The organism is Streptomyces tubbatahanensis, assembly GCF_022699385.1.
Lineage (GTDB): Bacteria > Actinomycetota > Actinomycetes > Streptomycetales > Streptomycetaceae > Streptomyces > Streptomyces diacarni.
On sequence record NZ_CP093846.1, the window covers coordinates 4380001 to 4606996 of the forward strand.

Sequence of the window (226996 nt, forward strand, 5' to 3'; positions counted from 1 at the left end):
GTTTGAGTAGCGTGTTCAAGACCCGAAGCGGAGTGATCTAGCCATGGGCAGGGTGAAGCGGAGGTAAGACTTCGTGGAGGCCCGAACCCACCAGGGTTGAAAACCTGGGGGATGACCTGTGGTTAGGGGTGAAAGGCCAATCAAACTCCGTGATAGCTGGTTCTCCCCGAAATGCATTTAGGTGCAGCGTCGTGTGTTTCTTGCCGGAGGTAGAGCACTGGATAGGCGATGGGCCTTACCGGGTTACTGACCTTAGCCAAACTCCGAATGCCGGTAAGTGAGAGCGCGGCAGTGAGACTGTGGGGGATAAGCTCCATGGTCGAGAGGGAAACAGCCCAGAGCATCGACTAAGGCCCCTAAGCGTGTGCTAAGTGGGAAAGGATGTGGAGTCGCAGAGACAACCAGGAGGTTGGCTTAGAAGCAGCCATCCTTGAAAGAGTGCGTAATAGCTCACTGGTCAAGTGATTCCGCGCCGACAATGTAGCGGGGCTCAAGTACACCGCCGAAGTCGTGTCACTCCAACGTGAGGGCTAACGCCTGTTGGGGTGGGTAGGGGAGCGTCGTGTGCCGGGTGAAGCAGCCGTGGAAGCGAGTTGTGGATGGTTCACGAGTGAGAATGCAGGCATGAGTAGCGATACATGCGTGAGAAACGTGTGCGCCGATTGACTAAGGGTTCCTGGGTCAAGCTGATCTGCCCAGGGTAAGTCGGGACCTAAGGCGAGGCCGACAGGCGTAGTCGATGGAGAACCGGTTGATATTCCGGTACCCGCTATGCAGCGATCAACATCGAATCAGGTGATGCTAAGTCCGTGAAACCGTCCGTGCCGGCTTTGCTGGTTTCGGGAGTGGTGGAGCCGACGGTCCAAGTCTGTAGTAGGTGAGTGATGGGGTGACGCAGTGAGGTAGTCCATCCCGGGCGGTGGTTGTCCCGGGGTAAGGGTGTAGCCCGAGGAGTAGGTAAATCCGTTCCTCGTTACAGGGGTGAGACCTGATGCCGAGCCGTTTGTGGTGAAGTGGATGATCCTGTGCTGTCGAGAAAAGCCTCTAGCGAGGTGTGTGGCGGCCCGTACCCTAAACCGACTCAGGTGGTCTGGTAGAGAATACCGAGGCGTTCGGGTGAACTATGGTTAAGGAACTCGGCAAAATGCCCCCGTAACTTCGGGAGAAGGGGGGCCACACCTGGTGAGGGAGTTTTCCTCCTGAGCTGGGGGTGGCCGCAGAGACCAGCGAGAAGCGACTGTTTACTAAAAACACAGGTCCGTGCGAAGCCGTAAGGCGAGGTATACGGACTGACGCCTGCCCGGTGCTGGAACGTTAAGGGGACCGGTTAGTCACATTTCGGTGTGGTGAAGCTGAGAACTTAAGCGCCAGTAAACGGCGGTGGTAACTATAACCATCCTAAGGTAGCGAAATTCCTTGTCGGGTAAGTTCCGACCTGCACGAATGGCGTAACGACTTCTTGACTGTCTCAACCATAGACCCGGTGAAATTGCACTACGAGTAAAGATGCTCGTTTCGCGCAGCAGGACGGAAAGACCCCGGGACCTTTACTATAGCTTGATATTGGTGTTCGGTTCGGCTTGTGTAGGATAGGTGGGAGACTGTGATGCGGGCACGCCAGTGTTCGTGGAGTCGTTGTTGAAATACCACTCTGGTCGTGCTGGATGTCTAACCTGGGTCCGTGATCCGGATCGGGGACAGTGTCTGGTGGGTAGTTTAACTGGGGCGGTTGCCTCCTAAATGGTAACGGAGGCGCCCAAAGGTTCCCTCAGCCTGGTTGGTCATCAGGTGGTGAGTGTAAGTGCACAAGGGAGCTTGACTGTGAGACTGACGGGTCGAGCAGGGACGAAAGTCGGGACTAGTGATCCGGCGGTGGCTTGTGGAAGCGCCGTCGCTCAACGGATAAAAGGTACCCCGGGGATAACAGGCTGATCTTCCCCAAGAGTCCATATCGACGGGATGGTTTGGCACCTCGATGTCGGCTCGTCGCATCCTGGGGCTGGAGTCGGTCCCAAGGGTTGGGCTGTTCGCCCATTAAAGCGGTACGCGAGCTGGGTTTAGAACGTCGTGAGACAGTTCGGTCCCTATCCGCTGCGCGCGTTGGAGTCTTGAGAAGGGCTGTCCCTAGTACGAGAGGACCGGGACGGACGGACCTCTGGTGTGCCAGTTGTTCTGCCAAGGGCATGGCTGGTTGGCTACGTTCGGGAAGGATAACCGCTGAAAGCATCTAAGCGGGAAGCCTGCTTCGAGATGAGGACTCCTGCCTCCTTTGAGAGGGTAAGGCTCCCTGGAGATGACGGGGTTGATAGGCCGGATCTGGAAGCCCAGTAATGGGTGGAGGTGACCGGTACTAATAGGCCGAGGGCTTGTCCATAGAGGCTCGCGTCCACTGTGTGGGTTCTGAGACAACAACCCGAGCACCCCCACGTGTTGTGTGGGGTTGTGCCGGTTGTGTTTCGTAGTGTTTCGGTGGTCATAGCGTGAGGGAAACGCCCGGTTACATTCCGAACCCGGAAGCTAAGCCTTTCAGCGCCGATGGTACTGCATGCGGGAGCGTGTGGGAGAGTAGGACGCCGCCGAACTACATGTGAGAGAAAGCCCCGTTGGCACACGCCAACGGGGCTTTCTTTTTTGCGTTCTACACCTACCCACGCGTAGCGGGGAGTTCTAGGCTCTGCGCCCATGACGCAGGCTCAGACGCGGCGCTCGCGTGGGCGGTTGGCGCTGGCCGCCGCCTTCTTCGTGCAGGGTGCGGTGTTCGCGCTGCTCGTGACGCGCATCCCCGCGATCCAGGACCGTTACGGGGTGTCCGACGCGCTGCTTCCCGTCTTCCTCGCGGCCGTCCCCGTCGTGGCGGGGGTGGGCAGCGTCCTCGCCGAGCGCCTGGTGCGCGGCGTGCGGCCGAGCAGGGTGCTGCGGTGGTCGCAGGCCGCGACGTGCCTGGCCCTGGTGTGGGTGGGCGGCGGTCAGGGGCTCGCGCAACTGGCGTCGGCGCTGGTGGCGTTCGGGCTGGCCGTGGGGATGCTGGACGCGGCGATGAACATGCTCGGCGTCAGCCTGGAGAGGGCGTACGGGCGCAGCATCATGCTGGGCTTCCATGCCGCCTACAGTCTGGGCGGCATCGTCGGGGCGTCGCTCGCCTGGCTGGGGGCGCACCAGGACCTGTCCTTGCTGGTGCTGTACGGGCCCGTGGTGGCCGCGTTGCTGCCGGTGACGCTGGTGGCGAGCCGGTGGTACGTGGATGCCGGGAGGCTTCGGGAAGGGGAGACGCCTCCGGACCGGGAGGCGTACCCGGACGGGGCGGAGCCGCCCACCGGCGAGGGGCGTGCGGGTGCGGGTGTTGCCGGCGGCTCGGCCGGGGGTGCCGTGTCCTGGAGGCTGCTGTTGCCGCTCTGCCTCGTGATGGCCTTCGCCTACATCGGGGACTCGACCGTCTCCAACTGGAGCGCGAAGTATCTGCAGGACGTGCTCGGCAGCTCGGAGCAGCTGGCCACGGTGCCGTACAACGTCTACATGGTGACCACCCTGGTGGGCCGGACGGTCGGTGACCTGGTGGTGCGGCGGCTCGGAGCCGCGTTCGTGGTGCGGGCGGGGTCGGTGGTGGCGGCGCTCGGGTTCGCGGTGGTGACGGTGGCGCCGGGGGCGTGGAGCGGGATCGCCGGGTTCGCCGTGCTGGGGTTCGGGCTGTGTGTGATCGTGCCGCAGACGTTCGTGGCCGCGGGGCGGCTGTTCCCTGCGGCGTCCGAGGCGGCCGTGGCCCGGCTGAACGTCTTCAACTATGTCGGCTTCCTGGTGGGTTCGCCGCTCGTCGGAGCGCTGGGGGGCGCCTGGGACTACCGGGGCGCGATGCTCGTCCCGATGGTGTTGGTACTGGTGACACTGGCCTGCGCCGGCTCGTTCGCAGGGCGTGACCGATACGGTGGCGGGCATGAGCGGCCGCGCGCAGTTGATGTGGGATGAGGGCGTCACCGGCTACGACTTCGGTCGTGGGCATCCGATGGACCCCGTACGGCTCGCGCTCACGAAGCGCCTGATCGAGTCGCTGGGGGTGGAGAGCTGTCCGGAGCTGCGGGTGGTCGCGGCCAAGCCGGTCGGGGAGTCGACGTTGCGGCTCGTCCACAGGCCGGACTACATCGAGGCCGTACGGCAGGCGTCCGCTGATCCGGCGTCGGCGGACGAGCGGTTCGGTCTGGGTACCGTCGACGATCCGGCGTTCGCCCGCATGCACGACGTCTCCGCGCTGATCGCCGGACAGTCGGTGGGCGGGGCCGAGGCCGTCTGGCAGGGAAAGGCGCTGCACGCCGTGAACTTCGCCGGCGGGCTGCATCACGCCATGCCGGCGAGCGCGTCCGGTTTCTGCGTCTACAACGATCCGGCGCTCGCCATCGCCCGGCTTCTGGAGCTGGGTGCGGAGCGGGTCGCGTACGTCGACCTGGACGTGCACCACGGTGACGGGGTCCAGGCGGCGTTCTGGGACGATCCGCGGGTGCTGACGATCTCCCTGCACGAGCACCCCGGCACGCTGTTCCCCGGCACGGGCTGGCCGGAGGAGTGCGGCGGTGCGGACGCCGAGGGGAGCGCGGTGAACGTGGCGCTGCCGCCCGGCACGACCGACGAGGGGTGGCTGCGGGCCGTCCACGCGGTGGTGCCCGAGCTGCTGGAGGCCTTCCAGCCGCAGTTCCTGGTCTCGCAGCACGGCGCCGACACCCACATCGAGGACCCACTGGCGCACTTGGCGGTGAGCGTCGACGCGCAGCGGCTGGCCGCCGAGGCCGCGCACGAGTGGGCGCACACGTACGCGGAGGGCCGGTGGCTGGCGCTCGGCGGCGGGGGCTACGCGGTGGTGGACGTGGTGCCGCGGACGTGGACGCACCTGGTGGCGATCGCGGCGGGCGTGCCGGTGCCGCGGGAGGCCGAGGTGCCGGCCGAGTGGCGGCAGGAGGTCTTCGCGCGGACGGGCGGCGGAGGAGCCCCGCAGCGGATGACGGACGGGCTCGAGCCGCGCTGGCGGGGCTGGGAGGAGGCCGGGTACGACCCGGCGGACCGGTTGGACCAGGCGGTCCGCGCCACGCGCCGCGCGGTGTTCCCGGCCCACGGGCTGCTGCCGTGAGCCGCGCGTCGCGAGGCTGGTTGAGGGGTGCCGGATGCGGGGTATCGGCAGGTGCGGAGTGCGTGCCGAGGCGCGTGGGCCCCGCGAAGCCGGACCGCCCCCGTCAGCCGTCCCTGCCCCCTGGCCGACTCCTGGACAACTACGTCACATTGGCCCCACGCCTGTCGGCGTCTGGACGGCCCGCCTAGCACCGGCGTAGGGGGGACCTGTCGACATAGCGATGCGATTCGGGGTACGTCAGTGCGGCCTCTCCTACGTACGGGGAGTCGCGTCGCCTCGCGTCACCAGCGTGCGGGGAAGCGCCCGCGAGCGGGGCGCACGCTCGCGCGCCCCGCGCGGTCCCGGCCGTGCGGGAGGGGAGAGCGGCGCTGCCGTCCGGCGGTGACGAGCGGTGGGAAACGGGGGCACGGCTGAGGCGTCGGCGCAGGTCAGTGGCGCGGCGGGGGCGGCGGGCCGAGGGGGGCCGACGGGGAGGCGCGCGAGGGCGCGGACCGGTCGACGAAGCCCGGAGGAAGGCCCGCAGGGGCGCTCTGGTGTGACGGTGCGCAGTCCGATTACTACCGCGCGCTTACTCGCTATGTACTCAATCGAGCGTGTCTGTCACGGTAGGCGAGCGAGAGCTACTCCTCTTCATCACTTGCATCACGCGCCCCTGATCCGGGGTAGAGCGCACATGCGAGCAGGAGACACCGGAGGGGAAGCCGGTGCCCGACATGTGCGGAAGGTTCAGGTGTGACATGGCTGCTGACGAACGCCCTCTGAACGAGGTCGTGTTCCTGACCGTGGCGGAGGTCGCCGCGGTGATGCGAGTCTCCAAGATGACCGTGTACCGCCTGGTGCACAGCGGTCATCTGCCGGCGATCCGGGTGGGCAGGTCCTTCCGGGTCCCGGAGAAGGCCGTCCACGAATACCTCGAGGAGTCCTACGTGGGGGTGGAGAGCGCTTAGGCCGAGGCCCGGCGCGGCCGTCACCGCGGACGGTGGCGGGCGGCACCCCTCGATTCACATCCACTGTCCGGTGCCGGGTAGGGTGGCCCCATGTAGGTCGTGTGGGCTCGGACGCCCCGCACCGAGTATCGAAATGAGTTCGCCCCCACCTTGTGGGGGATGATCCGTGAGCGAGGGTAGTCGTGGGCTCTGTCATCAAGAAGCGGCGTAAGCGGATGGCGAAGAAGAAGCACCGCAAGCTGCTGAAGCGGACGCGTGTGCAGCGTCGCAACAAGAAGTGAGCGAGCGCACCGCACGCCACTGACCGCCGCCTTTCTCCCCGCGCGGGGAGAAAGGCGGCGGTTCTGCTTTGGGCACGCGTCGGAGCCGAAGTCGGAGCCGACGCCGGAGTTCACGTCGTCACGCACGTCGTCACGCACGTCGTCACGCACGTCGTCACGCACGTCGTCACGCACGTCGCGGCGCACGTCGCCGCTCGCGTCGGGGCTCACGTCGTGCGGGAGGTCGTACCGGGAGCGGCGCAGGGAGGGATCGTGGGCAAGGTCGTACTCGTCACCGGCGTGGGCAGGCCGCTCGGTGCCCGGTTCGTCCGCCGCGTGCGGCGGGAGCCGGGGGTGAGCCGGGTCATCGGGGTGGACACCCACCCGCCGGCCGACCCGCTGGGTGACGCGGAGTTCGTGCGGGCCGACATCCGGCAGCCCGCCATCGGCAAGGTGCTGGCCGAGCACGCGGTGCACACCGTCGTGCACATGGATCTGCACGGCACCGGGCTGACCCCCGGCGGCGGGGGGCGCGGCGCGGTCAAGGAGACCAACGTCATAGGGGCCATGCAGCTGCTCGGTGCCTGCCAGCAGACGCCCACCGTCAGCCGGCTGGTGATCAAGTCGACGACGAGCGTGTACGGTTCCGCGCCCCGCGACCCGGCCGTCTTCGACGAGGCGACCCCGGCGCGCTCCCTGCCCGGCGGTGGCTTCGCCAAGGACGCGGTGGAGGTGGAGGGCTACGTGCGCGGATTCGCGCGGCGGCGTCCGGACGTCGCCGTGACCGTGCTGCGCTTCGCCCACATCCTCGGTCCCGCCGCCGAGTCACCGCTCGCCGCCTACTTCTCGCTGCCCGTCCTGCCGACCGTGCTCGGCTACGACCCCCGGCTGCAGTTCGTGCACGACGACGACGTGATCGAGGCGCTGCGCCTGGCGGCGGCCGAGCCCGGCGCCGGAACTCTTCGCGCGGGCACCTTCAACATCGCCGGGGAGGGGGTGCTGCCGCTCTCCCAGTGCGCCAGGCGGCTGGGGCGGCCGACGGTGCCGACGCTGCTGCCCGCCATCCGCTGGGGCGGCGGAGCGCTGCGCGCGGTCGGCCTCGCGGACTTCTCCCCCGAGCAGTTGCGGCTGCTCACGCACGGGCGGGTGGTGGCGACCGGGCACGCCCGCGACGTGCTGGGCTTCACGCCGCGCCGTACGAGCGGGCAGACGCTGGAGGCCTTCGCGGGCAACCACCGTCCTGGACTGCTGCCGCCCGCGACCCTGGCGCGGGCCGTCGACAGGGTCGCTCAGTTGTTGCCGGGGAAACCCGTCCCGCCGGTACAGGACGCCGGTGCGGGCAGCGAGGAGGAGGTGCGCCGGGATGGGTGACGCCAAGGTCATACCCTTCGACGACGACAGGGGCCGCCCGCGCGGCGCGTCCGCCGCCGGTTCGCCCGGCGGGCAGGGCCGGCGGGCGAAGGGCGCTGACCGGTCGTCCGCTGACCGTCCGCCCCGGCGCCCGCCGCTGACGACCGTGCCGGACCAGGGACCGGAAGAGGACGCGGAAACCGTGCCGGACCAGGGGCCGGGGACCGTGCCGGACCAGGGACCGGAAGCCGTGCCGGACCAAGGGCGGGGAGAGGCTGCGGGGGCCGGGTCGGAGCCGGGCCCGGCGGGCGGGGACGGCGGTGGGCTGCTCCAGCGGGTGCTGGGGGCCGGCTGGGAGGAGCAGGCGGCGCGGGGGCTGGCGTTCCTGCGGCGCCGGGTCACCGGAGAGTACGAGGTCGACGACTTCGGCTACGACGAGGAACTGACCGACCAGGTCCTGATGTCGCTGCTGCGCCCCGTGTTCGAGAAGTACTTCCGCGTCGAGGTGCGGGGCGTGGAGAACATACCGGCCGACGGGGCCGCGCTGGTGGTCGCCAACCACTCGGGGACGCTGCCGCTCGACGGGCTGATGCTCCAGGTCGCCGTCCACGACCACCACCCCGCCGGCCGCCACCTGCGGCTGCTCGGCGCCGACCTGGTGTTCGTGCTGCCCGTCGTCAACGAGCTGGCCCGCAAGGCCGGACACACGCTCGCCTGTGCGGAGGACGCGCAGACGCTGCTGGAGCGCGGCGAGGTCGTCGGCGTGATGCCGGAGGGCTTCAAGGGGCTCGGCAAGCCGTTCGCCGACCGCTACAAGCTCCAGCGGTTCGGGCGGGGCGGCTTCGTCTCGACGGCGCTGCGGGCGGGCGCGCCCATCGTGCCGTGCTCGATCGTGGGGGCCGAGGAGATCTACCCGATGATCGGCAACTCGCGCACGCTGGCGCGCCTGTTGGGCTTCCCGTACTTCCCCCTGACGCCCACCTTCCCCTGGCTCGGGCCGCTGGGCGCCCTACCGCTGCCGACGAAGTGGACCATCCAGTTCGGCGAGCCGCTGCCCACCGACGGCCACCCGCCCGAGGCGGCGGAGGACCCGATGCTGATGTTCAACCTGACCGACCAGGTACGGGAGACGATCCAGCACACCCTCTACAAGCTGCTCGTGCGGCGCCGCTCGGTCTTCTTCTGACGGGCCGCGGGGCGCAAGCTCCCCGGTGCGGGCGGCGAACCCTGACGGGTGACAGGTGTGGACGTGCGCGGCGCGCTGGTTGCGTGGGGAACGTCGGCCGGCGAGCAGAACCGGCTGGGACGACGTCCATCGCTGAACGAGGGAGATGACCATGAAGCGCGTGCTCGCGGCGACCCTGATGGCCGGTGCGGCGACGGTGGTTCCGCTCGCCGGCACGGCGTCGGCTGCGGACGCCCCGCCCGTTTCCGCCGACAACGTGCTGGACTGCAACACCAAGACCACGGGGCGGCAGGGCTGGGCGGCCTGCCGCAACAACACCAGCCAGTCCGTCGCCTTCCGCGTCACCGTGGTGTGCGGGCGGGCCTTCGACGGAGCGGGCAACTGGGTCACGCTGAACCCCGGCGCCACCGGCACCTCGGGCTTCGAGTGCGGCCCGGCCAGCACCGGCGCGGGCAGCGCGAGCTGGGAAGAGGGCTGAGCGGGGCGCGGCATCCGCGAGGGGGGCACCGACGGCTCGTCGGTGCCCCCCTCGTCGTGCGCCCGGCGCACGCCTCACTTCTCGCGGTCGTCCAGGCCCAGGCCCGGCAGCACCTCCGGCACGATGGGCGGGAGAGTGATCTCGGGCTCGCCGTCCGGCGTGGCGGAGTTCCCCGAGGCGGAACCCGAGCGGGAGCCCGTGGGCTCGTCGCCGCGCTCGGGCTTCTCGGTGGGACCGAGCAGGCCGCCGCCGAGCAGACCCTCACCGTCGCGCCGCTGGGAGTCGGTGGGCGACGGCTCCTCGCTGCGGCGCTCCCGCTGCCCGTGCGTACCGTCCGAGGACGGCGTCGAGGGCTCCGTGGACGGCGACTCCTCGCCCGTACGGTCGCTCGTGCCCCGCTCGCGCTCCTGCGCCCCGTCCTGGGGCCCGCGCGGGAGGAGCGACCGCAGAGGGGTGACGTCCTCGTCCATGGCGTCGAAGACGGAGGTGACCTTCTCGCCCACGTCGCGCAGCTGCACCGGCAGCCGGTCGCGCAACCGGCTCCAGCCGTCCCTGTGCTCCTTGGTGAAGCTGGACAGCGACCGGATCGGTGCCAGGTCGCCGTCCTGCCGGTAGGCCGCGCTCAGCAGGCGGTGCCCCTCCGAGGCGTCGTGCTGCATGCCCGAGAGTGCCCTGCGGACCTCGGCCAGCGACTCGTGGTCGAGCGCGCCCGCGCGGTCCCGCTCCATGAGACGGCGGGCCTCCTTCATGCGGGTGGAGGCGTGGTCCAGCAGGAGACTGCCGCGGTCGGCGTCGTCGCCGGCCAGGTCGAGCCTGAGGTCCTCCATGCCGCGCTTGAGGCCGTAGAGGTTGTCGCCAGGGAGAGCGTCGGTGCTGGCCGCCGCGGCGCCGCCCAGGGCTCCTGCCGCCACTCCGACGCTCAGGCCGCCGGCCGCCAGCCCCTTGCCCAGCCGGGATGTGGGGCGCAGCTTGCTCAGGGGGTTCGGTGCGCGGTGCGCGCCGCCCCTCCCGGCCCGGGAGGCGGCCCGGCCGTCGCGCTGTTCGGGAAGCCGCGCGTCCGGCGCGGCCGATCCGCCCTCGGCGAAGGCCGTCTCCATGGCGGCGATCAGCTGCGCCCGCTGCACCGTCTTGACCTCGGGGTCCAGCTGCGGCCTGGGCAGCGCGGCCAGTTCACCCGCCAGCGGCAGCAGTGGCCGGTCGGTGCCGCTCGCCCGGTGGCTGTGCGGGGGCGGGGGCGACCCGGAGGGTGAGGGCGGCGACGGGGGAGAGGCCGACGACCGGGACGGCGCGTGCCGTGCCCGTGTCCGCGGCGAGGCCCCCGGTGGGGCCGCTCCGCTTCTCCCCGGGTCCGCGGAGCCCTCGGACCCTGTGTCGGCCGCCGCGCCCGCGTCGCGCTCCTGCTCGTCCAGGGCCTGGGCGAAGGCGATGGCCCGTCGGCTGGTCGGCACGGATCCGATCACCGGCGGCACCTCCTCTCGTCAGCACGGTCGACTCCCCGCCGCACAGGAAGGGGTGCGTGACCGACCGCGCCCGCTCGAGCGTGAACGGGCCCCGGCCGGTCACGGCTGGGGGAGTCTGCAACCCCCACAACGAGCGCAAGCCAGTCGGGTTACGGAGTCCGATGTCACGATGATGTGACCGGTGTTCCGGTGCGCGACGCCCGCGGGAGTGCCGGGCGCCCCGCGGGACTGCCGGGCGCACGCCGGGGTGCCGGGCGCACGCCGGGTCAGCGCGCGTCGTCGGGGAGGAGTCTGGCGAGGGTGCGCACGGCGCGGTACTGGAGGGTTTTGATCGCCCCCTCGTTCTTGCCCATGACCCGCGCCGTCTCGGCCACCGAGAGCCCCTGCAGAAATCGGAGCGTGACGCACTCCTGCTGTTGGGGGTTGAGCTTACGTACGGCCTCCAGCAGGGCGGCGTTGGAGAGGGACTCCAGGACCGACTCCTCGGGGGAGCGTTCCACCTCGTTGGCGTCGAGCATCTCGCCGGTGGTCACTTCGAGGCGGAAGCGGCTCGACTTGAAGTGGTCGGCGACGAGGTTCCGGGCGATGGTCACCAGCCAGGCCCCGAAGTCGCGGCCCTGCCAGGTGAAGGTTCCGATGCGGCGGAGGGCGCGCAGGAAGGTCTCACTGGTCAGGTCCTCGGCGGTCGCCCGGCCGCCGACCCGGTAGTAGATGTAGCGGTAGACGGTGTCGCTGTACTGGTCGTAGAGCCGGCCGAACGCCTCGGCCTCACCGGCCTGGGCCGCTTCGACCAGGTCCATCATCCGGCGGCTGTCGGTGTCCGAGGCGGCGGGGCGCCGGGCGGTGGCGCCCGCCCCCCGGGCGCGTCGGCCACCGGCCGTGGTGGTGCGGGTCGTGGTGGTGCGGGTCGTGGCGCCGGCGGCGCGGTGCGCGAGGGCGTGGCAGGGGCCTGCGGGGACAGGTGCGGCTCCTGCGGGGACAGTTACGGCTGTTGCGGCGAGGGCAGGGACGGCGTACGCGGTGGGGACGAACGCACGCAGTTGGTCGAAGACTGTCGTGCGCAGCGTAGCCAGGCCCGAGGCGTCAACCCCGACGTGTGGGTACACGGGACTCCCAGAGGCAGAGCTTCCATCACGTGCAGTGCGGGACCATTCACCCGGCGTAGGGACGGATGGGTACCGAATTGCGTCTGAGGAGAATAACGCTTCGTACAGGCGGCACTACACGTAGTTGCCAAAATCGTCGGTTCGGTTCGCTCTGTTACGGAATGACGCCGCTTTCAGGCGTGTTTCACCCGCCAGGATTGATCACTTGGCTGGCTGGAAATGTCGCCTAGGCGATCATTTTTGACCGACTGAGGGCTGCGGGACTGGCGGGCGACAACGCCGGGTAACACTGCTGGATCGGGTCCAGGCAGGGGCGCACGGGCACTTCCGCGCGCCGGAACGCGCCGGGCACGCGCCGGCCGTGTACCGCAACGCACGGACGGCCGCCCTCGTGACAGGCCTGCCGGCCCTTGTGGCGGGCCTACCGGCGCCGGCGCTGGACCGCGACGGCGGCCGCCGCACCGCCCGCCAGCGCACCCACACCGGCAGCCGCCGGAAGGCCCACCTTGGCCGCCTTCCGGCCCGTGCGGTAGTCGCGCAGCCGCCAGCCCATTTCCCGCGCGTGCGCCCGCAGTCGGCTGTCAGGATTGATCGCATACGGATGGCCGACCAGTGACAGCATCGGAATGTCGTTCGCCGAATCGCTGTACGCGGCACACCGCTCCAGCTCGAGACCCTCCGCCGCGGCCAGCGCCCGCACCGCCTCCGCCTTCGCGGGTCCGTGCAGCGGCTCGCCGACCAGCCGCCCCGTGTAGATGCCGCCCACCGACTCGGCGACCGTCCCCAGCGCGCCGGTCAGGCCCAGGCGCCGCGCGATGATCGTGGCCGTCTCCACCGGCGCCGCCGTCACCAGCCACACCTTCTGGCCCGCGTCCAGGTGCGCCTGCGCCAGCGCGCGCGTCCCCGGCCAGATGCGGCCCGCCATGTACTCGTCGTAGATCTCCTCGCCGATCGCCATCAACTCGTGGACACGGTGGCCCTTGACGATCGACAGGGCGCTCTCGCGGGCGTCCTGCATGTGGTCGGCGTTCTCGGAGCCCGCGAGCCTGAAGTACGCCTGCTGCCAGGCGAAACGGGTCAGTTCGCGCTTGCGGAAGAACTTGCGCTTGTACAGGCCGCGGCCGAAGTGGAAGAGGGCCGCCCCCTGCATGACGGTGTTGTCCAGGTCGAAGAACGCCGCCGCGCGGACGTCCCCCACGACGGGGAACTCGGCCTCCTCGGCGCCCTCGTGCCCCTCGCGCTCGGCTGCCCTGGCCGCCGATTCCTGCTCCTGCTTGCGCGCCGCCTCCGCGGCGGCCTCGCCGGCGAGCACGCTCCGCGCGGTCGCGGAGCGCTTGCGAGAGGTGAGCCATGCGGGAAGGGCCATGCCGCGAGCATAGCCAGTTTGTTCGGTGGGTCCGTTACGTGCGGAGAATGGGGCATGAAGACTGTGACCCTCATCGGGAAGCCCGGGTGTCATCTGTGTGACGTGGCGCGCGACGTGATCGTGCGGGTGTGCGACGAGGTGGGCGCGGCCTGGGAGGAGAAGGACATCAACCAGGACCAGGAGCTCTACCGCGCCTACTGGGAACAGATCCCCGTCGTCCTCGTCGACGGACACCAGCACGACTTCTGGCGCGTGGACCCCGAGCGCCTCCGCCGCGCGCTCACGGAGTGACCCGGGCGTACGGGCAAACCGGTCGTCCGGCCCGCCCGTACGCCCGGGCCGCCCGCGTGCCGGACCGCCCGTACGCCCCGGACCGGCCGCTTACCCGGCCCGTCCGCTGCGACGCAGGACCGGAGCCTGGCCTGTTCCCGCCGTTCCGGCCGGGCCCTCGCGGTGCCTTCGGGCGGGACACCCGGGCCGGGGCCGGCCCCGGCGACTGTTCCGGCCGGGCCACGCCACCCGGGCGAAAGGGGCGGCCCCGGGCGGCCCCGGGTGGCCCCGGGCGGCCCCGGGCCGGGTGTCGGCTGGCCGTACCGGGCACCGGTCGAAAACCGCGCAAAACCCGCCGTAAGCGGTCTCGGCGAGTGGGAATGTGGTCGGGGTTCGAGTTGCTTTCGATTAGTATCGAGGGCGTTTTGCCGTCCGGGGGCGTATTGGTGAGGAGTGTGACCGGTGTCCCCGTTGATGCCTGTGGCGCCGGTCACGTTGACCGGACAAAGCGGACACCATCTTTGTGCACGCGTTCACAAAGGCATAGCCTGGTCGGGACGGAGCGGTCCGCGAGGGCACCTCACGTTCGACCGCTCACCGCTTCGCGCAACCGGCAGGAGCACCGTGGCAACTGGCCGAAACCATCGTCCGGCGACGAGTCGGAGCCGAGGAATCCCCGAGGCTACCGTCGCCCGTCTTCCGCTGTACCTGCGGGCACTCACGGCGCTCTCCGAGCGCTCGGTGCCGACCGTATCGTCGGAGGAGCTGGCCTCGGCGGCCGGCGTCAACTCGGCCAAGCTCCGCAAGGACTTCTCCTACCTCGGCTCCTACGGCACCCGCGGTGTCGGCTACGACGTCGAGTACCTCGTCTACCAGATCTCACGCGAGCTCGGCCTCACGCAGGACTGGCCCGTCGTGATCGTCGGTATCGGCAACCTCGGTGCCGCCCTCGCCAACTACGGTGGTTTCGCCTCGCGCGGCTTCCGCGTCGCGGCGCTGATCGACGCCGACCCGGGGCTGTCGGGCAAGCCCGTCGCCGGGATCCCGGTCCAGCACACCGACGAGCTGGAGAAGATCATCGACGACAACGGGGTGTCCATCGGCGTGATCGCCACCCCGGCGGGCGCCGCCCAGCAGGTGTGCGACCGGCTGGTGGCCGCCGGGATCACCTCGATCCTCAACTTCGCGCCGACCGTGCTGTCCGTGCCCGAGGGCGTGGACGTGCGCAAGGTGGATCTGTCCATAGAGCTGCAGATCCTCGCCTTCCACGAGCAGCGCAAGGCGGGCGAGGAGCCCGCCTCGGCCCCCGAGGTGGACACGGCGCCGCCCGCCGCACCGCCCGCCGTGGCCGTCACCAAGCGGCCGCCCGAGTCCGGACCTGACGGGGACCTGCCCGCCGTGATGCCGGCATGAGTCTGCTGGTCGTCGGCCTGAGCCACCGCAGCGCGCCGGTCAGCGTGCTGGAGCGCGCGGCGCTGGAGCCCGGGGAGCGGGGCAAGCTGTTGCAGGACACGGTGGGTGCCGAGCCCGCCGCCGAGGCGGCCGTGCTCTCCACCTGCAACCGGATCGAACTGTACGCGGACGTCGACAAGTTCCACGCCGGTGTCGCCGAGCTGTCGACGCTGCTGGCGCAGCACAGCGGTGTGAGCCTGGACGAGCTCACCCCTTATCTGTACGTGCACTACGAGGACCGTGCCGTGCACCACCTGTTCTCGGTGGCGTGCGGGCTGGACTCGATGGTGGTCGGCGAGGGCCAGATCCTCGGGCAGATCAAGGACGCGCTGGCCGTCGCGCAGGAGCAGCACACGGCGGGCCGGCTGCTGAACGACCTGTTCCAGCAGGCGCTGCGGGTGGGCAAGCGCGCGCACTCCGAGACGGGCATCGACAAGGCCGGGCAGTCCCTGGTGACGTTCGGCCTGGAGCAGCTCGCGGCCGGAGCGTCCGTGGCGGAATGGGCGTACGGGAAGCGGGCGCTGGTGATCGGCGCAGGGTCCATGTCCTCGCTCGCCGCGGTGACGCTCGCGCGGGCCGGTGTGGGCGAACTGGTGATCGCCAACCGGACGCTGGCCAGGGCGGAGCGGCTGGCCGAGAGCCTTCAGGGGCGTGCCGTGCCGATGGCGGCGGTCGCCGGTGAACTGGCGGCGGCCGACGTGGTGGTCTCGTGCACGGGTGCGACGGGGCTCGTCCTGTCGGCCTCCGGCATCGAGGCCGCCGCCGGTGGCCGCCGGCGGGAGGCGGCGCTGGCGGTGCTCGACCTCGCCATGCCCCGTGACGTCGACGTGGCCGCGCACCGGATCGACGGGGTGCGGCTCGTGGACATCGAGTCGCTCGCCGACGCCGAGGCGGACGCGCCGATGGCCGGTGACGTGGAGGCCGTGCGTGCCCTCGTCGCCGAGGAGGTGGCCGCGTTCGGCGCCGCCCAGCGGGCCGCGACGATCACGCCGACCGTGGTCGCGCTGCGCACGATGGCCGCCGATGTCGTCGCCGGGGAGCTGGCCCGCCTGGAGGGACGGCTGCACGGCATGGACGACAAGCTGCGCGCGGAGGTCACGCAGACCGTGCGCCGTGTCGTGGACAAGCTGCTGCACGCGCCGACGGTGCGGGTCAAGCAGCTCGCGGGCGAGCCCGGCGGCGCCGGGTACGCCGACGCGTTGCGTGAACTCTTCGACCTCGACCCGCAGGCGGTCGCCGCTGTCAGCAATCCGGAACAGGAGCGGCAATGAACACCCATGCCACAGCCACCACCCCACTCAGGCTGGGCACCCGCCGCAGCAAACTGGCGATGGCGCAGTCCGGGCTGGTCGCCGAGGAGGTCCGCAGGGTCACCGGGCGCCCTGTCGAGCTGGTGGAGATCACCACGTACGGCGACGTCAGCAAGGAGCAGCTGGCGCAGATCGGCGGCACCGGGGTGTTCGTCAACGCGCTGCGGGACGCGTTGCTCAGCGGTGAGATCGACTTCGCCGTGCACTCGCTCAAGGACCTGCCGACGACGCAGCCCGAGCAGTTCGCGCTGGCCGCCGTGCCGGTGCGGGCGGACGCGCGGGACGTGCTGGTCGGCAGGGACGGGCTGGGTTTCGAGGCGCTGGCGCGCGCCGCCGCGCCGGGCACGGCGCGGATCGGTACGGGCTCGCCTCGCCGGATGGCGCAGGTGCACGCCTGGGCGCGCGCGCTGGGTCTGGAGATCGAGACCGTTCCGATCCGGGGGAATATCGACACCCGGATCGGGTACGTGCGCTCCGGTGAGCTCGACGCGGTCGTCCTCGCCGCCGCCGGGCTCCAGCGCGTGGGCCGCCTCGATGAGGAGGCCACCGAACTGATCAGCCCGGACCAGGTACTTCCCGCCCCCGGTCAGGGGGCACTGGCCGTCGAGTGCGCGGCATCCAACGCGCACCTGGCCGCACAGCTCGCGGAGCTGGACGACCCGCACACGCGGGCGGCCGTCACCGCCGAGCGAACCCTGCTCGCCGCCTTGGAGGCCGGCTGCAGCGCACCCGTGGGTGCGCTTGCCGACCTGCTTGTCGAGGGGCAGGTTGTCACCGAAATGCGCCTGCGCGGCGTCGTCGGCACCACCGACGGACGCACGCTGGTGCAGTTGTCCACCACCGGTCCCGTACCGGCGTCCGACGGTGAGATCGTCGACCATGCAGCCTTTGCCCGCATGGGTCAGGAGCTCGCCGACGAGATGCTCGCCAAGGGTGCGGCCGGTCTGATGGGGGAGCGAGCACTTTGAGCCCCACCGCCGCCGACAAGTCGAGCACCGCACGCACGACGGCATTCGCGAAGAGAGCGCACCTGCACGGTGCACAGGGACGCGTCACCTTCCTGGGCGCCGGGCCCGGAGATCCGGGTCTGCTGACGTTGCGCGCCGTCGAGGCGCTGGGGCAGGCCGACGTGCTCGTCGCCGACTCCCGCGTGCACGACGTCGTGCGCGTCCACACCCGCCCGGGTGTGGACACACCACTCCAGCCGGTCACTGACGAGGCGTCAACTGCCTCCGCACCGGCGGGCGATGTGGCCATCGATGCGGGCGAGTCTGCCATAGCCGCCGCGCGCGCCGGCAAGCGGGTCGTCCGTGCGGTCGCGGGTGACCCGGGGATGGATTCGGACGCCGCCAGGGAGATGCTCGCGCTGGCGGGCGAGGGCATTCCGTTCGAGGTCGTGCCGGGCATCGCCGCGGCCGTGGGCGTGCCGGCCTACGCCGGGGTGCCGCTGCGCGACGGGCAGGGCACGGACGTGCGGTTCGTCGACGCGGCCACGGCCGACGACCGCTGCTGGACCGAGCTGGGCGTCAGCGACGCGACCGTCGTCGTCTCCACGACGCTCCAGGAGGTCTCCGCGGCGGCGGGCGAGCTGGTGGCCGCGGGCCGCAAGCCGGACACCCCCATGACCGTCACGCTGGCGGGCACCACGACCCGGCAGCGCACCTTCGCCGCGACGCTCGGGGGGATCACGCAGGCCCTCAAGCAGGCCAAGGTGCTGCCCTCGCCCGACGGCGGGCAGTCCGTCATAGCCGTGGTCGGCGAGCGCAGTGCCCCGGCCCAGCGCGACCAGCTGGCCTGGTTCGAGTCCAAGCCGCTGTTCGGCTGGCAGGTCCTGGTGCCGCGCACCAAGGAGCAGGCGGCCTCCCTCTCCGACCAGCTGCGCTCCTACGGCGCCGTGCCGGCCGAGGTGCCGACGATCGCCGTGGAGCCGCCGCGTACTCCGCAGCAGATGGAGCGCGCGGTCAAGGGCCTGGTCACGGGCCGCTACGAGTGGATCGCCTTCACCTCGGTCAACGCCGTCAAGGCGGTGCGCGAGAAGTTCGAGGAGTACGGGCTCGACGCCCGCGCCTTCGCCGGGATCAAGGTCGCTGCGGTGGGCGAGCAGACCGCGAAGGCGCTGGTCGAGTTCGGTGTGAAGCCGGACCTGGTGCCCAGCGGCGAGCAGTCGGCCGCCGGGCTGCTGGAGGACTGGCCGCCCTACGACCCGGTCTTCGACCCGATCGACCGGGTGTTCCTGCCGCGCGCCGACATCGCCACCGAGACGCTGGTGGCCGGGCTGATCGAGCTGGGCTGGGAGGTGGACGACGTGACGGCGTACCGCACCGTGCGCGCCTCGCCGCCGCCCGCCGAGACCCGGGAGGCCATCAAGGGCGGCGGGTTCGACGCGGTGCTGTTCACCTCGTCGTCCACCGTGCGCAACCTGGTCGGTATCGCGGGCAAGCCGCACAACGTCACCGTCATCGCCTGTATCGGCCCTGCCACGGCCAAGACGGCGGAGGAGCACGGGCTGCGGGTGGACGTGATGGCTCCCGAGCCGTCCGTGCACAAGCTGGCCGAGGCGCTCGCCGACTTCGGCGCCCAGCGCCGCGCCGCCGCGCTGGAGGCGGGCGAGCAGGTGAAGCGGCCGAGCGAGAAGCGCCCGGCCAGGAGGAGGGCACGCACATCATGAGCACCTACGGCAGCTTCCCGGCTGCCAGGCCGCGGCGGCTGCGCGGCATCCCGGCCATGCGCCGGCTGGTCGCCGAGCACCACACCAGGCCGTCCGACCTGATCCTGCCCGCCTTCGTGCGGGAGGGCATCGGCGAGCCCGTGCCGGTGGGCTCCATGCCGGGCGTCGTGCAGCACACCAGGGACACGCTGCGGAAGGCCGCCGTGGAGGCGGCCGAGGCGGGCGTCGGCGGGCTGATGCTCTACGGCGTGCCCGAGGACGCGAAGAAGGACGCGGTGGGCACCGCTGGCACCGACCCGGAGGGCATCCTCCAGGTGGCGCTGCGGGACGTGCGGGCCGAGGTCGGTGACGCGCTGGTGCTGATGTCCGACCTGTGCCTGGACGAGTACACCGATCACGGCCACTGCGGGGTGCTCACCGGCGACGGCCGCGTGGACAACGACGCGACGCTTGAGCGGTACGCCGAGATGGCCCGCGTCCAGGCCGACGCCGGCGCCCATGTGCTGGGCCCCAGCGGGATGATGGACGGCCAGATCGCGTACGTCCGCGCGGCGTTGGAGGAGGCGGGGCACCAGGATGTGGCGCTCTTCGCCTACACGGCGAAGTACTCCTCCGCGTTCTACGGCCCCTTCCGTGAGGCCGTCGGCTCCTCCCTCCAGGGCGACCGCAAGACGTATCAGCAGGACCCGGCCAACGCGCGTGAGGCGCTGCGCGAGCTCTCGCTCGACCTGGCCGAGGGCGCGGACATGGTGATGGTCAAGCCGGGCCTGCCCTACCTGGACGTCCTGCGGGACTTCGCCGAGCGGACGGAGGTGCCGGTCGGCGTCTACCAGGTCTCGGGCGAGTACGCGATGGTCGAGGCGGCGGCGGAGAAGGGCTGGATCGACCGCGAGGCGGCCGTCCTGGAGTCGCTGACCAGCTTCACCCGGGCCGGCGCCAACATGATCCTCACCTACTGGGCGACGGAGGCCGCCGGGCTGCTGCGCGCGCGGTACTGAACCAGTCGGCACCAGGTCGAGGGCCCCATCCGGCAGGGATGGGGCCCTTGTCGTTGTCCGCTCAATTAACGCCCGTTTCCGTTGTAAGAGCCGGAAGGATCACTTACGCTCTTCGGGCCTTGTTCGAATGGCGCGGCGGCGGGTGAAATCCCGCCGCCGCCGAGGCAGTTGACGTCATGTCATCGCACTGTGCTGGGCGGCTTGACCCCGCGCGACTTCGACGGCGCACCTCTCCCGTCTCGCGAAGTCCCCTTTGTCGCAGCGCCACCGCAGAGAAAGAGGAGCACACCGTGACGACTTCCGCGCGCCCCGACTTCCATGTGGTCGACGCCCAGGCGCTGGAGGGCATCGACCCGATCGAGCTGTACCCCGGGGTGAGCGCCCGGGTGGTCAGCTGGACCCGCCCCGCGGACGGCTCGGACCCGTTGCCGCGCGAGGCGTACGTACGGTTCGCCCCGGGATCCGGCTACACCGAGCCCGACCACCACGGCGACAGCAGCGAGATCCTGGTCGTCGTCGAGGGAGAGCTCAGGGACGAGGGCGGCCGCTACCCGGCGGGCAGCCGGGTGCGGGGGGCCAAGGGCTCCACCCACCAGCCGCACAGCGAACAGGGCTGCCTGCTGTACGCGTTCTTCCCCGAGCGCTGAGGCCCGGGACGTCCGGCCGATCCCGGTGACCGGGGTCGGCCGATTCCCGCTCGTATTCGTTCGTTTTCGTACACCTCGCTGTCGAACTCGCCCCAGTTGTGTGGCAGTTGTGACGGGGTCCCGCATCGCGCCCCGCGCCGTAGCACCATGGCTGGACCCACGCCGCCCGGCGGGAGAAGGCCCGTTCTCCCGCCGTGCGGGGACGCTCCTTGTTCGCAGCGGAATCACCGAGGGAATCGATGCCTCAACCTCCAGCGGACGCGGCGGTACGCCGCCGTCTGATACGGCTGGCGACGGCGCCCGCCGCCGTCGTCGCACTCGCCGGCGCGGGAGCCGTGGCCTACCTGTGGAACGCGTGGGAACCCGCCGGGACGACGGCCCCGAGGACCGGTTTCGACGACGCCGGCGCCGTGGGCGTGCTCGCCGGGGCGTTACTCGTCGCGGCCGCAGCGCTCGTCACCGGCCTGCGGACCGCCACCACCCAGGCGCGCACGCGTCAGGCGCGCTACGCCGCACTGCGCAGCGCGGCCGAGCGCGGCCGCGCCGAGACGGCGGCGCAACTGCGCAGGCTCCAGGCGGGCGAACCGCTCGCCGCGCCCCCGCCCCCGCCCGCACCCCGGCCCGGCGGCGACCCCCTGGAGTCGCTCGCCCACGAACTCGCCCTCGCGCGGCACGCCGCGCACAGCGCGATGGCACAGGCGGCCCACCTGGCCGCGCGCGGCGCCACCGGCCACGCGGCGGGCAGCGGGGAGGAAGAGCGGCGGCAGGGGCTCGACGCCGACGACCGGGTCGCCGTCTTCGTCAACCTCGCCCGCCGGCTCCAGTCGCTGCTGCACCGCGAGATCAAGGTCCTGGACACCTTGGAGAACCAGGTCGAGGACCCCGACCTCCTCAAGGGCGTCTTCCAGGTCGACCACCTGGCCACCCGCGTGCGCCGCTACGCCGAGAACCTGGCGGTCCTCGGCGGCGCCGTCTCCCGGCGCCAGTGGACCCGGCCCGTACCGCTCACCGAGATCCTCCGCTCGGCCACCGCCGAGGTCGAGCACTACCAGCGCGTCAAACTGGTGCCGCCCCTGGAGGGCACCGTGCGCGGCGGCGCCGTCGCCGACGTCATCCACCTGCTGTCCGAACTGGTGGAGAACGCGACCGTCTACTCCGCGCCGCAGACACAGGTGCTGCTGCGCGCCTCCCACGTGACCGCGGGACTCGCCGTGGAGGTGGAGGACCGCGGGCTGGGCATGACCGGGGCCGAACAGCGCCGCATGAACGCGCTGCTGGCCGACCCCGACAGCGTCGACGTCGCCGCGCTGCTGTCCGACGGGCGCATCGGCATGTACGTCGTCGGCACCCTCGCCAGGCGGCACGACATCGCCGTCCAGCTCCGCACCAACATCTACGGCGGCATCCAGGCCGTCCTCGTCCTGCCCCACGCCATGCTGGGCGCCCGCGAGGAGGGCCCCAAGACGGCGGCCGCGCCCCGGCGTCCGGACGCCGGGCACCGTCCGGGAGCGGCGCCCGCGGGCGGGGGCCCGGCCCCTGCGGCCCCGCGGGACAGGGCGTCGGAGCGCACCCTCCCGGTGCGGGCAGGCCGGCACCGCGCCCCCGAGGCGCCGCCCGTATCGCGGCCGGCGCCCACCCCCGAGTCGCCGGCGCCCGGGCCGCAGCACGCGCCGGTGCCGCAGCCCCCACCCGGGCCGCCGCCCCCGCAGCCGTCCGCAGGTCGCGGGCCCGGTCCTGGGTCTGGGCCCGGGGGCGACGAGCGGCCCCGGTTGCCTCGGCGGCGCCGTCAGGAGCACCTCGTTCCCGAACTGCGGGACGCGCCGCCGCGCGCGGCCTCCTCCGGTGTCCCCGCCGACGAACCTGTGCACGATCCGGGGCTGATGGCGGCGTTCCAGCGCGGCACCGTCCGGGCCGAGACAGAGTCCGAGGCCGAGACAGAGACCGGGGCCGAAACAGAGACCGAGGCAGAGACGGAAACCGAGGTCGGCGCCCGGTCCGGCACGGGGGCCGAGGAGCGCCGCACGGGCCCGCCCCGGCTCCGCCGCACGGCGACAGGCCGGCCCCTTGAGGCGGCGATCAGGCCCACCGACTCCAGGCAACAGCCCGGCCCACCGAGAGGAAGACGCGATCGTGATGAGTGAAGCACCCCTGCGGCAGCAGACGGTGGACCTGTCCTGGCTGCTGACAGGACTGGTCGAGCGCGTACCGCACGCGCGCAGCGCCCTGTTGCTGTCCTCGGACGGGCTGGTGAAGGCGGCGCACGGGCTGGAGACCGACACGGCGGACCACATGGCGGCCCTCGCCTCGGGCCTGTACTCGCTGGGCCGCAGCGCCGGGGTGCGCTTCGCGGGCGGCGACGACGTGCGCCAGGTGGTGGTCGAGCTGGACAGCTCGCTCCTGTTCGTCAGTACCGCGGGCCAGGGCGCCTGCCTGGCCGTGTTCGCGGGGAGCGAGGCGGACGCGGGCGTGCTGGGCTACGAGATGGCCATGCTGGTCAAGAGCGTCCGCCCGTACCTGGCGACACCGGCCCGGCAGCCCCGCGGCGCCTGACGCCATGCCAGGAGCCCCCGACGAGCCCTGGCTCGACGACGACGCGGGCCGGCTGGTCCGCCCGTACACCGTCAGCGAGGGCCGCACCAGGCCTTCGGCCGATCTGGATCTGCTGACGCTGGTGCTGGCGACCGGTGTCCGCCCGGACGGCTACCTGGGTCCCGAGCACAGCCAGGTGCTCGGACTGTGCGGCGGGCCCGTGTCCGTCGCCGAGATCGCCGCGACCGTCCACCTGCCCGCCACCGTCACCAAGGTGGTGCTGTCGGACCTGGTGGAGCGCGGCGCCGTCACCACGCGTGGCCCCGTACACCTGCAGGGCCCCGCCACGAACGACCGAGAACTGTTGGAGGCGGTGCTGGATGGGCTCCGTAGAAGACTCTGACCCCTTCCCGACCGCGCTGAAGATCATCGTCGCGGGCGGGTTCGGGGTCGGCAAGACGACCTTCGTGGGGGCCGTCAGCGAGATCGACCCGCTGAGCACCGAGGAGCTTTTGACGCAGGTCGGCGCGGCCACCGACAGCCTGGAGGGGGTGGAGGAGAAGACCACGACCACCGTGGCCATGGACTTCGGACGCCTCACCTTCGAGGCGGGGTACGTCCTGTACCTGTTCGGCACGCCGGGCCAGGACCGCTTCTGGTTCATGTGGGACGAGCTGTCCGCCGGGGCGCTGGGCGCCGTCGTGCTGGCGGACACCCGGCGGTTGGAACACTGCTTCCCCGCCGTGGACTACTTCGAGCGGCGCGGCATCCGCTTCGTGCTGGCCGTCAACGAGTTCGACGGCTCCCACCGCTACAACCCCGACGAGGTGCGAGCGGCGATCGACCTCGACCCGGGCGTCCCCGTCGTCCTGTGCGACGCCCGCGCCCCCGACTCCGCCACCGGGGTCCTCATCTCCCTCATCCAGCACCTGATCGACCCGAGGAGCGCGCATGCCGTTCACACCGCTTGACCTCACGGCCCGCCTGCTGGTGACCCCGCAGGACACCGAGGCGCCCGCGCGGGTGGCCCGGCTCAGGGAGCTGGGCATCGGCGAGCGGCCCATACCCGAGTTCGACGCCTTCGCGCGGGAGCTGGCCCGGGTCACGGACGCGCCCTTCGCGATGGTCAACTTCATCGACGAGCGGCGGCAGTACTTCTCGGGCCTGTACGACGCGGCCATGGACCCGGAGAAGGGCCCGGTCGACCCGGACGGCGGGATGGGCCGGGTGATGGAGCGCGACCACGGCTTCTGCGTGCACGTCGTGGCCCGGCGTACCGCGCTGGTGCTGGAGGACGTGCGCGACTTCGCCCGGTTCGCCGTCAACCCCGTCGTGGACGGCGGCATCAGGTCCTACATCGGCGCGCCGCTGCTCGACCCCTCGGGCATGGCGCTGGGCACGATCTGCGCCGTCGACCAGCGGCCGCGCCCGTGGGGCAGGCAGGGGCTGCGGACCATCAAGACGATGGCCGCCGAGCTGCGGGAGGAGATCCTGCGCGGGGTCCACCCGTCGTGACCGCGCGACCCCGCCGGCCGTCGCGGCCTGGCGGGGTGCGCGAGGTCCGCGCCGGAAGGCGGCTCAGAGCCGCTCGGGCGTGCGGATGCCGAGCAGCGCCAGGCCCTGGTGGAGGACCTTCGCGGTCATCTCGCACAGGAACAGGCGGTTCTCGGACTGCTCGGGCTCCGCCGGGTCGAGAACCAGGCAGTTCTCGAAGAACCGGCTGTAGAGCGTGGCCAGTTCGTACAGGTACGCCGTCAGCTTGTGCGGCGCGTACTCGTCGGCCGCCGTCACCAGCGTGTCCGCGAAGCCGTCCAGGTGCAGGGCCAGCGCCCGCTCGGCCGGGGCCAGCTCCCGCTCCGGGTGCGGCACCGGCTGAAGGTCCTTCGCCTTGCGGAAGATGGAGCGGACCCGCGCGTACGCGTACTGGAGGTAGACGCTGGTGTCGCCCTGGAGGGAGACCATGCGGTCCAGGTCGAAGACGTAGTCGCGCGTCATCGAGTTGGACAGGTCCGCGTACTTGACCGCGCCGATACCGACCTGCTGGGCGCGCCGCTGGATCTCCTCCTCGGTCACGCTCGCGTCGGCCTTCTCGCGGACGACGGCCGCCGCGCGCTCCACCGCCTCGTCCAGCAGGTCGACCAGGCGCACCGTCTCGCCCTCGCGGGTCTTGAACGGCTTGCCGTCCTTGCCCAGCACGGTGCCGAACGGGAGCTGCCTGGCGGCGCCCTCGGGCAGCCAGCCGGCGCGCTGCGCCGTCTCGAACACCATGCGGAAGTGCAGCGCCTGGCGGGCGTCGACCACGTACAGCAGGGTGTCGGCCTTCAGGTCGCCGACGCGGTTGCGGATGGCGGCCAGGTCGGTGGCCGCGTAGCCGAAGCCGCCGTTGGACTTCTGGACGATCAGCGGGGTGGGCGTGCCGTCGGGGCCCTTGACGTCCTCGAAGAAGACGCACAGCGCGCCCTCGGAGCGCACGGCGACCCCGGACTCCTCCAGGTCCTTGACGACCTGCTGGAGGTCGTCGTTGTAGGCGCTCTCGCCGACGATGTCCGCGTCGCGGATCTCGACGTCCAGCTCGTCGTAGACGCCCTGGAAGTACGTCTTGGACTCGTCCACGATCTTGTGCCAGAGGGCCAGCGTCTCCGCGTCGCCGCTCTGTAGAGCCGGCACCCGGTCGCGGGCGCGGGCCTTGAAGTCCTCGTCGGAGTCGAAGAGGGCGCGGGAGGACTTGTAGAGCCGGTTGAGCCGGGCCATGGCGGCCTCGCCCGCGTCCTTGGCGCCCGCCGTGTCCGAGGCGTGGTCCAGCTCGTGCGGGTGCTCGATCAGATACTGGATGAGCATGCCGAAGTTGGTGCCCCAGTCGCCGATGTGGTGGCGCCGGATCACCGTCTCGCCCCGGTGTTCGAGCAGGTGCACGACGGCGTCGCCGATCACCGTCGAGCGCAGGTGCCCGACGTGCATCTCCTTGGCGACGTTCGGCTGCGAGTAGTCGATCACCGTCGTGCCGGGGTCGTCCGCGTACGGCACGCCCAGGCGCTCGTCCTGCCGGCGGGCGGCCAGGTTCTCCACGATCGCCCTGTCGGCGACGGTGATGTTGAGGAAGCCGGGGCCCGAGACCTCGATCCCGGCGATCGTCCCGTCTTCGTCGTGAGCGGGCACCGCCTCGGTGACCTTCGCCGCCAGCTCCCGCGGATTGCCCTTCAGCTGCTTGGCGAGCGCCAGCATGCCGTTGGCCTGGAAGTCCGCCCGGTCGCTACGTCGCAGCAGCGGGTCGGCGGAGGCGGCCTCCGGCAGAGCAGCCGAGAGGGCGTCCGAGACGCGCAGGCGGACCGTAGCGGCGAGAGAGGGGACCGTAGCCATGGAGTGCTGACCGTTCCGTCGGGGTGGCTGGATGCGCCGTCCAGTATCCCACGCGCGAAGTGGGGGGCGCCGCCGCATTCCGGGGTGGGACAATGGCGGCGCAGGTTTGAAGAGCGCGACGAGAAGGAAGTGCCGGACGTGGCTTTGACCACCCATGAGGCCGACTGGGTCTCCCGTATCGCCGATGACGTCATCGCCGAAGCGGAGCGGCGCGGCCTCAAAAAGATCGTCTGCGCGTCAGGCCTGAGCCCCTCGGGCCCCATCCACCTGGGCAACCTGCGCGAGGTCATGGTGCCGCACCTGGTCGCCGACGAGATCAAGCGCCGCGGTCTGGACTGCGAGCACCTGCTGTCCTGGGACGACTACGACCGGTTCCGCAAGGTCCCCGCAGGCGTCGAGGGCGTCGACGCCTCCTGGGACGAGCACATCGGCCGCCCCCTGACCGCCGTGCCCGCACCCGCCGGCAGCCCGTACGGCAGCTGGGCCGAGCACTTCAGGGCCGCCATGGAGGCGTCGCTGCTGGAGCTCGGCGTGGAGTACCGCGGCATCAGCCAGACCGCGCAGTACACCTCGGGCACCTACACCGAGCAGATCCTCTTCGCCATGCGCGAGCGCGAGCGCATCGACGCCGTGCTGGACCGCTACCGCACCCTGGAGAAGGAAGCCAAGGGCGGCAAGAAGCCCCAGCAGAAGCAGCAGAAGCAGCAGAAGCCCGACGAGGCAGAGGTCGAGGCCGCCCAGGGCTCGGGCGCGGCGGCCGAGGACGACGGCTCGGGCGCGGGCGCCGGCTCCGCCTACTACCCGTACAAGCCCTACTGCACCGCCTGCGGCCGCGACCTGACCACGGTCACCGCCTACGACGACGCGACCACCGAGCTGACCTACACCTGCCGGTGCGGCCACGGCGAGACCGTCGAGCTGCGCACCTTCCACCACGGCAAGCTGGTGTGGAAGGTCGACTGGCCGATGCGCTGGGCGTACGAGGGCGTCGTCTTCGAACCCTCCGGCGTGGACCACCAGTCCCCGGGATCCTCGTTCGTCGTCGGCGGCCAGCTCGTCAAGGAGATCTTCGGCGGGCAGCAGCCCCTCGGCCCGATGTACGCCTTCGTCGGCATCAGCGGCATGGCCAAGATGTCCTCCTCCAAGGGCGGCGTGCCCACCCCCGCCGACGCCCTCCAGATCATGGAGGCCCCGCTGCTGCGCTGGCTGTACGCGCGGCGCAAGCCCAACCAGTCCTTCAAGGTCGCCTTCGACCAGGAGATCCAGCGCACCTACGACGAGTGGGACGCGCTCGGCCGCAAGATCGCCGACGGCAGCGCCCAGCCCGCCGACATCGCGGCGCACACCCGCGCCTCGACCACGGCCCTGGGCCCGCTCACGCTCACCGAGCGCCCGCTGCCCTACCGCACCCTCGCCTCGGTCGCCGACATCACCGGCGGCCAGCAGGAGCAGACCCTGCGCATCCTCAGCGAGCTCGACCCCGCCCACCCGGTGCACAACCTGGACGAGGTCCGCCCCCGCCTCGACCGCGCCCACCGGTGGATCACCACCCAGGTCCCCGCCGACCAGCGCACCCGGGTACGCGACGAGCCCGACGCCGAACTCCTCGCCTCGCTGGACGAGCAGCAGCGCGAGTCGCTGCGGCTGCTCCTGGAAGGCCTGGAGGCGAACTGGTCGCTGGAGGGCCTCACCTCCCTGGTGTACGGCGTGCCGAAGGTCCAGGCCGGGCTCGCCCCCGACGCGAAGCCCACCCCGGAGCTGAAGGTCTCCCAGCGCGGCTTCTTCGCCCTGCTCTACCGGCTCCTCGTCAGCCGCGAGACCGGCCCCCGCCTGCCCACGCTGCTGCTCGCGGTGGGCGCCGAGCGGGTCCGCAAGCTGCTGGGGGCGTGAGACCGGCCGAGGCCGCGGACCGCTACCCCGCGAGCCCCATCTCGGTGTTGTAGCGGTCCTTGAACTCGCGCATGTACGTGCCCAGGTAGGTCTCGCTCAGCAGCCTGCCGTCCACCGTGGTGACCCCGAAACCGTCGTGCAGGGTGCGGGAGAGGTGCCGCGCGGTGGGGAAGGCGCCGTGCGAGGCGACGTAGTGGCGGTACGCCTCGAAGTAGACCTCCTCGCGGGGGATGCCGTCGGGGATGCCGACGGGCTCGTCACCGCCGTACGGGTCCTCGTCCTCGTCCTCCGCCTCGAACGCGTCCGGGCCCGGACGCGGGTCCGGGGCCGGGTACGCCTCCGGGTCCGCGTACGTCCTCGGGTCCGTGTCCGCGAGGGCGGGCGCGCCGGGCTGCTCCGGCTCCTCGTGGGGGGTGGGCTCGGGAAGCGTGGGCTCGACGAACAGCTCCTCGACGGGTGCCGGGGCCGCCGGTGCCGGGGCTTCCGGCGCGGCCGCCGCCGGCTCCCCCATGCGCCGGTAGCGGCCGGGCCCCACCGGCACGGGGAACCCGGCCGCCGGGCGCTCGGCCGCGGGCCCCGAGGCGGCCTGCGCGCCCTGCCCGCCGGCGGGCCCGGCCTCCGGGGGCGGCGCGTACCCGGCCTCCGTCGACGGGGCGATTTCGGCTTCGGGTTCGTTCTCAGGTACGGGAGGGGGAACGGGGGCGACGGAGGCGGCGGGTTCGGGCGCGGTCTCGTGCTGCGGGGCCGGCTCCCACGCGGCCCGCGCGTCGTGCGGGACCTGCGCGTCGTGCGGGACCTGTGCGGGCAACAGGCCGTCGTCCGCCCCCACCCCTGTCCCGACCGCGGCCGCCGCGGGCGCCCGCTCGGGCAGCGCGGTCGCCTCGGGCGCCGTCTCGGGGAGCCTGGTCGCCTCGGGCGCCGTCTCGCGCAGCGGCACCCCGTAGCGGACCAGCTTCAACGGCATCAGCGCCTCCACGGGCGCCCGGCGCCGCCAGGCGCGTCCGTACCGGGCGCGCAGCCGGGTCTCGTAGATGAGCCGGTCCTGCTCCATCCGGATCACCTGGTCGTAGCTGCGCAGCTCCCACAGCTTCATCCGCCGCCACAGCAGGAAGGTGGAGGGGAAGGCCAGCAACCAGCGGGAGAGGCGCACGCCCTCCATGTGCTTGTCCGCGGTGATGGCGGCGACGCGTCCGGTGGCGTGCCGCGCCGCTTCCACGGTGACGACGAAGAGCACCGGGATGACCGCGTGCATGCCCACACCGAGCGGGTCGGGCCAGGCGGCGGCGCCGTTGAAGGCGATGGTGGCGGCGGTCAGCAGCCAGGCGGTCTGCCGCAGCAGCGGAAACGGAATGCGGATCCACGTCAGCAGCAGGTCCAGGGCGAGCAGGACAACGATGCCGGCGTCGACCCCTACGGGGAAGAACGGGGCGAAGGCGCCGAAGCCCTTGCGTTCCGCGAGGTCGCGGACGGCCGCGTAGGAGCCCGCGAAGCCGATCGCGGCGATCACCATGGCGCCGGCGATGACGACGGCGATCAGTATGCGGTGTATTCGGGTCAGTTGTACGCCCTGCACTGGAGTTGTCCCCACCCTCTGGAACCCGCCCTCGGAAACTGGCGCGCCCACCTTGGCACACTCCGGGCCCCCGGCACGCGCGGAGCCCGGCCTCCGTGCGGAAGGGCCGGGCTCCGGGGCGCGGTGGGCGACCTGGCGGTCACTTGATCTGCTTGACCGCTTCCTTGGCCGCCTTCTCGGCGTTCTTCTTCACCTCGTCGGCGTCCGGCTTCTTGGCGTCCTCGAAGCCGGCGCCCTCGTAGTCGACGGTGACCACGACGTTGGCGACGCGGGTGACCAGGCGCTCGGCCCGGTACTCGGAGGTCTTGCCCTTGGTGTCTTCCTTCTTGGTCTCGTAGGCGACGGCCGAGGCCTCGTCGCCGACGCCGGAGACCTTGAACTCCTTGAGGTCGCGGTTGCTCTTGTTGGCGGTCTTCTCGTCGACCTGCTGCTTGGCGTGTTCCGCGGCGCGCTTGGCGCCCGAACCGATGGCCGGGTCGGAGTCGAAGCGCTTGAAGGAGAGGGTCAGCTGGCGGTAGTCGTACTTGTCGAGTCCGCTCCACAGGCAGCTGTTGGAGTCGTCGGCGTCACCGGAGCCGACCTTCTTGCCCGACTTGTCGTCGGTGCCGGGCACGACGTCCTTGACGGCGTCCTTGCCGAGGCTCTTGCACGCGTCGGGCAGCTTCTTGAACTTGGCGGGCGCCACGGTGGGCTTCTTGCTCGCCGAGGCCGAGGGGGAGTCCGATTCTTTGCCCTGGTCGGAGTCCGAGGAGCAGCCGGCGACCAGCAGGACGGGGAGCGCCACTGCCGCACAGGCGAGCGTGTTCCTGACGGTTTTGCTCCGTCGAGGGGCGTTGCGCGGGGCGTTTCGGTGCATGGTTCCTTCGCTTCCGGGGTCTTCACCAGTTGTGCCGAGCCGGGGGGTGGCAGCGGTGCTGTCGGAACGGTACGCAACCTGTGGGCTCATGTGGGTGTTTCGCGGCACCTTCCGGGGCGTGGGACTGCCCACAGGGTGGGGTCGGCCACAGCGGAGGGCGGGAAAAAGGGGCGAAAGTGCCCATAGGGTCAGTCTGGTCGGTCCGGTGGGTGCGGTCAGTCCTCGAACTGCTCCGCGAGGTGGCCGGCGAGCTTCCGCGCCTTCTCCTGGAGCTCCTCGCTGTCCGGGATGCGGTGTTTGTCGGTCACCCACTGGTCGTACTCGACGGTGGCGATCACGTTGGCGGTGCGGAAGACGAGGGTGACGTCCCGGTGGATGCCGGAGTCCGCGGTGTGCAGCTCGTCGTCGATGTAGGCGGCGTCCGCCAGGTCGTCCAGGGAGCGGGGGGCCAGATCCTCGTCCGGGGTGGGCGTGTCGGACCCGGGGGAGTCCGACGCCCCGTCCTCGCCGCCGTCCTCACCCGAGCCGCCCTTGCCGCCGTCGTCACCTGAGCCGCCCTTGCCGTGCTCGTCGGCCCCGCCGGTCCCGCCTGCCCCGTCGCTCTCGTGGCCCTTGCCGGGCTCCTCGGTCGGTGAGGCGTGGCCTTCGGGCGTCTTGCCGCCGCTCTTCTCCGGCTCGCCCGAGGCGTCCGGGTCCTTGCCGGAGTCGGAGTCGGAGCCGGCGCCCGCGTCGGAGTCGGCGCCCGCGCCGGAGTCCGTGCTGCCGTCGCCCGGCGCGAGGGGGATGTGCGCCTTGCGGGCCTTCTTGACGTACAGCTGTGCGGCCTGTTCGTCGTCGCTGACGGACGGGTCGTAGGAGACCACCCGCTCGAAGTCGATGTTCAGGTGGCGGGTGCTGAGGGTGGTGGCGTTCTTCCAGCCGCAGCCGACCCTGCGGTCGGTGTCGTAGGTGGCGCTCGGCTCACCCTCGTAGGGGTCGGCGCTCGGGCTGGGGGCCGCCGTGCCGTCTTCCTCGGCCGCCGCGGCGCCGGGCAGCAGGTCGCGCAGGGTGCCCGTGCCGACGGCGTCGCACGGCTCGGGCAGGGTGCTGTACTTGCCGGGCTCGGCCGCGCTCGGTGAGGCGGAGGAGCCTCCCGGCTTGCCGTCGTTGCCGTCCTCGGAGTCGGAGGAGCCCGTGCAGGCGGTGAGGGCGCCGGCGAGTACGAGGGCGAGTGCGGCCTTGGTCGCGTACGACGCGCGCACGGCGTCCCTCTTTGCCCTCCGCGGCACGGTTGGCCTCCTCGCTGGGTCGTCGTCGGGGGCGTCGCCGTCCGCGCACGCCCGTGAGGCGTTCCGCCGACGCGGCGACGGCACCATGTCTACCGCACCCGCTGCTCAGGCGTCCGGTCGCCTGGTACCTATGTTGCGCAAAGTCAGTCTTTTCCCTTTCGCCGCTCTCCTGGCCTTGTGGGGGCCCCGCGGTGCGGCCGCGCCATGTTCCGGATTGGCAACGACCCCCTGGGCGACGCCTCCGCGGGGGTTCCCGGCGGTGACAGGGGCCCTAGGCTTACCGGGTTCCACTGGTCACGCAGCGTGGTGGCGGGTTGTCGAGGTGCGGACAACGTCCCCGTCGCTGTGGGCAGTTGAGCGGAAAATCAGGCTTCGGAGGGCGCTGATCAGCCGGATTACTTTCATCCGCGCCGGGTAGCGGCCCTGCGAATCCATGTCAGAGACCGCGCGCTTACGAGGACGCGTGTCCTCCGGAGGAAGGGCAATAGTCAAACGTGAAACCTGAGACAGAGGAGGCTCATGCCTCCAGCGGGGGGCTGACCCGGGGCCCCCAGACCGATCGCATCGTGTTCGGTGTCACGGCACTGCTCACGCTCATCTTCGTCGTATGGGGCGCGGTCGCGACGGACTCGCTGGGCGACGTCTCCAAGACGATGCTCGACTGGACGATGCACAACGGCGGCTGGGCCTTCGTGCTCGCCGCGACCGGCTTCGTGATCTTCTCGCTGTGGCTGGCCTTCAGCCGCTACGGCAAGATCACCCTCGGCAAGGAGGGGGAGCAGCCGGAGTTCAAGACCGTCTCGTGGATCGCGATGATGTTCAGCGCCGGCATGGGCATCGGGCTGATGTTCTACGGCGTGAGCGAGCCGCTGAGCCACTTCAACGACGCCCCGCCCGGCACCGACCCGGCCAACGACGCGGACCGGATGCAGACGTCGCTGGCCACCACGCTCTTCCACTGGACGCTCCACCCGTGGGCGATCTACGCGGTCGTCGGCCTCGCCATCGCCTACAGCTGCTTCCGCCGGGGCAGGCGGCAGACGATCAGCGCGGTCTTCACCCCGCTGATCGGTGAGCGCGCCGCCAACGGCGGTGTCGGCAAGGTCATCGACATCCTCGCCATCTTCGCCACGCTGTTCGGCTCCGCCGCGTCGCTGGGTCTGGGCGCGCTCCAGATCGGCAGCGGCATAGAGGAGGCCGGCTGGGCGAGCAAGGTCAGCACCGGCGTGCTGGTCACCATCATCGTCGTGCTGACGGCGGCGTTCGTCTTCTCCGCCGTCTCCGGCGTGGAGAGGGGCGTCCAGTGGCTGTCCAACATCAACATGGTGCTGGCAGGACTCCTGGTGGTCTTCCTCTTCATCGTCGGCCCGACGATCCTCATGCTCAACATGGTGCCGACCTCACTCGGCAGCTACCTCGGCGACCTGCCGCAGCTGATCGGGCGAACGGACTCCTCGAGCGGTAAGGGCGTGGCCGAGTGGCTGTCCGGCTGGACGGTCTTCTACTGGGCCTGGTGGATCTCCTGGACGCCGTTCGTGGGCATGTTCATCGCCCGCATCAGCCGGGGCCGCACCATCCGCCAGTTCGTCGGCGGCGTGATCCTGGTCCCCAGCGTCGTGAGCCTCATCTGGTTCGCCATCTTCGGCGGCACCGCCATGAAGCTCCAGTCCGACGGCACGAACCTGGGCGACACCCAGGAGGCGCAGCTCTTCAACGTGCTCAACGAGTACCCGATCGCCAGCGTCACCGGGTTCATCGTGATGCTCCTGGTCGGCATCTTCTTCGTCTCCGGAGCGGACGCCGCCTCGATCGTGATGGGCACGCTCTCGCAGCGGGGCACGCTGGAGCCCAGCCGCGGCGTCGTCATCATCTGGGGTGTCCTCACCGGCGCCGTCGGCGCGGTCATGCTGATGATCGGTGGTGGTGGGGACGAAGCGCTGGAAGGCCTGAAGAACCTCACCATCCTGGTGGCGGTGCCCTTCACGGTCGTGATGATCGGCTTGTGCATCGCCCTGTCCAAGGACCTGCGCAGGGACCCGCTGATCATCCGTACCGAGCGGGGCGAGGAGGCCGTGGGCAGCGCGGTGGTCGCCGGACACGAGCAGTACGGCGGCGACTTCGAGTTCCAGATCGCGCCGGTCGACCCGGACGCGCCCAAGCTGGACGCGGAGATCCTGGACGCCGAGGTGGCCCAGGCCGTGGCCGACGCCGTGGTGGCCGACGACTCCGGTCAGGCGGGCGGTGCGTCGAACGGCAAGGCCTCGGGCGACTCGGCCGCCTCGGGCCGGGCGAGCACCGACAAGGGCGAGGACTGAGAGGTAAGTCCCCACCCGACGACGACGGGCGCCCCGCCACCGTGCCAACGGTGGCGGGGCGCCCGTCGTCGTGGGCGGTCGTGCCGCGCCCGCGCTCCTGGCGGGCCGTCAGTTCGCCCGGCACCGCCGCTCGTAGCCCAGGGGCCGGCGGGCGCGGTGAGCCGCGGGCGCGGTATGGCGGGACGGCGTAACGGGCGCGCCCGCGCGGTGGTGGGGGGGAGTTGGCGGGGTCTACGGCCACACCAGGCAGTAGGCCTGGTGGCCCGCCTCGTGGAGGCGGTCGGAGAAGTCCTGCCAGCGGTGCAGAAGCTGGTAGACGTTGAAGGCGTCCTGCGGTCCCGCCCGGTCGGGAACGGTGGACCAGATGAACGCCGCCGCGCCCACCGTCTCGTCACCGACACCGCGCAGCGGGTCGACGACCGTCATGGGGAGCTTCACCACGGCGTAGTCCGGGTGCAGGACGACGAGTTCGAGCGGCGGGACCCGGTGCAGCGGTATGCCCTCGATCCCCGTCAGCACCATCGCCGCCATCGTCTCGGGCTTGATCTTGGTGAACATGCCCTGGCCCAACTCGTCCCCGCCCAGCTCCTCGGGGCGCATCGAGATGGGAACGCGCGCGGCCGTGGCACCGTCCGGTGCCCCGAAGTACTTGTAGGTCACCCCCACTCGGCCGCCACCCCTGCTGCTCCTGATCTTCGCCGTGCTGCCGATACCCGCGAGCCCCGCGCCCTGACCGAGGCCGCCGCCCCGCACGAGTCCGCTGCCGCTCGTCGTCCCGTCCTCCGCCACCGGGCCGTTCGGCCCGGCGCCGCCGTGTTGCATGCCGTCCTGTGCCGTGCCGCCGTGCTGCCCGGCACCGCCCTCCGGCCTGCCGCTGTGCCCCGTACCGCTGTGTGATCTCCCCGCCGTGGTCCCGCTCTCGGTCTCCGCCGCAGTGCGCCTGTGGCGCCCCTGCGCACGCTCCGGGCCAGTCTCCGAGGGGCCGGGCCCCTCTCCCAGTCCGCCACCGCGATGCATGTCACCACCCGACTGCTCATCCGGGCCGCACTGCCGTCCCCGTGCGGCCCGATCATCGTGTCAGAGACCTCCCCGTCCCACGGAGCGTGAAACGCCCCGAAGGCCCCGCACACGGGCCTGATGACACCATGGCTTTCGTGACTTACTCGTACAGTGCACCAGTATCGCAGTCGCTCTTCGACCGCGCCGCCGCCGTGACACCAGGAGGCGTGAACTCGCCCGTCCGCGCCTTCCGCGGGGTGGGCGGAACGCCCCGGTTCATGGTGTCGGGCTCCGGCCCCTACCTCACGGACGCGGACGGGAGGGAGTACGTCGACCTCGTCTGCTCCTGGGGCCCGACGATCCTCGGCCACGCGCACCCCGAGGTCACGGCGGCCGTGCGGCAGGCCGTGGAGCGCGGCACGTCCTTCGGCACCCCCGTCGAGGACGAGGTGGCGCTCGCCGAGGAGATCGTGCACCGGATCGACCCCGTCGAGCAGGTGCGCCTGGTCTCCTCCGGCACCGAGGCGACCATGTCGGCGATCCGGCTGGCGCGCGGGTTCACCGGCCGCCCCAAGGTCGTCAAGTTCGCCGGGTGCTACCACGGGCACGTCGACGCGCTGCTCGCCTCGGCCGGGTCCGGCATCGCCACGCTGGGCCTGCCGGACACGCCGGGGGTCACCGGGGCGCAGGCCGGCGACACGATCGTGCTGCCGTACAACGACCTGGACGCGGTCCGCGAGGCGTTCGCCGCGCACCCCCGCGAGATCGCCTGCGTGATCACCGAGGCCGCGCCGGGCAACATGGGCATCGTCCCGCCACGCGACGGCTTCAACCAGGGGCTCAAGGACCTGTGCGCCGCCGACGGCGCGCTCTTCATCTCCGACGAGGTCATGACCGGCTTCCGGGCGGGACCGCGCGGCTGGTACGGCATCGACGGCGTCGCACCCGATCTGATGACCTTCGGCAAGGTGATGGGCGGCGGCTTCCCCACCGCCGCGTTCGGCGGCCGCAAGGACGTCATGGACCACCTCGCCCCGGCGGGCCCCGTCTACCAGGCCGGCACCCTGTCGGGGAACCCGGTCGCCACCGCCGCGGGCCTCGCCCAGCTGCGGCTGCTGGCCGCGAACGACTTCGCCGCGCACGCCGTGGTCGACTCCGCGGCCCGCCAGGTGCGCGAGCTGGCCACCGAGGCGCTGACCAAGGCGGGCGTGGCGCACACCGTCCAGACGGCGGGCACCATGTTCTCCGTCTTCTTCGGCGACTACGGCGACGCGGGGGTCCGCACGTACGACGACGCCAGGAAGCAGGAGTCCTTCCGCTTCACCGCGTTCTTCCACTCGATGCTCTCCCAGGGCGTCTACCTGCCGCCGTCCGGCTTCGAGATCTGGTTCGTCTCCGCCGCGCACGACGAGCGCGCCATCGAACGGATCGCCGCCGCGCTGCCGGCCGCCGCCCGCGCCGCCGCCGAGGCGGTGCCGGCATGAGCCAGGGCGAGGACGTGAGCGAGAACACCGGCAGCCAGGCGCTCGACGGCGGGGAGACCGGGGCCCGCAAGGACGACAAGACCGTCACCGTCGTCCACGTGATGCGGCACGGCGAGGTCCACAACCCCGAGGGCGTCCTGTACGGACGCAAACCCGGCTACCACCTCTCCGACCTCGGCCGCCGCATGGCCGACCGCGTCGCCGAACACCTGGAAGGCCGCGACATCACCCACGTCGTCGCCTCGCCGCTGGAGCGCGCCCAGGAGACCGCGACCCCCGTCGCCAAGGCGCACGGGCTCGACCTGGCCACCGACGCGCGGCTGATCGAGGCCGGCAACGTCTTCGAGGGCAAGACCTTCGGCGTCGGCGACGGCGCGCTGCGCCGCCCGGAGAACTGGCGCCACCTGCGCAACCCCTTCCGCCCCTCCTGGGGCGAGCCGTACCTCGAACAGGTCGTACGGATGCGCGCCGCGATCGAGACCGCGAAGGACGCGGCGCGCGGCCACGAGGCGGTGTGCGTCAGCCACCAGCTGCCGATCTGGATTCTGCGCAGCTTCGTCGAGCACCGCAGGCTGTGGCACGACCCGCGCCGCCGCCAGTGCACGCTCGCCTCGCTGACGAGCTTCACCTTCCTCGGCGACCGCATCGTCTCCGTCGGCTACACCGAACCGGCCCGCGACCTGGTTCCGGAGCACCTGCGCGGTGGGGCGAAGCGGGGCCGTGGCGGCAAGGGTGCCCAGGGGCGCAGCGCGGGAGCCTAAGGTTGTGGGCAGGCGTTCCGCAGGGCTGGGGGTACCTCCCGGCCGGAGGCTGGGGGAGGGTGGGCACAACCGCCTCCGCACTCGCGCGACGGTCGTGCCCGTCCCCCGTGGTGGGCGCCCTTCGAGTGCAGCCCGGTGGTGGGTGCTGCGCTTGCCCACCCTGCGCCCCTGGGGGCACCTCCCGGCCGGAGGCTGGGGGAGCAGACTGCCCAAGCGCAGCGGGGTACGCATGCGGTGGGGGGCGCGAAAGATCGCGGAGGCGCGCATGCGAAACTTTTCACATGAGCCAGACCCGCGCCTCCCGCCGCCGCACCACCCTGCTGGCCGCCGGGGTCGCCGCCGGTGCGCTGCTGCTGTCCGCGTGCAGCGGCGAGCAGCCCGGCTCGTCCTCCGGCGACACGAAGTTCGTGAAGGGCACCGGTGAGATCACCAAGGTGCCCGAGGGCAAGCGCACCGAGGCGCCGGATCTGGCGGGCACCTCGGTGGACGGGAAGAAGCTGAAGCTCTCCGACTACGAGGGCAAGGTCGTCGTGCTCAACGTGTGGGGCTCGTGGTGCAGCCCCTGCCGCGCGGAGGCCCCCAACCTGTCCAAGGTCGCCCACGACACCGAGGACAAGGGCGTCCAGTTCCTCGGCATCAACACCCGCGACCTGGACAAGGCGAACGCGCAGGCGTTCGAGCGCAGCTACGACGTCGACTACCCGAGCTTCTACGACCCCAGCGGCAAGCTCATCCTGAAGTTCCCCAAGAACACCCTCTCGCCGCAGGCGATCCCCTCCACCCTCGTCCTCGACCGGGACGGCAAGGTCGCGGTGCGGGCACTGAAGTCGCTGAGCGAGAAGGAGCTGCGCTCGGCGCTCGACCCTCTGATCGACGCGAAGTGACCGCCCCATGACCTCTCTCGCGGCCGGCCCCGTCGTCTCCCTCGCGGCCTCGGGCATGAACGACACCGTCCTCGGCGGCGCCCTGCTGCTCGCGCTGCCCATCGCGCTGCTGGGCGGACTGGTCTCCTTCTTCTCGCCGTGCGTGCTGCCGCTGGTGCCCGGTTACCTCTCCTACGTCACGGGGGTCAGCGGCACCGATCTGGCCGAGGCGCGGCGCGGCCGGATGTTCCTGGGCGCCGGCCTGTTCGTGCTCGGCTTCACCGCCGTCTTCGTCTCCGGCGGCGCTCTGTTCGGCGGCTTCGGTGCCACTCTCCAGGAGCACCGGGACGTCATCTCCAAGGTGCTGGGCGGGCTGACGATCCTGCTGGGGCTCGCCTTCATGGGTGTGCTGGGTCCGCTGGCGCGCTTCACCCAGCGGGAGGTGCGCATCCACAAGCGGCCCGCGATAGGGCTGGCGGGCGCCCCCATGCTGGGGGTGCTGTTCGGTATCGGCTGGACGCCCTGCATCGGGCCGACCCTCGCCGCCGTCCTCACGCTCTCCTCGGACCAGGGGAGCGCGGGTCGCGGCGCGCTGCTGACGGTGGCCTACTGTCTGGGGCTGGGTGTCCCGTTCGTCCTCGCCGCCCTCGCCTTCCGCCGCGCGCTGGGCGCCTTCGGCTGGGTGAAGCGGCACTACGCGTGGGTCATGCGGCTCGGCGGCGGGATGCTCGTCGCCGTCGGTGTCCTGCTCGTCACAGGCATCTGGGACCGGATCGTCTACGAGATCACGGTCTGGTCGTCCGACTTCACTGTGGGGATCTGATCCATGAGCACGACCGATACCGGTAAGGACGTCGGTACCGAGACCGGGGGCGCGGGCGCCGCGGGCGAGTCCGAGGCGGCCAAGGAGCGGGAGGCCGCGGCGCAGCTGTCGACGGCGCCCAGCGAGGAGAAGCTGAACGTTCCCTCGCTCGGCCCGCTGGGCTGGGCGCGGTGGTTCTGGCGGCAGCTGACGTCCATGCGGGTGGCGCTGATCCTGCTCTTCCTGCTGTCGCTGGGCGCGATCCCCGGTTCGGTCATCCCGCAGACCCCGGTGGACGCGCTCAAGGTGGAGAAGTTCCGCGAGGACCACACCACGCTGGCGCCGCTCTACGACAAGCTCCAACTGTTCGACGTCTACACCTCGGTGTGGTTCTCGGCGATCTACATTCTGCTGTTCATCTCGCTGATCGGCTGCATCGTCCCGCGGACCTGGCAGTTCGTCGGCCAGCTGCGGTCGCGCCCGCCCCGCGCCCCGCGCCGTCTCGACCGAATGCCCGTCTACACCACCTGGCGCACCGAGGCCGCGCCCGACCAGGTGCTGGGCGCCGCCAGGACGCTGCTGCGGCGCAGGCGGTTCCGCACCCATCAGGAGCAGGATGACGGCGGACCGTCGAAGGGCGCCGTCGCCTCGGAGAAGGGCTATCTGCGGGAGGCCGGCAACCTGGCCTTCCACATCGCGCTGATCGTGCTGCTGCTGGCGTTCGCCTCCGGGCAGCTGTTCAAGTCCGAGGGCCGCAAGCTGATCGTCCAGGGCGACAGCTTCTCCAACGTGCTGACCCAGTACGACGACTTCCAGTCGGGCTCGCTGTTCACCTCCGACATGCTCGACCCCTTCTCCTTCCGGCTGAAGGACTTCCACGCCACGTACGAGACGAGCGGTCCCAACAAGGGCACCGCGCGCGACTACCGCGCCGACATCTCCTACACCGAGGACGGGAGGACCGAGGGGACCGAGAGCACGATCAAGGTGAACCACCCGCTCCAGGTCGGTTCCTCCAAGGTCTACCTGATCGCGAACGGCTACGCGCCCGTCGTCTCCGTCAAGGACGGCAAGGGCAACCTCGCCTACCGCGGCCCCGTGCCCTTCCTCCAGCAGGACAACAACCAGACCTCCAGCGGCGTCGTCAAGGTCCCCGACTACGTGGACGGCAAGGGCCGCAAGGACCAGCTCGGCTTCCAGGGCTTCTTCGTCCCGGACTTCCAGCCGGACAGCGGCACCATGTTCTCCCAGTCGCCCCTGCTGAAGAACCCGGCGATGTTCCTGACCGCCTACCACGGCAACCTCGGCGTCGACGGCGGTCCCGCGCAGAACGTCTACCAGCTCGACACCGACAACATGGAGAAGTTCAAGGAGAAGGACGGCAGCCCCTTCGCCAAGAAGCTCACCCCCGGCGACACCATGACCCTGCCGAACGGCGCGGGTTCCCTCGAGTTCGAGGGCGTCAAGGAGTGGGCGAACTTCCAGGTCTCCCACCAGGTGGGCAACGGCTGGGCCCTCGGCGGTGCGCTGGCGGCCATCGCCGGGCTCGCCGGTTCGCTGTTCATCCAGCGCCGCCGCGTGTGGGTGCGGGCGTACGCGGGCGACGACGGCCGCACCGTCGTCGAGATGGCCGCACTGGGCCGCAGCGAGTCCGCGCGGCTGCCCGACGAACTCGCCTCCCTCGCCACCGATATGCAGGACGCGGCACCCGTCGCGTCCGAGACGCGTGCCGACGCCGCCGACGAGGCCGCCACCGATGAGGCGGACGCGTCGAAGACACCGGCCGATCCTGCCCAAGCCCCCGAAGGAGCAGGCAAGTGAACCTCCTGGCAGCCGAGCCCAACGAGCAGCTCGCTCAGATCAGCAACTATCTGATCTATTCGGCGATGGCCGTCTACGTGCTGGCCTTCTGCGCGTACATCGCCGAGTGGACGTTCGGCTCGCGCAGCAAGGTGGCCCGCACCGCCGCCGCGCTGACCAAGAAGCCCGGCGCCGACGACGCCGTGCCCGCCCAGTCCGGCGGCGTGTCCGTACAGGCCAAGGCGGCCGAGGGCGGTACGGCCGTGCTGGAGAAGCCCGCTCCGCCGAAGACCCCGAAGATCGTCACCCGCTCCGGCAACGGCAAGCGCGGCGACCTGCCCGACGGCCCCGGCGCCGCGGCGGGCGACCAGCAGGGCGACATGTACGGGCGCATCGCCGTCTCGATGACGGTGCTCGCCTTCCTGCTGCACTTCGCCGGAGTGCTGACCCGCTCCCTGTCGGTGCAGCGCGCCCCCTGGGGCAACATGTACGAGTTCTCGACGGCCTTCTCGATGGTCGCCGTGGCCGGGTACCTGGGCTTCCTGATCGCCAAGAAGAACGTCCGCTGGATGGGGCTGCCGCTGGTCACCACCGTGCTGCTGGACCTCGGCCTGGCCGTCACCGTCCTGTACACCGACAGCGACCAGCTGGTGCCCGCGCTGCACTCCTACTGGCTGTGGATCCACGTCTCGCTGGCCATCATCTGCGGTGCGCTGCTCTACCTCGGCGCCGTCGGCTCGCTCCTCTACCTCTTCCGGGACTCCTACGAGACGAAGCTGCTGAGCGGCGGCAAGCCTGGCACCGTGGGCAGCTCGATCCTGGAGCGGCTGCCCTCGGCGGCCTCCCTCGACAAGTTCGCCTACCGGATCAACGCCACCGTCTTCCCGTTCTGGACCTTCACCATCGTCGCGGGCGCCATCTGGGCGGGCGACGCCTGGGGCCGCTACTGGGGCTGGGACCCGAAGGAGGTCTGGTCGTTCATCACCTGGGTCGCCTACGCTTGCTACCTGCACGCACGCGCCACGGCGGGCTGGAAGGGGCGCAAGGCGGCCTACCTCGCGCTCCTCGCGTTCGCCTGCTTCCTGTTCAACTACTACGGCGTGAACATCTTCTTCAACGGCAAGCACTCCTACGCGGGCATCTGAGCGCCCGCCCCTTCGCACAGCACAGGGTCACGCGCGGGACGAAGGTGAAGGTGGAGCCATGAGCACCGACAGCGCGCAGGCGGCACCCGGCGGGGTCCCCTACGGAAGCGCACGCAGCAGCGTCGACGGCGCCGCCCACACCGTCGGCTTCGAGCTGTCCTTTCCGCACCCGCCCGAGAGCGTCTGGGCCGCGGTCGCCACCCCCGCGGGACTGCGGGGGTGGCTGGCCGCGGCCGACCCCTTCGAGCCGGGCCCCGGCGGAGCGGTGACGCTGCGCTGGCTGGACGGGGGAGCGGACGCCGACCCGCGCCCGGCGTCGCCCGGCCGGATCACCGCCTGGTCCAGGCGGCGACTCGCCGAGTACACGGTCGATACGCGCGGCTCCTTCGGCTTCACCCTGCGCGGCGCGCTCGACGAGGAGGGCACCCGCGTCCGCTTCCGCAACGACTTCACCGGCGACTCGGGCCGGCTGCTGGACACCCTCGCCGGCTGGCACCAGCACTTCGAGCTGCTGGGCGAGGAGCTGCGGGGGCGCCCGGCGGACTGGGACGCCTGGACGCCGGCCCGCTTCGCCGCGCTGCGCGCGGAGTACGCCGACCGGGTGTGAGCCCCCTGGCCCCTTCCCCGCGAGAAGACGGTGGGGGAATGCCGGGCGGGAAGGCGGGGCGGGAGGTCTCCCCGGTGGGGTGGGTCAGGACTCGTCCTGGTTGCGGTCCGGGCGCTTGTCGCGCAGCTCCTCGTCCGGGTGCCGCGGCTCGGGCGCGGAATCGCCGCTTCGGCCCCTCTCCTCGTCCCCCTCGGGCGGCCGGCCGCCGCCCTCCAGGGACTTGAGGAAGTCCGGGTTGTCGTCGGGGGCGACCCAGCGGCGTTCGTCGGCACGGACCGCGCCGTAGGGCGTGTTGCGGCGGGGACGGCCCACCAGGAACCAGGCGACGGGCCCCAGCAGCACCTGCCCGAACAGCAGGATGAGGATGACCCACACCACCTTGGGCAGCTTGCGCACCTCGTTCTCGGGGGTGTTCAGACAGTCGATGAACGCGTAGATCCACAGGGCCAGGATCACGAGGACGGGCAGGAGCCTGATGATCACGCGGAACGCCCCCTGGGTGCGAGATGCCGCCGGACGGATGCGGTGCGGGGCCCGGCGTCCGGGTCCCACGGTGCCAGCGTAATGGGCCGCGCGGAGGCCCCGGCGCTCAGGGCGCGGGCCGCGAGGGAGATACTGAGGGGTATGGCATACGACGATCTCCGCTCGCTCCTGCGGGCGCTGGAGCGTGACCGTGACCTCGTCCGGGTCAAGGCCGAGGTCGACCCGCACCTGGAGGTCGGGGAGCTCGTCGACCGGGTGAACAAGGCGGGCGGCCCGGCGCTGCTGTTCGAGAACGTCAGGGGCTCGGACATGCCGCTGGCCATGAACGTCTACGGCACGGACCGCCGGCTGCTCAAGGCGCTCGGCCTGTCCTCCTACGACGAGATCAGCGACAAGATCGGCGGCCTGCTCAAGCCCGAGCTGCCGCAGGGCTTCGTCGGCTTCCGTGAGGCCTTCGGGAAGCTCGGCGCCATGACGCACGTGCCGCCGAAGAAGGTGAAGGAGGCGCCCGTCCAGGAGGTCGTGCGGCAGGGTGACGAGGTCGATCTGGACCGGCTGCCCGCGCTGTTCACCTGGCCCGGCGACGGCGGCTCCTTCTTCAACCTGGGCCTCACCCACACCAAGGACCCCGAAAGCGGCGTGCGCAACCTGGGCCTCTACCGGCTCCAGCGGCACGACCGGCGCACCATCGGGATGCACTGGCAGATCCACAAGGACAGCCGCAACCACTACCAGGTCGCCGCGCGGCGCGGCGAGAAACTCCCCGTCGCCATCGCCTTCGGCTGCCCGCCCGCCGTCACCTACGCCTCCACCGCGCCGCTGCCCGCCGACATCGACGAGTACCTGCTGGCCGGCTTCCTCCAGGGCAAGCGCGTGGAGATGGTCGACTGCAAGACCGTCCCGCTCCAGGTCCCCGCGGACGCCGAGGTCGTGCTGGAGGGCTGGCTGGAGCCGGGCGAGATGCTGCCCGAGGGCCCCTTCGGGGACCACACCGGCTTCTACACCCCGCAGGAGCCCTTCCCCGCGCTGCGGATCGACTGCGTGACGACGCGGAAGCGGCCGCTGCTCCAGTCGATCGTCGTCGGCCGGCCCCCGACCGAGGACGGGCCGCTGGGCCGGGCCACCGAGCGGTTCTTCCTGCCGCTGCTGAAGATCGTCGTGCCCGACATCGTCGACTACCACCTGCCCGAGGCGGGCGGCTTCCACAACTGCGCGATCGTCGCCATCGACAAGAAGTACCCCAAGCACGCCCAGAAGGTGATGCACGCCATCTGGGGCGCTCACATGATGTCGCTGACCAAGCTCATCGTCATCGTCGACGCCGACTGCGACGTGCGGAACCTGCACGAGGTCGCCTGGCGGGCCCTGGGCAACGTGGACTACGCGCGCGACCTCACCGTGGCCGAAGGCCCCGTCGACCACCTCGACCACGCCTCCTACCAGCAGTTCTGGGGCGGCAAGGCCGGCATCGACGCCACCCGCAAAACCCCCGAGGAGGGCTACACGCGGGACGGCGGCTGGCCGGAGATGATCGAGTCCGACGCGAAGGTGGCCGACCTGGTGACGCGCCGGTGGAAGGAGTACGGCCTGTGAGCAGCACCGCCGAGGGCATCGTCGGCCCGGGTCCTGGCGCCGACGTCGGACGTGTCCGCGCCTTCCTGCGCCTGGTGGTCATCGAGCACTCCGTCTTCGCGCTCCCCTTCGCCTACATCGCCGCGCTCACCGCCATGTACCGCGACAGCCGCAGTGTCCACTGGTGGCAGCTGCTGCTGGTGACGGTCGCCATGGTGGGGATGCGGACCTTCGCGATGGCCGCGAACCGGATCATCGACCGCGAGATCGACGCCCGCAACCCGCGCACCGCGGGCCGCGAACTGGTCACAGGCGCGGTCTCCGTGCGCACGGCGTGGACCGGCGCCGCCGTCGCCCTCGTCGTCTTCCTCGGCACCTGCGCCCTGCTCAACCCGCTCTGCCTGGCTCTGGCACCCGTCGCGGCGCTGCCGATGGTCGTCTATCCGTACGGGAAGCGCTTCACCCACTTCCCGCACGCCATTCTCGGGCTCGCCCAGGCCATCGGCCCCCTCGGCGCGTGGCTCGCCGTCACCGGCTCCTGGTCCTGGCACGGCGCCGTCCTCGGCCTGGCCGTCGGCATCTGGATCGGCGGCTTCGACCTGATCTACGCCTGCCAGGACGTCGAGGCCGACCGTGACAACGGGGTGAAGTCCCTCCCGGCCCGCTTCGGCACCGCCGCCGCCATCCACACCACGCGCGCCGCCCACCTGGTCACCGTGGCCCTGCTGGTCACCTTCGGCCTGCTGACGGACGCGGGCGTCTTCTACTGGCTGGGCCTCGTCATCGTCACCGCCGCCTTCGTCTACGAGCACACCCTCGTGCGCCCCCACGACCTGACCCGCCTCAACCGCGCCTTCTTCCAGGTCAACAGCTTCATCGGCATTGCACTGTTCGTGTGCGCCCTGCTGGATCTCGCGGTGCGCGGGCTGAGTGTGTGAGTAGCCTTTCCCTCTACCATCGAGAGCAGGGAAGGGAGAGCGCCGTGACCGTCTCGGAGACCGACCGCCTGCACTCACAGCTCAGCCGTCTGGAAGACCAGTTCCCTGGCTACCGGATGGAGATCGTGGGGGGCAATATCATGATGAGTCCGGTCAAGCCGTTTCATGGCAGGACGATCAGGCTCCTGGAAAACGCCTTCGAGGCCCAGCTCGGGCCCGAGTGGGGCTGCATGTCCGACGTCATCTTCCGCTTCACCGACCTGGACGAGCTCTGCCCGGACTCGGCTCTCCTGCCGATGGCCGAGGTCGACCGTAACCTCAGCGTCTACTCGCCCGACCTGATCGAGCTCGCCATCGAGGTGGTCTCGCCGAGCAGCGTGCACCACGACTACGTCACCAAGGACAAGCTGTACGCGCAGCGCGGCATCGCGCATTACCTGATCTTCGACCCCTACCGCGCCGAGTGCACCGTGCACTGGAACCCGGGGGCGGACGGTTACCGGGGCCGGGACGTCATCCCGTACGGCAAGCCGGTCGAGGTCACCCTGGACATCGGCGCGGTGACCATCGAGACCGACGCACTGCCCGTCGACCGGGAGACCCGCACCCAGCCTCTCGACAGGTGAGGCCCCCGCACCAGGCGGCTCAGACGCCATTTCGTTTGGTGTGATCTTGCTGCAGTCTGGGAGGTGACTGCATCGCTTGTAGAGCGGATGACGCCGGACGACCTGTGGGAGTTGTTCGAGCGGGTGGTTCCGCCGGCTCCGGAACGCCCGCAAGGCGGGGGCCGGCGGCGGCACGGTGACCGGGAGGTGCTGGCCGCGATCATCTTCGTGGCCACCTCGGGGTGCACATGGAACCAGCTGCCGCCGGGCTTCGGGCCCTCGGGAGTGACCGCGTTCCGCCGGTTCACCGAGTGGACCGAAGCTCGGGTGTGGGCCAAGCTCCACCGCCTGGTCCTCGACGAGCTCGGCGCCCAGGGTGAGCTGGACTGGTCGCGGTGCGCGATCGACTCGGTCAGTGTCCGCGCCCTCAAAGGGGGCGGCTGACGGGACCGAATCCGACCGACCGCGGCAAGAACGGATCGAAAATCCACCTCATCGTCGACCGCAACGGCCTGCCCCTCTCCCTGGGCGTCTCCGCGGCCAACTCCACGACAGCCAGGCCCTCATCCCGCTGGTCCGTGGTATCCCGCCCATCCGCTCCCGCCATGGCCCGAGACGCCGCAGGCCGGACAAGCTCCACGGAGACAAGGGCACGACTACCCCCACCTGCGGAGCTGGCTCTCCCTGCGACAGATCGGCCATCGCATCGCCCGCGGAGGCACCGAGTCCTCCCAGCGCCTGGGCCGACACCGTTGGGTCGTGGAACGAACGGTGTCCTGGCTGTCGGGATGCCGACGCCTCCACCGCCGCTATGAAAGCAACCCCGAGCACTTCCTCGCCTTCACGGCCATCGCAGCAACCCTCATATGCCACCGCCGCATCACGAGTTGAAATAGCGTCCAGAGAGGTGCGGCGGGCCGCACCTCCTGATCCTGCTCGTGTTCGCTGACGTACGGTTCCTGGATGAGTGATGCCCGTGCAGAAATCCAGGACCTCAACAGCCGCTACGCGATCGCCTTCGACTCCGGGCAGCTCGATGAGTCCGTCGGCTGCTGGGTCGAGGACGGCGTTTTGGACGAGTCCGAAACCGGCTTCGGACTGTTCGAAGGCCGCGAGGCGATTCGCGCCTTCTTCCGCGACACGCTCATGGCGAACTCCACGCACGTCGTCCACATGATGTTCAACCACCTGATCACCAGCATCGAGGGCGACCACGGTGAAGGCCGGGTCAACTGCCTCGTGGAGATTGTGAAGACCGACGGCAGCCGCTCCCGCGCTCACGTCACATACAACGATCGCTACATCCGGGCCGAAGGCGAGTGGAAGTTCGCCAGTCGCGTCATCACCTCGGCCTTCCCACACACGGTACTCACGGGCTGACGCGCGGGCAGTCGCTGCGGACCTCCCCGGCATCCCGGGGCAATCCGTGACGTCGGGGGCGGCGTTGATCACGACACGCTCGTACGTCTGCTCCTCTCCCTGCCCCAGTGGTCCCGCGGGTGTCAGTTGGTGCCAGGTGTGGCCCGAGGTGGCCACGAAGATGGTCGCGGCCGGCACCTCGCGGTCCCCTGCCGCGGCTGGCCGCCGCCCTGCGGGCGTTCCAGGGCCGGTGGGGCCACCCGCTGGCGCAACTCCCACGGGCCAACCGGCCCCATCCGGCCGCGGGGAACATCGGTACAGCGATTGGCGCTGAGAACGATCATGGCCCGGGTGTGAGCGTGCTGACCCGGTTCTCGTACTCGCGGCGGGCCTTGCGCCGGGCCGGGATCGTGGGGAGGCCGTGGCCGCCGTCGAGCGGCTGGCAGCGAACGAGGAGTCGGCGGTGTAGGGCGGGGGAGTCGGTGACGCGCAGGGTGTAGCCCTGGCCGCGCCGTACGGTCGCCCCTTGATCGAGCACAGCCCGCTCGACATCGTCCAGCTCGGCGGCGCGGAGGAAGTCGGCGACCTTGCCCGGCATGTCTGGGGTGACCGGCGATTCCGGGGCCCGAATGTCCTGGTCAGCGGCCGTTTGCTCGGGCAGAAGGTCGGCGACGGCCGTGCGGATGGCGCCGCGACTGACACTGTGCTCACGGGCGAGAGCGGCGATGGACTGGCCGCCCAGGTACGCGGTGCGCACGTCGGCGATCGTGTCGACCGCGACGGCGGGGCGGCGTCCGCCCCTGTTGCCGGCCTCGGGACTGGTGGGCTCGCATGTTGAGGTGTCGCGTATTCCTCGTTGAGGCTGTGCCTGGCGTCACTGTGTGTGGTCGCCGGAGGCGTACCGGTTCCAGGAGCCTCCGGCTTCAGTGACCAGGTGGGTGGCTGTCTGTCTTGCCGTGGTAACCGAGGGCGCTGCCTGGAAGGTACGAGTTGGCAGATCGCGGAGGGGCCTGCCGCGCTGCGGCGGGACGCTCCTGCCATACCTCCGTCCCCTCCCTGGCTGAACGCCCGCTCCGGCGCCGACGCGGTCGCCCAGGCACGTCACCCAGCGCGACTCCGCAGCCCGACGCAAGCGCTGGCGCCTCAAGATCATCACGCTCCCGGGCGTGTCTGTGCCCGTCACGGCGTCATCCACCGGACGGGGCAGGGCTCGACGCGCCGCGAGTCGCACTGACACTGATTGTCAACTGATTGATTCTCACGGGTCTGGTCGCTGTCCCGGTCCTGCGAAAGGGTTCCAAGAAGGCGGCAGTGCGGCATCTGCGCACTCGATCTGCTGCCGCGCCGAGTGTTCAGGCGTACCCACGAGAGAAGGAAACACACCCCTGATGCGCGCCCTTGTGGTCGATCACAGTGAGGCCGGCCCCGTCCGGTTCGCCGATGTCGATGAGCCCGTACCGTCCGCCGGTGAGGCGTTGGTGGAGATACGGCACATCGGTCTCAACTTCGGAGAGCTGAATTACGTGCACCAGTGGCCGGCCGGCGCTGTGCACGGTCACGACGCAGCCGGCATCGTGGTGCGCGCCGCGTCCGACGGCTCGGGGCCGCCCGCAGGTACGCGCGTCGCAGTGGGAATGGCCCCCCACGCGTGGGCGGAGCGGGTGGCAGTCAGCCCCGCCTCGCTCGGCACCGTCCCCGAGGGGGTCGATCTGGCCCACGCCGCGGCGCTGGGGATCGCCGGAGTCACCCCTCTGCGAGTGCTGCGCAAGCGTTCCCTGCTGGCGCGCAACGTTCTGGTCACCGGCGCTAGCGGGGGCGTGGGGCACTTCGCCGTCCAGCTGGCGGCCCTGGCGGGCGCCCGGGTGACGGCACTCGTCGGTTCGCCGGAGCGGGCCGACGGACTCCGTGAACTCGGCGCCGACAAGGTCCTGACCGACCTGGCCGAGACCGGGGACCGGTTCGACCTCGTCCTGGACACGGTCGGCGGACCACTGGTGGCCCGGGCGTGGAGTTCCCTCGCCGAGGGGGGCACCATCCACCTGGTCGGCTACTCCTCGGGGCAGGAAACCACCTTCCCGGCAGAGGTCTTGTTCGGCTTCGGCGAACCCCGCAGCATCGCCACCTACGGGGACATGACGCCGACCGGCGGGGAGCTGACGGACCTGTTGGGCCTCATGGCCGCCGGGAGGCTCTCGGCGCCAGTCGGACTGCGAGGCGACTGGCAGGACGTGGACAACGCCGTCCGGGCGCTGTTCGCGCGGAAGGTGCACGGAAAGGTCGTTCTTGACGTGGTCTGACGCTGCAGGCGAGGACACATGCGCCTCGCCCGCCGGCGGGCGGTTCGCGGCGGTGGACGAGAATGGACCCATGGATGTGCTGGCGGAGGTCTTGCGCGTTTCGGGTGCGCGTGGAGGGCTCGGGGTCGTGCTGAAGGCCGGCGGAACCTGGGGCCTGTGGCTGGACTCCTACCCAGGGGCGGCGCTGCACGTGGTGTCCCGCGGCACCATGTGGCTCCATGTCACGGGCGAGGAACCTCTTGAGGTGCGGGCCGGAGACGCCGTCCTGGTGTCGCCGGGCACCGCACACGGGATAGCCGGCGGAGCCAGTGTGACGATGGGCTCCTGCGACCGTGAGGCAGCGGCCCGGTCCTTTGCCGATGGCCGGGCCCTGCGGCTGGGATCGGCGCCGGTGCAGACGGAAGTAATCGTCCTGCACTACGAGCAGGACCCGGAGGTGCGCACACCGGTGCTCACCTCCCTCGCCCGGCCGATTCATGTCGCAGCCCGAGAGAACGCGCAGCTCGCAAGGACCGTCGGACTTCTCGCTGCTGAGCTCGCACAGCCGCAGATCGGCACCACCGCCGCCGTCAACAGCGTCGTCGACCTGCTGCTCGTCCAGTTCGTACGTGCCTGGCTGGCCCGCCACCCGCAGGAGCGGTCCGGCTCATGGCTGGGAGCGATGCGTGATCCGGTCGTGCGCGACGCTCTGGCGTGTGTCCACGCCCAACCGGAGCACCCCTGGACCACGGAGGCCCTGGCCGCCGCGACGAACGTCTCCCGGGCGACGCTGTCCAGGCGCTTCCGGTCCGCCCTCGGACAGACGCCGGGCGCATACGTGACGCAGTGGCGCATCGACCTGGCGTCCGTCCGGCTCCGCGATACCGATGAGCCCGTCGAATCGATCTCCGGCGCGGTCGGATACGGCTCTCCGCACGCTTTCAGCCGTGCCTTCAGACGTGCCCGAGGCACGGCCCCGGGCGAATATCGTTCTCGACTTCGCAGGTGATCTGGCCTCGACTGGTAGGAACATCGGTACAGCGATTGGCGCTGAGAACGATCATGGTCCGGGTGTGAGCGTGCTGACCCGGTTCTCGTACTCGCAGCGGGCCTTGCGCCGGGCCGGGATCGTGGGGAGGCCGTGGCCGCCGTCGAGCGGCTGGCAGCGGTCGAGGAGTCGGCGGTGTAGGGCGGGGGAGTCGGTGACGCGCAGGGTGTAGCCCTGGCCGCGCCGCACGGTCGCCCCTTGATCGAGCACAGCCCGCTCGACATCGTCCAGCTCGGCGGGCCGCGCCCGCGACCGTGGCGTGCAGCCGCTTCTCCGTGACCTTCCGGGCCTCCGACACCTGCCGGGCCAGCACGCTCACCCCCCGGCAGCAGCACCCGGTGACGGCGCAGCCAGCCCACCGCCTGATTGAACAGCGCCACCGGCCCCTCGGCGTGTGTCCACGCCCGCCCGTGCAGGAACGTGCGGAACCGGCGGGACCACTCCGCATCGTCGTACTCGCGGTACTCGTAGGCGTCCCGGATCTCCCACGCGTGCTTGTACGCCGTCTTGGGCCGCTCGGTGTACCGCCTCATTACCGACGCGTCCTCGATGCCGAGCTGCGCGGCCAGATGCTCGACCACCGGCCATGGCGCATCGAGCGGATCGTCCGGGAGGAACCGGCCGATGTAGCGCACCGTGCACATCTGGAGCGCGAAGCCGAGCCGGTGATGCGCGGAGCGGCGCCGCGCGATCAGATCCCGATCGACGTCGTCCAGGAAGAAGAACCACTCCAGCTCAGGGCGGTCGGCTCCTCGGCGAACTTCCCGTACGCCTCGGCCTGCTCATCAGTCAGAAACTCCACCGGCACAGCCCGACCGTAGCCAGCACCGCTACCCGCCCGGCAGCCTTTCCCGGAAGCCCAGCGGCACCATCGACCAGTGTGCTAGCCGACCATGATTGTTCTCAGCACCAACCGCTGTACCAATGCTCCCCGAGGCCGCCATCCGCTCAACAAACGAGGCAGTCACCGTGCCAGGCTGGCGCAAGATCACACCAAACGAAATGGCGGCTCAGTGCCAGGCCGGTTTGCCCTCGCCCGCCGGGCGGGGCTCGGCGGTCAGGCGGGCGGCGACGACGCCGCCGATGAGGCCGAAGAGGTGGCCCTGCCAGGAGATGCCCGTGTCGGTGGGCAGGACGCCCCACAGGATGGAGCCGTAGAAGACGGCGACGACGCTGCCGAGGGCGACGTCGGTGATCCTGCGGTCCACGAAGCCGCGGGCCAGCAGATAGCCGAACAGCCCGAAGATCAGCCCCGAGGCGCCCGCGGTGTTGCTGCCGTCCGGGGCGATGAGCCACACGCCGAGGCCGCTGACCACGATGATCGTCGCGGCGACGGCCAGGAATCTGCCCACCCCGCGCAGGGCCGCCAGGAAGCCGAGGATCAGCAGCGGCAGCGTGTTCGCGATCAGGTGCTCGAAGCCGAAGTGCATGAAGGCGCTCGGGACCACGTCCACCAGCTCGTCCACGCGGCGGGGCTCGACGCCGAAGGTGTCCAGCGCGTTGTCCGTGGCCTGGTCGACGGCCTCCAGCAGCCACAGCAGCGCCACCCAGCCGACGATCAGCTTTCCCGCAGCCATCGCCCTGGTGCCCGAGCCCCCCGAGCCGTTCGCCATGCTCGCCTCCCTCGCGAGGAGCGGTCCCCGCCGTCCCGATGCCCCCAGGACCGACACGCGTCCCGTTGCCCCTACAACGCCGGGCGGGGCCTTTCCGGTTCCCCCGCCTCTCCGGCGGCGTTCCGCCCGCTTCCGGCGGCGGCCCGGGGCCGGCTCCCCGGGCCGGACGCCCCGGTGCCGCTCTCCAGGATGGCCCTAGGGTCTTTCGTTTGGATATGGCTGGATCAGGGAGCGGGGTCCGGTGCGTGCTCTCGCAAGGCGGAGGATGGGGGTCCCCCCGGCCGAAGGCTGGGGGAGAGTCCCTGCGTGGGGGCACCTCCCGGGGCGAGCGAAGCCGAGCCCTGGGGGAAGCGGCGACTGACGACAACGCCGCGAGAGTGCGTGCCGGGGCCCGCGAGCCCAGCAAGATCCAAACGGGAGGCCCTACAGTCCGCCCGTGCCCAGGGCGCCGAACGCCACGGCCGCCAGCAGGTCCTGCGGTTTCAGCTCGCGGACCCCGTCCGGGGCCTCCACCGAGACGGCGTGACCGCCGCCGAAGTCCAGCCGCAGCGGCAGGTGCACCTTCTCCGCGTCCTTGCCTTCGAGGAACTGCTCCAGGTCCACCGTGAGGCCGGTGAGCTGGCCGCGCCTGATCTGGAGGTCCGCGCTGACCTTCTTGTCCGGGACCTTGGCCGGGTTCAGCCGTGCGCCCAGGGCCTCCAGCGCCCGCGAGAGGTCCGGCGCCGCCTCGCGTGCCGGCATGGAGACCGTGACGTGCTCGGCGCCGCCCCACTCGCCGGCCTTGTGGAACTCGGCGTGCTCCCCGAGCGTCTTCTCCAGGCCCTCGAGGAACTCCCGCTCGGACTCGCCGTTGAGCGCGCGGCCCGCCGCGGTCGCCCGGCTCAGGCGCTTGCTCGTCTCGTCGCTCTGCTCGGAGACCGCGGGCCCGTGCCGTCCGAAGGCGCCCTTCTTCTCGTCCTCGGCGATCTCCTGGGCCGCGCGCGCGAAGTCGTCGAAGGACTCGGGGTCGATCTCCACCCACTTGCCCTTGAGCGCGTCCCTGGCCGAGCCGAGCGTCGTCGGCAGGTCCTTGGCGAGCGAGACGATCGTGCGGGCGCGCCGCTTGTCCGCGGTGGTTCCGCCTGTCTGCGTCACCAGCGAGCGCAGGTTGACCCGCATGTACAGCTTCTCCTCCACCGACTTGGCCGCCAGCACGTCCTTGCCGCCGAAGTTGATCGCCGCCGCGAAGCGGAGCCGCTCCGAGCGGCTCAGTTCCTTCAGCGGGGTCTCCTCCTTGTCGGAGCCCACCGCGAAGGTGAGTTCGCCCCGGGTGAGGAGTTTCGCGGTGTGCCGGGTGCTGTCCGTGTCGGGGGCGCCCGCCGCGCGCAGGAACTTCTCGGCCTCGCTCGTGCTTCCGTCCACGGACATCAGCACCGAGGCCGTCGGCTGCTCGCCGAGTTTCTCGAAGGAGTGTTTCACCTTCAGTCCCGTGGTGAGCCGCTCCGCCACCGAGCATCCGGTGAGGGCGGCGACGAGCGTCGTCGCGCACGTGGCTGTGGCCGTCAGGCGGAGCGGGGTGACACGCATGGCGTCGAGGGTACGCGGGCGCCCCCGTGCCCGCCCCGAGCCTGCCCGGTTTCCCGGCCCCTGGGCTGACCCGCCCGTGGGTGGGAGGGCACAAGTAGGGTCGGGTGCGTGAGTGACACAGGACGGGTGCCGTGGATCGTGGGCGTCTCGGGGGCCTCGGGAACGCCGTACGCGGCCGCGGTCGTCCGCGGTCTGCTGAGCGCCGGTGAGGACGTCGATCTGGTCGTGAGCCGCGCCTCCCGCCTCACGATCCTGGACGAGACGGGCCATCCGTTCCGCGACGCGCACGCGGAGGCGGACCTGCGCCGCTGGCTGGCCCGGGGCGCGGACGGCAGCCCGGACGCGTTCAAGGCCGAGCCGGGCGCCGACCCGGCCCGGGTGCGCCACTGGCCGCCGGGGGACCTGGCGGCGGGGCCGTCCTCCGGGTCGTATCCGGTCAAGGGCATGGTGATCGTTCCGGCGAGCACGGCGTGCGTGGCCGGTGTGGCGCTCGGACTCTCGAAAGACCTGTTGCAGCGCGCGGCGAGTGTGACGCTCAAGGAGCGCCGTCCCCTCGTCGTCGCCGTCCGGGAGACCCCGCTGAGCGGGCAGACGCTGCGGCATCTGGTGACGCTGGACGAGGCGGGCGCCGTCGTGCTGCCCGCCTCGCCCGCCTTCTACGCGGGCGCCCGGCACATCCAGGACCTGGTGGACTTCGTGGCGGGGCGGGTGCTGGACGCGGCGGGTGTGCCGCACCAGTTGTACCGGCGCTGGGAGGGGGAGCTTGGGCGGGGCGGTGTCGGGCCCATGCCTTAGATTCGTGGTCCGGACGTCTACAACGGGAGGCAGCGGCACCATGGACGCGGTGGACAGGCAGCTCATCCAGGCGCTGCGGGAGAACGGGAGGGCCTCCTACGCGGAACTGGGGCGGCTGGTGGGGCTGTCGGGGCCGAGCGTCACCGACCGGATCAACCGGCTGGAGGCGGCCGGGGTGATCACCGGCTACCGCGCCACTGTCGACGCCCCCTCGCTGGGGCTCGGGGTGACGGCCCTCATCGGCATCCAGCTGACCGACGCGACGGACCACGAGGACGTGGCGGGGCGGCTGCGCTCCCTGCACGAGATCGAGGACTGCTGGTTCATCGCCGGTGACGACTCGTACATGCTCAAAGTGCGGGCGGGGGATGTGGACGGGCTGGAGCGCACCATCCGCCGGCTGTCGGGCACCGAGGGCGTCTCCCGCACGCGCACCACGATCGTGCTGTCCACCAAGTGGGAGAACCGGGTGGGCGAGCTGCCCGAGGAGTGAGGCCCCGGCGGCCTGGCGTAGTGTCGTCGGGACGCGCGGAGGCGCCCGGAAGGCCCTCCGGAACGTGAGGGACGCGGAAGGTCGGCACACCGCGAGAAGCACCAACGAGGCAGGCAGGTGGCGCGAGGAATGGACGCGGAGCTGCGGCGACGGCTGGCGGACGTCGAGAGGAAGGTCCGCTCCGGTGAGCGGCTGGGGCACGAGGACGGGGTCGCGCTCTTCGCGTCCGACGACCTGGCCTGGCTCGGCGGTCTGGCGCACGAGGCGCGGGCGCTGAAGAACGGTGACGTGGCGTACTTCGCCGAGCACCGCCGCCTGGAACTTCCCGCCGAAGCGGACGCCGTGAACGACACGGACGCCGTGAACGACATGGTCGAGGCCGCCACCCGTCTCACGGCCGACGGCGCCACCGAGCTGCACCTGGGCGCGGCCGGGGACACGAGCTGGGAGCAGTGGGTGCGGGCGCTGCGGGCGCTGCGCGCCGCCCTGCCCGAGGCGGTGGCGCTGCGCGCGTTCACGGCCGCCGACGTCAGCCGTTTCGCCGCCGCCTCGCAGGTGAGCGAGAGCGAGGTGCTCGACGAGCTGCTGGCCGCCGCACCGGCTTCCCTGGGCGAGGGCTTCGAGGGGCCCGGCGCGGAGGCCGCGGACGCCGAGGACGCCGAGGGCGTGGCGCGGGAGGCGGAGGGCGCGGGCTGGCAGGAGTGGGCCAGGGTGCACAGGATGGCGCACCACAAGGGCCTCACCACCGTCTGCACGCTGCGGTTCGGCTACGGAGAGGACATCGCCGAGCGCGTCGGCCACCTGTTGCGGCTGCGTGAACTCCAGGACGAGACCGGCGGTTTCCGCGCCGTGGTCCCGCTGCGCCACGAGGGGCCGCAGGGCGCGACCGGCGCCGAGGTCCTGGCGACGTTCGCCGTGTGCCGGCTGCTGCTGGACAACGTGGCGCACGTGACGGCCCGCTGGGCGGTGCACGGCGCGCAGACGTCCCAGCTGGCGCTCCAGCACGGCGCCGACGAGATGGCGGGTCCGCTGGCCGCTGAGGCCTCGCGGGACGCGGACGTCCTCACCCGGGACGACCTGGTCGAGCTCATCCGTGACACCGGCTTCCGCCCCGTCGAGCGCGACGCCCACCACGGTGTCCTGCGCTCCTTCGACGGGCCGGACCCGGACCGCCGCGAGGCGCCCCAGCCCATGCGGGTGTAGACCGCAGGCGGTCTGTGAGAGCTGCCGGGATGCGGGGTACCGCGAGCCGTATGGCAGCTGACAAGGGCGCGGAACGCAAGACCGGTGCGGACAGGCCCGAGGAGGCGTACGACGCGTCGCCGTTCCTGCCGGAGCGGCCGGGGCGGGGCAACGCGGGGTTGCGCAGGCTGCGGGACGCGGCGGCGGACTGCCGTGGGTGTCCGCTGCACGAGGACGCGACGCAGACGGTTTTCGGCAGTGGCGACGCCCGGGCCCGTGTCCTGCTCGTGGGGGAGCAGCCCGGGGATCAGGAGGACCGCCGGGGCGAGCCGTTCGTGGGCCCCGCGGGCCGGATGCTGGAGCGGGCGCTGGATGAGGCGGGGATCGATCCCGCGCAGTCGTATGTCACCAACGCGGTCAAGCACTTCAAGTGGGCGCACGAGGAGGGGCGGGGGAAGCGGCGCATCCACAAGCCGCCGACGCTGCGGGAGACGGCGGCGTGCGGCCCGTGGCTGGCCGCCGAGCTGGCGCTGACGGAGCCCGAGGTGCTGGTGGTGCTGGGCGCCACGGCGGGCAAGGCGCTGTTCGGTTCGTCGTTCCGCGTCACCAAGGAGCGCGGCACCTGCACGGAGCGTGAGGTGCGGGGCCGCTCCGAGCGGGTGGTGCCGACGATCCATCCGTCCGCGATCCTGCGCGCCGAGAACCGGGACGAGGTGTACGCGGGCTTCCTGGCCGACCTGCGGGTGGCGGCGCGGGTGCTGGAGTGAGACCGGCGCACCTGAGCCCGGCCGCTCCCCGGGGCCGGGGGCGGCGAAGATCGCCGCGGGGCCTGTGCTTGACTGGGAGAATCCGCGAAACGCCCCAAACGTCCACACGCCCAAGAGCAGGGAGAGGGTCCCGTGAGCAGCAGCAGCAGGTCGCACGCCACGCTCCGCTACACCACCATGCGGCTTGGCATCTTCGTCGGCTGCCTGGTCGTCGTCGGGCTGCTGGCGCAGTTCGGCGTCATCCCCTCGGGTATCGGCAAGTCGAACCCGATCTGGGTGGTGCTGCTGGCGCTGGTCCTCTCGGCCCCGCTGAGCTATGTGCTGCTGCGCGGGCAGCGGGAGGCGATGTCGGAGCAGATCGTGGGCGGCGTGGGCCGGGCCAAGGAGCGGCTCGCGGCCAACCAGGCCCAGGAGGACGGCGCCCAGCCGCAGGGCGAGTCGCGCACGGTGTAGCCGTGCGGCTCCCGTAGCCGTGTAACCCTCGTCACACCCTCATCGACGCCCCGTCGGGAATGTGCTTCTCCCGGCGGGGCGTTGAGCTGTTCCGTACCTGCCCCCCAAAGCAATGCTTTGGGTAAGCCAAAGACGGAGTGTTAGCGTGACGGCCATGACGAACGCAGTCCCCACTTCCGACGCGCACCCGGGACGGCCCGGCCTGGCGCTCGTGGCACGGCTGCACGTCGATCTGTGCCGCTGCATGTCGGCGACCTGTCGCTGACAGCGCGGCCGGACTACCCTCCGGCGCGAATCGACCGCACCGTCCTGCGATCCCTGCTCGCGACGCCCCTTCCAGCCCAAGAGCGCGCTTTTTCCGACGCGCTCGATGACGCCTCCGGAGTAGGTCCGTGTCCTCGTCACCGTCCGATACCGCCACGCCCGCGAAGGGCTTCCGCATACCCAAGGTCCCGTTCTGGGCGCAGATCCTGGCAGGCCTCGTCCTCGGCGTGGTCCTCGGCTGGGTCGCCAACACCTGGGACGTCGCCTGGCTGGGCACCGCGCTCACCAAGGTCGGTGAGATCTTCGTCCAGCTGCTGAAGCTGGCCGTCGCCCCGCTGGTCTTCTTCGCGATCACCATTTCGATCACCAACCTGCGCAACGTGCACAACGCGGCGCGGCTCGCCACCCGCACCCTGTTGTGGTTCATGGCGACCTCGCTGATCGCCGTGGCGCTCGGGCTGCTCATCGGCCTGGTCACCAACCCGGGCTCCGGTACGGGGCTGTCCGCCAAGGACGCCGCCGAGCCGGACACCCAGGGCTCCTGGCTGGACTTCCTCACCGGGATCATCCCGAAGGACGTCATCACGCCGTTCACCGAACTCCAGGTGCTCCAGATCGTCTTCATGGCGGTCGTCGTCGGCATCGCCGCGCTGAAGTTGGGGGAGAAGGCCGAACCCATCCTGAAGCTGGGCGAGTCCGTCCTGGCGCTGCTCCAGAAGGCGCTGTGGTGGATCATCCGGCTGGCCCCCGTGGGCACCATCGGCCTGATCGGCACCGCCATCAAGGACTACGGCTGGGACCTGATCGGCAGCTACGCCACCTTCACCGCCGACATCTACGTCGGCTGCGCGCTGGTCCTCTTCGGCGTCTACCCGCTGCTGCTGGGCACGGTCGCCAAGGTCAACCCGCTCCAGTTCTTCAAGGGCGCCTGGCCCGCGATCCAGCTGGCGTTCGTCTCCCGCTCCTCGGTCGGCACCATGCCGCTGACGCAGAAGGTCACCGAGCGGCTCGGGGTGCCCAAGGAGTACGCGTCGTTCGCGGTGCCGTTCGGCTCGACGACGAAGATGGACGGCTGCGCCTCCATCTACCCGGCGATCGCGGCCATCTTCGTGGGCGAGTTCTTCCACGTGGACATGGGGCTCAAGGAATACCTGCTGATCGTCTTCGTCTCGGTCATCGGCTCGGCCGCCACGGCGGGGCTCACGGGCGCGACGGTGATGCTCACCCTGACCCTGTCGACCCTCGGCCTGCCCCTGGAGGGCGTGGGCCTGCTGCTGGCCATCGACCCGATCCTGGACATGATGCGCACGGCGACGAACGTCGCCGGGCAGGTCGTCATCCCGGTCCTGGTCTCCGCCAAGGAGAAGATCCTGGACCGCGAGATGTTCGCCCACGCCCGCAGCTTCAGCATCGAGGACGCCGACGCGCCCGTCGGGCCCCGCCCGGCCGTCACGCAGGAGCCGGTCACCACCGGCTGACCTGCCCGCCCGCTCCGTCCGCGCGCCCCCGGCCCCCCGGCCGGGGGCGCGTACGCTTGCGGTGGAGCGGAGTTGACGCGGTACGGGGCAGACGGGGCGACGGGGAAGAGGAGTTGGGCAGCGTGGGGCAGAAGCGGATGCCGCGCGAGGTGCGGGAGCGGCAGATGCTGGACGCCGCCGTGACCGCCTTCGCGCGCCACGGCTACCAGGCCGCCTCCATGGACGACATCGCGGAGGCCGCCGGGGTCTCCAAGCCGCTGGTGTACCTCTACCTCAAGTCCAAGGAGGACCTGTTCACGGCCTGCGTGCGGCGGGAGATCGGCGCGCTGGTGGCGGCGGTGCGCCGGGGCACGCGGGAGCGCGGCGTCTCGGCCGACCAGCAGTTGTGGAACGGGCTGACGGCGTTTTTCGCGCACACCGCGGCACGCCCCGACGGGGTCGCCGTGCTGCACCGTGCCCGCACCCAGGGCGAGCCGTTCGCGCGGGAGGTCGCCGCGATGCGCGTCGAGGTGCTCACCCTGGTGACGGAGCTGCTGGCGCAGGCGGCGCAGGACGCCGGGTGCGACGGCGCGCTGGCCGAACGTGAGGTCTCAGGGCTGGCGCATGCGCTGGTCGGCGCGGCGGAGTCGCTGGCCGAGTGGGCCAACACGCGCACGGCGCAGCGGGCCGACGCCGCCCCCTCCGCGAAGGAGACGGCGGCGACGCTGATGAACTTCTGCTGGGCCGGTCTGGAGAACCTCACCAAGGGCGCCCGGTGGGTGCCCGCGCCGAGGTGAGCGGCTACTTCTTCCAGCGGGAGAGCCCCCCGCCCCCGTTCTCGTACTGGGAGAGGGCCAGGCCCAGGCCGAAGAACGTGGGCGCCCACTCGCCGATGAAGATGCCCCACCGGTCGGCCCTGTCCGTGCCGGCCTTCTCCGCCTTGACGGATGCGGCCCAGCTCAGGAAGGAGATGCCGACCGAGGCCAGGGCCGCGCAGTAGGCGTGTTCGGCCCGCAGGCCGGCTTCGTGCAGTTTCGCGACGACCATTACCCGGTCTCCCGTCATAGAGGATCGCTACTCCAGCCACGCAACCACCGGGCCTGTGCCCCCGCCCCTCCTGTTACGCCGAACGGGTGGCGGTCTCGCCGCGGCTGCCCGTGCAGGGGCTGACGTGTCCGGTGAGGTGGATCCTGGGCCGCTCGCCCGTCCCGCGCAGCTCGAACGCGCCGGTGTCCTGGTCGGCGGCGTGCACGACCCGGGCCGGGAGGAACACGGGCGCCCTGAAGTCCGCCTCCGCGAAGCCGATGCCCTCGGCCCGGCCGCCGCTGTCCGCCTCGTGGGCCGCCAGGCAGCGGGCGAAGGTCCACATGCCGTGGGCGAGGGCACGGGGGAAGCCGAAGGCGCGGGCGGTGAGCGCGTGGAGGTGGATGGGGTTGCGGTCGCCCGAGGCCGCGGCGTAGCGGCGGCCCAGCCCTGCGGGCAGGCTCCACGTCTCACCGGAGGGCAGGGGCTCGAGCTCCTGTGGTCGTGCGTCCTGGCGACGTGCGCCCGCGCGGGGCGCGTCCTGGGGCGGTGCGCTCTGGCGGGGCTCGGCGTCCGGGGTGGAGCCGGAGTGCCGGCACAGGTACGTGCTGCGGGAGTGCCACACGACCTCGCCGTCGCTTTCCGCGCGCGTGACCACGTCGAAGGTGGTCCCCCTGCGGTGCGCGGCCGGGTTCTCGGTGTGGACGCTCAGCCCGATCCTCTCCGTGCGGGCGAGCGGCCGCTGCTGTGTCAGCTCGATGCGGGTGTGGACCAGCCCGAGGAGCGGGAAGGGGAAGTCCCGGCGCGCCATCAACCGTGTGGCCAGGGGAAACGCCATGACGTGCGGGTATGCGGGCGGGAGCGTGTCCGCGCGCGGGTCGTGGCCGCACACTCGCGCGTAGCGGCGCACGTGTTCGGGGCCGGGGGCTGCGGCCGGGAGGGTGAGCGTGTCCTGCGGCAGGCGGGCGCCGGCGTAGGGGCCCCGCTTGGTGGGCGAGGTGAGCGCTCCCTTGAGCAGGTGCAGCGCCAGTGGTGTCGTCATCGGGGCTCCGTGGAGGTCGCGGGCGGCTCAGGCGCCGAGGAGGGACTGGCCGCAGACGCGGACCGTCTGGCCGTTGACCGCGTGGCTGGCGGGTTCGGCGAGCCAGGCCACGGTCTCGGCGACGTCGAGGGGCTGCCCGCCCTGGGAGAGGGAGTTCATGCGGCGCCCCGCCTCGCGGATGACGAACGGCACGGCGGCCGTCATCTTCGTCTCGATGAAGCCGGGCGCCACGGCGTTGACCGTCGTGGCGTGCTCCGCTCTCGCCCGCGGGGCGAGCGCCCGTACGAAGCCGATGACGCCCGCCTTGCTGGCCGCGTAGTTGGTCTGGCCGACGTTGCCCGCGATGCCCGCGATCGAGGCGGTGGCGACGACGCGTGAGCCGCGCAGCGCGCCCGCGGCCAGCAGGTGGTCGGTGGTGCGCAGCACGCTCGCCAGGTTGACGTCCAGCACGCCGGCCCACCGGTCGGCGGGCATGTTGACGAGCCTGCGGTCGCGGGTGATGCCCGCGTTGTGGACGAGGACGTCGAGCCGGCCGTCCGGCAGCGCCTCGACGATGCGGGCTCCCGCGTCGCCGGCGGTGATGTCCAGGGGCAGCGCCGTGCCGCCGAGGCGGTCCGCGACGCGGGTGAGGTCGTCCGCGGCCTGCTCCACGTCGAGGCAGAGGACGTGGGCGCCCTCGCGCGCCAGCCGTCCCGCGATCTGCTCGCCGATACCGCGGGCGGCGCCGGTCACCAGGGCGAGGCGCCGCCCCTCGCCGCTTCCGCTTCCGTCGCCGTTTTTGGTGGTGCCGCCGTCCGCGGTGCCCGGCGCGTGGCCTTCCGCCGTCACCTCGATCACCTGGCCGCTGACGAAGGCCGATCTGGGGGAGAGGAGGAAGCGCAGGGTGGAGGCCGCGGAGTCCACGCGCGCCGGCGGTGCCAGGCGGACCAGGTTCGCGGTGCGGCCCCGTCCCAGCTCCTTGCCGAGCGAGCGGACGAAGCCCTCCAACGCCTGCTGTGCGGCGGCCTGATGGTGGTCGTCCGGCGCGGGGCGGGCTCCGAGCAGCACCACGCGCCCGCACGGCGCGAGCCGGCGCAGCAGCGGGTGCAGGGACGCGTGCACGCCCGACAGTTCCGCGACCGTGCCGAGGGCCGTAGCGTCGACGAGCACGGCGGCGACGCGTCCTTCCCCGTCCGTACGACCGTGTACGACGTCCGTACGGCCGTCTACGACGGGCAGGCCGCAGCCGTCCAGCGCCTCTCGCAGCTCTTTTCGGCCGCAGCCTTCCGTGGCGGTGGCCGTCAGGTGCAGCAGCGGGCCGCCCTCCAGCGTGGGACGCTCCGCGGTCCAGCGGTGCAGTACTTCGGGACGGGGGAGGCCGAGCCGGCGTGTGAGGAAACGGCCCGGTCCTGTGTGCGTCCAACGAAGATAGCGGTCGGCCATTCCCCAACTCCTCCGGCTCGCGTAAATTTACTTCCGAGTAAGGTTACTTTCAGGTCAGGAGTTTGGTCGAGGATGAGTTCCACCGGCCTCATCAGCGCGGACCGTCCGCGCCGCGTCGCCGTCATCGGCGGCAGCCGTATCCCCTTCGCACGCTCGGACGGCCCCTACGCCACCTGTTCGAACCAGGACATGCTCACCGCGGCCCTCGACGGTTTGGTGGAGCGCCACGGGCTGCACGGCGCGCATGCGGTCGACGAGTTCGTCGCGGGCGCCGTCCTCAAGCACAGCCGCGACTTCAACCTCGCCCGCGAGACCGTCCTCGGCTCCGCGCTCGACTCGCGCACCCCCGCTTACGACATCCAACAGGCCTGCGGCACCGGCCTCCAGGCCGTCGTCGCCGTCGCCAACAAGATCGCCCTCGGCCAGACCGAGGCGGGCATCGCAGGCGGCGCCGACACCGCCAGCGACGCCCCGCTCGGCGTGAACGACCAGCTGCGGCGCCTCCTGCTCGCCACGCGGCGCGCGAAGACGCTCAAGGAGCGGGCCCGCGTACTCGCCCGGATCCGGTCCCGCCACCTGGTGCCGGACATCCCGCGCAACGCCGAGCCGCGCACAGGACTGTCCATGGGCGAGCACGCCGCCCGTACCGCGCGCGCGTGGGGCATCGGCCGCCACGAGCAGGACGTCCTCGCCGCCACCAGCCACCAGCGGCTGGCCACCGCCTACGACACCGGTCTGCTCCACGACCTCGTCGTGCCCTACAACGGGCTCGCCAGGGACCAGAACCTGCGCCCCGGCACGACGCCGGAGAAACTCGCCGCGCTGGCACCCGTGTTCGGGCGGGACGCAGGGCAGGACACGGCGAGCGGCGCGGCCGAGGCGACCATGACGGCGGGCAACTCCACGCCGCTGACCGACGGCGCCGCCACCGTGCTCCTGGCGAGCGAGGAGTGGGCGGCCGAGCGCGGACTGCGCCCGCTCGCCTACCTGTCCGCCTACGAGACGGCCGCCGTCGACTTCGTCGACGGCCAAGACGCCTGCGACGGACTGCTGATGGCGCCCGCCGTCGCCGTCCCCCGCATGCTGGAGCGGCTCGGCCTCGGCATCGAGGACTTCGAACTGGTCGAGATGCACGAGGCGTTCGCCTCCCAGGTCCTGGCCACCCTCGCCGCCTGGGAGAAGGCCGGGCTGGCGCCCGTCGACCGGGAACGGCTCAACGTCGCCGGCTCCTCGCTGGCCACCGGGCACCCGTTCGCGGCGACCGGGGCGCGGCTCGTGGCGACCGGCGCCGCGCTGCTCGCCCAGCGGGACGCCCCCGCCGGGGCGAAAGGGCTCATCTCCGTGTGTGCGGCCGGAGGGATGGGGGTGACCGCCGTACTGGAGCGCGCGTAGGCACTTTTCCCCGATCCCGCCCTTTCACCGTTTCCTCGGGGCCCCCCACGCTCCGGGAGTCGCTTCGCTCGTCCTCAAGCTTCCCCGGACCTCGTCCGGGAGGTGCCCCCAGACGGCTGAGGGGAGCCCTCCCTCAGCCTTCGGCCCGGAGGTGCCCCCAGGGGCTCGCGGACCGAGAGTCGGGCGGAGAGCCCTAGAGACAGTGACAGGGCGGGGCCGGGGATCTCACCCACCGACCACCAAGGAGCCGCACCATGCCGCAGCCGCCCACCCTCACGCCGCCGCGCACCACCGTGGAGGCCGACCGTGTCCGCGAGGTCTCGGTGCCGCCGCTGGCACCGCGGGTGACCACCGGCTCCCTCGCCGACATCCCGTTCACCAACGCCGCCGAGGCGCCCGAGCAGCCGGCGTTCAGCCGCAAGACCCCCGACGGATCCTGGCAGGCCACCTCGGCCCGCGACTTCGCCGCCGAGGTCCTGGCGATGGCCAAGGGGCTGATCGCGCTGGGCCTCCAGCCGGGCGAGCGGGTCGCCATCATGGCCCGTACGACCTACGAGTGGACGCTGACGGACTTCGCCGCGTGGGCTGCGGGCCTGATCACGGTGCCCGTGTACCCGACGTCGTCGGCCTCGCAGGCCCGGCACATCCTGCAGGACGCGCGGGCCCGCGCCTGCTTCGTGGAGGACGTGGAGCAGACGCGCCTGCTGAGCGCCGAACGCGGCAACCTGCCCGCGCTGGAGCACCTGTGGCAGTTCAGCTCGGGCGCGGTCTCCCACGTGGTGGACGCGGGGCGCCAGGTGCCCGACGCGCTGGTGGCCGAGCGCCGCGCCGACATGACCCCGCAGTCGGTGGCCACGCTGATCTACACCTCGGGCACCACGGGGCCCCCGAAGGGCTGTGTGCTCACGCACGGGAACTTCTTCGCCGAGGTGGACAACGCGATCGAGCTGCTGCATCCGGTCTTCAAATCGGTGACGTCGCAGGAGCCCTCGACGCTGCTGTTCCTGCCGCTGTCGCACGTGTTCGGCAGGATGGTGGCGATCGGCTGCCTGCGTGCGCGGGTGCGGCTCGGGCACGCGCCGAGCATCAAGACGGACGACCTGCTGGCCGACCTGGCCGGGTTCCGCCCGACGTTCCTGCTGGGCATCCCGTACGTGCTGGAGAAGGTCTACAACACCGGGCGGGCGACGGCGGAGAAGATGGGCCGGGCCTCCTCCTTCGACCGGGGGGCGCGGATCGCGCAGCGGTACGGGGAGGCGGTCGAGGCGCAGGAGCACGGGTTCGGCGGCGGTCCCGGGGTCGGGCTGCGGGCGGCGCGCGGGCTGTACGACGCGCTGATCTACCGGCGGATACGGGCCGCGCTCGGCGGGCGCTGCCGCTACGTCATCTGCGGCGGCTCCCCGCTGGGCCACCGGCTGGCCGCGTTCTTCGAGGGCGCGGGCGTGACGATCTACGAGGGCTACGGGCTGACCGAGACGACGGCGGCGACGACGGCCACACCACCGCTCAAACCGCGCCTCGGCACGGTCGGCTGGCCCGTACCCGGCACGTCGCTGCGGATCGCGGACGACGGTGAGGTGCTCATCAAGGGGGAGCACGTCTTCCGCGGCTACTGGGACGCGGAGTCCGAGAGCGCCGCCCCGCACGCGGACGCCGACGGCTGGATGCCCACCGGCGACCTGGGAGCGCTGGACTCGGAGGGGTACCTGAGCATCACGGGGCGGAAGAAGGACCTCATCATCACCTCGGGCGGCAAGAACGTGGCGCCCGCGCCGCTGGAGGACTGGCTGCGCGCCCACCCGCTGGTCAGCCAGTGCCTGGTGGTCGGCGACAACCGCCCGTACGTGGCGGCGCTGGTGACGCTGGAGCCCGACGGGCTCGCGCACTGGCAGCGGATGCACAAGAAGGAACACCTGTCGATGGCGGACCTGGTGGCCGACGAGGACCTGCTGCGCAACCTCCAGCAGGCGGTCGACGAGGCCAACTCGCAGGTCTCGCGCGCCGAGTCGATCCGCAGGTTCGTCGTGCTGCCGCGGGACTTCACGGAGGAGGGCGGACACCTGACGCCGTCGATGAAGCTGCGCCGGGCGGCCATCGTGCGGGACTACGCGCAGCGGATCGATCAGCTGTACGGCGGCTGAGGGGGCCGCGCCGGGTGCCGGAGGGCCGTGAGACGGGCCACCCGTCGGTCACCTGCCGGCGGGACGGCGGTACCGTGGCAGGAGTACCAGGGAGAACGAGTCGGGGGATCGGCTTGGTACGCGCCTCCCTCGTGTCGGGAGGAACGGGATGACGACCCCTCCGCAGCCGCCGAGCCAGCCCCCCGGCCCGCAGCCGCAGCAGCCGCAGCAACCCTCGCCCCCAGGCGGTTTCGGCCCGCCGCAGGGCGAGGGCTTCGGAGCGCCCCAAGGCGGCTACGGCCAGTCCGGTGGCGGCTTCGGCCAGTCCGGTGGTGACTTCGGCCAGTCCGCCGGCGGTTTCGGGCAGCCCGGATACCCGGGCTCCGCGGGGCCTGGGGGTCCTGGGGGCCCGGGTCCGCTCGGCCCGTACGGCGGTCCGCCGCCCGGGCCGCCGCCGAACCGCAGCAACAAGGTGGTCGCCCTCGTGGTGGGCGCTGTGCTCGTCGTGGCGCTCGCGGTCGCCGGGACGCTGCTGTTCGTCTCCGGCGATGACGGCGACAAGGGGGACAAGGCGAAGTCGGAGCACTCCGAGGCGCCCGCCGACGACACCGAACCGTCGAAGGACTCCGAGGAGCCGACGCCGAGCCCGACCGCATCGGAGACCGAGTACGAACTGGCGTTCCCCAAGACGCTGGACGGCGGTTCGTACAAGCTCAAGGACGACCTGAGCGACTCGGTCGACACCGGAAACCCGGGGGAGGAGGCCCACCTGGGCTCCTACGCCGACGCCGCCGGCACCTCGCGCCTGCTCTACGGCGCCGCCAGCGGCGAGGACTACGGCAACCCGGAGATGTCGAAGAACCAGATGATGGACGGCATGGAGTCCGGCTCGGCCATGGACGTGGCCGTCAAGCGCCGCGACTACACCCCCACGGGCTCCGACGACCCGCTGACCTGCGAGGTCCTGGTCAAGACGCAGCAGGGACGGAAGCTGACGATACCCGTGTGCGCCTGGAGCGACCCGGGAACCGCCGCCTACGTCGCCAAGGACAGCCTCGACACCTACTCGGTCGACCCCAAGGACGTGGACCTGCAGAAGTGGGCGGACCGCGTCGACGGCATCCGCGACGAGGTGCGGACACCGGCGGCCGATTGACCTGAACCTCGGTTGAGGTTGAAGACTTCTTCCCGTTCGGCCCCTCGCGAGGCAACCCGCGAGGGGCGCGGCCGCGATGCGCGGAGCGCGAGCATCCGCGAGCAACAGGGGAGTGGTCACGATGCGCGGTATCCAGCTGGAGCGGTTCGGCGGACCCGACGTCCTCCGAGCCGTCGACCTGCCCGAGCCGGTGGCAGGACCAGGCCAGGTCGTCATCGGCGTGGCCTACGCCGACGTGCTCTTCCTGGAGACCCAGGTGCGGCGCGGCGAGGCCTTCTTCACCCCGCCGCTGCCGTATGTGCCCGGCGGCGCGGTCGGCGGACGGATCACCGCCGTCGGCCAGGACGTGGAACCTGCCTGGCTGGGCAGGCAGGTCGTCGCCAAGACCGTCCCGCCCGCCGGCGCGGGGGCCGGCGGCGGATACGCCCAGCGCGCGCTCGCCCGCGTCGAGACGGTGAGCACCCTGCCGAACGGCGTGAGCCTGCGGGACGCCACGGCGCTGACCCACGACGGACCCACCGCCGTGCGCCTCTTCGACAACGCCGTCAGCGAGGGCGCCCTGCGGCCCGGCGCCTGGGTGCTCGTGCCGGCGGCCGCCGGTGGCCTCGGCTCCCTGCTGGTGCAGCTGGCACGGGCGGCGGGCGCGCGCGTGGTGGCCGCGGCGCGTGGCGAGCGGAAACTGGCGCTCGCCCGCGAGGAACTGGGCGCCCACGCGGCGGTCGACTACACAAAGGCCGGATGGACGGAGAAGGTGCGCGCCGTGGTCGGTGAGCGCGGCGTCGACGTCGTCTTCGACGGCGCGGGCGGCACCCTGGGCGGCGAGGCCTTCGAGCTGACCGCGCGCGGCGCCCTCTTCTCCGCGCACGGCGCACCCGGTGGCGGCTTCGCACAGCTCCCCCGGGAGGCGGCCGCCGCGCGCGGGGTGGCTCTCGCCGGTATCGAACAGGTCCAGCTCTCCGCCGGGCAGGCGAAACCGCTGCTGGACCGGGCGCTGTTCGAGACCGCCGGGGGGCGCCTCGCGCCCGTCGTCGGCCAGACGTTCCCGCTGGCGGACGCGGCGGGGGCGCACGCGGCGATCGAGGCCCGCGCGACCTTGGGCAAGACGCTGCTGACGGTGGAGTGAGCGGAGGTCGGGCCTGCGGCCGGGCCGCCGGGCGGCCTACGCGGGGCAGTCGTCCGGTGCGGGCTCGCCCGCGAAGCGGTCACCGAGCCAGGCGAGCGCCGGGGCGTTGCCCGCGACGGCCGTGCCCACGTGGTCGGAGCCGGGGAACGACCGGAAACCGACGGCGTTGCCCCTGGCGCACCAGCGGGCGCGCAGCCCCTGGCCCTGGGCGTACGGCACGACCTCGTCGGCCTCGCCGTGGTAGACGAAGGTGGGCGCGGCCGGGGCCCGCTTGCCGAGCGTGTCGGCGGCGAGCCTGACGCGCCAGTCCGGGCGCCGGAGCGGGTTCGTCACGGTCAGCTCGTCCATGCGGGTGCCGGCGGCCGCCTCGAGGATCTCGCTCGCGCAGGCGTCGCGGGCCCTCGCGGTCAGCCGCCGGCCCTTGTCGTTGAGGTACGTGCCCAGGTGCAGCCCGGGGAAGGCAGCGTCGTGGCCGATCGCCGACATCAGGACGAACCCGGCGTTGTCCCCGCCGTCACTGGCCTCGGCCACCTGAGTCAGATCGGCCGGCACGCCACCGCTGGCCGTGCCCCGCACGTCGAGCTCCGGCGCGTACCAGGCGGCGATCTCGGCGGCCTTCGCGCTGGCCTGCCCGCCCTGCGAGTAACCCATGATGCCGACAGGTGAGCGCGGGCCGACGCCGAGTCCCCGCGCCCCGGGCAGCCGCTGGGCGGCCCGCGCGGCGTCCAGTACGGCGGTGGCCTCGGCGCGGGCCACCGTGTAGGTGTGGTCCCCGGGGGTGCCGAGCCCCTCGTAGTCGGTGACGGCCACCGCGTAACCGCGCACGAGCGCCGCGTTGATGAGCGGCGCCTCGGTGGTCGTCCCGTCGGGGAAGCCGGACGAGGGCGCGCACTGGTCGCCCATGCCGACGGTCCCCACGGCGTACGTGACGAGGGGGCGTGTGCCGTCCCTGCCGTCGTGCGGCACGAGGACCGTGCCGGAGACCGCGTTGGGCCGGCCGTCCGCGCTGGTGGAGCGGTAGGTGATCTTCCAGGCGAAGGTGTCGGTGGGGACACCGGGCCAGGACTGGAAGCTGGTCGGCTCCGCGCTCAGCACGGAGCCGGGGCCGCCACCGCGCCCGGGCGAATCCGCCGCCCGGAACGCGGTCGCGGCGCCCTTCTCGGCTGTCCGTCCCGCCGTCTGTCCGGTTTCCGTCGCCGGTGCGGCGCCCGTCAGCGCCAGCGCGGCCAGCGCGCAGACCACCGCGCCCGCCGCGGTACGGCCACGACGCCGTGTCCCGCGCCGCGCGCCCCGCCCACCAGCCGACCCCGTACGGAACGACTCCATGGCCCACTCCCAACTCCGCGGTGCGCCGGAGTGTGAAGCCGGCTGACTCGACGGTACTGACGCGTCGGGAGTCCGCGCCACGGGGCGAAGGATGGATCGTCCGGAAATCGGCGGTGGAAGGGGCGCGCCGCCAGGAGACCGTCTCGGACGTGCGGTCCGCTCAGAAGGGGCGGTCGCCGACGACGGCGACGCGCTCCGCGACGCGGCGGTGCCCCATGTAGTCGAACAGCGCGTAGTGCTGGGTGGCGCGGTTGTCCCAGAAGGCGATGTCGCCGGGCTGCCAGGCGAACCGCACCTGGTACTCGGGCACGTGCGCCTGGCGCACCAGCTCGGCCAGCAGGCGGTCGCTCTCCGCGCGGTCCATGCCCACGATGTGCGTGGTGAACGAGGTGTTCACGAACAGCATCTTTCGCCCCGTCTCCGGGTGCGTGCGCACCACCGGGTGCTCGACCGGCGGGAACTCGTCCTGGAGCTCGGCCAGCCGCTCGGCGGAGGTGAAGCGCGCGAATCCCGGGATGAAGTCGTGCATCGCCGTCGCGCCGTCGATCCGCTCCTTCACCCGCGGCGACAGGTTGTCGTACGCGGCGGCCATGTCCGCCCACATGGTGTGGCCGCCGATCGGCGGCACCTCCCGCAGCTGGAGCACCGCGCCCATGGCGGGACGCTCGCGGAAGGTGACGTCCGTGTGCCAGACGTTCTCGTACGTCGGACGCGTCCCCGCGGTGTCGGCGGCCTTCTCGAAGCGGACGATCTCGTCGCTGGAGCCGCGCGCCAGCAGCGGGTTGGTCTCCAGCTCGCCCCAGTGGCGGGCGAAGGCGGCCTGCTGCTCGGGCGCCAGGTTCGCGCCGCGGAAGAAGATGACCTTCCACTCCAGCAGCGCCCGGTTCAGCTCCTCGCGCAGCGCCGGGCTCAGCGGCCGCGTCAGGTCGGCGCCGCGGATCTCCGCGCCGATGACCCGCGTCTGCGGAACGACCTCGATCAGCTCGTACGGGCGCTCCTGCCAGCCCTCGGGGTAGGGCCGCAGGGTGCGCACGCCCTCGTAGAGGCCGCCCTCGGGAACGCGGGCGTCACGCAGAGTAGTGGGAGTGGACGGAGCAGTGCCGGGCGTGGTGATGCTCATGAAAGGGTCCTCCAGAAGGATCCGGTCGGGGTGAAAGCGCCGCGGGCGGACATCGCCGCGTGGGCGGACATCGCCGCGCGGGCGGGCTGGTGCCGTGGCTCCGTGACTCACTCACGGAGTCGCGCTCCAGCTAGAGACCGGATCGCTCGCACCCACGCCGCCACGGGACGCCGAGGCGTCCGAGCGGGGAAGAGGAGTGCGCGACCATGGAGGTCATTCTGGGAGTGGCGCCCCCGGAACGTCAACACGGCCTCTCGCCCGTCACCTTCCAGGGGCCCTGGTCGGAGGGGGCGGAAGGGGCGGGAGGGGGACGGCGGGGAGCTGTCGCGTCCCCTCCGACCCCCTCCGGCGCGGCAGTCGCCGCTCCGACGCGTCAGGCGGCGCGCGGTACCGGGCCGATGGCGCGCCCCGCCCACGCGGGGGGCTCCTCCAGCAGAGCGGTGAGCCGCTCGCGCACCGGCTCGGGGAACGGAGCGCTGCCCTGAGCGCCGACGTGCAGCGCGAACAGCTCGATGGTGGCGACCGCTTCTGCGCCTTCGTCCTGCCCCGCCGGGTCCTGCCCTTCCTCCCGGCCGTCGGCCGCCTCACCCGCGTACATCTCGTGGGCGAAGCGCAGCTTCTTGCCGTCCACGCCGAGGATCCGCGTCCGCACGGCGAGCGGGGTGCCCTCCGGTACCTCCTTCAGGTACCGCACGTGCGCCTCGACCGTGTAGAGCGAACAACCGGAACTCTCCCGGTACGCCGGGTCCAGGCCGACGGCGTCCATCATCGTGTCCGTCGCGTGACCGAACACCAGGACGTAGAAGGCCTCGCTCATGTGGCCGTTGTAGTCGATCCACTCCGCGCGTACCGTCTGGCGGAACAGCGGCAGCGACCCGCCCGTCATTCCGCTCCGCCCTTTCCGGCCTTCGGCAGCCGGCCGGTCGCGCGCAGCACGTCGATGACACCCTGGTCCCGCTCGGCGACCAGGTCCGCGATCGTGCGGCCTTCCGCCGCCTCGTCGCAGCCGTCCACCATCGCGTCCCGCAGCGCCCCATCCAGCTCCGGCGCCTCCAGGCGGGTCCACGGCGACTTCAGGGAAGGCCCGAAGTGGTCGAGCATGTGGCCCATTCCGCCCTCGCCGCCCGCGAGCGCGAAGGTCAGGCAGGGCCCCATGAACGCCCAGCGCAGCCCGGGCCCCTCGGTGATGGAGTCGTCGATCTCCTTCACCGTGGCCTCGCCGTTGGCCACCATGTGCAGCGCCTCCCGCCACAGCGCCTCCTGGAGGCGGTTGGCGATGAAGCCGGGGACCTCGCGGTCCATCGTGATCACCGACTTGCCCGCCACCTCGTAGAACCGCGAGGCCCACGCGACGGCCTCGCCCGCGGTGCGCTCGCCGCCCACCACCTCCACCAGCGGGATCAGGTACGGCGGGTTGAACGGGTGCCCGACCAGCAGCCGGCTCGGGTCGGCCGCCTCGGTCTGCATGTCCGTCATGGGGTAGCCCGACGTCGAGGAGGCGATGACGACGCCCGAGGGGGTCGCCGCGTCGAGCTGGGCGAGCAGGTCGCGCTTGAGGTCCAGCTTCTCCGGTGCGCTCTCCTGGACGAACTGCGCCTCGGCGCACGCCTCTTCGAGCGTGCCGGCGATCGTCAGCCGGTCGCGGGACGCGCCCTCGGCCAGCCCGAGCTGGGTCAGTGCGGGCCAGGCGGCGTCCACCAGGCGGCGCAGCTTCTCCGGCGCGTCGGGCGCCGGGTCCCACGCGGTCACGTCGTAGCCGCGCGCCAGGAAGTGGGCGACCCAGCCGCCGCCGATGACACCCGCGCCGATGCAGGTGACCTTGGTGACGTCGGTGGGCTCCGTGGGAGGAATGGTCATGGGGTGGTGCTCCTGAGGTGGGAGGGGTGGGGGAGAGGGCGAGTCGGCGTCACGCGCGGGGCTTGAGCCTGAGCTGCTCGCGCGCCTCGTCGGGCGAGGCCACCCGCGCCCCGAGCGACTCGGTGATCTGCACGGCACGCTCGACGAGCTGCGCGTTCGTCGCCTTCACGCCCCGCGACAGGTACAGGTTGTCCTCCAGGCCGACCCGCACGTTGCCGCCGAGCAGAATCGACTGCGCCACCCACGGCATCTGCATGCGGCCCAGCGCGAAGGACGCCCACTGCGCGCCGGACGGCAGGAAGTTGACCATCGACTGGAGCACGCCCGGGTCCGCGGGCGCGCCCCACGGGATGCCCATGCACAGCTGGAAGAGGGTCGGCTCATCGAGCAGCCCCTCGTCGAGCAGCTGCTTGGCGAACCACAGCTGCCCGGTGTCGAAGATCTCCAATTCGGGCCGTACGCCCAGCTCCTGGATGCGGCGCGCGCCCTTGCGCAGCATCTCGGTGGTCGAGATGTAGAGCTGGTCGCCGAAGTTGAGAGAGCCGCAGTCCAGGGTGCAGATGTCGGGCAGCAGGTCCTCGACGTGGGGCAGCCGGTCGAGACCGCCCACCAGGTCGGTGCCGTCCAGCGCGCCCTTCTCCAGCGGCTGGTCGGCGTCGAGCACGAGGTCGCCGCCCATGCCGGCCGTCAGGTTGATGACGACGTCCGTACCCGTCTCCTTGATCCGCTCCAGCACCTCGCGGTAGAGGTGCCGCTCCCGGGAGGGCTTGCCCGTCTCGGGGTCGCGGACGTGGATGTGCACGACGGCCGCGCCGGCCTCGGCCGCCTCCACGGCCGAGGTGGCTATCTGCTCCGGGGTGACCGGCACGTGCGGGCTGCGCCCGACGGTGTCACCGGCGCCGGTGAGCGCCGCGGTGATGATGACGTTCTCGGTGATGGACATGGCGATACCTCCGTAGGGACGGTTGAGGACCGTATGGACGGTTCGGGACCGTGTGGACGGTTGGGGGTGGGGGCGAATGTGTCGAAAGGGGTGCCGACAGGCGCGTCTCAGAGCGCGGCGGGACTCTCGTCGGCCTCGGGCCCGGCCTCAGGCTCGGCCTCGGACAGCAGCTCGGTGCGGACGTGGGCGAGCAGCGCCGCGTACATGTCGTCGGGGCCGGTGTCGGGGCGGGCGCCCGCACCCGCGGTGTCCTCCGCGCCTGCGGTGTCCTCCGCGCCCGCGGTGTCCTCCGCGCCTGCGGCGCTGGCCAGGACCTGCGAGGCGAGGCCGTCGATGAGCGCGGTCAGGCGCAGGGCGCTGAACTCGGGATCCACGTCCCGGAAGACGCCCTGGGCGATGCCGCGCCGGATGACGTCGGCGACGGTGGTGCGCCACTGGCGGTAGTAGTCCACGTGCAGCCGGCCGATCGCGGTCGACCGCGCCGCCTCCGCCCACAGGTCCAGCCACACCAGCCACTGCCTGCGCTGCTGAGCGCTGCGCGGCGTCTGCAACGCGAGGAGTTCGCGCAACTCGACCGCGGCGTTTCCCGCACCCGCGTTCCCGGCCCCCGCTTCGGCGATGCGCGTCGCACGGCTGGCGGTGTCCTCGTCCATGCACCACCGCACGGCCGCCTCCAGCAGCTCCGCGCGGCCGGGAAAGTGGTAGTGGATCGCGGCGGTGCTCGCGCCGCAGGCCGCCGCGATGTCGGCCACCCGCACGGCGTGGAACCCGTGCTCGGCGATCAACCGCACCGTCTCCCGCACGATCTGCAACGGGCGCCCCGCGGAGGGGAGTAGGGGCTCCCTCGACGTGACGGAAGACGGTGCGGTGGCTGGAGCGGTGGTGACCGCCTCCGGTGAGGCGGTCACCGTGCCGGTGGAGGCCGCCGCCTCGCTGGGGGAGGCTGCCGCCGCGCCTGCGGAGGCCGCCTCCCCTCCGACGGAGGTCGCGTTCGCGCCCGCGGAGCCGAGCAGCCACCCGGCGTCCACCTCACCCGCGTCGGCGATACGGGCGAGCTCCGCGACGGTGAACCGGCGCGTGCCACTGAGCGCGCGCGACAGCTTGGACGGGTCCATGACGACCCGCCGGGCGAACTCCCGCTGGGTGCACCCGGCAGCCTCGACGACCTTCCGGACCCGCTCGGCGACCTCGCCCGCGCTGTCCTCGATCCTGTCGCCCGCTGTGTGCCGCATGCCGACCACCGTAGGGATGCATTGAGATAACCGCAACGGTGGAGGGTGTGCTATGCCCCGTTATGGCAGACTAGGCACCAGTAAATCCGAGGCGTTGCGCTCCTGACTGATGCGTTAGTCAGTTGCCGCAACGCCTGTGTGGCGAGCACGGGAGCCGGTCTCAGGCGCGCGCTCGTGAGGCCGTGCGAGGGCTCACGGAACCCGCACGGGCACCGGATTGTCCGGATGATCGAGCCATACCCGTTGACCGAGCGGCGTGACGGTCAGCCCGAACCGCTCGAACCGCGGACCGCCATGCTCGCGCCACCAGGCCATGACCTCCTCGGCCTCGTCCCACAGCCTGCGTGGGCCGTGTTGCACGACGTCGTACGCGCTTCGGCCGTGCTCGTAGTCGGCGGTCGCCCACGACGTGACGCCCATGTCCAACAGCCATAGCCGGTAGGCGCCACGAGACCCCCACGACACCCGGCAGAACACGTCAGGCAGCTGGATGCCGAGCGTGAACATGTGGTGCCAGCCACCCAGGGCGTCGGGGGACAGGAACGAGGTGCGCCGCACCCCGCCGGCCGGCCACTGGCCGGTGTCCGGATACGCACTCGTCGGCGGGAAGGCGTTGCGCTGGTCGCGTAGGCGCATGAAAGCGGACGCTCTCACGAAGGTCCCGGACGCGGCACCGTCCTCGCCGACCCTCAGCCGTGCGACAGCCTGCCCGCCGTACGCCGGTCCCCACGGAGCGACGACGAGCCCACCCGGTCGGCACTGCTCGATCCACGAGCGGGGGACATGGCTGACCCCGCACGTCGCGATGACCCGGTCGTACGGGGCCCCGGGCTCGTGGCCTTCGACACCGTCGCCGACGACGGACAGCGGTGTGAGACCCAGGTCACCGAAGCGGCGCTGTGCCTCCGCTGCGACGGCTGGGTCGACCTCGACGGTCACCACGTTCTCGGCCCCCAGTCGGTGCGCGAGCAGCGCGGCGTTCCAGCCCGTGCCTGTGCCGACCTCCAGTACCCGGTTTCCGGGCTCCACAGCCAGGGCGTCGAGCATCGCGAACACCATTGTCGGCATGGAGTTGGACGAGGTCGGGGAACGGCCCTTCTCGGCACGCGCGTGCGCGCCATCGTCCCAATGCGTCGTGAGAGGAATGTCGCTGTACACCTTCTCCCACCACTGCTCCGGGGCCGTATCCCGGTCGACCAACGCACCTTGGCGGTTACCGCCTGCTGTCCCCGGCCACAGCAGGCCGGGGACGAAGACGTGCCGGGGGACCGCCCTGTACGCGGGCAGCCAATCAGGTGTCAGCGCACCTTTTCCCAGCAGCTCGGAGGCCAGCCCTTCAGGTCCGGGCTCCTGCGGGTTCCGCGCGACCACGTCAGTCACTCGCCGTCCGCAGGGCCCTGCCCGTCCGAGGTGTTGCCGCCCTCGTCCGAGCCGCCGCCACCGTGCTTGTTTCCCGAGTCGCTGTCGTCTTGCGGGTTGCCACCACCCTGAGCCCGCAAGGGCCTGAGTACGGATTCCATCGCCTGCCTCCTGGACGATTGCCGGGCTCCACCTCGCATACGACTCAACACCCGCACGAGGCAGCGATACCAGCGACTTGCACGGTCTTGCACGGCGTTTCCCGAGCAGGCGTAAGCGACTACATCGACAGACGAAAGGGGATGCATGTGCAGGCGGAGGGACGTGGTTCGGCCCAGGGAGAGCGAGATGACGCTACGGTTCGTAGGGATCGACCCGGACACAGACGAAGACCACTGCCCCACGATCTGGGTGGACGGTGACTGTGGAGAGATGGTCATTCAGGGATGGAAGGCAGGCACGGAGCTGAGAACCGCCTGTGAGTCGAACACTCCGGCTCGTGGGCCGATCCCTGGAAGCGAGGAAGTCGTCAGGATCCCGGCCCGTATGGTGCCGGTGCTCAGGAAAGCGTGCGATGCAATCGAGAATTCCGCCGTTCGATGAGCTGCTGGGGAGGTGCCGTAGCTCCGCTGTACACCTCGAAATGCGCGACAGCTACGGAACCAACCCGCGCCTGGAGTCCTGGAAGAGAGGCCGGCGGACGAACTGGGGGGACCGGTCGTCATGGTGGCGTCCTTTCCATGACGCGATCGCGGATGCCGTGGGCCGTGGTGTCTCCGTCAGGCGGGCGCGAGTCGTCTCGGAACCAGTGAGCGACTACATACGGTGGGAGCACTACGCCACCGAGGGCAACGTGATCGCCGGGGAAGAAGTGCGCTGGCTGCCCCGCAGCCGCTCTACGGACCTGTTGCTGCCAGGAAACGATTTCTGGCTCTTCGACGGAGGTCTCCTGCGCATCCATCACTTCGCGGGGGACGGAAGTCTCGTCGAGGACGAGATGCGGCAGGAAGGTGCGCTGGTCAGGCAGTGCGCATCGGCTTTCGAGGCCGTATGGCAACGTGCGGTACCGCACGAACAGTACGCGATCTGACCGTCTCACCCGGGTACCTGTCCATGCCTTCGTCGCCCTCCTCCCGCGCTCAAGCCGCGAGAGAAGCCGTGGCCGCTCGTTTGCGGCAAGTGCGCCTGGAGGCCGGTCTGACCGGCCGCGAGCTGGCGCGGCGCTGCCGCTGGAGTGAATCCAAGTCCTCCCGGTCGAGGAGAGTGTTCTTCGCTACCGCGTGGGCAGCTCCGAGGTGATGGCTGCCCAGCTCGGTCACCTGCTCTCCGTCATGAGCCTTCCGTCTGTCTCGCTGGGAGTCATCCCCTTCGGCGCGCCTCGTCTCGTTTGGCCCCTCGAAACGTTCACGGTCTTCGACTGTGAACGTGTGCATGTCGAAACGCTCTCGGCAGCGATCAAGGAGACGCAGCCCAGCGACGTGGCCCTGTATCTCAGAGCGTTCCGTGCACTCAGAAGCACAGCGGTCCACGGCGCACGGGCTCGCGACCTCATCACCTCTGCGGTCGACTTGCTGAGCGCGGAGTCGACCTGAGTCGTAGACCGCTTCGGCGTCGGTCGCGGAGGCTCGGTCGGGCGCCCCCGACCGAGCCGTTCGCTCAGCTACTGGCCGCAGCGCGGGAAGGAACGGGGGTGCCCAAACCCTCGTCGCGCAGGGCCGCGACAAAGGAGCCCCACGTGGTGGGCTCGAAGGTGAGGCAAGGGTCGTCCGGTGTTTTGCTGTCGCGGACGGGGATGAGGGTGGGGGGGGGTTGTCGGCCACCTCTACGCACTGGCCGCCGTCCTGGTTGCTGTACGAACTCTTGCGCCATGTGGCGGTGCTCAGGTCGGTCATGCGGGTTCTCCGTGCCGGAGGGCGCTGATGAACGAGGTCCAGGTGGCCGGTGGGAACGTGAGGACGGGCCCGTGCGGCGTCTTGCTGTCGCGGACGGGGACGAGGGTGGCCACGTTGTCGGCCACCTCGATGCAGGCGCCGCCGTCCTGGTTGCTGTACGAACTCTTGCGCCACGCTGCGGTGCTCAGGTCGGTTATGCGCACTGCGCTTCCTCCAGCATTCGCTCGATGAACTCCCGGGACTCGGCGGGGGACATGGCGCGGTCACGCACGGCGTCGTAACCGAGCTGCAGTCGCTCCACGGCGGCTGTTGCCTCCACGAGATCACCGGAGTAACCGGTCTCAACCCAGGCAACCGTACGGCCGTCCGTCGTGCGGAGGAACATGGTGTCCGTGTTGGTCAGTGCGTGCAGGCCGTCGCTGTCTCGTACCACGTGCAGTACGACGTTGCGCCGTTCGCCCATCTCTACCAGGTGCCGGAGCTGTTGGTGCCAGGCCTGGGGCTCCTCCAGCGGGGTGCGTAGTGCTGCCTCCGAGAGGATCGCGCGGAATCTCGGCGCGCCTTCCCGGTCCAGCAGTGTTTGTCGCCCCATGCGCGCCTCCACTTGCCGGGTCAGCTCGGTGCCGGTCAGGCCGCCTGCGGCCAGCAAGGTCCGTGCGTACGCGGGCGTCTGCAACAGGCCGTGAAAGTTGCTCACCGCGTAGTGCCACAGGCTGATGGCCTCGGCCTCCAAGCTCATGTAGCGGCGATAGCGTTCGCGGAACTGCGAAGGGTCCGCGAGGGCGAGTTCCCAGAGGGTGAGGAGGAGGTCGGAGGTTCCGTAGTGCTGGTCGAGGGCTTCGACCACTTCGGGGCCGCCGAGGGTCTCCCCGCTCTCCATCTTGCCGAACAGCGACCAGTCCCAGCCGAGGACTTCGCCGAGCCGGCGCAGGCTCTCACCGCTGCCTGCCCGCAGTAACCGCAGCTCCTCCGCGAATCGTTTCCTGGGCTCCTGGCTCCTGCCCGTGACCACTCTTCTCTGCGGCATGCCGCGCTCCTTCGTGGAAGGTGTGGAACTACCGGCCCGCGGGCGGGAAAGACAGCGCGGCGGCGGCTTATGTCCTCTGTCCCCGTTCCATGCTCGCCCTGGCGGGAGCTTCGACGTTAGTGCAATCCCACTCAAGAAGGGCGAAGTTGGCGGAATTCCTCATACCGCATAGTGCGCGGACAACGCCGTGACGGCCTCGGTCATCGCGGCGCGTAGGGCGGGTGGGCCCAGGACCTCGGCTTCGGGGCCCAGGCTGAGGAGGTCGGAGACGGCGACGGGCTGGGACTCGACGTCGAGGTCGGTCTCGATCCAGCCGGCCGCGTCGGGTGGGCCCGCTTGGTAGAGGGCGCGGACGCCCGCCGTGCCGAACTTGGCGGGGAGCAGCCGCTGGGCCCGCGGGGAGAGGCGGACGCGGGCGACGTCCTGGCGCAGCAGGGATTCCAGGCGGCGGGCGGAGTCGGCCCAGTAGGCGGGCAGGTCGAAGCCGGTGGGGCGGTCGAACGTCTCGTCGCCGGGGACGATGTCGGCGAAGCGGGAGATCCGGTAGGTGCGCACGGCACCGTCGGCCTCGGCGACGGCGTACCAGATGCCACCCTTCAGCACGACGCCCAGCGGCCGCAGCTCGCGCCGCACCTCGCCGCGCCAGCGCTGGTAGCGCACCCGCAGCACCCGCTGTTCCCACACCGCGCGGGCGACCTGCGGCAGGTACGGCACCGGGTCGGCGTCCCGGAACCAGCCGGGTGCGTCGAGGTGGAAGCGGTCCTGGATGCGCCGGGAGTGCTCGGCGAGCGCGGTGGGCAGTGCGGCCCGGACCTTGAGCTGGGCGGTGGTCAGAACGGCGCCGATGCCCAGTTCCTCGGCGGCCCCTGGAAGTCCTGACAGGAACAGGGAGCCCGCTTCGGTGTCGGTCAGTCCGGTCAGCCGGGTGCGGTAGCCGTCCATGAGGCGGTAGCCGCCGGCCGGGCCGCGGTCGGCGTAGACGGGGATGCCGGCGGCGCTGAGCGCGTCGACGTCGCGGTAGACGGTGCGGACGGAGACGTCGAGTTCGGTGGCGAGTTCGGGTGCCGTCATCCGGCCGCGGTTCTGGAGGAGCAGGAGCAGCGAGAGGAGCCGGTCGGCGCGCATGGCGCCATTGTCTCCGGTACCTGACATGAGGTGTCAGGTACCGGCGACAGGATGCGGTCAGGCCGTAGGTCCTTCAGGCCGTTCAGGCCGCCACCGCACTGCGAAAGGGCATCTCATGGGTTCGCGTACCACCTCCGCCACGTTCACCCCCGTCTCCTGGGACGAGAAGGAGGTGCGGGCCACGGGGGGACCCCGGCTGGCCCGCGCCTCCGTCGTCAACGACTACGCGGGGGGTATCGAGGCCGGCGGCAGCGCCTGCGAGTACGCGCTGGTGTACGTGACGGAGAAGACCGGTGTCTTCTCCGGGATGGAGCTGCTGACGGGGGCGGTCGACGGCCGGGAGGGCACGTTCGTCATCCGGCAGTCCGGCACCTTCGACGAGGACGGCACCATCCGCTGCACCTTCGACGTCGCCCCCGGCTCAGCCACCGGCGCGCTCACCGGTTTGACCGGTGACGGTTCCTACGAGGTCCGCCACGGCGAGGAGAAGGTCGCGGTGACCTTCACCTACACCGTGGACTGACCTCTCTCACACAAGACCGGGTCCCGCCGCGACGCGGCGGGGCCCGGTCTCCACGTCACACCGCCGTGGTCGCCTGCGGTTGCGGCGACGCGGCCGGCGCCTCCTTCGTGCCGCCCTGTTCCTCCGGCATCTTGAGGAACAGGGTCAGCACGAGGGCGACCAGGTAGAGGGCGAGGAAGACGATGGTCACGCCGCCGGCGCCGACGAGGGGGAGGAAGAGGGAGGCGATGGCGGGGCCGACGAAGGTGGCGCCGCCCGCGCCCAGGTTGAGGAGGGCCATGGCGCCGCCCTTGTTCTCGGGGGCCATGTTGGGGATGAGCGCGGAGATCGGCACGAAGCCGGCCAGCGTGGCGCCGTAGAGCATGCCGGCCAGGACGGCGACCCAGTAGTAGTCGGGGCCGAGCCAGGTGGGCACGAAGTAGAGGACGGTGACGCTGATGGCGCAGCCGAGCGCGCCGAATCCGGCGATGGTGGTCCGCCAGCCGATCTTGTCGGAGAGGGCGCCGAAGATGAGGTTGAAGAAGATGTTGGTGCCGTAGATGATCGCCAGCAGCTGGAGCCACTTGTCGGTGCCGAAGCCGACGTCGTCGGAGAAGATGCGCGGCAGGTAGACGAGCATGCCGAACTCGGGTGCGGTGTTGATGACCCGCACCAGGCAGCCGACCAGGACGCGCGGGTGCGTCCACACGATGGAGACGCTGTTGTAGAGGGACTGGCCCGTGGTGACGCCGGGCTCGGCCAGCCGTTCGCCGCCGCCCCGCTTCTTGGCGCCGACCAGCGCGATCGCGCCGCCGATCAGGATGAGGCCGAGCGCGGTCCACAGGGTGCCCATCTCGCCGATCTGCGGGATGGTGAAGCTGGACCACAGGGAGCCGAGGGTGGGCAGGCCGCCGGTGAAGGCGAAGTAGAACCAGCCGACGGCGGTGCCCAGCCGGGCCTTGGGTGCGCTGCCGGTGATCCACACCAGGAAGCCGAAGGCGAACAGCGGGTAGCCGAAGCCGCGGATGCCGTAGAAGAGCAGCATCAGCGGGAAGTTCTCGGTGCCGAGCGCGAAGAGCAGGTAGAGGGCGTCGAAGACGGCCCAGATGCCCAGGCCGACCCACATGACCTTGCGCGGGCCCCACACCTGGGAGAGCGCGCCGGAGAACCAGGACGCCAGCATCACGGCGACGCCGTAGACGGTGATGACGTAGCCGGCCTTCACGTCGGTGCCGGCGCCGTGGTCGGCCATGTACGGGGCGATGAAGCCGCTCTCGACGCCGTCGCCGATCATGAACAGCAGGACGCCGATGTACCCGAGTACCAGGGGTTTGGGCAGCCCTATGCGATCGAGCAGCCCCCTGTCGGGCACACGCGTCGCTGCATCCGTCATCGGGGGCCTCCGCTCTGAGGTAACCAGTTGGTGCACCGCAGATCCTCAGCCCGACCGCGAGAAATATCAAGAGGAGTGTTAAAGGTAACGGAATCTTTTGTTACCTCGTTGCCTTCGTTACGTCGTCTACGTCGTTACCACGCGTACGTCGGTCAGCTTCCGCATCTCGGCCACCGGCTCGTCGTCGACGGGGCCCGTCAGTACGACGTGGTCGAAGGTGTCCACCGGGTCGAGCCGGTGCAGCGCGCTCCGGCCGACCTTGCTGTGGTCCATCAGCAGCACGCTCACCGAGCCCGCGAGGCGCATCGCCCGCTTGAGCGCGACGATCTCCTGTTCCTGGTGGTAGGTCATCGTGCCGGTCATGGCTGAGGTGGAGACCAGGGTCAGGTCGACGGAGAAGCTCTTGATCATCTCCAGTGCGGAGAGCCCGATCCAGGAGTCGTGGGTGCGCGAGTACTCGCCGCCGATGCCGATCAGCCTGATGTCGTCGGCGGCCCGCAGCTCCTCGGTGATCAGCCGGTAGTTGGTGACCACCGTCAGCGGCCCGACCTGCGGCAGCAGCTTGGCCAGCGCCAGCGCGGTGGTCGAGTCGTCCAGCATCAGCGACATGCCGGGGGTGACCAGGTCGAGCGCGGCCTGGGCCAGCGCGTCCTTCTCGCCGGTGTGCGCGTGCAGCCGAAAGTCGGAGCTGGACTCGAAGACGGTGGAGGGCTGGGCCGAGACGCCGCCGTGGTACTTGCGCAGGATGCCGCGGTCGGCGAGCTCGGCGATATCGCGGTGCACCGTCATCACGCTGACGCCGGTCAGCTCGGTCAGCTCCGCCACCGAGGCGTCGCCCTTGGCCAGCACGTGGTCGACGATCTGCTGCTGACGCTGTTGGCGCGAGGCGCGCGCTGCTCCGTGGGCGGTCATACGGACCATCCTGCACCCGGCCCCGCGCCCGTCGGCCTCCGGACCGCTCCGCGCCTCACATCCGCTCTGGGACGCGTATCAGGTCACAAGTGACAGATAACAAAACCGGTGTTAATTTGCTGGGAGCCGAATGTGAGGAGTTCCGGCCGTGGCCGATGCAGTGGTATTTGACATGGACGGAGTGCTCGTCGAGAGCGAGCATCTCTGGGAGCGGCTGTGGAGCGCGTTCGCCGCCGAACGCGGCAGGCAGTGGGGCCCGGAGCAGACCAAGAGCTGCCAGGGCATGAGCGCCCCCGAGTGGGCCGCCTTCCTCACCGACTTCGCCGGCGGGGGCGACAGCGTCGCCGAAACCGAGCGCTCCGTCGTGGACGGCATGATCAAGGCGCTGGAGGACGGCGAGATCGAGCTGCTGACCGGCGCCCGCGAAATGATCACCGACGCCGCGGCCCTCGGCCCCATCGCGCTCGCCTCGTCCGCGCCGCGCCGTGTCATCGACGCCGTGCTGACCCACCACGGGGTCGACCACCACTTCAAGGCGACCGTCTCCAGCGCCGAGGTCCCGCGCGGCAAGCCCAGCCCTGACGTCTACCTCGCGGCAGCCGACAAGCTCGGCGTCCCCGCCACCGACTGCCTGGCGGTCGAGGACTCCAGCAACGGGCTGCGCGCCGCCGCCGCTGCCGGCATGACCGTCGTCGCCATCCCCAACCCCGGCTACCCACCGGCCGAGGACGCGCTGGCGGGCGCCGCCTACTGTGCGACAGACCACGACGCCGTACGCCGCTACCTGCTGGGCAAGCTCAAGGAAAAGGAAGGTGACCGGGCATGACGGACCCCAAGCCCGCCGCGGGCGCGACCGCCGCCGGCGCGACGACGGTTCTCGCCTCCGGCGACCACTTCATCGCCCCGCAGCTGTTCGTCGACGCGCTCAGGGCCGCGGCACCCGGCGCTGAGCTGGCCTTCCGCACCCAGACCACCCCGTGGCCGCACACGCCCTTCGGGCCCGTCGGCAACGTCAAGGAGGCGTCCGGCACCGAGGACGAACTGCTCGAAGCCCTCGGCGACGCCGAGATCGCCCTCGTGCAGATGGCGCCCTTCACCGACCGCGTCATCCGCGAGGCGGCGAACCTGAAGCTGATCGCGGTCGCCCGCGGCGGCCCCGTCAACGTCGACGTCGAGGCCGCCACCCGCGCCGGCATCCCCGTCACCTTCACCCCGGGCCGCAACGCCGCCGCCGCGGCCGAGTTCGCCCTCGGCCTGATGCTGGCCGCGCTGCGCCGCATCCCCGCCTCCGACGCCGAGCTGAAGAAGGGCACCTGGCGCGGCGACTACTACGCCATCGAGAACGCCGGCATCGAACTCGACGGCACCACCGTCGGCCTCGTCGGCTACGGCGCCATCGGGTCCATCGTCGCCCGCGTGCTGCGCGCCTTCGGCTCCCGCGTCCTGGTCGCCGACCCCTACACCGACCCGGCCAAGGCGGCCGCCGACGGCGTCGAACTGGTCGCCCTCGACGACCTGCTGCGCCGCAGCTCCGTCGTCAGCCTGCACGCCCGCGTCACCCCCGAGACGCGGCACATGCTGCACGCCGACAACCTCAAGCTGCTGCCCAAGGGCGCCGTGCTCGTCAACTCCGCACGCGGCGAACTCATGGACTACGCGCCGCTGCCCGCGCTGCTGGAGTCGGGACACCTGGGCGCGCTCGCGCTCGACGTGTACGACGTCGAACCGCCGCCCGCGAACTGGCCGCTGCACGCGGCGCCGAACGTCATCACCACCCCGCACCTGGCCGGCGCCACCCGGCAGACCGCCGACCGCGCCGCCGCCATCACCGCGGCACAGGCCGCCGCCCACCTGCGCGGCGAACGCCCCGAGTACGTCGTCAACCCGCAGACCCTCGACGGAGGACGGTAGCCATGATCGTCGGGGTCGACGTCGGTACCTCGGTCACCAAGGCCCAGCTCGTCGCGCGCGACGGGCGCACAGGCCCCGCGCACGAGGCCCGCAGCACCCTCTACACGCTGCCGGGCAACCGCGTCGAGCAGGACATGGACGAGGTCATCGGCACGGTCGTCACCGTCGTGCGGGCCGCCGTCGCCGACGCCGCACAGTTCGCCCCCGACGAGCCGGTCGAAGCCCTCGCCCTCACCGGCCAGGGCGACGGCCTGTGGCTGCGCGACGCGCGCGGCCGCCCCGTCGGCCGCGCGCTGTCCTGGATGGACGGCCGCGCCGCTCCCGTGCTGGAGGGGTGGAGCGCCGACGGCACCACGGACGCGGTCTTCCGCCGCACGGGAGCCGGCATGTTCCCCGGCGCGGCGGGCCCCCTCCTGGCCCACCTCGCCGCGCACGAACCCGAGCGGCTGGCGGCCGCCGAGACCGCGGGCTACTGCGTGGACGCCCTCACCCAGCGCTTCACCGGCGAACGCACCGTCGACGCCTCGGACGCCTCCGTCCCCTTCCTCGACGTCTCCACCCGCACCTACGACGACGAGGCACTCGGCCTGTGCGGCCTCAGCGACTGGCGCGGACTCCTGGCAGACCCCGCACCACCCGGCACCCTGTTCGGGCTGCTGCCCAAGGTCGCCGCCGAACTCGGCCTGCCCGCGGGGCTGCCCGTCAGCGCAGGACCCTTCGACATCCCCGCCTGCGGATTCGGCTCGGGCCTGGAGAAGACCGGCCAGGGCAACCTCATCATCGGCACCACCCTCGCCTGCCAGGTTCTGGCCGCCGACCCCGCACCGGGCTCGGGCGAACCGGCCGGCATGGTCCTGGCCACCCCCTACGCCGACCGCTACCTGCGCGTCATGCCCGCCATGATCGGCACGGCCGGACTCGACTGGCTGCTGGGCATGCTCGGCGTCCGCATCGAGGAACTGGACGCCCTGCTCGCCCAGTCCCCCTACGGCGCAGGCGGCGTCACCGCCCTGCCCTTCCTGTCCACCAGCGGCGAACGCGCCCCCTTCGTCGACGCCCGCGCCCGCGGCCGCCTCGACGGGCTCTCCCCGCTCACGGGCCGCGCCGACCTGGTCCGCGCCCTGTGCGAGGCGGTCGCCTACTCCGCCCGCCACTGCCTGGAAACCCTCGGCGTGGCAGGCGAGATCACCGCCTGCGGCGGCGGGGCGCGCTCCGGCGAGTGGGGACGCATCTTCGCCGGAGTCCTCGGCCGCGACGTCCACGTCCGCGAGGACGCGGTCGGCATCCGCGGAGCGGCCCGCGTCGCCTGGGACGCGCTCGGCACCGCGCCCGAGACCCCCGCCTCCTCCTTCGCCCGCGTCTCCCGCGCCGACCCCGAAGCGGTCAGTTACTACGAAGACGGCTACCACCGCTACCTCGACACCCTCGAAAAGGCCCGCCAGTCCTGGTGACCACCGGCGGGGCCCGCGCCGGGACGCGGCCGGTGCGGCCACGGGTGGGGACAGGGCACGTAGGACGAGCTGGAGCACACACATGACCCGGATATTCAACGACCCGTCCCGCTTCACCGACGACATGGTGAAGGGCTTCACGGCGGCGCACCCCGAGCACGTCAGGGCCGCGCCCGGCGGCGGCGGTGTGGTCAGGGCGGCCCGCCCCGCCACGCCCAAGGTCGCCGTCCTGACCGGCGGCGGCTCGGGGCACTACCCCGCCTTCTGCGGCGTGGTCGGCGAGGGCTTCGCCGACGGCTCCGTCATCGGCAACGTCTTCACCTCACCGTCCGCCGCCCAGGCCCACTCCGTGGCGACCGAGGCCGAATCCGGCGCCGGCGTCCTGTTCCTGTTCGGCAACTACGCGGGCGACGTCATGAACTTCGGCCAGGCCGCCCAGCGCCTGACCGACGAGGGCATACCGGCCCGGTGCTTCGCCGTCACCGACGACGTGGCGAGCGCCCCCGCCGCCGACGCCGCCAAGCGGCGCGGCATCGCAGGCGGCTTCACCGTCTACAAGACGGCCTCCGCCGCGGCCGAGGAGGGCGCCTCGCTGGACGACGTCGTCCGCGTCGCCGAACGCACCAACGCGCGCACCCGCTCCCTGGGCGTCGCCTTCGCCGGCTGCACGCTGCCAGGCCAGCACGCACCGCTGTTCACCGTTCCGGAGGGCAAGCTGGGCCTGGGCCTGGGCATCCACGGCGAACCCGGCGTCAGCGAGAGCGCGCTGGCGACGGCCGACGAGCTGGCCGGCACGCTCGTGGAGGGCCTGCTGGCCGAGCGGCCCGCCGAGGCGGCGGACGACAACCGGGTGGCGGTCCTGCTCAACGGCCTGGGCTCCACCAAGTACGAGGAGCTGTACGTCCTGTGGGCCTCGGTGGCCGAGCGGCTCGCCGACGCCGGACTCGACCTGGTGCGGCCCGAGGTGGGCGAGCTGGTCACCTCGCTGGACATGGCCGGCTGCTCCCTCACCCTCACCTGGCTGGACGAGGAGCTGGAACGCCTCTGGCTGGCCCCCGCCGACACCCCCGCGTTCCGCCGGGGCCGGATGGCCGCCCCCCAGACGGCGCAGACGGCACAGCCGGCACAGACCCGGGAGGCCGCCCCCGCGCAGCGGACCGCCCGCACGAGCGGCACCACCCCCTCGTCCGACGCGGCGCGCGGCAGCGGGACCGCGACAGGGGCGGCGCTCACCACCCTGACCGCCGCCGTGGAGGCGTTCCGCGCGGCCCACACCCTCCTGCACGACCAGGAAGAAGCCCTCGGCAGACTCGACGCGGTCGCGGGCGACGGCGACCACGGGCGCGGGATGTGCAAGGGCGTGGACGCGGCCCTCGCCGCCGCCGAGCAGCAGCGCGAACGCGAAGCGGCCCCGGCCGCCCTGCTGGGCGCGGCCGGTGACGCGTGGGCCGCCGAGGCGGGCGGCACGTCGGGGGCGCTGTGGGGCGCGGGCCTGCGTGCCTTCGGCTCGGCGCTGCCCGCAGACCGCGCGCCCGAGCCCGCCGAACTGGTGGCCGGAGCCCGGGCGGCACTGGAGGCGGTCACCTCGCTCGGCAAGGCGGAACCCGGCGACAAGACGCTGGTCGACGCGCTCGCCCCGTTCGTGACCGCGTTCGCCGAGCGGACCGACGCCGGAGCCTCGTCCGCCGAGTCCTTCGCCGCGGCCGCGGAGACGGCACGCGCCGCCGCCGAAGCCACCGCCGAGCTGCGCCCGAAGCTGGGCCGGGCCCGGCCGCTGGCCGAACGCAGCCTCGGCACCCCGGACCCGGGCGCCACCTCCCTGGCCATGGTCCTGACCGAAGTCTCGGCGACCGCCCCTCTTCCCGACTGACACGGACCGGCACCTACCGGCGCGGGGAGGCGGGGGCAGTTCGCCGCCCCCGCCTCCCCGGGTCGCCCGACGGACCGCACCGGGCGACGTACCAGACGCTCTTTCCTGGAGGAACGCACCATGAGCACCAACCCCGCAGCGCCCCGGCCGTTCCGCGTCGTCGTCGGCTGCGACGACGCGGGACTCGACTACAAGGAAGCCCTCAAGAAGGACCTGGAGGGCGACGCCCGCGTCGCGGAGGTGACCGACGTCGGCGTCGGCAGCGACGAGCACACCGCCTACCCGCACGTCGCCGTCGAGGCCGCCCGCCGCGTCGCCGAGGGCGAGGCCGACCGGGCGCTGCTCGTGTGCGGCACCGGTCTCGGCGTCGCCATCAGCGCCAACAAGGTGCCGGGCATCCGCGCGGTGACGGCACACGACAGCTACTCCGTCCAGCGCTCCGTGCTCAGCAACAACGCGCAGGTCCTCTGCTTCGGGCAGCGCGTCATCGGCCTGGAGCTGGCCAGGACGCTGGCGGCCGAGTGGCTCGACCACCGCTTCGACCAGAGCTCCGCCTCCGCCGAGAAGGTCGCCGCGATCACGAGCTACGAGCAGGGCGGCTGCTGAGCGAGCCGGCACCGCGTGCACGAGGGCACCGGCCCCCGCGCACACGCAGGCAGCAGGTACACACAAGGCAGGAGCCCCCGCCGTCGGCGGGGGCTCCTTGGGGTGCTGCGTACGTCGCAGGGACCTACTGCGCGGTGACGTTCTCAGCCTGCGGGCCCTTGGGCCCCTGCGTCACGTCGAACGTCACCATCTGGTTCTCCTCGAGCGAGCGGAACCCGGATGCGTTGATAGCGGAGTAGTGGACGAAGACATCGGGACCGTCACCGTCCTGGGCGATGAAGCCATAGCCCTTTTCGGCGTTGAACCACTTCACGGTTCCGGTAGCCATAAGCCCTCCTTGGGCCTATAAGGGTGTCCCTGCTCCCAGAACCCACTAAGAAGCCTGAAAACGACGAGAGCCCGCGGTCACATGCTCCGCAGGCTCTGTACTGCAAGGGAAACCAAACTGCAACTTGCAGCGAGACTAGCACGGGGGCGCCGACGGTGGAAGGGTCGAAGATCACTCGCTTGCCTCCCCGTTTCTCCCCGCCGGATTTCTCGCCGGATTTCTCGTCGGCTCCCTCGTCGGGTCCCCGGCGGATCCCCCGGCGGATCCCTCGGCAGATCCCCTCGTCGGGTCCCCGGCGAGGACGTCACGCTTACGCTTGGGCACCCAGAGCCGCGAGGGGGGCGGGGACGTGGTCGCGCAGGACCGGCGTGCTGTCGGGCGGGTCAGTTCCGAGAGCGTCAGCAACCAGATCAGTGGCGGCATCTTCTTCAACTGCGTGATCCAGGGGAACAACATCTCCGTGCGGCTACCGCCGGTGATCACCCCGGCGATGGCGGGGCTGCCGGCCCGGGTGGGGGCGTTCGCAGGGCGCGAGGAGATCCTCGAAGCCCTCGTCTCCTCCCTGGCGCCCGACGCCGTCGGCACCGGTGCGGCGAGCGTGTCCGCGCTCGCCGGGCTGCCCGGGGTGGGCAAGACGGAGCTGGCGCTTCAGGTGGCCGCCCGGGCGCTGAGCACACCAGGCTGGTTCCCCGGCGGGGTCCTCTTCGTCGATCTGCTGGGACACACCCCCGGCGCCCGCGGACCCATGGCGCCCGAGAAGGCCCTGCGGTCCCTGCTGGAGGCCCTCGGTATCGCCAGGGAACGGCTGCCGGACGAGCTCCAGGACCTGGCCCGGCTCTACAACTCGGCCCTGAGCGCGTACGCGGACGAGGGCCGCCGGGTCCTCGTCGTCCTCGACGACGCCGCCCACAGCGACCAGGTCAGACCCCTGCTGCCGGGCGACACGCGCACCCCGGCGCTCGTCACGTCACGGCACACCCTCTCCGACCTGGCCAACGTCGCCCTCCACGACCTGGAGGTCCTGAGTGCGCAGGGGGCGGTTCAGCTCCTGCACGGCGCGTTGCGCCAGAAGCGGGGGGAGAGGGACCGCCGGATCGACGAGGACCCCGACGCCGCCGCCCGCATCGCCGAGCAGTGCGGGCGCCTGCCACTGGCCCTGGCCATCGTCGCCTCGCTCCTCGCGGACGTGCCCGGGCGCTCCCCGGCCGCGATGGCCGCCGAACTTCGTCAGGCGAGCCGGCCCCTGGACCGCCTCAGCCGCGACACGCGTGCCGTGCGCGCCGCCTTCGACCTCTCCCACGCCGCACTCCCCGCGGAACAGGCCCGCCTGTTCCGGCTGCTGCCGATGACGCTCTATCCGGACATCTCCGCGGCGGCGGTCGCGGCCCTCATCGACAGCGACGTCGCACACGCCGAGCAGCTGCTCAGGGCGCTGGCACGGGCGAACCTGCTCGGTACCGACGCGACCGGCGAGCGCTGGTACATGCACGACCTCCTCGCCGTCTACGCCGAGGAGCGCAGCGCCGACCACGCGGAGGAGGACGGCGGGCAGGACGCTTTCCCCCGGCTGGTGCTCCACTACGCCGAGCGGGCCGCAGCCGCGGCCTCCCATCTCCGCCCTTCCGAGACACCCGCCACCGATCTGTTCGCCGACCGGGGGGAGGCGCTGAGGTGGCTGACGCAAGAGCACGACAACCTCGTCGTCACCGTGCTGGTGGCCGAGCTCGCGGAGGCCGATGTCCTGTGCTGCGAGCTGGCGCTCCATCTGATGCCGTACCTGTCGGGGCAGCACTACCCGTACGAGTGGGTCACGGTCGGCACGGCGGCCTCCCAGGCCGCCGCCAGGGCGGGCGACCCGGGCCTGCGCGCGACGGTACTGGAGGGGTTCGGCGCGGCACTGGACGCGGCCCGGCGGTACGAGGAGGCCGTCGCCGCTTACGGCACGGCGATCGAGCAGTTCCGCGCGGCCGGGGACCCGGAGGGTGAGGCGGGTGCGCTCAGCCGGCTGGGCAGCGCGCTGGCCTCGCTGCGGCAGCTGGAGGAGGCCCTCGAGGCGCACGCGGCGGCCGAAGCCCTCCACCCCAGACGCGAAGCACTCGGCCCGAACGCGGTCTTGAGTTCGCGCCGTGGCTCCACCCTGCGGGCCGTGGGGCGGTACGGCGCGGCCATCGCCTCCCACACCGAGGCTCTCGCCGCGCACCGGGAGGCGGGAGACCGCGGTGGCGAGGCGGTCGCGCTGAACAACCTGGGCAACGCGCTGTCGGCCGCGGGGGAGTACGAGCGGGCCAGAGCCGCCCATAGCGAGGCACTGTCCCTGTTCCGGCTGACCGGACAGCGGCACGGCGAGGCCGGCTGTCTCAACGGCCTGGGCTCCGCCCTGGTGGACCTGGGGGAGTACGCGCGGGCGCTCGCCGTCCTGGACGAGGCGCTCGACCTCTACGGCGCCCTGGCCGACCCGCACGGCCGGCAGACGGTCCTGAACAACACGGCCGTCGCCCACCTGAGAGCCGGCCGCACCAACGAGGCGCTGGCCGCCCGTCTGTCGGCGCTCGACGCGGCGCGGGAGGCGGGCGACCCCTGCGAGCTGGGTGAGACCCTGACCGCCGTCGGCGGCCTGTTCAACGAGAGTGGACGGTACGAGGAGGCGGTGACGCTCGCGGACGAGGCGGTGAGCCTGCTCAAGGTCGCGGAGCACCACGCACTGCTGGCCGGAGCGTTGCACGTGCTGGCCAACGCGCTGCACGGCGCCGGCCGGCCGGCGCAGGCGATCGAGGCGCGTGCCGCCGCCGTCGCCGCGCACGACGGGGCCGGGGACGAGAGCGCCACGGCGGACGGCCTCGAACACCTCGGACTCGACCTGATGGTCGCGGAGCGGTGGGGTGAGGCCGCGGAGTGCTTCTCCCGGGTGGTGGCCTTCTGGCGGGCACGAGGCGGCCGGGCGGAACTCGCCCGCGCGCTGACGGACCACGGCCGGGCGCTGTTCGAAGCGGGGCGGGCTCCGGAGGCCACCGCCGCGTTCGACGAGGTCCGGTGGGTTCACCGGGCCGCAGGCGACTCCGCACAGGAGGCCGACGCCCTCCTGTGGACGGGCCACGCGCTGCGTGAGGAGGGGCGCGACGACGCGGCCTCGACCGCGTACGCGAAGGCCGCGCTGCTCTCCCGCGCGAGGGGCGACAGGCGCGGTACGCGGCTCGCGTACTCCTGCCTCTTCCTGGCCAGGACCGCGGCGGGCACGGCCGGCTGGCGCGGCTGGTGGGGCTACCTCGGGCTGCGGATGCGGCCGGGCGCGCCCCGGATGTCGAAGGAGCGGGCCGAGAGCCTGCGCCACCGCGCGGTCTTCGACCGCCGGGCGCTCGTCGAGCCCCTCGCCCTCGGCTGCGTCCTGCTGGTGGCGAACGTGCTGGCCTTCCCCGAGCTGTCGGTGGCCGGCCTGTCCGTCGTCGTCTCGGGCGGACTGTGCACCGTCTCGCTCACCCGGTCGCTGATGAGGCGACGCGAGGGACGCAGCCGGCCGACACGAAACCGGCATGGCGCGCATACCGAACGCTGAGTGCTCACCTGCCGGAGGGCATGGCCGGCGCCGGTACCGACCGCGGCCGCGCAGGCCACCGCGCCCCTCATGCGAAACGCGGAATTCCGGGGCGTACTCTCCGAAGAGTGACTGCTAAACCGGCTGATTCGAGGGATGTGCGCACCCGCCCCCGCGTCGCGCACATCCAGTTCCTCAACTGTCTCCCGCTGTACTGGGGCCTGGTCCACACGCACTCCCTGCTGGACCTGGACCTCACTCGGGACACCCCCGAGAAGCTCAGCGAAATGATCATCGACGGGCGGCTCGACATGGGGCCCGTCACCCTCGTGGAGTTCCTGCGCAACGCCGACGACCTGGTGGCGCTCCCCGACATCGCGGTCGGCTGCGACGGCGACGTCATGTCGTGCGAGATCGTCTCCCGCGTGCCGCTGGACCAGCTCGACGGCGCCAGGGTGGCCCTCGGCTCGACCTCGCGCACGTCCGTGCGGCTCGCCCAGCTGCTGCTGTCCGAGCGCTACGGCGTCCAGCCGGACTACTACACCAGCGAACCCGACCTCGAGCGGATGATGAAGGAGGCGGACGCGGCCGTCGTCATCGGCGACGTGGGCCTGCGCGCCTACCTGCACAGGCTGCCGGAGGAGGGTCTCCAGGTGCACGACCTGGGCCGGCTGTGGAAGGAGTGGACGGGCCTCCCGTTCGTCTTCGCCGTCTGGGCGGTGCGCCGCGACTTCCTCGCGCGCTCTCCCGAGACGGTGCGCGAGACCCACCGCGCCTTCCTCGACTCGCGCGACCTGGCCATGGAGCAGGTCGACCAGGTGGCCGAGCACGCCGCGCGGTACGAGGTCTTCGACCCGAAGGTGCTGGAGAAGTACTTCACCACGCTCGACTTCCGCTTCGGCGAGCGGCAGTTGGAGGGCGTGTCCGAGTTCGCCCGCCGCACCGGTGCGACGACCGGCTTCCCGCCCGACGTCCGGGTCGAGATGCTGCGGCCCTGAACCGGGTAGCCCGCGCCCGGACCGCGGGGGCCTCTGGCCGCATGAGCCTCTGGTCGCACGGGCCCGCGCCCCGGGCCGCCCGCGCCCGGGCCGGCTCCCCGGGCTGCGCCTAAGCTGGTGGCGCCCGAGGGGACCCGGAGGGAAGGTGTCCGAGGGGAGGGTGCGGGGCAGCGACCGAGGGGGGCACGATGCAGCCGCTGGAGCCGGAGGATCCGCAGTCACTGGGCGAGTACCGCCTGCTGCGCAGGCTGGGCGTGGGCGGGATGGGCAGGGTCTACCTCGCCCGTTCGACCAGTGGCCGCACCGTCGCGGTGAAGGTCGTCCACCCGCACCACGCGGTGGACGAGGAGTTCAGGCACCGCTTCCGGCGCGAGGTGGCCTCCGCGCGCAGGGTCGGCGGCGCGTGGACGGCACCGGTGCTGGACGCCGACACCGACGGGCCCACCCCGTGGGTGGCCACCGGCTACGTGGCGGGCCCCTCGCTGGCGCAGGCCGTCACCGAGCACGGGCCGCTGCCCGAGCCGACGGTACGGGCGGTGGGAGCGGGGCTCGCCGAGGCGCTGGACCACGTGCACGGGCTCGGCCTGGTGCACCGCGACGTGAAGCCCTCCAACGTGCTGCTCACCCTGGACGGTCCCCGTCTGATCGACTTCGGCATCGCACGTGCCAAGGACGGGACGGCCTCGCTCACCTCCAGCGGCGTCTCGGTCGGTTCGCCCGGCTACATGGCGCCCGAGCAGATCCTCGGCGAGCAGGTCGCCGGGTCCACGGACGTCTTCGCGCTGGGCGCGGTGCTGGTCTACGCGGCGACGGGCGAGGCGCCCTTCCCCGGGGACAGTTCCGCCGCGCTGCTCTACCACGTCGTGCACGGCGAGGCGCGGCTCGACGGCCTGCCGGACGGGCTGCGCGAGACCGTGACCCGGGCCCTGTCGAAGGACCCGGGCGTACGGCCCTCCACCGGTGCCCTCGCCGGGGAGCTGGCGGGCACGGCGGGCGGCGCGGCCGGGCTGGTGCGCAGCGGCTGGCTGCCCGGGCCGATCGTGGAGCAGGTGAGCAGGCGTGCCGTCGAACTGCTGGAGCTGGAGCCGCAGGCCCCGCAGGGTTCGGGTCCTGTGCCGTTCACGACTCCCGCGTACGGGCCTGCCGCGGGTCTCGTGCCGCCGGCCCCCGTGTCGCCGCCGAGCACCCCGCCGCCGGCCGCGCCCGGGGCCGGGTTCGGCCCGCCGGACCCCTCGTTCGGCGAGGCCGTCGCCCACCCCGCCACCGAAGCCGGACCGTCGGGTTCAGCGCCCCCGTCCGCCCCCACCGACCCCGCCGGTCCTCCCTCCGGCCGTCTCGGCCGGGGCGGCCTCGTCATCGAGCGCGGCGCGGGCGCCCCGGCGCCGGAGGAGGACGGGCCGGGAGCGCGGCGCGGGCGGCGGGTCAGCTGCACGCTGGTGCTCTCGCTCGCCTGCGTGGCCGCGGCGGCGCTGTTCGGCACCTACTTCGCGGGCATCCTGCCCGGAACGGGCGGCTCCGGGCACGACAACTCCGCCGAACCGCCCCCGAAGGACGACCCGCCGGGGAAGGGATCGGACGGCGGCGGATCGAGCGGGGGCTCGGACAAGGACCCGCCGGCCGGCGGAGGCGGCCCCGCCACCGTGCCCAAGGGCTTCCTCGGCAAGTGGCGCGGTGACCTCTACTCCGAGCGCGGCATCCCCGTGGGCACGCTGACCGTCACCATCAAGCAGGGCGGCAAGGGCGACACGGTGGCCACCGGGACCGCCGAGCTGGGCGGGACCGAGTGCTCCTCGGAGTGGACCCTCGTCTCGGCGTCGGGCAAGCGCATGGTGGCCGACGCCTCCGGCAGCGAGCCCACCTCCCCGCTGTGCGCACCGGGCAGCCCCGACGAGGAGTTCACGCTGCGCGAGAACGACCGGCTGCGGCTCCAGACGCACGGTGACGGCAACGGGGACGCCTCGGGGACACTCCGCAAGATCGGCTGAGAACCCCTGGCGTACGCTGGTCGGGCGCCGCTGTGCTGTGGTAAGCGGCGAGGTGTATCGAAATGTGCGAAAAGCGCGACCTTTGGAGGGACGCCACGGTGACAGCGCACGCGTCGGAAGCCGACCTGCTCTCCGCCCTCGACCGCGCCGCCACCGGCGGACGCGTCACCCCGCAGGAGGCGCTCGACCTCTACCGCCGTGCGCCCCTGCACGCCCTGGGCGCCGCCGCCGACAAGGCGCGACGGCGCAGGTACGCGGGCACCGAACACATCGCCACGTACATCATCGAGCGGAACATCAACTACACGAACTCGTGCGTGACCGCGTGCAAGTTCTGCGCCTTCTACGCCTCGCCCAAGAGCGACAAGGTGTGGATCCGCGACCTGGACGACATCCTGCGCCGCTGCGCCGAGACGGTGGAGCTGGGCGGCACCCAGATCATGTTCCAGGGCGGCCACCACCCCGACTTCGGCGTCGAGTACTACGAGGAGCACTTCGCCGCCATCAAGAAGGCGTTCCCGCAGCTGGTCATCCACTCCCTGGGGGCCAGTGAGGTGGAGCACATGGCGCGGATCTCGGGCGTGAGCCCGAAGGAGGCGATCGAGCGCATCCACGCCGCGGGCCTGGACTCCTTCGCCGGCGCCGGTGCCGAACTGCTGCCCGCGCGGCCCCGGAAGGCCATCGCGCCGCTCAAGGAGTCGGGCGAGCGCTGGCTGGAGATCATGGAGATCGCCCACGGGCTGGGCGTGGAGTCCACCTCCACGATGCTGATGGGCACGGGCGAGACCAACGCCGAGCGGATCGAGCACCTGCGGATGATCCGTGACGTGCAGGACCGCACGGGCGGCTTCCGCGCGTTCATCCCGTACACCTACCAGCCCGAGAACAACCACCTGAAGGGTCGGACGCAGGCGACGGTCCTGGAGTACCTGCGCATGATCGCCATCGCGCGGATCTTCCTCGACAACGTCGCCCACATCCAGGGCTCCTGGCTGACCACGGGCAAGGACATCGGGCAGCTGTCGCTGCACTACGGCGCCGACGACCTGGGCTCGGTGATGCTGGAGGAGAACGTCGTCTCCTCGGCGGGCGCCCGGCACCGCTCCAACCGGATGGAACTGATCGACCTCATCCGCAAGGCGGGCCGCGTCCCGGCGCAGCGTGCCACCACCTACGAACACCTGGTGGTGCACGACGACCCGGCGAAGGACCCGGTGGACGACAAGGTCGTCTCCCACCTGTCCTCCACCGCCATCGACGGGGGAACCGCGCACCCCGAGCTGGCCCTCATCGACGCGAACTGACAGGCGGACGAGACGACAGTGACCCGGGCAACCCTGGACAAGAAGCCGCACGAGGTCGCCGCCATGTTCGACGACGTGGCGGCCAGGTACGACCTCACCAACGACGTGCTCTCGCTCGGCCAGGCGCGGCTGTGGCGCAGGGCCGTCGCCGACGCGGTGGACGCGCGCCCCGGCGAGCGGGTGCTCGACCTGGCCGCCGGTACGGCCACCTCCTCGCTGCCGTTCGTGGAGGCGGGCGCCTTCACGGTGCCCTGCGACTTCTCCCTCGGGATGCTGCGCGAGGGCAAGCAGCGCCACCCCTGGATGCCGTTCACGGCCGGGGACGCGACCCGGCTCCCGTTCGCCGACGGCGCGTTCGACGCGGTGACGCTCTCGTTCGGGCTGCGCAACGTCAGCGACGTCGACGCGGCACTGGCCGAACTGCACCGGGTCACCAAGCCGGGCGGCCGGGTGCTCGTCTGCGAGTTCAGCCACCCGACGTGGACGCCGCTGCGCACGGTCTACAGCGAGTACCTGATGCGGGCGCTGCCGCCGATCGCCCGGCGGGTCAGCAGCAGCCCGGACGCCTACGTCTACCTCGCCGAGTCCATCCGCGAGTGGCCCGACCAGCCAGGCCTGGCCGCCCGGTTGCAGGACGCGGGCTGGGCCCGGGTCGCCTGGCGCAACCTGACGGGCGGCATCGTGGCGCTGCACCGGGGGTTCAGGCCCCGCTCCTGACACCCCGTCGACGGCGGCCGTTCCCCCACGCGGTCGTTCCCTACGGGTTGCGCTTGGATAAATTCGCTTCCGGCTGAGGCGCGCGCGGGCAACCATGGGTGTGCACCGTGTATCCGTACGTACACGCGCGGTGCACTCTCGCGCCGTCCCTCCCCGGAACGCATCGGAGCGCCATGTCGTCGCCGCCGTCCTCCTGCCCGCGCTGCGGGGCCGCTTCGCCCGCCGAGGCCAGGTTCTGCATGTCCTGCGGAGCCCCGGCGGCCCCCACGGCCCTTTCCGCCCCCGCGGATCCTCCGGCTACCCCGACGTCGGCTCCGTCCGCCCCCTCGTCGGCCCCGCCTGCTCCTTCGGATCCTCCGCCTGCTCCTCCAGAGGCTCCGTCCGCCTCTTCGGGGGCTCCGCCCGTCCCCTCGTCGGCTCCGCCTCCGCCACCCGCGTCTGCCACGCCGCCGCCAGGACCGCCGTCCACGGCTCCGGCGGCGCCGACGGGGGCTCCCGCGCCGCCGTCCGGGGCGCCCGCAGCGCCGCCCGGCGCCCCCGCGACACCGCCCGGGGTTCCGCCGGTGCCCCCGCCGTTCGTCCCCCGGCAACAGGCCGCGCCCGCTGCGGGCGCGGCGCCCGCAGCGCCCGCCCAGCCGACGCCGTTCGGGCTGTTCATGGTGCGCACCGTCAAGGGGGACTGGCTCGGCGCGCTGCGGGTCGCCGCCTGGCCGCTGGTGCTGGTGTTCGTCGCGGCCTGCGCCCTCGGCATCTGGTCCAACGAGGACATCGACGACCTCGACATCGGCTGGGGCACCCGCATGCGGGTCGCGCTGGCCGCCCTGTTGCAGGGCGTCGGCGGCGGCTTCGGCGTCTCCTCCGACGGCACGTCCGACCTCGGCGGTGCGGCCGTCGTCGGCGAGGCCGAGGTGTCGGGACTGCCGCTGCTGGCCACCGCCGTGTGGATCGGCGCCCTGCTGCTCGCGGCCCGCTCCGAGCGGCGGCGCCTGCCGCGGGCCACACTCTCGGCGGGCTTCGAGGCCGCCCTGCGGATCGGCGCGGTCTGCGGGCTCGGCGGACTGGCGCTCGGCCTGTACGCGAGCCCCTCCTACGAGGGTCTTGAACTCGACTCGGCGCCCGGACTCACCCTGCTGTTCTCGTTCCTGCTCTCCACGTTCGTGGCCGCGCTCGTCCTCACCCGCGGCGAGACCGACGCGTGGCTGGCGGGACGGTCCGCTTCCGGCCTCCGTGTCGCCACCGGCGCCCTGCGCACGGCGGCGCTCGCGCTGGTGAGCGTGGTGGCGCTGGCGTCCGTGGTGGCGTGCGTCGTCCTGCTGGCCGCCGAGGACGAGATCAGCGCGGGCGAGGTGGGGAGTCTGCTGGCGCTGCTGCCCAACGTCGGCGCGCTCGCCCTCGCGTTCGCCTGGGGCGCCCCGCTCGACGCGAAGTGGAACATCAGCGACTGGGACGCGGGACGCGAGTCGGCCGGGTACGGGGAGCTCGCGGACGCGGCGGGCGGCTGGGCCGTCGTCGGTACGCTCGCCGGAGGGCTGGCCTGTGCGCTGCTGCTGGGGGTGCTGGTGGCCCGCCGCAGCACCAGCCGCGCCGAACAGCTGTGGGCCGCGGGCTTCTTCGTGCTCGGCGTGCTGCTGCTGGCGGCGGTGGCGGGCGCGGGCTTCGAGGCGCGCTTCCACGAGGCCTCGAACTCCCTGGAGGACCCCGGCTACTCCACGGGGCCAGGACTCACCGGTGAGAGCTTCACCTCCAGCGCCGAGGTCGCGGCGGGCTCGGCCGAGCTGCTGCTCTTCGCCCTGCTGTGGTCGTTCGGAGGCGCGCTGCTGGTGCCGCTGCTGCGCGCGCGGTTCGGCAAGGGCGGCCCGGGGCGTACGGGCCTGGGCCCCACGGGGACGTACGGACAGCCCGGGTACGGGCAGCCGTACTCCCCGGGGTACGGCCCGCAGGGTTACGGGCAGCCCGGATACCCGGGCGGGCACCCGGGCCACGAGCAGCCGACAGCTTGGGGCCACGGGCAACCCGGGTACGGGCAGCAGGGCTACGGACAACCGGGCTACAAGCAGCCGCGATACCCGGGCCATGGACAACCGCCGCACGGGCAGCCCGCACCCGGGCAAGCGGGCCAGGGCCAAGTGGGCCAGGGGCAGGCGGGACAGGGCCAGAACGGGCCGGGGCAAGGGCCGGACGCGTCCGGAGACGGGGCGCCCGGTCCGCACCCGTTCCACCCGACGGGCGGCGGCGACGGCACCGCGCCTCCGCCGCCGTAGTGCGGGCGGGGGCCGGGCCGGGGGGCGGTCCGGGGGGTGCCCCGAATGCCCGCATAGACTGGCCCGGTCAGCCGACCCAGCCAGCATCGCGGGAGTCCTCGTGGCCGATCCCCAGCACAAGGCCGATCCCAGGCCGACACCAGCCTCCGAGCGGTCCGCGGATGTGATCGTCGTCGGGGCGGGTCCCGCGGGTTCGACGACGGCCTACCACCTGGCCCGCAGCGGTATGGACGTGCTGCTGCTGGAGAAGACGGCCTTCCCGCGCGAGAAGGTGTGCGGCGACGGTCTCACCCCACGCGCCACCAAGCAGTTGGTGGCCATGGGCATCGACATCTCCGAGGAAGCGGGCTGGCTGCGCAACAAGGGCCTGCGCATCATCGGTGGCGGCCAGCGTCTCCAGCTGGACTGGCCCGAGCTGGCCAGCTACCCCGACTACGGACTGGTCCGCAAGCGGGACGACTTCGACGAGCAGCTCGCCCGCCAGGCCGAGAAGGCGGGCGCACGGCTGTACGAGCGCTGCACCGTCGGCGACCCGGTCGTGGACGAGCGCACGGGCCACATCACCGGCGTGCACGCCAAGCTGGGCGAGGAGAAGACTCCGGTCACCTTCCACGCCCCGATCGTCGTCGCCGCGGACGGCAACTCGACGCGCCTGTCGCTGAAGATGGGCCTGCACCGCCGCGAGGACCGCCCGATGGGCGTCGCGGTGCGCACGTACTTCACCTCGCCGCGGCACGACGACGACTACCTGGAGTCGTGGCTGGAGCTGTGGGACAGGCGCGGCGAGCAGGAGAGGCTGCTGCCCGGCTACGGCTGGATCTTCGGCATGGGCGACGGCACCTCCAACGTGGGGCTGGGCGTGCTCAACACCTCCTCCTCGTTCAAGGAGCTGGACTGGCGCGAGATCCTCAAGGCCTGGTGCGCCTCCATGCCCGCCGAGTGGGGCTACACCCCCGAGAACATGACGGGCCCGATCCGCGGCGCGGCGCTGCCGATGGCCTTCAACCGGCAGCCGCACTACACGCGCGGGCTGCTGCTGGTGGGTGACGCGGGCGGACTGGTCAACCCGTTCAACGGCGAGGGCATCGCGTACGCGATGGAGTCCGGTGTCATCGCGGCCGAGACGATCGTGCAGGCGCACGCGCGTGCGACGCCGGCGCAGCGCCAGCTGGCCCTGCGCCGGTATCCGAAGGTCCTCAAGGACACCTACGGCGGCTACTACACGATGGGCCGCGCCTTCGTGAAGCTCATCGGCAACCCGAAGGTCATGAAGCTGGCCACCGAACGCGGCCTCTCGCACCCTCTCCTGATGCGCTTCACCCTCAAGATGCTCGCCAACCTCACCGACCCCACGGGCGGCGACGCGATGGACCGCATCATCAACGGCCTGGCCAAGGTCGCCCCCAGGGCCTGAGCCACCCCCCCGGGCTCCGGAGACCGGGGGGGTGCACACACGCCGAAGGGTCCACCGCCGCGAGCGGTGGACCCTTCACCGTGTGAGGTGACGTACCGGGAGCGGTACGCGGTACGTCAGAGCACGCGGACCGCGCCGGTGGGCTGGTCGTAGCTCAGGGGACGCTCCACGACGCCCGTGGAGGAGTTCTGGGCGCCGATGAACTTGCCGCCGCCCACGTAGACGCCCACGTGGTAGGCGCTGCCCGCGCTGCCCCAGTAGAGCAGGTCGCCGGGCTGGAGGTTGTCGAGGGAGACGGAGGTGCCGGCGGTCGACTGCGGCTGCGAGGTCCGCGGCAGGTTGACGCCGACCTGCTTGTAGGCCGCCTGGGTCAGGCCCGAGCAGTCGTACGCGGAGGGCCCGGTGGCGCCCATGACGTAGGACTTGCCGACCTGGGCACGCAGGAAGTTGATGAGGGTGGCCGCGTTGCCGCCCTGCGGCGCGGGGGCGGACGCCGTCGTCAGGGAGTCGCGGTCGGCCGAGCGGGAGGCGGGGGCCTCGTTCTGCTGGGCGGCCTCACGGGCCTTGCGGGCGGCCTCGGCCTTGCGCTTGGCCTCGGCCTTCGCCTTGGCCTTCTCCTTGTTCTCCTTGGCCTGTTCCTTGGCCTCGGAGGCGGCGCTGTCCTGCGCCTGCTGGAGCTGGAACTGCTGCGCCGAGTTCTGGATGGACTCGGCGGCGAGTGCGTTGGAGTCGGCCGTGGAGAGGGTGGGCATCTCGACGGTCTGGTCCGGTGCGTTCTTGTCGGCCGCGAAGGCCGGCGCCGCCGCCGCGGTGAGGGCCATGGTGCCCATGACGCCGCCCGTCACACCCGCACGCAGCGCCGTATTCATCTTGCTGTTGCGGGGCTTCCGGTGGCTGGGTATCTGAGCTTTCGGGGACATGAGGGAATGCCTAGCAGGCGATAAACCCTCCGCTCAACAATCGTGCGATGCGCCACAGTCGTCGCGTACACGGTCAGTTGAGCTCGCCCGGGGCGGGGTGCGGGCAGTTGCGCGACGTGATCATTGCCCAACTACGGGGCTGTGACCATGCAGTTGTCCGCATTGCCGGAATCTCTCGGGCGCATATACCACGGGGGAAATGGGAGCGCAAAGAAGGCAGCGACTGCCGGAAACCGCGCGTGACGCAGCTCACTTCCGCCGACTCAACTTCTCGTGCGAAAAGAACATTGAGGCCCAATCACCCATCTCGCTCGGTCACGGCGCGGACTCGGCCGGATCGCGGGGCGGTCTCGGGTCGGGCGCGGGGTCGTTCCGGTGGATCGCCGAGGGCCGGTTTCGAAGATCCCTCCGGGGGGCCGTCCGAAGTCGCGCGGCTTGTGCCGGGCTTCACGAGCGCACGAGGTCAACTGGTTCGCATATACCAGGTGAAACCGTCCAGCGCTAATTTGCCCCTGCATGCAGATGGCTGGTACAGCCACCCGCTCCCAACGGTTGTGAGCATGGACGAATGTCACCTCGGGTGATCACTTAGAGGCTTTGCGTGTGAAGATCAACGCTCATCAGACGGGATGATTGGCCGTCAGGTGGTGGAGATCACAAAGCAGTTGCCGCCCCCCGTGTCGCAGATCACAGAGGGCCGGGCTTAAGATGCCTGCGAACAGGGCTTGTGAACTGCCTCACATAAGAGCGATCTTCGTGGGATCGGTCTTCCCGGGTCGGGGCAGCGGCCCAGCGGTCTGCCGGCAGTCGGAGTCGACGCCTGGAAGGAGACGGGAGCGGTGAACGTCTACACACCAATCCTCGTACTGGGAGCCATCGCGGCGGCGTTCACGGTCTTCTCCGTGGTCGCGGCCTCGGTCATCGGCCCCAAGCGCTACAACCGGGCCAAGCTGGAGGCGTACGAGTGCGGCATCGAGCCCACGCCGCAGCCGGCCGGAGGCGGGCGCTTCCCGGTGAAGTACTACCTGACGGCGATGCTCTTCATCATCTTCGACATCGAAATCGTCTTCCTCTACCCGTGGGCCGTCCATTTCGACTCCCTCGGGATGTTCGGACTCGTCGAAATGCTGGTCTTCGTCGCCCTCATCGGTATCGCGTACGCCTACGACTGGCGGCGCGGCGGCCTGGAATGGGACTAGGGGCAGGGGTTAAGCAATGGGACTTGAAGAGAAACTGCCGAGCGGCTTTCTGCTCACCACCGTGGAGAAAGCGGCCGGGCTCGCACGCAAATCGTCCATGTTCCCGGCGACGTTCGGGCTGGCGTGCTGCGCCATCGAGATGATGACGACCGGCGCGGGCCGCTACGACCTCGCCAGGTTCGGCATGGAGGTCTTCCGCGGCTCGCCGCGCCAGGCCGACCTGATGATCGTGGCGGGCCGGGTCAGCCAGAAGATGGCCCCGGTGCTGCGCCAGGTCTACGACCAGATGCCCAACCCCAAATGGGTCATCTCCATGGGGGTGTGCGCCTCCTCGGGCGGCATGTTCAACAACTACGCCATCGTGCAGGGCGTCGACCACGTGGTTCCCGTCGACATCTACCTGCCCGGCTGCCCCCCGCGCCCCGAAATGCTGCTCGACGCCATTCTGAAGCTGCACGAGAAGGTCAAGAACACCAAGCTCGGCGTCAATCAGAAGGAAGCGGCCCGCGAGGCGGAAGAGGCGGCGATGAAGGCGCTGCCCACCATCGAGATGAAGGGGCTGCTGCGGTGAGCGCACAGGCGAACGGCAACGGGCCCGACGAGCCCGAAGAGGGCAGCTCGGTCCCCGTCCAGCGGGGCAACAACGGCGAGGTCATCGACGTACGCCACGGCATGTTCGGCGCCCGCAACGGCGGCGACACCTCCGGGTACGGCGGCCTCGTGCGGACCGTACGCATGCCGGGCGCCGCGGTGCGCCCCTACGGCGGATGGTTCGACGAGGTCGCCGACGAACTCGAAGGCGCACTGGAGGAACAGGGGCTCGTCCCCGAACACGCCATCGTCAGCACGGTCGTCGACCGCGGCGAGCTGACCTTCCACGTCGCCCGCGAGCACCTGCCGCAGGTCGCCCGCACCCTGCGCGACGACCCGGCGCTCCGCTTCGAGCTGTGCACCGGGGTGAGCGGCGTCCACTACCCGGGTGAGACGGGCCGCGAGCTGCACGCCGTCTACCACCTGCGCTCGCTCACCCACAACCGGCTGATCCGGCTGGAGGTCACCGCGCCCGACGCGGACCCGCACGTGCCCTCGATCGTGGACGTCTACCCGACCAACGACTGGCACGAGCGGGAGACCTACGACTTCTTCGGTCTGGTCTTCGACGGCCACCCGGCGCTGACCCGGATCCTGATGCCGGACGACTGGCAGGGGTTCCCGCAGCGCAAGGACTACCCGCTCGGCGGCATCCCCGTCGAGTACAAGGGCGCCCAGATTCCCGCCCCCGACCAGCGGAGGTCCTACACCTGATGGCGACCACACACGCACCCGCCGGGGTCCGCGAGACCACCGAGGGCACCGTCTACGACGTCACCGGCGGGGACTGGGACGAGATGGCCGCGCACGCCGCCAAAAGCGACGACGAGCGGATCATCGTCAACATGGGCCCCCAGCACCCCTCCACGCACGGGGTGCTGCGGCTCATCCTGGAGATCGACGGCGAGACGGTGACCGAGGCCCGCGCGGGCATCGGCTACCTGCACACCGGCATCGAGAAGAACCTCGAATACCGCACCTGGACCCAGGGCACCACGTTCGTCACCCGGATGGACTACCTGACGCCGTTCTTCAACGAGGCGGCGTACTGCCTGGGCGTCGAGCGGCTGCTGGGCATCGAGGACGACGTCCCGGACCGCGCCAACGTCATCCGCGTCCTGCTGATGGAGCTCAACCGGATCTCCTCGCACCTGGTCGCCATCGCCACCGGCGGCATGGAGCTGGGCGCCACCACGGTGATGATCTTCGGCTTCCGCGACCGCGAACACGTCCTGGACCTGTACGAGCTGATCACCGGGCTGCGGATGAACCACGCCTACATCCGGCCCGGCGGACTCTCCCAGGACCTGCCGCCCGGCACCGTCGACGCGCTGCGCGAGTTCGTGAAGAAGATGCGCAAGAACCTGCCGGAGTACGACGCGCTGTGCACCGGCAACCCCGTCTTCAAGGCCCGGCTGAAAGACATCGGCTACCTCGACCTGGCCGGCTGCATGGCGCTGGGCGCCACGGGACCGATCCTGCGCTCGGCGGGCCTGCCGCACGACCTGCGCAAGGCCCAGCCCTACTGCGGCTACGAGACCTACGACTTCGAGGTCCCCACCGTCGACACCTGCGACTCCTACGGCCGGTTCCTGCTGCGCCTGGAGGAGATGCGCCAGTCACTGCACATCATCGAGCAGTGCATCGACCGGCTGGAGCCCGGCCCCGTCATGGTCGGGGACAAGAAGATCGCCTGGCCCGCGCAGCTGGCCCTGGGCCCCGACGGGCTCGGCAACTCCCTCGACCACATCAAGAACATCATGGGCACCTCCATGGAGGCCCTCATCCACCACTTCAAGCTGGTGACCGAGGGTTTCCGGGTGCCACCCGGCGAGTCGTACACGGCCGTCGAGTCGGCCAAGGGCGAGCTGGGGGTGCACGTCGTCAGCGACGGCGGCACCCGCCCCTACCGGGTGCACTTCCGCGACCCCTCCTTCACCAACCTGCAGTCCATGGCGGCGATGTGCGAGGGCGGCCAGGTCGCCGACGTCATCGTCGCCGTCGCGTCCATCGACCCCGTGATGGGAGGCGTCGACCGGTGAGCAACGTCGATATGGGCATCCCCGCGATGCCCGCACCCGACTACCCGGCCGAGGTGCGCCGGCGGCTGGAGTCCGACGCGCGCGAGGTCATCGCCCGCTATCCGGACAGCCGCTCCGCGCTGCTGCCGCTGCTGCACCTGGTGCAGTCGGAGGAGGGGCACGTCACCCGCACAGGGCAGCGGTTCTGCGCCGAGATGCTGGAGCTGACCACCGCGGAGGTCAACGCGGTGGCCACCTTCTACTCCATGTACCGCCGCAAGCCCTCCGGGGACTACCAGGTCGGCGTGTGCACCAACACGCTGTGCGCGGTGATGGGCGGCGACGCCATCTACGCCTCGCTCCGCGAACACCTGGCCGTGGGCGACGGGGAGACCACCGAGGACGGCAAGGTCACCCTCGAACACATCGAGTGCAACGCGGCCTGCGACTTCGCGCCCGTCGTGATGGTCAACTGGGAGTTCTTCGACAACCAGACCCCCGCCTCGGCCCGCGCCCTCGTCGACGACCTGATCGCCGGGCGCGAGGTCGCCCCCACCCGGGGCGCCCCGCTGTGCACCTTCCAGCAGACCGCGCGGGTCCTGGCCGGCTTCCCCGACGAGCGCGAGGGCGCCACCGACGCGTCCGGCAGCGCGGGGCCCGCCTCGCTGGCCGGACTGCGGCTCGCCAAGGGCGAGAGCACACCCGGCGTGGTGGCACCGCGCGGCGCCGCTGCCGACGAGGAGGGGAAGTGATGACGGTGGCAGCACACGACGGCGGCCAGGACGAGGCCTCGCAGCCCAGCGCCCACGGCGACGCCGACCCGCAGAAGCTCCTCTCTCCCGTCCTGTCCGCGCACTGGGACGAGCCCGACTCCTACACGCTGGCCGGCTACCGGCGGCACGGCGGCTACCAGGCGCTGCCCAAGGCGCTGGCGATGGACCCGGACGACCTGATCGCCTACGTCAAGGAAGCGGGCCTGCGCGGCCGCGGCGGCGCGGGCTTCCCCACGGGCATGAAGTGGCAGTTCATCCCGCAGGGCGACGGCAAACCGCACTACCTCGTCGTCAACGCCGACGAGTCCGAGCCGGGGACCTGCAAGGACATCCCCCTGCTGTTCGCCAACCCGCACTCCCTCATCGAGGGCATGGCCATCGCCTGCCACGCGATCCGCTCCAGCCACGCCTTCATCTACCTGCGCGGCGAGGTCGTCCCCGTGCTGCGCCGCCTCCAGCTGGCCGTCAAGGAGGCGCAGGAGGCCGGCTACCTGGGCACCGACGCGCTCGGCCCCGGCAAGGACCTCACCCTCACCGTGCACGCGGGCGCGGGCGCCTACATCTGCGGCGAGGAGACGGCGCTGCTCGACTCTCTGGAAGGCCGCCGCGGTCAGCCAAGGCTGCGTCCCCCCTTCCCGGCCGTCGCCGGCCTGTACGCGTGCCCCACCGTGGTGAACAACGTCGAGTCCATCGCCTCGGTTCCCGCCCTCATCGACCGCGGCAAGGACTGGTTCCGCTCGATGGGCAGCGAGAAGTCCCCCGGGTTCACGCTCTACTCGCTCAGCGGCCACGTCGCCCGCCCCGGCCAGTACGAGGCACCGCTGGGCATCACCCTGCGCCAGCTCCTCGACATGAGCGGCGGCATGCGCCCTGGGCACCGGCTGAAGTTCTGGACCCCGGGCGGCTCCTCCACGCCGCTGCTGACCGACGAACACCTCGACGTGGCCCTCGACTACGAGGGTGTCGGCGGCGCGGGCTCCATGCTCGGCACCAAGGCGCTCCAGTGCTTCGACGAGACGACCTGCGTGGTGCGGGCCGTCACCCGCTGGACCGAGTTCTACGCGCACGAGTCCTGCGGCAAGTGCACCCCCTGCCGCGAGGGCACCTACTGGCTCGTCCAGCTGCTCCGCGATATCGAGGCCGGCAAGGCGCAGGCCGCCGACCTGGAGAAGATCGCCGACATCGCCGACAACATCAACGGCAAGTCGTTCTGCGCGCTGGGCGACGGCGCGGCGTCCCCCATCTTCTCCTCGCTGAAGTTCTTCCGCGAGGAGTACGAGGCCCATCTCGGCGGCCGTGGCTGCCCCTTCGACCCCGCCAAGTCCACCGCCTGGGCCGCGAACCCCCACTCCGCTCACCTGGAGGTGAACGCGTGACCGTCACCGCTACTGGCACCTCCACCGGCGGCGGGGAGGCAGCCCCGCCGCCCGAGGAGACGGTGTCGCTGACCGTCGACGGCGCCCAGATCACCGTCCCCAAGGGCACGCTGGTCATCCGTGCCGCCGAGCAGCTCGGCATCGACATCCCCCGCTTCTGCGACCACCCCCTGCTCGACCCGGCCGGCGCCTGCCGCCAGTGCATCGTCGAGGTGGAGGGCCAGCGCAAGCCGATGGCGTCCTGCACCATCCAGTGCACCGACGGCATGGTCGTCAAAACGCACCTGACCTCGGACGTGGCGAGCAAGGCGCAGCGCGGCGTGATGGAGCTGCTGCTGATCAACCACCCGCTGGACTGCCCCGTCTGCGACAAGGGCGGCGAGTGCCCGCTGCAGAACCAGGCCATGTCGCACGGGGACGCCGACTCCCGCTTCGAGGGCAGGAAGCGCACCTACGACAAGCCCGTCGCCATCTCCACGCAGGTGCTGCTGGACCGGGAGCGGTGCGTGCTGTGCGCGCGCTGCACCCGCTTCTCCAACCAGATCGCGGGCGACCCGATGATCGAGCTGATCGAGCGGGGTGCGCTCCAGCAGGTCGGCACCGGGGAGGACACCCCCTTCCAGTCCTACTTCTCCGGCAACACCATCCAGATCTGCCCCGTCGGCGCGCTGACCTCGGCGGCCTACAGGTTCCGCTCCCGCCCCTTCGACCTCACCTCCTCGCCGGGCGTGTGCGAGCACTGCTCCGGCGGCTGCGCGATCCGCACCGACCACCGGCGCGGCAAGATGATGCGCCGCCTCGCCGAGAACGACCCCGAGGTCAACGAGGAGTGGATGTGCGACAAGGGGCGCTTCGCGTTCCGCTACGCACAGCGCCCCGACCGGCTGCACACCCCGCTGGTCCGCGGTGAGGACGGCACGCTGGCCCCGGCCGGCTGGCCGGAGGCGCTGGAGGCCGCCGCGCGCGGACTCGCCGGCAAGCAGGAGCGCACCGGCGTGCTGACCGGCGGACGGCTCACCGTCGAGGACGCCTACGCCTACGCCAAGTTCGCCCGCGTGGCGCTGCGCACCAACGACATCGACTTCCGCGCACGGGCGCACTCCGCCGAGGAGGCCGACTTCCTCGCCTCCCACGTGGCAGGGCACGGCCGGGACCTGGACGCGGCGGGCCTGACCTACTCCGCGCTGGAGGCCGCGCCCGCCGTGCTCCTGCTCGGCCTGGAGGCCGAGGAGGAGGCGCCCGGCATCTTCCTGCGGCTGCGCAAGGCCTGGCGCACCCGCGGCCAGCGCACCTGGGCACTGGCCACGCACGCCACCCGCGGCCTGCACAAGGCGGGCGGCACGCTGCTGCCCGCGGCCCCCGGCACCGAGACGGAGTGGCTGGACGCGCTCGCGGGCGGCGTCGGCCTGGACGAGGAGGGCGCGGCGGCCGCCGAGGCGCTGCGCGGCGACGGCGCGGTCATGCTGGTCGGCGAGCGGCTGGCCACCGTGCCGGGCGCGCTCACCGCGGCGCTGCGCACGGCGGTCGCCACCGGCGCCACCCTGGTGTGGGTGCCGCGCCGCGCGGGCGAGCGCGGCGCCCTGGAGGCCGGGTGCCTGCCAGGACTGCTGCCGGGGGCCAGGGCCGTGGCCGACGCCGGGGCGCGCGCCGAGGTGGCCCGCGCCTGGGGCGTCGCCGAACTGCCCACCGCGCCGGGGCGCGACACCTCCCAGATCGTCGAGGCCGCCGCCACGGGCGAGCTGTCCGCGCTGGTCGTCGGGGGCGTCGGCGTCGAGGACCTGCCCGACCCGGCCCGCGCCCGCGAGGCGCTGGAGGCGGTGGACTTCCTGGTCAGCCTGGAGCTGCGGCCCAGCGCCGTGACCGATCTCGCCGACGTCGTCCTGCCCGTCTCGGCGGCCCCGGAGAAGTCCGGCACCTTCCTCAACTGGGAGGGCCGCCTGCGGACGTTCGACGCGGCGCTCAAGCCCGACCAGATGACCCGCCGCCACGTCCAGCCCGACGCCCGGGTCCTGAACATGCTCGCCGACGCGCTGGACGTCCACCTGGGGCTGCCGGACGTGCGCATGGTGCGCGGCGAACTCGACCGCCTCGGCCACCGCACGGGCACGGCCCGGCTGGAAGCCCCGATCCCCGGGGCCCGTACCGCGCCGCAGCCCGCCGCCGGAGAGGCCGTGCTGGCCGGGCACCGGATGCTGCTCGACCGGGGCCGCCTCCAGGAGGGGGACGAGGCACTGGCCGGCACCCGGCACGCGGCGTACGCGCGGCTGTCGGCCGCCACCGCCGCCGAGATCGGCGCCGCGGACGGCGAGACGCTGGCCGTCGCGGGACCGCGCGGCGAGGTGCGGCTGCCGCTGTGCGTCACCGAGATGCCCGACCGGGTGGTGTGGCTGCCGCTCAACACGGTCGGCGGCGGCGTCGCCGCCGACACCGGGGCGCTTCCCGGCGCGCTGGTGCGGATCGCGCCCGGCAGCGCCGGCGTCAACCAGACCCCGCAGGAGGTGGGCGCATGAACGGGCCGGTGCAGCACCTCGCCCAGGAGGACCTGTCGATGTTCGGCACGGATCCGTTCTGGCTCGTGCTGATCAAGGGCGTCTTCTGTTTCGCGTTCCTGATGGTGACGGTGCTGCTCTCCATCGTCTTCGAGCGCAAGATCGTGGGCTGGATGCAGCTGCGCGTCGGCCCCAACCGGCACGGGCCCTGGGGCATGCTCCAGTCGCTGGCCGACGGCGTGAAGCTGATGTTCAAGGAAGACATCATCGTCAAGGGCAGCGACAAGCTGGTCTACCTGCTGGCTCCGGTCATCGGCGCGGTGCCGGCCTTCATGGCGATCGCGGTCATCCCGTTCGGTCCCGCGGACAACCAGATCTCGGTCTTCGGGCACCGGACGGCGATGCAGCTGACGGACATGCCCGTCGCCGTCCTCTACATCCTGGCCACCGCCTCCATCGCCTCCTACGGCGTGGTGCTGGCCGGCTGGTCGTCCGGGTCGACGTATCCGCTGCTGGGCGGCGTGCGCGCCACGGCGCAGATCATCAGCTACGAGATCGCGATGGGCCTGAGCTTCGCCGCGGTCTTCCTCTACTCGGGCTCGATGTCCACCTCGGCGATCGTCGGCGAACAGGCGGACGGCTGGTTCGCCTACCTGCTGCCGGTCTCCTTCCTGATCTACCTGATCTCGATGGTCGGCGAGGCCCACCGGGCGCCGTTCGACATGCCGGAGTCCGAGGGCGACCTGGTCGCGGGCTTCCAGACCGAGTACAGCTCGATCAAGTTCGCGATGTTCATGCTGACCGAGTACATCCACGTGGTGACGGTCTCCGCGCTGGCGGTCACGCTCTTCCTGGGCGGCTGGCGCGCCCCGGCGCCGATCTCCACCTGGTGGGAGGGCGCCAACCACGGCTGGTGGCCCCTCCTGTGGTTCACCGCCAAGCTCCTCGTGCTGATCTTCTTCTTCATCTGGATCCGCGGCACGCTGCCCCGCGTGCGCTACGACCAGTTCATGAAGCTGGGCTGGAAGGTGCTCATCCCCATCGCCCTGGTGTGGCTGATGCTGGTGGCCACCGTCCGCGCGATGCGCAACGAGGGCTGGGACTACAGCTCGGTCGTCTACTGGGTCGCGGGCACGGCGCTGGCGCTGCTGCTGATCTCCTTCGTCGTCGACTTCTTCCGCCCCGGCCCCGAGGAGGAGGAAGTGCCCGAGCGGGACAAGCCCTTCGACCCGATGGCCGGCGGGTTCCCCGTACCGCCGCTGCCGGGGCAACAGGTGCCGCCGGTGCCGCGGCGGCCCTCGCGCGCGCCGCGTGAGCGGGAGCGCGAGCCGGTCGGTGCGGGTGCGGGCGGGCCCGGCACTCCTGGCGACGCAACTGACGCAACCACCGAGAGCAAGGGGGCTGACGGTGCCTGAAAACCCCGTGGCCGGCTTCGGCGTGACCTTCAAGGACATGTTCAAGAAGCGGCTGACCGAGCAGTACCCCGAGTACAAGAAGCCGACGGCTCCCCGCTTCCACGGCCGCCACCAGCTCAACCGGCACCCGGACGGGCTGGAGAAGTGCGTGGGCTGCGAGCTGTGCGCCTGGGCCTGCCCCGCCGACGCCATCTACGTCGAGGGGGCCGACAACACCGAGGAGGAGCGGTACTCGCCCGGCGAGCGCTACGGCCGCGTCTACCAGATCAACTACCTGCGCTGCATCCTGTGCGGCCTGTGCGTCGAAGCCTGCCCCACCCGGGCGCTGACCATGACGAACGAGTACGAACTGGCCGACTCCTCCCGCGAGTCCCTCATCTACACCAAGGAGGAGCTGCTCGCGGGCCTGGAGGAGGGCATGGTCGACTCCCCGCACGCCATCTTCCCCGGCATGACGGAGAAGGACTACTACCGGGGCCTGGTCAGCGAGGCCGCGCCCGGCACCGTGCGGCAGACGCCCACCGACACCGGGGCTCCCCAGGAGTCCGCCGACACCTACGGCGCGGACGAACCCGCCGCGGGTGAGGCCACCACGGGCGAGGCCGCGGCGTACGGGCCCATGACGCACGGCGTCGTCACGGCCGGCGGGGAGGGGGAGCGATGAACGCACTCGCCGTCGGCGCCACCTCCACGGGCGAGGCCGTCCAGTTCTGGGTGCTGGGCACCGTCGCCGTCCTCGGCGGGCTCGGTACGGTGCTGCTGCGCCGCGCCGTACACAGCGCGCTCTGCCTGGCCGGGACAATGATCATCCTGGCGCTCTTCTACCTCGCCAACGGCGCCTACTTCCTGGGCGTCGTGCAGATCGTCGTCTACACCGGCGCGGTCATGATGCTCTTCCTGTTCGTGCTGATGCTCGTCGGCGTCTCCCACGCCGACTCGCTGCGCGAGACGTTGAAGGGGCAGCGCTGGCTCGCCGCGGCCTGCGCACTGGGCGTCGGCATCCTGCTGATCACCGGCATCGGGCAGGTCTCGGTGGGCGGCTTCAACGGGCTCGGGGCCGCCAACGCCGAGGGCAACGTCCCGGCGCTGGCCTCCCTGCTGTTCACCAAGTACGTCGTCGCCTTCGAGGTGGTCGGCGCCCTGCTGACCGTCGCCGCGGTCGGCGCCACGCTGCTCACCCACCGCGAGCGCGTCGAGAAGAACAAGTCGCAGCGCGAGCAGGCCGAGGAGCGGGTGCGCGAGGGCAAGCAGGTCACCCCGCTGCCGGCGCCCGGCGTCTACGCCCGCCACAACGCCAACGACCGTCCCGCGCTGCTGCCCGACGGCACGCCCTCCGAGCTCAGCGTCAGCCGCACGCTGCGCGACCGCGGCCAGATCCGCGAGGTCAACGCCGAGCAGCTGGCGCAGCTGGCCGCGATCGAGCAGCGCACCGCCGAGTACCAGGGCCGCGCCACCTACCCGGGCCCCAAGGACCCGGGCGAACGGGCCGCCGACCGGGCCGAGGACGCGGCCGACCGTGCCGAGGACGACGGCCAGGGCCGGCCCGCCGGTCTGGGCAGCGAGCGTGAGGAGGCCACCAAGTGAGCCCGGTCAACTACGTCTATCTGGCAGCGCTGCTGTTCACCATCGGCGCCGCCGGAGTCCTCATCCGGCGCAACGCCATCGTGGTGTTCATGTGCATCGAGCTGATGCTGAACGCCGCCAACCTGACGCTGGTCGCCTTCTCGCGGATGCACGGCAACCTCGACGGCCAGATCATGGCGTTCTTCGTCATGGTCGTCGCCGCCGCCGAGGTCGTGGTGGGTCTGGCGATCATCGTCATGCTCTACCGCTCCCGCCACTCGGCCTCGGTCGACGACGCCAGCCTGATGAAGCTGTAAGGGGTACGTACCAGTGGAGTCAATGATCGGACTGCTCGTCGGAGTGCCCCTGCTCGGCGCCGCCGTGCTGCTGTTGGGCGGGCGGCGCCTGGATCGGAGCGGGCACTGGCTGGCGACACTGCTGGCCGCGGCGTCCTTCGTGATCGGGGCCGTGCTGTTCGCCTCGATGCTGGGCGAGGACGCCGAGAGCCGGGCCATGCACAGCAAGCTGTTCTCCTGGGTGCCGGTGGAGGGCTTCCAGGCGGACGTGGCCTTCCAGCTCGACCAGTTGTCGATGACGTTCGTCCTGCTGATCACCGGCGTGGGCACGCTCATCCACCTGTACTCGGTCGGCTACATGGAGCACGACCCGAAGAGGCGCCGCTTCTTCGCCTACCTGAACCTCTTCCTCGCGGCGATGCTGCTGCTCGTCCTGGCCGACAACTTCCTGCTGCTGTACGTCGGCTGGGAGGGCGTGGGCCTCGCCTCGTACCTGCTGATCGGGTTCTGGCAGCACAAGCCGAGCGCGGCGACGGCGGCGAAGAAGGCGTTCCTGGTCAACCGCGTCGGTGACGCGGGCCTGGCCATCGCCATCTTCCTGATGTTCACCACCTTCGGCACCTTCGCCTTCGCGCCGGTCCTCTCCGCCGCCGGCGAGGCGGGCGAGGGCAAGCTGACGGCGATCGGCCTGATGCTGCTGCTGGCGGCCTGCGGCAAGTCGGCGCAGGTGCCGCTCCAGTCCTGGCTCGGGGACGCCATGGAGGGCCCCACCCCGGTCTCCGCGCTCATCCACGCGGCGACGATGGTGACCGCGGGCGTCTACCTGATCACCCGCTCCGGCGCGATCTTCAACGGGGCGCCGGACGCGCAGCTGGTCGTGGTGATCGTCGGCGCCGTCACGCTGCTGTTCGGTGCGATCGTCGGTTGCGCGAAGGACGACATCAAGAAGGCGCTGGCCGGCTCGACCATGTCGCAGATCGGCTACATGATCCTGGCCGCGGGGCTCGGCCCGATCGGCTACGCGTTCGCCATCATGCACCTGGTCACCCACGGCTTCTTCAAGGCCGGGCTGTTCCTCGGCGCCGGGTCCGTGATGCACGGCATGAACGACGAGGTCGACATGCGCCGCTACGGCGGACTGCGCAAGCACATGCCGGTCACCTTCGTCACCTTCGGCCTCGGCTACCTCGCCATCATCGGCTTCCCGGGACTGTCCGGGTTCTTCTCCAAGGACCAGATCATCGAGGCCGCCTTCGGCAAGGGCGGCACCGAGGGCTGGATCCTGGGCGCGGTCACCCTGCTGGGCGCGGCCATCACCGCGTACTACATGACGCGGGTGATGCTGATGACCTTCTTCGGTGAGGAGCGCTGGCGCAAGGCGCCCACGCCCTCACCGGCGGAGTCGGATGTGGAGCCGGCCGCCGAGACGCGGGGCGAACACGCCGAGCCGCACCCCCACGAGTCCCCGAAGAGCATGACGATCCCGATGATCTTGCTCGCCTTCGGGTCCGTCTTCGCGGGCGGCCTCTTCAAGGCGGGCGAGTCCTTCGTGGGCTGGCTGGAGCCGGTCACCCAGTTCGAGCACGGGCACTCCCCGGTCTCGGCGACCGCGGTGACGGCCGCCACGATCGTGGCGCTCGTCCTCGGCGTGGGCGCCGCGTACCTCCAGTACGGGCGCAAGCCGGTGCCCGCGCTCGCCCCGCGCGGCAGCCTGCTCACCCGCGCCGCCCGCCGCGACCTGCTCCAGGACGACTTCAACCACGTGGTGCTGGTCAGCGGCGGAACGCACCTGACCCGCAGCCTGGTCTACGTCGACAACAAGGTCGTCGACGGCGCCGTCAACGGCACGGCCGCCTCCTTCGGCGGTCTGTCGGGGCGGCTGCGGCGGATCCAGAACGGTTTCGCCCGCTCCTACGCGGTCTCGATGTTCGGCGGCGCGGCGGTGCTGATCGCCGCGACCCTGCTGATGAGGGCGGTCTGAGTCATGTCATTTCCTCTGCTGACGGTCACGGCGGCGCTGCCTGCCGTCGGGGCCGTCGCCACCGCCGCCGTCCCGGCGGCCCGGCGCACCGCGGCCAAGTGGCTGGCGCTGCTGGTCTCGTTGGCCACTCTCGTGCTGGCCGCCGTGGTGCTGGTCCGCTTCGACCCGGACGGCGCCCGCTACCAGCTGACGGAGTCGCACGCCTGGATCTCCGACTTCGGGGTCCGCTACGAACTCGGTGTCGACGGCATCGGCGCCGCCCTGATGGCGCTGACGGCGCTGCTCATCCCGTTCGTCATCGGCGCGGGCTGGCACGACGCCGACGACCGCGCGGGCGAGCAGGCCAACCGCCGCTGGCGGCCCACCCAGGGCTTCTTCGCCCTCATCCTCGCCGTCGAGGCGATGGTGCTGGTCTCCTTCGCCGCCACCGACGTCTTCCTCTTCTACATCTTCTTCGAAGCGATGCTCATCCCGATGTACTTCCTCATCGGCGGCTTCGGGGACCGGGCGCACGCGGCCGGTGAGGAGGAGGGCGCCAAGCAGCGCTCCTACGCCGCCGTGAAGTTCCTGCTCTACAACCTGGCCGGCGGGCTGGTCATGCTGGCCGCCGTCATCGGGCTGTACGTCGTCAGCGCCGACTCCCTGGGCCAGGGCACCTTCTCGCTGCCCGAGCTGCTCAAGGCGCGGGCGAGCGGCGACCTGACGATGGCGACGTCCACCGAGCGGTGGCTCTTCCTCGGCTTCTTCGTCGCCTTCGCCATCAAGGCGCCGCTGTGGCCGCTGCACACCTGGCTGCCCAACGCCATGGGCGAGTCCACGGCGCCGGTCGCGGTGCTCATCACGGCCGTCGTCGACAAGGTCGGCACCTTCGCGATGCTCCGCTTCTGCCTGGGCCTCTTCCCCGAGGCCAGTTCCTGGGCCACCCCGGTGGTGCTCGGACTGGCGCTGGTCAGCGTCCTGTACGGGGCGCTGCTCGCGGTGGGGCAGCGGGACATCAAGCGGCTGGTGGCCTACGCGTCCATCTCGCACTTCGGCTTCATCATCCTGGGCGTCTTCGCGATGACCAGCCAGGGCCAGGGCGGCGCGACGCTCTACATGGTCTTCCACGGCATCTCGACGGCCGCGCTGATGCTGGTGGCGGGCTTCCTCATCTCGCGCCGCGGCTCGCGTCTGATCGCGGACTACGGCGGGGTGCAGAAGGTGGCGCCCGTGCTGGCCGGCACGTTCCTGATCGGCGGCCTGGCCACGCTCTCGCTGCCGGGGCTGGCGCCGTTCGTCAGCGAGTTCCTCGTCCTGGTCGGCACGTTCGAGCGCTACCCGGTCGCCGGGATCATCGCCACCGCCGGCATCATCCTCGCCGCGCTGTACGTGCTGGTGCTCTACCAGCGCACGATGACCGGGCCGATCCGTGGGCCCCAGATCGAGGGTATGCCCGATCTGAAGGTGCGCGAGGTCGCGGTGGTGGCGCCGCTGGTGGCGCTGCTGCTCTTCCTCGGCGTCTTCCCCAAGCCGCTCACCGAGATCGTGAACCCCGCCGTGGAGCACACCCTCTCGGACGTACAGAAGAAGGACCCGAAGCCGCAGCATCCCGTCGCGGAGCACGCGGGGTCCGACGACAAGCCGGCCGGGCACGGCGGAGGTGACCACGAGTGACTGGCATGATCGACGTCGCGTCGGCGGGAGGTACTCCCGGCGTCCACAGCCTGTGGACGGTCGCGGCCGGCGCGGGCGACAAGCTCCAGGCGCCCAGCATCGAGTACGGGAAGCTCTCCCCGACGCTGATCGTCCTCGGTGCCGCGGCCCTCGGTGTCCTCATCGACGCCTTCGCGCCCCGCAGGGCCCGCTACGGCGCCCAACTGTTCGTGGCGCTGGTGGGCCTGGCCGCCGCGTTCGCCGCCGTCATCGGACTGGCGGCCTCCGGCGCGGGCACCACCAAGGCGCAGATCGCCGGAATGGGCGCGCTGGCCGTGGACGGACCCGCGCTCTTCCTCCAGGGCACCCTGCTGCTGGTCGGCATCGTGGGCGTCTTCACCTTCGCCGAGCGGAAGCTGGAACCCTCCGCGCACGGCTCCAGGATCGACTCGTTCGCCGCGCAGCCCGCCTCGGTGCCCGGCGGCGAGGGCGAGACGCAGGCCGTCAAGGCGGGCTGGACCACCACCGAGGTCTTCCCGCTGCTGATGTTCGCGGTCGGCGGCATGCTGCTCTTCCCGGCAGCCAACGACCTGCTGACCCTCTTCATCGCGCTGGAGGTCTTCTCCCTCCCGCTGTACCTGCTGTGCGCGCTCGCCCGCCGCAGGCGGCTGCTCTCCCAGGAGGCGGCCGTCAAGTACTTCCTGCTGGGCGCGTTCTCCTCCGCCTTCCTGCTGTTCGGCACCGCGCTGCTGTACGGCTACGCGGGCACCGTCAGCTACTCGGGCATCGCCCGCGTCGTCTCCGGCTCCGACGCCATCAGCGACCCGGTGCTGGCCCAGACGGCCGGCAACGACGCGCTCCTGCTCATCGGCGGCGCGCTCGTCGTCATGGGGCTGCTCTTCAAGGTCGGTGCCGTCCCCTTCCACATGTGGACCCCGGACGTGTACCAGGGCGCGCCGACGCCGGTGACCGGCTTCATGGCGGCCGCGACCAAGGTCGCCGCCTTCGGCGCGCTGCTGCGGCTGCTGTACGTGGTGCTGCCCGGGCTGCGCTGGGACTGGCGGCCCGTCATGTGGGGCGTGGCCATCCTGACGATGCTCGCCGGCGCCATCGTGGCCATCACCCAGACCGACATCAAGCGGCTGCTGGCCTACTCCTCCATCGCCCACGCGGGCTTCCTGCTGGCGGGCGTCATCGCCACCTCCAAGGACGGCATCTCCTCGGTGCTGTTCTACCTGGGCGCCTACTCGTTCGTGACGCTGGGCGCGTTCGCCGTCGTCACCCTGGTACGGGACGCGGGCGGCGAGGCGACGCACCTGTCCAAGTGGGCCGGGCTCGGGCGGCGTTCGCCCCTGCTGGCGGCGGTCTTCGCCGTCTTCCTGCTGGCCTTCGCCGGCATCCCGCTCACCTCGGGCTTCGCCGGCAAGTTCGCCGTGTTCAAGGCGGCGGCCGAGGGCGGCGCCGGCGTACTGGTCGTCATCGGCGTCCTCGCCTCGGCCATCGCCGCCTTCTTCTACCTGCGCGTCATCGTGCTGATGTTCTTCAGCGAACCGCAGGCCGACGGGCCGAGCGTGGCCGTACCCAGCGTCATGACGACCTCGGCCATCGCGATCGGCGTCGTGGTGACCGTCGTCCTCGGCGTGGCACCGCAGTACTTCCTCGATCTGGCGGGCCAGGCCGGAGTGTTCGTCCGGTGAACCACATACCGCTCCTCGACCCCCCGCCCTAGCTGTACGAAGCGCCGCCAGAGGCCCCAACGGGACGCCTCTGGCGGCGCTTTGTAATGAGCACTGTCCGATGCACCCGTGACAAGACGTGTGCGGAAACGGTAGGAACTCGAAGCATGGGTTGTGTAATTCTCCGCCAGGAAAAAGGCGGATACCAAGGAAAACAGGGCGGAATCTTCACAGAAGGGGTCTCCGCCGAATCGGTGGGCGCCAAGGGGCTGTGTCTGCACGTCCTGCACATCCCGGCGAACTCGAAGGGGGAACCACACCTGCACGCGGGCCACGAATCGGCCATCTACGTCGTCAACGGGGTGCACGAGATGTGGCACGGGGAGGATCTGGAGAACCGCGACACCCTCCACCCCGGCGACATGGTCTACGTCCCCGCGAACATGCCGCACATGCCGGTCACCGGCGAAGAGCCCGTCACCGTCGTGGTGGCGCGCACCGACCCACGCGAACAGGAGTCCGTCCACCTGCTCTCGCCGCGCGACCCCTGAGGGGCCCCGCCGGGCGCCGGCGGGCCCAGGGCCCGCCGCGGCGAGAGCGGGGCGCCCGCGCGCGGTGACACGGACCGCGGGCCGGGCCCGGACCCCGAAAGGGCCGGGCCCGTGGTCCCCGGCTGCCCGGACCAGCCGTGCGCAACGGGCGGCTCAGCCCCCGGGATACTCGCGGACCTTGCGGTCGCTGCCCGAGCCCTCCGTCTTCTCGTGCGGCTGCTCGGTGACGTCGTCCAGCTTGTCGGGGAGGTTCTCGGGCAGCTTGTCGGGCAGATCACCGAGCTCGTCGGGGTCCTTGGGCAGCTTCGCCGGAGCGTTCGCCGCCCTGGCGTAGGTGTCGGTGGCCCCGCCGTTCCAGGTGACCTTCAGCGAGTCCGCCGTCACCGAGGAGACCTTGCCCGTGGCGCGCTCCTCACCGACGCCCGCCGGGCACTTGAGAACCAGCGACTTCTCGGCGCCCGCCGCCATGACGCGGCCCGTGCACACCTTCTTGTCCTTGCCCCGCAGCAGGGACGCGGCGTCGTCGACGACGGTGAGCGTCAGCTTCTGGCCCTCCGCGTCCGCCGTCCAGACGCCCGGCAGCCGCCCCTCGCCCGCCGGCTTCTCACTCTTGTCCGGCGCGGGCGCGGCGGACTTCTTCTCGTCGCCCTTGGCCTTGCCGCCGTCGTCGCCCTTGCCGTCGTCGCCGCTTCCGCAGCCACCCACCAGCAGCGCGGCGGCCGCCGCCGCGGCCACCGCCCCCGTCCTCCGCGCTGACGTGCGCACTGTCCCTCCTCGGTCGTCCCGCCCTGGTCGTTTGCAGGGTCACGACAACCTAGCAGGGGCCCTGTCCGCCCCCTCCCGCCTCCCGACGCCTCAGAACGGGTCCTCGGCCGACGGGAAGTCCGTGGGCAGGTCCGGTGGCGGAGAGGCCAGTTCCGGATCGGAGGACTTGCCCAGCTCGACCGTCCGGCCCGACTTCCACTTCACGGTCATGCTCTTGTCCGAGACGCTGGTCACGGTGCCGCTGGTGTAGTCGGTACCGCCGCCCTCGCAGGTCAGATCCAGCGCGGTGCCGTTGGCCTTGCCGTCGCAGCGGTCGGGCAAGATCATGAACACCCGCTTGTCCGGCGAGATGCTGAACACGACCGACTTGCCGTCGGCCGCGGGGTGGGTCGCCCAGGCGCCGACCATCGCCGACGGGTCGACGGAGCCGTCCCCGCCGCCCTCCCCGTTCTCGTCGCCGTTGTCGCCGGAGCCGTCGGCTGCTTCCCCCGGCGGCCCCGAGCCACCGGGCTCCTCGCTGAGGTCGGGGTGCTTGTCGCCGGGGTCCGCGATGCTCGTGCCACCCCCGTCGCCTCCACAGCCACCCACCAGAAACGCGAGGGCCGCTGCCGCGGCGACCGCCCCCGAAATCCGCGCTGACCTGCGCACGTCCGTCCCCCTCCGTCGGTTCCTCACACCCCGCCACGTACGCCTGGGCGGCGGGGCCATGTCAACCTAGCAAGACCCCCACCCCCAAACCGCCCCGAACCCACCGATACCGCCCCCACCTTGGCGCTGAGTGCCAAGCCCTCCCACCCCCCTACCCTCGCCGCAACGGCGACGCCCCGCCCCACGCGAGGGTCCGGCGACTGTGGAGGCCGGCCCCCTCCTCTCGCCGCAACGCCGGCGCTCCCCTCACGCGAGGGTCGGGTGGGTGTGGGGCGGGCCTCTTGTTCTTGCCGCGACGGTGGCGGGGTGTGGGGGCGGGGCCCCTCTTCTCGCCGCGACGGCGGTGAGCCCCGGCGTTGAGGGGCCGGCGGAATGGCCGGCGGCCGGTGGGCTGGCCGTGCGGGACCCGGGGGCTTCGGGTGCGGCACCTGGAATGGGGGGGGCGGGGCCCCCTCTTCTCGCCGCGGCGGCGGTGAGCCCCGGCGGTGAGGGTCCGGCGGAATGGCCGGCGGCCGGTGGGCTGGCCGTGCCGGACCCCGGGGGTTCGGGCGCGGCACCTGGAATGGGGGGGCGTGCCCCCGCTCTCTCGCCGCGACGGCGGCGAGCCCCGGCGGTGAGGGTCCGGCGGAATGGCCGGTGGCCGGTGGGCTGGCCGTGCCGGACCCCGGGGGTTCGGGCGGGGCACCTGGAATGGGGGGGCGTGCCCCCTCTCTCTCGCCGCGGCGGCGGTGAGCCCCGGCGGTGAGGGTCCGGCGGAATGGCCGGTGGCCGGTGGGCTGGCCGTGCCGGACCCCGGGGGTTCGGGCGGGGCACCTGGAATGGGGGGGCGTGCCCCCTCTCTCTCGCCGCGGCGGCGGTGAGCCCCGGCGGTGAGGGTCCGGCGGAATGGCCGGCGGCCGGTGGGCTGGCCGTGCGGGACCCGGGGGCTTCGGGTGCGGCACCTGGGGGCGGGCCCCCTCTTCTCGCCGCGGCGGCGGTGAGCCCCGGCGGTGAGGGGCCGGCGGAATGGCCGGCGGCCGGTGGGCTGGCCGTGCCGGACCCAGGGGCTTCGGGTGCGGCACCTGGAATGGGGGGCGCGCCCCCCACGGCGGAGAGCACCGGTGGGGGACTTATCCACAGGCGGGGCCGCACATGTCACCGGCCCCGCCTATCGTGGCGGGCATGCTTCAGGAGAGTGCCGAGGGATCCGGCGGGGCGTCCGAGACGGCCGCGCTGCGAGTGCTGCGCAAGGTTTTCGGATACGACGCCTTCCGCGGCCGGCAGGAGGCCGTCATCGAGCACGTCACGCACGGTGGTGACGCGGTCGTGCTGATGCCGACCGGTGGCGGCAAGTCGCTGTGCTACCAGATTCCGGCGCTGGTGAGACCGGGCACGGGTGTGGTGATCTCGCCCCTGATCGCGCTGATGCAGGACCAGGTGGACGCGTTGCGCGCGCTGGGCGTGCGTGCGGGGTTCATCAACTCGACGCTCGATTTCGATCAGCGGCGCGTGGTGGAGGCCGAGTTCCTGGCGGGGGAGCTCGATCTGCTCTATCTGGCGCCTGAGCGGCTGCGTCTGGAGGCGACGACGGCGTTGCTGGAGCGCGGCAAGGTGTCGCTCTTCGCGATCGACGAGGCGCACTGTGTCGCGCAGTGGGGCCACGACTTCCGCCCCGACTACCTCTCGCTCTCGATGCTGGGCGAGCGCTGGCCCGAGGTGCCGCGGGTCGCGTTGACGGCGACCGCGACCCGCGCCACCCATCAGGAGATCGTGCAGCGGCTGGGTCTGGAGCAGGCGCGGGATTTCGTCGCGAGCTTCGACCGTCCCAACATCCAGTACCGGATCGTTCCGAAGCGGGATCCGAAGAAGCAGTTGCTGCGTTTCCTCAAGGAGGAGCACGCGGGCGACGCGGGCATCGTCTACTGCCTGTCGCGCAACTCGGTCGAGCGGACCGCCGAGTTCCTGTGCCGTAGCGGTGTGGAGGCCGTGCCGTATCACGCGGGCCTGGACGCGGGCACGCGCGCCGCGCATCAGGCGCGGTTCCTGCGGGAGGACGGCCTGGTCGTGGTGGCGACCATCGCTTTCGGCATGGGGATCGACAAGCCGGACGTGCGCTTCGTCGCCCACCTCGACCTGCCGAAGTCCGTGGAGGGCTATTACCAGGAGACGGGCCGCGCGGGCCGGGACGGGGAGCCGTCGACCGCCTGGCTGGCCTACGGCCTCCAGGACGTCGTGCAGCAGCGCAAGCTGATCGAGAACGGCGAGGGCGACGTGGCCTTTCAGCGGCGGGCGCGCAGCCATCTGGACGCGATGCTGTCCCTGTGCGAGACGGTCCGCTGCCGACGGGCCCAGCTGTTGGAGTATTTCGGTCAGGAGCCGGCGGCGGGCGCGGCGGAGGCGGCCTGCGGCAACTGCGACACGTGTCTGACGCCGCCGGAGTCGTGGGATGGCACGGTCCCGGCCCAGAAGGCCATGTCGACCGTGGTGCGGCTCAAGCGGGAGCGGGGGCAGAAGTTCGGTTCGGGCCAGATCGTCGACATCCTGCTGGGCCGGAAGACGGCGAAGGTCATCCAGTTCGACCATGACGCGCTGTCGGTGTTCGGGGTCGGCGCGGAGCTGGGGGAGGGCGAGTGGCGGGGTGTCGTCCGCCAGCTGATCGCCCAGGGGCTGCTGGAGATCGAGGGGGAGCACGGCACGCTGGTGCTGACGGACGCGAGTGCGACGGTGCTGCGCGGGGAGCGGGAGGTGCGGCTGCGCAAGGATCCGGTGCCGGACCGGGCGTCGGGCTCCCGGTCGGGTTCGGGCGCGGGTTCCCGGGGCGGCGGGGCGAAGCGCCAGGCCCCTGCCGACCTCCCCGAGGAGGCCCAGCCGCTCTTCGAGGCGCTGCGTGCCTGGCGCACCGAGCAGGCGCGGGAGCAGGGCGTGCCGCCGTACATCGTCTTCCATGACGCCACGCTGCGGGAGATCGCCGTGCAGCGTCCCGGCTCGCTGGGTGAGCTGGGCGGTGTGGCCGGGGTGGGCGAGAAGAAGCTCGCGACGTACGGCGAGGGCCTGCTGGCCGCGCTGGCGGCGGCGGGGGAGGCCTCCGCGGGGGTGGAAGGGGGCTCAGGGGCCTCCGCGGCACCGGAGGGGCCGGCAGGAGACGGTGCGGGACCGGCGGGAGACGGGGCGGCAGACGGTGCGGGACCGGCGGACGACGGTGCGGGACCGGCGGCCGGGACCCTTGCCGACTCCGCGGCTGCGCCGGACGAACCGGAGGCGGAAGCCGACCCCGGTTCCCTGTGGGCGGGAATCGATGCTTCGCCGCAGCCTTGACGCACGGTGGTCGCCGTCACCTGCGGTCGCCACCGGAGCGGGATGACGGCCGCCGGGCGTCACCCGGCGGCCGCCGTCCGGGGGGCGGGGGCGTCACTCGGCGGGTGTCACCCGGCCCGTCACGTCGCCCAGGCCGATGCGGGTTCCGTCCGGTCCCGGTGCCCATGCGGTGAGGGTCACCTCGTCGCCGTCCTCCAGGAACGCGCGCTTGCCGTCGGGGAGTTCCAGGGGTTCGCGGCCGCCCCAGGTCAGCTCCAGCAGCGAGCCGCGCTGGGCGGGTTCGGCTCCGCTGACGGTGCCGGAGGCGTACAGGTCGCCGGTGCGCAGTGAGGCGCCGTTGACCGTCATGTGGGCGAGCTGCTGGGCGGCTGTCCAGTACATGGTGGAGAAGGGTGGTTCGGCGAGGGTGTGGCCGTTCAGCCGCACCGTCATGCGCAGGTCGTAGCCGCCGGGGTCGATGCCGTCGGCGGAGTCGTCGAGGTAGGGGAGGAGGGGGAAGTCGCGCGGGGGCGGGGCCACTCGTGCGGCGTCGAGGGCGTCGAGGGGGGTGATCCAGGGGGAGATCGTGGTGGCGAAGGACTTGCCGAGGAAGGGGCCCAGCGGGACGTATTCCCAGGCCTGGATGTCCCGCGCCGACCAGTCGTTGAGCAGGGTCATCCCGAAGACGTGCTCGCGGAAGCCGGCCAGCTCGACGGGGGTGCCCATGGCGCTGGGGGTGCCGACGACGAACCCGACCTCCGCCTCGATGTCCAGCCGCTGCGAGGGGCCGAAGGCCGGGACCGGCTCGTTCGGGGGTTTGCGCTGTCCTCGCGGGCGGGGGATGGGCGTGCCGGAGACGACGACGGTGCCGGCCCGCCCGTGGTAGCCGATGGGCAGGTGTTTCCAGTTGGGGGTGAGCGCGTCGCCGTCGGGGCGGAAGATGCGGCCGACGTTGGTGGCGTGGTGTTCGCTGGCGTAGAAGTCGACGTAGTCGGCGACCTCGAACGGCAGGTGGAGGCGCACCTGGTGGAGGGGCAGCAGGTGGCGCGCGGTGGTCTGGCGGTGCGTCTCGTCGGTCAGCCAGGCGCGGACCTCGGCGCGTACGGCCTGCCAGACGGGGCGTCCGGCAGCCATCAGCGCGTTGAGCGACGGCGCCCGCAGCACCTCGGTGTGGGGGGAACCGAAGGCGGCGGCGGCCGCGCCCAGGTCGAGCACGTCGTCGCCGAACCGGACGCCGAGTCGGCGGTGGCCTGGCGCGTCCGGTGTGCTGAAGAGGCCGTACGGAAGGTTGTCCGGGCCGAAGAGAGTGTCACTCATGGAGGTCACACTATGAGGGAGGGCGACGCGGGAACACCGGTGCGCATGCTCGTCGGGCGGTCCCTGCCCCGTGCCTGGCGCGACCCGCCGCCTAGGATGCTCGCGAAGGTGTGAGGGGGGCTGCCGTGCGACGCGTCATCCTGGCCGCGGCCGCCCTGTCGCTGGGCGTGGTGCTCGGTCCCGGGCCAAGCGCCGCGACCGCCGCAGCCGCCGGGGGCTCCGCTGCACCCGAAGGCGCGGCAACCACCGCTGGCTCACCCGCAGGCGCGGCAACACTCGCTGGCCCGCCCGCAGGTGCGGCAACACCCGCAGGCACGGCAGGCGCGGCAGCACCCGCACGCACGGCAGGCACCGGCGCGTCGGGGGAAGGGCACGCGCCGGCGGACCGGCAGGCCGCCTGGTTCGCGCGGCGGCTTCGCGCGGACCCGGTGCACGTCTCGGACCAGATCCCGTTCGCCCACCCCCGCTCGGCCGCGTCCCGCTTCGCCGCGCAGGCCGCGCGCACCGGCGTTCCGACCTACGTCCTCGTGGTCCCCTTCCACACCGCTCTCGACGCGCGCGAGCTCCTTGACGCCGTCCACCGGGAGTTGGACCGCAGGGGCCTCTACGTCATGGTGGACGGCACGTCCGGCGACGAGGTGGAGGCCGCTGCCCACGGGGTGTCCGTCCCGGCCGAGGACGCGGCGCGGGCGGCGGAGTGGGAGATGCCCTCGGACGCGACGGCGCTCGACGTCTTCACCCGGTTCGTGGACATCGTGGGGCTGAGCGGGGCGAAGGCCGCCGCGCGCGCGTCGGAGGCGGAGGAGAGACGCCTCGTCGACGAGAAGCGTCCCGAGCCGTTCTACACCGCGCGCGAGACCCGGTCCGTCAACTCCGGTGTGGCGGGGGCCCTGGCGGGCGGGGTGCCGCTCCTCGTCCTCGCCGTCGGCTGCACGGTCTACCGGCGCCGCCACCGCGGTCACGGCCGCGGCATTCTGGGCTACGGAGTGCCGCTCGGGTGCGCGGTCGGCGCCGCCGTGCTCGTGCACGCGGGCGCGGTGGCCTTCGCGCAGGGGGAGAAGGCCGTTCCGTCGGCCCGGCCGACCGCGCACGATCTGCAACTGCGCGCTGACCGGGTCGCGGAGGGGCTGCGCCGGGGGCCGGTCTACCAGGATCCCGAGTCGCCCGCCGCGCTCGACGGCAGCCACCTGACCGCCGTGCGGGAGCGGTTGTCCGCGCTGGAGGTGCCCGCCCGGCTGGTGGTCCTTCCGGCGCTGGCGAAGGAGGACGAGTCGGGCGGTGACGCGGACCTCTTCCTGCAGCGGCTGCACAAGAGCTTCGGTGAGGACGGTCTCTACATCCTCGCGGGAGGCGACGGTTTCGACGGGTACGAGGTCACCGTCGCCAACTGGGGCGTGAAGCTCGCCGCCAAGGAGCTGGACGACTACGGCGAGTGGATCCGTTACGGCCCCGAGGACAGCGACGAGGAGCCGGCGCTGGGACGCCGGATCACCGCACTGGCCCGGCATATCGAGGGCGTGCCCCAGGGCCCGCCCGGTCATCCCGAGGACGCGGGGCGGGTGGACGAGCCCGCGGACACGTCACTGCCACCGATCGACTCCGGTGCCTACCGCCCCGCGGCCGGCGGCGCGGCCGGGCTGGTACTGGCCGGGTGGGGTGCGCTCGCCGCGCGGCGGCGGATACGCCAGGGCGGACGTCTCACCGCGTCACTGCCGTGGGTCCCGGCTGCTCGGGCCGCCCCCGAGGCGGGAGGGCGGGACGCGCCCTCCCGTCCGCGCCGCCGGTGGCTTCGCCGGACCGCGGGGCGGGAACTGGAAGAACTCGCCGCCGCGTTCGACGCCGCCGAGGGGCGCCTCGACAAGGCCGCCAGGGGCCATGTGTGGGCCTGTCTGGACGCAGCGGTGCTCCTGCTCGACCGGCAGGGCGACGGACGGATCGACGCGGACGCGGACACCGGCGACCTGGCGGCCGCGCTCGCGCTCGTCCGGGCGGGCCGCGCGGCGCTCGGTGTGGGCGGTCGGCACGCGGTGCGGCGCCGGCTGTGCTCCGTCAACCCGCTGCACGGTACGCACGAGCCCGCCAAAGGTGCGGGAGGGTGTGCGGCCTGCCGCACGGCGGCCACCGGGTCCGAACGGGCGCGCGGCCTGCTGCTGCCGGGGACCGACGGCGCCCCGGTGCCGTACCGCGAGTCGCCGGGCCCACTCGGCCGCGCCGCCACCAGTGAGGTCCGGCACCTCATCCACCACGTCAGGGAGCGCTTCCATGTGTCCGACGTCTCCGGCTGACCGCGGCCGCCGGGCGGGCGCCGGCGTGGCGGCGCTGTCCGTGGCGGCGCTGTCCGCCACGGCCCTCGGCTCGCCCGCACACGCGTGGGCCGCTTCGCCACAGGGCGCGTCGGGCGACCGGATCGCGGCTGCCCTGCGCTCCTCCCCGGTGCACGTCGCCGACTCCTACAGGGCGCGGATGCCGCGGGCCCAGGAGCGCGCCCTGGAGAGGCGGATCGCCGGGACCGGGCTGCCCCTCAAGGTCGTCCTGATGCCCTTCACGGACAAGGGCGGAACGGGGCCGGATGCCTGGAGCGGCTCGGCCGAGCAGTTCGCCGCCGTCATGCACGAGGAACTGGCGCGCGGCGGCGAGGAGTTCATCCTGCTCACCAACTCCGGCTGGGACGACGACCGGTCACTGGAAGGCCACGAGTGGCCCGATGAGGAGCGGTACCAGGCCCGGTACGCGGCCTGGGCCGTCGGCGAACTCGACTCCATGCGGGCGAAGGGCTTCGCCGCGCGCTTCTCCCGCGCCGTCGACCTCACGGCCGAGGGCAACGGCATGCGCGTCTACGAGAAGGCGCGCGAGAAGGAGGCGGCCCGGGACGGGGGGCAGGACGAAGGTCCGGGTGCGGCGCAGGACGGGAGTGGGGACGCGGCGCCGTCCGGGAAGCCGGCGCCGGCGGACGGCGGGGACCCGGGGGTCCCCGCTTCCGCGGCCTTCCTCGCGGGAGGGGCGAGCGCACTGGTGCTCGGCGTGGTCGCTGTGCTGTGGCGGCGGGCCCGGCGGGCTGCCGTGCTCCCCGCGGCGGGGGCGCGGTCGGTGTTCGCCACCGCTCGGGGCGAGCAGGTCGGCGCCCTGCGCGAACGGGCGCGCGAGGAGGTCGTTGGCCTGGGAGAGGACGTGTCCGGGCGGGAAGCCGCGGACGGTGGCGCTGACGGGGTGCGCCGCGCCCTGGACGCGTACGAGGCGGCCACAACGGTGCTGGACGCCGCCGAGGGCCTCGCCGACCTGGCGGGGGCGCTCGCGCTGGTCGAGGAGGGGCGGGCCGCGCTGCGGGCCCCCGCCAAGCGGGGCGCGCGGGCGGGCGGGAACCGCGAGCCGTTGCCGCTGTGCTTCTTCCACCCGCTGCACGGGCGTGGCGTGCGGCGGATCCGCTGGCGTCCGCTCGGGCAGCGCGATCCGCTGCGCGTGGCGGCGTGCCGGGAGTGCGCCGAGGCGGTCCGGGCGCGCCGCCCGCCCGAGGTGCTGAGGGCACGGGACGGCGACAGTGAGGTGCCCTACTTCGAGATTCCGCCGGAGCGGAGCCTGTGGGCCGCCACCGGGTACGGCTCGTTGACGGCCGACCCGCTGGCCGTCCGCGTCCAGCGGGGCGACTTCACCCGCGCGGCGGCGAACCGGGCCCGTGCCTAGACGTGCCCCTGGGGCGAGGCCGTCGGCCGTGCTCCGCGTCGGGTGGACGCGGAGCACGGCCGACTGAGCCGCGCAGTGCGCCGCGAGGTGTGCCGCGGCGTGTGCGGCGGTGTCATCCGCTGTAGTACGGGGTGTCAGTCGTTGTAGTACGGGGTGACCGAGACGGTGCCGCCGTCATTGACCATGCAGGCGTAGCCGACGATCTTGCCCTGCGCCTGGAGTTCGTCGCCGTGGGCCTGGCAGTCCTCGATGGTGGTGCCGGGGAAGACGATGTCCTCGCCCTGGTGGACGGCGGGGGCGGCCTGAGCCGCTCCGGCGGCGATCCCGGAGAAAGCCAGCAGACCGATTCCGGCAACTGCTGCACGCTTGAACTTGCGCATGCGATTCCTTCCGTACGTGACCGTCCTCCATGTGCGCGGGACGGCCGGTGTCCCGTACCGGGTGCCGTGGGCAGCCGGTACGGGGCCTTACACGCTGTTCGACGTCACGCGCGGCGGGACGGTTCACCGGGCGCGACGAGTTTTTCGCACGGATGGGCCGGCCGTCGCCGTCGCCGTCGCCGTCGCCGTCGCCGTCGCCGGCGTCGGCGGAGGCGTCGGCGCAGGCGTCCGCCCCGGCCGGTGGCCGGGGCGGACGGCAGAGGGTCAGCCGGCTGTACGCCTGATCCGTCGCTCCCACGTCCGGGAGAACACCTCGGTCTCCCCGTCCCAGCAGGTGACCTCGTTCACGGCGATGAAGTCACCCTCCTCGGCGCGGAGTTCGGAGCGGGTGTGCAGGTGCGCGTGCCAGCCCAGGGCTGGGCGGCGCAGTCCGACCTCCCACTCGGAGACGGCGCGGGCGCTGAGCGGGTCGCCTTCGTCGATGACGTAGGTCTCCAGGGCGTTCTCGGTGAACTCCAGCCCGTCCGGGTAGACGCGGGTGCCGCCGTAGCGGGGGTCGACCTCCAGCCGCCACCTGCCGGCGGCGACGTCGCGCACCACGCGCCTCTCGGGCCACTGGGTGCCGCTCTCGGCGTCCGGGTAGCGCACGCCGAGGGGTTCGGCCTGCTCGGGTTCCTCGAACCGGATCGCGGGGGCGCCCTCGTCGGCCGCCGGGTTGCGTACGGGCAGTTCCAGGGTGCTGCTGGAGGGGTCGAGCACCCAGCCCGCCTCGCTGCCGGGCTGGGGCCAGATCCAGGGCCAGTAGGCCGAGGAGAGCGCGATCCTGATGCGGTGTCCCGCGGGGAACGCGTGGCCGATGCCGTTGAGTTCGAAGCTGACGTCCTCCGTCGCTCCGGGCTCCCACTCCACCACGCGGTCGCGTCCGTGCCGGGCCGAGAGGTTGAGTACGCCCCGGGTCACCAGGGTGGAAGAGCCGTCGGGCGCCACGTCGCACACGCGCGCGATGACCTGGCCGCGGGGGACCTGGCAGGTGAGGCGCAGCCGCACCCGCGGCCGTCCCAGCACCTCCACGCGCCCGTCCAGCACCGCGGAGTCGAAGCAGACGGACCGCCCGTCCTCCTCGCGCTGGTCGGGCGGCAGGTCGGCCTCGTTCCCGAACGGGAAGAAGCGCCCCGCGTCCACCCCGGTGTGCTGCGGCGAGCGCACCACGAACGGGCCGCTGCCCGGCAGCTCGTACGGCGTCATGGTGACGGCGGGGGAGGGCCACTCCCGGTCGCCCACCCAGCGCCCTTCCAGCTGTTCGTAGACCGTCGCGGGCGGGTGCGACTCGCTGATCCACGAGCGCAGCAGCGGCTCGTCCATGACGCCGGTGTCCTCGTCCTTGAGCCACCGGTCCCACCAGCGCAGCGTCTCCTGGAGGAAGCCGATGGCGGGTCCTGGCGGCAGGCCGCGGTCCGGGTACTGGTGCGACCAGGGGCCGATCAGCCCGCGCACCGGAGCCCCGCTCTGCCTGGGCAGGTGCTCGACCAGCCGCAGCACGGTGTCGCGGTAGGGGTCGTGCCAGCCGCCGACCGCGAGGACGGCCGCGTCGACGGCGGCGTAGTTCTCGCAGGCGCTGCCGTGCCGCCAGTAGTCGTCGCGGGTCTGGTGGTCGAGCCAGGTGTGGATGAACGGGTCGAGCGCCTCCAGGCGGCGCTGCCACATGTCCCGCCAGCCGTCGCCGACCTGTGCGGGGTCCGGCGGGCGTGAGGCGAACGCGAGCATGGTGGAGGCCCAGGCGTGCATGTCCACGGCCAGCACGGAGCCGCCCATGTAGTGCACGTCGTTGTCGTAGCGGTCGTCCGAGGAGCAGACGGTGACGATCGCCTTGAGGGCCTCGGGGGCGCGCGCGGCCAGCTGGAGGCTGTTGAAGCCGCCCCAGGAGATGCCGAACATGCCGACCCGGCCGCTGGACCAGGGCTGGGCGGCCAGCCAGGCGATGACGGCCTCGCCGTCGGCGAGCTCGCGCTCGTCGTACTCGTCGCCGGGCAGCCCCTCGGCGTTGCCGTGGCCGCGTACGTCGACGCGGACGGAGGCGTAGCCGTGCCCCGCGTACCAGGGGTGGCGCTGGGCGTCGCGCGGGGCCGTCCAGTCGCTCAGCCGGTAGGGGAGGTACTCCAGGAGTACGGGCACGGGCTCCTCGGTGACGGGCCGCCACACGCGCGCGTACAGGTGTTCGCCGGTCGGTGTGGGGATCCACAGGTCCTCACGGACGACGCGGTACGGGAACTGTTCAGGGGTGCGGATGTGCATAGCTGTAAATCTTCGGACATGTGCGGAAGGTTTCCGGGCACCGGGGGTCCGCCGGGCGACACGCTCGGCGGATCGGGTGCCGTGCGCGCTCAGCGGATCGGGTGCCGTGCGCGCTCAGTGGATCGGGTGCATGGTGCGGCGCAGCCACGGGGCCACGGCGAGGACGGCGAGCCCGACGACGACGGCGACAGCACCGTTGAGCGTGAAGTAGAGGTTGTCCGCGATCCGGCCGTAGAACTTCACCGTCTGCGCCTGGACGCCGGTGGCCAGGGCGAGTGAGAGGAACCACAGGGCGAGCGCCTGGCTGCTGAAGGCGGCCGGTGCCAGCTTGCTCGTCGCCGACAGCCCGGTGGACTCCAGCAGCACGTCACCGACGCCGATGAACAGCACCGCCAGCACGATCCACACCAGGCTGATCTGCCAGCCGTCCCCCGACTTGCCCAGCAGGACGGGGACGAGCACGAGGAAGCCGAGGCCGCCCAGCAGCACGCCGAACGCCAGCTTGTTCGAGGCCTGCGGCTGCCGCGGCCCCATCCGCTGCCAGGCGCCCGCGATGAACGGCGCGGAGAGCACCGAGACGGCACCCAGCGCCGAGCTGATCCAGCTGGAGGGCGCGTGGTAGCCGAAGACGCTGGTGTTCACGTGGTTGTCCGTGAGCAGCACCAGGACCGTGTACGACTGGAAGAGCACGAAGTTGAACGCCACGGAGGCCAGCCACAGCACGAGGAAGGGGCGCAGCCTGCCCCGCTCCTGCGGCGTCACCCGGGGGCTGCGCCACATGACGGCGAAGTAGGCGACGGGCGCCGCCATCGACACGTACGTCAGCGCGTCCACGAAGCCCGACAGCGTCAGCGCGCCCCCGAGCGACAGCGCCACGCACACCACGGCCACCACCACGAGACCCGCCGCGATCAGCCACACCGCGCGGCGCATGGCCGCGGGCGGCAGCGCGAACTCGGCGCCCTCCTTACGTCCCGCCAGGTGCCGGCGTCCTGCGACGTACTGGATGATGCCGAACGTCATGCCGACCGCCGCCGCGGAGAAGCCCCAGTGCCAGTCGACGTCCTCGCCCAGCAGCCCCGTGACGATCGGGCCGAGGAAGGCGCCGATGTTGATGCTCATGTAGTAGAGCGAGAAGCCGGCGTCCCTGCGCTCGTCGGTGGCCGAGTAGAGCTTGCCGACCATGGCGGCGACGTTCGGCTTGAGCATGCCCGTGCCGGCGCTGATCAGCCCCAGGCCGATCCAGGTGGAGGCGGCGGCCGGGATCGCCATCGCGTAGTGGCCGCAGGCGATGAGCAGGGCGCCGTAGAGGACCGAGCGGTAGGAGCCGAGCATCCGGTCGGCGATCCACCCGCCCGCCACCGACAGCAGGTAGACCAGGGTGCTGTAGCCGGCCGCGACGGAGGCGGCGGCGCCGGGCTCCATGCCCAGGCCCCCGTCGGCCGCGGTGGCGGAGAAGAAGAGGACCAGGATGGCCTGCATGCCCAGGAACGAGAAGCGTTCCCAGACCTCCAGGCCCGACAGGGGGAGCAGCCCGCGGGGGTGCCCCAGAAAGTCACGCCCGGTGGGCCCCGCGGTGTCCGCGGGCCCGTCGGGGGACGTAGGGTTTGCGCCTCCGTCCTGTCCGTGTGGCGTCGGGTCCTGGCTGGATCTGGGGGACACGGGTGGTGCTCCTGACACGTTCGGCGATTCGAGTGCCTCTGCTGTCCCGGACGCTCGGTTGCAAACCGCACCTAACGGGTGACGTGCAACATATCCCGTATATCCCCGCATTGCGCGCCAAGAACGTTCTGCTGGGCAGGCGCCGACCGTGATCGTTATGTGACCGGTTACGCTGCCAGGGAAGAGCGGAGGGTGGCCCTCGGCCCACGCGTGCCACCCGCGGTCCGCAAGCGCAACAGCAGTCGAGCAGCAGTAGGCCATCCGTACCCGTTCGTTCCACGTACGCAGACAGGAGTACCCCTCGTGACCGTCGTCGGGCCCTTCGGGCTGAGCGTGCGGGACCAGGCTCTCGAAGCCGATACCTTGTCGGGGCTGGCGGCCGTCGAGGAGGGCCTCATCGAGGCCACCAAGAGCGACGTGCCGTTCATAACGGGAGCCGCCCAGCACCTGGTGCGGGCCGGAGGGAAAAGGTTCCGGCCGCTGCTGGTGATGCTCGGGGCGCAGTTCGGCGATCCGCACGCGCCCGGTGTCGTCCCCTCCGCGGTCGTCGTCGAGCTGACCCACCTCGCGACGCTCTACCACGACGACGTCATGGACGAGGCCGACGTGCGGCGCGGGGTGCCCAGCGCCAACGCCAACTGGGACAACTCGGTCGCCGTCCTCACCGGTGACTTCCTCTTCTCCCGTGCCTCCCACATACTGGCCGACCTCGGTCCCGAGGCCGTCCGCATCCAGGCCGAGGCGTTCGAACGCCTGGTCACCGGGCAGATCCTGGAGACGGCGGGCCCCGCCGAGGGCCACGACGCCATCGACCACTACCTCGAGGTCATCGCCGGCAAGACCGGCTCCCTGATCGCCGTCGCGGGCCGCTTCGGCGCCATGATGTCGGGCGCCGACGAGCGGACCGTCTCGGTGCTCACGCAGTACGGCGAGCGCATCGGTGTCGCCTTCCAGCTCGCCGACGACGTGCTCGACATCGCCAGCGACGAGCACGAGTCGGGCAAGACCCCCGGCACCGACCTGCGCGAGGGGATCGCCACGCTGCCTGTCCTCTACGTCAGGGCCCGCGCCGCGCACCCCGAGGCGAGTCGCGAGGACCGCGAGCTGTGCGCCCTGCTCGACGGGGACCTTTCCGACGACGCCCGGCTCGCCGACGCGCTGGCCAGGCTGCGCGCCCACCCGGCGCTGGAGCAGGCCAGACGCACGACCGTGCGCTACGCCGACGAGGCCCGCGAGATGCTGGCGCCGCTGCCGGACAACGCCGCCAAGGAGGCCCTGGCGGCGCTGTGCACCGCCGTGGTGGACCGGGCGGGCTGACGGCTTCTCACCTGTCTGGTGCCCCTTCCGCGGGCCGAACTGCGCCGTGCCGACCCTGAGAAGACTCGTGCGGGCGGCAACCGAAAGGCGGAGGGCGCGTCATCCCGGGGGAGTAGCGGGATCTGCCTCCGGCGGTTGACGCGGTGGAGCGGGGGATTTGTTGCCATAGGAGCAGCCCACCCCGCACCGATTCGGGTGAGAATGGCGGCGAGGGGTGGACGAGTGCGACCTTTTCAGCCGCCGCCGATCACGGAGGTAGGACAGACAGATGGCACAGATCCAACCGAGGAGTTCCCGGCGCAGGGCGGTGCGCTACGGCGTGCCGGTCGCGGTCGCCGGGGTGGCCGCCGCGACCGTGGGCCTGGTGCCCGCGCTCGCCAGCTCTGGCGATCCCGACCTGCCGAAGATCAGCGCGGAGGAGCTGGTCGCCAAGATGGCCAAGGCCAACGTCGAACACCTGTCCGGAACGGTGAAGGTCAGCACCGATCTGGGTCTGCCCTCGCTGCCGGGCGGCTCTGACGGCGGCTCCGGCGGCTTCGGCGGTCCGCACGGCTCGGGCGACGGCGCCCAGAATGACAAGAGCGAGAAGCCCGACGTCTCCCCGGGCTCCGAACTGACGAAGCTCGCCTCCGGGGAGCACACCCTCCGCTTCGCCGCAGCGGGACCCGACAAGCAGCGCGTCTCCGTCCTGGAGTCCACCGGCGAGTACAGCCTCATCCACAACGGGCGCCAGCTGTGGGCGTACGACAGCGCGGCCAACGCCGCCTGGCACTCCACGGCGCCGAAGGGCGCGCACGGCAAGAAGGGGAAGGGCGACGACGCGGCCGGCCCGGCCTCCGGTGTGACGCCCGGGTCGCTCACCCCGCAGCAGGCCGCGAAGCAGGCGCTCAAGGCCGTCGGCACGTCCACCTCCGTGACGGTCGAGGGCACCGCGAAGGTCGCGGGGCGCGACGCCTACCAGCTCGTCATCAAGCCCAAGGGGGCGCCGGAGTCCACGGTCGAGTCCGTCCGGATAGCCGTCGACGCCGACAAGGGGCTGCCGCTGAAGTTCACCCTCACCCCCAAGGAGGGCGACAAGCCGGCCGTCGAGATGGCCTACACCAAAATCGACTTCGGCGAGCCCGACCCGGACGACTTCACCTTCACTCCGCCCAAGGGCGCCGACGTCACCGAGGCGAAGCCGCACCAGGGCTCCGCCCCGAAGGCACCCGAGGGGCTGGCCGGGCTCTCCGGAGCGAAGATCGTCAACGAGGGCGCCGGCGACTGGTCCAAGGTCGCCAGGATCGACACCGGGATGCCGGGCGGTCTCGGCCCCGCGGCGGGCGGGAAGTCCGGCGGCGGGAGCGGTGAGCAGGCCCAGAAGCTCCTGGACGGCTTCACGAAGGAGGTCAAGGGCGACTTCGGCACCGGCAGGGTCATCAGCACCCGCCTGGTCAACGCCCTGCTGACCGACGACGGCGACCTCTACGTCGGAGCCGTCACCAAGGAAGGTCTCGTGAAGGCCGCCAACCAGGCGGCCCGGTAACCGGACCCGAGGGCCGACGGCCGGCCGCGAAGCGAAGGCACCAGCGAAGGGGGCACATGAGCGAGCCGACCGCCGCACACGAGGAGCAGGGCGCCGTGATCTCCACCCAGGGGCTCACCAAGCGCTACCGCGGCGGTCAGCTCGCCGTCGAAGGCCTCGACCTGTCCGTGCCGCGCGGCAGCGTCTTCGGCTTCCTGGGCCCCAACGGCTCGGGCAAGACGACGACCATCCGGATGCTGCTCGGCCTGATCGAACCCACCGACGGCGCCGCCCACGTCCTCGGCGCGCCGATGCCGGGCTCGGCCCGGCGCGTGCTGCCCCACGTGGGCGCCCTCATCGAGGGGCCGGCGCTCTACGGCTTCCTGACCGGACGGGAGAACCTGCTGCGCTACGACGCGGCCGACCCCACCGCCGACCCGCGCACCCGCGCCGCACGCGCCGACCGGGCGCTGGAGCGGGTGGGCCTGGCGGCCGCGGCCGCCAAGAAGGCGCGCGCCTACTCGCTCGGCATGAAACAGCGGCTGGGGCTGGCCGCCGCGCTGCTCCAGCCGCGCGAGCTGCTCGTCCTGGACGAGCCGACCAACGGTCTCGACCCGCAGGGCATGCGGGAGATCCGCTCCCTGGTACGGGAGCTGGCCGACGACGGCATCACCGTCTTCCTCTCCTCCCACCTGCTCGACGAGATCGAGCAGGTCTGCACCCACACCGCCGTGATGCACCGGGGGCGCCTGGTCACCCAGGGCACGGTCGCGCAGATGTCGGCGGGCGCACGCGGCAGGCTGGCCGTCACCACACCAGACCCCGGCGAGGCCGCCAGGGTGCTCAAGGAGGCGGGCGTGGCCGACCTGGTCACCGACGGGGAAGAGGTCAGCGGCGAGCCGCCGCCCGCACGCGATCTCGCGGACCTCAACGCGGCGCTGGTGCGCGCCGGGGTCCGCGTCCGCTCGTTCGGGCTGCGGCGCGCCTCGCTCGAAGACGTGTTCGTCTCGCTCACCGGGGAGGGCTTCGATGTCGCAGGCTGAGACGGCGACCGGCGGCCTGGCGCCTCACTCCCCGGCGCGGCCCGCCCGTGCGGTGTGGTCACTCGGGCTCTTCCGCAGCGAGCTGGCCGTCACCTTCCGGCGCTGGCGCACCCTGGCACTGCTGGCGGTGCTGGCCGCCGTACCGGTCCTCGTCGGCATCGCGGTGAAGATCGAGACGGGCGACGGCGGATCGATCGGCGGCGGCGAAGGGGGACCCGCCTTCCTCTCCCAGGTCACCGGCAACGGACTGTTCCTGGTCTTCACCGCACTGGCCGCCACCCTGCCGTTCTTCCTGCCGATGACCGTCGGAGTGATCGCGGGAGACGCCGTGGCGGGCGAGGCCGGCGCGGGCACTCTGCGGTACCTGCTGGTCGCCCCCGCGGGACGCACCCGGCTGCTGCTGGCGAAGTTCTCAGCCGTCCTGGCGTTCTGCCTGGCCGCGACGGCGACGGTCGCCGTCTTCGCGCTGGCGACCGGGGCGCTGCTCTTCCCGACCGGGCAGGTCACCCTGTTGTCGGGCACCTCCGTCTCCTTCGGCGAAGGGCTGTTGCGTGCCGCGGCCATCGCCGTGACGGTCGCGCTCAGCCTCGTCGGCCTCGCGGCGCTCGGCCTGTTCATCTCGACGCTCACCAACAGCGGCGTCGCCGCCATGGCGGCGACGGTCGGCCTGCTGATCACCGTGCAGATCCTGGGCGCCATCCCGCAGCTGGACGAGATCCACCCGTTCCTGTTCACCCACTACTGGCTCAGCTTCGCCGACCTGCTCAGAGACCCCGTCTACTGGGACGACCTGCTGAAGAACCTCGGCCTCCAGGCCGTGTACGCCGCCGTGTTCGGCTCTGCCGCCTGGGCCAGGTTCGGTGCCCGGGACATCACGGCGTAGCGCTGCTTCTGCTGGTCCGGCTCCGGCAAGGGGGTGCCACTGTCCGCCGTGTGCGGTCCGCGGGAGCGTTGTGGTGCCTCGCGCCGTTCCCCGCGCCCCTCCGGGGCGCGTCCACGTCTTTCCCGTCTCGCGGGACGCGGTTCACGCGCGCGGGGACGCCTCCGGGACGGCGGTGGCGGTGCTCTCCTCGCCCCCCTCGCCCTCCTCGCCCTGTGCGCGGGCGCGTGCCGCCGCGGCGCGCAGAGCGGCGCGGCCCTTGTGGGCGTTGCGCAGGGCGTCCCACGTCAGCAGGCACAGCGCCACCCACACCAGTCCGAAGCCCGCCCACCGCTCGGGCGGCATCTCCTCGTGGAAGACGGTGAGGCCGAGGACGAACATGAAGGCCGGGGCGAGGTACTGCAAAAGGCCGATCGTCGAGAGCGGCAGCCGTACGGCGGCGCTGCCGAAGAAGATGAGCGGCAGTGCGGTGGCCACGCCCGCGCAGGCCAGCAGCAGCGCGTGGCCGAGGCCCTCGGTGGTGAAGGAGGAGTCGCCGCGGGCGCCGAGGAAGAGCAGGAAGCCCAGGGCCGGCAGGAACTGCACGGCGGTCTCGGCGCTGAAGCTCTCCACTCCTTCGAGTTTGATGTGCTTCTTGATCAGGCCGTAGGTGGCGAAGCTGAACGCCAGGCAGAGGGAGATCCACGGCAGCCTGCCGTAGGCGACGGTCATCACGACGACGGCGAGGGTGCCGATGCCGACGGCGACCCACTGGGCGACGCGCAGCCTCTCGCGCAGCAGCAGCACGCCGAAGGCGATGGAGACCAGCGGGTTGATGAAGTAGCCCAGGGACGACTCCAGGACCTTGCCGGCGCTGACCGACCAGATGAACAGCCCCCAGTTGACGGAGATCACGGTGGCTGCCAGCACCAGCAGACCGAGCGTTCTGGGCTGGCGCACCAGCGCCTTCACCCACGACCAGCGGCGCAGCAACGCGAGGATCACCAGGGCCGTGGGCAGCGACCAGACCATGCGGTGGGCGAGCACCTCGCCCGCGCCGGTGTCGGCGAGGGCGTGCCAGTACAGCGGGAGCAGCCCCCACAGTCCGTACGCCGCGAAGCCGAACAGCAGGCCTGTGCGCTGCGCGCTCGGTGCTCCCATGAGCCCTCCCCGCCTTCTGGTCCAGGTGTGGTGTGTCGGCCTCTCGAAGGTAGCCGGAGAGCTCCCTTCTTGTCATTTCCGTACTGAATTATGGTCCTGTCGGGCCTCGGGGGCAGACGCGACGCGGCGAGGCCCGGCACCCTCGGGTGCCGGGCCTCGCCGGAGACGGAGCGGGGTGGGCTCAGCCCACGACCGTCCAGGTGTCGTTGCCGTGCAGCAGCGCGGACAGATCACCCTTGCCGCCCTGTTCGGCCGCGTGTTCGAGCTGGTTGGCCATCTCGGTGTCGTAGACGGGCCGGCGCACATCGCGCAGCACACCGATCGGGGTGTGGTGCAGCGTGTCCGGGTCGGCGAGCCGGGAGAGCGCGAACGCCGTCGTGGGCGTCGCGGCCTGCGCGTCGTGCACCAGAACGCCCTCGGTGCCCTCCTCGGTCACGTCGATGATCCGCAGGTCGCCGGTGGCCGGATCCCGCACGACGCCCCGGGAGCCGAGACCGTCCTCGGCCGGCGCGCCGAACCTGATCGGCTGACCGTGCTCCAGCGGAATCACGGCCTCCTGCGCTTGTTCCTTGTCTTTGAGCACCTCGAACGCGCCGTCGTTGAAGATGTTGCAGTTCTGGTAGATCTCCACCAGCGCCGTGCCCGGGTGGTCGGCGGCGGCCCGCAGCACGCTCGTGAGGTGCTTGCGGTCCGAGTCGACCGTACGCGCGACGAACGAGGCCTCGGCCCCCAGCGCCAGCGACACCGGGTTGAACGGGGCGTCCAGCGACCCCATCGGCGTCGACTTGGTGATCTTCCCGGCCTCGGAGGTCGGGCTGTACTGGCCCTTCGTCAGCCCGTAGATCCGGTTGTTGAACAGCAGGATCTTCAGGTTGACGTTGCGACGCAGCGCGTGGATGAGGTGGTTGCCGCCGATGGACAGCGCGTCGCCGTCACCGGTGACCACCCACACGCTCAGATCGCGCCGCGAGCTGGCCAGGCCCGTGGCGATGGCCGGGGCGCGGCCGTGGATGGAGTGCATCCCGTAGGTGTTCATGTAGTACGGGAAGCGGGACGAGCAGCCGATGCCGGAGACGAAGACGATATTCTCCTTCGCCAGCCCCAGCTCCGGCATGAAGCCCTGGACGGCCGCCAGGACGGCGTAGTCACCGCACCCGGGGCACCAGCGCACCTCCTGGTCGGACTTGAAGTCCTTCATCGACTGCTTGCCCACGGCGCGGGGCACCAGCGACAGCGCCTCGGGCGCCGGCGGCGCCCCGGCCGGCTGGGCCGGGGCGGTCTCCTGCGCGAGACCGGGGGACGTCTCAGCCATGTGCGAGGGCCTCCTTGAGTGCGGTCGCGAGCTGCTCGGCCTTGAACGGCAGGCCGCGCACCTGCGTGTACGACTGCGCGTCGACCAGATACCTGGCGCGGATCAGGGTGGCGAGCTGGCCCAGGTTCATCTCGGGGATGACGACCTTCTCGTAACGCTCGAGCACCTCGCCCAGATTCCGCGGGAACGGGTTGAGGTGGCGCAGATGGGCCTGCGCGATCTCGTCCCCCGCGGCCCTGACCCGGCGCACCGCGGCGGTGATCGGCCCGTACGTCGAACCCCAGCCCAGGACGAGCAGCTTCGCGTCCCCGCTCGGGTCGTCGACCTCCGTATCGGGGACCTCGACGCCGTCCACCTTCGCCTGGCGGGTGCGGACCATGAAGTCGTGGTTGGCCGGGTCGTAGGAGATGTTGCCCGTGCCGTCCTGCTTCTCGATACCGCCGATGCGGTGTTCGAGTCCTGGGGTGCCGGGCACCGCCCACGGGCGGGCCAGCGTGTGGGGATCGCGCTTGTAGGGCCAGAAGACCTCGGTGCCGTCGTCCAGCTCGTGGTTGGCGCCCGAGGCGAACCGCACGCGCAGGTCGGGCAGGTCGTCCACGTCCGGGATCCGCCACGGCTCGGAGCCGTTGGCCAGGTAGCCGTCCGAGAGCAGGAACACCGGCGTCCGGTAGGTGAGCGCGATCCGCGCCGCGTCCAGCGCCGCCGTGAAGCAGTCGGCCGGGGTGGACGGCGCCACGATCGGCACCGGCGCCTCGCCGTTGCGCCCGTACATCGCCTGGAGCAGATCGGCCTGCTCCGTCTTGGTCGGCAGGCCCGTGGAGGGGCCGCCGCGCTGGATGTCGATGATCAGCAGCGGCAGTTCCAGCGAGACGGCCAGCCCGATCGTCTCCGACTTGAGCGCCACGCCCGGGCCCGAGGTGGTGGTCACCGCGAGGGAACCGCCGAACGCGGCACCCAGCGCGGCCCCGATGCCCGCGATCTCGTCCTCTGCCTGGAAGGAGCGCACCCCGAAGTTCTTGTGCTTGCTCAGTTCGTGCAGCACGTCGGAGGCCGGAGTGATCGGGTACGAGCCCAGGAACAGCGGCAGGTCCGCCTGCTGGGAGGCGGCGACCAGCCCGTAGGAGAGGGCCAGGTTCCCCGAGATGTTGCGGTAGGTGCCCGGAGGGAAGGCGGAGGAGGCCGGCGCGACCTCGTAGGAGACCGCGAAGTCCTCCGTCGTCTCGCCGAAGTTCCACCCCGCGCGGAAGGCCGCGATGTTCGCCTCGGCGATGTCCGGCTTCTTCGCGAACTTCGACCGCAGGAACGCCTCGGTCTGCTCGGTGGGCCGGTGGTACATCCACGACAGCAGACCGAGCGCGAACATGTTCTTCGACCGCCCGGCCTCCTTGCGGCCCAGCTCGAAGCCCTTGAGCGCCTCGACGGTCAACGTCGTCAGCGGCACCTGGTGCACGCGGTAGCCGTCCAGCGAACCGTCCTCGAGCGGGCTGCCTGCGTAGCCGACCTTCGCCATCGCCCGCTTGGTGAACTCGTCCGTGTTGACGATGATCTCGGCGCCGCGCGGCACGTCGGCGATGTTCGCCTTCAGCGCGGCCGGGTTCATCGCCACCAGCACGTTGGGCGCGTCGCCCGGCGTGAGGATGTCGTGGTCGGCGAAGTGCAGCTGGAAGCTGGAGACGCCCGGCAGCGTGCCCGCGGGGGCGCGGATCTCCGCCGGGAAGTTCGGCAGCGTCGACAAGTCGTTGCCGAACGAGGCCGTCTCCGACGTGAAGCGGTCTCCGGTGAGCTGCATGCCGTCGCCGGAGTCGCCCGCGAACCGGATGATCACCCGGTCCAGGCGCCTGACCTCTTTACTGCCGGCGTCCCGTCCGGAGCCCTGGCCCCCTTCGGGGCCGGACTGGGGCCCGGCTGGGCTTTCGACCTGACTGGTCACGGTGGATCGGACCTCCCTCAAGGCGGCGGCTCGTCAGCCATCGTACGTTGCTAAGGGTTGCCTTCCCGCAGCTGTTCCCATCGTGGACATATTTCTGAGACGGATGCGGGCATCCGAGTGCCGTGGGCCCTCCGCGTGGACAGCGCCGCACCCCGGCACGCCCGCACCTGTCGCCCTCCCACCCGCTCCGACCAGCGGGAAAGCACCTCCGCGTCCGGGCACGCCCGCCGCCGGAGCCTAGGAGTCCAGATAGCGCAGCACCGCCAGCACCCGACGGTGATCCGCGTCACTCTGCGGCAGACCCAGCTTCGCGAAGATGTTGCTGACGTGCTTCTCGACCGCCCCGGGGCTGACCACCAGCTCACCCGCGATCGCCGCGTTCGTCCTCCCCTCGGCCATCGCGGCCAGCACCTCACGCTCCCGCGGCGTCAGCCCGGCCAGCGCGTCCTGCCTGCGGCTGCGCCCCAGCAGCTGGGCCACCACCTCCGGATCCAGGGCGGTGCCGCCGTCCGCGACCCGCGCGACGGCCTCCACGAACTCCCTGACCTCCGCCACCCGGTCCTTGAGCAGATAGCCCACCCCGCGGCTCGACCCGGCCAGCAACTCCGTCGCGTACTGCTCCTCCACGTACTGCGAGAGCACCAGCACCCCCAGCCCCGGATGGCGCGCGCGCAGCCGGACCGCGGCCCGCACGCCCTCGTCCGTGTGCGTGGGCGGCATCCGCACGTCCGCGACCACCACTTCGGGTGTCCGCCCTGCCGCGGCCAGCTCCTCCACCGCGGTGACGAGCGCTTCGCCGTCCGAGACGCCGGCCACCACCTCGTGCCCCCGGTCGGTCAGCAGCCGCGTCAGCCCCTCCCGCAGCAGGACGGAGTCCTCGGCGATCACCACGCGCACCGTGCGCTCCACGCTGTTCCCCCCGGCGGTCTCCCCCACGTTCCTCCCCACGCCCTTCCCCCACGTCCCCCGGCCGCCGGCTCGGCGACGCCCTCAGCATCCCAGATCGCGGCTCCTCTTTCCCTGCTCGCCTTTCCCTGCTCGCCCTGCCCGCTCCGCCCGTGCCGGTCACCGCCCCGGTCACCGCCCCGGTCACCACCAGGGCAGCTCCACTGCCATTCGCCAGGGTGGCTCGGCCGTCACCGCCGGGGGGCCTGGCCGTCACCGCCAGGGCAGTTCCGCCGTCACCGCCGTGGGGCCGCCGGCCGGCGAGTGCACCATCAGCAGCCCGTCCACTGCGCTCAACCGGTCGGCGAGCCCGGCCAGCCCCGAACCCGCCGCCACCGAAGCACCGCCTCGCCCGTCGTCCGTCACCTGGAGGAGCAGCCGCTCACCGCTGCGCCATATCTCCACCGACGCGTGGCGCGCGCCGCTGTGCTTGCTGATGTTCTGCAGCAGCTCGGAGACGGTGAAGTAGGCGATCCCCTCGATGGCGGCCGCCGGCCGCTGCGGCAGCTCCACGGTGACCGCGACCGGAACGGTGCAGCGCGCCGCGACCGCCGACAGCGCCGGGCCCAGCCCCCGGTCGGTGAGGATCGCCGGATGGATCCCGCGCGCCAGGTCGCGCAGCTCCCCGAGCGCCAGCTTCACCTCCTGGTGCGCCTCCTCGACCACCGTGGCCGCGCCCCGGGGATCCTCACCCAGCTTCTCCTTCGCCATCCCGAGCCCCATCGCCAGTGACACCAGGCGCGCTTGCGCCCCGTCGTGCAGATCCCGCTCGATGCGGCGCAGGTCGGCAGCCGCCGTGTCCACGACCACGCCGCGGTCCGTCTCCAGCTCCGTCACCCGCGCCGCCAGCCACGAGGGGCCCAGCAGGCCGCCGACCAGCACCTTGTCGACCTGCACCAGACCGCGGACCAGCCACGGCGTCAGCAGGACGACCAGCAGCCCGCACCCCGCGACCACCGCCAGCTCAACGGGGCCGTCCAGTGCCCTGGCGTGCGCCAGCCGCCGGGAGCCGAGGACGATGCCGTCGGTACCGACCTGGAGGGCGGGGCGGTCGGCGTACCGGGGGAAGAGCCACTCCCAGGCGGGGTAGGTCAGCAGCCCCCAGCCGGCGCACAGGCTCGCACCGGCCGCCAGGCAGCTGAAGAACGACCAGGGCAGGTGCAGCAGCGCGTAGAGCAGGTGCCGCCAGGACACCCCGCTGCGCAGCAGGGCCCCTATCCACGACATCACCCCGCTCGACCGCCGCAGCGTCCGCACCGGTTCGGGCTCCCGGACATCAAGCTCCAGCAGACCGCGCGCCCTGGCCCGCTCCAGGTGCCCCAGAGCCCGGCACCCCGCCAGCCCGGCCGCCAGCACCGGCAGTCCGACGAAGGTGATCAGCAGGGCGGCGCCGAACGCGAGCGCGCCGAAGGCATAGCAGAAGGCGATGCACGCCAGCGGCAGCCCCGTGGCCACGTACGTGAGCTCGCGCATCGACTGCCGGGCCAGCGGCGCCCGCAACAGGGCGAGCCACCAGGGGCGGGGGAGAGGGGTCACCGTGGTCACCGTGGTCATGCCACAAGGATCCTCCGCTCCGGCGCGGCGGGTAATCCTGCGCACCGCAGTCCTTCGACGGGGGTTAACCCCACCCAGGGCCCCTGCTGCGGGCCCCTGCTGCGGATCCCTGCTGCGGCGCCGTGCTCCGGTGCCCTCGCGGGCTCGGCACGGCGCTGTCCGAAAACCGTCAGGGCGCCGGGTGCGGGACCGTCCAGGAGTGTGACGCTGCTGTCCTCCGGGAGTGCGGCAGGGCCTACACTCCGTGCGTACAGATCGTCGAAGGCACACGCCGAAGGCAAACACCGGAAGCGAACGCCGAAAGCACACACCGACACGGGACGGGACAGGTGCCGGACTACTTCCACGGCTACGCGGTCGTCGGGCTGGTGGCGGTCGTCGGTGTGCTCTTCGTGGGCGTGGCCTTCTCGGCCGGCCGGCTGCTGCGGCCCGTCGTCCCCACCCGCGAGAAGATGCTGACCTACGAGTGCGGCGTCGACCCGGTCGGCGAAGGCTGGGCACACACCCAGATCCGCTACTACGTCTACGCCTTCCTGTACGTCATCTTCGCCGTCGACTCGGTCTTCCTCTTCCCCTGGGCGACGGTCTTCGACGCCCCGGGCTTCGGCGGGATCACCCTCGCCGAGATGTTCGTCTTCCTCGGCTTCCTGACCGTCGGGCTGCTGTACGCGTACAAGAAGGGCGTCCTGGAATGGACGTAACGCACACCCCTGACCCCGCACCGGCCCCGCGCCCCGAGGGCCGCCCCCGGCTCGGCCTGCTCTCGCGGCTGGCCCCCGAGCCGATGAAGGTGGTCCTCAACTGGGGCCGCCGCTACAGCCTGTGGGTCTTCAACTTCGGGCTGGCCTGCTGCGCCATCGAGTTCATCGCCGCTTCCATGGCGCGCCACGACTTCATCCGGCTCGGCGTCATCCCCTTCGCCCCGGGGCCCCGGCAGGCCGACCTGATGGTTGTGTCCGGCACGGTCACCGACAAGATGGCTCCCGCCGTCAAACGCCTGTACGAGCAGATGCCGGAGCCCAAGTACGTCATCTCCTTCGGCGCCTGCTCCAACTGCGGCGGCCCCTACTGGGACTCCTACGCCGTCACCAAGGGCGTCGACCAGATCATCCCCGTCGACGTCTACGTGCCCGGCTGTCCGCCCCGCCCCGAAGCGCTGCTCCAGGGCGTGCTCAAGCTCCAGGAGAAGATCGCCGCCGAGTCGACCGCCGACCGCTACGCCCACGCGCGCGGCCACGCCCGCGACGCGGGCCCGGGCCCCTCGGCCGCGGCCCTCACCAGCGACCTGGTGACCCCACCCGCCCGCCCGGTATCCGGCGATACGGGTACCGGTGGTTCGGCCTCCGGTGGTTCGGCCTCCGGTGGTTCCTCGGCCGACGGCTCGTCCGGTGACTCGATCGGTGGCCCGGCCGGTGGCCCTGCCGAACCAGAGGAGGGGGAACGGTGACCGTGCCGCCCGAGCACCCCGGCTGGCTGCCGCGCCCGCCCGGCGAACTGTTCGGTGAGGGTGCGAGCGCCGCCGAGGCGTACGGTCTGCTCACCGTCGACGTGCCCGCCGCCTCCTGGATCCCCGCGCTCACCACGGCCCGTGACGCACTCGGCTGCACCTTCTTCGACTGGCTCAGCGCGGTGGACGAGCCCGGCACCGGCTTCCAGGTCTGCGCCCACGTGGCGGCCCTCCACCTGGCGGGAGCCGGCGTGCGCGGCCTGCTCCTGCGCACGACGGTCCCGCACGAGGCCCCCGCCCTGCCGACCGCCACCGGCGTCTACGCCGGTGCGGCCTGGCACGAACGCGAGACCCACGAGATGTTCGGCGTGGACTTCACCGACCACCCCCACCTCGAACCGCTGCTGCTGCCCGAGACCTTCGAGGGGCACCCGCTGCGCAAGGACTTCGTACTGGCCGCGCGGGTCGCCAAGGCGTGGCCGGGCGCCAAGGAGCCCGGCGAGTCCGGGCACGGCGGTCCCAAGCGCCGCCAGATGCTGCCGCCCGGCGTCCCCGACCCCAACGAGTGGGGCCCCCTCAAGGGGCAGCTGCCCCCGGCCCCCACCCGCGAGCGCTCCCGCCGCGCCGCCGGCGACACCCCACGGCGCGCGCGCAGCGCGGGCGCGGGATCGGCCTCCCAGCGCGGGGACTCGTCCGGCACGCCGGAGGGCACCGAAGCCGCCCCCACGCCCCCCGCCGCTGCGCGCCGCCCCCGCCGCAACCGCTCGGCGAGCGCCGGCTCGGCCTCCCAACGCCCGGCCGAACCGACGGAGTCGTCGGCCCCGACGGAGACGGCCCCGACGGACTCGGCCCCACCGGACTCGGCCCCGACGGAGACGGCCCCGACGGAGACAGCCTCGACGGGGCAGCCCGAGACCGCCGCGAAGCAGTCCGAGAGCGAGCGCCCCACTGCCGCCGAGCCGCCGTCTGGGACCGAGGCACCGTCCGGGACCGAGGCACCGTCCGTGCCGGAGCCGCCCCGTTCCGCCGACGCTCCCTGGCACCATGCCCGCCCGGCGCGCGACAGCGGGTCCGAGGACGCCGAGCCCCGCACCGACGAAGGCGCGGGGCCTCGCGCCGACGAGGACCGCAGCGACGGCGCCGGAGCCGACCGCAGTGACGGCCGTACAGGCGACCGCAGCGACGACCACGGAGACGACCGCGGGGAGGACGGAGCCTGATGGACGCTCTCGACGTGACCGTCCGGATCGTCGCCGTCTTCCTCGCCTTCCTCCTGCTGCCCCTGCTGGTCGGGCAGACCGAGCACAAGGTCATGGCCCACATGCAGGGCCGGGTCGGGCCCATGTACGCGGGCGGTTTCCACGGGTGGGCGCAACTCGTCGCCGACGGTGTGAAGTTCGCGCAGAAGGAGGACATCGTCCCCGACGGCGCCGACCGGCGGGTCTTCCATCTGGCGCCCGCGCTCGCGCTGATCCCCTATCTGCTGGTGCTCGTCGCGATCCCCGTCGCGCCGGGCGGGGGAGTGGCCCAGGCGCTGGATGCCGGGATCTTCTTCGTGCTGGCGGTGATGGGGGTCGGCATCCTCGGCTCGCTGATGGGCGGCTGGGCGTCGGCCAACAAGTTCTCCCTCCTGGGCGGTCTGCGCACCGCGGCCCAGCTCATGGCCTACGAGCTGCCGATGCTGCTCGCCGCCGCCTCCGTCGCGATGGCGGCCGGCACCCTCTCGCTCCCGGGCATCCTCGGGGTCTGGGAGTGGTGGTGGCTGCCGTGGCAGCTCGTCGGCGGTGTCGTCTTCTTCACGGCGGGCCTCGCCGAGCTGCAACGGCCGCCTTTCGACGCGCCGGTCGCCGACTCGGAGATCATCTTCGGTGCGTACACCGAGTACACGGGGTTGCGGTTCGCACTGTTCCTCCTCGCTGAGTACGCGGGCATCGTCGTTCTCTCCGCGCTCACCGCCGTGCTCTTCCTCGGCGGCTGGCACGGTCCGTCCGCAGACGGCCTGGGCTGGCTGTGGATGCTGCTGAAGACGGGTGTGCTCGCCTTCGGCGTGATCTGGCTGCGGGTCAGTTATCCGAGGCTGCGCGAGGACCAGATCCAGCGGCTGGCGTGGACCGCGCTCGTCCCGCTCGCCCTCTTCCAGATCGCCCTCACCGGCGTCGTCAAGGTGGTGATGTAGCCGTGTCCCCCACGCCCTCCGAGCGCATGCCCTCCGAGCGCACGTCCGAGGAGCGGGACCGGACCTCGCGCGGGGTCTTCGGCTCCGGGCTGGCCAAGGGCCTGGCCGTCACGCTGCGCACGATGACCCGGCGGTCGGTCACCGAGCACTACCCGGACGTGCAGCCCGATCTGCCGCCCCGCACCCGGGGCGTGATCGGGCTGTTCGAGGAGAACTGCACCGTCTGCATGCTCTGCGCCCGCGAGTGCCCGGACTGGTGCATCTACATCGACTCCCACAAGGAGACGGTTCCTCCTGCCGCGCCGGGCGGCCGCGAGCGCAGCCGCAACGTGCTGGACCGGTTCGCCATCGACTTCGCGCTGTGCATGTACTGCGGTATCTGCATCGAGGTGTGTCCTTTCGACGCGTTGTTCTGGTCGCCCGAGTTCGAGTACGCGGAGACCGACATCCGGGAACTCACCCACGAGCGGGACAAGCTGCGGGAGTGGATGTGGACCGTGCCCGAGCCGCCCGGGCTGGACGAGCGTGCCGAGGAGGCCAAGGAGCTGGCCGCGGCCCGTAAGGCGGCGGACAAGGCCGCGCAGACGGCCGAGGCCGAGCGGCTCGCCGCCCATCGTGAACAGCCCCCGCAGGAGACCGCCCCCGACCAGGAGACCGCCCCCGACCAGGAGGTCGCCCCCTCTCAGGAGGCCGCCTCCGGCGAGTCGGCCCCTGGTGATGCGGCAGCCGGCGAGTCGGCCTCTGGTGAACCGGCCCCCGGAGGAGCGCTCCCCGGCGGACCGACCCCCGGCGCGGCACGGGACGAGGACCGACGGGACGGTGACGCGTGAGTCCCGCGACCACGGCCCTGGCGCACGCCGAGCCCCTCCCGCACCTCCACGGCCTCCAGCCGCTCGCCGCCGGGCATCCCGGCTTCCTCTCCCCCACCGGGGTGGAGATCATCTTCCTCCTCGTCGGACTCGTCACCCTCGGCGCCGCCGTGGTGACCGTCGTCACCAGGCAGCTGGTGCACGCGGCGCTGTGGCTGGTGGTCGCGCTCGGCGGGGTCGCCGTCGAATACCTCCTGCTCACCGCCGAGTTCATCGCCTGGGTACAGGTGCTGATCTACGTCGGTTCCGTCGTCGTCCTCATCCTCTTCGGCCTCATGCTGACCAGAGCCCCCATCGGTCGCTCGCCCGACGCCGACTCGGGCAACCGCTGGGTGGCGCTCGTCGTCTCCCTCGCGGCCGCGGCGACCCTCGTCACCGTCGTCGTCGACGCCTTCCGTGCCACATGGATCGACCTGGAGCAGCCCGTGGGCCCGGGCGAGGGCTCCTCCGAGGTGACCGGCATGGCGCTCTTCCGGCACTGGGTGCTGCCCTTCGAGGCGCTGTCGGTCCTCCTTCTCGCGGCGCTGGTCGGCGCCATCGTGCTGTCCAGACGGCAACAGGCCGCCCGTCCGGGCGCCGGCGGCAGTGGCGCCCCGGGCAAGGCGGGTGGGAACTGATGCATCTCGCCTATCCCGCCACTCTCGCCGTCCTCCTCTTCTGCGTCGGTCTCTACGGCGTCCTCGCGCGCAGGAACGCCATCCTCGTCCTGATGGCCGTCGAGCTGATGCTCAACGCCGTCAACCTCAACCTCGTCACCTTCGACGTCTGGCTCCGCGACACCCTGCACGCGGGCCAGGCGCTGACCCTCTTCACCATCGCGATCGCCGCGGCCGAGATCGGCATCGGCCTGGCCATCGTCCTGCTCGTGTACCGCAACCGCGGCAGCTCCGACGTCGACAGGCTCCGGGACCTGAACGAGCGCGACGGTGCCGAAGCCGAAGCCGAAGCCGAAGCCGAAACCGGTGCCGATGCCGGTGTCCGCGGCGGCGGTTCACGCGAGGGGAAGAGTCTGGCACCCGCCACTGACAACGACGCCGACAGCGGCTCTGACCAGGCACGTCAGGGCAGTCCTGACGCAGGGAGGCGCCCCGCGTGAGCACCACGATCCTCGCCGCTCTCGTCCCGGCCCTTCCCGCGCTCGGCGCGCTCGCGGGCCTTCTGCTCGGCCGCCGCGCCCCCGGGTTCGTGCGGCCGCTGGCCGTGCTGCCCACCCTGACCGCCGCCGTCCTCGCGGTCGTCGTCGCGGTGCGCCAGGGCGGTGGCACCCCGGTCCGGGCCGCGACCGAGCTGGCACCCACGGGCAACGACGCGCTGCCGATCCAACTCGCCCTCCACCTCGACGGCTTCGCCGTGCTCGTCGCGGTCCTCGTCGGTCTCGTCGCCACCTGCGTGCAGCTGTACTCGACGGGCTACCTGCGCGACGACCCCCGCTACGCCTCGTACGCGGCGCTCGTCTCCCTGTTCACGGCCGCGATGTTCCTGGTGGTCTACAGCGACGATCTGATCGTGCTGCTGGTCGGCTGGGAGGTCATGGGCATCTGCTCGTACTTCCTGGTCGGGCACTACTGGCAGACCCCGGCGGCCAGGTCCGCCTCCCTCAAGGCCTTCCTGGTCACCAAACTGGGTGATGTGCCGTTCCTCATCGGCATCCTGGCGCTGGCCTCCGAGGCGGGCAGCTTCCGTATCAGCACCGTCGTCACCCGGCTGACGTCGTCGCTGTCTGGCTTCGAACTGACGCACCCGACGCTGATCGCCCTGCTGCTGCTCGCCGGGGTCGCGGGCAAGTCGGCGCAGTTCCCGCTGCACTCCTGGCTGCCGGACGCGATGGCGGGCCCCACGCCCGTCTCCGCGCTGATCCACGCGGCGACGATGGTCGCGGCCGGCGTGTACGTGGTGGCGCGGCTGCTGCCCGTCTTCGCCGCCTCCACCGCCGCGCTGGTCGTTCTGGCGGTCGTCGCCGCCGTCACCATGACGGGTTCCGCACTGGCCGCGCTGGCCCAGGACGACATCAAACGGGTGCTCGCCTACTCGACGATCAGCCAGCTCGGCTACATGGTCGCGGCCCTGGCCGTCGCCGACCGGGGTGCCGCCGTCTTCCACCTGCTCACCCACGGCGCGTTCAAGGCGCTGCTCTTCCTCGCGGCCGGGGTGGTCATCCACGCGGCGGGCACCAACTCGCTGACTGTCATGGCGCGTACCGGCGGCATCGCCCGCCGTGCGCCCGACGCGTACTGGACGATGAGCATCGCCCTGCTCGCGCTGGCCGCCATCCCGCCGTTCTCCGGATTCTTCTCGAAGGAGGCCGTGCTCGCCGGAGCCGAACACGCCGCCTTCGGAGGCGCGCACGCCCCGTTCGACGGGGCGCACGCCGCGCCCGCGAGCGCCGGGTGGATCGTCTTGGTGGCGGGTCTGGTCACCGCGCTGCTGACCGCGGCCTACGCGACGCGGCTGTGGCTACTGGCCGGAGCGCCCCAGCGGCTGCGGGGAACCGTCAGCCCCGGCGGCCAGGCAACCGAGGGGACGGCCCACGGCACCGACAGGGCGGCGCCACTCGTCGTCGGACCGGAGAAAGCCGCAGAGCACGTACCCGAACAGGTGCCGCAGCAGGCACCGGAGACGGACCTCGCCACCCCGGAGCAGACCGGGGACAGTGCAGACGGGCACCACCGCCTTCCCGTCGTCATGAACGCCGTCCTGTGGGTCCTCGCCGTGCCCTCTCTCGCCCTCGGTCTCGTCTTCCCCGTGCTGCCCCACTGGTTCGACGGCGCCTCTCTCACGCCCACGCTGACGACCTCCGTACTCGCCACAGGCGTCGCCCTGGTGGGCGGCCTCGTCACCTACGCCACCTGGCGCCACAGCACCGCACTCGCCGCGCTCGACCCGCAGCACGACGCCGACCCCGGTGTGCTGCTGCTCGGGCCGCTGCACCGGCACGCCGCCGCGGGCTTCCACCTGAACGCCCTCTACGACGCCGTCGCCGTACGCCCCCTGGCGGGAGCCGCCCGGCTGGTGCGCTTCGTGGACCGGGAGGTCGTCGAGGCCTACGTGAACGGGGCCGGACGCGGCGCCCGGCTGCTGGGCGCGGCCGTGCGGCGCGCCCAGACGGGCAACGTGCAGACCTACCTCGGTGCGCTGCTGACGGGCTCCCTCGTGCTGGCCGTCATCGCCGTGGTGGCCGCGACCGGAAACGGAGGGGCGTGACGTGATCCCGCTCGACGACACCGTCCTGCAGGCGCTCCTCGTCGCCGTCGTCGCGCTGCCGCTGCTCGGCGCCGTGGCCGCCGTGCTGCCCGCACCGCCCGGACTGCGCGGCCGCGGCCCCGACCAGGCGGTGCTGCGGCACGGTGTGACCGTCACCGGCGTCGTGCTGCTCGCCACCGTCGTGCTGGCGCTCGGCTTCGACACCGACCGCTCGGACGCCATGCAGGCCGAGTCCGACGTCAGCTGGATCCCGGCGCTGGACGTACGGCTGCACTTCGGCATCGACGGCATCTCCCTGCCGCTGCTCGTCCTGACGGCACTGCTGGCGTTCCTGTGCGCCCTCTACAGCTACGCCAGGATGCCCGCGGGACCGAGCCCGAAGGCGTTCGTGGCGCTCATCCTGCTGCTGGAGTGCGGCACGCTCGCCACCTTCGCGGTGCTCGACCTGATGCTGTTCTTCCTGGCGTTCGAGACGGTCCTCGTCCCCATGTACTTCCTCATCGCCCGGTGGGGCGGTCAAGGCAGGGGACCGGCCGCGTGGAAGTTCATCCTGTACACGCTGCTCGGCTCCGTGGTGATGCTGCTCGGACTGCTGCTCCTCGGGCTGAACGCCGGCACGTTCGACATGGCCGCGCTCGCCCGGCAGCACGGCGCCGGGCTCGGCCACACCACCCAGGTGCTCGCCGCCTTGGCCATCGGCCTGGGACTGGCCATCAAGGCACCCATGTGGCCGCTGCACAGCTGGCTGCCCGGCGCCCACACGGCGGCGCCCACCGTGGGCTCCGTCCTGCTGGCCGGTGTGCTGCTGAAAATGGGCACCTACGGGTTCGTACGCATCGTCCTGCCAGGCGTGCCGGAGGGGGCGCACACTTTCGCGCCGTACCTGGCGGCGTTCGCCGTGGTCGGCATCGTGTACGGATCGCTCGCCTGTCTGGCCCTCGCCCTCCCTTCTTCCGACCGCTCATGGAGGCGTTTCGCGCCCCAGTCGTCCCCGGGCACGCAGGGCGACCTCAAGAGGCTGATCGCGTACTCCTCCGTCGGGCACATGGGCTTCGTCCTGCTGGGCATCGCCACCCTCACCCACACGGGCGTGAACGGTGCCCTCTACGCGAACCTCGCGCACGGGCTCGTCACCGGCCTGCTGTTCTTCCTCGTCGGTGCCCTGAAGGACCGCGCGGGCACCAGCGATCTCGACACCCTCGCCGGCGCCACGGGAGCGGCGCTCTACGGCAGGGCACCGCGGCTGGGAGGGCTGCTCGCCTTCGGCGCCGTCGCCTCACTGGGACTGCCGGGGCTGGCCGGCTTCTGGGGCGAACTGCTCGCCCTCCTGGGCGCCTACCATCCGGCGGCCGGGCTCAGCAGGCCCGCCTTCCTGGTCTTCCTCGCCCTCGGCGCCCTCGGCACGCTCCTGACGGCCGCGTACATGCTCCTGGTCGTGCGCCGCGTGTGCATGGGCGACCCGGCCGCCCCCACGTCGGTCCCGGGCCTGGCGAAGGTGCCCGACGTCCGAGGTGTCGAGTTCGCCGCCTGGACCCCGCTGGTGGTCCTCACCGTCCTCGCCGGACTGTGGCCCGCGGCCCTCCTGGGACTGATGGACCCGGCCGTGCAGAGCCTCCTGCCAGGAGTGACCCGATGACGCTCCACACCGCCGTCCTCCACGGCCCTCACGGAACCGCCCCGAGCGCCACCGCTCAGGGCGCGCACGACCTCGTGCACAGCGGGCACGACCTCGTGCACAACGGGCACGCTCTCGTGCACAGCGCGGCCGCCCAAGGGACGCAGGGGGCGCAAGGGGTGCACCAGCTCGTCCAGAACGTCGACTGGGCCGCCATCGCCCCGCCGGCGATCGTCGCCGTCGCCGCACTCGTCGTCCTGGTGGCCGACCTGTTCCTGTCGGAGCGCCGCAAGAGTCTGCTCGGACCGCTGTCCGCCGTGGCGCTCGCGCTCGCCGCGCTGTCGCTCCTCCCTCTGGCCGGCGAGGACCGGCACACCTTCTGCCTCACGGCCGGTCCGCGCGCGTGCAGCTACGTCGCCGACCCCTTCGCCCTCTCCCTCCAGCTGCTCGTCCTGGGCGGCGCCCTGGTGACGGCCCTGCTGTCGATGACACCGGTACGGCAGGAGCGGCTGCCCGCCGGCGAGTTCTGGTTCCTGCTGCTGTCCTCGGCCTCCGGCGCCGCCCTGCTGCCCGCCTCACGCGACCTGGCGACACTCGTGGTCGCCCTGGAGGTCGCCTCCCTCCCGGCGTTCGCCCTGGTCGGACTCCGGCGCGGACAGCGGCTCTCCTCCGAGGCCGCGCTGAAGTTCTTCCTCTCGTCCGTCGCCGCCACCGCCGTGATGCTCCTGGGAGTCAGCTTCGTCTACGCCGCCACCGGCAGCATGCACCTGGAGACCGTCGCCGAGGCGCTGCCCCGAGTCGACAGCCGGCTGGGCACCCTCGCGGCGACAGGCGTGGCGCTCACCCTGGTCGGCTTCGCCTTCAAGACGGCCGCCGCACCTTTCCACTTCTGGGTCCCCGACACCTACGTGGGCGCGCCGGTGCCCGTCGCCGCCTACCTGTCGGTGGTCGGCAAGGCAGCCGGCTTCTCCGGGCTGATCCTGGTCGCCGTCCGGGCGTTCCCCTCGTACGCGGACGTCTGGGGGCCCGTGCTCGCGGTGCTGGCCGCGCTCACCATGAGCGTCGGCAACCTGGGCGCACTGCGCCAGCGGGCCGACCGTGCGCACGGGGCGGTCAGGCTGCTCGCCTGGTCCTCGGTCGGACAGGCGGGCTACCTGCTGGTCCCGATCGCCGCCGCCGGTGTGACGGGCCAGGACGGACGAGCGGTCGGCGCGACAGTCGCCTACGCGCTCATGTACGCCGTCGTGAACCTGGGCGCCTTCGCCGTCGTCGCCGCGCACCGGCCGCCCGGCGGGGACGGCAGGCTCGACGACTACCGCGGCCTCGCCCGCACCCACCCCTGGGCCGCCGCGGCACTCGCGTTCTTCCTGCTGTGCCTGGCGGGCCTGCCACCGGGGATCGTCGGACTGTTCGCCAAGGTCACCGTCTTCTCCGCGGCCGTGGACGCCGGGCTGGGCTGGCTCGCCGTGGTGATGGCCGTGAACGTCGTGATCGCGCTCGTTTACTACCTCACCTGGACGGCGCTGCTCTTCCGCCCGTCCGCCCGGCAGCCGGCCGGCGCTGGCCCCGCGCCCGCGCCGGTGGCCATCCCGCTGCCCCTGACCGTCACCGTGGCACTGACCTCGGTGCTCGCCCTCGCCACCTCCGGCGCTCCCCAGCTGCTCCTCCGGTTCGCGGACCTCGCGCTGTTCTGACGCGCGGCCCGCCTGGGGCCCTCCAGGTCTCCCTCCACCGGGCGACCCGTACCCGCTTCCGGTGCCGTCCGAAGGGGTACCGGGAACGCGTCGGCCCCCGGGGAACCGAGAACGTGCGCTCTCCGTTGACGGGAAAGGGAGGGTCCACATGACGGGGCCGTCGACGGCGGAAGGTCCGCCCGGCTCGGGGCCCCGCAGCACCATCTGGAGGGCGTACCGTGCACCGCCGGCACAACGGGCTGAGGACAGCTCTGCTCCTCGGAGGGCTGTCCGCTCTCATCGTCGTCATCGGGAGCTTCTTCGGCACGACGGGCCTGCTGATCGCCCTGCTGATCGCGCTGGGTACGAACGCGTACGCGTACTGGAACAGCGACAAGCTGGCGCTGCGTGCCATGCGCGCCCGCCCGGTCAGCGAGTTCGAGGCCCCGCAGCTCTACCGCATCGTCCGCGAACTGTCGACGGCCGCGCGGCAGCCCATGCCGCGGCTCTACATCTCGCCCACCCAGGCACCGAACGCCTTCGCGACCGGCCGCAACCCGCGCAACGCCGCGGTGTGCTGCACGGACGGCATCCTGCGCCTCCTGGACGAGCGGGAGCTACGCGGCGTCATCGGCCACGAGCTCAGCCACGTCTACAACCGGGACATCCTCATCTCGTCCATCGCCGGGGCCCTCGCCTCCGTGGTGCTCTTCCTGGTGAACTTCGCCTGGCTGATCCCCCTGGGCCGCTCCGACGACGACGAGGGGCCAGGGCTGGTCGGCATGCTGCTGATCATGCTGCTGGGCCCGGTCGCCGCCTCCCTCATCCAGCTCGCCGTCTCCCGCTCCCGGGAGTACGAGGCGGATGCCTCGGGCGCTCAGCTCACCGGTGACCCTGCGGCGCTCGCCTCCGCGCTCCGCAAGCTGGAGGCCGGTACGGCGCAGCTCCCGCTGCCGCCCGAGCCACGGCTGGAGACCGCGAGCCACATGATGATCGCCAACCCGTTCCGCAGAGGCGAGGGCGGCATGACCAAGCTGTTCTCCACACATCCTCCCATGGCCGAACGTGTCGCACGGCTGGAGAAGATGGCAGGCTGGCGAGGGTGAAGACCCTTCTCAACCTCATCTGGCTGATCTTCTCCGGACTGTGGATGGCCCTCGGCTATCTGCTCGCCGGTGCCCTGTGCTGCGTGCTCGTCATCACCATCCCGTGGGGGCTGGCGTGTTTCCGTATCGCGGCCTACGCGCTGTGGCCGTTCGGCAGAACAGCCGTACAGCGGCACGACGCCGGCGCGGCCTCCGGGATAGGCAACATCGTCTGGCTCATCTTCGCCGGGATCTGGCTCACCATCGGCCACATCACGCTCGGCGTGGGGCTGTGCGTGACCATCATCGGCATCCCGTTCGGCCTGGCCCACTTCAAGATGGTGCCGATCTCGCTGATGCCGCTCGGCCGCGAGATCGTCCCCACGGGCACCCCGGCGGCGTACCCGCACTACCGCTGGTGAAGCCCGGCCGCCGCCGTCCGGAAGGGTCCGGGCAGCGGCGGCCGGCCCCTCCCGGACGGCACGGCCCCGCTCAGCGGTAGTTCACGAACTGCAGCGCGAAGTCGAAGTCCTTGCCCTTCAGCAGCGTGATGACCTCCTGAAGGCTGTCGCGGCTCTTGGAGGTCACCCGGAGTTCTTCGCCCTGCACCTGCGCCTTGACGCCCTTGGGACCCTCGTCCCGGATCACCTTCGCGACCTTCTTCGCGTTGTCCTGGGAGATCCCCTCCTGGAGGGACGCGCCGATGCGGTACTCCTTACCGGAGGCCTGCGGGTCACCGGTGTCGAGCGCCTTGAGCGAGATGCCGCGCTTGACCAGCTTGGACTGGAAGATGTCGAGCACGGCCTCGACCCGCTCCTTGGAATTCGCCCGCATCTCGATCCGCTCGCCCGACCACGCGATCGAAGCGTCCACACCCTTGAAGTCGTACCGCTGGGAGATCTCCTTCGCGGCCTGGTTCAGCGCGTTGTCGACCTCCTGCCGCTCGACCTTCGAGACGATGTCGAAACTGGAGTCGGCCATGGTGAGTTGGCTCCTCGTACATAGATCCGGCAGAAAGGCGGCGGCCGCGTCGAGGCGGCAGCCGTGCGCAAAGCCTAGCCACCCGCGACCGGCCTTCCGCGCTCTCCTCGGCGGCGCCGCGCGGACCACTCGCCGCGGCGCGAACCGGGTGGCGAACCACCCCCGGCCATCGGGTATGGTTTACACCGTTGCCGCGGAGCACCGCCCCAGGCGGGCACCGGGCAGCAATCCCAGGCGGTGTGCCCGAGCGGCCAAAGGGAGCAGACTGTAAATCTGCCGGCTCAGCCTTCCCAGGTTCGAATCCTGGCGCCGCCACAGGAACAGAAGGGGTCCCTGACCAGTCGTGAGGCCGGTCGGGGGCCCCTTCTGCTGTGTCACCGCTCCCGGACCGCCTCCCGCCCGTGACCTCTGCGTGTGCCGACACGCTGACCTTCAGTCATCAAGAGGACTTGAGGACTCGTATGGTGAGGGCCGCACCGGTGACAGGGGATGAGCGCAGTGGCGAAGGCCTACGAGCAGATCGCTGACGACCTGAGAGAGGCCATCCGCGCAGGTGAGCTGATCCCTGGCGACAAGCTGGCGACCGAGGCGGAGCTCTCGGGGAAGTACCGGAAGACCCTCCTGACGGTCCGGCAAGCGCTCAGTCTCCTCCAGACGGAGGGGCTGATCGAGAAGCGGCACGGTCGGGGCAGCTTCGTGCGCAAGCCCCGGAAGAGGGTGACCCGCAGCAACGAGCGTCACCAGTGGGAGAAGAGCCGTGCGCTGATTTCCGACGAGGAGCGGGCCAGGACGGGGGCGACGGAGCACGACACGGGCCTGGTGATGGACGACCTGCTCTTCCACGCGTACTACCGCGAGGTGCAGGCGAGCGGCGACCTCGCGGCCGTCTTCGGCCTCACCGAGGGGACAGCTCTCATCCAGCGGAACTACCGGACGAGGTACCGCCAGGAGGATGCGCCCTTCAACCTCGTGACCAGCTACCTCGTGCGCGACCACGTTTCCGGCAACCCCAGGCTGCTCGACGACGCGAACGAACCGTGGCCCGGTGGGACCATGCACCAACTCCGCACGGTCGGCATCGAGATCGACCGCATGGAGGAGCACGTCACTGCTCGGCCGCCCACAGCGGAGGAGGCGGAAGAACTGCGCCTCCTGCCCGGGACCTCCGTGCTCGTCGTCCGGAAGGTCTCGCGCGACGTCGCGGACCGTGCGGTCGAGGTGTCGGACCTCGTGCTGCCGGGCGACCGCACCGAAATGATCTTCACCACACAGCTCGAAAGGTGGTGACCCCTCGTGGGTCGCGTCGTCGTAGTCACCGCGGTGCACGGTCCGTCGGCCTGCCACCTGTCCGACGCGTGGACGTCGCTCCGGGAGCAGGAGCTTCCCGCCGGATGGGAGTGGCGCTGGGTCGTCCAGGAGGACGGGAAGAGCGACGACGTCGCGCCCCACGTGCCCCGGGACGACCGCGTGTCGTTCGGACAGGGGCGCCCGGGCGGGCCCGGCGTCGCCAGGACGCTCGCCCTCTCCCGGGTGGGCCGGGACGTCGACCTGGTGCGCGTGCTGGACGCCGACGACATGCTGACCCCCGGCGCGCTGAGCCGGGACGTCCGTGTCCTGGCCTCGCGTCCGCACCTCGGCTGGACCACCGCGCGGGTGCTCGATCTGCTGCCCGACGGCTCGAGAGTCGGTTTCGACCAGGACCCGCCCGAGGGGGTCGTCGAACGCGGCGCGGTCCTGGAGCACTGGCAGGCGCACGACTACAGGGCACAGGTGCATCCCGCGTCCCTGTGCGTCCGCCGGGACCTCCTCACCGCGCTCGGCGGGTGGACCGCGCTGCCGGCCTCCGAGGACACCGGTCTCCTGCTGGCCCTCAACGCCGTCGCGGAGGGCTGGTTCCACGGCGAGGCCGGTCTCCTCTACCGGAAGTGGCCGGGCCAGGCCACGAGCCGGCCGGACCATACCGAGACGGTGGAACGGAACGCGCGCATGGCCGTCGTGGAGGCCAGGGCGAAGGCGCTGGGCCGTATGCGCTGGCAGTATCCGGGAGGCGAGTAGGCGGCCACGGGGCCGAGCCTCGGAAAACCGCGGGGGCGGCCTCGGAGAACCCGGGCGTCGGCCTCGGAGAATCCGGGGTGGCCTCAGAGGACCTCGGCGTCGGTCCTGGAGAAGACGAGATCGCTCACTTCGGGCAGTGGGCCGTGCCACCGCCGAGGCGGGTGCGGTGCGTGGAGGGCCGTCGGATAGCTGCCTGGCCGGTAGCTGTTCGGGAGGCGGTAGGCGTGGAAGCCGTACCCGCGCATCGTACGGAGCAACTCCGCGGCGTCGTCCCCGAGCTGGGCCATGCGAGCGGGAGCCACCTCGACCGCTATCTCCGCGTCCGGGCGGAGTCGGCCGAGTACGGGCTCCAGGCCACGGACGGCAGCCCCTTCGCCGCCCTCGACGTCAATCTTGATCACACGGGCTCTCTCGATCTCGTCCGACCGCAGCAGCCGCGCCAACGGCTCGGCGTCCGCCTCGAAGGAGGACGCCGCCGGCCCGTCCCACGGAACCGCGCTGTTGGCACCCAGGTTGCGTGATGACGCGAGCGTGAAGCGGAGCGTCTGGCGCTCGGCGGCGACCGCGGCGTTCACGGCGCGCACGTTGGTGCAGTGGTTGAGCCGAAGGTTGCGCAGGGCCTGACGGTGGAACTGCGGGGAGGCTTCCAACGCGGTGACCGCACCGGTTCTTCCGACCAGCCGTGAGGCGAGGACGCTGAAGTAGCCGATGTTGGCTCCCACGTCGACGAAACCGTCTCCGGGGCGCAGCCGACGCGTGAGCCAACGCGTCATGTGCGGCTCCCACACGCCGAACAGGTAGAGGTAGCGCTGGATGAGGTCCTCGGTGTCCACCTCGAAGGCCGCGCCCGTCCGAGTCGTCACGGTGCGGCGGACCGGCCGTTGGGCGAAGTGCTCGTTCAGCAGGCGGGAGAGGGGTGGCTTCTCCAGACGGCCAGGGGCGTACCGCACGTACCACCGTGCTGCCTCTGCCAGGAACTCCGCGGCCCGTTTCCCCATCCGGGAACGATAGCCCCGCAAACGGGAACCAGAGCCCTGCGGCGTGACGACTCCCCTGTGCGGATCCCTCCGCCCCCTCCGCGCGTCAGGACGGGGGTGACGCGACAGGGCGACGCGACCGGGCTACGCGACCGGGGTGACCTGCGGGCTGCGGGCAGGACGTCACTGCCCGCAGCTGATGCTTCCGCCGAGGAGCGCCGCGGCGTTGGTCGCCGAGTCGCAGGTGGAGTTCGCCAGGCCGTTGAGGTGCGAGGTGGGGGGTGCGGGTTCGGCTGCCGCCGCAGCGGCGCCGGCTCCGCCGAGCAGGCCGGCGGCGGCCAGGGCGGAGGCCGCGAGGAGGATCCGTGCACGCATGTCGAGCTCCCTCGGTCACAGGGGGTGGGGCGCTCCATGCGATCTCCCGCTCGCGCGGGGAGCAACCCCGCTCCCTCCGACGGGTGAGAGGAACCACCCGGGGGAGGGGCGGGCGGGGCCTCGCGTTCGACGGATCCTGGCGAACGTGACGTCACGTGGGGTGGTGAACGGGGCGTGGTGAACGCGGCGTGGCGCACGTGACGTCGGGGCGGAGAACGGGATCAGCTGCCCGCCACGCCCGCGACCTCGTCGATCGCCTCCGGGATCGGCATGCGGCCGCCCACCAGTTCCAGCGTCAGGCCCGCGGTGCGCGGCTCGTCGAGCAGGGCCGTCAGGACGGCTGCGACGTCGTCTCTGGTCACCTCGGCGCGTCCGGTCTCGGGGGCCAGGTGTACGCGGCCGGTGCCGGGATCGTCGGTCAGCCGTCCGGGCCGCAGCACCGTCCAGTCCAAGTCCGTGCGGGCTCGCAGGTCGTCGTCCGCGGCACCCTTGGCGCGCAGGTAGTCGGCGAAGACGGGGTCCATGCCCTCGGGCGTGCCCGCCAGTGAGGCGTCGGCGCTCATCGCGGAGACCATCAGGTAGCGCCGTACGCCCGCGGCCTCGGCGGCGTCCGCGCACAGGACGGCCGCCCGGTGGTCCACCGTCTGCTTGCGCTCGCTGCCGCTGCCGGGGCCGGCTCCGGCGGCGAAGACGACCGCGTCGGCGCCCTCCAGGTGCCGGGCGAGCTCCTGGACGCTCGCCGACTCCAGGTCGCACACGACGGGCTCGGCGCCGGCCGCCAGCAGGTCGCTCGCCTGTTCGGGGCGGCGCACGATGCCCGCCACCCCGTCTCCGCGCCCGGCGAGCAGCCGCTCCAGCCGTAGCGCGATCTGACCGTGTCCACCAGCGATGACTGTGCGCATGCACCGACCGTACGCCCCCGGACACACCCGCTCACGGACCCCACCCCACCCTGGTGCCCCGAGCGGGTCTCGGGGGCCGGGACGTCCGGGGCTCAGCCCTGGGACTGGCGCGGCAGCCCCGGCTCGCGGGCGCCGGCCAGGTCGCAGTACTCGCGCACGGCGCTGGTCCGTGCCACCACGCGTCCGCGGTGGACGACGATCCTGCTGTAGGCGAGGGAGAGCGCCCCGGCCAGCTCCGTGGCGCGCACGGCCAGCAGTTCGGCGGGGAAGCCCGCCTCCACGCGTACCCGGGGGAGTCCCATCGCGGACCGCGCCCGCGCGCTGATCGCCTCGTAGGCCTCGTTTGGGCGGGCCTCGCCGCTGGAGGCGAGCAGGTAGGCGGCTTCGAGCGGGTCGCCTCGGCCGACCTGGTTGGCCGCGTCCCGCAGCGCTCCGCTGCCGGCCGTGACCCTGACCCCCGCTGCCGTCAGCATGCGGACGGGCGCCATCCGGGACGGCGCGGTGGGGGTGGGCCGTTCGAGGACGCCGCAGTTGCCCTGGGGGAGGGACACGACGGTCACCCCCGCGGCGGCCAGCTGTCCCGCGGCGCGCTGGGCGACCTGGTGCGGCAGCCGTGCGAGACCGCCGCAGGGGCCGATGGCGACGCGGGGGCGCAGCCCGCCGGCCGCGGCGGCGAGCCGGGCCAGCCGGGCCGGGTCGCCGCCGTCGGTGTGCAGGTCGACCGGGCAGCCGTGTTCGGCGGCGACGTCCAGGACGGCCTCCACGTAACCGCCCGGGTCGGGGTCGAGGTCGGGACAGCCGCCGACGGCCGTGGCGCCTCTCTTGACGGCGTCCCGCAGCATCGCCAGCCCCTCGGCGCCCGCGACGCCCGTCAGCAGCCGCGGTACGGCCACGGTGTGCAGGTCGACCATGCCGCTCAGCGCCCGCCCGGCCTGGAGCACCGCGTCCAGCGACCGCAGTCCGGCGACGTCGCCGATGTGCACGTGGGTGCGCAGCGCTGTGGCGCCCTGGCCGAGCTGGAGGAGGGCGGCTTCGGTGGTGCGCCGCTGGATGTCCTCGCGGGGGAGGGCGTCCGTCCCGCCGGCCGTTTCCTGGCCACCGTCCGCTGCCCTGCCCGTGGCACCGGCGGCGGTCCCGTTCGTGTCGCCCGGGCCGGCCTCGGGGTGGCGCGGGCGGGGCGGTTCGGCTGTCAGTGCCGTCAGTGCGCTGTCGTAGTGCGCGTGGGGTTCGGCGGGTGCGGGGAGCAGGAGATAGCCGGTCAGGTCGAGCCGGGTGCCGGACTCGCGGGCGCCGCCGAGGCTGCCTGCCGTGCCGACGGCCTCGATGCGTTCGCCGACGAGGCGTACGTCCACCGTGCGGCCGTCCGCGAGCCGTGCGCCGCACAGCACGAGAGAGTGGGCCGGGCGGGCGGAACGCCGGGGTGCGGCGTGGTGGAATTCGTGCCCCGTTCTCCCCGGTTCCTGCGGCTCGCTGTCGGTCATCTCCGCTCCCCCGTCCTGGCTCCCACGTCGAGGTGGGGACGAGCGTAGGACGCGTGGCCGGTGGCGGCGGGGAAGAGACGAATAGTCGTACCGGTGTGGTGTACGGGGAGGCTGGGGCGGCCGTGGTCCCAGGGCTCTCACCAGGTGGCCCAGGGCACGCGGAGGGCACCCATACCGATTTCACGTTTGGCGGCGGGACGTGTAATGTCTTCATCGCTCGCCCCAATAGCTCAGTCGGCAGAGCGTCTCCATGGTAAGGAGAAGGTCAACGGTTCGATTCCGTTTTGGGGCTCTGATGTGAGAGGTCTTCCGTCGGGAGATCACCGCATCGTGGCGGTGTAGCTCAGTCGGTAGAGCAAGCGGCTCATAATCGCTGTGTCACCGGTTCAAGTCCGGTCACCGCTACTTCACCGACAGTAGCCGGTTGTGGGGTCTGTCCTTCGATCGGCTACTCTTTTCTGCGTTCATCCGTCCGTTCGTCAAGGAGCACTCACGTGGCTGCCACAGACGTCCGCCCGAAGATCACGCTGGCCTGCGTGGAGTGCAAGGAGCGGAACTACATCACGAAGAAGAACCGGCGCAACAACCCGGACAGGCTTGAGATGAAGAAGTTCTGCCCGCGCGACAACCGGCACACCGTGCACCGCGAGACGCGCTGACTTCTTCTCCGCGCTGAGGCCGTCCCCGTCTGCCGGGGTCGGCCTCGTGCTGTGTCCGGCCCCACGGGCCCGGTCTGGGCCGGTCTCTACGGGCTCAGGCCCCCGCGGGTCCCCAGGGCGCAGCGCCTCGCCGCGTCGCCGTCGAGTCACGGCGCCGCGACACCACGACGCCCACGCCGCCAGGCCGGGCAGTCGGGAAGCCGTGAACCCGCCACCACTGCCCCAGGAGGCGCCGCCGATGGCACTCGACCAGTCCTTCGTCGGGCGGACGTACCCGCCCAGCAGGCCGTACGAGGTCGGCAGGGAGAAGATCCGCGAATTCGCGGAGGCCATCGGGGACGACAATCCGGCCTACACGGACGTCGAGGCCGCGCAGGCGCTCGGTCACCCGGACGTGATCGCACCGCCCACTTTCGTGTTCTCCCTCACCTTCCGCGAGGCGGAGCGCGTGGTGCGCGATCCGAAGCTGGGCCTGGACTGGGGCCGTGTGGTCCACGGTGACCAGAAGTTCGCCTACCGCCGTCCCGTCCGCGCGGGGGACCTGCTCTCGGTCGGTTCGACCATCGAGTCGATCAGGTCGATGGCGGGCAACGAGATTCTCGACGTCCGCGGTGACGTGCTGGACGAGGCGGGCGAGACGGTGGTCACCGTCCACTGCAAGCTGGTGGCGCGTGCGGTCGAAACGCCGGAAGGGGAGTGACCCGGATGACAGCGCGGGTCGGTTACGACGACGTGGAGCCGGGCACGGAGCTGCCCGCGCGCAGCTTCCCCGTGGACCGGGAGCGGCTGGTGCGCTACGCCGGCGCTTCGGGGGACTTCAACCCCATCCACTGGAACGAGCGGTTCGCCAAGAGCGTCGGGCTGCCCGACGTCATCGCGCACGGCATGTTCACCATGGCCGAGGCCGCCCGTGTCGTCACGGACTGGACGGGTGACCCGGGTGCGCTGGTGCAGTACGGCGTGCGGTTCACCAAACCGGTCGTCGTGCCGGACGACGACGAGGGCGCCGTCATCGAGGTGACGGGCAAGGTCGCCAAGAAGCTGGACGACGAGGCCCGCACGGTGCAGGTCGACCTGACGGTCACCAGCGCGGGCGCCAAGGTCCTGGGCATGTCCCGGGCCGTGGTGAAGCTGGCCTGAAACAGCGGCAGGCAGCCTGGTGGCCGGCCCGCGCCGTGGCGGGGCCCGCCGCAGGAGTGGGGGGCCGGTCCGTGTCGCGCGCACCCGTACTCTGGAGCGCGTGCAGGAACTCTACGTTGACCCCGGTCTCCCCACGGCCTCGCTGGCCCCGCTGACGACGCTGCGCCTCGGCGGGCCCGCCGAGCGGCTGGTCGTGGCCACCACAGACGACGAGGTGATCGCTGCGGTCCGCGAGGCGGACGACAGCGGGACGCCGCTGCTGATCATCGCGGGCGGCAGCAACCTCGTCATCGCGGACGAGGGTTTCCAGGGCACCGTCCTGCGCATCGCGACCCGCGGTTTCTCCCTGTCGGGCAGCAGCCTGGAGCTGGCCGCGGGCGAGAACTGGTCGGACGCCGTGGCCCGTACCGTCGAGGCGGGCCTGGCGGGCGTCGAGTGCCTGGCCGGCATCCCGGGCTCGGCGGGCGCCACGCCCGTGCAGAACGTCGGCGCCTACGGCCAGGAGGTCTCCAGCACCCTCACCGAGGTTGTCGCCTACGACCGGCGGGCCCGCCAGGTCGTCACCCTCACGAACGCGGAGTGCGGCTTCTCCTACCGGCACAGCCGTTTCAAGGCCGATCCGGGACGCCACGTCGTACTGCGGGTCCGTTTCGCGCTGGAGGACGCGGAGGGCCTCTCCGCGCCGATCAGGTATCCGGAGACCGCGCGGCTCCTCGGGGTGGAGGCCGGCGACCGGGTCCCCGCGGCGCGGGCGCGCGAGGCCGTGCTGCGGTTGCGGGCGGGGAAGGGCATGGTGCTCGACCCCGCCGACCACGACACCTGGTCGGCCGGCTCCTTCTTCACCAACCCGATCCTGGACGACGAGCAGTTCGCCGCCTTCGTCGACCGGGCGCGGGAGCGGCTGGGCCCCGAGGTGGCGCCGCCCGCCTTCCCCGCGGGGGAGGGGCGCACCAAGACCTCGGCCGCCTGGCTCATCGACAAGGCGGGCTTCACCAAGGGCTACGGCACCGGTCCTGCCCGGATCTCGACCAAGCACACCCTGGCGCTCACCAACCGGGGTTCGGCCACCACGGCCGACCTGCTGGCGCTGGCGCGCGAGGTGCGCGACGGGGTGCGGGACGCGTTCGGCGTCACCCTGACGAACGAGCCGGTGACGGTCGGCTGCGCCCTCTAGGCAGCCTCGGCTGCGCCCTGTAGGCGGCCCTGTAGGTGGAGGCTCCCGCGGGGCCGGGAGCCGGCGGGTTCAGTAGGCGACGCTCACGTTCCGTTTGACGGCGGCCGGGTCCGCGGCGGCGGTGAGCATCGCGTGGGCGACGTCGGCGCGCCCGATGAGGCGGCCGCCCCGCAGGTTCACCTCGTGCGCCGTGCGGTAGGTCTCCCGCAGCGGCTCGTCCCGCAGCATGGGGGGCCGCACCACCGTCCACTCCGTCGCACTGCGGTGGATGGCCTCTTCCATGACGCGCAGGTCGTCGTAGACCGGTTTGAGGAAGCGGGAGACGAGCGGCATCGCGATCCGCCGGGAGACGAACGTCTGGTCGGCCGGCTCACTCGCGAGCGGCGCCGCGCTGACGGCGACGAAGCGCGGCCGGCCCCCGTCAGGCCGGGTGCCGGCCGTCTCCAGCGCGCGCAGCACCACGTCGGTGACGCGTGCTGCGACGCCCTGACGTGCCTGCGCGTTGCTGGAGGCGCCCAGTCCGGAGAGGACCGCGTCACGGGCGGCCACGGCGGAGCCGAGGGCGGCGGGTTCGGTGAGGTCGGCGGTGACGATCTCCAGCCGCTCCCCGGCGACGGGCAGCCGTGCGGGGTCGCGGACGACGGCCGTGACGGCGTGCCCGGCATCCAGCGCCTGACGGACGATTTCCCGGCCGACGCCGCCGGTCGCGCCGAAGACGGTGAGGTGCACGGTGACTCCCAGGGGTGGGTGAGTGTTCACTTACTTCTATGGTGGGTAAGTACTCACTCTCCCGTCAAGAAGGGACCACGATGACCCCGCGGCCCACCCGGACCCGCATCCTCGACGCCGCACACGAGCTGATGCGCTCGGAAGGACTGCTGCGCACCACCACCAAGGAGATCGCCAAGGCGGCGGGCTGCTCGGAAGCGGCGCTCTACAAGCACTTCGCGAGCAAGGAGGACCTGTTCATCGGCGTACTGAGCGAGCGGCTGCCGCGGCTCGGCGCCACGCTGGAGAGGCTGCGCGGCGACCCGGGCGCGGGCACCGTCGAGGAGAACCTCGCCGAGGTCGCCCGGCACGCCGCCGTCTTCTACGCCGAGACGTTTCCCATCGCCGCCTCCCTCTTCGCCGACCGCCGCCTCAAGGACCGGCACGAGCGGGCCATGCGCGAGAGGGGCGTAGGGCCACACGTGCCGATCAGCCGGCTGGACGCCTACCTGCGCGCCGAACAGGAGACCGGCAGGGTCAGGGCGGACGCCGACACCTACTCCGCCGCCGCACTGCTGATGGGCGCCTGCGCGCACCGCGCCTTCGCCTACGGAGCCGTGGACGGGCCGCCCGTTCCGCTGGAGGACTTCGCGGCCACGCTCGCGCGCACCGTGCTGGACGGCATCGGCTGAGCGCCCCGGCAGGACGGGTGCCGGGCGGCGGCGCCCGCCCTCACGCCACGGGCGCCAGCCAGGCGTCGATGTCCGCCAGCACCCCGGCGCGTACGTCCTCGGGCATCGAGGCGCCCCGTACCGACTGGCGGGCCAGCTCGGCGAGTTCGGCGTCCGTGAAGGCGTGCGCGCGGCGCACGAGGTCGTACTGCGCGGCCAGCCGTGAGCCGAACAGCAGCGGGTCGTCGGCGCCCAGGGCCATCGGCACCCCGGCGTCCCACAGCGCCCGCACGGGTACGTCCTCGGCCTTGTCGTAGACGCCCAGCGCCACGTTGGAGGCCGGGCAGACCTCGCAGGTCACCCGGCGCTCGGCGAGCCGGGACAGCAGCCAGGGGTCCTCCGCGGCGCGCACGCCGTGGCCCACGCGGGAGGCGCGCAGATCGTCCAGGCAGTCGCGGACGCTGCCGGGACCCGACAACTCGCCCCCGTGCGGCGCGGCCAGCAGCCCGCCGTCCCTGGCGATGCCGAAAGCGCGGTCGAAGTCGCGGGCGAAGCCGCGCCGTTCGTCGTTCGACAGGCCGAAGCCGACGATGCCGCGGTCCGCGTACCGCACCGCCAGGCGCGCGAGCGTACGGGCCTCCAGCGGGTGCTTCATGCGGTTGGCTGCCACCACCACGCGCATGCCGAGCCCGGTCTCGCGCGAGGCCGTCTCCACCGCGTCCAGGATGATCTCCAGCGCGGGGGAGAGGCCGCCGAGCCGCGGCGCGTAGGAGGTCGGGTCGACCTGGATCTCCAGCCAGCGCGAGCCGTCCCGCACGTCCTCCTGGGCGGCCTCCCGCACCAGCCGCTGGATGTCCTCCGGCGCGCGCAGACAGGAGCGGGCGATGTCGTAGAGCCGCTGGAAGCGGAACCAGCCGCGCTCGTCCGTCGCCCGCAGCCGGGGAGGCTCACCGCCCTTGAGCGCGTCCGGCAGGTGCACGCCGTACTTGTCGGCCAGCTCCAGCAGCGTGGAGGGCCGCATCGACCCGGTGAAGTGCAGGTGCAGGTGGGCTTTGGGCAGTGCGCGCGTGTCCCGCTCTCCGGAAGAGTGCAACATCCCAAGATCCTGCCGTACTGAGGCGGCTGACCGGTAGCGGGTTCCCCGAAGGGGACGTCTCGAACGAAGAGCCGGGTGCGGCGGAGCGGGCGCCGGCGGGCGCCGGAGCGATACCCGAAAGCGTGAGCGGGCCGGGGCGCCGTGCCCCGACCCGCTCACGCGGTGTGCTCGCTGCGAGTGCGCGTCAGTCCCGCGCCTCGGCCAGCAGCTTCTGGATCCGCGAGACACCCTCCACCAGGTCGTCGTCGCCCAGCGCGTAGGAGAGCCGCAGGTAGCCGGGGGTGCCGAACGCCTCGCCCGGGACGACCGCCACCTCCACCTCCTCCAGGATCAGCGCGGCCAGCTCGACCGAGGTGGCGGCACGCTTGCCGCGGATCTCCTTGCCCAGCAGGGCCTTCACCGACGGGTACGCGTAGAAGGCGCCCTCCGGCTCGGGGCAGACCACGCCGTCGATCTCGTTCAGCATCCGCACGATGGTGCGGCGGCGGCGGTCGAAGGCGGTGCGCATCTCGGCGACGGCCTCCAGACCGCCCGAGACGGCGGCCAGCGCGGCGGCCTGCGAGACGTTGCTGACGTTGGAGGTGGCGTGCGACTGGAGGTTCGTCGCTGCCTTGACCACGTCCTGCGGACCGACGACCCAGCCCACGCGCCAGCCCGTCATGGCGTACGTCTTGGCCACGCCGTTGACGATCACGCACTTGTCGCGCAGCTCGGGCACCACCACGGGCAGCGAGGAGAACTCCGCGTCCCCGTAGACCAGGTGCTCGTAGATCTCGTCGGTGAGCACCCACAGCCCGTGCTCCAGCGCCCAGCGGCCGATCTCCTCGACCTGGGCGCGCGGGTAGACGGCGCCGGTCGGGTTGGACGGCGAGACGAACAGCACGACCTTCGTCTTCTCGGTGCGCGCGGCCTCCAACTGCTCGACGCTCACCCGGTATCCGGTCGTCTCGTCGGCGGTGACCTCGACCGGGACGCCGCCCGCCAGCCGGATCGACTCCGGGTAGGTCGTCCAGTACGGGGCCGGCACGATGACCTCGTCGCCCGGGTCGAGCAGCGCGGCGAACGCCTCGTAGATCGCCTGCTTGCCGCCGTTGGTGACCAGTACCTGCGACGCCTCGATCCGGTACCCGGAGTCGCGGAGCGTCTTGTCGGCGATGGCGGACTTCAGTTCGGGGAGTCCGCCCGCGGGGGAGTAGCGGTGGTTCTTCGGGTCGCGCGCGGCGGCCACGGCGGCCTCGACGATGTAGTCGGGCGTCGGGAAGTCGGGCTCGCCGGCGCCGAACCCGATCACCGGGCGCCCGGCGGCCTTCAGCGCCTTGGCCTTGGCGTCCACGGCCAGCGTGGCGGACTCGGAGATCGCGCTGATACGCGCCGACAGGCGGCGCTCGGACGGTGGCTGTGCAGGGGGAGTCGCTGCGGTCATACAGGGCATGTAACCAGACCCGCCCGAGCCGCGGCACAGCGGTTTGACGGGCGCGGGAGGCGATCTTGTCCGCGGCGGCGACGGATCGTGTTCGACGCCGGGACGCTGAGCACGTACACTCACACGTCGTTGGCCTTCGACCTGTCGATCACAGTGCGTTGCCGGTACACACGCCGCGCGACCGCGTGGATGCGGTAGGTTGAGGGAAACAACAAAGGGTCGTAGCTCAATTGGTAGAGCACTGGTCTCCAAAACCAGCGGTTGGGGGTTCGAGTCCCTCCGGCCCTGCTACACACACGTCGCCAAGGTGTGTGCGTGCGTACGTGTTGCAGCGACTGAATGCACTGACATTGCACCGCCGTGCGGCCGGGCCGGACGCCGCAGGGCAACGACCCGGATCAGGTGAGGACGAGTGACGGAGATCACGGATACCACCGAGGTCCCCGAGCCCGGAGGGTCGTCCGAGGGCAAGAAGCCCCGTAAGGGCGGAAAGCGGGCGAAGAAGGGGCCTCTGGCTCGCCTCGCCCTCTTCTACCGGCAGATCGTCGCGGAGCTTCGCAAGGTCGTCTGGCCGACGCGGCAGCAGCTCTCCACGTACACGAGCGTGGTGATCGTCTTCGTCGTCATCATCATCGCCCTGGTGTTCGTGATTGACTATGGGCTGACCGAAGTCATGAAACACGTCTTCGGCTGACCACCCGCGCGAAGCCCCCTCCGCGGGGGCTTTCCGCATGTTCGACCCCTTGAAGTCAGGAAGAAGCAGCCACCGTGTCTGAGCCGAACATGAACGATGCCGTCGAGCCCGAAGCGGGCGACGACACGGCGCGCGACATCGTCGAGGCGGCGGACAGCAGCGTCGACCGGGCGGAAGCCGCCGAGGCCGCTGCCGGTGAGCCCGCCGAGGTGGCCGCCGTCCGTGACGAGGACGACGGCGCGGCCCTGCCGGCCGACGACGTGACCGCGGCCGAGGCCGCCGGCGACGTCGCCGCCGAGGACGCCGACGACTCCGAGGACGCCGACGCCGACGACTCCGAGGCAGCGGCCGCCGCGGGCCAGGAGGCCGCCGAGGCCGCCGAGGAGGAGACGGTCGACCCGGTCGCCCAGCTCCGCGAGGAGCTGCGCTTCCTGCCGGGCGACTGGTACGTCATCCACACCTACGCGGGCTACGAGAAGCGCGTGAAGGCCAACCTGGAGCAGCGCGCCGTCTCGCTGAACGTCGAGGACTTCATCTACCAGGCCGAGGTCCCCGAGGAAGAGATCGTCCAGATCAAGAACGGCGAGCGCAAGAACGTCCGGCAGAACAAGCTGCCCGGCTACGTGCTCGTCCGGATGGACCTGACCAACGAGTCCTGGGGCGTCGTGCGCAACACCCCGGGCGTCACCGGCTTCGTCGGCAACGCCTACGACCCCTACCCGCTCACCCTCGACGAGATCGTCAAGATGCTCGCCCCCGAGGCCGAGGAGAAGGCCGCCAAGGCCGCCGCGGCCGACGAGGAGGGCAAGCCCGCGGGCACGCCAGGCCGCAAGGTCGAGGTCCAGGTGCTCGACTTCGAGGTGGGCGACTCGGTCACCGTCACCGACGGTCCGTTCGCCACCCTCCAGGCGACGATCAACGAGATCAACGCCGACTCGAAGAAGGTCAAGGGCCTCGTCGAGATCTTCGGCCGCGAGACCCCGGTCGAGCTGAGCTTCGACCAGATCCAGAAGAACTGACCGTCGGCCCGCCTCGCGGGCCGGTGGAACAACCAGCTTCCGGACAGGTCAGGAAGGGCGCTCAGCCCCTTCCTGACCTGCTCGGTTTCGAGCCGCGGAACGGTACCGGCTATCGTTGTGCGGTATGCCTCCGCCCGGGTGAAGGGCGGAGGGATGAATCACTCTCACCAGGACCCGGAGAGAAGCATGCCTCCCAAGAAGAAGAAGGTCGCGGGGCTGATCAAGCTCCAGATCCAGGCCGGCGCGGCCAACCCGGCTCCGCCGGTCGGCCCGGCGCTGGGTCAGCACGGCGTCAACATCATGGAGTTCTGCAAGGCGTACAACGCCGCGACCGAGTCGCAGCGCGGCTGGGTCATCCCGGTGGAGATCACGGTCTACGAGGACCGCTCCTTCACCTTCATCACCAAGACCCCGCCGGCCGCGAAGATGATCCTCAAGGCCGCGGGCGTGGAGAAGGGCTCCGGCACTCCGCACACCACCAAGGTCGCCAAGATCACCCGCGACCAGGTGCGCGAGATCGCCACCACCAAGATGCCCGACCTCAACGCCAACGACCTGGACCAGGCGGAGAAGATCATCGCCGGTACCGCCCGTTCCATGGGCGTCACGGTCGAGGGCTGACCCCCACCCTTTCCTTCCCGTGGCAGGGCCAGGCGCTGGCCCGCACCACGACTCCATACCGTCAGGAGCAGCAGTGAAGCGCAGCAAGACCCTCCGCGCGGCGGACGAGAAGATCGACAGGACGCGGCAGTACGCGCCCCTGGAGGCCGTCCGTCTCGCCAAGGAGACCTCCACGCAGAAGTTCGACGCGACCGTCGAGGTCGCCATGCGCCTGGGCGTCGACCCGCGCAAGGCCGACCAGATGGTCCGCGGCACCGTCAACCTCCCGCACGGCACCGGTAAGACCGCCCGGGTCCTGGTCTTCGCGACCGGCGACCGTGCTGCGGCGGCGGAGGCCGCGGGTGCCGACATCGTCGGCTCCGACGAACTGATCGAGGAGGTCGCAGGCGGCCGGCTCGACTTCGACGCCGTCGTCGCGACCCCGGACCTGATGGGCAAGGTCGGCCGCCTCGGCCGCGTGCTCGGTCCGCGTGGTCTGATGCCGAACCCGAAGACCGGCACCGTCACCCCGGATGTCGCCAAGGCCGTCACCGACATCAAGGGCGGCAAGATCGAGTTCCGTGTCGACAAGCACGCCAACCTGCACTTCATCATCGGCAAGGCGTCCTTCGGCGAGCAGCAGCTCGTGGAGAACTACGCCGCCGCTCTGGAGGAGATCAGCAGGCTGAAGCCCGCCGCGGCGAAGGGCCGGTACATCAAGAAGGCCTCCTTCACCACCACGATGGGCCCGGGCATCCCGGTCGACCCGAACCGCACCCGCAACCTCCTCGTCGAGGAGGACCCGGCCGCGGTCTGATCCGCGACCGGCCCGCAGGCGCCACAGCACAGGCCGGTGCCCGCCCCTCACCCGGGGCGGGCACCGGCCTTCGCCGTTGGCGGGTCCCGCGGTTCAGCGCTCCGCGGAGGCGGAACCCGTTCCCCCACTCCGGTCGTCTCTGCCGTCGCATTAGGTTCCGATAAAGAGCGGGCCCCACGGGTCCGTGCACGGACGAACAGGGGGAGTTCCATGCGCAGCACGCGGATAGCGGCCGTGGCGGCGGGCGTCGCACTGATGACGGGCCTGACGGCCTGCGGCAGCGAGAAGGCCGACGGCGGGGGCGGGGGCGGGGACGAGGCGAAGGGCGGCGGCTCGGCTGTGCAGGGCGCCCTGGCGGCGCTGAAGAGGGCCTCGACGGCCACGGAGGAGAAGAACTCCGCGAAGGCCAGCGGGGTGCAGAAGCAGAGCGCTGTGCCGGGGAAGACGCTGAGGGTCAAGACGGAGGGCGCCTTTGACTGGTCCTCCGGCGGCATCCAGGGCGAGGCGCAGGTGACCGTCGCCGGACGGCAGTCCGAGGTCCGGTACCTGTCCGACGGGATGTACATGAAGTCTGCGAAGCAGACCGGCGGCAAGCCGTGGTCGAAGATCGACTACGACGAGCTCGCCAAGCAGGGCCCCTCCGGCGCGCTGATGAAGGACCAGGCGCAGAACAACAACCCGGCCCGCTCCGTACAGCTGCTGCTGGCGAGCGGCAAGGTCAAGGCCATGGGCGAGGAGACCGTGCGCGGCAAGAAGACCACGCACTACACCGGCACTCTCACCCTCTCCGAGTTGGTGCGGATGCAGTCCAAGGATCTGTCGGAGTCGGACAAGAAGGCGCTGGAGAAGCAGTTCAAGCAGGCCGGCCTGGAGAAGGAGAAGATCGATCTGTGGATCGATGAGGACGACCTGCTGGTCAAGAAGCGCGAGGTGGCCAAGACCGCGAAGGGCACCGGGTCCGACGGCACGGTCTACTACTCGGACTATGGCACCGAGGTCGACGTCCAGGCTCCGCCGGCCTCTCAGGTCAGCAGCCAGGGACCGGGCGCGGGCGCGGCCCGCAGCTGACGGGAAACCGGGCGCGGGCCGGGGCTGCCTCGTCGGCCCGGGAAGCCGGATTTGGCGCTCCCGGGCCCGCTCGCGTACTCTCGTGTGCGAAGCCAAAGACCGCTGGTCGTCGTCGTGCGCGCTCAGAGCGCCGGTGGCCGAAGGATCCGCTCGCTGCGGACGACCCGCGCAGGTGACTTGAGGAACACACTCCCGACGTGCCGTGTGCGTGTCGGTCGAGTCGACGCCCCACGCGCCTGCGCTGGGGCGTTCGTCGTGTTCAGCCCCTTCCGAGCGGTCCTCATCACCGGAAGGAGGCCGAGGCTCATGGCGAGGGAACAGGTCGCGCCTGACAAGATCGCAGCCGTCGACGAGATCACGAACAAGTTCCGTGACTCGAACGCCGCTGTGGTCACCGCGTACACCGGACTCTCCGTGGCCCAGCTCAAGCAGCTGCGCCGTGCGCTCGGTGACAACGCTCAGTACCGTGTGGTGAAGAACACGCTGACCAAGATCGCGGCCAACGAGGCCGGGATCAACGAGCTGGACGAGTTCCTGACGGGCTCTTCGGCTGTCGCCTTCGTGACCGGTGACCCGGTCGAGGCGGCGAAGGGTCTTCGTGACTTCGCCAAGGAGAACCCCGCCCTCGTGATCAAGGGCGGCATCGTCGACGGTGCCCTGTACGCCGCCGACGACCTGAACAAGCTCGCGGACGTCGAGTCCCGCGAGGTGCTGCTCGCCAAGCTGGCCGGTGGCATGAAGGCGTCCATGGCCAAGGCCGCGGCGACCTTCCAGGCCCCGCTCTCGAAGTTCGTCCGCACCGCGGACGCGCTTCGCAGCAAGGTCGAAGAGCAGGGCGGTGCCGACACCACGGCTCCCGCCGAGGCCGAGGCCGAGTAGTCCGCTCCGCCCCCGACGGGGGCAGGCGCAGACGCTCCGCACCCGGTCGCAGCGGGCCGTAAGCCCGCCGACACATCGATACGGCACCAGCCGACTAAGTGGAAGGACCCGCAACCATGGCGAAGCTCAGCCAGGACGAACTGCTCTCCCAGTTCGAGGAGATGACCCTGATCGAGCTCTCCGACTTCGTGAAGAAGTTCGAGGAGAAGTTCGACGTCGAGGCCGCCGCCCCGGCCGCCGCCGTCGTGCAGGCCCCGGCGCAGGGTGGTGGCGGCGAGGCCGCCGCCGAGGAGCAGGACGAGTTCGACGTCATCCTGACCGGTGCCGGCGACAAGAAGATCCAGGTCATCAAGGTCGTGCGTGAGCTGACCTCGCTGGGTCTCAAGGAGGCCAAGGAGCTCGTGGACGGCACCCCGAAGCCGGTCCTCGAGAAGGTCGCCAAGGACGCCGCCGACAAGGCCAAGGAGTCCCTCGAGGGCGCCGGCGCCTCGGTCGAGGTCAAGTGACCCACGGCTCGGCGGGCCTGGGGCCCGCCGAGTCATCGCGGTACACCGTCCGCCACCCCGCGGGGGGAGGCGGACAAACGGAGGGCGATCACCCAGACGGGTGGTCGCCCTTCGGCGTTGCCGGACGGTCGCACCGTGTGCCGGTGGTGGCGGGTATGGTGATCTTCGTTGCTCCTGGGGGCCTTGACGAACGGCACACAGCGCGCAATTCTCGGGACGCGTCGTCACACTGATCCGGTTTCCGAGGCATGGATCGAGGACGAAGCGGGAAGTGTTGCGGCAGGCACGCAGCACCGCAGCCGAGCACATCCGTCCCGGCGAATCGAGGCCGCCGGGGGCGGGGGCGGAACGAGAAGAACAATCAACAGGAGGTGGAGACCGGGGCGTGAGCCGGTTTCCTGTCATCCGTATTGGACATCAGTGGGTCATGTGGCTACACTGACCCTTTGCGCTGCCTATTAGCTGCCCCCTGCCCGTCACCAGGGGTGCCGGTATGCGTGTAGAGAGTCCGAGCCCTCGGAAGGACCCCCTCTTGGCCGCCTCGCGCACTGCCTCGACTGCCAATTCGAACAACGGCGCCAGCACTGCCCCGCTGCGTATCTCTTTTGCGAAGATCAAGGAACCGCTGGAGGTTCCGAACCTTCTCGCGCTCCAGACCGAGAGCTTCGACTGGCTGCTCGGCAACGACGCCTGGAAGGGACGCGTCGAGGCTGCGCTGGACAGTGGACAGGATGTTCCCACCAAGTCCGGTCTGGAGGAGATCTTCGAGGAGATCTCCCCGATCGAGGACTTCTCCGGCTCGATGTCGCTGACGTTCCGCGACCACCGCTTCGAGCCCCCGAAGAACTCCATCGACGAGTGCAAGGAGCGCGACTTCACCTACGCCGCGCCGCTCTTCGTCACGGCGGAGTTCACCAACAACGAAACCGGTGAGATCAAGTCCCAGACGGTCTTCATGGGCGACTTCCCGCTCATGACCGACAAGGGCACCTTCGTGATCAACGGCACCGAGCGTGTCGTCGTCACGCAGCTCGTCCGCTCGCCGGGCGCCTACTTCGACAGCTCCATCGACAAGACGTCCGACAAGGACATCTACTCCGCCAAGATCATCCCGTCCCGGGGTGCCTGGCTGGAGATGGAGGTCGACAAGCGCGACATGGTCGGTGTGCGCATCGACCGCAAGCGCAAGCAGTCCGTCACCGTGCTGCTCAAGGCGCTCGGGTGGACGAACGAGCAGATTCTCGAGGAGTTCGGCCAGTACGAGTCGATGCGCGCCACCCTGGAGAAGGACCACACCCAGGGCCAGGACGACGCGCTGCTCGACATCTACCGCAAGCTGCGTCCTGGCGAGCCGCCGACGCGCGAGGCCGCGCAGACGCTGCTGGAGAACCTCTACTTCAACCCGAAGCGCTACGACCTGGCCAAGGTCGGCCGGTACAAGATCAACAAGAAGCTCGGCGGCGAGGAGCCGCTGAACTCCGGCGTGCTCACCAGCGCCGACATCATCGCCACGATCAAGTACCTGGTGAAGCTGCACGCCGGTGAGACCGAGTCGACCTCAGCCGAGGGCGACACGATCATCATCGAGACCGACGACATCGACCACTTCGGCAACCGCCGTCTGCGCAACGTCGGCGAGCTGATCCAAAACCAGGTCCGCACCGGTCTCGCCCGTATGGAGCGCGTCGTCCGCGAGCGGATGACCACGCAGGACGTCGAGGCGATCACGCCGCAGACGCTGATCAACATCCGGCCGGTCGTCGCCTCCATCAAGGAGTTCTTCGGCACCAGCCAGCTGTCGCAGTTCATGGACCAGACGAACCCGATCTCGGGTCTCACCCACAAGCGCCGCCTCAACGCGCTGGGCCCGGGTGGTCTCAGCCGTGAGCGGGCCGGCTTCGAGGTCCGTGACGTGCACCCCTCGCACTACGGCCGGATGTGCCCGATCGAGACGCCGGAAGGCCCGAACATCGGCCTGATCGGCTCGCTCGCCTCCTACGGCCGCGTGAACGCGTTCGGCTTCGTCGAGACGCCGTACCGCAAGGTGGTCGGCGGTGTCGTCAGCGACGAGGCGCACTACCTCACCGCCGACGAGGAGGACCGCTTCGTGATCGCCCAGGCGAACGCGCCCCTCACCGAGGAGATGCGCTTCGCCGAGGACCGGGTCCTCGTCCGCCGCCGTGGCGGCGAGGTCGACCTGATCCCGGGTGACGAGGTGGACTACATGGACGTCTCGCCGCGCCAGATGGTGTCGGTCGCGACGGCCATGATCCCCTTCCTGGAGCACGACGACGCCAACCGCGCCCTGATGGGCTCGAACATGATGCGGCAGGCCGTGCCGCTCATCAAGGCCGAGTCGCCGCTGGTGGGCACCGGCATGGAGTACCGCTGCGCGGTCGACGCCGGTGACGTCATCAAGGCCGAGAAGGACGGTGTCGTCCAGGAGGTCTCCGCCGACTACGTCACGGTGGCCAACGACGACGGCACCTACACCACCTACCGCGTCGCCAAGTTCACCCGCTCCAACCAGGGCACCTCCTTCAACCAGAAGGTGCTGGTGGACGAGGGCGCCCGCGTCATCGAGGGCCAGGTGCTGGCCGACGGCCCGTCCACCGACGAGGGTGAGATGGCGCTCGGCAAGAACCTGCTCGTGGCGTTCATGCCGTGGGAGGGCTACAACTACGAGGACGCGATCATCCTCAGCCAGCGGCTGGTGCAGGACGACGTCCTCTCCTCGATCCACATCGAGGAGCACGAGGTCGACGCCCGTGACACCAAGCTGGGCCCCGAGGAGATCACCCGGGACATCCCGAACGTCTCCGAGGAGGTCCTGGCCGACCTCGACGAGCGCGGCATCATCCGCATCGGCGCCGAGGTCGAGGCGGGCGACATCCTCGTCGGCAAGGTCACCCCGAAGGGTGAGACCGAGCTGACCCCCGAGGAGCGGCTGCTGCGCGCGATCTTCGGCGAGAAGGCGCGCGAGGTCCGTGACACCTCGCTGAAGGTGCCGCACGGCGAGACCGGCAAGGTCATCGGCGTGCGCGTCTTCGACCGCGAGGAGGGCGACGAGCTGCCTCCGGGCGTCAACCAGCTGGTGCGCGTCTACGTCGCGCAGAAGCGCAAGATCACCGACGGTGACAAGCTCGCGGGCCGGCACGGCAACAAGGGCGTCATCTCCAAGATCCTGCCGGTCGAGGACATGCCGTTCCTGGAGGACGGCACCCCGGTCGACATCATCCTCAACCCGCTGGGTGTCCCCTCCCGGATGAACCCGGGCCAGGTCCTGGAGATCCACCTGGGCTGGCTGGCCTCCCAGGGCTGGAAGGTCGAGGGCTCCGAGGAGTGGATGGAGCGGCTGAAGGCGATCGGCGCCGACGAGGTGGCGCCGAAGACCAACGTGGCCACGCCGGTCTTCGACGGTGCCCGCGAGGACGAGATCGCCGGTCTGTTCGAGTCCACGATGCCCAACCGCGACGGTGACCGCATGGTCCAGCCGTCCGGCAAGGCGCAGCTGTTCGACGGCCGCTCCGGCGAGCCGTTCCCGGACCCGATCTCCGTCGGCTACATGTACATCCTCAAGCTGCACCACCTGGTCGACGACAAGCTGCACGCGCGGTCGACCGGTCCGTACAGCATGATCACCCAGCAGCCGCTGGGTGGTAAGGCCCAGTTCGGTGGCCAGCGCTTCGGTGAGATGGAGGTGTGGGCCCTGGAGGCGTACGGCGCCGCGTACGCGCTGCAGGAGCTGCTCACCATCAAGTCCGACGACGTCACCGGACGCGTGAAGGTCTACGAGGCCATCGTCAAGGGCGAGAACATCCCCGAGCCGGGTATCCCCGAGTCCTTCAAGGTGCTCATCAAGGAGATGCAGTCGCTCTGCCTCAACGTCGAGGTGCTGTCGTCGGACGGCATGTCGATCGAGATGCGCGACACCGACGAGGACGTCTTCCGCGCGGCGGAGGAGCTCGGAATCGACCTGTCCCGGCGCGAGCCGAGCAGCGTCGAAGAGGTCTGACGGAGTCGGCCGGGGCGCGCGCCCGCGTCCCGGCCCTCCCCGCGACCCCGTTCAGACCATGAACCTGCCCCTGTACCGCCGCGGCGGGGGGCACGACCCTGAGAGGGATTGACGAGAGTGCTCGACGTCAACTTCTTCGACGAACTGCGAATCGGCCTGGCCACCGCTGACGACATCCGTCAGTGGTCGCACGGCGAGGTCAAAAAGCCGGAGACCATCAACTACCGCACCCTCAAGCCCGAGAAGGACGGACTCTTCTGCGAGAAGATCTTCGGTCCCACCCGGGACTGGGAGTGCTACTGCGGCAAGTACAAGCGCGTCCGCTTCAAGGGCATCATCTGTGAGCGCTGCGGCGTCGAGGTGACCCGCGCCAAGGTGCGCCGTGAGCGGATGGGCCACATCGAGCTGGCCGCGCCCGTCACCCACATCTGGTACTTCAAGGGCGTGCCGTCCCGCCTGGGCTACCTGCTCGACCTGGCGCCGAAGGACCTGGAGAAGGTCATCTACTTCGCGGCGTACATGATCACGTACGTCGACGAGGAGCGCCGCACCCGCGACCTGCCCTCCCTGGAGGCGCACGTCGGCGTGGAGCGCCAGCAGATCGAGCAGCGCCGTGACGCCGACCTCGAGGCCCGCGCCAAGAAGCAGGAAGGCGACCTGGCCGAGCTGGAGGCCGAGGGCGCCAAGGCGGACGTGCGCCGCAAGGTGCGCGAGGGCGCCGAGCGCGAGATGAAGCAGATCCGCGACCGCGCCCAGCGCGAGATCGACCGCCTCGACGAGGTGTGGAGCCGCTTCAAGAACCTCAAGGTCCAGGACCTGGAGGGGGACGAGCTGCTCTACCGCGAGCTGCGCGACCGCTTCGGGACCTACTTCGACGGCTCCATGGGCGCCGCTGCCCTGCAGAAGCGCCTGGAGACCTTCGACCTGGACGAGGAGGCGGAGAAGCTCCGTGAGGTGATCCGCACCGGTAAGGGCCAGAAGAAGACCCGTGCCCTCAAGCGGCTCAAGGTCGTCTCCGCGTTCCTGCAGACCAGCAACAGCCCCAAGGGCATGGTGCTGGACTGCGTGCCGGTCATCCCGCCGGACCTGCGTCCGATGGTGCAGCTGGACGGTGGCCGCTTCGCGACCTCCGACCTGAACGACCTGTACCGCCGCGTCATCAACCGCAACAACCGGCTGAAGCGTCTGCTCGACCTCGGTGCGCCCGAGATCATCGTGAACAACGAGAAGCGGATGCTCCAGGAGGCCGTCGACGCGCTGTTCGACAACGGCCGGCGCGGCCGTCCGGTCACCGGGCCCGGCAACCGTCCGCTCAAGTCGCTGTCCGACATGCTCAAGGGCAAGCAGGGCCGCTTCCGCCAGAACCTGCTCGGCAAGCGTGTCGACTACTCGGCGCGTTCGGTCATCGTCGTCGGCCCGCAGCTCAAGCTGCACCAGTGCGGTCTGCCGAAGGCGATGGCGCTGGAGCTGTTCAAGCCGTTCGTGATGAAGCGCCTGGTGGACCTGAACCACGCGCAGAACATCAAGAGCGCCAAGCGGATGGTCGAGCGCGGCCGCACGGTCGTCTACGACGTGCTGGAAGAGGTCATCGCCGAGCACCCGGTGCTGCTGAACCGTGCGCCGACGCTGCACCGCCTGGGCATCCAGGCCTTCGAGCCGCAGCTGGTCGAGGGCAAGGCCATTCAGATCCACCCGCTCGTGTGCACCGCGTTCAACGCGGACTTCGACGGTGACCAGATGGCCGTGCACCTGCCGCTGTCCGCGGAGGCGCAGGCCGAGGCCCGCATCCTGATGCTGTCCTCGAACAACATCCTCAAGCCGGCCGACGGCCGTCCCGTGACGATGCCGACGCAGGACATGGTTCTGGGTCTGTTCTTCCTCACCACGGACGAGGAGCAGCGCGTCACCAAGGGCGACGGGCGCTCGTTCAACTCGACCGCGGAAGCGGTGATGGCGTTCGACGCCGGGGAGCTGTCGCTCCAGGCGAAGATCGACATCCGGTTCCCGGTCGGCACCACCCCGCCGCTGGGCTGGACGCCGCCGGTGCCCGAGGAGGGTGCCGAGGGCGAGTTCGCCGCCGAGTGGCAGCCGGGAGACCCGTTCCGGCTGCACACCACCCTGGGCCGTGCGCTCTTCAACGAGCTGCTGCCCGAGGAGTACCCGTACGTCGAGTACACGGTGGGCAAGAAGCAGCTCTCCCAGATCGTCAACGACCTGGCCGAGCGCTACCCGAAGGTGACGGTCGCCGCGGCGCTGGACAACCTGAAGTCGGCCGGTTACTTCTGGGCGACCCGCTCGGGTGTGACGATCGCGATCTCGGACGTCGTCGTCCCGGACGCCAAGCCGGAGATCATCGCCGGTTACGAGGCGCAGGACGAGAAGGTCCAGAAGCAGTACGAGCGCGGTCTGATCACCAAGGACGAGCGCACGCAGGAGCTCATCGCGATCTGGACCAAGGCGACGAACGACGTCTCCGAGGCGATGAACGAGAACTTCCCGAAGACGAACCCGATCTTCATGATGGTGGACTCGGGCGCCCGAGGGAACATGATGCAGATGCGTCAGATCGCCGGTATGCGCGGTCTGGTGTCGAACGCGAAGAACGAGACCATCCCGCGGCCCATCAAGGCGTCGTTCCGTGAGGGTCTCTCCGTGCTGGAGTACTTCATCTCCACGCACGGTGCCCGTAAGGGTCTCGCCGACACCGCCCTGCGTACCGCGGACTCGGGTTACCTCACCCGTCGTCTGGTCGACGTCTCCCAGGACGTGATCATCCGCGAGGAGGACTGCGGCACCGAGCGCGGCCTCAAGCTGTCGATCGCCTCCAAGGGCGCCGACGGCGTGCTGCGCAAGGCGGAGGACGCCGAGACCAGCGTGTACGCGCGCTGCCTCGCCGAGGACATCGTCGTCGACGGCATGGTGCTGGCCCCGGCCGGCACCGACCTGGGCGACGTGCTCATCGACGAGCTGGTCAGGCACGGTGTGGAGACCGTCAAGACGCGGTCCATCCTCACCTGCGAGTCCCAGGTGGGCACCTGTGCCATGTGCTACGGCCGCTCGCTGGCCACCGGCAAGCTGGTGGACATCGGCGAGGCCGTCGGCATCATCGCGGCCCAGTCGATCGGTGAGCCCGGCACCCAGCTGACGATGCGTACCTTCCACACCGGTGGTGTGGCGGGTGACGACATCACGCAGGGTCTGCCGCGTGTCGTCGAGCTGTTCGAGGCCCGTACGCCCAAGGGCGTGGCGCCGATCTCCGAGTCGGCGGGCCGCTGCCGCATCGAGGAGACGGAGAAGACCAAGAAGGTCGTCGTCACCCCGGACGACGGCTCGGACGAGACCTCCTACAGCGTCTCCAAGCGCGCCCGTCTGCTGGTGGGCGAGGGCGACCACGTCTCGGTCGGCCAGAAGCTGACCGTCGGTACGGAGAACCCGCACGACGTGCTCCGTATCCTCGGCCAGCGCGCGGTGCAGGTGCACCTGGTGGGCGAGGTCCAGAAGGTCTACAACTCGCAGGGTGTGTCGATCCACGACAAGCACATCGAGATCATCATCCGGCAGATGCTCCGCCGTGTGACGATCATCGAGTCCGGCGACGCCGAGCTGCTGCCCGGCGAGCTGGTGGAGCGCACCAAGTTCGAGGGCGAGAACCGGCGCGTGGTCCAGGAGGGCGGCTCCCCGGCCTCCGGACGTCCGCAGCTGATGGGCATCACCAAGGCCTCGCTGGCCACGGAGTCCTGGCTGTCGGCGGCGTCCTTCCAGGAGACGACCAGGGTTTTGACCGACGCGGCGATCAACGCCAAGTCGGACTCCCTGATCGGCCTCAAGGAGAACGTCATCATCGGTAAGCTCATCCCGGCCGGTACGGGCCTGTCCCGCTACCGCAACATCCGGGTCGAGCCGACCGAGGAGGCGAAGGCCGCGATGTACTCGGCCGTCGGTTACGACGACATCGACTACTCGCCCTTCGGCACGGGCTCCGGCCAGGCGGTTCCGCTGGAGGACTACGACTACGGTCCGTACAACGCGTAAGGCACGGGTCGGCCGCTGAGGCCGGCCGGGCGCGCACAGGGGCGGTCACCGAGGACGGTGGCCGCCCCGTCGCCGTATCGGAGTGCGGGTGAACCGGTCACGGGCGGTCGGCGTCATGGATGATGGAGGGACTGCAAGCGAGCTGGGAGGTGGGGGCCAGTGGCGTTCGGACCGTGGAATCCCGAGGGCGTGCCGAGCCGGGGGGAGCAGCAGGTGGGTGCGATGCGGGCATCGCACACGGACCGGGAACGGGCCATCGACGTGCTGAAGGCCGGCTTCAGCGAGGGCCGGCTGGGCCAGGCCGAGTACGAGCAGCGGCTGACGAGGGCCTCGCAGGCGCAGACGTACGCCGAGTTGCAGATGCTGCTGGCGGATCTGCCGCAAGGGCCCGTGCCGATGCCGCCCGTACCGCAGCCGCCCCCGGCCTACCAGCCGGTGCCCCGCACCTTTCTGCCTGCGCCGCCGCCGAGGACCAACGGCATGGCCATCGGGGCGCTGGTGTGCGGCATCCTCACCCCGATGTACGGGGTCACGGCTCTGCCCGCGGTGATTCTTGGGCACCTGGCGAAGGCGCAGATCCGCAGGTCGGGGGAAGAGGGCTCCGGTTTCGCGACGGCGGGCCTGGTGCTGGGCTGGCTGGCCATCGGGTTCACGCTGGCGCTCATTCTCGCGGTGGTGGCCTCGGTCTGAGGTCTGCCGGGTCCCCTGCGGGGGACCGGTCCGGCACGCCGGGCGGGGTGTCGGGTGAGGCGCTCTTCTTCTCGCAGGTCGGGGAGGCTATGGTGGCCGGTCGCTGTTGTTTTGACCCAGGCCGATGAGGTAGGTACCCTCGTTCTCTGTGCCTGGGGTGTCCCCTGCGCAGTTGTCCTCCGCGAGAGCGGGCAAGGGCCGCGCGGCCGGTGACACCGGGATCTGCATGCTTCTCACCACGGAGAAGTCTTCCGCCCTCAGCGCGGATCTGCAGTCTTCGACACACCCGACCTCGTGGGTCGGGGCGTGGCCCAGGTTAGCTTTACCGAGACTGGCACACAGAAACCGGAGAAACGGTGCCTACGATCCAGCAGCTGGTCCGCAAGGGCCGGCAGGACAAGGTCGAGAAGAACAAGACGCCCGCACTGGAGGGTTCGCCCCAGCGCCGCGGCGTCTGCACGCGTGTGTTCACGACCACCCCGAAGAAGCCGAACTCGGCCCTGCGCAAGGTCGCCCGTGTGCGCCTGACCAGCGGGATCGAGGTCACTGCCTACATTCCGGGTGAGGGCCACAACCTGCAGGAGCACTCGATCGTGCTCGTGCGCGGTGGCCGTGTGAAGGACCTGCCGGGTGTTCGCTACAAGATCATCCGCGGCTCCCTCGACACGCAGGGCGTCAAGAACCGCAAGCAGGCTCGCAGCCGCTACGGCGCCAAGAAGGAGAAGTAAGAATGCCTCGTAAGGGCCCTGCCCCGAAGCGCCCGGTCATCATCGACCCGGTCTACGGCTCTCCTCTGGTGACCTCCCTCATCAACAAGGTGCTGCTGAACGGCAAGCGCTCCACCGCCGAGCGCATCGTCTACGGCGCCATGGAGGGGCTGCGCGAGAAGACCGGCAACGACCCGGTCATCACCCTCAAGCGCGCGCTGGAGAACGTGAAGCCGACCCTCGAGGTCCGCTCCCGCCGCGTCGGTGGCGCCACCTACCAGGTTCCGGTCGAGGTCCGTCCCGGCCGTTCCTCCACGCTCGCGCTGCGCTGGATCGTGGGTTACTCCCGCGCCCGCCGCGAGAAGACCATGACCGAACGCCTCATGAACGAGCTGCTCGACGCCTCGAACGGTCTCGGCGCCGCCGTCAAGAAGCGTGAGGACACGCACAAGATGGCCGAGTCCAACAAGGCCTTCGCGCACTACCGCTGGTAGTCGCTTTCCCCATCGAGACCGAGAGAAGACTGAAGCCTTATGGCTACCACTTCACTTGACCTGGCCAAGGTCCGCAACATTGGGATCATGGCCCACATCGACGCGGGCAAGACGACGACGACCGAGCGGATCCTCTTCTACACCGGTCGCAGCTACAAGATCGGTGAGGTCCACGACGGCGCTGCCACGATGGACTGGATGGCGCAGGAGCAGGAACGCGGCATCACCATCACGAGCGCCGCGACGACCACTCACTGGCCGCTCAACGGCGTCGACCACACCATCAACATCATCGACACCCCGGGCCACGTCGACTTCACCGTCGAGGTGGAGCGCGCGCTGCGCGTGCTCGACGGCGCGGTCACGGTGTTCGACGGTGTGGCGGGTGTGGAGCCGCAGTCGGAGACGGTCTGGCGGCAGGCCGACCGTTACGGCGTCCCGCGCATCTGCTTCGTCAACAAGCTCGACCGCACCGGCGCCGAGTTCCACCGCTGCGTCGACATGATCAGTGACCGCCTGGGCGCGGTGCCGCTGGTCATGCAGCTGCCGATCGGCACCGAGGCGGACTTCCGCGGTGTCGTCGACCTGGTGAAGATGAAGGCGCTCGTCTGGTCCCCCGAGGCCAAGATGGGCGAGATGTACGACACCGTCGACATCCCGGACACCCACACCGAGGCGGCAGACGAGTGGCGCGGCAAGCTGCTCGAGGCCGTCGCGGAGAACGACGAAGAGATGATGGAGCTGTACCTGGAGGGCGAGGAGCCCTCCGAGGAGCAGCTCATCGCGGCGATCCGCCGGGTCACGCTGGCGTCCACGGGCGCCGAGGGCACCATCACGGTGACCCCGGTGTTCTGCGGCACCGCGTTCAAGAACAAGGGCGTGCAGCCCCTGCTCGACGGCATCGCCCGCTACCTTCCGTCGCCGCTGGACGTCGAGGCCATCGAGGGTCACAACCCGAAGGACGCCGACGAGGTCATCAAGCGTCGTCCGTCCGAGGACGAGCCGATGTCCGCGCTCGCCTTCAAGATCGCCAGTGACCCGCACCTGGGCAAGCTGACCTTCATCCGGGTCTACTCGGGCCGGATCCAGACCGGTTCCCAGGTGACGAACTCGATCAAGGGCCGCAAGGAGCGCATCGGCAAGATCTACCGCATGCACTCCAACAAGCGGGAGGAGATCGAGTCGGTGGGTGCCGGCGACATCGTCGCCGTCATGGGTCTCAAGCAGACCACCACCGGTGAGACCCTCTGCGACGCGGGCAACCCCGTCATCCTGGAGTCGATGGACTTCCCGGCCCCGGTCATCGAGGTCGCCATCGAGCCCAAGTCCAAGGGCGACCAGGAGAAGCTGGGTGTCGCCATTCAGCGGCTGGCCGAGGAGGACCCGTCCTTCCAGGTCAAGACCAACGAGGACACCGGCCAGACGATCATCTCGGGTATGGGCGAGCTGCACCTCGACGTGCTGGTCGACCGTATGAAGCGCGAGTTCAAGGTCGAGGCCAACGTCGGCAAGCCGCAGGTGGCCTACCGCGAGTCGCTCCGCAAGAAGGTCGACAAGGTCGATTACACCCACAAGAAGCAGACCGGTGGTTCCGGTCAGTTCGCGAAGGTGCAGATCTCTGTCGAGCCGCTTGAGGGCGACGGCTACGAGTTCGTCAACCAGGTCACCGGTGGCCGCATCCCGCGGGAGTACATCCCGTCCGTGGACGCGGGCTGCCAGGAGGCCATGGAGTTCGGCGTGCTGGCCGGCTACCCGCTGACCGGTGTCCGCGTGACGCTGCTCGACGGTGCCTTCCACGACGTCGACTCCTCCGAGATGGCGTTCAAGATCGCGGGTTCTATCGCGTTCAAGGAAGCCGCTCGGAAGGCGAGCCCGGCTCTGCTGGAGCCGCTGATGAAGGTCGAGGTGACCACGCCCGAGGACTACATGGGCGACGTCATCGGTGACATCAACTCGCGGCGTGGCCAGGTCCAGTCGATGGAGGAGCGCGGCAACGCGAAGCTCGTGACCGGCCTGGTACCGCTGTCGGAGATGTTCGGCTACGTCGGAGACCTGCGCAGCAAGACCTCCGGTCGTGCGACGTACTCCATGCAGTTCGACTCCTACGGTGAGGTTCCCAAGAACGTCGCCGAGGAGATCATCGCGAAGGCCAAGGGCGAGTAACGCACTCGCCCGGGGCGGGCAGGAGTTTCGAGCTCACCCCTTAGGCTGGAGCAAAGGCATTCGGGGCACTCCGGTACATAACCGCTCGGACCGCTTGGTCCCTGTGCGGTCGTGCCGGAGGAGCCCCGTCCGCCGGCCCACCCAAGCGAACAGGTCAAGGGCATCCCCCTCGGGGTCCTGACCGGTTCGGTACGACCACCTGAGACCCTCCGCAAAGTGTGGAGGGTGTACAGCACCAGTCCACAGGAGGACCCCAGTGGCGAAGGCGAAGTTCGAGCGGACTAAGCCGCACGTCAACATCGGCACCATCGGTCACATCGACCACGGCAAGACCACTCTTACCGCGGCGATCACCAAGGTGTTGCACGACGCGTACCCGGACCTCAACGAGGCCTCGGCGTTCGAGAACATCGACAAGGCGCCCGAGGAGCGCCAGCGCGGTATCACCATCTCCATCGCGCACGTCGAGTACCAGACGGAGAACCGTCACTACGCCCACGTCGACTGCCCGGGTCACGCGGACTACATCAAGAACATGATCACCGGTGCCGCCCAGATGGACGGCGCCATCCTCGTGGTCGCCGCCACCGACGGCCCGATGCCGCAGACCAAGGAGCACGTGCTCCTGGCCCGCCAGGTCGGCGTTCCGTACATCGTCGTCGCCCTGAACAAGGCCGACATGGTGGACGACGAGGAGATCATGGAGCTCGTCGAGCTCGAGGTCCGTGAGCTGCTCTCGGAGTACGAGTTCCCGGGCGACGAGGTTCCGGTCGTCAAGGTCTCCGCGCTCAAGGCGCTCGAGGGCGACAAGGAGTGGGGCGAGGCCATCGTCAAGCTCATGTCGGCCGTCGACGAGGCCATCCCGGCCCCGGAGCGCGACACCGACAAGCCGTTCCTGATGCCGATCGAGGACGTCTTCACCATCACCGGCCGCGGTACGGTCGTCACCGGCCGTATCGAGCGCGGTGTGCTGAAGGTCAACGAGAACGTCGACATCATCGGCATCAAGGACACCAAGACCTCGACCACGGTCACCGGCATCGAGATGTTCCGGAAGCTGCTGGACGAGGGCCAGGCCGGTGAGAACGTCGGTCTGCTGCTTCGCGGTATCAAGCGCGAGGACGTCGAGCGCGGCCAGGTCATCATCAAGCCGGGCTCGGTCACTCCGCACACCGAGTTCGAGGCGCAGGCCTACATCCTGTCGAAGGACGAGGGTGGCCGCCACACCCCGTTCTTCAACAACTACCGCCCGCAGTTCTACTTCCGCACCACCGACGTGACCGGCGTCGTGACCCTCCCCGAGGGCACCGAGATGGTCATGCCGGGCGACAACACCGAGATGAGCGTCCAGCTCATCCAGCCCGTCGCCATGGAAGAGGGCCTCAAGTTCGCCATCCGTGAGGGTGGCCGGACCGTGGGCGCCGGCCAGGTCACCAAGATCCTCAAGTGACCTCGCCGCGTTGAGTACCTCCTCGCGGGGTGCTCGGCGCACGGCCTGAAAGAGGGCCCGTACGGCTTACCGCCGTACGGGCCCTCTTTCCGTAGGGGCGCCTGCCTGCGGGGTCAGGGGTAGGAGACCACCGTGGAGGGTGTCGTCGTGTCGCCCGAGGTGGGGGAGCCGGTGTCGTTGATGACCCGCTCGTACTGGCCCTTGCCGCCGAGCGAGACGACGAGCAGGTCGTGGAAGGTCACCCCCGCGTTGTCCGGTGCGGCGAACCCGTGGTGCTGCACGATCGTCGGGTCGACGTTGTAGAAGCAGTAGCTGCCCAGGCCCCACCCCTCGTGGGACGTCACCTCGTCGCCGACCCGGTAGGCCGCGAAGCCCTTGATCGAGCCGTTCTGGATGGCGGCCTGGTCCGGCGCGTCGTACGCCTTCTCGTTCTGGAAGAAGATCGTGCGCCCGCGCTGGCCGAACCACTGGACGTCGTACTTGTTGAAGTGCTCGACGAACAGGCCCGTGGCCAGGATGTCGTCGCCGTTCACGACGACGCCGTAGTCGGCCCGGTTGGTCTCCCAGCCGACCCCGTCCCCGTGGTCGGCCCGCCACACCCAGGTGTGGTCGATGATCGTGTGGCGGCTGTTGACGACGATGCTGGTGGTCGCCTTGCCCGGGCCCGCCCCGCCGATCCGCACGAACACGTCCTGGACGGTGATCGGGTCCGCGGCATGGTCCGCGGAGGCCCCCTCGGGCCCCACCTCAAGCAGTGTCTCGGAGTTGTCGGGGCCCGCGTCGATGAGGAAGCCGGCCAGCCGCACACCGTCGACGTCGGCCACCTCCATCGCCGCCGCGCCTCCCTCCGGGATGAGCGTGGCGTACCCGAGGCCGAGCACGACCGTGCCGGCACGCTCGACGCTGACCGGCTCATCGAGGCGGTAGACGCCCGGCGTCAGCAGCAGGTGCAGCCCCTGTTCCAGCGCCTGGTTGAGGGTGGCAGCCGTGTCCGAGGGCTTGGCCACATAGAACTCCGACAGCGGCAGCGAGGTACCGCGCGGTGTCCCGTTGCCCCAGGTCACCCCGCGGGCGTCGGTCCGCTTCTCCGGCAGGAAGACCCGGTACTCCCCCCCGTCGAGGTAGAGGAACGGCTTCTCCCGGGACACCGGTGTGGTCTCCAGCGTGGTGTACGGGGGGTCGGGGAAGCTCTGTGCGGGCGCCCCCTCCACACCGGAGAAGACCATGTTCCACACCGCGTTCTGCCAGCCGCCGACCGCGCTGTCCCGGGTGTACCACTGCTGCTGCGAGTACGGCCCGACCTCGCCGTCGATCCGGCTGTCCGCGATGTAGCCGCCGCTCGCCCAGCCGTAGCCGTCGGGCGCCAGGTTCAACCCGCCGCGTACGTGCATCCGCCGGAACGGCGCCGCCTGCGAGACGGCCCACCTGTTGGTTCCGCTGACGGGGACGAGCGCGAGGTTCTCGGCCGAACGCCAGAAGTTCTGGGTGGCGTTGCCGTCGAACCAGCCTGCGTCCACGGTGACGTCACCGTTGATCGTCGTGTCGTCCGGGGACAGCCCGAGCCCCGCGATGGAGGTGTAGAAGCCGAGTTGGGCGTTGAGCCCGCTGTAGCTGCCCGGCTTGAACAGCAACGCGTAGCGGCCTTCGCCGAACTGCGCCGACTCCTGCTGCGCGAAGATCTCGTCCAGCTTGGCCTGGATGCCGGCGGTCGAGGGATCGAAGACGATGACGTTGGGGCCGAGGTCGCCGCCGCCCGGCAGGTCCTTCGCGTCCCGGGGCGTGTCGCGGGCGGGGGCGGCCGACGCCGGTGCCGTCAGGCCGAGCAGAGCGGGCGCCGCAGCCGCGCCGACCGCCGCGGCGCCGACCGCGGCGGCGGTGAGGACGGTGCGGCGGTTGGGCGTGCGGTGCCCCGACTTCGGGGCGCCCGGGCCGGGGGAGGGGTCGGGCCCGGTAGAGGGGTCGGGGGACGGGGATGTGGGGGGCATGGGCGCCTTCTCCTTGTTCATCAGGTGAACGATGCGGGGGGTGATGAGCGCGCTCTTGCCGATGCATGCTTCAACGGCGTGAACCCGCCGTCAAGAGTTGCGACGCAAGCATGGCGTGTTCATGGCATGTTTATCGCGCCCCCCGCCAACTGGGCATTTACGCAACGTTGTTGCAGAACGCGGGCTGATCAGGGGGTGGGCGAGGAGGGGTTGACCACGGGGGCGGCCGCAGGGCGGTGCGGGCGGGCGCGGAAGGGGCGCGGGCGCCCCGGAGCCGGGATGGACGCCTTCTCTTCACTTCCTGGAGGCGCTGGTCACTTCCTGGAGGCGCTGATTGCTGCTTTCGGCCTCGCCCCGGGGCCGCGTAGTAGTCTCGATCGACCTGATGGGACGCCCTTGACCCGCGCGACGGGCAGGGAGCACACATTCCGGAGTGACGCGATGCTGCGCACCATGTTCAAGTCCAAGATCCACCGGGCCACGGTCACCCAGGCCGACCTGCACTACGTCGGCTCGGTGACCATCGACGCCGACCTGATGACGGCCGCCGACCTGCTGCCCGGCGAACTCGTCCACATCGTCGACATCACCAACGGCGCCCGCCTGGAGACCTACGTCATCGAAGGCGAGCGCGGGAGCGGCGTCCTCGGCATCAACGGAGCCGCGGCCCACCTCGTCCACCCCGGGGACCTGGTCATCCTGATCAGCTACGCCCAGGTGGACGACGCCGAGGCGCGGGCGCTGGTGCCCCGCGTGGTCCACGTGGACGCCGAGAACCGGGCGGTGGGCGTCGGGGCCGACGTGGGGGAGCCCGTGCCGGGCTCCCCCACCTCACGGGCTCCCCACGCCGTGACGGCTGCCGGTTAGCCGGTCGTTGACTTCACGTGCGGTTCAACTCCCAGTCTGGTGCCGAAGGATTCCGGCGACCCCTCGACCGCGACGGGTCCGGCCCGACAGGAGCTGAACAGTGCCCTTCACCGACGTCGAACGCACCTATCTGAACGGACAGATGCTCGGCCGTCTCGCGACGGTCGGCCCCGACGGCACCCCGCAGACCCGTCCCCTCGGGTTCCGCCTCAACGACGACGGCACCATCGACCTCGGCGGCCCGTGGCTCGCCCGCACGCAGCGCTACCGGAACGTGCTGCGCAACCCGCGGGTGAGCTTCGTCGTGGACGACCTCACCCCGAACGAGCCCGGCCAGGTCAAGCCCGGCATGGGCCGCGGCGTGGAGATCCGCGGCCTGGCGGAGGCCACACGGGCGGAGGCCCCGCCCGTGAACCCCGCCTGGCCCCAGGACGTCCTCCGCATCCGCGCCACGCGGATCCTGAGCTGGCACATCGACCCGGACAACCCGGACGGTGACAGCCGGGACGTGCGCTGACCCGCGCCCCGCGCTTGTACCGGGGCCGGGGGTGCCCCTGTCCGTGGCGCGCGGGCCGCGGGTGGGTGGTGGCTGGTCGCGCGGTTTCCCCGCGCCCCCGCGCCGGCGCCGCGGGGCGCGTCAGTGGTCGAAGACCTCGCCGAAGCGCAGGCCGGCAGCGTCGGTGAAGCCGAAGTCGGTGGCGTTGAACGAGGTGACCCCTGACGTCGTCAGGCCCGACGAGGCGCCGCGCAGGACCCAGACCGCGCCCGCGTCCGCCACCGCCCCGATGTCCTCGCCCCCGGCCCCGGCGAACAGGTCTGCCCTGCCGTCGCCGTTGATGTCCGCGAGATGCACGCCGGAGCCGAAGCGGTCGCCGTCCTCCGCGGTACCGGGGACGCCGGTGGTCTCCTGGTGGAACGTCTGCGCCCCGGTGGCGGACACCCCGTCGGCCGAGCCCTTGAGGAGGACGACGGCGCCCGCGCCGGTGCCGCGTACGACCTCCGCGGGGACGCCCACGGCGATGTCCGCGTACCCGTCACCGGTCACGTCGCCCACGGACACGTCCGCGCCGAAGCGGTCGCCGTCCTCGGCGGTGCCGGGGACCCCCGCGTCGGCCTGGTCGTAGCTGACGGGCTCCCGGCCGGTCCCCAGACCGCCCTGAGCGCCCCACCAGACGGTGACCGAGCCCGACCCGTCGCCACCCGCCTCTCGGCCGGTGACCAGGTCGGTCGCGCCGTCCTTGTCGATGTCGCCGGCCGCGACCGACCGCGTCGTCCCGGCGCCGCCGTCGGACAGGACGTCGTGGTCGTAGCCGATGTCGCCGGGACCGCCGCGGAAGGTCGCCAGATAGTCGCCCCCGCCCCCGCCCTCCCCATCGCCGCTCCCGCGCTCGCCGTACACGACGTAGTCGCTGTTGCCGTTACCCGAGCCGCCGCCGCCCGAGAAGTGGCCCGCGACGACACCGTCCAGCTGCACGTCCGCGGGCAGGAAGTCGTCCTCCAGGGGCAGCGGCACGTCGCTGCCGTCCCCCTTGGGCGGCACCTCCGAGTACCACCAGAAGTGGCGCCCGCTGACGACCTGGAGCTGCGCGGTACCGTCCCCGTCGAGGTCGCTGAAGGCGGCGCCCTCACCGAAGTTCCGGTCCTCGGTGGTGGGAGCGCCCAGCGCGATGCCGCCGCTCGTGAACCCCTCGGCGCCGCCCCAGACGATCGAGAGGCTGCCGTCCGGCTTGCCGTCGACCTTCTCGTGCGGCGCGCCGACGATCAGATCGGCGTATCCGTCGTGGTTCACGTCGCCGCTGGTGACGTTCTCCCCGAACTGGTCACCCGCCTCGGGCACCCCCGGCACACCGGCGGTGTCCTGCGTGATGCGCACCGAACGGGACGGGGAGATTCCGGACGCCGACCCGTACGTCACCACCACGGCCCCCGCCCTCCCCTCGGCCTCCGGCACGCCGACGGCCACGTCGGCGTAGCCGTCCCCGTTGAAGTCCTCCCGTGCGGTCTTCTCGTCCTGAGGGGAGGAGGTGGAGGCTGCCGCGGGCCCGGCTGCCGCCGGACCGGCGGCTGCCGGCCCGGCCGTTGCCAGGGGGACCACGAGACCGCCGGCCGCGAGAGCCGTCAGGGTCGCTGCGGTGACGAGTGTGCGCTGACGCATGAGGCGTCCCCTTCTGCTGACGTGTGAGCTCTGACTCCTGGTTCGAGGGGTCAGACGGCCGGGCGTGATCAACGGTTGTGCTGTAGCGCGCAGTTGAGCACGACGACGCGTGCCACTCGGAGGCCGGCGGCTTCTGGCGGGGCCGCCGATGAACCGTGCCGCTCCCTCCTACGTGGTGGCCTCTGATCCGTGCGACGACAAGACGACAAACAGAGGAGATGGCATGGGACAGGCCCTGAGCCTCATGGACATGCGTAACGACGTGGCCCCTCCCGACCGCACACCGCGCGCGGACTCGATAGCGCACATACGGGGAGTACTGATTGAGGCCGGTCTCGATCCGGACCGAGGCAACACCGTGGGGCACGGCGTCATAGCCAACATCGCCAACCTTCATTCCCTGTTCGAGGAAAAGGGTGCGCGCACCATCGACGAAGTGTTCAAAAACCCGGAGCTGACACCCCATTACCTGAAGCCGTCGTCCGACAGGGAGGCGCACGGGGCCATCGTGGACGCCGACATGAGCTACTGGGACCACCAGAACCGGACCAATCCGTCAGCCGGCACCCGTGCCGCTGTCCAGTTCGACCGAGACACGCGCATTGCGTTGCAACAAGGCATGGCCACGATCAACAACCAGGGGCACGTGTTCTTGGACGACTACCGGGCGCAGATGAATCCGGTGGCGGGCCACGCTCGGGCCGCCATGAGTGCGGCTCCTTCCGCTCAGCAGCGGTCTCAGCAGTCGTCCTCTTCACCTGCCGGCAGGACATACCCGGGGCACACTCCCCCCTCCAACAACGGCGCTCGCAGAAAGGGCCGCTGAGCGCGAGCCCGCTCCCGGCCCGGTAGGACACCCACTTTCGTGTGAGCACCCGCACGGCTTGAACGGCAGTAGTCGGGGTCGTGGGCGCGAGAAGAACCAGTGCAGCTCGGAAACTCCAGAGGGGCCCGGCGGGCACATGTGTGGGCAGTGCGGGGCGTACGGCCTCGGGGCTGTGCCGATTCCGGGTACGGCCGGCGCCGAAGGCGGCGCGGGGCCCGCCTCGCGCCTCTGCTCCTGCTCGGTCTGGGCTCAACTCGCGGTCGGGAGTGGGAGGCTCCGGCCACGGGGTGCCTACGGCACGGTGCCGCCCCGCCCCGCCCGCTCCGGCCCCCCCCCCGGGCGCCTCGCCGCAGTTACCCGTGGGCCTCCGGCTCGCGCCGTGCGGCGGCGGCCCGGGCGTACCGGGTCGCGATGGACCGCGACCCGGTGGGACGTGGCGACGGCGTCAGAGAGACCTCCGCCCACACCGTCTTGCAGGGAAACGGACCGTGCGTGACGCCCCACCGCTCGGCCAGCGCTTCGACGAGGAGCAGGCCGCGCCCCGATTCCGCATCGGGGCCGACGGCGCGTGACGCCGGGCGCGGGGCTCGCTCCCCCAGCGCATCGGTCACTTCGATGAGGAGCGAGCCGGGCTCGGGACAACTGGCCCTCAGCCGGAAGCTGCGCCCCGGCACCCGCCCGTGCAGCGCCGCGTTGGCGGCCAGTTCGCCGACGACGTGCGCGGCGGGGTCCGTCGGCAACCCCCGCGAGGCCAACTCCGCGACAGTCAGCAGCCGCGCCAGGCGGGCCCCGCGCCGGGTGGAGGACAGCAGGACGGTCAAGTGCATGCCGCCGGCGTGCGTCTCGTCACTCATGTCACCCAGCGTGATTGCGCGGAGACGCCGACGACAGAGCCGGCGGCTGAACGGCCGCCCGTTGTCCGGGTGCGGCGGCGAACAGTACGGGCAGTACGCCGTGACCGGACCGCCTTTCCGCATTTTGTGACAGGGAGAAGCGCGGCGCGCCTACCGTGCTGCGCAACAGAAGGCGAAAAGGCGGACGCGCATGGCTGAGAACGGCAGCGACGAGTGGGACGGCCCCGACCCGGGGGACGACGAATCCAGTGCGGTGATGCGGGCGGTCAGCCGCCAGATCAGACTGTGGCGCGAGGCGGCGGACCTCACCCAGGCGGAGTTGGGCGCAGCCATCGGATACGGGGAGGAGATGACCTCCGCCGTCGAGCGGTGCAAACGGCTTCCGAAGCCGGAGTTCCTCGACAACGCCGACACGGTACTCGGCGCGGGCGGCAAGCTCTCCGCGATGAAGGAGGACGTCCAGCAGGCGCGGTACCCGAAGAAGGTACGGGACTTGGCCAAGTTGGAGGCCCAGGTGGTGGAGCGCGGCGCCTACGGCGACCACAACATCGATGGGCTTTTGCAGACGGAGGAGTACGCGCGAGCGCTGTTCGCGATGCGGCGCCCGGCGTACAGCGAGGAGGAGATCGATCGCCATGTGACAGCCCGTCTGGCTCGCCAAAGCATGTTCGAGCGACAGCCCGCGCCGACGCTCACCTTTGTGCAGGAAGAGGTGACGTTGCGGAGGCCGCTCGGCGGCAGGCCGGTGTTCCGGCGGCAACTTGAGCACCTTCTGGAGGTGGCGCGATGGCGGCACGTGGAGATGCAGGTGATGCCGACCGAATGCGAAGAGCACGCGGGCATGGCAGGCGAGCACCGAGTGCTGAAGTTGCAGGACGGTAAGACGCTGGGACTCTCGGAAGCTCAGCTCACGAGCCGCCTGATTGCGGACCCCAAAGAGGTTCAGGTTCTTGAGATGAGGTATGGGATGATCCGATCGCAGGCGCTCAATCCCCGTGAGTCGTTGGCGTTCATCGAGAAGCTGCTGGGAGAGACATGATGACGAAGCGTGCCCCGGAGTCAGACACCGGTCTTGCTTGGTTCAAGAGCAGCTACAGCAGTAACGACGGGCCCGACTGCGTCGAGGTCGCCACCGCGCCGGGGCGGGTACACGTCCGTGACTCGAAGAACGCGACGGGTCCCGCGCTCGCCGTCGCCCCCGACGCCTGGTCGGCCTTCGTCTCGCACGCCGTCACACGCTGAGGCGACCTGGTCAGTTGTTCCCCGAGGGGGTGGGGCTGGGCGGGTTCCTCGGGGCCGGCGTGACGGGACGCAACGGCGGCACGGACGGGTCGGCCGGCCGCACCGGCTTCGCGGGCGTGGGGTCCACCTTCCAGGGGTCCTTGGGCAGAGCGGCGTCCAGGAACTCCTCGTTCCTGCTGGCCCACTCCGCCATCGGATTGCCGATTCGGGGTGTACGCCAGTTGCCTTCCTGCTGCCTCGTGCTCAGGTTCTGTTCCCACTGTTTGAGGTCGCTGCCCTGGTACAGCTGGGTGAGCATCGGCACGTTGTAGCGGATGCTGTACCGCTCGGGGCCTTTCCAGCCGTCCTCGGTGACCTTCGAGTACGCGCCCATGATGGCGGCGATGTACTGGATCGACCCCTCATCGGTGCTGAGCAGCTTCTCGCGCTCCGGAACGCTTCTGCGCGGCAGGTAGCCCCGGTCCTCGATCTGCTGGACGAGGGGGAAGTCGACGTGGACCTTTCCGGGGCCGAACGACGCGTTCGGCACCGCCGCGCCGACACCCGTTCCGGCGAGCATGTCGGCCGGAATGTGCTTCACGTTCTTCATGGCCTCCCAGGCGATGGCGGCGGCGATCGCCTGAGGGGAGACGTTCCACTTCCGGGCTTCCGCGATGATGCTCGCCCGGTGCACGTCGATCCAGCTCAACACCGCGTCCTCCTCACGGGAGAACGGCGTGCCGTCGGGGCGCAGCCGGCCGGCGCGGGGCAGCAGATTGGCTTCCGACAACTCTATGGAGAGTCTCGCCGGATCGGTGGGGGCCGGTTCGCCCGGCTGCGGTGTGGGCGTGGGCGACTCGGACAACTCCCAGAAAGTGCCCTGGACAGTGCACAGCTTCGCCCCTGTCTTCGTCCGCTGCATGTGGTGCACCCGGCTCTGACGCGTCCGCAACTCCGAGGCCTGGCTGCGGGCACGCTCGGCGAGAGTGCGGATACGCAACGCGGGCGAGGGGTCGACGCGCATCCGGGTCAGCTCCTCCCACAGGTCCCCCGCGAGCTGTTCGAGCAGGAACGCGGCGCGCGCGTGGCCGCTCACCAGGGTGTCGAAGGCCGGCGTCTTGGCGCCGGAGAAGTTGGGGTCGCCCGCGGGGAAACTCACGGCTTCCCCGGCATGGTCGCGAGCTTCGCCTGGGCGTCCTGCACGGCCTTGGTCAACTGGGCCTGCAACGTGCGCTGGTCGGCGCGTACGGCGTCATGGAAGCGCCGGGCGACGGGCCCGACCCACGCGTCGTCGTCCATGCTCCGGCACGACGCGTCCAGCGCGTGCCAGCAGTCGTCCGACAGGCGCTGGATGCGCTGCACAGTGCGTTGTGCCTCTTGATAGGCGGTATCGGTCATCTGCATCCCCTCCTCCCGGAGGCTATGACGGCCCTACCCCGCCGTCATCCCACACTGGTTCGACAACGCCCCCAACTTTCGCGGTATACGGCGCGGTTGCTCCGACGGGGGGAGGGGCTCGGGCGGGGCCTCACCGTCCGGTGCGGCGCCGACACCGTGCTCTGTCGTTGTCCTGATTGGCCCGTGAGGGCTCAACAGTCTTCAAAAGATGGCGAGAGCCAGATTTCCGTGAGTGCGTCTCCGCTGAGCCCGAGAATGATCCCGGTCGCACATTCGATGAATGTCTGACCTGCTGGAGCTTCTGGCCCGATACGGACGATTCCGCTGTCCGCATCGTAGCGAGTATCCCAGTTTTCCCAGGGGAGTGGCAGGGAGGCCCCTGCTTCAAGTGGTGGTTCTGCGCTGACGAGGACTCGTCCTTGCTGGGCCGTTGGCTGGTGCAACGGGCTGGGTTTCCAGCTGGCCATGGGGTGGTAACCCCATGCGTACAAAAGTTCGCCTGTTTCTACGCTCGTCTCGAGCTGGAACGTTCCTACCGTCAGGCTGGTGACCCCTGAGGCGCCTGTCCTTTCCTGTAGGTCACTTGCCGCGGCGGGGACGAAGTCGAAACTGTGGTCCGAAGTGATGTACAGCAGCTTTCCGGGCAAGGAGTGACCTGCGCCTGTCGAAAATGACGACACTATTTCCCTCTGACGAAGTTGAAGTGCAGAATCCTGTTGTTCGAGTCCACAACGAGCTCCCAGGTTCCTGGAGTCCCGTTTTTGGCTCCGGGTGTATCCCAACGTATTGCTCCGGGGAGCCCGCCGGGGTCTGGCATCGGCTTACTTCCTGCCATGATGTTGTCCACCACCAGCCTGGAGTTCATGAAAGGACGCGCCGGCTGCCCTTGTTTGGTTATGTCGTCAAAATGTCGCTCTACCGTCCGCGTCATCGTCAGCTTGTCGGGATCGATCTGTTGACGGATGGCTTCTACGTCAGGATCGTCGGCCGGAGGCCCCTCGGGGCTCGCTGGACAGCCGCCGGACGGTGCTAGACCAAGAGGGTCGACCGTGAGGAACGGATTCGCAACGTACGTGTGCGGATTCGGCGTCGGCTCAAGCCCCAACGGGTCCGAGGTCAGATATCGAGCGGTCTCTGCGTCGTAGTACCGGAAGTAGTTGTAATGCAACCCCGTCTCGGGGTCGTAGTACTGGCCGGGGAAGCGGAGTGGGGTGTAGGCCGTGCTCTCTGTGTGCCAGGCGGTGGTTCCCCACAGGGTGGATCGGGTGCGCCAGGCGATCTCGCCCGTCTCCGAGACCAGTTCGGTCGGGGTGCCGACGAGGTCGGTGACGATGGCGTAGAAGCGGGAGTCGATCTCCTGCTGGGTGGCTTCGGCGGTGAGGCGTTCCGTCTGGGTCAGGGGCGTGAAGCCCGCGTGGTCCCAGGTGAGGGTGACGGGGTGGGGGAGGGCGGGTGCGGTCGTGGTCTGTTCGATGAGGGTGGGGCCGTCCCAGGTGAAGGTGACGGTCTCCGCGCGCTCCTCGCCCGCCATGCGGTGTTTGGCGACGCGGCGCCCCAGCGGGTCGTACGCGTAGCGCCACACCGTGCCCTCGGGGGTAACGGCCTGGACGAGGCGGTCCTCGGTGTCCCACGTGTAGCGCCAGGTGTCCGGCTTCTTCGACAGGCGGGCCTTTTGGCGCAGGGTGATGCGGCCCGCGTCGTCGTGTTCGTAGCGGACCTTGCCGGCCGACGTGATCCGGGTGCCCTCGTAGGTGCGGGGGCCGATGGCCTCCGGGGCTGCGTGGGTTGCCGGCCAGGTCGCCTCGGTCTGGTTGCCCGCCTCGTCGTAGGCGTACCGCTCTGTCCAGCCCCGGGCGTGGACGGCGGTGACGCGGCCGACCTCGTTCAGGTCGTAGGTGGTGCGGCCGCAGAGGAGGTCGTCGACCTCCGTCAGGTAGCCGTCAGGGCGGTAGGTGTACTCCCTGTGCTGGACGACAGGACCAGCGGCCGGGGACCGCGCGGTCAGGGACTGCGCGGTCAGGCGGCCCGCCGGGTCCCAGACGTGGGAGAGGGTGAGGCCTTCCGCCCCGATGCTGCGTTCTGTCTCGCGGCCCGCCGCGTCGTGCGTGAAGTCGAGCGTGTGGCCGGACGCCGTCAGCGAGGTGCGGTTGCCCGCCGCGTCGTACGCGCTGGTGGAGACGGCGCCGGTCGGGGTGACACGGCGTGTGCGGCGACCCAGCGCGTCGTAGGTGTGCGTGAGCGCGCGGCCGTTCACCAGCTCCGTCTTGACGCGGCCCAGTTTGTCGCGCTGGTAGCGCAACTCCGCGTCGGGGCCGACGGCTTCGGTCAGGCGGCCCGCCGCGTCGTACGCGTACGTGGTGACCGCGCCCGCCGCGTCCTTGCGGAGCGTACGGCCGAGCGCGTCCCGCTCGTAGGTGATCTCCTCGCCCAGCGGTGTCGTCCGGCGGACGAGGTTCCCGGCGTCGTCCAGTTGGTACCGCTGCGTGCGGTCGTCGAAGTCCGTCTCGGCGACGAGGCGGCCCGCGGGGTCGTAGGTGTAGTCCCAGGTCAGGCCCTGCGGGTTGGTGACCCGCGTCATGCGCAGTTCGGCGTCGTAGGTGAACTCGTAGCGCACCCCGTCCGGGCCCGTGCGGGCCTCCAGCATGTCGAAGTGGGTGTACTCGTAGCGCGTCTCGCCGCCCGCCGCGTCGACGTGGCGGGTGCAGTTGCCCTCGCCGTCCCACTCCCAGCGTTCGCTCGCGCCGTCGGCGGTCGTTCGGGAGGCCAGGCGGCCCTCGGGCGTCCAGGTCAGCTCCGTCCGGGCGCCGAGCGGGTCGATGACCCCGACCGGGCGGCCGAACGCGTCCCGCTCGTAGCGGGTCGTCGCGCCCAGCGGGTCGGTGATCTCCACCGGGAGTCCTGCGGCGTCGCAGTGGACCCGCGTCGTGGCTCCGAGTGCGTCCGTGACCGCGGCCAGGTGACCGCGCCCGTCGTAGGTGAACCGTGTCGTGTGGCCCGCGGGGTCGGTCAGCGCCGTGCGGTTGCCGTCCGCGTCCCATTCCTGGCGCCAGACCCCGCCGTCCGGTTCTCGCGTGGTCACGGGGGAGCCGAGAGCGTTGCGGGTGATCGTGACCGTCGTCCCGTCGGCGCGGGTGATCCGGGCGACCCGGCCGGCCTCGTCGTACGCGTATGCCGTCGTGCGGCCGAGGGCGTCGGTGTGGGTCAGGGGGCGGTTGAAGGCGTCCCGCCGCGTCGTCGTCCGGTGGCCCAGGGGGTCGATCTCGCCGACGACGAGGCCCTGTTCGTCGAACAGGGTGCGGGTGGCGTGTCCCTCCGCGCTCGTCAGCGTCGTGGCACGGTGGCCGGTGGCCTCGTCCACGCCGTCGTAGTCGATGCGGACCTGCATGTGGCCTGCGGTGCCGCCCTCCGCGATCACCCGGTGCAGGTTGTCGTAGACGTAGTCGTAGCGGCGGTCGTTGGTGTCGGTCCAGGACACCACCCGCTGCTCGTCGTCGTACGCGAACCGAAGGGGGAGACCGGAGGAGTTGGTCACCTCCGTCAGGTTGCCGTCGCTGTAGGAGTAGGCCAGCACGGGGGTCTCGGAGCCGTCGGGAGCGGCCAGTGCCAGTGCCGTGACGCGGTCGCCCGCGACCCCGAGCCTGATCACGTACCCGCCGCTGTGGACCAGGCGCGAGGGGGCGCCCGACTCCGGGTCGTACTCGAACGTGATGCTGTGGCCGCTCCGGTCGGTGATCTGATCGATCCGGGCGGTGCCGTCGTCCGGCGCGTCCGCCCCGCCCTCGGGCGGGGCGAAGTGCCGCACCCACCCCGAGTCCGGCTCCGTGAGGGTGTAACCGCCGTCCGCGGTGCGCTCCAACGGCATGCGGGACGAGCCCGCCGAAGGGAGAGTGGGCACGCCGGGCGCCGGATGCGGGTACGAGAGCAGGCGGCCGTCCTCGGCGACGAAGACGACACCTTCCGCGTCGACCTCCAGGCGCTGGTCCAGCGTCGAGGACCACGAAGGGCCGAACCAGCGGCCGAGCCGGTAGCCCGACTCCACGCGCCGGGTGAACGTCAACGGCAGCGCGCCCGGCAGGGCCAGGTCGACCTGGGGCAGGTACATCTTCCCCGTGGCGAGGTCGACCGGGTCCGTCCGTCCCGACGGCGTCTCGTGGGGCTGGCGGGCGGCCTGGTTCGGTCCCTTGCTCTCCAGCGCCCTGCGCGCGTCCGCCGCCACCTTCCCCGCCCGGCCCGCCTTCGTCGCCGCGCCGACGCCCTTGGTGCCGAGCAGTTCGGGGATGAGGCGGCCGAGGCCCTCCGCGGGGTCCTTCTTGAAGCCCTCCAGCATGGCCTTGCCGGTGCCGACGGGGTCGTTGGCGGCGCGCATGATGCCGGTGACCGTGGAGTTGAGGTTGGTGACGTACTCGGCGGGGTGGGTGATGTTGTAGGGGTCGGTGGGGTTGACGCTGCGGGCGAAGTTGACGAGGCCCGCCGCGCCCTTGACGATGCCGCCGGAGACGTGGACGGTGTCCAGTTTCAGGCCCTCCAGGCCGTCCATGGCCTGTTCCGAGTAGTCGGGCTTGGGCGGGGCCGCGTCGCGGGCGGCCTTGACGGCGGTCTGGGCGCGGGACGCCGCCGTGTTGCGCTGGGAGCGGGCCTCTCTCAGCTGGTCCTCGGCCTCGTCCTTCTTGTCGTCCCTGTACTTCTTGACGGCCTCGCCGGCCTGCTTCTGGGCCCACTCCACGGTCCCGGCGAAGTCCTCCAGCGCTCCGGCGGCCTTCTCGCAGGCGTCGGCGGCCTTGACCCACTTCGCCGGCTCAAGACCGACCTTGTCCCAGAAGGCTTCCGCGGCCTTCCCCTTCAGCGAGCCCTTGGGCAGCTTCTTCAAGCCGTTCGCCACGTTGGTGAAGGCGGTCTTGAAGTCCTTGAGGTGCCCGGCCGTGGAGCGGATCGTGCTGGGGCTGCCGTAGACGAGGCGCTTGGGGTCCTCGGTCTGGTCGAGCTGGAGCTCGTCGGTCTCCGCGCCGAGCCTGTTGGCGACCGAGCGGGACTTGTCGCGCGTCCAGTCGGCGCCGCTCTCCCAGCCGACGTCGTCCATCCGGTCGGCGGTCCAGTTGCCGAAGCTCTCCGCGCCGTCGCCGATCTTCTCGGTGACCTGCTCGGCCTTGTCCTCCCAGGAGTCCGGTATCAGATCCCAGCCCATCAGCCCTGGCCCCCCTCTGTGCCGCCCTGCGCGCGCTGCTGTGCCGCCGCCCGCTCCTCGGGGGAGGGGCCGAAGTACTCGTCCTGCTGGGCCGCGATCTGCTCGTCGCTGACGCCGGTGACCTCCTGGGCGGCGTCCATGTACATGCCGCCCCGGCCCTTGGTGGTCAGCTCCCGGCCGGTGTCCTGCCAGTCCTGTTTGACGTCGTGGCCGGCCTTCTCCCAGGACTCCCCGCTGTAGTCGGGCGCGTCCGGCGTGACGATGTCTCCCCAGCCCTGCTGGACGACCTCTTCCTCGGTCGCGTGCGGATTGCCGGTGAGGGAGTTCAGGCCGACCTTGAGCGCCCCGGCCGCGTACTGGTCCTCCTCGTAGGCCATCCCCGCCGACAGGCCCAGCTTCTGGGCCAGCGCGTTGGCGTTCTGGACGAGGGCGCGCACGCCCCACTCCCACTTCTCGCAGAAGTCCTCGAAGTCGACCGAGAGGCCGTGGTGGCCCATCTCCATGCCGGTGAGGGACATGCCCTCGAACCCCGAGCCCTGGAGCGCGTCGGTCGCGCCGCTGCCGGACTCCTTCAGCTCGTCGATGGTGCCCTTGAGCCCCTTCTCGATCAGGTCGAGGGACTCCTTGTTCCAGTTGACGCCGTCGCCGCCGTTGCCGTCGCCCATCAGACGCCCTCCTCCTCGGTGCCGGCGTCGACGGCCACCTCGTCGGGCACGATGCCCCGTACGGGCGGGAAGAGCATGGAGCCGTCCCCGTCCGCGGCGTTGACCGCCACCCCGGCGGGGCCGCCCAGCGCGGGGATCACCGCGTCGAGGAGGCGCGCGCCGAGGACGGAGACGTAGGTCCACGGTTCCCCGGCAGCCGGCTCGCCGTGGCGGCCGGGCGCGCCCTCCCGTGCTCCCGCGCGCTCCTCGGCGAAGCGGGCGAGCGCCGCCTCGTCGGTGAACGCGAAGATCCAGCGGACGCCGCCGTAACCGGCCGACATCAGCCGGTCTCCGTCGAGCCGCTCCTCATCGGGCGGCCCCTCATCGGGCGGCCCCTCGTCGGGCGGCCCGGCGCCGAGCGGTCCTGCGCCGCCCGCAGGGCTTACAGTGGGCACCAGCACGGCCGTGCGACGGAACTCGCCCACCAGTGCGGCGGGGTCACCCGTTCCGGCACGCGTCGCGGCGATCTCGTCCGGAAGCTCCATCCCCCACCTCGTTCGCCACCGGTGTGTCCGTTGCGTGAGCAGTCACCACGATACGTGCGGGGGGCTGTGCGCACGCAAGGTCATAAGTGCTGATCACGGGGGTGCGCGGCGCGGCGGAGGAGCCCCGGTGGCGGCGGTCACGTCCGTCGGCGCGCGGGCGGCGGGGCAGCGGGCGTGCGGGGGCCGACCCGTGATAATGCCCGGATTGGCCAGCGCCAATCCCGCTGTGGCACACTGTCCAGGTTGCTCGGTTGAGTGCCGATGCTGCGCGCCTCCCGCCGGGAGGACCGGAAGCGAGTCCCAGGTATTCGTCGCCTCTCATCAGGGGCGGAAGTACGGGAATCTTCCGGGAAGCGTAGGAGGGGCTTCCAGCCAGGCACCCGGTGGGTTTCTCCCCCCGGCTTCTTCCTTTTGCGGGACCTTCGAGGGTCCGCCGCGGTTCGCCGCGGCGCCCCGCGCGGATCCCCTGCGGAGTCGTACGCCTGCGTACGGCAGACGTACGAGAAGCAAGCCGACACGCCCGACCGCGTGGGTCGGAAGTGGAAGCGGGACGGGAAACCCACGGGGTTCCAGAGCGTGACGAGAGACAGGACTACGAAGTAGCCATGGCGGGACAGAAGATCCGCATCAGGCTCAAGGCCTACGACCACGAGGTCATCGACAACTCGGCGAAGAAGATCGTCGAGACGGTGACGCGTACTGGCGCGTCGGTCGCAGGCCCGGTGCCGCTGCCCACAGAGAAGAACGTGTACTGCGTCATCAAGTCGCCGCACAAGTACAAGGACTCGCGCGAGCACTTCGAGATGCGCACCCACAAGCGTCTGATCGACATCCTCGACCCGACCCCCAAGACCGTTGACTCGCTGATGCGCCTGGACCTCCCGGCCGGCGTCGACATCGAGATCAAGCTCTGAGGGGTGTCGTAGAAGATGGCTAAGCAGATCAAGGGCGTCCTGGGCGAGAAGCTCGGCATGACCCAGGTCTGGGACGACAACAACCGCGTCGTTCCCGTGACCGTCGTCAAGGCCGGGCCGAACGTCGTGACCCAGGTCCGCACCGCAGACAGGGACGGCTACGAGGCCGTCCAGATCGCCTTCGGCGAGATCGACCCGCGCAAGGTGAACAAGCCCCTCAAGGGCCACTTCGCCAAGGCCGACGTCACTCCCCGTCGCCACCTCGTGGAGATCCGCACCAACGACTCCGCCGAGTACACCCTCGGCCAGGAGCTGGGCGCGGACACCTTCGAGTCCGGCGTCAAGGTCGACGTGACCGGCAAGTCGAAGGGCAAGGGCTTCGCCGGCGGCATGAAGCGCCACGGCTTCCACGGTGCCCGCGCCTCCCACGGTGCGCACCGCAACCACCGCAAGCCGGGCGCCATCGGTGGCTGCGCCACCCCGGGCCGTGTCTTCAAGGGCACCCGCATGGCCGGCCGGATGGGCAACGAGCGGGTCACCACCCAGAACCTGACCGTCCACGCCGTTGACGCGGAGAAGGGCCTGCTGCTCATCAAGGGCGCAGTCCCCGGTCCGAACGGCGGCCTCGTCCTGGTCCGTACTGCGGCCAAGGGGGCCTGAGGTAAGCCGATGAGTACTTCAGCAAGCATTGACATCCTTTCGCCGGCCGGCGAGAAGACCGGGACCGTCGAGCTCCCCGCGGAGATCTTCGACACGCAGGTCAGCGTTCCGCTGATCCACCAGGTCGTCGTCGCCCAGCTGGCCGCTGCCCGCCAGGGCACGCACAAGACCAAGACCCGCGGCGAGGTCCGCGGCGGTGGCAAGAAGCCGTACCGCCAGAAGGGCACGGGCCGCGCCCGTCAGGGTTCGACCCGCGCTCCGCAGTTCGCCGGCGGTGGCGTCGTGCACGGTCCCGTCCCGCGGGACTACGCGCAGCGGACCCCGAAGAAGATGAAGGCCGCCGCCCTGCGCGGTGCGCTCTCCGACCGGGCCCGCCACAGCCGCGTCCACGTCGTCTCCGGCGTGGTCGACAGCGCCGATGGCGTGGCCTCCACCAAGGCGGCCAAGACGCTGCTGGGCAAGGTCAGCGAGCGCAAGCACGTGCTGCTCGTCGCCGAGCGCAGTGACGAGCAGACCTGGCTGTCCGCCCGCAACCTGCCCCAGGTGCACATCCTGGAGCCGGGCCAGCTCAACACCTACGACGTGCTCGTCTCCGACGACGTGGTCTTCACCCAGGCCGCGCTGGAGTCCTTCGTTGCTGGCCCGAAGGCCCACACCGAAGGGAGCGACGCCTGATGGCTACGCGACACCCGAGCATCGCCTCCAAGGCAGCGAAGGCCGCGAAGGCCGCCCGCGTCGCCAAGGCCGCCCGTCGCGCGGCCGAGGGCCCGGGCGAGCTCGCGCCGGCCGAGCCGAGCAAGACGTTCTCCGACCCGCGCGACCTGCTGCTGCGGCCGGTCGTCTCGGAGAAGAGCTACGCGCTGCTGGACGAGAACAAGTACACGTTCATCGTCGACCCGCGGGCGAACAAGACCCAGATCAAGCAGGCCGTGGAAGAGGTCTTCTCGGTCAAGGTCGCCGGCGTCAACACGATCAACCGTCAGGGCAAGCGCAAGCGCACCCGCACCGGTTACGGCAAGCGCGCCGACACCAAGCGCGCCATCGTGACCCTCGCCGAGGGCGACCGTATCGACATCTTCGGCGGCCCGGCCTCCTGACGGAGGCGGGGACGTTCTGAAGTCCGGAATATTCCGAGGACTGAGAAATGGGTATCCGCAAGTACAAGCCGACGACTCCTGGCCGTCGTGGCGCCAGCGTCGCCGACTTCGTCGAGATCACGCGGGACACGCCGGAGAAGTCGCTGGTCCGCCCGCTGCACAGCAAGGGCGGCCGTAACAACGCCGGCCGTGTGACCGCACGCCACCAGGGTGGTGGCCACAAGCGCGCCTACCGCGTGATCGACTTCCGTCGGCACGACAAGGACGGCGTGCCGGCCAAGGTCGCGCACATCGAGTACGACCCGAACCGCACCGCGCGCATCGCGCTGCTGCACTACGCGGACGGCGAGAAGCGCTACATCCTCGCCCCCCGCGGCATCCAGCAGGGCGACCGGATCGAGAACGGCCAGGGCGCCGACATCAAGCCGGGCAACAACCTGCCGCTGCGCTACATCCCGGTCGGTACGACGATCCACGCGATCGAGCTGAACCCGGGTGGCGGCGCCAAGTTCGCGCGCTCCGCCGGTGCTTCGGTGCAGTTGCTGGCGAAGGAGGGCCGCATGGCCCACCTGCGCATGCCGTCCGGTGAGATCCGCCTGGTCGACGCCCGCTGCCGCGCCACTGTCGGCGAGGTCGGCAACGCCGAGCAGTCGAACATCAACTGGGGCAAGGCCGGCCGTATGCGGTGGAAGGGCGTCCGCCCGACCGTCCGCGGTGTGGTCATGAACCCGATCGACCACCCGCACGGTGGTGGTGAGGGTCGTACCTCCGGTGGCCGCCACCCGGTCTCGCCGTGGGGTCAGAAGGAGGGCCGTACGCGCTCGCCGAAGAAGGCCAGCAACAAGTACATCGTCCGCCGCCGCAAGACGAACAAGAAGCGCTAGGAGGCGGGTTTTAGATGCCGCGCAGTCTCAAGAAGGGGCCCTTCGTCGACGACCACCTCGCCAAGAAGGTGGACGGCCAGAACGACGCGGGCACCAAGAACGTCATCAAGACCTGGTCTCGCCGCTCGATGATCGTCCCGGCGATGCTGGGCCACACGATCGCGGTGCACGACGGCCGCAAGCACGTCCCGGTGTTCGTCACCGAGTCGATGGTCGGCCACAAGCTCGGCGAGTTCGCGCCGACCCGCACCTTCCGCGGCCACGTCAAGGACGACCGCAAGTCGCGTCGTCGTTGACGGGCGGGGTGTGTAGATCATGACTGACACCGAAGGGACAACCATGGAAGCCAGGGCCTCCGCGCGCTATGTGCGCGTCACGCCCATGAAGGCCCGCCGGGTGGTGGACCTTGTCCGTGGCCTCGACGCCACGGAGGCTCAGGCGGTCCTGCGTTTCGCCCCGCAGGCCGCCAGCGTGCCGGTCGGCAAGGTGCTGGACAGCGCCATCGCCAACGCCGCGCACAACTACGACCACACGGACGCCGACAGCCTCTACATCTCCGAGGCCTACGTCGACGAGGGCCCGACCCTGAAGCGGTTCCGGCCGCGTGCCCAGGGCCGTGCCTACCGGATCCGTAAGCGGACGAGCCACATCACCGTGGTCGTGAGCAGCAAGGAAGGAACCCGGTAATGGGCCAGAAGGTAAACCCGCACGGGTTCCGGCTCGGTGTGACCACCGACTTCAAGTCGCGTTGGTACGCCGACAAGCTCTACAAGGACTACGTCAAGGAAGACGTCGCGATCCGCCGCATGCTCACGCAGGGCATGGAGCGGGCCGGCATCTCCAAGGTGGAGATCGAGCGCACGCGTGACCGCGTCCGCGTCGACGTCCACACCGCCCGTCCCGGCATCGTCATCGGCCGCCGCGGCGCCGAGGCCGACCGCCTGCGCGGCAACCTGGAGAAGCTGACCGGCAAGCAGATCCAGTTCAACATCCTCGAGGTGAAGAACCCCGAGACGGACGCGCAGCTCGTGGCCCAGGCGGTCGCCGAGCAGCTGTCCTCCCGGGTCTCCTTCCGCCGCGCCATGCGCAAGAGCATGCAGACGGCGATGAAGGCCGGTGCCAAGGGCATCAAGATCCAGTGCGGCGGCCGTCTCGGCGGTGCCGAGATGTCGCGCTCGGAGTTCTACCGCGAGGGCCGGGTGCCGCTGCACACCCTGCGCGCCAACGTCGACTACGGCTTCTTCGAGGCCAAGACGACCTTCGGCCGCATCGGTGTGAAGGTGTGGATCTACAAGGGCGATGTCAAGAACATCTCCGAGGTCCGCGCCGAGAACGCCGCTGCCCGGGCCGGCAACCGCCCCTCGCGCGGCGGCGGTAACGACCGTCCCCGTCGGGGCGGCGAGCGTCGCGGCCGCAAGCCGCAGCAGAACCAGCAGGCCGAGGCTCCCAAGGCGGAGTCCGTGGCGCCCGCCGGTGCTGCCGCCGAGCCGAGCGCTTCTGGAAAGGAGAGCTGACCCATGCTGATCCCGCGCAGGGTCAAGCACCGCAAGCAGCACCACCCGAAGCGCACCGGCATGGCCAAGGGTGGCACCGAGGTTGCTTTCGGTGAGTACGGCATCCAGGCCGTCACCGCCGCCTACGTGACGAACCGGCAGATCGAGGCAGCTCGTATCTCCATGACGCGTCACATCAAGCGTGGCGGCAAGGTCTGGATCAACATCTACCCGGACCGCCCGCTCACCAAGAAGCCCGCCGAGACCCGCATGGGTTCGGGTAAGGGTTCGCCGGAGTGGTGGGTCGCGAACGTCAAGCCTGGTCGCGTGATGTTCGAGCTGTCCTACCCGAACGAGAAGATTGCCAAGGAGGCGCTCACCCGCGCCGCCCACAAGCTTCCGATGAAGTGCCGCATCGTGCGGCGCGAGGCAGGTGACGCGTGATGGCGGCCGGAACCAAGGCGTCCGAGCTGCGTGAGCTGGGCGACGAGGAGCTTGTGGCCAAGCTCCGCGAAGCCAAGGAAGAGCTGTTCAACCTCCGCTTCCAGGCGGCGACCGGGCAGCTTGAGAACCACGGCCGGCTCAAGGCCGTCCGCAAGGACATCGCCCGGATCTACACCCTGATGCGTGAGCGCGAGCTGGGCATCGAGACGGTGGAGAGCGCCTGATGAGCGAGACGAACGTGACTGAGAAGACAGAGCAGCAGCGCGGCTTCCGCAAGACCCGGCAGGGTCTGGTCGTCAGCGACAAGATGGACAAGACCGTCGTCGTCGCCGTCGAGGACCGCGTGACGCACGCGCTGTACGGCAAGGTCATCCGCCGTACCAACAAGCTCAAGGCGCACGACGAGCAGAACGCTGCCGGTGTCGGCGACCGCGTCCTCCTGATGGAGACCCGGCCGCTGTCCGCCACCAAGCGCTGGCGCATCGTCGAGATCCTCGAGAAGGCCAAGTAATTCCTGGGGCTCGTCCCGAGCCCACAGGTCGTTCCGCCAGGCTCGGCAGGGGACGCCCGATGAGGGGTCCCCTGCCGGGAACCGGCAGACATACAGGAGATAGACGTGATCCAGCAGGAGTCCCGGCTTCGCGTCGCCGACAACACGGGTGCGAAGGAGATTCTCACCATCCGTGTGCTCGGCGGTTCGGGCCGGCGCTACGCGGGCGTCGGTGACGTCATTGTCGCTACCGTCAAGGACGCGATCCCCGGTGGGAACGTGAAGAAGGGCGACATCGTCAAGGCCGTCATCGTGCGCACCGTCAAGGAGCGCCGTCGCCCGGACGGCTCGTACATCCGGTTCGACGAAAACGCCGCCGTCATCCTCAAGAACGACGGCGACCCTCGCGGCACCCGCATCTTCGGCCCCGTGGGTCGTGAGCTGCGCGAGAAGAAGTTCATGAAGATCATCTCGCTCGCGCCGGAGGTGCTGTGACCATGAAGATCAAGAAGGGCGACCTGGTCCAGGTCATCACCGGCAAGGACAAGGGCAAGCAGGGCAAGGTCATCAAGGCCATGCCCCGCGAGGACCGCGTCCTGGTCGAGGGTGTCAACCGGGTCAAGAAGCACACCAAGGCCGGTCAGACGGCTCGCGGTTCGCAGACCGGCGGCATCGTGACGACCGAGGCCCCGATCCACGTCAGCAACGTGCAGCTGGTCGTGGAGGCGGACGGCAAGAAGGTCGTGACCCGCGTCGGGTACCGCTTCGACGACGAAGGCAACAAGATCCGCGTTGCCAAGCGGACCGGTGAGGACATCTGATGACTGCCACCACCACGCAGGCCCCGCGCCTGAAGCAGCGCTACCGCGAAGAGATCCAGGGCAAGCTGCAGGAGCAGTTCTCCTACGAGAACGTCATGCAGATCCCCGGCCTGACCAAGATCGTGGTCAACATGGGTGTGGGCGACGCCGCCCGCGACTCCAAGCTGATCGAGGGTGCCATCAAGGACCTCGCCACGATCACCGGCCAGAAGCCGGCCGTCACCAAGGCCCGCAAGTCCATCGCGCAGTTCAAGCTGCGTGAGGGCCAGCCGATCGGCGCCCACGTGACGCTGCGCGGCGACCGGATGTGGGAGTTCCTGGACCGCCTGCTGTCCCTCGCACTGCCGCGCATCCGCGACTTCCGCGGTCTGTCGCCCAAGCAGTTCGACGGACGAGGCAACTACACCTTCGGTCTCACGGAGCAGGTCATGTTCCACGAGATCGACCAGGACAAGATCGACCGGGTCCGGGGCATGGACATCACCGTGGTCACCACGGCGACCAGCGACGACGAGGGTCGTGCCCTGCTTCGTCACCTCGGCTTCCCGTTCAAGGAGAACTGACCATGGCGAAGAAGGCTCTGATCTCCAAGGCCAGCCGCAAGCCGAAGTTCTCGGTGCGTGCCTACACGCGCTGCCAGCGCTGCGGCCGTCCCCACTCCGTGTACCGCAAGTTCGGCCTGTGCCGTGTGTGCCTCCGTGAGATGGCGCACCGCGGCGAGCTGCCGGGCGTGACCAAGAGCTCCTGGTAACCCTTTCGGGTAACTCCGGGATCTCTCGGTAAGCTGAACAGTCGCTTACTACGCCGTAGGTCCCCCGCGACGCACCCGTCCCGTCGTCGGCCGTCAGGCCGGCGGACGGGGAGAGGGACGACGCAGACAGGGAAACCCCGGCGAGAGAGGCCGAAGGCCATCACATGACCATGACCGATCCCATCGCAGACATGCTCACGCGTCTGCGGAACGCGAACTCGGCGTACCACGACTCCGTCGAGATGCCGCACAGCAAGATCAAGTCGCACATCGCGGAGATCCTCCAGCAGGAGGGCTTCATCACCGGTTGGAAGACCGAGGACGCCCGAGTCGGCAAGAGCCTGGTGCTCGAGCTGAAGTTCGGCCCGAACCGCGAGCGCTCGATCGCCGGCATCAAGCGGATCTCGAAGCCGGGTCTGCGGGTCTACGCAAAGTCCACCAACCTGCCGAAGGTGCTCGGCGGCCTCGGCGTGGCGATCATCTCCACGTCGCACGGTCTCCTCACCGACAAGCAGGCCAGCAAGAAGGGTGTGGGCGGGGAAGTCCTCGCCTACGTCTGGTAACGGAAGGGAACGGAGGTAAAGCCATGTCGCGAATCGGCAAGCTCCCCATCCAGGTTCCCGCCGGTGTGGACGTCACCATCGATGGCCAGACGGTCGCCGTGAAGGGCCCCAAGGGCTCGCTCGCGCACACCGTCGCCACGCCCATCGAGATCGCCAAGGGCGAGGACGGCGCGCTCGTCGTCACCCGTCCGAACGACGAGAGCCGGAACAGGGCCCTGCACGGTCTGTCCCGCACGCTGGTGGCGAACATGATCACTGGCGTGACCCAGGGATTCACCAAGGACCTCGAAATCAGCGGTGTCGGCTACCGCGTCCAGGCCAAGGGCTCCAACCTGGAGTTCTCGCTGGGCTACAGCCACCCGATCCTGGTGGAGGCCCCGGAAGGGATCTCCTTCAAGGTCGACACCCCGACCAAGTTCACGGTCGAGGGCATCGACAAGCAGCGGGTCGGCGAGGTCGCCGCGAAGATCCGCAAGCTGCGCAAGCCCGACCCCTACAAGGCCAAGGGCGTGAAGTACGCGGGCGAGGTCATCCGCCGCAAGGTCGGAAAGGCTGGTAAGTAAGCCATGGCATACGGCGTGAAGATCGCCAAGGGCGACGCCTACAAGCGTGCCGCCGCCAAGCGCCGTCACATCCGCATCCGCAAGAAGGTCTCGGGCACTTCCGAGCGCCCCCGTCTTGTGGTGACGCGCACCAACCGCGGGATCACCGCCCAGGTCATCGACGACATCGCGGGCCACACGCTGGCCTCGGCGTCGCACCTGGACGGCACCGTCCGCGGTGGTGAGGGTGACAAGAGCGCCCAGGCCCAGCAGGTCGGGGCCCTGGTCGCCGAGCGCGCCAAGGCCGCGGGGGTCGAGACTGTGGTGTTCGACCGCGGTGGTAACAAGTACGCAGGGCGGATTGCCGCTCTGGCTGACGCCGCCCGCGAGGCCGGGCTCAGGTTCTGAGCCCCGGTTCCGTGAGCTAGCGGACAAAGAGAGAGGTAATTCCAATGGCTGGACCCCAGCGCCGCGGTGGCGGCGCCGGTGGCGGCGAGCGGCGGGACCGTAAGGGCCGGGACGGCGGCGCTGCTGCCGAGAAGACCGCGTACGTTGAGCGCGTAGTCGCGATCAACCGCGTCGCCAAGGTTGTGAAGGGTGGTCGTCGCTTCAGCTTCACCGCGCTGGTCGTGGTGGGCGACGGTGACGGCACCGTGGGTGTCGGATACGGCAAGGCCAAGGAGGTGCCGGCCGCCATCGCCAAGGGCGTTGAGGAGGCCAAGAAGCACTTCTTCAAGGTCCCGCGTATCCAGGGCACCATTCCGCACCCGATCCAGGGTGAGGAAGCCGCGGGTGTCGTGCTGCTCAAGCCGGCCTCGCCCGGTACCGGTGTGATCGCCGGTGGCCCGGTGCGTGCCGTGCTGGAGTGCGCGGGCATCCACGACGTGCTGAGCAAGTCGCTCGGCTCGGCGAACCCGATCAACATCGTGCACGCCACGGTGGCGGCGCTCCGCGGGCTTCAGCGCCCGGAGGAGATTGCGGCCCGCCGTGGTCTGCCGCTCGAGGACGTTGCACCCGCCGCTCTGCTGCGGGCGCGTGCAGGGGTGAGCGCGTAATGGCTCAGCTCAAGATCACGCAGACGCGTTCCGTGATCGGGACCAAGCAGAACCACCGTGACACGCTGCGGACCCTCGGTCTCAAGCGCGTCAACGATGTGGCCGTCCGCGAGGCCAGCGACGTCGTGCGCGGGCAGGTGCACACCGTGCGCCACCTCGTGACGGTCGAGGAGGTCGACTGACATGGGTGACAACCCGCTGAAGGTCCACAACCTCCGTCCGGCCCCCGGGGCCAAGACCGCCAAGACCCGCGTGGGTCGCGGTGAGGCCTCCAAGGGCAAGACGGCGGGCCGTGGCACCAAGGGCACGAAGGCCCGGTACCAGGTTCCGGAGCGCTTCGAGGGCGGGCAGATGCCGCTGGTCATGCGGCTGCCCAAGCTCAAGGGCTTCAACAACCCGGCGCACAAGCAGTTCCAGGTCGTGAACCTGGACAAGCTGGCCGCCCTCTACCCCGAGGGTGGCGAGGTCACGGTGGCCGACCTGGTCGCCAAGGGCGCCGTACGCAAGAACGAGCTGGTCAAGGTGCTCGGCTCCGGCGACATCTCGGTGGCGCTGACGGTGACCGTCGACAAGGTCTCCGGCTCCGCCAAGGAGAAGATCACCGCCGCCGGCGGCACCGTCACCGAACTCATCTGAGTTCGTTGACCACGTGAACGACAGGCCGGGGATGTCCCAACGGGACATCCCCGGCTGGTCGTTTGCCCGGCTGTTCTTTCCCGGGCTGGTCGTTTCTACCAGGTGCCGTCGCCGGTAAGGTGGCACCACCGTTGATATCTGTCGATCCTCAAGACCGTCACCTCTCGCGCACTCAACACCGCGGGGGGCGCAGGAGGCACCGTGCTCACCGCGTTCGCCCGGGCGTTCCAGACGCCCGACCTGCGCAAGAAGCTGCTGTTCACGCTCGGCATCATGGTGCTCTTCCGGATCGGAGCGCACGTCCCGGTGCCGGGCGTCAGCTATGAGAACGTCCAAGCGTGTATGGACGAGGCCAAGGGCGCGCAGGGGCTCTTCGGCCTGGTCAACATGTTCAGCGGCGGCGCGCTGCTTCAGATCACCATCTTCGCGCTCGGGATCATGCCGTACATCACGGCGAGCATCATCCTGCAGCTGCTGGTCGTCGTCATCCCGCGGCTCGAGGCCCTGAAGAAGGAAGGGCAGTCGGGCCAGGGGAAGATCACGCAGTACACGCGTTATCTGACCGTCGCGCTCGCCATCCTCCAGGCCACCGGCCTCGTCGCCACCGCACGCAGCGGCACCCTCTTCCAGAACTGCAGCGTCGCCAGCCAGATCATCCCCGACCAGTCGATCTTCACCACCGCCGTGATGGTCATCACCATGACCGCCGGCACCGGCCTGATCATGTGGCTCGGTGAGCTCATCACCGACCGCGGCATCGGCAACGGCATGTCCATCCTGATGTTCGTCTCCATCGCGGCCGGTTTCCCCGGCGCGCTGTGGGCCATCAAGAAGCAGGGCAAGCTCGCCGACGGCTGGATCGAATTCGGCGCCGTCATCGTCTGCGGCCTCGCGATGGTCGCCCTCGTGGTCTTCGTGGAACAGGCGCAGCGCCGCATTCCGGTGCAGTACGCGAAGCGGATGATCGGGCGACGCAGTTACGGCGGAACCTCGACCTACATTCCGCTCAAGGTCAACCAGGCGGGTGTGATTCCCGTCATCTTCGCGTCTTCGCTGCTCTACATTCCGGCGCTGATCGTGCAGTTCAGCGGCTCGCAGGCAGGCTGGGCACAGTGGATCCAGTCGCATTTCGTCAAGGGCGACCACCCCCTCTACATTGCGACCTATTTCCTGCTGATCGTCTTCTTCGCCTTCTTCTACGTGGCCATCTCCTTCAACCCCGAAGAAGTGGCCGACAACATGAAGAAGTATGGTGGCTTCATCCCGGGCATCCGGGCTGGTCGTCCCACCGCGGAGTACCTGAGCTACGTGCTGAACCGCATCACGTGGCCCGGCTCTCTGTACCTGGGTCTGATCGCACTGGTGCCGACCGTCGCGCTGATCATGTTCAACGCCAACCAGAACTTCCCGTTCGGCGGAACGAGCATCCTGATCATCGTGGGCGTCGGTCTTGAGACCGTGAAGCAGATCGAGAGCCAGCTTCAGCAGCGCCATTACGAAGGGTTCCTCCGCTGATGCGTATCGTCCTCGTCGGACCGCCTGGTGCGGGCAAGGGAACACAGGCCGCCTTCCTCGCGAAGAACCTGGCCATCCCGCACATCGCCACCGGTGACCTCTTCCGCGCCAACATGAGCCAGGGCACTCAGCTCGGCCGGCAGGCCAAGGAGTACATGAGCGCCGGACAGCTCGTGCCGGACGAGATCACCATCGGCATGGCCAAGGACCGGATGGCGCAGCCGGACGCCGCGAGCGGGTTCCTGCTCGACGGCTTCCCCCGCAACATCGCCCAGGCCAGGGCCCTGGACGGCTACCTGGACGAGACGGACCAGAAGCTGGACGCCGTTCTCGACCTGGAGGTCCCCGAGGACGAGGTCGTCAAGCGGATCGCCGGACGGCGCATCTGCCGCAACGACAGCAGTCACGTCTTCCACGTGGCATACAGCGCCCCCAAGACCGACGGCGTCTGCGACGCGTGCGGTGGCGAGCTCTACCAGCGCGAGGACGACCGCGAGGAGACCGTCCGCAAGCGCCTCGAGGTCTACCACAGCGAGACGGAGCCGATCATCGACCACTACAAGGCGCAGGGTCTCGTGACCACGATCCCCGCGCTCGGCGCGGTCGGCGAGGTCACGGAGCGGGCGATGAGTGCGCTGCAGCGCACTCGCGCCTGACCGTCCCCAATGGCGCGGCGGTCGCCCGCCGCGACACGATCCTCACGTGGGGGCCGGGCACCCGCCCGGCCCCCACACCCATACCCCCACAACGCTGTGGGGAGTGCCGCTGGGGGGCGCGGGGAACTGCGCGAGCGGCCACGGCGAGGCGGGCGTGTGCCCACCGGCCTGGCGGGGCAGACGGGAAAGCCCTCGCGGGGCCCCGCCGGGGCTGTGGGGAGTGCCGCTGGGGGGGCGCGGGGAACTGCGCGAGCGGCCACGGCGAGGCGGATGTGCGCCCACCGGCCGGGCGGGGCAGACGGGAAAGCCCCGGCGGGGCCCCGCCGGGGCGGCGGGGAGTGCCGCTGGGGGGGCGCGGGGAACTGCGCGAGCGGCCACGGCGAGGCGGGCGTGTGCCCACCGGCCTGGCGGGGCAGACGGGAAAGCCCCCGCGGAGCCCCACCCGGGCGGCGGGGAGTGCCGCTGGGGGGGGCGCGGGGAACTGCGCGAGCGGCCACGGCGAGGCGGGCGCGCGCCCACCGGCCGGTCGGGGCAGACGGGAAAGCCCCCGCGGAGCCCCGCCGGGGCGGCGGGGAGGACCGCTGAAGGGGCGCGAGGAACTGCGCGAGCGCAGGGCCCGCCCCGTCAGAGGCCTGGCAGACTTGACAGGTAGCAGCAGACATTCGGTCGGCACCGGCTCAGCGCCGGTCAGGGAAGGCGGAAGGCGTCATGGTCGAGATCAAGACCCCGGAGCAGATCGCGAAGATGCGCGAGGCGGGGCTGGTCGTCGCCGCGATGCACGAGGCCTGCGCGGCCGCCGCCGTCCCCGGCGCGACGACGAAGGACCTGGACGAGGTCGCGGCGAAGGTCCTCGCCGATCACGGTGCGAAACCGAACTTCCTCGGCTACGGCGGCTTCCCCGGCAACATCTGCACCTCGGTGAACGACGTCGTCGTGCACGGCATCCCCAGCAAGGAGACCGTCCTGAAGGCGGGGGACCTGCTCTCCATCGACGCGGGCGCGATCATCGACGGCTGGCACGGCGACGCGGCGCTGACCGTCTTCGTCGGGGAGGGGCACTCCGCCGAGCTGCGGGAGCTCTCCCGGGTGACGGAGGAGTCCATGTGGGCGGGGATCGCCGCCATGCGCAAGGGCAACCGGCTGGTGGACGTCTCCAAGGCGATCGAGAGCTACATCCGCAGGCAGCCGCGTCCTGCCGGCGGCAAGTACGGGATCATCGAGGACTACGGCGGCCACGGCATCGGTTCGCAGATGCACATGGACCCCCACCTGCTGAACTACGTCGAGCGGCGCAGGGGCCGCGGGCCCAAGCTGGTGCCCGGCATGTGCCTGGCCATCGAGCCGATGGTGAGCCTGGGCACAGCCCGCACACACGTTCTCTCCGACGAGTGGACGGTCAAGACGAACGACGGCACGTGGTCGTCCCACTGGGAGCACTCGATCGCTCTGACGGAGCAGGGTCCGCTCGTGCTGACCGCCCCCGACGGGGGGCGCGCGAAGCTCGCCGAGCTCGGCGTCGAGGTGGCACCGGATCCGCTGGGCTGAGGTGGCACCCGATCCGCTGGGCTGAGGTGGCTGAATCCCTGCCCCCGCCCCGCCCGGAACCGGGGGCCGCGGGCCTCTCCGAGACCCGGGGAGTTTCGGGAAGAGGCGAGGTGGGGGGAATAACGAGGGCGGGTAGCGGGGATACTCCCCGATTCGTCTTTCTCGACGGCGTGTCGTAGACTGGCTCGTCGGCCCAGGTATATCCGTATGCGTGCGGAGCGCCAGGGCCTCCCAGGTAGCCGATCCCGGAAGGTGAAGCGCTCAAGCATGGCCAAAAAACAAGGGGCCATCGAGATCGAGGGCACCGTCGTCGAGTCTCTCCCGAACGCGATGTTCAAGGTGGAGCTCCAGAACGGGCACCAGGTCCTCGCGCACATCAGCGGCAAGATGCGGATGCACTACATCCGTATCCTTCCCGACGACCGGGTCGTGGTGGAGCTGTCTCCGTACGACCTGACGCGCGGACGGATCGTCTACCGCTACAAGTAGAGCGACAGATCGTGCCGGTATCCCCGCCCCGTGAGGCCCGTGGGGAGAAGGCCAGACCCGGAGAACCTCACCACATGAAGGTCAAGCCGAGCGTCAAGAAGATCTGCGACAAGTGCAAGGTGATCCGCCGCCACGGCCGGGTCATGGTCATCTGCGACAACCTGCGCCACAAGCAGCGCCAGGGCTGACGCACACCACCTGCCTTTCGCAGTACCTTCGCGCGACGCGAGCAACAGTCACATAAGCAGAGCCCGGCACCCTCGACGGTGTCGACACCCCCGGTCGGAGGCCGGGGACCCTCCCTCACGCTCTTCGAGCAGGGGACACCCCCAGCCGACAGGCATGGAGGGAACGGCGCTGCTGCAGACCTCCGACGGAATCATCAGGAGCCACATCCATGGCACGCCTCGCTGGCGTCGACCTTCCGCGCGAGAAGCGCGTCGAGGTCGCCCTCACCTACGTCTTCGGCATCGGCCGCACCCTTGCCCAGCAGACCCTGCGCGAGACCGGGGTCAGCCCCGACACGCGCGTGCGGGACCTGGGCGAGGAGGAGATGGTCAAGCTCCGCGAGTACGTGGACAACAACCTCCAGGTCGAGGGTGACCTCCGCCGTGAGATCCAGGCCGACATCCGCCGCAAGGTGGAGATCGGCTGCTACGAGGGTCTGCGTCACCGGCGCGGTCTCCCGGTCCACGGCCAGCGCACCAAGACCAACGCCCGCACCCGTAAGGGCCCGCGTCGCGCCATCGCCGGCAAGAAGAAGCCGGGCAAGAAGTAGTCCGCACCGGACACGCTGCAAGCGGTCCGCGTAGTAGGACCGACCACCTCACGGGAGTTATCTCTATATGCCTCCGAAGGGCCGTACGGCCGGCGCCAAGAAGGTGCGCCGCAAGGAGAAGAAGAACGTCGCCCACGGGCACGCTCACATCAAGAGCACGTTCAACAACACAATCGTCTCGATCACCGACCCCACCGGCAACGTGATCTCCTGGGCCTCGGCCGGCCACGTCGGCTTCAAGGGCTCGCGGAAGTCGACGCCGTTCGCCGCGCAGATGGCCGCCGAGAACGCGGCGCGCCGCGCGCAGGAGCACGGCATGCGCAAGGTCGACGTCTTCGTCAAGGGTCCCGGCTCCGGCCGTGAGACCGCGATCCGCTCCCTCCAGGCCACCGGCCTCGAGGTCGGCTCGATCCAGGACGTCACCCCCACCCCGCACAACGGCTGCCGCCCGCCGAAGCGTCGCCGGGTCTGAGAACTGAAGTAGGAGATCACCACACATGGCGCGTTACACCGGGGCCGACTGCAAGCGTTGCCGTCGGGAGAAGCAGAAGCTCTTCCTCAAGGGAGCTAAGTGCGAGAGCGCGAAGTGCCCGATCGAGATCCGTCCTTACCCCCCGGGTGAGCACGGACGCGGGCGCACCAAGGACTCCGAGTACCTGCTGCAGAAGCGTGAGAAGCAGAAGGCCGCCCGGATCTACGGTGTCCTCGAGAAGCAGTTCCGCGGGTACTACAACGAGGCCAACCGGCTGTCGGGCAAGACGGGTGACAACCTGCTCCGCATCCTGGAGACCCGCCTGGACAACGTCGTGTACCGGGCCGGCTTCGCCAAGTCCCGCGACCACGCACGTCAGCTGGTCAAGCACGGTCACATCACGCTGAACGGTCGCAAGACCGACATCCCCTCGGCGCGGGTGTCCGTGAACGACATCGTCGAGGTGCGCGAGCCCTCCCGTAACCTGACCCCCTTCCAGGTGGCGGTCGCGGAGGCCGGAGACAGGACGGTTCCGGCGTGGCTGGAGGCCATCCCCTCCAAGCTGCGGATCCTCGTCCACTCGCTGCCCGAGCGCCAGGTGATTGACACCCAGGTGCAGGAGCAGCTGATCGTCGAGCTGTACTCGAAGTAATCGGGTTCGGTTCACAGGGTGGGGGCGGTTCGGCCGGATTCGGCCGGGCCGCCCGTACCCTTGCAGTACCGGCATCAAATAGCGGTTGCCGAAAACTGGAGGCACACATCTCATGCTGATCGCTCAGCGTCCTTCCCTGACCGAAGAGGTCGTCGACGAGTTCCGGTCCCGGTTCGTGATCGAGCCGCTGGAGCCGGGCTTCGGCTACACCCTCGGTAACTCCCTGCGTCGTACGCTCCTCTCCTCGATCCCGGGTGCGGCGGTCACGTCCATCCGTATCGACGGTGTCCTGCACGAGTTCTCCACCGTGCCGGGCGTCAAGGAGGACGTCACCGACCTCATCCTCAACATCAAGTCCCTCGTCGTCTCCTCGGAGCACGACGAGCCGGTCGTGATGTACCTGCGCAAGCAGGGCCCCGGCCTGGTCACGGCCGCGGACATCGCGCCGCCCGCCGGTGTCGAGGTGCACAACCCGGACCTGGTCCTCGCCACGCTGAACGGCAAGGGCAAGCTGGAGATGGAGCTGACCGTCGAGCGCGGCCGCGGCTACGTCTCCGCCGTGCAGAACAAGCAGGTGGGCCAGGAGATCGGCCGCATCCCGGTCGACTCCATCTACTCGCCCGTCCTCAAGGTCACCTACAAGGTCGAGGCGACCCGTGTCGAGCAGCGCACCGACTTCGACAAGCTGATCGTCGACGTCGAGACCAAGCAGGCCATGCGCCCGCGTGACGCCATGGCGTCTGCCGGCAAGACCCTGGTCGAGCTGTTCGGTCTGGCCCGCGAGCTCAACGTCGACGCCGAGGGCATCGACATGGGCCCGTCCCCGACCGACGCCGCGCTCGCCGCCGACCTGGCGCTGCCGATCGAGGAGCTGGAGCTCACCGTTCGGTCGTACAACTGCCTCAAGCGCGAGGGCATCCACTCGGTGGGCGAGCTGGTGGCCCGCTCCGAGGCGGACCTGCTCGACATCCGCAACTTCGGTGCGAAGTCGATCGACGAGGTCAAGGCGAAGCTGGCCGGTATGGGCCTGGCGCTGAAGGACTCGCCTCCCGGGTTCGACCCGACGGCTGCGGCTGACGCCTTCGGCGCCGAGGACGACACGGACGCCGGGTTCGTGGAGACCGAGCAGTACTGAGACCTTCGGTGACGGGGCGGTCCTGAGCGTCTGCCCTGTCGCTGTTGTCGGGGAGCTGCGGGCCGGCTGTGGCCGGTCGCGCAGTTCCCCGCGCCCCTCCGGGGCGCGTCACCCGTAACCCCGGTACCTGATACGGCCGGGACTGCCGCCGGTGCCTGACACGGCCGGTGCAGGGACAACGTAAGGAGAAGCACCATGCCGAAGCCCACCAAGGGTCCCCGTCTGGGCGGCAGCGCCTCGCACCAGAAGGCGATGCTGGGCAACCTGGCGACCGCGCTGTTCGAGCACGGCCGCATCACGACGACCGAGTCGAAGGCCCGCCGCCTGCGTCCGGTCGCCGAGCGTCTGATCACCAAGGCGAAGAAGGGCGACCTGCACAACCGTCGCCAGGTCATGCGCACGATCCTCGACAAGAGTGTCGTCCACACCCTCTTCACCGAGATCGGCCCGCGCTACGAGAACCGTCCCGGTGGCTACACCCGCATCACCAAGATCGGCCCGCGTCGTGGCGACAACGCCCCGATGGCGGTCATCGAGCTGGTCGAGGCGCTGACGGTGCAGCAGGCCGCGGTCGGCGAGGCCGAGGCCGCGACCAAGCGCTCCGCGAAGGACGCCGCCGGTGACGAGGCCGTCGCCGACATGAAGAAGGAGTCGGCCGAGGCCGACGCCGAGGCCGAGGGCGAGTCCAAGGACGCCTGACGCCGCGCGCCTGACGCGTGAGCGGGCCCGTCCCCCAGCCGGGGGGCGGGCCCGCTCGTCATGTGCGGGTGCGAGCGGATGAGAGGATCGCCGAGTGAAGAACGACGTGGTGCGCGTACGCCTCGACCTGGCCTACGACGGACGGGACTTCTCCGGTTGGGCCAGGCAGCGGGAGGGTCAGCGCACGGTCCAGGGAGAGATCGAGGACGCGCTCCGCGTCGTGCTGCGGCGCGAGGAGACACCCGAGCTGACCGTCGCGGGACGCACGGACGCGGGCGTGCACGCGCGCGGCCAGGTCGCGCACGTGGACCTGCCGGCCGAGGTGTGGGCCGAGCAGGGTGGCCGACTGCTGCGGCGGTTGGCCGGCCGGCTCCCCATGGACGTACGCGTCCGGCGCGTCAGCGAGGCGCCCGCGCACTTCGACGCCCGCTTCTCGGCGGTCTGGCGCCGCTACGCCTACCGCGTCACCGACCATCCTGGCGGTGTCGACCCGCTGCTGCGCGGCCATGTGCTGTGGCACAACTGGCCGCTGGACCTCGACGCCATGAACGAGGCGGCGCGCGGGCTGCTGGGCGAGCACGACTTCGCCGCGTACTGCAAGAAGCGCGAGGGCGCCACGACGATCCGCACCCTCCAGCGGCTGGAGTGGGCGCGGCGCCCGGACGGGGTGCTGGAGGCGACGGTCCAGGCCGACGCGTTCTGCCACAACATGGTCCGCGCCCTGGTGGGCGCCATGCTCTTCGTCGGCGACGGCCACCGGAACCCGGAGTGGCCCGCCAAGGTCCTGGCCGCGGGCGTCCGCGACTCGGCCGTCCACGTGGTGCGCCCGCACGGGCTCACCCTGGAAGAGGTCGCCTACCCCTCCGACGACGAGCTGGAGGCCCGCAACCTCGCCTCCCGCAACAAGCGCACACTCCCGCCGCTGCCGCCCTCGCCGGGCTGCTGCTGAACAGAGCGCACCCTCAGCACTCCGGCAACCGTGCACCTCTGCTGTCCGCGCTCCCGAGCAGGTCGCTCAGAGCCTGAGCAGGTCGCTCAGCGACTCGACGGCGCGCCGCAGCGCGCGCCGGCCGGGCGGTGGCCATCGAGGAGTACGCGGTCGGAGCCGTTGGTCAAGCGGTATCGGGGGCTGGTCGGCGTTCGTCGCCGCGGTGAAGGGCGGCCGGCTCGGCCGCTGACGCGGCGCTCGTCCTGTCTGCGGCGGCCCCCGGCAGCGTCTCGCCGGGGGCCGCCCGCGTGGCCGGGGCTACGGGAGCGCCACCGGGCCGTCGTCCGGGCCGGACCGGGGCGCCGGGGACCTCGGGGCCCCGGAGGTGGCGGGCTCGCCCTCGGCCGGTTTGCCGAGGTTCTGCTTGACGGTGTCGAGGATCGTCAGCCCCTGGCTGACGAGCCCCGCTGCGACCTCGCCGAGGCCGTCGGCGCCGTTGAGGACGTTGACGTTGGCCTGGGAGAGGCCGGTCGCGGCTTCCTTGACGATCTGCGGGAGCTGGTCGATCAGCAGCTGGTCGAGGGCGACCCGGTCGTGGGAGGCGGCGGCCTCGGCCTGGATCTTCATGCGTTCCGCCTCGGCGAGGGCGACGACCTTGATGCGTTCGGCCTCGGCCTCGGCGGGCTTGACGACCTCGGCGACCAGTTCCTGCTGCCGCAACTGTGCGGCGCGCTCGGCCAGTTCCGTCTGTGCGGCGAGGACCTCCTGCTGGGCGTGCGCCTGGGCGAGCGGGCCCGCCTGCGCCGACTGGGCCTGTGCGCGGTCGACCTCGGCCTTGTACTCGGCCTCGACGATGGCGGTCTGGCGTTCGTACTCGGCCTGGTTGCGGGCGGCTTCCTGCTGGGCCTCGACGGACGCCTGGGTGGCCTGCGCCTCGGCGATCTTGGCCTGGCGCTGGATGGCTGCCTTGTGCGGGGCTGACATGGCCTCGATGTAGCCGGTGTCGCCGTCGTCGATGGACTGGATCTGGAAGGAGTCGACGATCAGGCCGATCTTGCCCATCTCCG

212 protein-coding genes, 4 tRNA genes, 2 rRNA genes and 3 pseudogenes (2 of these 221 running past the window's edge) are annotated in these 226996 nt (G+C 71.1%); 159 read left to right on the forward strand and 62 right to left on the reverse strand.

Annotation, left to right across the window (positions count from 1 at the left end; genetic code table 11):
• The 9 genes from MMF93_RS18795 to MMF93_RS18835 form a co-directional block, all read left to right on the forward strand.
• A 23S ribosomal RNA gene (locus tag MMF93_RS18795) occupies positions 1–2374 on the forward strand (it extends 754 nt beyond the left edge of the window).
• A gap of 91 nt (positions 2375–2465) precedes the next feature.
• A 5S ribosomal RNA gene (gene rrf / locus MMF93_RS18800) occupies positions 2466–2582 on the forward strand.
• Between the two features lie 100 nt (positions 2583–2682).
• The gene (locus tag MMF93_RS18805; protein ID WP_242753103.1) at positions 2683–3960 is read left to right on the forward strand and encodes an MFS transporter; all 1278 of its coding nucleotides are present in this window, start codon (positions 2683–2685) and stop codon (positions 3958–3960) included.
• Positions 3929–5110, forward strand: coding sequence for an acetoin utilization protein AcuC (locus MMF93_RS18810; RefSeq protein ID WP_242753105.1), 1182 nt, complete (start codon positions 3929–3931; stop codon positions 5108–5110). The genes MMF93_RS18805 and MMF93_RS18810 overlap by 32 nt, the downstream gene beginning before the upstream one ends.
• Before the next feature lie 737 nt (positions 5111–5847).
• On the forward strand, positions 5848–6057 hold the full coding sequence (locus MMF93_RS18815; protein ID WP_157846443.1) for a helix-turn-helix domain-containing protein: 210 nt from the start codon (positions 5848–5850) through the stop codon (positions 6055–6057).
• A gap of 182 nt (positions 6058–6239) precedes the next feature.
• Positions 6240–6338 carry a 30S ribosomal protein bS22 gene (locus tag MMF93_RS18820; RefSeq protein ID WP_003948845.1) on the forward strand — a complete coding sequence of 33 codons (99 nt, stop codon included), beginning with the start codon at positions 6240–6242 and terminating at the stop codon, positions 6336–6338.
• 252 nt (positions 6339–6590) lie between these two features.
• Positions 6591–7688: an NAD-dependent epimerase/dehydratase family protein gene (locus tag MMF93_RS18825; RefSeq protein WP_242753113.1), complete on the forward strand. Its 1098-nt coding sequence runs from the start codon at positions 6591–6593 to the stop codon at positions 7686–7688.
• Positions 7681–8853: a lysophospholipid acyltransferase family protein gene (locus tag MMF93_RS18830; protein ID WP_242753122.1), complete on the forward strand. Its 1173-nt coding sequence runs from the start codon at positions 7681–7683 to the stop codon at positions 8851–8853. Before MMF93_RS18825 ends, MMF93_RS18830 begins: the two co-directional genes overlap by 8 nt.
• A gap of 151 nt (positions 8854–9004) precedes the next feature.
• Entirely contained in the window at positions 9005–9331 is a 327-nt protein-coding gene (locus tag MMF93_RS18835) for a hypothetical protein (RefSeq protein ID WP_114023699.1), read from the forward strand.
• A gap of 74 nt (positions 9332–9405) precedes the next feature.
• Here the strand turns inward: MMF93_RS18835 and MMF93_RS18840 are convergent, their stop codons facing one another.
• The 3 genes from MMF93_RS18840 to MMF93_RS18850 all read right to left on the reverse strand — a co-directional run bounded on the left by MMF93_RS18840 (position 9406) and on the right by MMF93_RS18850 (position 13263).
• The gene (locus MMF93_RS18840) at positions 9406–10791 is read right to left on the reverse strand and encodes a DUF5667 domain-containing protein (protein WP_242753124.1); all 1386 of its coding nucleotides are present in this window, start codon (positions 10789–10791) and stop codon (positions 9406–9408) included.
• Positions 10792–11057: 266 nt separating this feature from the next.
• Positions 11058–11897: an ECF subfamily RNA polymerase sigma factor, BldN family gene (locus tag MMF93_RS18845; RefSeq protein WP_242753126.1), complete on the reverse strand. Its 840-nt coding sequence runs from the start codon at positions 11895–11897 to the stop codon at positions 11058–11060.
• Positions 11898–12318: 421 nt separating this feature from the next.
• On the reverse strand, positions 12319–13263 hold the full coding sequence (locus MMF93_RS18850) for an HAD family hydrolase (RefSeq protein WP_242753128.1): 945 nt from the start codon (positions 13261–13263) through the stop codon (positions 12319–12321).
• Positions 13264–13317: 54 nt separating this feature from the next.
• On the opposite strand from MMF93_RS18850, the gene MMF93_RS18855 reads away from it, so the two are divergent.
• From MMF93_RS18855 to MMF93_RS18910, 12 genes are all read left to right on the forward strand, one after another.
• Positions 13318–13554, forward strand: a complete 237-nt coding sequence (locus tag MMF93_RS18855; protein WP_114023634.1) for a glutaredoxin family protein — start codon at positions 13318–13320, stop codon at positions 13552–13554.
• A 603-nt stretch (positions 13555–14157) separates the two neighbouring features.
• The gene (locus MMF93_RS18860; protein ID WP_114018766.1) at positions 14158–14946 is read left to right on the forward strand and encodes a redox-sensing transcriptional repressor Rex; all 789 of its coding nucleotides are present in this window, start codon (positions 14158–14160) and stop codon (positions 14944–14946) included.
• Positions 14943–16256 (forward strand): glutamyl-tRNA reductase, encoded by a 1314-nt coding sequence (locus tag MMF93_RS18865; protein WP_242753135.1) that lies wholly within the window; start codon positions 14943–14945, stop codon positions 16254–16256. The genes MMF93_RS18860 and MMF93_RS18865 overlap by 4 nt, the downstream gene beginning before the upstream one ends.
• Positions 16253–17263 carry a hydroxymethylbilane synthase gene (gene hemC, locus MMF93_RS18870; protein ID WP_242753137.1) on the forward strand — a complete coding sequence of 337 codons (1011 nt, stop codon included), beginning with the start codon at positions 16253–16255 and terminating at the stop codon, positions 17261–17263. The genes MMF93_RS18865 and hemC overlap by 4 nt, the downstream gene beginning before the upstream one ends.
• Positions 17264–17325: 62 nt before the next feature.
• Complete coding sequence (locus MMF93_RS18875; RefSeq protein ID WP_242757651.1) at positions 17326–18963, forward strand: bifunctional uroporphyrinogen-III C-methyltransferase/uroporphyrinogen-III synthase; 1638 nt, start codon at positions 17326–17328, stop codon at positions 18961–18963.
• Entirely contained in the window at positions 18960–19961 is a 1002-nt protein-coding gene (gene hemB / locus MMF93_RS18880) for a porphobilinogen synthase (RefSeq protein WP_242753139.1), read from the forward strand. The genes MMF93_RS18875 and hemB overlap by 4 nt, the downstream gene beginning before the upstream one ends.
• Before the next feature lie 290 nt (positions 19962–20251).
• Positions 20252–20608, forward strand: a complete 357-nt coding sequence (locus tag MMF93_RS18885; RefSeq protein ID WP_242753140.1) for a cupin domain-containing protein — start codon at positions 20252–20254, stop codon at positions 20606–20608.
• Positions 20609–20847: 239 nt separating this feature from the next.
• Positions 20848–22749 (forward strand): ATP-binding protein, encoded by a 1902-nt coding sequence (locus tag MMF93_RS18890; RefSeq protein ID WP_242753141.1) that lies wholly within the window; start codon positions 20848–20850, stop codon positions 22747–22749.
• Entirely contained in the window at positions 22742–23158 is a 417-nt protein-coding gene (locus tag MMF93_RS18895) for a roadblock/LC7 domain-containing protein (protein WP_242753142.1), read from the forward strand. The genes MMF93_RS18890 and MMF93_RS18895 overlap by 8 nt, the downstream gene beginning before the upstream one ends.
• A 4-nt stretch (positions 23159–23162) precedes the next feature.
• Entirely contained in the window at positions 23163–23540 is a 378-nt protein-coding gene (locus tag MMF93_RS18900) for a DUF742 domain-containing protein (protein WP_242753144.1), read from the forward strand.
• Positions 23518–24108 (forward strand): GTP-binding protein, encoded by a 591-nt coding sequence (locus tag MMF93_RS18905; RefSeq protein ID WP_242753146.1) that lies wholly within the window; start codon positions 23518–23520, stop codon positions 24106–24108. Before MMF93_RS18900 ends, MMF93_RS18905 begins: the two co-directional genes overlap by 23 nt.
• Positions 24089–24652 carry a GAF domain-containing protein gene (locus MMF93_RS18910; protein ID WP_242753148.1) on the forward strand — a complete coding sequence of 188 codons (564 nt, stop codon included), beginning with the start codon at positions 24089–24091 and terminating at the stop codon, positions 24650–24652. The genes MMF93_RS18905 and MMF93_RS18910 overlap by 20 nt, the downstream gene beginning before the upstream one ends.
• Before the next feature lie 63 nt (positions 24653–24715).
• On the opposite strand, the gene argS is transcribed toward MMF93_RS18910, so the two are convergent.
• Complete coding sequence (gene argS, locus MMF93_RS18915) at positions 24716–26494, reverse strand: arginine--tRNA ligase (protein ID WP_242753152.1); 1779 nt, start codon at positions 26492–26494, stop codon at positions 24716–24718.
• A 138-nt stretch (positions 26495–26632) separates the two neighbouring features.
• Here argS and lysS point away from each other — a divergent pair, with 138 nt between their 5' ends.
• Complete coding sequence (gene lysS / locus MMF93_RS18920; RefSeq protein WP_242753153.1) at positions 26633–28384, forward strand: lysine--tRNA ligase; 1752 nt, start codon at positions 26633–26635, stop codon at positions 28382–28384.
• A gap of 22 nt (positions 28385–28406) precedes the next feature.
• Here lysS and MMF93_RS18925 read toward each other — a convergent pair whose 3' ends face one another.
• The 3 genes from MMF93_RS18925 to MMF93_RS18935 form a co-directional block, all read right to left on the reverse strand.
• Positions 28407–29957, reverse strand: a complete 1551-nt coding sequence (locus MMF93_RS18925) for a DUF2637 domain-containing protein (protein ID WP_242753154.1) — start codon at positions 29955–29957, stop codon at positions 28407–28409.
• Between the two features lie 139 nt (positions 29958–30096).
• Positions 30097–30813, reverse strand: a complete 717-nt coding sequence (locus MMF93_RS18930) for a DUF3558 domain-containing protein (RefSeq protein WP_242753155.1) — start codon at positions 30811–30813, stop codon at positions 30097–30099.
• Between the two features lie 215 nt (positions 30814–31028).
• Positions 31029–32081, reverse strand: a complete 1053-nt coding sequence (locus tag MMF93_RS18935; protein ID WP_242753157.1) for a hypothetical protein — start codon at positions 32079–32081, stop codon at positions 31029–31031.
• A gap of 494 nt (positions 32082–32575) precedes the next feature.
• Between MMF93_RS18935 and MMF93_RS18940 the strand changes: the two genes are divergently transcribed.
• Complete coding sequence (locus MMF93_RS18940; RefSeq protein ID WP_242753159.1) at positions 32576–34396, forward strand: BCCT family transporter; 1821 nt, start codon at positions 32576–32578, stop codon at positions 34394–34396.
• A gap of 231 nt (positions 34397–34627) precedes the next feature.
• Here MMF93_RS18940 and MMF93_RS18945 read toward each other — a convergent pair whose 3' ends face one another.
• Positions 34628–35218, reverse strand: a complete 591-nt coding sequence (locus tag MMF93_RS18945; protein ID WP_242753161.1) for a hypothetical protein — start codon at positions 35216–35218, stop codon at positions 34628–34630.
• Between the two features lie 332 nt (positions 35219–35550).
• Between MMF93_RS18945 and hemL the strand changes: the two genes are divergently transcribed.
• The 7 genes from hemL (at position 35551) to MMF93_RS18980 (ending at position 42857) form a co-directional block, all read left to right on the forward strand.
• A complete protein-coding gene (gene hemL / locus MMF93_RS18950; RefSeq protein ID WP_242753163.1) occupies positions 35551–36879 on the forward strand; it encodes a glutamate-1-semialdehyde 2,1-aminomutase in 1329 nt (442 codons plus the stop codon).
• 101 nt (positions 36880–36980) lie between these two features.
• Positions 36981–37640 (forward strand): histidine phosphatase family protein, encoded by a 660-nt coding sequence (locus MMF93_RS18955; RefSeq protein ID WP_242757652.1) that lies wholly within the window; start codon positions 36981–36983, stop codon positions 37638–37640.
• Between the two features lie 281 nt (positions 37641–37921).
• On the forward strand, positions 37922–38524 hold the full coding sequence (locus MMF93_RS18960) for a TlpA family protein disulfide reductase (protein ID WP_242753164.1): 603 nt from the start codon (positions 37922–37924) through the stop codon (positions 38522–38524).
• 7 nt (positions 38525–38531) lie between these two features.
• Positions 38532–39326 carry a cytochrome c biogenesis CcdA family protein gene (locus MMF93_RS18965; protein WP_242753166.1) on the forward strand — a complete coding sequence of 265 codons (795 nt, stop codon included), beginning with the start codon at positions 38532–38534 and terminating at the stop codon, positions 39324–39326.
• Positions 39327–39329: 3 nt separating this feature from the next.
• Positions 39330–41126, forward strand: a complete 1797-nt coding sequence (resB, locus tag MMF93_RS18970) for a cytochrome c biogenesis protein ResB (protein ID WP_242753168.1) — start codon at positions 39330–39332, stop codon at positions 41124–41126.
• A complete protein-coding gene (gene ccsB, locus MMF93_RS18975; protein WP_242753171.1) occupies positions 41123–42250 on the forward strand; it encodes a c-type cytochrome biogenesis protein CcsB in 1128 nt (375 codons plus the stop codon). The genes resB and ccsB overlap by 4 nt, the downstream gene beginning before the upstream one ends.
• Positions 42251–42308: 58 nt before the next feature.
• The gene (locus MMF93_RS18980; protein WP_242753173.1) at positions 42309–42857 is read left to right on the forward strand and encodes an SRPBCC domain-containing protein; all 549 of its coding nucleotides are present in this window, start codon (positions 42309–42311) and stop codon (positions 42855–42857) included.
• Positions 42858–42941: 84 nt separating this feature from the next.
• Here the strand turns inward: MMF93_RS18980 and MMF93_RS18985 are convergent, their stop codons facing one another.
• Entirely contained in the window at positions 42942–43340 is a 399-nt protein-coding gene (locus MMF93_RS18985) for a PLD nuclease N-terminal domain-containing protein (protein ID WP_423835473.1), read from the reverse strand.
• A gap of 141 nt (positions 43341–43481) precedes the next feature.
• Here MMF93_RS18985 and MMF93_RS18990 point away from each other — a divergent pair, with 141 nt between their 5' ends.
• From MMF93_RS18990 to MMF93_RS19010, 5 genes and pseudogenes are all read left to right on the forward strand, one after another.
• On the forward strand, positions 43482–44933 hold the full coding sequence (locus MMF93_RS18990) for a menaquinone biosynthesis decarboxylase (protein WP_242753175.1): 1452 nt from the start codon (positions 43482–43484) through the stop codon (positions 44931–44933).
• Positions 44930–45850, forward strand: coding sequence for a menaquinone biosynthesis prenyltransferase MqnP (mqnP, locus tag MMF93_RS18995; protein WP_242753177.1), 921 nt, complete (start codon positions 44930–44932; stop codon positions 45848–45850). Before MMF93_RS18990 ends, mqnP begins: the two co-directional genes overlap by 4 nt.
• A gap of 44 nt (positions 45851–45894) precedes the next feature.
• Positions 45895–46476, forward strand: a complete 582-nt coding sequence (locus MMF93_RS19000; protein WP_242753179.1) for a Uma2 family endonuclease — start codon at positions 45895–45897, stop codon at positions 46474–46476.
• Between the two features lie 87 nt (positions 46477–46563).
• Positions 46564–47346 (forward strand): annotated as a pseudogene (locus MMF93_RS19005) (IS5 family transposase).
• 72 nt (positions 47347–47418) lie between these two features.
• Positions 47419–47835 (forward strand): nuclear transport factor 2 family protein, encoded by a 417-nt coding sequence (locus MMF93_RS19010; RefSeq protein WP_114021986.1) that lies wholly within the window; start codon positions 47419–47421, stop codon positions 47833–47835.
• Positions 47836–48154: 319 nt separating this feature from the next.
• Here MMF93_RS19010 and MMF93_RS19020 read toward each other — a convergent pair whose 3' ends face one another.
• The gene (locus tag MMF93_RS19020) at positions 48155–48571 is read right to left on the reverse strand and encodes a resolvase (protein WP_242753181.1); all 417 of its coding nucleotides are present in this window, start codon (positions 48569–48571) and stop codon (positions 48155–48157) included.
• 631 nt (positions 48572–49202) lie between these two features.
• On the opposite strand from MMF93_RS19020, the gene MMF93_RS19025 reads away from it, so the two are divergent.
• Together MMF93_RS19025 and MMF93_RS19030 are read left to right on the forward strand one after the other, a co-directional pair.
• A complete protein-coding gene (locus tag MMF93_RS19025; RefSeq protein ID WP_242753183.1) occupies positions 49203–50111 on the forward strand; it encodes a zinc-binding dehydrogenase in 909 nt (302 codons plus the stop codon).
• A gap of 70 nt (positions 50112–50181) precedes the next feature.
• Entirely contained in the window at positions 50182–51099 is a 918-nt protein-coding gene (locus tag MMF93_RS19030; RefSeq protein WP_242753185.1) for an AraC family transcriptional regulator, read from the forward strand.
• A gap of 51 nt (positions 51100–51150) precedes the next feature.
• Here MMF93_RS19030 and MMF93_RS19035 read toward each other — a convergent pair whose 3' ends face one another.
• From MMF93_RS19035 to MMF93_RS19050, 4 genes and pseudogenes are all read right to left on the reverse strand, one after another.
• On the reverse strand, positions 51151–51327 hold the full coding sequence (locus MMF93_RS19035; RefSeq protein WP_242753187.1) for a hypothetical protein: 177 nt from the start codon (positions 51325–51327) through the stop codon (positions 51151–51153).
• A gap of 40 nt (positions 51328–51367) precedes the next feature.
• A pseudogene (locus MMF93_RS33735) lies at positions 51368–51946 on the reverse strand (DUF4158 domain-containing protein); the annotation flags it as partial.
• Positions 51947–52148: 202 nt separating this feature from the next.
• Complete coding sequence (locus tag MMF93_RS19045; RefSeq protein WP_242753188.1) at positions 52149–52751, reverse strand: rhomboid family intramembrane serine protease; 603 nt, start codon at positions 52749–52751, stop codon at positions 52149–52151.
• A 423-nt stretch (positions 52752–53174) separates the two neighbouring features.
• Entirely contained in the window at positions 53175–54317 is a 1143-nt protein-coding gene (locus tag MMF93_RS19050) for a hypothetical protein (protein ID WP_242753189.1), read from the reverse strand.
• Positions 54318–54425: 108 nt separating this feature from the next.
• Between MMF93_RS19050 and MMF93_RS19055 the strand changes: the two genes are divergently transcribed.
• From MMF93_RS19055 to MMF93_RS19085, 7 genes are all read left to right on the forward strand, one after another.
• Complete coding sequence (locus tag MMF93_RS19055) at positions 54426–55112, forward strand: UbiX family flavin prenyltransferase (protein ID WP_114023608.1); 687 nt, start codon at positions 54426–54428, stop codon at positions 55110–55112.
• Between the two features lie 40 nt (positions 55113–55152).
• Positions 55153–55605 (forward strand): Lrp/AsnC family transcriptional regulator, encoded by a 453-nt coding sequence (locus MMF93_RS19060; RefSeq protein ID WP_114018789.1) that lies wholly within the window; start codon positions 55153–55155, stop codon positions 55603–55605.
• Between the two features lie 129 nt (positions 55606–55734).
• Positions 55735–56808 carry a hypothetical protein gene (locus tag MMF93_RS19065; protein ID WP_242753190.1) on the forward strand — a complete coding sequence of 358 codons (1074 nt, stop codon included), beginning with the start codon at positions 55735–55737 and terminating at the stop codon, positions 56806–56808.
• A gap of 50 nt (positions 56809–56858) precedes the next feature.
• Complete coding sequence (locus MMF93_RS19070; protein WP_242753191.1) at positions 56859–57554, forward strand: UdgX family uracil-DNA binding protein; 696 nt, start codon at positions 56859–56861, stop codon at positions 57552–57554.
• 132 nt (positions 57555–57686) lie between these two features.
• The gene (locus tag MMF93_RS19075; protein ID WP_274709481.1) at positions 57687–58007 is read left to right on the forward strand and encodes a DUF4229 domain-containing protein; all 321 of its coding nucleotides are present in this window, start codon (positions 57687–57689) and stop codon (positions 58005–58007) included.
• 392 nt (positions 58008–58399) lie between these two features.
• On the forward strand, positions 58400–59749 hold the full coding sequence (locus MMF93_RS19080; RefSeq protein WP_242753192.1) for a dicarboxylate/amino acid:cation symporter: 1350 nt from the start codon (positions 58400–58402) through the stop codon (positions 59747–59749).
• 137 nt (positions 59750–59886) lie between these two features.
• Entirely contained in the window at positions 59887–60525 is a 639-nt protein-coding gene (locus MMF93_RS19085) for a TetR/AcrR family transcriptional regulator (RefSeq protein WP_114023693.1), read from the forward strand.
• 4 nt (positions 60526–60529) lie between these two features.
• Here the strand turns inward: MMF93_RS19085 and MMF93_RS19090 are convergent, their stop codons facing one another.
• The 3 genes from MMF93_RS19090 to MMF93_RS19100 all read right to left on the reverse strand — a co-directional run bounded on the left by MMF93_RS19090 (position 60530) and on the right by MMF93_RS19100 (position 63215).
• On the reverse strand, positions 60530–60775 hold the full coding sequence (locus tag MMF93_RS19090) for a hypothetical protein (RefSeq protein ID WP_242753196.1): 246 nt from the start codon (positions 60773–60775) through the stop codon (positions 60530–60532).
• Positions 60776–60848: 73 nt separating this feature from the next.
• Entirely contained in the window at positions 60849–61793 is a 945-nt protein-coding gene (locus tag MMF93_RS19095) for a MaoC family dehydratase (RefSeq protein WP_242753197.1), read from the reverse strand.
• 27 nt (positions 61794–61820) lie between these two features.
• Positions 61821–63215, reverse strand: a complete 1395-nt coding sequence (locus MMF93_RS19100) for a 3-oxoacyl-ACP reductase (protein WP_242753198.1) — start codon at positions 63213–63215, stop codon at positions 61821–61823.
• A gap of 72 nt (positions 63216–63287) precedes the next feature.
• Between MMF93_RS19100 and MMF93_RS19105 the strand changes: the two genes are divergently transcribed.
• The 4 genes from MMF93_RS19105 to MMF93_RS19120 all read left to right on the forward strand — a co-directional run bounded on the left by MMF93_RS19105 (position 63288) and on the right by MMF93_RS19120 (position 69006).
• On the forward strand, positions 63288–64607 hold the full coding sequence (locus tag MMF93_RS19105) for an acetyl-CoA C-acetyltransferase (protein ID WP_242753199.1): 1320 nt from the start codon (positions 63288–63290) through the stop codon (positions 64605–64607).
• A 254-nt stretch (positions 64608–64861) separates the two neighbouring features.
• Positions 64862–66748 (forward strand): AMP-dependent synthetase/ligase, encoded by a 1887-nt coding sequence (locus MMF93_RS19110; protein WP_242753201.1) that lies wholly within the window; start codon positions 64862–64864, stop codon positions 66746–66748.
• A gap of 148 nt (positions 66749–66896) precedes the next feature.
• Positions 66897–67883, forward strand: a complete 987-nt coding sequence (locus MMF93_RS19115) for a hypothetical protein (protein ID WP_242753203.1) — start codon at positions 66897–66899, stop codon at positions 67881–67883.
• Positions 67884–68004: 121 nt separating this feature from the next.
• Positions 68005–69006, forward strand: coding sequence for a zinc-binding dehydrogenase (locus MMF93_RS19120; RefSeq protein WP_242753205.1), 1002 nt, complete (start codon positions 68005–68007; stop codon positions 69004–69006).
• Between the two features lie 36 nt (positions 69007–69042).
• Here the strand turns inward: MMF93_RS19120 and MMF93_RS19125 are convergent, their stop codons facing one another.
• The 8 genes from MMF93_RS19125 to MMF93_RS19160 all read right to left on the reverse strand — a co-directional run bounded on the left by MMF93_RS19125 (position 69043) and on the right by MMF93_RS19160 (position 77004).
• Entirely contained in the window at positions 69043–70332 is a 1290-nt protein-coding gene (locus tag MMF93_RS19125) for a lipase family protein (RefSeq protein WP_242753207.1), read from the reverse strand.
• A gap of 160 nt (positions 70333–70492) precedes the next feature.
• Positions 70493–71452 (reverse strand): TauD/TfdA dioxygenase family protein, encoded by a 960-nt coding sequence (locus MMF93_RS19130; RefSeq protein WP_242753209.1) that lies wholly within the window; start codon positions 71450–71452, stop codon positions 70493–70495.
• 373 nt (positions 71453–71825) lie between these two features.
• Positions 71826–72338, reverse strand: a complete 513-nt coding sequence (locus MMF93_RS19135; protein WP_242753211.1) for a thioesterase family protein — start codon at positions 72336–72338, stop codon at positions 71826–71828.
• Positions 72335–73309: a 3-hydroxyacyl-CoA dehydrogenase NAD-binding domain-containing protein gene (locus tag MMF93_RS19140; RefSeq protein ID WP_242753213.1), complete on the reverse strand. Its 975-nt coding sequence runs from the start codon at positions 73307–73309 to the stop codon at positions 72335–72337. Before MMF93_RS19140 ends, MMF93_RS19135 begins: the two co-directional genes overlap by 4 nt.
• A 49-nt stretch (positions 73310–73358) precedes the next feature.
• Positions 73359–74252 (reverse strand): beta-keto acid cleavage family enzyme, encoded by an 894-nt coding sequence (locus MMF93_RS19145; RefSeq protein ID WP_242753215.1) that lies wholly within the window; start codon positions 74250–74252, stop codon positions 73359–73361.
• A 107-nt stretch (positions 74253–74359) separates the two neighbouring features.
• Complete coding sequence (locus MMF93_RS19150; RefSeq protein WP_242753217.1) at positions 74360–75484, reverse strand: TetR/AcrR family transcriptional regulator; 1125 nt, start codon at positions 75482–75484, stop codon at positions 74360–74362.
• A 192-nt stretch (positions 75485–75676) separates the two neighbouring features.
• Positions 75677–76864 (reverse strand): methyltransferase domain-containing protein, encoded by a 1188-nt coding sequence (locus MMF93_RS19155; protein WP_341483286.1) that lies wholly within the window; start codon positions 76862–76864, stop codon positions 75677–75679.
• Positions 76861–77004, reverse strand: coding sequence for a hypothetical protein (locus MMF93_RS19160; RefSeq protein WP_242753219.1), 144 nt, complete (start codon positions 77002–77004; stop codon positions 76861–76863). The genes MMF93_RS19155 and MMF93_RS19160 overlap by 4 nt, the downstream gene beginning before the upstream one ends.
• A 413-nt stretch (positions 77005–77417) precedes the next feature.
• Between MMF93_RS19160 and MMF93_RS19170 the strand changes: the two genes are divergently transcribed.
• Both MMF93_RS19170 and MMF93_RS19175 read left to right on the forward strand, forming a co-directional pair.
• Positions 77418–77933, forward strand: a complete 516-nt coding sequence (locus MMF93_RS19170; protein WP_242753223.1) for a DUF6879 family protein — start codon at positions 77418–77420, stop codon at positions 77931–77933.
• A gap of 190 nt (positions 77934–78123) precedes the next feature.
• Positions 78124–78435 carry a Scr1 family TA system antitoxin-like transcriptional regulator gene (locus MMF93_RS19175; RefSeq protein WP_341483287.1) on the forward strand — a complete coding sequence of 104 codons (312 nt, stop codon included), beginning with the start codon at positions 78124–78126 and terminating at the stop codon, positions 78433–78435.
• A gap of 64 nt (positions 78436–78499) precedes the next feature.
• Here the strand turns inward: MMF93_RS19175 and MMF93_RS19180 are convergent, their stop codons facing one another.
• From MMF93_RS19180 to MMF93_RS19195, 5 genes and pseudogenes are all read right to left on the reverse strand, one after another.
• Positions 78500–78673, reverse strand: a complete 174-nt coding sequence (locus MMF93_RS19180; protein WP_423835474.1) for a DUF397 domain-containing protein — start codon at positions 78671–78673, stop codon at positions 78500–78502.
• A 5-nt stretch (positions 78674–78678) separates the two neighbouring features.
• Positions 78679–78735: pseudogene (locus MMF93_RS33740) on the reverse strand (DUF397 domain-containing protein); the annotation flags it as partial.
• Complete coding sequence (locus tag MMF93_RS19185) at positions 78732–78938, reverse strand: DUF397 domain-containing protein (RefSeq protein WP_242753225.1); 207 nt, start codon at positions 78936–78938, stop codon at positions 78732–78734. The pseudogene MMF93_RS33740 and the gene MMF93_RS19185, both read right to left, overlap by 4 nt.
• Positions 78929–79762: a helix-turn-helix domain-containing protein gene (locus MMF93_RS19190; protein ID WP_242753227.1), complete on the reverse strand. Its 834-nt coding sequence runs from the start codon at positions 79760–79762 to the stop codon at positions 78929–78931. The genes MMF93_RS19185 and MMF93_RS19190 overlap by 10 nt, the downstream gene beginning before the upstream one ends.
• Positions 79763–79921: 159 nt before the next feature.
• Positions 79922–80887, reverse strand: coding sequence for a helix-turn-helix transcriptional regulator (locus MMF93_RS19195; RefSeq protein ID WP_242753230.1), 966 nt, complete (start codon positions 80885–80887; stop codon positions 79922–79924).
• 115 nt (positions 80888–81002) lie between these two features.
• Here MMF93_RS19195 and MMF93_RS19200 point away from each other — a divergent pair, with 115 nt between their 5' ends.
• Positions 81003–81410, forward strand: coding sequence for a DUF3224 domain-containing protein (locus MMF93_RS19200; protein WP_242753231.1), 408 nt, complete (start codon positions 81003–81005; stop codon positions 81408–81410).
• A 55-nt stretch (positions 81411–81465) separates the two neighbouring features.
• On the opposite strand, the gene MMF93_RS19205 is transcribed toward MMF93_RS19200, so the two are convergent.
• A complete protein-coding gene (locus MMF93_RS19205) occupies positions 81466–82782 on the reverse strand; it encodes an MFS transporter (protein ID WP_242753233.1) in 1317 nt (438 codons plus the stop codon).
• A 126-nt stretch (positions 82783–82908) separates the two neighbouring features.
• Positions 82909–83694 (reverse strand): DeoR/GlpR family DNA-binding transcription regulator, encoded by a 786-nt coding sequence (locus tag MMF93_RS19210; protein ID WP_242753235.1) that lies wholly within the window; start codon positions 83692–83694, stop codon positions 82909–82911.
• A gap of 148 nt (positions 83695–83842) precedes the next feature.
• Here MMF93_RS19210 and MMF93_RS19215 point away from each other — a divergent pair, with 148 nt between their 5' ends.
• The 5 genes from MMF93_RS19215 (at position 83843) to MMF93_RS19235 (ending at position 89532) form a co-directional block, all read left to right on the forward strand.
• Positions 83843–84520 (forward strand): HAD family hydrolase, encoded by a 678-nt coding sequence (locus MMF93_RS19215; protein WP_341483288.1) that lies wholly within the window; start codon positions 83843–83845, stop codon positions 84518–84520.
• Positions 84517–85605 carry a 2-hydroxyacid dehydrogenase gene (locus tag MMF93_RS19220; RefSeq protein ID WP_242753238.1) on the forward strand — a complete coding sequence of 363 codons (1089 nt, stop codon included), beginning with the start codon at positions 84517–84519 and terminating at the stop codon, positions 85603–85605. Before MMF93_RS19215 ends, MMF93_RS19220 begins: the two co-directional genes overlap by 4 nt.
• 2 nt (positions 85606–85607) lie before the next feature.
• On the forward strand, positions 85608–87056 hold the full coding sequence (locus tag MMF93_RS19225) for an FGGY-family carbohydrate kinase (RefSeq protein ID WP_242753239.1): 1449 nt from the start codon (positions 85608–85610) through the stop codon (positions 87054–87056).
• Positions 87057–87138: 82 nt separating this feature from the next.
• On the forward strand, positions 87139–88926 hold the full coding sequence (locus MMF93_RS19230; protein WP_242753241.1) for a dihydroxyacetone kinase family protein: 1788 nt from the start codon (positions 87139–87141) through the stop codon (positions 88924–88926).
• Positions 88927–89046: 120 nt separating this feature from the next.
• On the forward strand, positions 89047–89532 hold the full coding sequence (locus MMF93_RS19235; RefSeq protein WP_242753243.1) for a ribose-5-phosphate isomerase: 486 nt from the start codon (positions 89047–89049) through the stop codon (positions 89530–89532).
• A 124-nt stretch (positions 89533–89656) separates the two neighbouring features.
• Here the strand turns inward: MMF93_RS19235 and MMF93_RS19240 are convergent, their stop codons facing one another.
• On the reverse strand, positions 89657–89860 hold the full coding sequence (locus MMF93_RS19240; RefSeq protein WP_114023580.1) for a cold-shock protein: 204 nt from the start codon (positions 89858–89860) through the stop codon (positions 89657–89659).
• Between the two features lie 316 nt (positions 89861–90176).
• Here MMF93_RS19240 and MMF93_RS19245 point away from each other — a divergent pair, with 316 nt between their 5' ends.
• The 7 genes from MMF93_RS19245 to MMF93_RS19275 all read left to right on the forward strand — a co-directional run bounded on the left by MMF93_RS19245 (position 90177) and on the right by MMF93_RS19275 (position 102068).
• Entirely contained in the window at positions 90177–93410 is a 3234-nt protein-coding gene (locus tag MMF93_RS19245) for a tetratricopeptide repeat protein (RefSeq protein WP_242753245.1), read from the forward strand.
• Between the two features lie 137 nt (positions 93411–93547).
• Positions 93548–94387: a menaquinone biosynthetic enzyme MqnA/MqnD family protein gene (locus MMF93_RS19250; protein WP_242757656.1), complete on the forward strand. Its 840-nt coding sequence runs from the start codon at positions 93548–93550 to the stop codon at positions 94385–94387.
• A 188-nt stretch (positions 94388–94575) separates the two neighbouring features.
• The gene (locus tag MMF93_RS19255) at positions 94576–96372 is read left to right on the forward strand and encodes a serine/threonine-protein kinase (RefSeq protein ID WP_242753252.1); all 1797 of its coding nucleotides are present in this window, start codon (positions 94576–94578) and stop codon (positions 96370–96372) included.
• A gap of 62 nt (positions 96373–96434) precedes the next feature.
• Entirely contained in the window at positions 96435–97676 is a 1242-nt protein-coding gene (gene mqnC / locus MMF93_RS19260; RefSeq protein WP_242753255.1) for a cyclic dehypoxanthinyl futalosine synthase, read from the forward strand.
• Between the two features lie 18 nt (positions 97677–97694).
• The gene (locus MMF93_RS19265) at positions 97695–98393 is read left to right on the forward strand and encodes a demethylmenaquinone methyltransferase (protein ID WP_242753257.1); all 699 of its coding nucleotides are present in this window, start codon (positions 97695–97697) and stop codon (positions 98391–98393) included.
• A 563-nt stretch (positions 98394–98956) separates the two neighbouring features.
• Positions 98957–100654, forward strand: coding sequence for a hypothetical protein (locus MMF93_RS19270; RefSeq protein WP_242753259.1), 1698 nt, complete (start codon positions 98957–98959; stop codon positions 100652–100654).
• Between the two features lie 100 nt (positions 100655–100754).
• The gene (locus MMF93_RS19275; RefSeq protein ID WP_242753261.1) at positions 100755–102068 is read left to right on the forward strand and encodes a geranylgeranyl reductase family protein; all 1314 of its coding nucleotides are present in this window, start codon (positions 100755–100757) and stop codon (positions 102066–102068) included.
• 116 nt (positions 102069–102184) lie between these two features.
• Here MMF93_RS19275 and MMF93_RS19280 read toward each other — a convergent pair whose 3' ends face one another.
• Complete coding sequence (locus tag MMF93_RS19280; RefSeq protein WP_242753263.1) at positions 102185–102988, reverse strand: C40 family peptidase; 804 nt, start codon at positions 102986–102988, stop codon at positions 102185–102187.
• Positions 102989–103827: 839 nt separating this feature from the next.
• Between MMF93_RS19280 and MMF93_RS19285 the strand changes: the two genes are divergently transcribed.
• The 15 genes from MMF93_RS19285 (at position 103828) to MMF93_RS19355 (ending at position 120551) form a co-directional block, all read left to right on the forward strand.
• Entirely contained in the window at positions 103828–104187 is a 360-nt protein-coding gene (locus tag MMF93_RS19285; RefSeq protein WP_242753265.1) for an NADH-quinone oxidoreductase subunit A, read from the forward strand.
• 16 nt (positions 104188–104203) lie between these two features.
• Positions 104204–104758, forward strand: a complete 555-nt coding sequence (locus MMF93_RS19290; protein ID WP_027738848.1) for a NuoB/complex I 20 kDa subunit family protein — start codon at positions 104204–104206, stop codon at positions 104756–104758.
• Positions 104755–105492, forward strand: coding sequence for an NADH-quinone oxidoreductase subunit C (locus MMF93_RS19295; RefSeq protein ID WP_242753267.1), 738 nt, complete (start codon positions 104755–104757; stop codon positions 105490–105492). The genes MMF93_RS19290 and MMF93_RS19295 overlap by 4 nt, the downstream gene beginning before the upstream one ends.
• Positions 105492–106820, forward strand: a complete 1329-nt coding sequence (locus MMF93_RS19300) for an NADH-quinone oxidoreductase subunit D (protein ID WP_242753269.1) — start codon at positions 105492–105494, stop codon at positions 106818–106820. Before MMF93_RS19295 ends, MMF93_RS19300 begins: the two co-directional genes overlap by 1 nt.
• A gap of 11 nt (positions 106821–106831) precedes the next feature.
• Entirely contained in the window at positions 106832–107551 is a 720-nt protein-coding gene (gene nuoE / locus MMF93_RS19305; RefSeq protein WP_423835622.1) for an NADH-quinone oxidoreductase subunit NuoE, read from the forward strand.
• Positions 107551–108948, forward strand: coding sequence for an NADH-quinone oxidoreductase subunit NuoF (gene nuoF, locus MMF93_RS19310; protein ID WP_242753271.1), 1398 nt, complete (start codon positions 107551–107553; stop codon positions 108946–108948). Before nuoE ends, nuoF begins: the two co-directional genes overlap by 1 nt.
• Positions 108945–111458: an NADH-quinone oxidoreductase subunit G gene (locus tag MMF93_RS19315; RefSeq protein ID WP_242753273.1), complete on the forward strand. Its 2514-nt coding sequence runs from the start codon at positions 108945–108947 to the stop codon at positions 111456–111458. The genes nuoF and MMF93_RS19315 overlap by 4 nt, the downstream gene beginning before the upstream one ends.
• Positions 111455–112852 carry an NADH-quinone oxidoreductase subunit NuoH gene (nuoH, locus tag MMF93_RS19320; protein ID WP_242753275.1) on the forward strand — a complete coding sequence of 466 codons (1398 nt, stop codon included), beginning with the start codon at positions 111455–111457 and terminating at the stop codon, positions 112850–112852. The genes MMF93_RS19315 and nuoH overlap by 4 nt, the downstream gene beginning before the upstream one ends.
• A 37-nt stretch (positions 112853–112889) precedes the next feature.
• A complete protein-coding gene (nuoI, locus tag MMF93_RS19325) occupies positions 112890–113516 on the forward strand; it encodes an NADH-quinone oxidoreductase subunit NuoI (protein ID WP_242757657.1) in 627 nt (208 codons plus the stop codon).
• Positions 113513–114436: an NADH-quinone oxidoreductase subunit J gene (locus MMF93_RS19330; protein ID WP_242753276.1), complete on the forward strand. Its 924-nt coding sequence runs from the start codon at positions 113513–113515 to the stop codon at positions 114434–114436. Before nuoI ends, MMF93_RS19330 begins: the two co-directional genes overlap by 4 nt.
• On the forward strand, positions 114433–114732 hold the full coding sequence (gene nuoK, locus MMF93_RS19335; protein ID WP_242753277.1) for an NADH-quinone oxidoreductase subunit NuoK: 300 nt from the start codon (positions 114433–114435) through the stop codon (positions 114730–114732). The genes MMF93_RS19330 and nuoK (MMF93_RS19335) overlap by 4 nt, the downstream gene beginning before the upstream one ends.
• Positions 114733–114745: 13 nt before the next feature.
• Entirely contained in the window at positions 114746–116692 is a 1947-nt protein-coding gene (gene nuoL, locus MMF93_RS19340; protein WP_242753278.1) for an NADH-quinone oxidoreductase subunit L, read from the forward strand.
• A gap of 3 nt (positions 116693–116695) precedes the next feature.
• Positions 116696–118345, forward strand: coding sequence for an NADH-quinone oxidoreductase subunit M (locus MMF93_RS19345; RefSeq protein ID WP_242753279.1), 1650 nt, complete (start codon positions 116696–116698; stop codon positions 118343–118345).
• A 5-nt stretch (positions 118346–118350) separates the two neighbouring features.
• Complete coding sequence (gene nuoN, locus MMF93_RS19350; RefSeq protein WP_242757658.1) at positions 118351–120021, forward strand: NADH-quinone oxidoreductase subunit NuoN; 1671 nt, start codon at positions 118351–118353, stop codon at positions 120019–120021.
• Positions 120022–120167: 146 nt separating this feature from the next.
• On the forward strand, positions 120168–120551 hold the full coding sequence (locus MMF93_RS19355) for a cupin domain-containing protein (protein WP_114023559.1): 384 nt from the start codon (positions 120168–120170) through the stop codon (positions 120549–120551).
• A 153-nt stretch (positions 120552–120704) separates the two neighbouring features.
• Here MMF93_RS19355 and MMF93_RS19360 read toward each other — a convergent pair whose 3' ends face one another.
• On the reverse strand, positions 120705–121316 hold the full coding sequence (locus MMF93_RS19360) for a hypothetical protein (RefSeq protein WP_242753280.1): 612 nt from the start codon (positions 121314–121316) through the stop codon (positions 120705–120707).
• 90 nt (positions 121317–121406) lie between these two features.
• Positions 121407–121964 (reverse strand): hypothetical protein, encoded by a 558-nt coding sequence (locus MMF93_RS19365; RefSeq protein WP_242753281.1) that lies wholly within the window; start codon positions 121962–121964, stop codon positions 121407–121409.
• A gap of 1161 nt (positions 121965–123125) precedes the next feature.
• Between MMF93_RS19365 and recQ the strand changes: the two genes are divergently transcribed.
• Positions 123126–125258 (forward strand): DNA helicase RecQ, encoded by a 2133-nt coding sequence (recQ, locus tag MMF93_RS19370; protein WP_242753283.1) that lies wholly within the window; start codon positions 123126–123128, stop codon positions 125256–125258.
• A 93-nt stretch (positions 125259–125351) separates the two neighbouring features.
• On the opposite strand, the gene fahA is transcribed toward recQ, so the two are convergent.
• Entirely contained in the window at positions 125352–126554 is a 1203-nt protein-coding gene (gene fahA / locus MMF93_RS19375) for a fumarylacetoacetase (RefSeq protein ID WP_242753284.1), read from the reverse strand.
• Between the two features lie 428 nt (positions 126555–126982).
• Here fahA and MMF93_RS19380 point away from each other — a divergent pair, with 428 nt between their 5' ends.
• Both MMF93_RS19380 and MMF93_RS19385 read left to right on the forward strand, forming a co-directional pair.
• Entirely contained in the window at positions 126983–128839 is a 1857-nt protein-coding gene (locus MMF93_RS19380) for a hypothetical protein (protein ID WP_242753285.1), read from the forward strand.
• Entirely contained in the window at positions 128817–130232 is a 1416-nt protein-coding gene (locus MMF93_RS19385; protein WP_242753286.1) for a hypothetical protein, read from the forward strand. The genes MMF93_RS19380 and MMF93_RS19385 overlap by 23 nt, the downstream gene beginning before the upstream one ends.
• A 134-nt stretch (positions 130233–130366) precedes the next feature.
• Here the strand turns inward: MMF93_RS19385 and MMF93_RS19390 are convergent, their stop codons facing one another.
• The 3 genes from MMF93_RS19390 to MMF93_RS19400 all read right to left on the reverse strand — a co-directional run bounded on the left by MMF93_RS19390 (position 130367) and on the right by MMF93_RS19400 (position 134566).
• Entirely contained in the window at positions 130367–130612 is a 246-nt protein-coding gene (locus tag MMF93_RS19390) for a hypothetical protein (RefSeq protein WP_242753287.1), read from the reverse strand.
• Positions 130613–130876: 264 nt separating this feature from the next.
• Positions 130877–132904, reverse strand: a complete 2028-nt coding sequence (locus tag MMF93_RS19395) for a CocE/NonD family hydrolase (RefSeq protein ID WP_242753288.1) — start codon at positions 132902–132904, stop codon at positions 130877–130879.
• Between the two features lie 114 nt (positions 132905–133018).
• Positions 133019–134566, reverse strand: a complete 1548-nt coding sequence (locus tag MMF93_RS19400; protein ID WP_423835475.1) for a peptide MFS transporter — start codon at positions 134564–134566, stop codon at positions 133019–133021.
• Between the two features lie 303 nt (positions 134567–134869).
• Between MMF93_RS19400 and MMF93_RS19405 the strand changes: the two genes are divergently transcribed.
• From MMF93_RS19405 to MMF93_RS19420, 4 genes are all read left to right on the forward strand, one after another.
• Entirely contained in the window at positions 134870–135883 is a 1014-nt protein-coding gene (locus MMF93_RS19405) for a polyprenyl synthetase family protein (protein ID WP_242753289.1), read from the forward strand.
• 268 nt (positions 135884–136151) lie between these two features.
• On the forward strand, positions 136152–137408 hold the full coding sequence (locus MMF93_RS19410) for a LolA family protein (RefSeq protein WP_242753290.1): 1257 nt from the start codon (positions 136152–136154) through the stop codon (positions 137406–137408).
• Positions 137409–137464: 56 nt separating this feature from the next.
• Positions 137465–138430 carry an ABC transporter ATP-binding protein gene (locus tag MMF93_RS19415; protein WP_242753292.1) on the forward strand — a complete coding sequence of 322 codons (966 nt, stop codon included), beginning with the start codon at positions 137465–137467 and terminating at the stop codon, positions 138428–138430.
• Positions 138417–139313 carry an ABC transporter permease gene (locus MMF93_RS19420; RefSeq protein WP_242753294.1) on the forward strand — a complete coding sequence of 299 codons (897 nt, stop codon included), beginning with the start codon at positions 138417–138419 and terminating at the stop codon, positions 139311–139313. Before MMF93_RS19415 ends, MMF93_RS19420 begins: the two co-directional genes overlap by 14 nt.
• Positions 139314–139454: 141 nt before the next feature.
• Here MMF93_RS19420 and rarD read toward each other — a convergent pair whose 3' ends face one another.
• The 5 genes from rarD to MMF93_RS19445 all read right to left on the reverse strand — a co-directional run bounded on the left by rarD (position 139455) and on the right by MMF93_RS19445 (position 146191).
• The gene (gene rarD / locus MMF93_RS19425) at positions 139455–140450 is read right to left on the reverse strand and encodes an EamA family transporter RarD (RefSeq protein WP_242753296.1); all 996 of its coding nucleotides are present in this window, start codon (positions 140448–140450) and stop codon (positions 139455–139457) included.
• A 181-nt stretch (positions 140451–140631) separates the two neighbouring features.
• Positions 140632–141762 (reverse strand): 2-oxoacid:ferredoxin oxidoreductase subunit beta, encoded by a 1131-nt coding sequence (locus tag MMF93_RS19430; RefSeq protein ID WP_423835476.1) that lies wholly within the window; start codon positions 141760–141762, stop codon positions 140632–140634.
• A complete protein-coding gene (locus MMF93_RS19435) occupies positions 141755–143692 on the reverse strand; it encodes a 2-oxoacid:acceptor oxidoreductase subunit alpha (protein ID WP_242753298.1) in 1938 nt (645 codons plus the stop codon). The genes MMF93_RS19430 and MMF93_RS19435 overlap by 8 nt, the downstream gene beginning before the upstream one ends.
• A 237-nt stretch (positions 143693–143929) precedes the next feature.
• The gene (locus MMF93_RS19440; protein ID WP_242757661.1) at positions 143930–144589 is read right to left on the reverse strand and encodes a response regulator transcription factor; all 660 of its coding nucleotides are present in this window, start codon (positions 144587–144589) and stop codon (positions 143930–143932) included.
• Between the two features lie 261 nt (positions 144590–144850).
• Positions 144851–146191 (reverse strand): sensor histidine kinase, encoded by a 1341-nt coding sequence (locus MMF93_RS19445; RefSeq protein WP_242753300.1) that lies wholly within the window; start codon positions 146189–146191, stop codon positions 144851–144853.
• Positions 146192–146520: 329 nt separating this feature from the next.
• On the opposite strand from MMF93_RS19445, the gene MMF93_RS19450 reads away from it, so the two are divergent.
• The 12 genes from MMF93_RS19450 (at position 146521) to MMF93_RS19505 (ending at position 158679) form a co-directional block, all read left to right on the forward strand.
• Complete coding sequence (locus tag MMF93_RS19450) at positions 146521–146892, forward strand: NADH-quinone oxidoreductase subunit A (protein ID WP_114018848.1); 372 nt, start codon at positions 146521–146523, stop codon at positions 146890–146892.
• Entirely contained in the window at positions 146883–147638 is a 756-nt protein-coding gene (locus MMF93_RS19455) for an NADH-quinone oxidoreductase subunit B (RefSeq protein WP_242753302.1), read from the forward strand. Before MMF93_RS19450 ends, MMF93_RS19455 begins: the two co-directional genes overlap by 10 nt.
• Positions 147635–148858 carry an NADH-quinone oxidoreductase subunit C gene (locus MMF93_RS19460; RefSeq protein ID WP_242753304.1) on the forward strand — a complete coding sequence of 408 codons (1224 nt, stop codon included), beginning with the start codon at positions 147635–147637 and terminating at the stop codon, positions 148856–148858. The genes MMF93_RS19455 and MMF93_RS19460 overlap by 4 nt, the downstream gene beginning before the upstream one ends.
• Positions 148858–149814, forward strand: a complete 957-nt coding sequence (locus MMF93_RS19465; protein WP_423835477.1) for a complex I subunit 1/NuoH family protein — start codon at positions 148858–148860, stop codon at positions 149812–149814. The genes MMF93_RS19460 and MMF93_RS19465 overlap by 1 nt, the downstream gene beginning before the upstream one ends.
• Positions 149815–149840: 26 nt before the next feature.
• On the forward strand, positions 149841–150644 hold the full coding sequence (locus MMF93_RS19470) for a NuoI/complex I 23 kDa subunit family protein (protein ID WP_242757663.1): 804 nt from the start codon (positions 149841–149843) through the stop codon (positions 150642–150644).
• A gap of 17 nt (positions 150645–150661) precedes the next feature.
• Positions 150662–151300 (forward strand): NADH-quinone oxidoreductase subunit J family protein, encoded by a 639-nt coding sequence (locus MMF93_RS19475; protein WP_423835623.1) that lies wholly within the window; start codon positions 150662–150664, stop codon positions 151298–151300.
• Positions 151300–151779, forward strand: coding sequence for an NADH-quinone oxidoreductase subunit NuoK (gene nuoK, locus MMF93_RS19480; protein ID WP_242753306.1), 480 nt, complete (start codon positions 151300–151302; stop codon positions 151777–151779). Before MMF93_RS19475 ends, nuoK (MMF93_RS19480) begins: the two co-directional genes overlap by 1 nt.
• Positions 151776–153884: an NADH-quinone oxidoreductase subunit 5 family protein gene (locus MMF93_RS19485; RefSeq protein ID WP_242753308.1), complete on the forward strand. Its 2109-nt coding sequence runs from the start codon at positions 151776–151778 to the stop codon at positions 153882–153884. The genes nuoK (MMF93_RS19480) and MMF93_RS19485 overlap by 4 nt, the downstream gene beginning before the upstream one ends.
• 1 nt (position 153885) lies before the next feature.
• A complete protein-coding gene (locus MMF93_RS19490) occupies positions 153886–155520 on the forward strand; it encodes a complex I subunit 4 family protein (RefSeq protein WP_242753310.1) in 1635 nt (544 codons plus the stop codon).
• On the forward strand, positions 155517–157193 hold the full coding sequence (locus MMF93_RS19495; protein WP_242753312.1) for an NADH-quinone oxidoreductase subunit N: 1677 nt from the start codon (positions 155517–155519) through the stop codon (positions 157191–157193). The genes MMF93_RS19490 and MMF93_RS19495 overlap by 4 nt, the downstream gene beginning before the upstream one ends.
• Positions 157194–157411: 218 nt before the next feature.
• Complete coding sequence (gene htpX, locus MMF93_RS19500) at positions 157412–158278, forward strand: zinc metalloprotease HtpX (protein WP_242753314.1); 867 nt, start codon at positions 157412–157414, stop codon at positions 158276–158278.
• The gene (locus MMF93_RS19505; protein WP_242753316.1) at positions 158275–158679 is read left to right on the forward strand and encodes a YccF domain-containing protein; all 405 of its coding nucleotides are present in this window, start codon (positions 158275–158277) and stop codon (positions 158677–158679) included. The genes htpX and MMF93_RS19505 overlap by 4 nt, the downstream gene beginning before the upstream one ends.
• A 70-nt stretch (positions 158680–158749) precedes the next feature.
• Here the strand turns inward: MMF93_RS19505 and MMF93_RS19510 are convergent, their stop codons facing one another.
• Entirely contained in the window at positions 158750–159238 is a 489-nt protein-coding gene (locus MMF93_RS19510) for a YajQ family cyclic di-GMP-binding protein (RefSeq protein ID WP_242753318.1), read from the reverse strand.
• 233 nt (positions 159239–159471) lie between these two features.
• On the opposite strand from MMF93_RS19510, the gene MMF93_RS19515 reads away from it, so the two are divergent.
• The 3 genes from MMF93_RS19515 to MMF93_RS19525 all read left to right on the forward strand — a co-directional run bounded on the left by MMF93_RS19515 (position 159472) and on the right by MMF93_RS19525 (position 161293).
• Positions 159472–159553 (forward strand) — tRNA-Tyr (locus MMF93_RS19515).
• A gap of 183 nt (positions 159554–159736) precedes the next feature.
• Positions 159737–160525: a GntR family transcriptional regulator gene (locus MMF93_RS19520; RefSeq protein ID WP_242757665.1), complete on the forward strand. Its 789-nt coding sequence runs from the start codon at positions 159737–159739 to the stop codon at positions 160523–160525.
• 6 nt (positions 160526–160531) lie between these two features.
• Positions 160532–161293, forward strand: a complete 762-nt coding sequence (locus MMF93_RS19525; RefSeq protein WP_242753320.1) for a glycosyltransferase family 2 protein — start codon at positions 160532–160534, stop codon at positions 161291–161293.
• A gap of 83 nt (positions 161294–161376) precedes the next feature.
• On the opposite strand, the gene MMF93_RS19530 is transcribed toward MMF93_RS19525, so the two are convergent.
• The 4 genes from MMF93_RS19530 to MMF93_RS19545 form a co-directional block, all read right to left on the reverse strand.
• Positions 161377–162291, reverse strand: coding sequence for an FkbM family methyltransferase (locus MMF93_RS19530; protein WP_242753322.1), 915 nt, complete (start codon positions 162289–162291; stop codon positions 161377–161379).
• Between the two features lie 162 nt (positions 162292–162453).
• Positions 162454–162645 (reverse strand): hypothetical protein, encoded by a 192-nt coding sequence (locus tag MMF93_RS19535; RefSeq protein ID WP_242753324.1) that lies wholly within the window; start codon positions 162643–162645, stop codon positions 162454–162456.
• Positions 162646–162866: 221 nt separating this feature from the next.
• The gene (locus MMF93_RS19540; RefSeq protein ID WP_242753326.1) at positions 162867–163547 is read right to left on the reverse strand and encodes an SDR family oxidoreductase; all 681 of its coding nucleotides are present in this window, start codon (positions 163545–163547) and stop codon (positions 162867–162869) included.
• A gap of 92 nt (positions 163548–163639) precedes the next feature.
• Complete coding sequence (locus MMF93_RS19545; RefSeq protein WP_242753328.1) at positions 163640–165028, reverse strand: amidohydrolase family protein; 1389 nt, start codon at positions 165026–165028, stop codon at positions 163640–163642.
• 219 nt (positions 165029–165247) lie between these two features.
• Here MMF93_RS19545 and MMF93_RS19550 point away from each other — a divergent pair.
• The 6 genes from MMF93_RS19550 (at position 165248) to MMF93_RS19575 (ending at position 168001) form a co-directional block, all read left to right on the forward strand.
• Positions 165248–165320, forward strand: a tRNA-Thr gene (locus MMF93_RS19550).
• A 40-nt stretch (positions 165321–165360) separates the two neighbouring features.
• A tRNA-Met gene (locus MMF93_RS19555) sits at positions 165361–165433 on the forward strand.
• A gap of 89 nt (positions 165434–165522) precedes the next feature.
• Positions 165523–165687, forward strand: coding sequence for a 50S ribosomal protein L33 (gene rpmG / locus MMF93_RS19560; RefSeq protein ID WP_019354206.1), 165 nt, complete (start codon positions 165523–165525; stop codon positions 165685–165687).
• A 238-nt stretch (positions 165688–165925) separates the two neighbouring features.
• On the forward strand, positions 165926–166387 hold the full coding sequence (locus MMF93_RS19565) for a MaoC family dehydratase N-terminal domain-containing protein (protein ID WP_242753336.1): 462 nt from the start codon (positions 165926–165928) through the stop codon (positions 166385–166387).
• A 5-nt stretch (positions 166388–166392) separates the two neighbouring features.
• The gene (locus tag MMF93_RS19570; RefSeq protein ID WP_242753338.1) at positions 166393–166827 is read left to right on the forward strand and encodes a MaoC family dehydratase; all 435 of its coding nucleotides are present in this window, start codon (positions 166393–166395) and stop codon (positions 166825–166827) included.
• A 100-nt stretch (positions 166828–166927) separates the two neighbouring features.
• Positions 166928–168001 carry a UDP-N-acetylmuramate dehydrogenase gene (locus MMF93_RS19575; RefSeq protein ID WP_242753342.1) on the forward strand — a complete coding sequence of 358 codons (1074 nt, stop codon included), beginning with the start codon at positions 166928–166930 and terminating at the stop codon, positions 167999–168001.
• A gap of 69 nt (positions 168002–168070) precedes the next feature.
• Here the strand turns inward: MMF93_RS19575 and MMF93_RS19580 are convergent, their stop codons facing one another.
• Positions 168071–168730, reverse strand: coding sequence for an NAD(P)-dependent oxidoreductase (locus MMF93_RS19580; RefSeq protein WP_242757666.1), 660 nt, complete (start codon positions 168728–168730; stop codon positions 168071–168073).
• An 80-nt stretch (positions 168731–168810) separates the two neighbouring features.
• Here MMF93_RS19580 and MMF93_RS19585 point away from each other — a divergent pair, with 80 nt between their 5' ends.
• Positions 168811–169401, forward strand: coding sequence for a TetR/AcrR family transcriptional regulator (locus tag MMF93_RS19585; RefSeq protein WP_242753343.1), 591 nt, complete (start codon positions 168811–168813; stop codon positions 169399–169401).
• A 40-nt stretch (positions 169402–169441) separates the two neighbouring features.
• Here MMF93_RS19585 and MMF93_RS19590 read toward each other — a convergent pair whose 3' ends face one another.
• Together MMF93_RS19590 and MMF93_RS19595 are read right to left on the reverse strand one after the other, a co-directional pair.
• On the reverse strand, positions 169442–170476 hold the full coding sequence (locus tag MMF93_RS19590; protein ID WP_242753345.1) for an adenosine deaminase: 1035 nt from the start codon (positions 170474–170476) through the stop codon (positions 169442–169444).
• A 184-nt stretch (positions 170477–170660) separates the two neighbouring features.
• Entirely contained in the window at positions 170661–171899 is a 1239-nt protein-coding gene (locus tag MMF93_RS19595) for a pyridoxal phosphate-dependent aminotransferase (RefSeq protein ID WP_242753347.1), read from the reverse strand.
• Positions 171900–172114: 215 nt separating this feature from the next.
• Between MMF93_RS19595 and MMF93_RS19600 the strand changes: the two genes are divergently transcribed.
• The 15 genes from MMF93_RS19600 (at position 172115) to tuf (ending at position 191033) form a co-directional block, all read left to right on the forward strand.
• Positions 172115–172187, forward strand: a tRNA-Trp gene (locus tag MMF93_RS19600).
• Positions 172188–172311: 124 nt separating this feature from the next.
• Positions 172312–172593, forward strand: a complete 282-nt coding sequence (gene secE, locus MMF93_RS19605; protein ID WP_114018869.1) for a preprotein translocase subunit SecE — start codon at positions 172312–172314, stop codon at positions 172591–172593.
• Between the two features lie 74 nt (positions 172594–172667).
• Entirely contained in the window at positions 172668–173612 is a 945-nt protein-coding gene (gene nusG / locus MMF93_RS19610) for a transcription termination/antitermination protein NusG (RefSeq protein WP_242753349.1), read from the forward strand.
• A 186-nt stretch (positions 173613–173798) separates the two neighbouring features.
• The gene (rplK, locus tag MMF93_RS19615) at positions 173799–174233 is read left to right on the forward strand and encodes a 50S ribosomal protein L11 (RefSeq protein WP_114018871.1); all 435 of its coding nucleotides are present in this window, start codon (positions 173799–173801) and stop codon (positions 174231–174233) included.
• A gap of 73 nt (positions 174234–174306) precedes the next feature.
• Positions 174307–175029, forward strand: a complete 723-nt coding sequence (gene rplA / locus MMF93_RS19620; protein ID WP_242753351.1) for a 50S ribosomal protein L1 — start codon at positions 174307–174309, stop codon at positions 175027–175029.
• A 210-nt stretch (positions 175030–175239) separates the two neighbouring features.
• Positions 175240–176097: an SCO4651 family lipoprotein gene (locus MMF93_RS19625; protein WP_242753356.1), complete on the forward strand. Its 858-nt coding sequence runs from the start codon at positions 175240–175242 to the stop codon at positions 176095–176097.
• Between the two features lie 306 nt (positions 176098–176403).
• Positions 176404–176976 carry a 50S ribosomal protein L10 gene (gene rplJ, locus MMF93_RS19630; protein WP_114023500.1) on the forward strand — a complete coding sequence of 191 codons (573 nt, stop codon included), beginning with the start codon at positions 176404–176406 and terminating at the stop codon, positions 176974–176976.
• A 116-nt stretch (positions 176977–177092) separates the two neighbouring features.
• Positions 177093–177482 (forward strand): 50S ribosomal protein L7/L12, encoded by a 390-nt coding sequence (rplL, locus tag MMF93_RS19635; RefSeq protein WP_242753357.1) that lies wholly within the window; start codon positions 177093–177095, stop codon positions 177480–177482.
• Between the two features lie 532 nt (positions 177483–178014).
• Complete coding sequence (gene rpoB, locus MMF93_RS19640) at positions 178015–181497, forward strand: DNA-directed RNA polymerase subunit beta (protein WP_242753358.1); 3483 nt, start codon at positions 178015–178017, stop codon at positions 181495–181497.
• Between the two features lie 117 nt (positions 181498–181614).
• Positions 181615–185529 (forward strand): DNA-directed RNA polymerase subunit beta', encoded by a 3915-nt coding sequence (locus MMF93_RS19645; RefSeq protein ID WP_242753359.1) that lies wholly within the window; start codon positions 181615–181617, stop codon positions 185527–185529.
• A 222-nt stretch (positions 185530–185751) separates the two neighbouring features.
• The gene (locus MMF93_RS19650) at positions 185752–186219 is read left to right on the forward strand and encodes a DUF1707 and DUF4190 domain-containing protein (protein WP_114023683.1); all 468 of its coding nucleotides are present in this window, start codon (positions 185752–185754) and stop codon (positions 186217–186219) included.
• A gap of 356 nt (positions 186220–186575) precedes the next feature.
• On the forward strand, positions 186576–186947 hold the full coding sequence (gene rpsL / locus MMF93_RS19655; protein WP_003948652.1) for a 30S ribosomal protein S12: 372 nt from the start codon (positions 186576–186578) through the stop codon (positions 186945–186947).
• A 2-nt stretch (positions 186948–186949) separates the two neighbouring features.
• Positions 186950–187420: a 30S ribosomal protein S7 gene (gene rpsG / locus MMF93_RS19660; protein WP_019354980.1), complete on the forward strand. Its 471-nt coding sequence runs from the start codon at positions 186950–186952 to the stop codon at positions 187418–187420.
• A gap of 39 nt (positions 187421–187459) precedes the next feature.
• On the forward strand, positions 187460–189583 hold the full coding sequence (gene fusA / locus MMF93_RS19665; protein WP_242753365.1) for an elongation factor G: 2124 nt from the start codon (positions 187460–187462) through the stop codon (positions 189581–189583).
• Positions 189584–189839: 256 nt separating this feature from the next.
• The gene (gene tuf / locus MMF93_RS19670) at positions 189840–191033 is read left to right on the forward strand and encodes an elongation factor Tu (protein WP_242753366.1); all 1194 of its coding nucleotides are present in this window, start codon (positions 189840–189842) and stop codon (positions 191031–191033) included.
• Positions 191034–191146: 113 nt separating this feature from the next.
• On the opposite strand, the gene MMF93_RS19675 is transcribed toward tuf, so the two are convergent.
• Positions 191147–193018, reverse strand: coding sequence for a coagulation factor 5/8 type domain-containing protein (locus tag MMF93_RS19675; protein ID WP_242753367.1), 1872 nt, complete (start codon positions 193016–193018; stop codon positions 191147–191149).
• Between the two features lie 441 nt (positions 193019–193459).
• Here MMF93_RS19675 and panD point away from each other — a divergent pair, with 441 nt between their 5' ends.
• A complete protein-coding gene (gene panD / locus MMF93_RS19680; RefSeq protein WP_242753369.1) occupies positions 193460–193885 on the forward strand; it encodes an aspartate 1-decarboxylase in 426 nt (141 codons plus the stop codon).
• A gap of 100 nt (positions 193886–193985) precedes the next feature.
• The gene (locus tag MMF93_RS19685; RefSeq protein WP_242753371.1) at positions 193986–194402 is read left to right on the forward strand and encodes a PPOX class F420-dependent oxidoreductase; all 417 of its coding nucleotides are present in this window, start codon (positions 193986–193988) and stop codon (positions 194400–194402) included.
• A 120-nt stretch (positions 194403–194522) separates the two neighbouring features.
• Here the strand turns inward: MMF93_RS19685 and MMF93_RS19690 are convergent, their stop codons facing one another.
• Positions 194523–196040, reverse strand: coding sequence for an FG-GAP-like repeat-containing protein (locus MMF93_RS19690; RefSeq protein ID WP_242753373.1), 1518 nt, complete (start codon positions 196038–196040; stop codon positions 194523–194525).
• A 223-nt stretch (positions 196041–196263) separates the two neighbouring features.
• Between MMF93_RS19690 and MMF93_RS19695 the strand changes: the two genes are divergently transcribed.
• The gene (locus MMF93_RS19695) at positions 196264–196866 is read left to right on the forward strand and encodes a hypothetical protein (RefSeq protein WP_242753375.1); all 603 of its coding nucleotides are present in this window, start codon (positions 196264–196266) and stop codon (positions 196864–196866) included.
• Between the two features lie 353 nt (positions 196867–197219).
• On the opposite strand, the gene MMF93_RS19700 is transcribed toward MMF93_RS19695, so the two are convergent.
• Positions 197220–197720, reverse strand: coding sequence for an ATP-binding protein (locus MMF93_RS19700; protein WP_242753377.1), 501 nt, complete (start codon positions 197718–197720; stop codon positions 197220–197222).
• Positions 197721–197910: 190 nt separating this feature from the next.
• On the opposite strand from MMF93_RS19700, the gene MMF93_RS19705 reads away from it, so the two are divergent.
• The gene (locus MMF93_RS19705) at positions 197911–198759 is read left to right on the forward strand and encodes a helix-turn-helix domain-containing protein (protein ID WP_242753379.1); all 849 of its coding nucleotides are present in this window, start codon (positions 197911–197913) and stop codon (positions 198757–198759) included.
• The gene (locus MMF93_RS19710) at positions 198759–198962 is read left to right on the forward strand and encodes a DUF397 domain-containing protein (RefSeq protein WP_423835478.1); all 204 of its coding nucleotides are present in this window, start codon (positions 198759–198761) and stop codon (positions 198960–198962) included. The genes MMF93_RS19705 and MMF93_RS19710 overlap by 1 nt, the downstream gene beginning before the upstream one ends.
• 10 nt (positions 198963–198972) lie before the next feature.
• Here MMF93_RS19710 and MMF93_RS19715 read toward each other — a convergent pair whose 3' ends face one another.
• From MMF93_RS19715 to MMF93_RS19735, 5 genes are all read right to left on the reverse strand, one after another.
• Positions 198973–200100, reverse strand: a complete 1128-nt coding sequence (locus MMF93_RS19715; RefSeq protein WP_242753383.1) for a hypothetical protein — start codon at positions 200098–200100, stop codon at positions 198973–198975.
• Positions 200097–200345 carry a hypothetical protein gene (locus tag MMF93_RS19720; protein ID WP_242753385.1) on the reverse strand — a complete coding sequence of 83 codons (249 nt, stop codon included), beginning with the start codon at positions 200343–200345 and terminating at the stop codon, positions 200097–200099. Before MMF93_RS19720 ends, MMF93_RS19715 begins: the two co-directional genes overlap by 4 nt.
• 673 nt (positions 200346–201018) lie before the next feature.
• Positions 201019–205521: a putative T7SS-secreted protein gene (locus tag MMF93_RS19725; RefSeq protein WP_242753386.1), complete on the reverse strand. Its 4503-nt coding sequence runs from the start codon at positions 205519–205521 to the stop codon at positions 201019–201021.
• A complete protein-coding gene (locus MMF93_RS19730; protein WP_242753387.1) occupies positions 205521–206186 on the reverse strand; it encodes a hypothetical protein in 666 nt (221 codons plus the stop codon). Before MMF93_RS19730 ends, MMF93_RS19725 begins: the two co-directional genes overlap by 1 nt.
• The gene (locus MMF93_RS19735) at positions 206186–206710 is read right to left on the reverse strand and encodes a hypothetical protein (protein ID WP_242753388.1); all 525 of its coding nucleotides are present in this window, start codon (positions 206708–206710) and stop codon (positions 206186–206188) included. The genes MMF93_RS19730 and MMF93_RS19735 overlap by 1 nt, the downstream gene beginning before the upstream one ends.
• A gap of 605 nt (positions 206711–207315) precedes the next feature.
• Between MMF93_RS19735 and rpsJ the strand changes: the two genes are divergently transcribed.
• From rpsJ to truA, 32 genes are all read left to right on the forward strand, one after another.
• Positions 207316–207624: a 30S ribosomal protein S10 gene (gene rpsJ, locus MMF93_RS19740; protein WP_016473429.1), complete on the forward strand. Its 309-nt coding sequence runs from the start codon at positions 207316–207318 to the stop codon at positions 207622–207624.
• Between the two features lie 15 nt (positions 207625–207639).
• Positions 207640–208284 (forward strand): 50S ribosomal protein L3, encoded by a 645-nt coding sequence (gene rplC / locus MMF93_RS19745; protein ID WP_114015360.1) that lies wholly within the window; start codon positions 207640–207642, stop codon positions 208282–208284.
• A gap of 9 nt (positions 208285–208293) precedes the next feature.
• On the forward strand, positions 208294–208959 hold the full coding sequence (gene rplD, locus MMF93_RS19750) for a 50S ribosomal protein L4 (protein ID WP_242753389.1): 666 nt from the start codon (positions 208294–208296) through the stop codon (positions 208957–208959).
• Entirely contained in the window at positions 208959–209381 is a 423-nt protein-coding gene (gene rplW, locus MMF93_RS19755; protein ID WP_114023478.1) for a 50S ribosomal protein L23, read from the forward strand. Before rplD ends, rplW begins: the two co-directional genes overlap by 1 nt.
• A 47-nt stretch (positions 209382–209428) precedes the next feature.
• A complete protein-coding gene (gene rplB, locus MMF93_RS19760; protein WP_242753395.1) occupies positions 209429–210265 on the forward strand; it encodes a 50S ribosomal protein L2 in 837 nt (278 codons plus the stop codon).
• A gap of 14 nt (positions 210266–210279) precedes the next feature.
• Entirely contained in the window at positions 210280–210561 is a 282-nt protein-coding gene (gene rpsS, locus MMF93_RS19765; RefSeq protein WP_019354948.1) for a 30S ribosomal protein S19, read from the forward strand.
• Between the two features lie 43 nt (positions 210562–210604).
• On the forward strand, positions 210605–210952 hold the full coding sequence (rplV, locus tag MMF93_RS19770) for a 50S ribosomal protein L22 (RefSeq protein ID WP_114015364.1): 348 nt from the start codon (positions 210605–210607) through the stop codon (positions 210950–210952).
• Entirely contained in the window at positions 210952–211779 is an 828-nt protein-coding gene (rpsC, locus tag MMF93_RS19775) for a 30S ribosomal protein S3 (protein ID WP_242753397.1), read from the forward strand. The genes rplV and rpsC overlap by 1 nt, the downstream gene beginning before the upstream one ends.
• 3 nt (positions 211780–211782) lie before the next feature.
• Positions 211783–212202 (forward strand): 50S ribosomal protein L16, encoded by a 420-nt coding sequence (gene rplP, locus MMF93_RS19780; RefSeq protein WP_114015366.1) that lies wholly within the window; start codon positions 211783–211785, stop codon positions 212200–212202.
• Entirely contained in the window at positions 212202–212426 is a 225-nt protein-coding gene (gene rpmC, locus MMF93_RS19785) for a 50S ribosomal protein L29 (RefSeq protein ID WP_114015367.1), read from the forward strand. The genes rplP and rpmC overlap by 1 nt, the downstream gene beginning before the upstream one ends.
• The gene (gene rpsQ, locus MMF93_RS19790) at positions 212426–212713 is read left to right on the forward strand and encodes a 30S ribosomal protein S17 (protein ID WP_027738918.1); all 288 of its coding nucleotides are present in this window, start codon (positions 212426–212428) and stop codon (positions 212711–212713) included. Before rpmC ends, rpsQ begins: the two co-directional genes overlap by 1 nt.
• A gap of 105 nt (positions 212714–212818) precedes the next feature.
• A complete protein-coding gene (gene rplN, locus MMF93_RS19795; RefSeq protein ID WP_027738919.1) occupies positions 212819–213187 on the forward strand; it encodes a 50S ribosomal protein L14 in 369 nt (122 codons plus the stop codon).
• Positions 213188–213189: 2 nt separating this feature from the next.
• Complete coding sequence (gene rplX, locus MMF93_RS19800) at positions 213190–213513, forward strand: 50S ribosomal protein L24 (RefSeq protein WP_114015368.1); 324 nt, start codon at positions 213190–213192, stop codon at positions 213511–213513.
• The gene (gene rplE / locus MMF93_RS19805) at positions 213513–214076 is read left to right on the forward strand and encodes a 50S ribosomal protein L5 (protein ID WP_114015369.1); all 564 of its coding nucleotides are present in this window, start codon (positions 213513–213515) and stop codon (positions 214074–214076) included. Before rplX ends, rplE begins: the two co-directional genes overlap by 1 nt.
• A gap of 2 nt (positions 214077–214078) precedes the next feature.
• Positions 214079–214264 (forward strand): type Z 30S ribosomal protein S14, encoded by a 186-nt coding sequence (locus MMF93_RS19810; protein ID WP_016473415.1) that lies wholly within the window; start codon positions 214079–214081, stop codon positions 214262–214264.
• A gap of 164 nt (positions 214265–214428) precedes the next feature.
• Positions 214429–214827 (forward strand): 30S ribosomal protein S8, encoded by a 399-nt coding sequence (gene rpsH, locus MMF93_RS19815; protein WP_114015370.1) that lies wholly within the window; start codon positions 214429–214431, stop codon positions 214825–214827.
• A gap of 23 nt (positions 214828–214850) precedes the next feature.
• Positions 214851–215390 (forward strand): 50S ribosomal protein L6, encoded by a 540-nt coding sequence (gene rplF, locus MMF93_RS19820; RefSeq protein WP_242753399.1) that lies wholly within the window; start codon positions 214851–214853, stop codon positions 215388–215390.
• Between the two features lie 3 nt (positions 215391–215393).
• Positions 215394–215777 carry a 50S ribosomal protein L18 gene (gene rplR, locus MMF93_RS19825; protein WP_114015372.1) on the forward strand — a complete coding sequence of 128 codons (384 nt, stop codon included), beginning with the start codon at positions 215394–215396 and terminating at the stop codon, positions 215775–215777.
• Between the two features lie 44 nt (positions 215778–215821).
• A complete protein-coding gene (rpsE, locus tag MMF93_RS19830) occupies positions 215822–216424 on the forward strand; it encodes a 30S ribosomal protein S5 (protein ID WP_027738926.1) in 603 nt (200 codons plus the stop codon).
• Positions 216424–216606, forward strand: a complete 183-nt coding sequence (gene rpmD, locus MMF93_RS19835; protein WP_242753402.1) for a 50S ribosomal protein L30 — start codon at positions 216424–216426, stop codon at positions 216604–216606. The genes rpsE and rpmD overlap by 1 nt, the downstream gene beginning before the upstream one ends.
• A 1-nt stretch (position 216607) precedes the next feature.
• Complete coding sequence (rplO, locus tag MMF93_RS19840) at positions 216608–217060, forward strand: 50S ribosomal protein L15 (RefSeq protein ID WP_114023470.1); 453 nt, start codon at positions 216608–216610, stop codon at positions 217058–217060.
• A 201-nt stretch (positions 217061–217261) separates the two neighbouring features.
• Positions 217262–218575 carry a preprotein translocase subunit SecY gene (gene secY / locus MMF93_RS19845; protein ID WP_242753404.1) on the forward strand — a complete coding sequence of 438 codons (1314 nt, stop codon included), beginning with the start codon at positions 217262–217264 and terminating at the stop codon, positions 218573–218575.
• Positions 218575–219231 (forward strand): adenylate kinase, encoded by a 657-nt coding sequence (locus tag MMF93_RS19850; protein WP_242753406.1) that lies wholly within the window; start codon positions 218575–218577, stop codon positions 219229–219231. Before secY ends, MMF93_RS19850 begins: the two co-directional genes overlap by 1 nt.
• 708 nt (positions 219232–219939) lie before the next feature.
• The gene (gene map, locus MMF93_RS19855; RefSeq protein ID WP_242753408.1) at positions 219940–220776 is read left to right on the forward strand and encodes a type I methionyl aminopeptidase; all 837 of its coding nucleotides are present in this window, start codon (positions 219940–219942) and stop codon (positions 220774–220776) included.
• A gap of 267 nt (positions 220777–221043) precedes the next feature.
• Positions 221044–221265 (forward strand): translation initiation factor IF-1, encoded by a 222-nt coding sequence (gene infA, locus MMF93_RS19860; RefSeq protein WP_003948620.1) that lies wholly within the window; start codon positions 221044–221046, stop codon positions 221263–221265.
• A 74-nt stretch (positions 221266–221339) separates the two neighbouring features.
• Complete coding sequence (gene rpmJ, locus MMF93_RS19865; protein ID WP_003956441.1) at positions 221340–221453, forward strand: 50S ribosomal protein L36; 114 nt, start codon at positions 221340–221342, stop codon at positions 221451–221453.
• Positions 221454–221662: 209 nt separating this feature from the next.
• Entirely contained in the window at positions 221663–222043 is a 381-nt protein-coding gene (gene rpsM / locus MMF93_RS19870; RefSeq protein ID WP_114015377.1) for a 30S ribosomal protein S13, read from the forward strand.
• Positions 222044–222110: 67 nt separating this feature from the next.
• Positions 222111–222515, forward strand: coding sequence for a 30S ribosomal protein S11 (gene rpsK, locus MMF93_RS19875; protein ID WP_016473404.1), 405 nt, complete (start codon positions 222111–222113; stop codon positions 222513–222515).
• 25 nt (positions 222516–222540) lie between these two features.
• Positions 222541–223167, forward strand: coding sequence for a 30S ribosomal protein S4 (rpsD, locus tag MMF93_RS19880; protein ID WP_242753414.1), 627 nt, complete (start codon positions 222541–222543; stop codon positions 223165–223167).
• 112 nt (positions 223168–223279) lie between these two features.
• Positions 223280–224302, forward strand: a complete 1023-nt coding sequence (locus MMF93_RS19885) for a DNA-directed RNA polymerase subunit alpha (RefSeq protein ID WP_114015379.1) — start codon at positions 223280–223282, stop codon at positions 224300–224302.
• Between the two features lie 195 nt (positions 224303–224497).
• Entirely contained in the window at positions 224498–225001 is a 504-nt protein-coding gene (rplQ, locus tag MMF93_RS19890) for a 50S ribosomal protein L17 (RefSeq protein WP_242753416.1), read from the forward strand.
• A 94-nt stretch (positions 225002–225095) separates the two neighbouring features.
• Positions 225096–225950: a tRNA pseudouridine(38-40) synthase TruA gene (truA, locus tag MMF93_RS19895; RefSeq protein ID WP_242753418.1), complete on the forward strand. Its 855-nt coding sequence runs from the start codon at positions 225096–225098 to the stop codon at positions 225948–225950.
• Between the two features lie 297 nt (positions 225951–226247).
• On the opposite strand, the gene MMF93_RS19900 is transcribed toward truA, so the two are convergent.
• Positions 226248–226996 carry the 3' portion of a flotillin family protein gene (locus tag MMF93_RS19900; protein ID WP_242753420.1) on the reverse strand. 418 nt of this gene lie beyond the right edge of the window, so only the last 749 of its 1167 coding nucleotides appear in the window; its start codon lies beyond the right edge, outside the window — the gene reads right to left on this strand; it ends in the stop codon at positions 226248–226250.

What these genes read in the sequence shown, in the direction of transcription:
- MMF93_RS18805 (WP_242753103.1), top strand. Translation starts at nt 2,683, where the DNA reads ATGACGCAGGCTCAGACGCGGCGCTCGCGTGGGCGGTTGGCGCTGGCC.
- MMF93_RS18810 (WP_242753105.1), top strand. Translation starts at nt 3,929, where the DNA reads ATGAGCGGCCGCGCGCAGTTGATGTGGGATGAGGGCGTCACCGGCTAC.
- MMF93_RS18815 (WP_157846443.1), top strand. Translation starts at nt 5,848, where the DNA reads ATGGCTGCTGACGAACGCCCTCTGAACGAGGTCGTGTTCCTGACCGTG.
- MMF93_RS18830 (WP_242753122.1), top strand. Translation starts at nt 7,681, where the DNA reads ATGGGTGACGCCAAGGTCATACCCTTCGACGACGACAGGGGCCGCCCG.
- MMF93_RS18835 (WP_114023699.1), top strand. Translation starts at nt 9,005, where the DNA reads ATGAAGCGCGTGCTCGCGGCGACCCTGATGGCCGGTGCGGCGACGGTG.
- MMF93_RS18850 (WP_242753128.1), bottom strand. Translation starts at nt 13,263, where the DNA reads ATGGCCCTTCCCGCATGGCTCACCTCTCGCAAGCGCTCCGCGACCGCG.
- MMF93_RS18855 (WP_114023634.1), top strand. Translation starts at nt 13,318, where the DNA reads ATGAAGACTGTGACCCTCATCGGGAAGCCCGGGTGTCATCTGTGTGAC.
- MMF93_RS18865 (WP_242753135.1), top strand. Translation starts at nt 14,943, where the DNA reads ATGAGTCTGCTGGTCGTCGGCCTGAGCCACCGCAGCGCGCCGGTCAGC.
- hemC (WP_242753137.1), top strand. Translation starts at nt 16,253, where the DNA reads ATGAACACCCATGCCACAGCCACCACCCCACTCAGGCTGGGCACCCGC.
- hemB (WP_242753139.1), top strand. Translation starts at nt 18,960, where the DNA reads ATGAGCACCTACGGCAGCTTCCCGGCTGCCAGGCCGCGGCGGCTGCGC.
- MMF93_RS18890 (WP_242753141.1), top strand. Translation starts at nt 20,848, where the DNA reads ATGCCTCAACCTCCAGCGGACGCGGCGGTACGCCGCCGTCTGATACGG.
- MMF93_RS18895 (WP_242753142.1), top strand. Translation starts at nt 22,742, where the DNA reads ATGAGTGAAGCACCCCTGCGGCAGCAGACGGTGGACCTGTCCTGGCTG.
- MMF93_RS18900 (WP_242753144.1), top strand. Translation starts at nt 23,163, where the DNA reads ATGCCAGGAGCCCCCGACGAGCCCTGGCTCGACGACGACGCGGGCCGG.
- MMF93_RS18905 (WP_242753146.1), top strand. Translation starts at nt 23,518, where the DNA reads ATGGGCTCCGTAGAAGACTCTGACCCCTTCCCGACCGCGCTGAAGATC.
- MMF93_RS18910 (WP_242753148.1), top strand. Translation starts at nt 24,089, where the DNA reads ATGCCGTTCACACCGCTTGACCTCACGGCCCGCCTGCTGGTGACCCCG.
- argS (WP_242753152.1), bottom strand. Translation starts at nt 26,494, where the DNA reads ATGGCTACGGTCCCCTCTCTCGCCGCTACGGTCCGCCTGCGCGTCTCG.
- MMF93_RS18930 (WP_242753155.1), bottom strand. Translation starts at nt 30,813, where the DNA reads ATGCACCGAAACGCCCCGCGCAACGCCCCTCGACGGAGCAAAACCGTC.
- MMF93_RS18945 (WP_242753161.1), bottom strand. Translation starts at nt 35,218, where the DNA reads ATGCAACACGGCGGCGCCGGGCCGAACGGCCCGGTGGCGGAGGACGGG.
- MMF93_RS18955 (WP_242757652.1), top strand. Translation starts at nt 36,981, where the DNA reads ATGCGGCACGGCGAGGTCCACAACCCCGAGGGCGTCCTGTACGGACGC.
- MMF93_RS18960 (WP_242753164.1), top strand. Translation starts at nt 37,922, where the DNA reads ATGAGCCAGACCCGCGCCTCCCGCCGCCGCACCACCCTGCTGGCCGCC.
- MMF93_RS18965 (WP_242753166.1), top strand. Translation starts at nt 38,532, where the DNA reads ATGACCTCTCTCGCGGCCGGCCCCGTCGTCTCCCTCGCGGCCTCGGGC.
- resB (WP_242753168.1), top strand. Translation starts at nt 39,330, where the DNA reads ATGAGCACGACCGATACCGGTAAGGACGTCGGTACCGAGACCGGGGGC.
- MMF93_RS18980 (WP_242753173.1), top strand. Translation starts at nt 42,309, where the DNA reads ATGAGCACCGACAGCGCGCAGGCGGCACCCGGCGGGGTCCCCTACGGA.
- MMF93_RS18990 (WP_242753175.1), top strand. Translation starts at nt 43,482, where the DNA reads ATGGCATACGACGATCTCCGCTCGCTCCTGCGGGCGCTGGAGCGTGAC.
- MMF93_RS19010 (WP_114021986.1), top strand. Translation starts at nt 47,419, where the DNA reads ATGAGTGATGCCCGTGCAGAAATCCAGGACCTCAACAGCCGCTACGCG.
- MMF93_RS19025 (WP_242753183.1), top strand. Translation starts at nt 49,203, where the DNA reads ATGCGCGCCCTTGTGGTCGATCACAGTGAGGCCGGCCCCGTCCGGTTC.
- MMF93_RS19030 (WP_242753185.1), top strand. Translation starts at nt 50,182, where the DNA reads ATGGATGTGCTGGCGGAGGTCTTGCGCGTTTCGGGTGCGCGTGGAGGG.
- MMF93_RS19045 (WP_242753188.1), bottom strand. Translation starts at nt 52,751, where the DNA reads ATGGCGAACGGCTCGGGGGGCTCGGGCACCAGGGCGATGGCTGCGGGA.
- MMF93_RS19050 (WP_242753189.1), bottom strand. Translation starts at nt 54,317, where the DNA reads ATGCGTGTCACCCCGCTCCGCCTGACGGCCACAGCCACGTGCGCGACG.
- MMF93_RS19060 (WP_114018789.1), top strand. Translation starts at nt 55,153, where the DNA reads ATGGACGCGGTGGACAGGCAGCTCATCCAGGCGCTGCGGGAGAACGGG.
- MMF93_RS19065 (WP_242753190.1), top strand. Translation starts at nt 55,735, where the DNA reads ATGGACGCGGAGCTGCGGCGACGGCTGGCGGACGTCGAGAGGAAGGTC.
- MMF93_RS19070 (WP_242753191.1), top strand. Translation starts at nt 56,859, where the DNA reads ATGGCAGCTGACAAGGGCGCGGAACGCAAGACCGGTGCGGACAGGCCC.
- MMF93_RS19085 (WP_114023693.1), top strand. Translation starts at nt 59,887, where the DNA reads ATGCCGCGCGAGGTGCGGGAGCGGCAGATGCTGGACGCCGCCGTGACC.
- MMF93_RS19090 (WP_242753196.1), bottom strand. Translation starts at nt 60,775, where the DNA reads ATGGTCGTCGCGAAACTGCACGAAGCCGGCCTGCGGGCCGAACACGCC.
- MMF93_RS19095 (WP_242753197.1), bottom strand. Translation starts at nt 61,793, where the DNA reads ATGACGACACCACTGGCGCTGCACCTGCTCAAGGGAGCGCTCACCTCG.
- MMF93_RS19100 (WP_242753198.1), bottom strand. Translation starts at nt 63,215, where the DNA reads ATGGCCGACCGCTATCTTCGTTGGACGCACACAGGACCGGGCCGTTTC.
- MMF93_RS19105 (WP_242753199.1), top strand. Translation starts at nt 63,288, where the DNA reads ATGAGTTCCACCGGCCTCATCAGCGCGGACCGTCCGCGCCGCGTCGCC.
- MMF93_RS19110 (WP_242753201.1), top strand. Translation starts at nt 64,862, where the DNA reads ATGCCGCAGCCGCCCACCCTCACGCCGCCGCGCACCACCGTGGAGGCC.
- MMF93_RS19115 (WP_242753203.1), top strand. Translation starts at nt 66,897, where the DNA reads ATGACGACCCCTCCGCAGCCGCCGAGCCAGCCCCCCGGCCCGCAGCCG.
- MMF93_RS19120 (WP_242753205.1), top strand. Translation starts at nt 68,005, where the DNA reads ATGCGCGGTATCCAGCTGGAGCGGTTCGGCGGACCCGACGTCCTCCGA.
- MMF93_RS19125 (WP_242753207.1), bottom strand. Translation starts at nt 70,332, where the DNA reads ATGGAGTCGTTCCGTACGGGGTCGGCTGGTGGGCGGGGCGCGCGGCGC.
- MMF93_RS19130 (WP_242753209.1), bottom strand. Translation starts at nt 71,452, where the DNA reads ATGAGCATCACCACGCCCGGCACTGCTCCGTCCACTCCCACTACTCTG.
- MMF93_RS19135 (WP_242753211.1), bottom strand. Translation starts at nt 72,338, where the DNA reads ATGACGGGCGGGTCGCTGCCGCTGTTCCGCCAGACGGTACGCGCGGAG.
- MMF93_RS19140 (WP_242753213.1), bottom strand. Translation starts at nt 73,309, where the DNA reads ATGACCATTCCTCCCACGGAGCCCACCGACGTCACCAAGGTCACCTGC.
- MMF93_RS19145 (WP_242753215.1), bottom strand. Translation starts at nt 74,252, where the DNA reads ATGTCCATCACCGAGAACGTCATCATCACCGCGGCGCTCACCGGCGCC.
- MMF93_RS19150 (WP_242753217.1), bottom strand. Translation starts at nt 75,484, where the DNA reads ATGCGGCACACAGCGGGCGACAGGATCGAGGACAGCGCGGGCGAGGTC.
- MMF93_RS19160 (WP_242753219.1), bottom strand. Translation starts at nt 77,004, where the DNA reads ATGGAATCCGTACTCAGGCCCTTGCGGGCTCAGGGTGGTGGCAACCCG.
- MMF93_RS19170 (WP_242753223.1), top strand. Translation starts at nt 77,418, where the DNA reads ATGCAATCGAGAATTCCGCCGTTCGATGAGCTGCTGGGGAGGTGCCGT.
- MMF93_RS19190 (WP_242753227.1), bottom strand. Translation starts at nt 79,762, where the DNA reads ATGCCGCAGAGAAGAGTGGTCACGGGCAGGAGCCAGGAGCCCAGGAAA.
- MMF93_RS19195 (WP_242753230.1), bottom strand. Translation starts at nt 80,887, where the DNA reads ATGCGCGCCGACCGGCTCCTCTCGCTGCTCCTGCTCCTCCAGAACCGC.
- MMF93_RS19200 (WP_242753231.1), top strand. Translation starts at nt 81,003, where the DNA reads ATGGGTTCGCGTACCACCTCCGCCACGTTCACCCCCGTCTCCTGGGAC.
- MMF93_RS19205 (WP_242753233.1), bottom strand. Translation starts at nt 82,782, where the DNA reads ATGACGGATGCAGCGACGCGTGTGCCCGACAGGGGGCTGCTCGATCGC.
- MMF93_RS19210 (WP_242753235.1), bottom strand. Translation starts at nt 83,694, where the DNA reads ATGACCGCCCACGGAGCAGCGCGCGCCTCGCGCCAACAGCGTCAGCAG.
- MMF93_RS19220 (WP_242753238.1), top strand. Translation starts at nt 84,517, where the DNA reads ATGACGGACCCCAAGCCCGCCGCGGGCGCGACCGCCGCCGGCGCGACG.
- MMF93_RS19225 (WP_242753239.1), top strand. Translation starts at nt 85,608, where the DNA reads ATGATCGTCGGGGTCGACGTCGGTACCTCGGTCACCAAGGCCCAGCTC.
- MMF93_RS19230 (WP_242753241.1), top strand. Translation starts at nt 87,139, where the DNA reads ATGACCCGGATATTCAACGACCCGTCCCGCTTCACCGACGACATGGTG.
- MMF93_RS19235 (WP_242753243.1), top strand. Translation starts at nt 89,047, where the DNA reads ATGAGCACCAACCCCGCAGCGCCCCGGCCGTTCCGCGTCGTCGTCGGC.
- MMF93_RS19240 (WP_114023580.1), bottom strand. Translation starts at nt 89,860, where the DNA reads ATGGCTACCGGAACCGTGAAGTGGTTCAACGCCGAAAAGGGCTATGGC.
- MMF93_RS19255 (WP_242753252.1), top strand. Translation starts at nt 94,576, where the DNA reads ATGCAGCCGCTGGAGCCGGAGGATCCGCAGTCACTGGGCGAGTACCGC.
- mqnC (WP_242753255.1), top strand. Translation starts at nt 96,435, where the DNA reads ATGTGCGAAAAGCGCGACCTTTGGAGGGACGCCACGGTGACAGCGCAC.
- MMF93_RS19280 (WP_242753263.1), bottom strand. Translation starts at nt 102,988, where the DNA reads ATGTCCCCGAAAGCTCAGATACCCAGCCACCGGAAGCCCCGCAACAGC.
- MMF93_RS19290 (WP_027738848.1), top strand. Translation starts at nt 104,204, where the DNA reads ATGGGACTTGAAGAGAAACTGCCGAGCGGCTTTCTGCTCACCACCGTG.
- MMF93_RS19300 (WP_242753269.1), top strand. Translation starts at nt 105,492, where the DNA reads ATGGCGACCACACACGCACCCGCCGGGGTCCGCGAGACCACCGAGGGC.
- nuoE (WP_423835622.1), top strand. Translation starts at nt 106,832, where the DNA reads ATGGGCATCCCCGCGATGCCCGCACCCGACTACCCGGCCGAGGTGCGC.
- nuoF (WP_242753271.1), top strand. Translation starts at nt 107,551, where the DNA reads ATGACGGTGGCAGCACACGACGGCGGCCAGGACGAGGCCTCGCAGCCC.
- nuoH (WP_242753275.1), top strand. Translation starts at nt 111,455, where the DNA reads ATGAACGGGCCGGTGCAGCACCTCGCCCAGGAGGACCTGTCGATGTTC.
- nuoI (WP_242757657.1), top strand. Translation starts at nt 112,890, where the DNA reads ATGTTCAAGAAGCGGCTGACCGAGCAGTACCCCGAGTACAAGAAGCCG.
- MMF93_RS19330 (WP_242753276.1), top strand. Translation starts at nt 113,513, where the DNA reads ATGAACGCACTCGCCGTCGGCGCCACCTCCACGGGCGAGGCCGTCCAG.
- MMF93_RS19345 (WP_242753279.1), top strand. Translation starts at nt 116,696, where the DNA reads ATGTCATTTCCTCTGCTGACGGTCACGGCGGCGCTGCCTGCCGTCGGG.
- nuoN (WP_242757658.1), top strand. Translation starts at nt 118,351, where the DNA reads ATGATCGACGTCGCGTCGGCGGGAGGTACTCCCGGCGTCCACAGCCTG.
- MMF93_RS19355 (WP_114023559.1), top strand. Translation starts at nt 120,168, where the DNA reads ATGGGTTGTGTAATTCTCCGCCAGGAAAAAGGCGGATACCAAGGAAAA.
- recQ (WP_242753283.1), top strand. Translation starts at nt 123,126, where the DNA reads ATGCTTCAGGAGAGTGCCGAGGGATCCGGCGGGGCGTCCGAGACGGCC.
- fahA (WP_242753284.1), bottom strand. Translation starts at nt 126,554, where the DNA reads ATGAGTGACACTCTCTTCGGCCCGGACAACCTTCCGTACGGCCTCTTC.
- MMF93_RS19385 (WP_242753286.1), top strand. Translation starts at nt 128,817, where the DNA reads ATGTGTCCGACGTCTCCGGCTGACCGCGGCCGCCGGGCGGGCGCCGGC.
- MMF93_RS19390 (WP_242753287.1), bottom strand. Translation starts at nt 130,612, where the DNA reads ATGCGCAAGTTCAAGCGTGCAGCAGTTGCCGGAATCGGTCTGCTGGCT.
- MMF93_RS19395 (WP_242753288.1), bottom strand. Translation starts at nt 132,904, where the DNA reads ATGCACATCCGCACCCCTGAACAGTTCCCGTACCGCGTCGTCCGTGAG.
- MMF93_RS19410 (WP_242753290.1), top strand. Translation starts at nt 136,152, where the DNA reads ATGGCACAGATCCAACCGAGGAGTTCCCGGCGCAGGGCGGTGCGCTAC.
- MMF93_RS19415 (WP_242753292.1), top strand. Translation starts at nt 137,465, where the DNA reads ATGAGCGAGCCGACCGCCGCACACGAGGAGCAGGGCGCCGTGATCTCC.
- MMF93_RS19420 (WP_242753294.1), top strand. Translation starts at nt 138,417, where the DNA reads ATGTCGCAGGCTGAGACGGCGACCGGCGGCCTGGCGCCTCACTCCCCG.
- rarD (WP_242753296.1), bottom strand. Translation starts at nt 140,450, where the DNA reads ATGGGAGCACCGAGCGCGCAGCGCACAGGCCTGCTGTTCGGCTTCGCG.
- MMF93_RS19430 (WP_423835476.1), bottom strand. Translation starts at nt 141,762, where the DNA reads ATGGCTGAGACGTCCCCCGGTCTCGCGCAGGAGACCGCCCCGGCCCAG.
- MMF93_RS19445 (WP_242753300.1), bottom strand. Translation starts at nt 146,191, where the DNA reads ATGACCACGGTGACCACGGTGACCCCTCTCCCCCGCCCCTGGTGGCTC.
- MMF93_RS19455 (WP_242753302.1), top strand. Translation starts at nt 146,883, where the DNA reads ATGGACGTAACGCACACCCCTGACCCCGCACCGGCCCCGCGCCCCGAG.
- MMF93_RS19465 (WP_423835477.1), top strand. Translation starts at nt 148,858, where the DNA reads ATGGACGCTCTCGACGTGACCGTCCGGATCGTCGCCGTCTTCCTCGCC.
- MMF93_RS19470 (WP_242757663.1), top strand. Translation starts at nt 149,841, where the DNA reads ATGCCCTCCGAGCGCACGTCCGAGGAGCGGGACCGGACCTCGCGCGGG.
- nuoK (WP_242753306.1), top strand. Translation starts at nt 151,300, where the DNA reads ATGCATCTCGCCTATCCCGCCACTCTCGCCGTCCTCCTCTTCTGCGTC.
- MMF93_RS19495 (WP_242753312.1), top strand. Translation starts at nt 155,517, where the DNA reads ATGACGCTCCACACCGCCGTCCTCCACGGCCCTCACGGAACCGCCCCG.
- MMF93_RS19510 (WP_242753318.1), bottom strand. Translation starts at nt 159,238, where the DNA reads ATGGCCGACTCCAGTTTCGACATCGTCTCGAAGGTCGAGCGGCAGGAG.
- MMF93_RS19530 (WP_242753322.1), bottom strand. Translation starts at nt 162,291, where the DNA reads ATGGGGAAACGGGCCGCGGAGTTCCTGGCAGAGGCAGCACGGTGGTAC.
- MMF93_RS19535 (WP_242753324.1), bottom strand. Translation starts at nt 162,645, where the DNA reads ATGCGTGCACGGATCCTCCTCGCGGCCTCCGCCCTGGCCGCCGCCGGC.
- MMF93_RS19540 (WP_242753326.1), bottom strand. Translation starts at nt 163,547, where the DNA reads ATGCGCACAGTCATCGCTGGTGGACACGGTCAGATCGCGCTACGGCTG.
- MMF93_RS19545 (WP_242753328.1), bottom strand. Translation starts at nt 165,028, where the DNA reads ATGACCGACAGCGAGCCGCAGGAACCGGGGAGAACGGGGCACGAATTC.
- MMF93_RS19565 (WP_242753336.1), top strand. Translation starts at nt 165,926, where the DNA reads ATGGCACTCGACCAGTCCTTCGTCGGGCGGACGTACCCGCCCAGCAGG.
- MMF93_RS19570 (WP_242753338.1), top strand. Translation starts at nt 166,393, where the DNA reads ATGACAGCGCGGGTCGGTTACGACGACGTGGAGCCGGGCACGGAGCTG.
- MMF93_RS19585 (WP_242753343.1), top strand. Translation starts at nt 168,811, where the DNA reads ATGACCCCGCGGCCCACCCGGACCCGCATCCTCGACGCCGCACACGAG.
- MMF93_RS19590 (WP_242753345.1), bottom strand. Translation starts at nt 170,476, where the DNA reads ATGTTGCACTCTTCCGGAGAGCGGGACACGCGCGCACTGCCCAAAGCC.
- MMF93_RS19595 (WP_242753347.1), bottom strand. Translation starts at nt 171,899, where the DNA reads ATGACCGCAGCGACTCCCCCTGCACAGCCACCGTCCGAGCGCCGCCTG.
- rplK (WP_114018871.1), top strand. Translation starts at nt 173,799, where the DNA reads ATGCCTCCCAAGAAGAAGAAGGTCGCGGGGCTGATCAAGCTCCAGATC.
- MMF93_RS19625 (WP_242753356.1), top strand. Translation starts at nt 175,240, where the DNA reads ATGCGCAGCACGCGGATAGCGGCCGTGGCGGCGGGCGTCGCACTGATG.
- rplJ (WP_114023500.1), top strand. Translation starts at nt 176,404, where the DNA reads ATGGCGAGGGAACAGGTCGCGCCTGACAAGATCGCAGCCGTCGACGAG.
- rplL (WP_242753357.1), top strand. Translation starts at nt 177,093, where the DNA reads ATGGCGAAGCTCAGCCAGGACGAACTGCTCTCCCAGTTCGAGGAGATG.
- MMF93_RS19650 (WP_114023683.1), top strand. Translation starts at nt 185,752, where the DNA reads ATGCGGGCATCGCACACGGACCGGGAACGGGCCATCGACGTGCTGAAG.
- rpsG (WP_019354980.1), top strand. Translation starts at nt 186,950, where the DNA reads ATGCCTCGTAAGGGCCCTGCCCCGAAGCGCCCGGTCATCATCGACCCG.
- fusA (WP_242753365.1), top strand. Translation starts at nt 187,460, where the DNA reads ATGGCTACCACTTCACTTGACCTGGCCAAGGTCCGCAACATTGGGATC.
- MMF93_RS19675 (WP_242753367.1), bottom strand. Translation starts at nt 193,018, where the DNA reads ATGCCCCCCACATCCCCGTCCCCCGACCCCTCTACCGGGCCCGACCCC.
- panD (WP_242753369.1), top strand. Translation starts at nt 193,460, where the DNA reads ATGCTGCGCACCATGTTCAAGTCCAAGATCCACCGGGCCACGGTCACC.
- MMF93_RS19690 (WP_242753373.1), bottom strand. Translation starts at nt 196,040, where the DNA reads ATGCGTCAGCGCACACTCGTCACCGCAGCGACCCTGACGGCTCTCGCG.
- MMF93_RS19695 (WP_242753375.1), top strand. Translation starts at nt 196,264, where the DNA reads ATGGGACAGGCCCTGAGCCTCATGGACATGCGTAACGACGTGGCCCCT.
- MMF93_RS19700 (WP_242753377.1), bottom strand. Translation starts at nt 197,720, where the DNA reads ATGAGTGACGAGACGCACGCCGGCGGCATGCACTTGACCGTCCTGCTG.
- MMF93_RS19705 (WP_242753379.1), top strand. Translation starts at nt 197,911, where the DNA reads ATGGCTGAGAACGGCAGCGACGAGTGGGACGGCCCCGACCCGGGGGAC.
- MMF93_RS19710 (WP_423835478.1), top strand. Translation starts at nt 198,759, where the DNA reads ATGACGAAGCGTGCCCCGGAGTCAGACACCGGTCTTGCTTGGTTCAAG.
- MMF93_RS19720 (WP_242753385.1), bottom strand. Translation starts at nt 200,345, where the DNA reads ATGCAGATGACCGATACCGCCTATCAAGAGGCACAACGCACTGTGCAG.
- MMF93_RS19725 (WP_242753386.1), bottom strand. Translation starts at nt 205,521, where the DNA reads ATGGGCTGGGATCTGATACCGGACTCCTGGGAGGACAAGGCCGAGCAG.
- MMF93_RS19730 (WP_242753387.1), bottom strand. Translation starts at nt 206,186, where the DNA reads ATGGGCGACGGCAACGGCGGCGACGGCGTCAACTGGAACAAGGAGTCC.
- MMF93_RS19735 (WP_242753388.1), bottom strand. Translation starts at nt 206,710, where the DNA reads ATGGAGCTTCCGGACGAGATCGCCGCGACGCGTGCCGGAACGGGTGAC.
- rpsJ (WP_016473429.1), top strand. Translation starts at nt 207,316, where the DNA reads ATGGCGGGACAGAAGATCCGCATCAGGCTCAAGGCCTACGACCACGAG.
- rplC (WP_114015360.1), top strand. Translation starts at nt 207,640, where the DNA reads ATGGCTAAGCAGATCAAGGGCGTCCTGGGCGAGAAGCTCGGCATGACC.
- rplD (WP_242753389.1), top strand. Translation starts at nt 208,294, where the DNA reads ATGAGTACTTCAGCAAGCATTGACATCCTTTCGCCGGCCGGCGAGAAG.
- rplW (WP_114023478.1), top strand. Translation starts at nt 208,959, where the DNA reads ATGGCTACGCGACACCCGAGCATCGCCTCCAAGGCAGCGAAGGCCGCG.
- rplB (WP_242753395.1), top strand. Translation starts at nt 209,429, where the DNA reads ATGGGTATCCGCAAGTACAAGCCGACGACTCCTGGCCGTCGTGGCGCC.
- rpsS (WP_019354948.1), top strand. Translation starts at nt 210,280, where the DNA reads ATGCCGCGCAGTCTCAAGAAGGGGCCCTTCGTCGACGACCACCTCGCC.
- rplV (WP_114015364.1), top strand. Translation starts at nt 210,605, where the DNA reads ATGGAAGCCAGGGCCTCCGCGCGCTATGTGCGCGTCACGCCCATGAAG.
- rpsC (WP_242753397.1), top strand. Translation starts at nt 210,952, where the DNA reads ATGGGCCAGAAGGTAAACCCGCACGGGTTCCGGCTCGGTGTGACCACC.
- rplP (WP_114015366.1), top strand. Translation starts at nt 211,783, where the DNA reads ATGCTGATCCCGCGCAGGGTCAAGCACCGCAAGCAGCACCACCCGAAG.
- rpmC (WP_114015367.1), top strand. Translation starts at nt 212,202, where the DNA reads ATGGCGGCCGGAACCAAGGCGTCCGAGCTGCGTGAGCTGGGCGACGAG.
- rpsQ (WP_027738918.1), top strand. Translation starts at nt 212,426, where the DNA reads ATGAGCGAGACGAACGTGACTGAGAAGACAGAGCAGCAGCGCGGCTTC.
- rplX (WP_114015368.1), top strand. Translation starts at nt 213,190, where the DNA reads ATGAAGATCAAGAAGGGCGACCTGGTCCAGGTCATCACCGGCAAGGAC.
- rplE (WP_114015369.1), top strand. Translation starts at nt 213,513, where the DNA reads ATGACTGCCACCACCACGCAGGCCCCGCGCCTGAAGCAGCGCTACCGC.
- MMF93_RS19810 (WP_016473415.1), top strand. Translation starts at nt 214,079, where the DNA reads ATGGCGAAGAAGGCTCTGATCTCCAAGGCCAGCCGCAAGCCGAAGTTC.
- rpsH (WP_114015370.1), top strand. Translation starts at nt 214,429, where the DNA reads ATGACCATGACCGATCCCATCGCAGACATGCTCACGCGTCTGCGGAAC.
- rplF (WP_242753399.1), top strand. Translation starts at nt 214,851, where the DNA reads ATGTCGCGAATCGGCAAGCTCCCCATCCAGGTTCCCGCCGGTGTGGAC.
- rplR (WP_114015372.1), top strand. Translation starts at nt 215,394, where the DNA reads ATGGCATACGGCGTGAAGATCGCCAAGGGCGACGCCTACAAGCGTGCC.
- rpsE (WP_027738926.1), top strand. Translation starts at nt 215,822, where the DNA reads ATGGCTGGACCCCAGCGCCGCGGTGGCGGCGCCGGTGGCGGCGAGCGG.
- rpmD (WP_242753402.1), top strand. Translation starts at nt 216,424, where the DNA reads ATGGCTCAGCTCAAGATCACGCAGACGCGTTCCGTGATCGGGACCAAG.
- rplO (WP_114023470.1), top strand. Translation starts at nt 216,608, where the DNA reads ATGGGTGACAACCCGCTGAAGGTCCACAACCTCCGTCCGGCCCCCGGG.
- MMF93_RS19850 (WP_242753406.1), top strand. Translation starts at nt 218,575, where the DNA reads ATGCGTATCGTCCTCGTCGGACCGCCTGGTGCGGGCAAGGGAACACAG.
- map (WP_242753408.1), top strand. Translation starts at nt 219,940, where the DNA reads ATGGTCGAGATCAAGACCCCGGAGCAGATCGCGAAGATGCGCGAGGCG.
- infA (WP_003948620.1), top strand. Translation starts at nt 221,044, where the DNA reads ATGGCCAAAAAACAAGGGGCCATCGAGATCGAGGGCACCGTCGTCGAG.
- rpmJ (WP_003956441.1), top strand. Translation starts at nt 221,340, where the DNA reads ATGAAGGTCAAGCCGAGCGTCAAGAAGATCTGCGACAAGTGCAAGGTG.
- rpsM (WP_114015377.1), top strand. Translation starts at nt 221,663, where the DNA reads ATGGCACGCCTCGCTGGCGTCGACCTTCCGCGCGAGAAGCGCGTCGAG.
- rpsK (WP_016473404.1), top strand. Translation starts at nt 222,111, where the DNA reads ATGCCTCCGAAGGGCCGTACGGCCGGCGCCAAGAAGGTGCGCCGCAAG.
- rpsD (WP_242753414.1), top strand. Translation starts at nt 222,541, where the DNA reads ATGGCGCGTTACACCGGGGCCGACTGCAAGCGTTGCCGTCGGGAGAAG.
- MMF93_RS19885 (WP_114015379.1), top strand. Translation starts at nt 223,280, where the DNA reads ATGCTGATCGCTCAGCGTCCTTCCCTGACCGAAGAGGTCGTCGACGAG.
- rplQ (WP_242753416.1), top strand. Translation starts at nt 224,498, where the DNA reads ATGCCGAAGCCCACCAAGGGTCCCCGTCTGGGCGGCAGCGCCTCGCAC.